General features: G+C 59.8%; 187 protein-coding genes, 1 tRNA gene, 1 pseudogene, 1 CRISPR repeat array and 1 riboswitch (1 of these 191 cut by a window edge). Of the genes and pseudogenes, 108 read left to right on the top strand and 81 right to left on the bottom strand.

The annotated features are described in order from the left end of the window. The 5 genes from ACZ48V_RS06985 to ACZ48V_RS06965 all read left to right on the top strand — a co-directional run. Positions 1-292, top strand: partial view of a hypothetical protein gene (locus ACZ48V_RS06985; protein WP_464542899.1) — the 3' portion only. Its footprint begins 281 nt before the window's first position; the window shows 292 of its 573 coding nt (coding positions 282-573); its start codon lies off the left edge, out of view; it ends in the stop codon at positions 290-292. A 381-nt stretch (positions 293-673) separates the two neighbouring features. Beyond that, complete coding sequence (gene secD, locus ACZ48V_RS06980; protein WP_464542897.1) at positions 674-2,650, top strand: protein translocase subunit SecD; 1,977 nt, start codon at positions 674-676, stop codon at positions 2,648-2,650. Positions 2,651-2,757: 107 nt separating this feature from the next. Further along, complete coding sequence (gene secF / locus ACZ48V_RS06975; RefSeq protein ID WP_464542895.1) at positions 2,758-3,711, top strand: protein translocase subunit SecF; 954 nt, start codon at positions 2,758-2,760, stop codon at positions 3,709-3,711. A gap of 294 nt (positions 3,712-4,005) precedes the next feature. Then, entirely contained in the window at positions 4,006-5,316 is a 1,311-nt protein-coding gene (locus ACZ48V_RS06970) for an adenylosuccinate synthase (RefSeq protein ID WP_464542893.1), read from the top strand. Positions 5,317-5,393: 77 nt separating this feature from the next. Next, positions 5,394-6,797 (top strand): sensor histidine kinase, encoded by a 1,404-nt coding sequence (locus ACZ48V_RS06965; RefSeq protein ID WP_464542891.1) that lies wholly within the window; start codon positions 5,394-5,396, stop codon positions 6,795-6,797. Positions 6,798-6,872: 75 nt separating this feature from the next. Here ACZ48V_RS06965 and ACZ48V_RS06960 read toward each other — a convergent pair whose 3' ends face one another. Both ACZ48V_RS06960 and ACZ48V_RS06955 read right to left on the bottom strand, forming a co-directional pair. Continuing rightward, positions 6,873-8,060 carry a hypothetical protein gene (locus ACZ48V_RS06960; RefSeq protein WP_464542889.1) on the bottom strand — a complete coding sequence of 396 codons (1,188 nt, stop codon included), beginning with the start codon at positions 8,058-8,060 and terminating at the stop codon, positions 6,873-6,875. Positions 8,061-8,175: 115 nt separating this feature from the next. Beyond that, positions 8,176-9,042, bottom strand: a complete 867-nt coding sequence (locus tag ACZ48V_RS06955) for an SAM hydrolase/SAM-dependent halogenase family protein (protein WP_464542887.1) — start codon at positions 9,040-9,042, stop codon at positions 8,176-8,178. A gap of 263 nt (positions 9,043-9,305) precedes the next feature. On the opposite strand from ACZ48V_RS06955, the gene ACZ48V_RS06950 reads away from it, so the two are divergent. Continuing rightward, positions 9,306-9,977 (top strand): GbsR/MarR family transcriptional regulator, encoded by a 672-nt coding sequence (locus tag ACZ48V_RS06950; RefSeq protein ID WP_464542885.1) that lies wholly within the window; start codon positions 9,306-9,308, stop codon positions 9,975-9,977. A 78-nt stretch (positions 9,978-10,055) separates the two neighbouring features. Further along, on the top strand, positions 10,056-10,436 hold the full coding sequence (locus ACZ48V_RS06945) for a YraN family protein (protein ID WP_464542883.1): 381 nt from the start codon (positions 10,056-10,058) through the stop codon (positions 10,434-10,436). A 51-nt stretch (positions 10,437-10,487) separates the two neighbouring features. Here the strand turns inward: ACZ48V_RS06945 and ACZ48V_RS06940 are convergent, their stop codons facing one another. From ACZ48V_RS06940 to ACZ48V_RS06925, 4 genes and pseudogenes are all read right to left on the bottom strand, one after another. Then, the gene (locus tag ACZ48V_RS06940; RefSeq protein ID WP_464542881.1) at positions 10,488-12,458 is read right to left on the bottom strand and encodes a heavy metal translocating P-type ATPase; all 1,971 of its coding nucleotides are present in this window, start codon (positions 12,456-12,458) and stop codon (positions 10,488-10,490) included. 166 nt (positions 12,459-12,624) lie between these two features. Further along, a pseudogene (locus tag ACZ48V_RS06935) lies at positions 12,625-13,366 on the bottom strand (IS1 family transposase). 349 nt (positions 13,367-13,715) lie between these two features. Beyond that, entirely contained in the window at positions 13,716-14,276 is a 561-nt protein-coding gene (locus tag ACZ48V_RS06930) for a PAS domain-containing protein (protein WP_464542879.1), read from the bottom strand. A gap of 203 nt (positions 14,277-14,479) precedes the next feature. Further along, positions 14,480-14,899: a cupin domain-containing protein gene (locus ACZ48V_RS06925; RefSeq protein WP_464542877.1), complete on the bottom strand. Its 420-nt coding sequence runs from the start codon at positions 14,897-14,899 to the stop codon at positions 14,480-14,482. Between the two features lie 235 nt (positions 14,900-15,134). On the opposite strand from ACZ48V_RS06925, the gene ACZ48V_RS06920 reads away from it, so the two are divergent. The 5 genes from ACZ48V_RS06920 to ACZ48V_RS06900 all read left to right on the top strand — a co-directional run bounded on the left by ACZ48V_RS06920 (position 15,135) and on the right by ACZ48V_RS06900 (position 21,207). Next, a complete protein-coding gene (locus tag ACZ48V_RS06920; protein WP_464542875.1) occupies positions 15,135-15,914 on the top strand; it encodes a hypothetical protein in 780 nt (259 codons plus the stop codon). A 175-nt stretch (positions 15,915-16,089) separates the two neighbouring features. Next, positions 16,090-16,935 carry a prephenate dehydratase gene (gene pheA, locus ACZ48V_RS06915; RefSeq protein ID WP_464542873.1) on the top strand — a complete coding sequence of 282 codons (846 nt, stop codon included), beginning with the start codon at positions 16,090-16,092 and terminating at the stop codon, positions 16,933-16,935. An 84-nt stretch (positions 16,936-17,019) separates the two neighbouring features. Then, on the top strand, positions 17,020-18,675 hold the full coding sequence (locus ACZ48V_RS06910) for a Na/Pi cotransporter family protein (RefSeq protein WP_464542871.1): 1,656 nt from the start codon (positions 17,020-17,022) through the stop codon (positions 18,673-18,675). A gap of 260 nt (positions 18,676-18,935) precedes the next feature. Beyond that, positions 18,936-19,817 carry a cell division protein FtsX gene (locus tag ACZ48V_RS06905; protein WP_464542869.1) on the top strand — a complete coding sequence of 294 codons (882 nt, stop codon included), beginning with the start codon at positions 18,936-18,938 and terminating at the stop codon, positions 19,815-19,817. Positions 19,818-19,851: 34 nt separating this feature from the next. Next, a complete protein-coding gene (locus ACZ48V_RS06900; protein WP_464542867.1) occupies positions 19,852-21,207 on the top strand; it encodes a TonB family protein in 1,356 nt (451 codons plus the stop codon). A 79-nt stretch (positions 21,208-21,286) separates the two neighbouring features. Here the strand turns inward: ACZ48V_RS06900 and ACZ48V_RS06895 are convergent, their stop codons facing one another. The 5 genes from ACZ48V_RS06895 to ACZ48V_RS06875 form a co-directional block, all read right to left on the bottom strand. Then, a complete protein-coding gene (locus ACZ48V_RS06895; protein ID WP_464542866.1) occupies positions 21,287-22,252 on the bottom strand; it encodes a hypothetical protein in 966 nt (321 codons plus the stop codon). Positions 22,253-22,645: 393 nt separating this feature from the next. After that, complete coding sequence (locus ACZ48V_RS06890) at positions 22,646-23,329, bottom strand: cell division ATP-binding protein FtsE (RefSeq protein ID WP_464542864.1); 684 nt, start codon at positions 23,327-23,329, stop codon at positions 22,646-22,648. 273 nt (positions 23,330-23,602) lie between these two features. Beyond that, a complete protein-coding gene (pdxA, locus tag ACZ48V_RS06885) occupies positions 23,603-24,670 on the bottom strand; it encodes a 4-hydroxythreonine-4-phosphate dehydrogenase PdxA (RefSeq protein ID WP_464542862.1) in 1,068 nt (355 codons plus the stop codon). Positions 24,671-24,749: 79 nt separating this feature from the next. Then, positions 24,750-26,258, bottom strand: coding sequence for a leucyl aminopeptidase (locus ACZ48V_RS06880; RefSeq protein ID WP_464542860.1), 1,509 nt, complete (start codon positions 26,256-26,258; stop codon positions 24,750-24,752). 150 nt (positions 26,259-26,408) lie between these two features. Further along, a complete protein-coding gene (locus ACZ48V_RS06875; RefSeq protein WP_464542858.1) occupies positions 26,409-27,482 on the bottom strand; it encodes a DHH family phosphoesterase in 1,074 nt (357 codons plus the stop codon). A gap of 233 nt (positions 27,483-27,715) precedes the next feature. On the opposite strand from ACZ48V_RS06875, the gene ACZ48V_RS06870 reads away from it, so the two are divergent. From ACZ48V_RS06870 to purF, 5 genes are all read left to right on the top strand, one after another. Beyond that, positions 27,716-28,807: a lysostaphin resistance A-like protein gene (locus tag ACZ48V_RS06870; protein WP_464542856.1), complete on the top strand. Its 1,092-nt coding sequence runs from the start codon at positions 27,716-27,718 to the stop codon at positions 28,805-28,807. A 276-nt stretch (positions 28,808-29,083) separates the two neighbouring features. Next, entirely contained in the window at positions 29,084-29,707 is a 624-nt protein-coding gene (locus tag ACZ48V_RS06865) for a MarC family protein (RefSeq protein WP_464542854.1), read from the top strand. 361 nt (positions 29,708-30,068) lie between these two features. Continuing rightward, entirely contained in the window at positions 30,069-31,418 is a 1,350-nt protein-coding gene (locus tag ACZ48V_RS06860; protein WP_464542852.1) for a sodium-dependent transporter, read from the top strand. Between the two features lie 77 nt (positions 31,419-31,495). Next, a complete protein-coding gene (locus tag ACZ48V_RS06855) occupies positions 31,496-32,143 on the top strand; it encodes a hypothetical protein (RefSeq protein WP_464542850.1) in 648 nt (215 codons plus the stop codon). Between the two features lie 202 nt (positions 32,144-32,345). Continuing rightward, entirely contained in the window at positions 32,346-33,866 is a 1,521-nt protein-coding gene (purF, locus tag ACZ48V_RS06850) for an amidophosphoribosyltransferase (protein WP_464542848.1), read from the top strand. 176 nt (positions 33,867-34,042) lie between these two features. On the opposite strand, the gene ACZ48V_RS06845 is transcribed toward purF, so the two are convergent. The 8 genes from ACZ48V_RS06845 to ACZ48V_RS06810 form a co-directional block, all read right to left on the bottom strand. Then, positions 34,043-34,119: transfer RNA gene (locus tag ACZ48V_RS06845), tRNA-Arg, on the bottom strand. A gap of 90 nt (positions 34,120-34,209) precedes the next feature. Beyond that, on the bottom strand, positions 34,210-35,043 hold the full coding sequence (thiD, locus tag ACZ48V_RS06840; RefSeq protein ID WP_464542847.1) for a bifunctional hydroxymethylpyrimidine kinase/phosphomethylpyrimidine kinase: 834 nt from the start codon (positions 35,041-35,043) through the stop codon (positions 34,210-34,212). Positions 35,044-35,083: 40 nt separating this feature from the next. Beyond that, complete coding sequence (locus ACZ48V_RS06835; RefSeq protein ID WP_464542845.1) at positions 35,084-35,731, bottom strand: thiamine phosphate synthase; 648 nt, start codon at positions 35,729-35,731, stop codon at positions 35,084-35,086. Between the two features lie 24 nt (positions 35,732-35,755). Beyond that, entirely contained in the window at positions 35,756-36,583 is an 828-nt protein-coding gene (thiG, locus tag ACZ48V_RS06830; RefSeq protein WP_464543107.1) for a thiazole synthase, read from the bottom strand. Positions 36,584-36,629: 46 nt separating this feature from the next. Further along, on the bottom strand, positions 36,630-36,854 hold the full coding sequence (gene thiS / locus ACZ48V_RS06825; RefSeq protein ID WP_464542844.1) for a sulfur carrier protein ThiS: 225 nt from the start codon (positions 36,852-36,854) through the stop codon (positions 36,630-36,632). Then, a complete protein-coding gene (gene thiO / locus ACZ48V_RS06820; RefSeq protein WP_464542842.1) occupies positions 36,851-37,987 on the bottom strand; it encodes a glycine oxidase ThiO in 1,137 nt (378 codons plus the stop codon). The genes thiS and thiO overlap by 4 nt, the downstream gene beginning before the upstream one ends. Continuing rightward, entirely contained in the window at positions 37,966-38,610 is a 645-nt protein-coding gene (locus ACZ48V_RS06815) for a hypothetical protein (RefSeq protein ID WP_464542840.1), read from the bottom strand. The genes thiO and ACZ48V_RS06815 overlap by 22 nt, the downstream gene beginning before the upstream one ends. A gap of 183 nt (positions 38,611-38,793) precedes the next feature. Next, positions 38,794-39,657 carry a CAP domain-containing protein gene (locus ACZ48V_RS06810; RefSeq protein ID WP_464542838.1) on the bottom strand — a complete coding sequence of 288 codons (864 nt, stop codon included), beginning with the start codon at positions 39,655-39,657 and terminating at the stop codon, positions 38,794-38,796. A gap of 341 nt (positions 39,658-39,998) precedes the next feature. Here ACZ48V_RS06810 and ACZ48V_RS06805 point away from each other — a divergent pair, with 341 nt between their 5' ends. Further along, positions 39,999-41,105: an NAD(P)/FAD-dependent oxidoreductase gene (locus ACZ48V_RS06805; RefSeq protein ID WP_464542837.1), complete on the top strand. Its 1,107-nt coding sequence runs from the start codon at positions 39,999-40,001 to the stop codon at positions 41,103-41,105. Positions 41,106-41,190: 85 nt separating this feature from the next. On the opposite strand, the gene ACZ48V_RS06800 is transcribed toward ACZ48V_RS06805, so the two are convergent. The 4 genes from ACZ48V_RS06800 to ACZ48V_RS06785 form a co-directional block, all read right to left on the bottom strand. Continuing rightward, complete coding sequence (locus ACZ48V_RS06800) at positions 41,191-41,601, bottom strand: VanZ family protein (protein ID WP_464542835.1); 411 nt, start codon at positions 41,599-41,601, stop codon at positions 41,191-41,193. Continuing rightward, positions 41,598-43,166, bottom strand: coding sequence for an NAD(P)H-hydrate dehydratase (locus tag ACZ48V_RS06795; RefSeq protein WP_464542833.1), 1,569 nt, complete (start codon positions 43,164-43,166; stop codon positions 41,598-41,600). The genes ACZ48V_RS06800 and ACZ48V_RS06795 overlap by 4 nt, the downstream gene beginning before the upstream one ends. Positions 43,167-43,228: 62 nt before the next feature. Beyond that, a complete protein-coding gene (locus tag ACZ48V_RS06790) occupies positions 43,229-45,232 on the bottom strand; it encodes an Ig-like domain-containing domain (RefSeq protein WP_464542832.1) in 2,004 nt (667 codons plus the stop codon). Further along, positions 45,225-46,529: a Glu/Leu/Phe/Val family dehydrogenase gene (locus ACZ48V_RS06785; RefSeq protein ID WP_464542831.1), complete on the bottom strand. Its 1,305-nt coding sequence runs from the start codon at positions 46,527-46,529 to the stop codon at positions 45,225-45,227. The genes ACZ48V_RS06790 and ACZ48V_RS06785 overlap by 8 nt, the downstream gene beginning before the upstream one ends. 189 nt (positions 46,530-46,718) lie before the next feature. Between ACZ48V_RS06785 and ACZ48V_RS06780 the strand changes: the two genes are divergently transcribed. From ACZ48V_RS06780 to ACZ48V_RS06770, 3 genes are all read left to right on the top strand, one after another. After that, complete coding sequence (locus ACZ48V_RS06780) at positions 46,719-47,477, top strand: TrmH family RNA methyltransferase (RefSeq protein ID WP_464542830.1); 759 nt, start codon at positions 46,719-46,721, stop codon at positions 47,475-47,477. Between the two features lie 190 nt (positions 47,478-47,667). Then, on the top strand, positions 47,668-48,888 hold the full coding sequence (locus tag ACZ48V_RS06775; protein WP_464542829.1) for an alanine dehydrogenase: 1,221 nt from the start codon (positions 47,668-47,670) through the stop codon (positions 48,886-48,888). A gap of 159 nt (positions 48,889-49,047) precedes the next feature. Continuing rightward, positions 49,048-50,301 carry an OprO/OprP family phosphate-selective porin gene (locus ACZ48V_RS06770; RefSeq protein WP_464542828.1) on the top strand — a complete coding sequence of 418 codons (1,254 nt, stop codon included), beginning with the start codon at positions 49,048-49,050 and terminating at the stop codon, positions 50,299-50,301. Between the two features lie 136 nt (positions 50,302-50,437). Here the strand turns inward: ACZ48V_RS06770 and ACZ48V_RS06765 are convergent, their stop codons facing one another. After that, a complete protein-coding gene (locus ACZ48V_RS06765; protein WP_464542826.1) occupies positions 50,438-50,911 on the bottom strand; it encodes a thiol-disulfide oxidoreductase DCC family protein in 474 nt (157 codons plus the stop codon). A gap of 373 nt (positions 50,912-51,284) precedes the next feature. On the opposite strand from ACZ48V_RS06765, the gene ACZ48V_RS06760 reads away from it, so the two are divergent. The 8 genes from ACZ48V_RS06760 to ACZ48V_RS06725 all read left to right on the top strand — a co-directional run bounded on the left by ACZ48V_RS06760 (position 51,285) and on the right by ACZ48V_RS06725 (position 62,805). Next, positions 51,285-51,989, top strand: coding sequence for a glycogen/starch synthase (locus ACZ48V_RS06760; protein ID WP_464542825.1), 705 nt, complete (start codon positions 51,285-51,287; stop codon positions 51,987-51,989). A gap of 651 nt (positions 51,990-52,640) precedes the next feature. Continuing rightward, entirely contained in the window at positions 52,641-53,876 is a 1,236-nt protein-coding gene (locus ACZ48V_RS06755; RefSeq protein ID WP_464542823.1) for a hypothetical protein, read from the top strand. Positions 53,877-53,982: 106 nt separating this feature from the next. Next, a complete protein-coding gene (locus ACZ48V_RS06750) occupies positions 53,983-55,302 on the top strand; it encodes a hypothetical protein (protein ID WP_464542821.1) in 1,320 nt (439 codons plus the stop codon). Between the two features lie 166 nt (positions 55,303-55,468). Then, complete coding sequence (locus ACZ48V_RS06745; RefSeq protein ID WP_464542819.1) at positions 55,469-56,818, top strand: tetratricopeptide repeat protein; 1,350 nt, start codon at positions 55,469-55,471, stop codon at positions 56,816-56,818. A 269-nt stretch (positions 56,819-57,087) separates the two neighbouring features. Then, entirely contained in the window at positions 57,088-58,377 is a 1,290-nt protein-coding gene (gene eno / locus ACZ48V_RS06740) for a phosphopyruvate hydratase (RefSeq protein ID WP_464542817.1), read from the top strand. Positions 58,378-58,471: 94 nt separating this feature from the next. Continuing rightward, positions 58,472-58,759, top strand: coding sequence for an FtsB family cell division protein (locus tag ACZ48V_RS06735; RefSeq protein ID WP_464542815.1), 288 nt, complete (start codon positions 58,472-58,474; stop codon positions 58,757-58,759). Positions 58,760-58,788: 29 nt separating this feature from the next. After that, entirely contained in the window at positions 58,789-59,754 is a 966-nt protein-coding gene (locus tag ACZ48V_RS06730) for an ROK family protein (RefSeq protein WP_464542814.1), read from the top strand. An 84-nt stretch (positions 59,755-59,838) separates the two neighbouring features. After that, positions 59,839-62,805 (top strand): putative LPS assembly protein LptD, encoded by a 2,967-nt coding sequence (locus tag ACZ48V_RS06725; RefSeq protein ID WP_464542813.1) that lies wholly within the window; start codon positions 59,839-59,841, stop codon positions 62,803-62,805. A gap of 125 nt (positions 62,806-62,930) precedes the next feature. Here ACZ48V_RS06725 and sucC read toward each other — a convergent pair whose 3' ends face one another. Continuing rightward, positions 62,931-64,115 (bottom strand): ADP-forming succinate--CoA ligase subunit beta, encoded by a 1,185-nt coding sequence (gene sucC / locus ACZ48V_RS06720; RefSeq protein WP_464542811.1) that lies wholly within the window; start codon positions 64,113-64,115, stop codon positions 62,931-62,933. A 158-nt stretch (positions 64,116-64,273) separates the two neighbouring features. Between sucC and ACZ48V_RS06715 the strand changes: the two genes are divergently transcribed. After that, positions 64,274-65,359 (top strand): LptF/LptG family permease, encoded by a 1,086-nt coding sequence (locus tag ACZ48V_RS06715; RefSeq protein ID WP_464542810.1) that lies wholly within the window; start codon positions 64,274-64,276, stop codon positions 65,357-65,359. 148 nt (positions 65,360-65,507) lie between these two features. Here ACZ48V_RS06715 and ACZ48V_RS06710 read toward each other — a convergent pair whose 3' ends face one another. Then, complete coding sequence (locus ACZ48V_RS06710; RefSeq protein WP_464542809.1) at positions 65,508-65,846, bottom strand: DUF3467 domain-containing protein; 339 nt, start codon at positions 65,844-65,846, stop codon at positions 65,508-65,510. Positions 65,847-65,927: 81 nt separating this feature from the next. Next, complete coding sequence (locus ACZ48V_RS06705; protein ID WP_464542808.1) at positions 65,928-67,337, bottom strand: cystathionine beta-synthase; 1,410 nt, start codon at positions 67,335-67,337, stop codon at positions 65,928-65,930. Positions 67,338-67,811: 474 nt separating this feature from the next. On the opposite strand from ACZ48V_RS06705, the gene ACZ48V_RS06700 reads away from it, so the two are divergent. The 3 genes from ACZ48V_RS06700 (at position 67,812) to ansA (ending at position 73,598) form a co-directional block, all read left to right on the top strand. Then, on the top strand, positions 67,812-69,347 hold the full coding sequence (locus ACZ48V_RS06700) for a hybrid sensor histidine kinase/response regulator (RefSeq protein ID WP_464542806.1): 1,536 nt from the start codon (positions 67,812-67,814) through the stop codon (positions 69,345-69,347). A 243-nt stretch (positions 69,348-69,590) separates the two neighbouring features. Continuing rightward, positions 69,591-72,116, top strand: a complete 2,526-nt coding sequence (gene lon, locus ACZ48V_RS06695; RefSeq protein WP_464542804.1) for an endopeptidase La — start codon at positions 69,591-69,593, stop codon at positions 72,114-72,116. Between the two features lie 393 nt (positions 72,117-72,509). Continuing rightward, a complete protein-coding gene (ansA, locus tag ACZ48V_RS06690) occupies positions 72,510-73,598 on the top strand; it encodes an asparaginase (RefSeq protein WP_464542802.1) in 1,089 nt (362 codons plus the stop codon). On the opposite strand, the gene ACZ48V_RS06685 is transcribed toward ansA, so the two are convergent. Beyond that, on the bottom strand, positions 73,589-73,912 hold the full coding sequence (locus ACZ48V_RS06685; RefSeq protein ID WP_464542800.1) for a hypothetical protein: 324 nt from the start codon (positions 73,910-73,912) through the stop codon (positions 73,589-73,591). The two genes, ansA and ACZ48V_RS06685, sit on opposite strands and share 10 nt — an antisense overlap. 259 nt (positions 73,913-74,171) lie before the next feature. On the opposite strand from ACZ48V_RS06685, the gene rsgA reads away from it, so the two are divergent. The 9 genes from rsgA to ACZ48V_RS06640 all read left to right on the top strand — a co-directional run bounded on the left by rsgA (position 74,172) and on the right by ACZ48V_RS06640 (position 81,258). Continuing rightward, positions 74,172-75,146, top strand: a complete 975-nt coding sequence (gene rsgA, locus ACZ48V_RS06680) for a ribosome small subunit-dependent GTPase A (RefSeq protein ID WP_464542798.1) — start codon at positions 74,172-74,174, stop codon at positions 75,144-75,146. Positions 75,147-75,230: 84 nt separating this feature from the next. Then, positions 75,231-75,830, top strand: coding sequence for a pyridoxamine 5'-phosphate oxidase family protein (locus ACZ48V_RS06675; protein ID WP_464542797.1), 600 nt, complete (start codon positions 75,231-75,233; stop codon positions 75,828-75,830). A 267-nt stretch (positions 75,831-76,097) separates the two neighbouring features. Next, on the top strand, positions 76,098-76,613 hold the full coding sequence (locus tag ACZ48V_RS06670) for an RNA polymerase sigma factor (RefSeq protein ID WP_464542795.1): 516 nt from the start codon (positions 76,098-76,100) through the stop codon (positions 76,611-76,613). Next, a complete protein-coding gene (locus ACZ48V_RS06665) occupies positions 76,600-77,238 on the top strand; it encodes a hypothetical protein (protein WP_464542794.1) in 639 nt (212 codons plus the stop codon). The genes ACZ48V_RS06670 and ACZ48V_RS06665 overlap by 14 nt, the downstream gene beginning before the upstream one ends. A 12-nt stretch (positions 77,239-77,250) precedes the next feature. Next, positions 77,251-77,835 carry a DUF4252 domain-containing protein gene (locus tag ACZ48V_RS06660; protein WP_464542792.1) on the top strand — a complete coding sequence of 195 codons (585 nt, stop codon included), beginning with the start codon at positions 77,251-77,253 and terminating at the stop codon, positions 77,833-77,835. 158 nt (positions 77,836-77,993) lie between these two features. Continuing rightward, positions 77,994-79,364: a tryptophanase gene (locus ACZ48V_RS06655; RefSeq protein ID WP_464542791.1), complete on the top strand. Its 1,371-nt coding sequence runs from the start codon at positions 77,994-77,996 to the stop codon at positions 79,362-79,364. A 152-nt stretch (positions 79,365-79,516) separates the two neighbouring features. Then, on the top strand, positions 79,517-79,804 hold the full coding sequence (locus ACZ48V_RS06650) for a hypothetical protein (protein WP_464542789.1): 288 nt from the start codon (positions 79,517-79,519) through the stop codon (positions 79,802-79,804). A gap of 12 nt (positions 79,805-79,816) precedes the next feature. Beyond that, positions 79,817-80,635 carry a glycerophosphodiester phosphodiesterase gene (locus ACZ48V_RS06645; RefSeq protein WP_464542787.1) on the top strand — a complete coding sequence of 273 codons (819 nt, stop codon included), beginning with the start codon at positions 79,817-79,819 and terminating at the stop codon, positions 80,633-80,635. A 113-nt stretch (positions 80,636-80,748) separates the two neighbouring features. Then, entirely contained in the window at positions 80,749-81,258 is a 510-nt protein-coding gene (locus ACZ48V_RS06640; RefSeq protein ID WP_464542785.1) for a hypothetical protein, read from the top strand. 281 nt (positions 81,259-81,539) lie between these two features. On the opposite strand, the gene ACZ48V_RS06635 is transcribed toward ACZ48V_RS06640, so the two are convergent. Further along, on the bottom strand, positions 81,540-82,391 hold the full coding sequence (locus tag ACZ48V_RS06635) for a hypothetical protein (RefSeq protein WP_464542783.1): 852 nt from the start codon (positions 82,389-82,391) through the stop codon (positions 81,540-81,542). A 272-nt stretch (positions 82,392-82,663) separates the two neighbouring features. Here ACZ48V_RS06635 and ACZ48V_RS06630 point away from each other — a divergent pair, with 272 nt between their 5' ends. The 4 genes from ACZ48V_RS06630 to ACZ48V_RS06615 all read left to right on the top strand — a co-directional run bounded on the left by ACZ48V_RS06630 (position 82,664) and on the right by ACZ48V_RS06615 (position 86,130). Beyond that, entirely contained in the window at positions 82,664-83,137 is a 474-nt protein-coding gene (locus ACZ48V_RS06630; RefSeq protein WP_464542781.1) for a CBS domain-containing protein, read from the top strand. 39 nt (positions 83,138-83,176) lie between these two features. After that, complete coding sequence (locus ACZ48V_RS06625) at positions 83,177-83,932, top strand: glucose 1-dehydrogenase (protein WP_464542779.1); 756 nt, start codon at positions 83,177-83,179, stop codon at positions 83,930-83,932. A gap of 525 nt (positions 83,933-84,457) precedes the next feature. After that, positions 84,458-85,555, top strand: coding sequence for a sensor histidine kinase (locus ACZ48V_RS06620; RefSeq protein ID WP_464542777.1), 1,098 nt, complete (start codon positions 84,458-84,460; stop codon positions 85,553-85,555). 149 nt (positions 85,556-85,704) lie between these two features. Next, positions 85,705-86,130 (top strand): hypothetical protein, encoded by a 426-nt coding sequence (locus tag ACZ48V_RS06615; protein WP_464542776.1) that lies wholly within the window; start codon positions 85,705-85,707, stop codon positions 86,128-86,130. A 65-nt stretch (positions 86,131-86,195) separates the two neighbouring features. Here the strand turns inward: ACZ48V_RS06615 and ACZ48V_RS06610 are convergent, their stop codons facing one another. Next, entirely contained in the window at positions 86,196-86,705 is a 510-nt protein-coding gene (locus ACZ48V_RS06610; protein ID WP_464542774.1) for a GAF domain-containing protein, read from the bottom strand. Between the two features lie 98 nt (positions 86,706-86,803). Further along, a complete protein-coding gene (locus ACZ48V_RS06605; RefSeq protein WP_464542773.1) occupies positions 86,804-87,169 on the bottom strand; it encodes a 2Fe-2S iron-sulfur cluster-binding protein in 366 nt (121 codons plus the stop codon). Between the two features lie 242 nt (positions 87,170-87,411). On the opposite strand from ACZ48V_RS06605, the gene ACZ48V_RS06600 reads away from it, so the two are divergent. The 3 genes from ACZ48V_RS06600 (at position 87,412) to ACZ48V_RS06590 (ending at position 91,622) form a co-directional block, all read left to right on the top strand. Continuing rightward, a complete protein-coding gene (locus ACZ48V_RS06600) occupies positions 87,412-87,804 on the top strand; it encodes a hypothetical protein (protein WP_464542771.1) in 393 nt (130 codons plus the stop codon). Between the two features lie 103 nt (positions 87,805-87,907). Beyond that, positions 87,908-89,614 carry a helix-hairpin-helix domain-containing protein gene (locus ACZ48V_RS06595; protein WP_464542769.1) on the top strand — a complete coding sequence of 569 codons (1,707 nt, stop codon included), beginning with the start codon at positions 87,908-87,910 and terminating at the stop codon, positions 89,612-89,614. Between the two features lie 22 nt (positions 89,615-89,636). Then, positions 89,637-91,622: a penicillin acylase family protein gene (locus ACZ48V_RS06590; RefSeq protein WP_464542767.1), complete on the top strand. Its 1,986-nt coding sequence runs from the start codon at positions 89,637-89,639 to the stop codon at positions 91,620-91,622. A gap of 129 nt (positions 91,623-91,751) precedes the next feature. Here the strand turns inward: ACZ48V_RS06590 and ACZ48V_RS06585 are convergent, their stop codons facing one another. Then, positions 91,752-93,053, bottom strand: coding sequence for an OmpA family protein (locus ACZ48V_RS06585; RefSeq protein ID WP_464542765.1), 1,302 nt, complete (start codon positions 93,051-93,053; stop codon positions 91,752-91,754). 214 nt (positions 93,054-93,267) lie between these two features. Here ACZ48V_RS06585 and ACZ48V_RS06580 point away from each other — a divergent pair, with 214 nt between their 5' ends. After that, entirely contained in the window at positions 93,268-93,840 is a 573-nt protein-coding gene (locus ACZ48V_RS06580) for a DUF4126 domain-containing protein (RefSeq protein ID WP_464542763.1), read from the top strand. Between the two features lie 55 nt (positions 93,841-93,895). On the opposite strand, the gene ACZ48V_RS06575 is transcribed toward ACZ48V_RS06580, so the two are convergent. Beyond that, on the bottom strand, positions 93,896-94,444 hold the full coding sequence (locus ACZ48V_RS06575) for a hypothetical protein (RefSeq protein ID WP_464542761.1): 549 nt from the start codon (positions 94,442-94,444) through the stop codon (positions 93,896-93,898). A 574-nt stretch (positions 94,445-95,018) separates the two neighbouring features. Between ACZ48V_RS06575 and ACZ48V_RS06570 the strand changes: the two genes are divergently transcribed. After that, positions 95,019-95,663, top strand: coding sequence for a hypothetical protein (locus ACZ48V_RS06570; RefSeq protein ID WP_464542759.1), 645 nt, complete (start codon positions 95,019-95,021; stop codon positions 95,661-95,663). 460 nt (positions 95,664-96,123) lie between these two features. On the opposite strand, the gene ACZ48V_RS06565 is transcribed toward ACZ48V_RS06570, so the two are convergent. After that, positions 96,124-96,909, bottom strand: a complete 786-nt coding sequence (locus ACZ48V_RS06565) for a hypothetical protein (RefSeq protein ID WP_464542757.1) — start codon at positions 96,907-96,909, stop codon at positions 96,124-96,126. 121 nt (positions 96,910-97,030) lie between these two features. Here ACZ48V_RS06565 and ACZ48V_RS06560 point away from each other — a divergent pair, with 121 nt between their 5' ends. Then, positions 97,031-97,414, top strand: coding sequence for an MGMT family protein (locus ACZ48V_RS06560; protein WP_464542755.1), 384 nt, complete (start codon positions 97,031-97,033; stop codon positions 97,412-97,414). Here ACZ48V_RS06560 and aroA read toward each other — a convergent pair. Together aroA and add are read right to left on the bottom strand one after the other, a co-directional pair. Then, complete coding sequence (aroA, locus tag ACZ48V_RS06555) at positions 97,370-98,662, bottom strand: 3-phosphoshikimate 1-carboxyvinyltransferase (RefSeq protein ID WP_464542753.1); 1,293 nt, start codon at positions 98,660-98,662, stop codon at positions 97,370-97,372. The genes ACZ48V_RS06560 and aroA overlap by 45 nt on opposite strands. Positions 98,663-98,775: 113 nt before the next feature. After that, a complete protein-coding gene (gene add, locus ACZ48V_RS06550; protein WP_464542751.1) occupies positions 98,776-99,864 on the bottom strand; it encodes an adenosine deaminase in 1,089 nt (362 codons plus the stop codon). Positions 99,865-100,315: 451 nt separating this feature from the next. On the opposite strand from add, the gene ACZ48V_RS06545 reads away from it, so the two are divergent. The 4 genes from ACZ48V_RS06545 (at position 100,316) to yihA (ending at position 104,113) form a co-directional block, all read left to right on the top strand. Then, on the top strand, positions 100,316-100,615 hold the full coding sequence (locus ACZ48V_RS06545) for a Sec-independent protein translocase subunit TatA/TatB (protein WP_464542749.1): 300 nt from the start codon (positions 100,316-100,318) through the stop codon (positions 100,613-100,615). A gap of 244 nt (positions 100,616-100,859) precedes the next feature. Further along, the gene (locus ACZ48V_RS06540; RefSeq protein ID WP_464542748.1) at positions 100,860-102,416 is read left to right on the top strand and encodes an amidase family protein; all 1,557 of its coding nucleotides are present in this window, start codon (positions 100,860-100,862) and stop codon (positions 102,414-102,416) included. A 122-nt stretch (positions 102,417-102,538) separates the two neighbouring features. Next, positions 102,539-103,408 carry a succinate--CoA ligase subunit alpha gene (sucD, locus tag ACZ48V_RS06535; RefSeq protein WP_464542746.1) on the top strand — a complete coding sequence of 290 codons (870 nt, stop codon included), beginning with the start codon at positions 102,539-102,541 and terminating at the stop codon, positions 103,406-103,408. Between the two features lie 120 nt (positions 103,409-103,528). Beyond that, positions 103,529-104,113 carry a ribosome biogenesis GTP-binding protein YihA/YsxC gene (gene yihA / locus ACZ48V_RS06530; protein ID WP_464542744.1) on the top strand — a complete coding sequence of 195 codons (585 nt, stop codon included), beginning with the start codon at positions 103,529-103,531 and terminating at the stop codon, positions 104,111-104,113. A gap of 62 nt (positions 104,114-104,175) precedes the next feature. Here the strand turns inward: yihA and ACZ48V_RS06525 are convergent, their stop codons facing one another. The 4 genes from ACZ48V_RS06525 to ACZ48V_RS06510 all read right to left on the bottom strand — a co-directional run bounded on the left by ACZ48V_RS06525 (position 104,176) and on the right by ACZ48V_RS06510 (position 108,866). Further along, complete coding sequence (locus tag ACZ48V_RS06525) at positions 104,176-105,132, bottom strand: ion transporter (protein ID WP_464542742.1); 957 nt, start codon at positions 105,130-105,132, stop codon at positions 104,176-104,178. A gap of 190 nt (positions 105,133-105,322) precedes the next feature. Next, a complete protein-coding gene (locus ACZ48V_RS06520; RefSeq protein ID WP_464542740.1) occupies positions 105,323-107,110 on the bottom strand; it encodes an SLC13 family permease in 1,788 nt (595 codons plus the stop codon). A gap of 218 nt (positions 107,111-107,328) precedes the next feature. Continuing rightward, on the bottom strand, positions 107,329-107,847 hold the full coding sequence (locus ACZ48V_RS06515) for a type 1 glutamine amidotransferase domain-containing protein (RefSeq protein WP_464542738.1): 519 nt from the start codon (positions 107,845-107,847) through the stop codon (positions 107,329-107,331). Positions 107,848-108,017: 170 nt separating this feature from the next. Continuing rightward, positions 108,018-108,866, bottom strand: a complete 849-nt coding sequence (locus tag ACZ48V_RS06510; protein WP_464542737.1) for a DUF6503 family protein — start codon at positions 108,864-108,866, stop codon at positions 108,018-108,020. Positions 108,867-109,314: 448 nt separating this feature from the next. On the opposite strand from ACZ48V_RS06510, the gene ACZ48V_RS06505 reads away from it, so the two are divergent. From ACZ48V_RS06505 to metE, 6 genes are all read left to right on the top strand, one after another. Then, on the top strand, positions 109,315-111,045 hold the full coding sequence (locus ACZ48V_RS06505; RefSeq protein ID WP_464542735.1) for an acyl-CoA dehydrogenase family protein: 1,731 nt from the start codon (positions 109,315-109,317) through the stop codon (positions 111,043-111,045). 165 nt (positions 111,046-111,210) lie between these two features. Continuing rightward, complete coding sequence (locus ACZ48V_RS06500; RefSeq protein ID WP_464542733.1) at positions 111,211-111,435, top strand: hypothetical protein; 225 nt, start codon at positions 111,211-111,213, stop codon at positions 111,433-111,435. 28 nt (positions 111,436-111,463) lie between these two features. Further along, a complete protein-coding gene (locus ACZ48V_RS06495) occupies positions 111,464-111,808 on the top strand; it encodes a Uma2 family endonuclease (protein WP_464542732.1) in 345 nt (114 codons plus the stop codon). 12 nt (positions 111,809-111,820) lie between these two features. Beyond that, entirely contained in the window at positions 111,821-112,318 is a 498-nt protein-coding gene (locus tag ACZ48V_RS06490) for a YiiD C-terminal domain-containing protein (protein WP_464542730.1), read from the top strand. A gap of 158 nt (positions 112,319-112,476) precedes the next feature. Next, a riboswitch (adenosylcobalamin-variant (AdoCbl-variant) riboswitch) is annotated at positions 112,477-112,555 on the top strand. Between the two features lie 237 nt (positions 112,556-112,792). Continuing rightward, a complete protein-coding gene (locus ACZ48V_RS06485; protein WP_464542728.1) occupies positions 112,793-113,254 on the top strand; it encodes an acyl-CoA thioesterase in 462 nt (153 codons plus the stop codon). A gap of 127 nt (positions 113,255-113,381) precedes the next feature. Next, positions 113,382-115,697 (top strand): 5-methyltetrahydropteroyltriglutamate--homocysteine S-methyltransferase, encoded by a 2,316-nt coding sequence (metE, locus tag ACZ48V_RS06480; RefSeq protein WP_464542726.1) that lies wholly within the window; start codon positions 113,382-113,384, stop codon positions 115,695-115,697. 179 nt (positions 115,698-115,876) lie between these two features. Here the strand turns inward: metE and ACZ48V_RS06475 are convergent, their stop codons facing one another. After that, entirely contained in the window at positions 115,877-116,479 is a 603-nt protein-coding gene (locus tag ACZ48V_RS06475) for a hypothetical protein (RefSeq protein WP_464542724.1), read from the bottom strand. A gap of 288 nt (positions 116,480-116,767) precedes the next feature. Between ACZ48V_RS06475 and ACZ48V_RS06470 the strand changes: the two genes are divergently transcribed. The 4 genes from ACZ48V_RS06470 (at position 116,768) to ACZ48V_RS06455 (ending at position 121,784) form a co-directional block, all read left to right on the top strand. Continuing rightward, the gene (locus ACZ48V_RS06470) at positions 116,768-117,118 is read left to right on the top strand and encodes a DUF4286 family protein (RefSeq protein ID WP_464542722.1); all 351 of its coding nucleotides are present in this window, start codon (positions 116,768-116,770) and stop codon (positions 117,116-117,118) included. A 254-nt stretch (positions 117,119-117,372) separates the two neighbouring features. Beyond that, the gene (typA, locus tag ACZ48V_RS06465) at positions 117,373-119,193 is read left to right on the top strand and encodes a translational GTPase TypA (RefSeq protein ID WP_464542720.1); all 1,821 of its coding nucleotides are present in this window, start codon (positions 117,373-117,375) and stop codon (positions 119,191-119,193) included. Between the two features lie 261 nt (positions 119,194-119,454). Then, a complete protein-coding gene (locus ACZ48V_RS06460; protein ID WP_464542719.1) occupies positions 119,455-120,594 on the top strand; it encodes an NHL repeat-containing protein in 1,140 nt (379 codons plus the stop codon). Positions 120,595-120,662: 68 nt separating this feature from the next. Continuing rightward, positions 120,663-121,784: an NHL repeat-containing protein gene (locus ACZ48V_RS06455; RefSeq protein WP_464542717.1), complete on the top strand. Its 1,122-nt coding sequence runs from the start codon at positions 120,663-120,665 to the stop codon at positions 121,782-121,784. A gap of 89 nt (positions 121,785-121,873) precedes the next feature. On the opposite strand, the gene ACZ48V_RS06450 is transcribed toward ACZ48V_RS06455, so the two are convergent. From ACZ48V_RS06450 to ACZ48V_RS06425, 6 genes are all read right to left on the bottom strand, one after another. Next, on the bottom strand, positions 121,874-123,457 hold the full coding sequence (locus ACZ48V_RS06450) for an amidohydrolase family protein (RefSeq protein ID WP_464542716.1): 1,584 nt from the start codon (positions 123,455-123,457) through the stop codon (positions 121,874-121,876). Positions 123,458-123,599: 142 nt separating this feature from the next. Further along, the gene (locus ACZ48V_RS06445; RefSeq protein ID WP_464542714.1) at positions 123,600-124,940 is read right to left on the bottom strand and encodes a metal-dependent hydrolase family protein; all 1,341 of its coding nucleotides are present in this window, start codon (positions 124,938-124,940) and stop codon (positions 123,600-123,602) included. A gap of 140 nt (positions 124,941-125,080) precedes the next feature. Next, positions 125,081-125,275 (bottom strand): hypothetical protein, encoded by a 195-nt coding sequence (locus ACZ48V_RS06440; protein ID WP_464542712.1) that lies wholly within the window; start codon positions 125,273-125,275, stop codon positions 125,081-125,083. Between the two features lie 79 nt (positions 125,276-125,354). Then, positions 125,355-125,810, bottom strand: a complete 456-nt coding sequence (locus ACZ48V_RS06435) for a hypothetical protein (RefSeq protein ID WP_464542710.1) — start codon at positions 125,808-125,810, stop codon at positions 125,355-125,357. Between the two features lie 226 nt (positions 125,811-126,036). Further along, on the bottom strand, positions 126,037-127,338 hold the full coding sequence (locus ACZ48V_RS06430; protein WP_464542708.1) for a RagB/SusD family nutrient uptake outer membrane protein: 1,302 nt from the start codon (positions 127,336-127,338) through the stop codon (positions 126,037-126,039). Between the two features lie 109 nt (positions 127,339-127,447). Further along, complete coding sequence (locus ACZ48V_RS06425) at positions 127,448-130,684, bottom strand: SusC/RagA family TonB-linked outer membrane protein (RefSeq protein WP_464542706.1); 3,237 nt, start codon at positions 130,682-130,684, stop codon at positions 127,448-127,450. Positions 130,685-131,111: 427 nt separating this feature from the next. Here ACZ48V_RS06425 and ACZ48V_RS06420 point away from each other — a divergent pair, with 427 nt between their 5' ends. Further along, a complete protein-coding gene (locus ACZ48V_RS06420) occupies positions 131,112-131,264 on the top strand; it encodes a hypothetical protein (protein ID WP_464542704.1) in 153 nt (50 codons plus the stop codon). Between the two features lie 275 nt (positions 131,265-131,539). Here ACZ48V_RS06420 and ACZ48V_RS06415 read toward each other — a convergent pair whose 3' ends face one another. Beyond that, on the bottom strand, positions 131,540-132,841 hold the full coding sequence (locus ACZ48V_RS06415) for an ABC transporter permease (RefSeq protein WP_464542702.1): 1,302 nt from the start codon (positions 132,839-132,841) through the stop codon (positions 131,540-131,542). Positions 132,842-132,907: 66 nt separating this feature from the next. Further along, positions 132,908-133,846 carry an ABC transporter ATP-binding protein gene (locus ACZ48V_RS06410; protein ID WP_464542700.1) on the bottom strand — a complete coding sequence of 313 codons (939 nt, stop codon included), beginning with the start codon at positions 133,844-133,846 and terminating at the stop codon, positions 132,908-132,910. A 313-nt stretch (positions 133,847-134,159) separates the two neighbouring features. Between ACZ48V_RS06410 and ACZ48V_RS06405 the strand changes: the two genes are divergently transcribed. After that, on the top strand, positions 134,160-134,954 hold the full coding sequence (locus ACZ48V_RS06405; protein WP_464542699.1) for a hypothetical protein: 795 nt from the start codon (positions 134,160-134,162) through the stop codon (positions 134,952-134,954). Positions 134,955-135,084: 130 nt separating this feature from the next. Here the strand turns inward: ACZ48V_RS06405 and ACZ48V_RS06400 are convergent, their stop codons facing one another. Beyond that, positions 135,085-137,688: a M14 family zinc carboxypeptidase gene (locus tag ACZ48V_RS06400; RefSeq protein ID WP_464542697.1), complete on the bottom strand. Its 2,604-nt coding sequence runs from the start codon at positions 137,686-137,688 to the stop codon at positions 135,085-135,087. 240 nt (positions 137,689-137,928) lie between these two features. On the opposite strand from ACZ48V_RS06400, the gene ACZ48V_RS06395 reads away from it, so the two are divergent. Then, positions 137,929-139,248, top strand: coding sequence for an Nramp family divalent metal transporter (locus tag ACZ48V_RS06395; RefSeq protein ID WP_464542695.1), 1,320 nt, complete (start codon positions 137,929-137,931; stop codon positions 139,246-139,248). A gap of 595 nt (positions 139,249-139,843) precedes the next feature. Next, complete coding sequence (locus tag ACZ48V_RS06390) at positions 139,844-141,022, top strand: NHL repeat-containing protein (protein ID WP_464542693.1); 1,179 nt, start codon at positions 139,844-139,846, stop codon at positions 141,020-141,022. Between the two features lie 134 nt (positions 141,023-141,156). On the opposite strand, the gene ACZ48V_RS06385 is transcribed toward ACZ48V_RS06390, so the two are convergent. Both ACZ48V_RS06385 and ACZ48V_RS06380 read right to left on the bottom strand, forming a co-directional pair. Further along, positions 141,157-141,456, bottom strand: a complete 300-nt coding sequence (locus ACZ48V_RS06385; protein ID WP_464542691.1) for a M20/M25/M40 family metallo-hydrolase — start codon at positions 141,454-141,456, stop codon at positions 141,157-141,159. 14 nt (positions 141,457-141,470) lie between these two features. After that, a complete protein-coding gene (locus tag ACZ48V_RS06380) occupies positions 141,471-144,083 on the bottom strand; it encodes a M28 family peptidase (RefSeq protein ID WP_464542690.1) in 2,613 nt (870 codons plus the stop codon). A gap of 230 nt (positions 144,084-144,313) precedes the next feature. On the opposite strand from ACZ48V_RS06380, the gene ACZ48V_RS06375 reads away from it, so the two are divergent. The 4 genes from ACZ48V_RS06375 (at position 144,314) to ACZ48V_RS06360 (ending at position 148,764) form a co-directional block, all read left to right on the top strand. Further along, positions 144,314-144,646: an arsenosugar biosynthesis-associated peroxidase-like protein gene (locus tag ACZ48V_RS06375; protein WP_464542688.1), complete on the top strand. Its 333-nt coding sequence runs from the start codon at positions 144,314-144,316 to the stop codon at positions 144,644-144,646. 55 nt (positions 144,647-144,701) lie between these two features. Continuing rightward, the gene (gene arsS, locus ACZ48V_RS06370) at positions 144,702-145,868 is read left to right on the top strand and encodes an arsenosugar biosynthesis radical SAM (seleno)protein ArsS (RefSeq protein ID WP_464542686.1); all 1,167 of its coding nucleotides are present in this window, start codon (positions 144,702-144,704) and stop codon (positions 145,866-145,868) included. An 82-nt stretch (positions 145,869-145,950) separates the two neighbouring features. Continuing rightward, on the top strand, positions 145,951-146,793 hold the full coding sequence (locus tag ACZ48V_RS06365; RefSeq protein ID WP_464542684.1) for a purine-nucleoside phosphorylase: 843 nt from the start codon (positions 145,951-145,953) through the stop codon (positions 146,791-146,793). 726 nt (positions 146,794-147,519) lie between these two features. Then, entirely contained in the window at positions 147,520-148,764 is a 1,245-nt protein-coding gene (locus ACZ48V_RS06360) for an ammonium transporter (protein WP_464543105.1), read from the top strand. A gap of 217 nt (positions 148,765-148,981) precedes the next feature. On the opposite strand, the gene ACZ48V_RS06355 is transcribed toward ACZ48V_RS06360, so the two are convergent. After that, a complete protein-coding gene (locus ACZ48V_RS06355; protein WP_464542682.1) occupies positions 148,982-149,626 on the bottom strand; it encodes a Shedu immune nuclease family protein in 645 nt (214 codons plus the stop codon). A gap of 32 nt (positions 149,627-149,658) precedes the next feature. On the opposite strand from ACZ48V_RS06355, the gene ACZ48V_RS06350 reads away from it, so the two are divergent. Then, entirely contained in the window at positions 149,659-149,862 is a 204-nt protein-coding gene (locus tag ACZ48V_RS06350) for a hypothetical protein (RefSeq protein WP_464542681.1), read from the top strand. A 188-nt stretch (positions 149,863-150,050) separates the two neighbouring features. On the opposite strand, the gene mutY is transcribed toward ACZ48V_RS06350, so the two are convergent. The 4 genes from mutY to ACZ48V_RS06330 form a co-directional block, all read right to left on the bottom strand. Beyond that, positions 150,051-151,175, bottom strand: coding sequence for an A/G-specific adenine glycosylase (gene mutY / locus ACZ48V_RS06345; protein ID WP_464542679.1), 1,125 nt, complete (start codon positions 151,173-151,175; stop codon positions 150,051-150,053). Positions 151,176-151,232: 57 nt separating this feature from the next. Further along, the gene (gene msrA / locus ACZ48V_RS06340; RefSeq protein WP_464542677.1) at positions 151,233-151,919 is read right to left on the bottom strand and encodes a peptide-methionine (S)-S-oxide reductase MsrA; all 687 of its coding nucleotides are present in this window, start codon (positions 151,917-151,919) and stop codon (positions 151,233-151,235) included. 160 nt (positions 151,920-152,079) lie between these two features. After that, on the bottom strand, positions 152,080-152,697 hold the full coding sequence (msrB, locus tag ACZ48V_RS06335; protein ID WP_464542675.1) for a peptide-methionine (R)-S-oxide reductase MsrB: 618 nt from the start codon (positions 152,695-152,697) through the stop codon (positions 152,080-152,082). Positions 152,698-152,742: 45 nt separating this feature from the next. After that, on the bottom strand, positions 152,743-153,099 hold the full coding sequence (locus ACZ48V_RS06330) for a hypothetical protein (protein ID WP_464542673.1): 357 nt from the start codon (positions 153,097-153,099) through the stop codon (positions 152,743-152,745). Positions 153,100-153,115: 16 nt separating this feature from the next. Here ACZ48V_RS06330 and ACZ48V_RS06325 point away from each other — a divergent pair, with 16 nt between their 5' ends. Continuing rightward, a complete protein-coding gene (locus ACZ48V_RS06325) occupies positions 153,116-154,909 on the top strand; it encodes a BamA/OMP85 family outer membrane protein (protein WP_464542671.1) in 1,794 nt (597 codons plus the stop codon). A gap of 27 nt (positions 154,910-154,936) precedes the next feature. On the opposite strand, the gene ACZ48V_RS06320 is transcribed toward ACZ48V_RS06325, so the two are convergent. After that, positions 154,937-155,824 (bottom strand): lactonase family protein, encoded by an 888-nt coding sequence (locus ACZ48V_RS06320; RefSeq protein ID WP_464542669.1) that lies wholly within the window; start codon positions 155,822-155,824, stop codon positions 154,937-154,939. 211 nt (positions 155,825-156,035) lie between these two features. Next, positions 156,036-158,930: a CRISPR direct-repeat array (repeat unit 28 nt; unit sequence GATGACTCCGCACACGCGGAGATAGACC). 628 nt (positions 158,931-159,558) lie between these two features. After that, a complete protein-coding gene (locus tag ACZ48V_RS06315; protein WP_464542667.1) occupies positions 159,559-161,079 on the bottom strand; it encodes a hypothetical protein in 1,521 nt (506 codons plus the stop codon). A 162-nt stretch (positions 161,080-161,241) separates the two neighbouring features. Here ACZ48V_RS06315 and ACZ48V_RS06310 point away from each other — a divergent pair, with 162 nt between their 5' ends. From ACZ48V_RS06310 to ACZ48V_RS06300, 3 genes are all read left to right on the top strand, one after another. Then, a complete protein-coding gene (locus ACZ48V_RS06310; protein WP_464542665.1) occupies positions 161,242-162,360 on the top strand; it encodes a 6-phosphofructokinase in 1,119 nt (372 codons plus the stop codon). Positions 162,361-162,452: 92 nt separating this feature from the next. Continuing rightward, positions 162,453-163,367 carry an NAD-dependent epimerase/dehydratase family protein gene (locus ACZ48V_RS06305; protein WP_464542663.1) on the top strand — a complete coding sequence of 305 codons (915 nt, stop codon included), beginning with the start codon at positions 162,453-162,455 and terminating at the stop codon, positions 163,365-163,367. 149 nt (positions 163,368-163,516) lie between these two features. Then, complete coding sequence (locus ACZ48V_RS06300) at positions 163,517-164,650, top strand: Nif3-like dinuclear metal center hexameric protein (RefSeq protein WP_464542661.1); 1,134 nt, start codon at positions 163,517-163,519, stop codon at positions 164,648-164,650. Positions 164,651-165,107: 457 nt separating this feature from the next. On the opposite strand, the gene ACZ48V_RS06295 is transcribed toward ACZ48V_RS06300, so the two are convergent. The 9 genes from ACZ48V_RS06295 to ACZ48V_RS06255 all read right to left on the bottom strand — a co-directional run bounded on the left by ACZ48V_RS06295 (position 165,108) and on the right by ACZ48V_RS06255 (position 174,929). Continuing rightward, a complete protein-coding gene (locus tag ACZ48V_RS06295; protein WP_464542659.1) occupies positions 165,108-166,082 on the bottom strand; it encodes a fructose-bisphosphatase class II in 975 nt (324 codons plus the stop codon). Between the two features lie 109 nt (positions 166,083-166,191). Then, a complete protein-coding gene (locus ACZ48V_RS06290; protein WP_464542658.1) occupies positions 166,192-166,488 on the bottom strand; it encodes a DUF427 domain-containing protein in 297 nt (98 codons plus the stop codon). Positions 166,489-166,652: 164 nt separating this feature from the next. After that, the gene (locus tag ACZ48V_RS06285) at positions 166,653-167,114 is read right to left on the bottom strand and encodes a hypothetical protein (protein WP_464542656.1); all 462 of its coding nucleotides are present in this window, start codon (positions 167,112-167,114) and stop codon (positions 166,653-166,655) included. A 31-nt stretch (positions 167,115-167,145) separates the two neighbouring features. Continuing rightward, complete coding sequence (locus ACZ48V_RS06280) at positions 167,146-168,414, bottom strand: protoporphyrinogen/coproporphyrinogen oxidase (protein WP_464542654.1); 1,269 nt, start codon at positions 168,412-168,414, stop codon at positions 167,146-167,148. Positions 168,415-168,552: 138 nt separating this feature from the next. Next, positions 168,553-169,944 carry a TIGR01777 family oxidoreductase gene (locus ACZ48V_RS06275; protein ID WP_464542652.1) on the bottom strand — a complete coding sequence of 464 codons (1,392 nt, stop codon included), beginning with the start codon at positions 169,942-169,944 and terminating at the stop codon, positions 168,553-168,555. Between the two features lie 77 nt (positions 169,945-170,021). Beyond that, positions 170,022-171,473, bottom strand: a complete 1,452-nt coding sequence (locus ACZ48V_RS06270) for a cryptochrome/photolyase family protein (protein ID WP_464542650.1) — start codon at positions 171,471-171,473, stop codon at positions 170,022-170,024. A gap of 109 nt (positions 171,474-171,582) precedes the next feature. Further along, a complete protein-coding gene (locus tag ACZ48V_RS06265; protein WP_464542648.1) occupies positions 171,583-173,124 on the bottom strand; it encodes a cryptochrome/photolyase family protein in 1,542 nt (513 codons plus the stop codon). Between the two features lie 97 nt (positions 173,125-173,221). Continuing rightward, positions 173,222-173,974 (bottom strand): SDR family NAD(P)-dependent oxidoreductase, encoded by a 753-nt coding sequence (locus ACZ48V_RS06260; RefSeq protein WP_464542646.1) that lies wholly within the window; start codon positions 173,972-173,974, stop codon positions 173,222-173,224. 388 nt (positions 173,975-174,362) lie between these two features. Continuing rightward, the gene (locus tag ACZ48V_RS06255) at positions 174,363-174,929 is read right to left on the bottom strand and encodes a fasciclin domain-containing protein (protein WP_464542644.1); all 567 of its coding nucleotides are present in this window, start codon (positions 174,927-174,929) and stop codon (positions 174,363-174,365) included. A gap of 435 nt (positions 174,930-175,364) precedes the next feature. Between ACZ48V_RS06255 and ACZ48V_RS06250 the strand changes: the two genes are divergently transcribed. The 4 genes from ACZ48V_RS06250 to ACZ48V_RS06235 all read left to right on the top strand — a co-directional run bounded on the left by ACZ48V_RS06250 (position 175,365) and on the right by ACZ48V_RS06235 (position 179,871). After that, complete coding sequence (locus tag ACZ48V_RS06250) at positions 175,365-176,204, top strand: YdcF family protein (protein ID WP_464542642.1); 840 nt, start codon at positions 175,365-175,367, stop codon at positions 176,202-176,204. Between the two features lie 73 nt (positions 176,205-176,277). Further along, positions 176,278-176,745, top strand: coding sequence for a hypothetical protein (locus ACZ48V_RS06245; protein WP_464542640.1), 468 nt, complete (start codon positions 176,278-176,280; stop codon positions 176,743-176,745). 171 nt (positions 176,746-176,916) lie between these two features. Then, positions 176,917-178,089, top strand: coding sequence for a serine hydrolase domain-containing protein (locus tag ACZ48V_RS06240; protein WP_464542638.1), 1,173 nt, complete (start codon positions 176,917-176,919; stop codon positions 178,087-178,089). Between the two features lie 162 nt (positions 178,090-178,251). Beyond that, complete coding sequence (locus ACZ48V_RS06235; protein ID WP_464542636.1) at positions 178,252-179,871, top strand: peptide chain release factor 3; 1,620 nt, start codon at positions 178,252-178,254, stop codon at positions 179,869-179,871. 206 nt (positions 179,872-180,077) lie between these two features. Here the strand turns inward: ACZ48V_RS06235 and ACZ48V_RS06230 are convergent, their stop codons facing one another. Together ACZ48V_RS06230 and ACZ48V_RS06225 are read right to left on the bottom strand one after the other, a co-directional pair. Next, entirely contained in the window at positions 180,078-181,007 is a 930-nt protein-coding gene (locus ACZ48V_RS06230) for a universal stress protein (protein ID WP_464542634.1), read from the bottom strand. A 75-nt stretch (positions 181,008-181,082) separates the two neighbouring features. Then, complete coding sequence (locus ACZ48V_RS06225; RefSeq protein WP_464542632.1) at positions 181,083-182,549, bottom strand: SLC13 family permease; 1,467 nt, start codon at positions 182,547-182,549, stop codon at positions 181,083-181,085. Positions 182,550-182,863: 314 nt separating this feature from the next. Here ACZ48V_RS06225 and ACZ48V_RS06220 point away from each other — a divergent pair, with 314 nt between their 5' ends. From ACZ48V_RS06220 to uvrA, 3 genes are all read left to right on the top strand, one after another. Next, entirely contained in the window at positions 182,864-184,582 is a 1,719-nt protein-coding gene (locus ACZ48V_RS06220; protein WP_464542630.1) for an amidase, read from the top strand. Between the two features lie 230 nt (positions 184,583-184,812). After that, positions 184,813-185,406 (top strand): hypothetical protein, encoded by a 594-nt coding sequence (locus ACZ48V_RS06215; RefSeq protein ID WP_464542628.1) that lies wholly within the window; start codon positions 184,813-184,815, stop codon positions 185,404-185,406. Positions 185,407-185,632: 226 nt separating this feature from the next. Beyond that, positions 185,633-188,605 (top strand): excinuclease ABC subunit UvrA, encoded by a 2,973-nt coding sequence (uvrA, locus tag ACZ48V_RS06210; RefSeq protein ID WP_464542626.1) that lies wholly within the window; start codon positions 185,633-185,635, stop codon positions 188,603-188,605. Between the two features lie 351 nt (positions 188,606-188,956). Here the strand turns inward: uvrA and ACZ48V_RS06205 are convergent, their stop codons facing one another. Beyond that, positions 188,957-189,619, bottom strand: a complete 663-nt coding sequence (locus ACZ48V_RS06205) for a fumarylacetoacetate hydrolase family protein (protein WP_464542624.1) — start codon at positions 189,617-189,619, stop codon at positions 188,957-188,959. Between the two features lie 127 nt (positions 189,620-189,746). Here ACZ48V_RS06205 and rplU point away from each other — a divergent pair, with 127 nt between their 5' ends. From rplU to ACZ48V_RS06185, 4 genes are all read left to right on the top strand, one after another. Next, a complete protein-coding gene (gene rplU, locus ACZ48V_RS06200) occupies positions 189,747-190,067 on the top strand; it encodes a 50S ribosomal protein L21 (RefSeq protein ID WP_464542622.1) in 321 nt (106 codons plus the stop codon). 75 nt (positions 190,068-190,142) lie between these two features. After that, the gene (gene rpmA, locus ACZ48V_RS06195; protein ID WP_098062765.1) at positions 190,143-190,403 is read left to right on the top strand and encodes a 50S ribosomal protein L27; all 261 of its coding nucleotides are present in this window, start codon (positions 190,143-190,145) and stop codon (positions 190,401-190,403) included. A 616-nt stretch (positions 190,404-191,019) separates the two neighbouring features. Continuing rightward, the gene (locus tag ACZ48V_RS06190) at positions 191,020-191,520 is read left to right on the top strand and encodes an HNH endonuclease (RefSeq protein WP_464542620.1); all 501 of its coding nucleotides are present in this window, start codon (positions 191,020-191,022) and stop codon (positions 191,518-191,520) included. A 157-nt stretch (positions 191,521-191,677) separates the two neighbouring features. Beyond that, entirely contained in the window at positions 191,678-192,202 is a 525-nt protein-coding gene (locus tag ACZ48V_RS06185) for a hypothetical protein (RefSeq protein WP_464542618.1), read from the top strand. Between the two features lie 157 nt (positions 192,203-192,359). Here the strand turns inward: ACZ48V_RS06185 and ACZ48V_RS06180 are convergent, their stop codons facing one another. Next, positions 192,360-192,902: a hypothetical protein gene (locus ACZ48V_RS06180; RefSeq protein WP_464542616.1), complete on the bottom strand. Its 543-nt coding sequence runs from the start codon at positions 192,900-192,902 to the stop codon at positions 192,360-192,362. 558 nt (positions 192,903-193,460) lie between these two features. Here ACZ48V_RS06180 and ACZ48V_RS06175 point away from each other — a divergent pair. Beyond that, positions 193,461-195,539, top strand: a complete 2,079-nt coding sequence (locus tag ACZ48V_RS06175; RefSeq protein WP_464542614.1) for a M3 family metallopeptidase — start codon at positions 193,461-193,463, stop codon at positions 195,537-195,539. Positions 195,540-196,190: 651 nt separating this feature from the next. On the opposite strand, the gene ACZ48V_RS06170 is transcribed toward ACZ48V_RS06175, so the two are convergent. Beyond that, a complete protein-coding gene (locus ACZ48V_RS06170; protein WP_464542612.1) occupies positions 196,191-197,474 on the bottom strand; it encodes an adenosylhomocysteinase in 1,284 nt (427 codons plus the stop codon). A gap of 270 nt (positions 197,475-197,744) precedes the next feature. Between ACZ48V_RS06170 and ACZ48V_RS06165 the strand changes: the two genes are divergently transcribed. From ACZ48V_RS06165 to ACZ48V_RS06140, 6 genes are all read left to right on the top strand, one after another. Further along, positions 197,745-198,446 carry an ABC transporter ATP-binding protein gene (locus ACZ48V_RS06165; RefSeq protein WP_464542610.1) on the top strand — a complete coding sequence of 234 codons (702 nt, stop codon included), beginning with the start codon at positions 197,745-197,747 and terminating at the stop codon, positions 198,444-198,446. Between the two features lie 2 nt (positions 198,447-198,448). Then, positions 198,449-200,986: an FtsX-like permease family protein gene (locus ACZ48V_RS06160; RefSeq protein ID WP_464542608.1), complete on the top strand. Its 2,538-nt coding sequence runs from the start codon at positions 198,449-198,451 to the stop codon at positions 200,984-200,986. A 148-nt stretch (positions 200,987-201,134) separates the two neighbouring features. Beyond that, positions 201,135-202,361 carry a lipocalin-like domain-containing protein gene (locus ACZ48V_RS06155; protein ID WP_464542606.1) on the top strand — a complete coding sequence of 409 codons (1,227 nt, stop codon included), beginning with the start codon at positions 201,135-201,137 and terminating at the stop codon, positions 202,359-202,361. 41 nt (positions 202,362-202,402) lie between these two features. Beyond that, positions 202,403-202,867 carry a type I restriction enzyme HsdR N-terminal domain-containing protein gene (locus tag ACZ48V_RS06150; protein WP_464542604.1) on the top strand — a complete coding sequence of 155 codons (465 nt, stop codon included), beginning with the start codon at positions 202,403-202,405 and terminating at the stop codon, positions 202,865-202,867. 70 nt (positions 202,868-202,937) lie between these two features. After that, positions 202,938-203,933: a 3'(2'),5'-bisphosphate nucleotidase gene (locus ACZ48V_RS06145; RefSeq protein ID WP_464542602.1), complete on the top strand. Its 996-nt coding sequence runs from the start codon at positions 202,938-202,940 to the stop codon at positions 203,931-203,933. Then, positions 203,893-204,438 carry a nucleoside deaminase gene (locus ACZ48V_RS06140; protein WP_464542600.1) on the top strand — a complete coding sequence of 182 codons (546 nt, stop codon included), beginning with the start codon at positions 203,893-203,895 and terminating at the stop codon, positions 204,436-204,438. The genes ACZ48V_RS06145 and ACZ48V_RS06140 overlap by 41 nt, the downstream gene beginning before the upstream one ends. Before the next feature lie 142 nt (positions 204,439-204,580). Here the strand turns inward: ACZ48V_RS06140 and katG are convergent, their stop codons facing one another. Then, entirely contained in the window at positions 204,581-206,788 is a 2,208-nt protein-coding gene (gene katG, locus ACZ48V_RS06135) for a catalase/peroxidase HPI (RefSeq protein ID WP_464542598.1), read from the bottom strand. Between the two features lie 183 nt (positions 206,789-206,971). Between katG and ACZ48V_RS06130 the strand changes: the two genes are divergently transcribed. Next, positions 206,972-207,880, top strand: coding sequence for a LysR substrate-binding domain-containing protein (locus tag ACZ48V_RS06130; RefSeq protein WP_464542596.1), 909 nt, complete (start codon positions 206,972-206,974; stop codon positions 207,878-207,880). Positions 207,881-208,013: 133 nt separating this feature from the next. Here the strand turns inward: ACZ48V_RS06130 and ACZ48V_RS06125 are convergent, their stop codons facing one another. The 3 genes from ACZ48V_RS06125 to pbpC form a co-directional block, all read right to left on the bottom strand. Continuing rightward, the gene (locus tag ACZ48V_RS06125; protein ID WP_353563135.1) at positions 208,014-208,727 is read right to left on the bottom strand and encodes a Bax inhibitor-1/YccA family protein; all 714 of its coding nucleotides are present in this window, start codon (positions 208,725-208,727) and stop codon (positions 208,014-208,016) included. Positions 208,728-209,059: 332 nt separating this feature from the next. Continuing rightward, positions 209,060-209,566, bottom strand: coding sequence for a cupin domain-containing protein (locus tag ACZ48V_RS06120; RefSeq protein ID WP_464542594.1), 507 nt, complete (start codon positions 209,564-209,566; stop codon positions 209,060-209,062). Positions 209,567-209,805: 239 nt separating this feature from the next. Continuing rightward, positions 209,806-212,106, bottom strand: coding sequence for a penicillin-binding protein 1C (gene pbpC / locus ACZ48V_RS06115; protein ID WP_464542592.1), 2,301 nt, complete (start codon positions 212,104-212,106; stop codon positions 209,806-209,808). A gap of 366 nt (positions 212,107-212,472) precedes the next feature. Here pbpC and ACZ48V_RS06110 point away from each other — a divergent pair, with 366 nt between their 5' ends. From ACZ48V_RS06110 to ACZ48V_RS06095, 4 genes are all read left to right on the top strand, one after another. Next, positions 212,473-212,919, top strand: a complete 447-nt coding sequence (locus tag ACZ48V_RS06110; RefSeq protein WP_464542590.1) for a PPC domain-containing DNA-binding protein — start codon at positions 212,473-212,475, stop codon at positions 212,917-212,919. A gap of 796 nt (positions 212,920-213,715) precedes the next feature. Continuing rightward, positions 213,716-214,039, top strand: a complete 324-nt coding sequence (locus ACZ48V_RS06105) for a hypothetical protein (RefSeq protein WP_464542588.1) — start codon at positions 213,716-213,718, stop codon at positions 214,037-214,039. A 90-nt stretch (positions 214,040-214,129) separates the two neighbouring features. Then, positions 214,130-214,504 (top strand): response regulator, encoded by a 375-nt coding sequence (locus ACZ48V_RS06100; RefSeq protein ID WP_464542586.1) that lies wholly within the window; start codon positions 214,130-214,132, stop codon positions 214,502-214,504. A gap of 126 nt (positions 214,505-214,630) precedes the next feature. Continuing rightward, positions 214,631-215,635, top strand: coding sequence for a helix-turn-helix domain-containing protein (locus tag ACZ48V_RS06095; RefSeq protein WP_464542584.1), 1,005 nt, complete (start codon positions 214,631-214,633; stop codon positions 215,633-215,635). Here ACZ48V_RS06095 and ACZ48V_RS06090 read toward each other — a convergent pair. Both ACZ48V_RS06090 and ACZ48V_RS06085 read right to left on the bottom strand, forming a co-directional pair. Then, on the bottom strand, positions 215,630-218,770 hold the full coding sequence (locus ACZ48V_RS06090; RefSeq protein ID WP_464542582.1) for an efflux RND transporter permease subunit: 3,141 nt from the start codon (positions 218,768-218,770) through the stop codon (positions 215,630-215,632). The two genes, ACZ48V_RS06095 and ACZ48V_RS06090, sit on opposite strands and share 6 nt — an antisense overlap. A 104-nt stretch (positions 218,771-218,874) precedes the next feature. Continuing rightward, complete coding sequence (locus ACZ48V_RS06085; RefSeq protein ID WP_464542580.1) at positions 218,875-220,317, bottom strand: efflux RND transporter periplasmic adaptor subunit; 1,443 nt, start codon at positions 220,315-220,317, stop codon at positions 218,875-218,877. 703 nt (positions 220,318-221,020) lie between these two features. Here ACZ48V_RS06085 and ACZ48V_RS06080 point away from each other — a divergent pair. The 5 genes from ACZ48V_RS06080 to ACZ48V_RS06060 all read left to right on the top strand — a co-directional run bounded on the left by ACZ48V_RS06080 (position 221,021) and on the right by ACZ48V_RS06060 (position 227,012). After that, entirely contained in the window at positions 221,021-222,193 is a 1,173-nt protein-coding gene (locus ACZ48V_RS06080; RefSeq protein WP_464542578.1) for a sensor histidine kinase, read from the top strand. After that, on the top strand, positions 222,171-222,968 hold the full coding sequence (locus ACZ48V_RS06075) for a LytR/AlgR family response regulator transcription factor (protein ID WP_464542576.1): 798 nt from the start codon (positions 222,171-222,173) through the stop codon (positions 222,966-222,968). The genes ACZ48V_RS06080 and ACZ48V_RS06075 overlap by 23 nt, the downstream gene beginning before the upstream one ends. Positions 222,969-223,013: 45 nt before the next feature. Beyond that, the gene (locus ACZ48V_RS06070; protein WP_464542574.1) at positions 223,014-223,643 is read left to right on the top strand and encodes an IMPACT family protein; all 630 of its coding nucleotides are present in this window, start codon (positions 223,014-223,016) and stop codon (positions 223,641-223,643) included. 608 nt (positions 223,644-224,251) lie between these two features. Beyond that, on the top strand, positions 224,252-225,850 hold the full coding sequence (gene pckA / locus ACZ48V_RS06065) for a phosphoenolpyruvate carboxykinase (ATP) (RefSeq protein WP_464542572.1): 1,599 nt from the start codon (positions 224,252-224,254) through the stop codon (positions 225,848-225,850). Positions 225,851-226,070: 220 nt separating this feature from the next. Beyond that, positions 226,071-227,012 (top strand): tetratricopeptide repeat protein, encoded by a 942-nt coding sequence (locus ACZ48V_RS06060; RefSeq protein WP_464542570.1) that lies wholly within the window; start codon positions 226,071-226,073, stop codon positions 227,010-227,012. A gap of 159 nt (positions 227,013-227,171) precedes the next feature. On the opposite strand, the gene ACZ48V_RS06055 is transcribed toward ACZ48V_RS06060, so the two are convergent. Together ACZ48V_RS06055 and ACZ48V_RS06050 are read right to left on the bottom strand one after the other, a co-directional pair. Continuing rightward, a complete protein-coding gene (locus ACZ48V_RS06055) occupies positions 227,172-228,491 on the bottom strand; it encodes an HD domain-containing protein (RefSeq protein WP_464542568.1) in 1,320 nt (439 codons plus the stop codon). Positions 228,492-228,617: 126 nt separating this feature from the next. Further along, on the bottom strand, positions 228,618-229,568 hold the full coding sequence (locus ACZ48V_RS06050) for a PhoH family protein (protein WP_464542566.1): 951 nt from the start codon (positions 229,566-229,568) through the stop codon (positions 228,618-228,620). Between the two features lie 92 nt (positions 229,569-229,660). Between ACZ48V_RS06050 and dapF the strand changes: the two genes are divergently transcribed. Next, on the top strand, positions 229,661-230,515 hold the full coding sequence (gene dapF / locus ACZ48V_RS06045) for a diaminopimelate epimerase (protein ID WP_464542564.1): 855 nt from the start codon (positions 229,661-229,663) through the stop codon (positions 230,513-230,515). Positions 230,516-230,686 lie beyond the last annotated feature (171 nt).

Here is a 230,686-nt window from a genome sequence, read left to right as displayed (position 1 = left end):
ACACCGCGCTGCGTATCTGTTCGGATGGAGCGGCGACGCTGATATTGACGCATTGGCACGCTGGCTGCATCAGCAGGCGTCGCAGTGGAACGCTACGGCGCCTACGCCACGTCTCTTCTCGGCCGGTCTTTCGGTGACGACAACGACACGTGTGCAGTTCGATAGCCCTGCGACGGCCCCTCACGCGGTGCTGTCGCCTCTTTACTCCGCTATCGACCGCGCACACACCCACTTCGAAGAAGCACGGTGGCTTGTCCGGCGCCTCGTCTACGCCACCCCGCGCGCTCCGTAGCTCCCTCCTGCTGCGTGTACGCTTCAGCGCGCCGGCACGTGCATGCCATGTGCACCTGCTCTAACTCGTGGCCTGTTATGCCATGGAGCAGCGCGGTGCGCATCCCGCTACCAACCGTTGCGTGATGTGCTTTCTGTGCATCAGCCCTATGTTTTCGTTGGGCAGTGCTGTCTACGCTCTGCAACCTGCGTGTGTGTGTTTTGCTACGACTGCGCAGGCCCATGAGCATTCTCTTGCAACTTCGTGCTGCCGCCCTGCTCTTGCTTGAATGCATTGACCAAGCGGGCGCTCAACGAACGTTTGAATGAATACCACCAGGATGCTGCACGGCTTCTGGACGCCCCCTTACCACCACTTGCTGTACGTTCTTACTGATCTGCTATGAAAGACAACGGACTCAAAATCGCACTCACGATCTTCTTCGTGGGGTTATGTGCTTACTACTTATTCCCGACGGCTCAAAATATCATGCTCAACCAACGGTTGAGCGAGATGACAGAGCAGGAGCGGATTGAGTACGAACAGGAAAACTTTACGCGCATCCAGGAAATCCGGCAAGGATCGCTCGGGCTCGGGCTTGACCTGCTGGGCGGGATGCACGTAACGCTCGAAATCCGCGTAGCCGACCTCATTGGACAGCTTGCCATCAACAAAGACGAAACGTTTGAAGAGGTGCTGCAGACAGCAGCGCGACGCGCCCTTGAACAGGATCGTTCTGTGGTCGACGTATTTGTTGAAGAGTTTCAGGAGCGTGACCCGAACGTGCGCCTCTCGCGGTACTTCCGTAATGAAGAGGCCGGTGTAACGCGTCGCTCCGAAAACAGCGACGTCATTGCATACCTCAACGACCAATCCAACGAAGCGGTAGAGCGTGCCATTGAGATTGTTCGTAACCGCGTTGACCGGTACGGCGTGACTGAGCCCTCTATTCAGCGCCAGGGCGAACGTCGTATTATTGTGGAGCTGCCCGGCGTGGACGATCCCGAACGCGTGCGCGACCTGCTGCGCGGTACGGCACGCCTGGAGTTTCGCCTGATGGCCAACCCCCAGCGCCTCACCGAGTCGGTCCAGGACATTATCGACTACTTTGAAGCGCAGGCTCAAGACGTTGAGATGGACGAGCTTGCGGAAGGCGAGACGCCCGATGTCGAAGAGGGGGAGCTTCAAGAAGACCCGATCGCCGAGCGCGACCCGGTAACCGACGAGGAGGCCCTTGAGGAAGAGGCCGATCCAACCGCCGATCCGCTGGCGCAAGACGATCCGCTCGCCCAGGAAGACATGGTAGATGAGTCCGAAAACCCTTTCCTGGCCCTGATGCAGCCGCTGCCGTACCAGCAGCAGCGCCCCGTCTTTGCTCATGTGCTTCTGCCTGACACCTCGCGCGCTATGGACCTGATGCGCCAGGAGGATGTGCAGCGCCTCTTGCCAGGCGACGTTGAGCTTATGTTCGGTGCAAATCCCATCGGTCAGACGCAAGACGGCGTAGACGTGTATGAACTGATCGCTGTTCGCAGCCAGGTTGAGCTTGCCGGCGATGCCATCACCGACGCCTCCGTTGAGTTTGACCAGTTCACCAACGAGCCCAAAGTGCTCATGGTGATGGACTCCGACGGCTCGCGCACTTGGGCGCGGCTCACCGGGGCGAATGTTGGAGAGCCTGTGGCTGTTGCGCTTGACGGCGTTATCTACTCGTATCCGACCGTACAGCAACGCATTCTGGGAGGGCGCTCCGAAATATCGGGGCTCGACTCGCGTCAGGAAGCACAAGACATCGTCACGATCTTGCAGTCGGGTGCGTTGCCCGCACCGCTTGACATTGTAGGCGACCGTACGGTAGGTCCGAGCCTTGGTGAAGCCTCAATTCGCGCCGGATTTATCTCGGTTATTTCGGGGCTCGTACTGGTGATCCTCTTCATGGTCATGTACTACCGCACGGCTGGCATCGTCGCAAATGTGGCGCTTCTGCTGAACATCGTTCTGATTCTGGGAATCTTAGCCGGATTCGGGGCGACGCTCACCTTGCCAGGTATTGCCGGTATTGTGCTAACTATCGGTATGGCGGTGGATGCAAACGTGCTCATCTTCGACCGAATACGTGAGGAGGCAAACACCGGCAAAACTCTTAAAGCATCGATTGATGCCGGGTATGACCGCGCCTTAAGCGCGATCCTTGATGCCAACATTACAACGTTCTTCGTGGGCGCCATCCTCTACTCGTTCGGCGTAGGGCCCATTCAGGGCTTTGCCGTTACGCTCATGGCGGGTATTCTGTCGTCTCTCTTTACCGCGATTATCGTAACGCGGCTCATCTTCGACTACATGGTCGACGAGCGCAAAATGCGCGTCTCCTACGGGTGACGTTTCGCTGAGCTATGCTGCCGCACTCCGGGGCCTACGGGCCTCGGAGCCCCCGCGGCGCTTCTACACGACCATTCACTCCGCTTACGATATAACTTTTTCTGACTATGCGTTTACTTGAAAACCCCAGTTTTTCGTTCATCCCGAATCGCAAGATCGGGTACATGATTTCCGGGACGCTCATTCTACTGAGTATCCTTTCGTTTGCCACGCGTGGCCTGGAGCAGGGTATTGACTTTCTGGGTGGTACCGAGATCGTCATCGAAAATGTAGGCGGCCTCGACGCCCTCGAAGTACGTGCCTCCATGGCCGAGGTGCTTAACGGCGAACCCGAAGTCAAAACCTTTGGAACGACCGGCTTGCTTATCCGCACCGTGTCCGATCGCGACGTCAGCGACTTGCAGCGCGACGTGCTTGCTCAGTTCCAGGCGAGCTTTCCCGATGTGTCGCCTGAGGTAGTACAGACCAACGTGGTTGGGCCCCGGTTCGCTGCCGACCTGCAGCGTGGTGCCATCTATTCGGTGCTGGGTGCCCTGTTTGTCATCTTCGTGTACATCATGCTACGCTTTGAGTGGCGATATGGGCTTGGCGCACTGGCTGCCATCACGCACGATGTGATTATTGTGCTGGGCATCTTCTCACTATTTCAGGACGTGCTCCCGTTCTCCCTGCAGATCGACCAGGCAATTATTGCAGCATTCCTGACGATCGTAGGGTACTCCCTGAATGATACCGTGGTGGTCTTCGACCGCACCCGCGAATACCTCAACCTGTTTAAGACCGATCCTTACGACGAGGTCGTAAACCGCTCTATTAACAGCACACTGAGCCGTACAGTCGTAACCTCGATCACCACGCTTATCGTGACCAGCATTCTGCTCTTCTTCGGCGGCGATGTGCTGCGCGGCTTCTCGTTTGCGCTCGTTCTCGGCGTGCTCATCGGAACGTACTCGTCGGTCTACGTGGCTTCGCCCATCGTAGTAGATATTCGCCTCTGGCTCGAAGGCTCGGAAAAGGAAGAAACCAACAAGTACAAGCGCAAGGAGCGTACACGCATATAATCACGTATGTAGCACGTATGCAGTGGGTGCTCTAACAGCCCGACGAAACCAGCCCTTACGTGGCTTGGGTCGGTTAAGGATCTGCGTCGCGTAGGGTGAACCGCGTCTGTTTCTACTCGTTACGAAGCCGGAGTGCATCTTGACGAGATGCCGACGAGATGCCTCCGGCACGTGCGGGCAGATGCTCGCCGGTGCTTACGCAACCAGAAGCACGCAACCAGAAGGCTACGTCGCACCGTGCGCATTTCGCCTTCTGACCATCATCACTTTTCTTCATAGCTGTTCACGACACGCATGCCAGTTTCTATTGTAATCGGAAGCCAGTGGGGCGACGAGGGCAAAGGGAAAATCGTTGACCTGCTTAGCCAGGATACGGCTGACATTGTTGCCCGCTATCAGGGTGGTGCCAATGCCGGACACACCATCTGCTGGGATGACCAGGAGTTTGTGCTTCACCTCATCCCGAGTGGAATCTTTCATGATGGCGTTGACTGCGTCATTGGCAACGGCGTGGTGCTTGACCCGAAGGCTGTGCTCGAAGAGATTCAGCAGATTGAGGCGCTGGGCTACCCGGTTGAAGGGCGTCTTCACATCTCGCACAACGCCCACGTCATCATGCCTCATCACAAAGCCATCGAGGCTGCGCAAGAGGCCGGGCGCAAATCGGATACGAACGACGACGCCATTGGCACAACCGGTCGCGGTATCGGGCCCGCATACGCCGATAAGTTTGCACGCACCGGCATCCGCGTCGTTGACCTGCTCGATCGCGACGTGCTGCGCACTAAACTGACGCGCGCCGTTGAGGCCAAAAACGAGATGCTCAGCCGGGTGTATGGAGCGAACGAGCTCGACGTTGATACCATCGTAGATGAATACGTAGAGCTCGACCAGCAGCTCGATCCATACGTCACCGATACCGCACAGCTGCTCGGCCGTGCGCTTGACGATGGCAAGCGGGTGCTTGCTGAAGGCGCTCAGGGCTCGCTGCTCGATATTGACTTTGGCAGCTACCCGTTTGTCACCTCCAGCCACCCAACAGCAGGCGGCTGCTCTACCGGCCTTGGCGTATCGCCTGTGGAGGTCGACCGCATTATTGGCATTGCAAAAGCGTACTGCACGCGCGTCGGCAACGGGCCGTTTGTCACCGAACTGAACGACGCCATGGGCGAACACCTGCGCAAAGTGGGCGCTGAGTTTGGCGCAACCACCGGCCGCCCCCGCCGATGCGGATGGCTCGACCTGGTTGCCCTGCGCTACACCACCATGATCAACGGGTTTACCGAGCTCGTCATTACGAAGCTCGACGTGCTGTCGGGCCTCGACGAGATCAAGGTCTGCGTAGCCTACCAGTATGATGGGAAGGAAACCCAGCGCTTTCCAAGCGAGGCGCACACGCTGGATCGCGTCACACCCGTTTACGAAACCCTGCCCGGGTGGGATGCGGATATTAGCACCGCGCGTAGCTGGGACGACCTGCCCGGTGCAGCGCAAGACTACCTGGACTTTGTAGAGGAGCACTCGCGCGCGCCCATCGGCTCAATCTCGATTGGTCCGCGTCGCGATCAGATTATCACGGATGTACACGAGGCACCCGTTGCCTAAGCGGTCCCAAACGGCCGCTTCCGTCCTCGCCAGGCTCCTGCGCTTCGCATCCCCCCTGTACTGACTACCGCGACGCTGTGCATGCCTACCGCTGGTCCGTTCGGCTCAAGCTCGGACTCATTGTCTTTGCGATGGTCATTGCGCTGGCCTCGCTCTGGTACACCCACGAACTGGTTGACCGGCTCCGCGACCGCGAGCAGTCGATGATTCAGCTCTGGGCGGATGCACAGGCGCAGGTTGCCCGCGCGCAAGACCGAGCGACCAATCCGCACCGCAGCGAATGGGATGCCCTTGAACGCATTCTTGAGGGCGGCGTACAGGTCGACACCGTTACCGAAACCAACCCAGCGCGCCTGCGACAAGCCCTGTCGTGGGCGCGTTCTATGCCTCCTACCGGTGAGCTTGACTTTATCCTGAATGAGATTCTGGAGCCGAATCCGTTTGCCATTCCGGCAATCATCACCGACTCTACGCAGACCGAACCGCTCTTCTGGCGCAATGTCTCTGTTGAAGACGACCTGTCTGCACTCAGTCCCAGCGACTCGGTAAAAGCCCGTGACCGGCTCAGCGACCATCTCGACGAGATGAAACAGGCGTTTGCCCCTATCCCGATCCGGTTTCGCTACAACGACCCTAATACCAACAGCACGGAGGAGCTTACGCAGTACGTGTTCTACAACGAGTCGGGACTTGTACGTGAGCTACGTATCTTTCCGTACGTGCAGCTCGGCTTTGTGGGGCTCTTTATTCTGGTTGGGTACCTCGGCTTCTCGTATGTGCGGCGCAGCGAGCAGAGCAACCTGTGGGTGGGCATGGCACGCGAGGCTGCCCACCAGTTAGGTACACCTATATCCAGCCTCATGGGGTGGACCCAGCTGCTGAAGAGCGACTCGCTGTCGCAGGCGAACCGCAATGAGGCTGTTTCGGAGATCGAGAACGACATCGAGCGGCTGCAGCGCGTCGCCAATCGGTTTTCGGACATTGGGTCGATGCCGAAGCTGAAGCCGATGAACGTATCGACCGTGATTCATACGACGGCTGGTTATATCCGGCGGCGCATCCCCAAACACAGCCAGTCGATTACGCTATCGGTGGAGGCCCCCGATGCCCTGTACGCTCGTATTAACGAAGAGCTCTTTGCGTGGGTACTGGAAAACCTTCTCAAGAATGCGCTGGATGCGCTCGACGGTGACGGAGCAATCAAGGTGGTTGCAACTGCAACGGACAGCATGGTGCAGATTGATGTCGAAGACACCGGGTCGGGCATTGAACGCCGGGCCCGTACAAACATCTTTCGACCGGGCTTCAGCACCAAAGAGCGCGGGTGGGGGCTCGGGCTCAGCCTGGCGCAGCGCGTCATCGAGAACTACCACGGCGGTACGCTTCAGCTCGCCTCCTCGACTGTTGGTGAAGGCTCAACGTTCCGTATCCAGCTGCCGGCAGCGCCTGTCCCATCCGACCATGCTACTGGCGAAGCGTAGCAGACCGTACTGATCAAATCATGCTGATTTCGCGCCGCTCTACCGGTGCAGCAGTCTTCTTCGCCAAAAACCCGGCTACTCACGCTCCGGTTCAACACGTTCAGGGCGAGCGTCACGCGCTGCCGAAGCGAACACAGCAAGGTAGACGCGGTCGCGCACGCGCCAGACCAAGATCGGCCGTCCCTGCACCGACTGCTCAACGAAGGTATCTTCAGAATCGAGCGTCTGGCGGATGGGACGCGGCAAGACCGCTTGCTCTTCGAGCTGGTCGAGCTGCGCATAGGAGTAAGCGAATACACGAATCGAGGCCTGCGCATCGATATCGCGATACTGCAAGACCGGTACGGGCTCCGGATTTAGAGGCAGTGCCGCCAGCCCCACGAGTTGGGCTCGCTCGATGCGTGGCACGCGCAACGTGCTTCCTGTTTCAGCCTCCCAGACCGCCCGCAGGCTGTCTGCATTGTCCGACTGAATGATTGAGGTTAGCACATCAGCATGTTGCACTGAAAACTCGATGATGCTCGGCTGGTCATCTTCAGCGTCAGCGCTGGCCGTCCATATCGACCGCACCCCCCAGGCCAGAACCACCAGCGCCAGCAGACCCGCGATAACAGCCGATGTTTTAAGCCACTGACTCCGCCGGCGCTCTGTGCGTTGCGACCGGGTCTGGGCGGATGCGGTTCGCTCTGCCTTCAACGCGCGCGCTATCTGGCTGCGCAGTGCAGCAGGTGGCGCGCCATGGGTCTTGTTGAGGAAGGTGCGCAGGCTCGCGTTCAATTCCTCATCTGGAAAGGCCGTGTCTACCAGCATGCGCTGTCCTCCACTCATCATGTCGCGCAGCGTTGCGCGAAGCGACGCCCGAGCGGCCGCGATTGCCTGCTCCACCTCATCGGCCGGACGCTCAATGAGCTGTCCTACAGCAGCCGGCGACAGGTCGAGCACGAACCGTGCCGTTAGTAGCGTACGCGTGTGTGGTGAGCAGGCGGCCCATGCCGAAGGCAAGGTTTTCTGTACGATTGTTTCCGCTGCCTCGCGGCGCATATCGTAGCCATCTGCGCCATCTTCAGCCATGTGTTCGGTGTATACCTGAAGAGCAAGCTCCAACAACCAAAGCAGCCGATCGTCGGGGCGCTTACGGGGCGGCACATCGGCTGCACGCTCAAACACCTGGTACGTGAGCGCCGGCGCCTGGTGCGAGCCGATCAGCGCAGCCATCAGCGTGTACACGACATCAACATGCTGAGTAAGGGGCGGCGTGGACATACGAGGCAAAAAGTAAAGGCAAGGAAATAAGGCCAGAAACGACGCGTGCCCCCCGCTCACAGGCAGGTCGCGGCACGTAGCATCTTTACGTCAGATACGTTTCACATCAGATCCGTCAGGCAGCGTGGTGTGCTACGTTGGGCGTGTTTGTGTCTAACGACGGAGGAAGCAGCTTGACGGCATCGCTCTTTCGGATATTTAACAGCTGTGCAGCATGGCCCCCGTTCACGGCAACCTCTAAAAACCCGCTGCTGCCAAAAAGCACGACCGGGTCGCCCTCTGCTACCGAAGCATACGTGGGGTGAATTGCATCGAGTATGGTAGAGCCCACGTAGCACTTAAGCGGCACGGGAGCGGGCGGCGTGGGAGCATGCAGTGCCTCACTGTCGAGATCAGGGAATGCTTTCGTTACGGTATCCGGTTCGATATTGGTGATGCAGTTGCCAAACCGGTCGATATGCACAACCCATCCCTCGATCGTATGCTGCAGCACCATAGGAAGAGCCCACCGCAGCGAAGAAAGGTTGTCTACAGGCGTGCCGATCTCGTGCAGCGATGCTCCTGCTTCCAGATGAGCAGCAGCTGGTGCGAAGATATCGCGTCCGTGAAACGTAGCACTGGGCGTGTCGGTGCGCCAGAAGGCCGGGTTGTCGAGCTCGACAATTGCATCCGGGGGTTCCTGGTTGAGCAGAAGCGAGAACACGCCATTGTCGGGCCCAACAAACCACTGATTCGCATACCGCAGAGCAACAGCGCGCCGCTCCGACCCTACGCCCGGGTCTACAACCACCAGGTGTACCGTGCCATCGGGGAAGTGTGGCACGGCGCTCTGCAACACAAAAGCCGCCTCCATGACGTCTTGTGGACTGATGCCGTGCGTGATGTCTACCAGGCGCGCCTCTGGAGCAATGCCAAGCATCACGCCTTTCATGGCGGATACATAGGCGTCTTTTGTCCCAAAGTCGGTTGTGAGTGTGATCATAGGAGGGGCGTATACGATGAGAACGTTATCGCGTCGAAACGCAGAGCTAAGGTACGAATCAGTAAACTGCTGTGCAGCTTCTTGCATGCGCCGCAGAGGGTTCGGTTCACTGTCTCCGCCAGGCCGCTCTGCAGCCGGTGTACGGGTCCGCCGTGACACGCCTTGCAGCCCGCGGCAAACGGGCTTGTTGGAACCATACGCGGTGCTGATGGAATATGTAGAGCACAGTGCTTTTCCTTGATCATGTGGTTTACATCGGACATATGACGTCGCTTAGTTCTCCACGTCCGGATGCGTCTCCAGATACGTCACGTGATATAGATCCAGCACGCGCCTATGAAGACACTGTAGCGTCGTTTGTAGCGTTCTGGGGCGAGATGGCTTCGCAGTGGGGCATCAACCGCACCATGGCGCAGATCCACGCTCGTCTGTTCTGCGCCGGTGCACCGATGAATACCGATGAGATTATGGAGGCGCTCGACATCAGTCGAGGCAACGCCAACATGAACTTGCGCTCGCTCACCGACTGGCAGCTGGTCTCCAAGAAGCGCCTGCCCGACTCCCGCAAGGATTACTACCAGGCCGATACAAATGTGTGGCGCATCACGGCCCGCATCATTGAAGAGCGGCAGCGCCGCGAGTTACAGCCGGTACAGTCGCAGCTTGAACGCTTTCGCAACGGCCTTCCCGAACCAAAGTCGGCCGCTGCCTCATCACAGACCGATATGCTCAACGAGCGCCTGGCTGCGCTGATCGAACTGCTGGAAGCTTTCGAGTCGATGTCTGACGTGCTGCTTCCGCTTGTCCAACAGAATGACCTGGACACGCTGACCCGCCTGGTGCAGATGGCTCGCATGTTTGCGGACTCGTCTACCGGCTCCCCGGCGCCCAGTCATCACGAGCAGCAGCACTCACCTTCCGATGCGTCATCGTAACGCGATGCACGCCGCCTCTTGCGTTCTGCAGGTCTTTCGCATCTTACTTCGTATCTTACACCGCTTGCCTGCTTAGCTATGACCAAACGCCACACCGACCTGGGTGCCCGCGGCGAAGCCCTTGCAGCCTCCTATCTTGAAAACAAAGGCTACCACGTTATTGAGCGCAACTACCGCTTCGAGCGTGCCGAGGTCGACCTGATCTGCTACGACCCAACCGCCGTGCCTACTGGCGACCTCGTGTTTGTCGAAGTAAAAACGCGATCTGGGCTGGGGTACGGAGCGCCCGAAGAAGCAGTCACCGATTCAAAAAAGAAGCAACTTATAAAGGTATCGGAAGCGTACCTGTACCAGAACAACATGGAGCGTTCCAGCTCGCGCTTCGACGTTGTTGCTATTGTGCTGCGCCAGGGCGACGAGCCGGAGATTGAACACATTCAGCATGCTTTCTGGGCATAAGCACGAATAAGCATGAAGCGGAAAGGAAAGGGAAAGCGCAGAGGCCTTCGCTCAACCGCGAAAAGCAAGCAGCCGCAGTCCGTTCAGGCTCACGAGCACGGTAGACCCCTCATGCCCGATCACAGCCAGTGGGAGCGGAAGCCCGGTCCAGAAGATAGCTGTAACCATAATAGCAATGGCTCCAAACGCGATGCCGAAGTTGATGTGTAGCGTGCGCTTGGCTCTCTGGCTCATGCGTATTGCGTAGGGGATTTTGCTGAGATCGTCGGCCATGAGGACAACGTCCGCCGTTTCAAGCGCTACATCTGTACCCGCGCCTCCCATTGCAATACCGATGCGGGCTGTAGCCAGCGCAGGGGCATCGTTCACCCCATCTCCCACCATAATGACTCCGCCATATTCTGCTTCTAACGCATTGAGGCGCTCCACTTTTTCTTCCGGGAGCAGCTCTGCATAGTAGGCGTCTACGCCTGCTTTTTCTGCGATGGCGTGCGCCACCGTCTCGTTGTCGCCCGTCAGCATCACAATGTGCTCTACACCGAGTGCATGCAGCGCCCGGACGACATCGGCTGCGCCCTCACGGAGCTGGTCGGCAAAGCTCATCCATCCCAGCACGTGCGGTCCCTCTTCATCAGACTCACGTACGACGAGGACAGCGGTATTCCCCTTGTGTTGCAGAGCTTGTACAGCTTCCTGTGCGGCCTCGAATCCCTCAATAGAAGCTGCACTGAACCGGTCCATTGCATAGTAGCGCAGATTGCCGATGTGAACCGTAGCGCCATCTACCGTAGCCCGGACGCCCTTCCCCACCTCTGAGTCGAACATGCTGGCTTCGGGAATGGTGAGTGCCTGCGCTCTTGCAGCCTCAACGGTAGCCTCGGCCAGATGATGTTCGGAGCGCTGCTGCACCGCTGCTGCCAGGCGAAGCACGTCGTTGTCAGATACCAATGCGCCGTTTATGGTAGCCCCTTCACGAGCAGCATGACGTTCGAGAACCGTGTCCCCGGTGGTGAGCGTACCCGTCTTGTCGAACGCTACCGCGTTGATATCGGCGGTGGCCTCCACGTAAGCCCCGCCTTTGTACAGGATTCCGTTCCGTGCTGCCCCAGCGATTGCTGAGAGCACCGCCGCCGGTGTTGAGATGATAAGCGCGCAGGGCGATGCGGCCACCATCAGCGTCATAGCGCGGTAAAAAGCGTCATGAAACGCCTCGTTCCAGCCCCAGACGGGTACGGTAATAAATAGACCGGTAAGAACCAGCACTCCGATTGCATATGGCTGCTCGATACGCTCCAAGAGCTGCTGTGTGGGTGCCTGCCGGCTCTGCGCCTCCTCGACCATATCGATGAGCCGAGCAATGGTCGACTCGTGCACCGCCCGCGTCACCCGGATGTCGAGGCTCCCCGAGGCATTGGTGGTGCCTGCGTACACCTCGTCGCCCTCCGATTTATCGATGGGAACCGACTCGCCCGTGACCGAGGACTCGTCGACCGTGCTCTCTCCTTCAACCACGGTGCCGTCGAGCGGGATCGCATCGCCGGGACGCACGCGCACGGTGGTGCCTACGTCGATGTCATCGAGCCGCCGCGTTTCGGTTGATCCGTCGCTGCAGACCACCTCGGCCTCGTCCGGACGTAGCGCCATCAGTTCGTGGATAGCGCGGCGCGAACGTCCCATTGCGTAGTCTTGCAGCACCTCCGAGAGCGAGAACAGGAAGAGGAGCATAGCCCCCTCAAACGGCGCGTTGATGACCAGCGCGCCCAGCGCAGCCAGCATCATCAGAATGTCGATGTCGACCGTTCCCTTTCGGAGCGACTGTATGCTTGCCCTGGTTCCTTCCCATCCGCCAAACACATAGGCCGCTCCAAACGCAACCCACATAGGTCCTGCAGGACCGTCAAACCAGTCAAGCAGCCCACCTGCGACCATGCCGACGAGGGTGATGGCTACAAATACGGCTTCGCGCGTAATGGACCCCGGTGCTGATCTCGATTCCTGCGAGTCTGATTCGGAAACTGACAATGCGTATAGGGGAGTATATGAGGCATCTGAAAGACGCTGCGTATACGTACGAACGTAAGATGCTGTTCAAGGAGCATCTTCCTCTACCGGAGCCTCAACGGGATCAGGAATGGACGGATAGATAACGCGGTGTGCAAGTTTTTCATTATCCGGTAGCGGTAAGATGTTAAGTGACGCCTCGGTTGTACCGTGCGATAAACAGCCGGGTCGTCAAGTGCAGCATGCGTTCAGACTCGGAGGCCGCTCGGACTCGGAGGCTGCTCGTGTCTGACGCACATAGCGGGCCAGTCGCTGCCGAAGCAGGCCAAAGAACCGTTCGACATGCGAACACTCGCCGCTGGCTTTGCCTACTTGCTCATGCTTGGGATCGTCCTTGAACACCGGCTGATACGCGGTCCAGAAATCGCTGAAGCTCTGTGCCGCACGATAAGACGCAGGGATTCGGCTCCAGAGCCGAGCACAGGTCCGAGCGCTCCGATCTCCAATTACAAACGCTACGACTTGCCGGGTGCGCCGACATAGAGCAACCCATAGCCATCGCTTATTGGAACGCTGTTGGACGTAGGTCCAACATTCATCAAGTTCAAGCAGGTCATCGGCTTGGCCGGGCTCTAATTCGTGGGCGACTGCGTCGAGGAGGCGTCCCTTTTTTTGAGCCACCGCGAAAGCGTCGGACGGCTGACCCCAAAGATCCGCTCTACAGCGCGCATTGAGCCGCGCTCGTGGTAGGCCTGAAGAATGCGTTTTTTCTCTTCCTCAGAGTAGCCTCGGGGCGTCGGATCGATCACGCCGTAGGCCCCGCAGTCCTTGCAATGATACTGCTGATTGCCGCAGACATTCTTGCCGTTTTTGACGATGTTGGCGCTTTCGCACTTTCGGCACTGGTAGGTTGTGGTCTCTTCAATCATCGGTCGAAAATCAATCGGTCGAAGAGCGACTTGAACGAAAGTCACAACACGCATCCGAACTGTATCGCTCGCATCATTTAATGTTTGCCCGCTACCCATTATCCTTTTGGGCGCATATCCCCCTTTGTGGCTACGCGACATTTCCCCCTTCGCGAAGGGGGAAATCCCGAACAGCGTGAGGGAATGGGGGATGTGAGGACCGCGCATTCTGCGACAAGGCGACGATCAACAAAGGAGGAAGGGAACCCGCACATGCCGTTAGATAAGTGATAGATGGATAAGAGAACGGACGTTGTGCTCGTCCATCTGTTTACACATCCCTGTGCCAACGGCGCATGCGGAATTGGTGTTACTCTGCCTCGACCTGAACGTTGCGCTGATCCGTTACGTCACGCTGCACGGCCACGTAGTAAGTCTTTCCGCCTTCCTGCATAATGGGAGCTACTTTCCATTCAATCACGAATGGAGAGCCATCTTTTCGGTAATTGATCGTCTCCCCGTGAAAGGTCTCACCCTTGCGAATCTTACGGTCGAGTCGTTCGAGAACCTCCGGATCCGTCTTGGGACCTTGTAGCATTCCCGGTGTCTTGCCCATGACATCGCTTGCTGCGTAGCCAGTCATCTCAGTGAACGCGTCGTTGACATAGACGATTTTTGAGGGCTCTCCTTCGCGTTTAGAACGAGTTACGGTAATCGCATTGAATGACAGAGCGGCCGCTTTCTTGAACAGTTCGGAGCCACGTTGGCCTGAGAGTTCTGCTGGTTCGGACATAGGTACATTATCGGACATGGATACATCATATGATTGTACGAGGGATAGTGCATTGGTAGACGTCACGACTGCGCCCCCTTGCAGTTGCGTTTCCTGGCTGCCGAAGCGCAACGTCCACGCAATAATCCAAGGCACCATACAGCAATACGACAACCATGCAGTTCTCGCACCTGCTTGTGGATGCGATGACCGTTTTTTCTACTTCGATCTTACTCAGACTGCAGCCTGATCTACGTAGCGAGCCCTCAACTTCGATTTTGCGTTCTGTGCCGGTGGCAGAACGCCGAGTAGCTTCAGGCCCCACCGCACCGGTGTAGGGGTCTCCGTATGCGTCGTACCGCTCATACTCGCCAACACAGCGCTGTGCAGGAATTTCTCTGAGAGCCCTCATCGTTCAGCTCGCCATCGCGTGCCAGTCCGTACAAGATGCGTAGCATGTGCTCAAATCCGCGGTGGCCCGGTCTCATCTCAACCCGAAACCGAACAGAAGTGTCGGTGGCGTTCTCAAAGAAATGAGAAACGCCACGCCCCACACTGGTTCGATCGCCTCGACGCAGCGTACGGGTTCTGCCTTCGATATGTACCGTAAGCACGCCTTCCATCACTTCAAAGTGCTCGGTGAATCCGTCGTGGTAGTGCTCTGCGTTGCGCCCGCCTGGAGCCAACTCAATTTCAAGGACGGTGAGCGCACCGTCGGACTCATCCGCGGTAGTTATAAACGTGACAGTATCGCCTTGAACGGGATTGTGAATCGTGTCCATACTGGAAAAGCACCTATCCAACGGGGATGAAGACCTCTTTAAGGTGTAGATTACCTGTCAGACATGCAAGCCCAAAATGAAACGGAGACACGCTGCAGGATGCTGCAGGCGACGATGCCAACGATCGCCTGCTTCCCCACATTCAAATTGCATCCAATCTGTGCATGGGCTATGTTGGTGGAGACGTACCGTTACATTCTCCTCCGATCTTTCTGCTTGACCTTCTCTCATCGTCATGCCTTTTCGCTACGCGTTCAGGTGCGTTTTCGGGCTTGTGGGACTGCTGTTCATAAGCGGCGCCATCAGCAGTCCTGTCGCCGGCCAATCTGTCGCTTTTCAGTCTGTCGCCGATCGCACTGTGGCCGTTCAACCAGTGCACCATACGTCAGTTGGTAAGCCATCGGTTGAGGCGCTTCCTGAGGAAGTTACGCCGCAGGGGCTCACGCCGAGGTCTATACTGCCCTTCTCTGGACTGGCTTATGAACCCATCTCGCCGCACTGGCAAAGTCGGCTTCAGCCCTCCCATGCGCTGGGGCGTGCTTACCTGGCCACGTTTATTCCGATCGGACTGGGCTCGTTGGCGTATACGATCGACGAATCTACAGGGCAAGGCTCCTCGTTTGGATCGCCGCTCTCTATCGTGGGCACCTGCCTCTCTGCACTCGGCATCGCCATAGGTCCCTCGATGGGACTGTGGTGCACGGGCGCACCCGAGCTTGCCTGGCTTAGCTTCGGGGTGCGTACAGCGGGCCTCGGAGCGCTTGGCATCGGCTTGTGGCGCACCTCCAAGACGCTTGATAGTACGGAGGGCGGCTTCGCCTTCATAGTAGCTGCACCGCTTACCCTGCTTGTGTATACGCTGCCGGGTATCCTCATTACCAGTGCGGGCGCCGGATGGGCCTTCCGTGCAACGCCCGATCGCTTCTGTGACGCCTCAAGCGGAGCCCGCGCTCACCTGACTCCTCATGTCGATGCGAGCGGAGGACACGGGCTCTCGTTGACGGTGAGCTGGTAGCGCGCGATATTCTGCCGAATAGGGCGGCCACGATCCGCTCGCACGACCACCGCCGCGTTGCAGCGTGTTGCCTGTGTGGCCGTGAAAGCCATCCGAGGGGCTGCCGCCCGTGCGCATCCCCCTGACTTCTGCATGGCCTGACTTCTCAACCTGCTTAGCTTCGCTCCGACTGTATATGAAGGTTGCATTTCAAGGCGTCGCTGGGGCATACAGCGAAGCTGCTGTTGCCACGCTCTATCCGGATGCTGCACCGCTGCCGTGTGATACGTTTGCAGACCTGTTTGCGGCTGTCGACGCCGGTACGGCGGGCGCGGGGGTCGTACCGATCGAGAATTCGCTTTTTGGGAGTGTGCATGTGAACTACGACCACCTGCGTGCGCACGACGTGCACATTGAAGCGGGCCGGTTTATGCGCATTCGCCATTGCCTGATGGCGCCAGCGGGGGCCTCGCTTGCAACCATCAACTCCGTGCATTCGCATCCACAGGCGTTGGGGCAGTGCCAGGACTACCTGTCGGCTACCCTGCCTGCAGCCCGTACCGTTGCGTCGTACGACACGGCCGGGGCGGCGCGGTCTGTAGCCGAGGCAGGCGACGGCACGCAGGCGGCCATTGCCAGCGAGCAGGCCGCTGCCAAGTACGGCCTCGCGGTGCTGGATACGGGCATTGAGGACCACGACCGCAACTTCACGCGCTTTCTGGGGATTCGCCCCGGACCGGCGGAGGACCATGTTTCCGACCGTGCAAACCGAACCTCCGTCGTGTTCGCGCTCCGTGAGAACGTGGCGGGGGCGCTGTTTAAGAGTCTCGCGGTGTTTGCGCTGCGCGAACTGGACCTCTGTAAGATGGAGAGCCGCCCGCGCTTTGGCACGCCCGGGCAGTACCTCTTCTATGTGGATGTGGCGGGCAGCTACGCCGATACGCCGCTGCAACGGGCGCTGGGTCACCTGGCGGAGCTGACCACGGAACAGAAGCTGCTGGGATCGTACCACGAAGCCCCGATCCCTCCCCCTGCGCCTTAACCGTGTGCACGGATCGTGTGCACGGATCGTGTGCACTCGCTGCTTCACAGGGCTTCTCTCTGATTCATACGTAACGACGTGTCTATGCTGTCTATTGCTGCCACCGTACTTGGGGGCATCGGGCTCTTTCTGCTTGGCATGATTCTGATGACCGACGGCCTGAAGGCGGCGGCAGGCAGTGCACTGCGGAATGTACTGGGGCGGTTTACGGATACGACACCGCGCGCCCTGGCCTCGGGAGTCGGGCTCACCGCGCTCGTGCAGTCGTCGAGCGCCACTACCGTAACAACAATCGGATTTGTGAGCGCCGGGCTGATGACGTTTCCGCAGGCGCTCGGGGTTATTCTGGGAGCCAACCTGGGATCGACCAGCACCGGATGGCTTGTGGGCCTGTTCGGGCTCAAGCTGTCAATCAGCACCATTGCACTGCCCATGATCGGGGTGGGCGCGCTGATGCGCTTGCTCCTACGCGACCGCTGGGCCCAGGCCGGCATGGCACTGGCTGGATTCGGAGTGATTTTCGTGGGCATCGACGTGTTGCAGTCCGGAACGGCCGGACTCGCCGAAACGATCGACCTGAGCGTATGGGCTACGCGGTCGTGGGGCAGTTGGGCGCTGTTGGTCGGCATTGGCGCGCTCATGACGGTGCTCATGCAGTCGTCAAGTGCGGCGGTGGCTACGACGCTGACAGCGCTCTACAGCGGGGCGATCGAGATCGACCAGGCCGCTGCTCTGGTCATCGGGCAGAACCTGGGCACGACGGTGAAAGCCGCGCTTATCAGCATCGGCGCCTCGATTCCTGCCAAGCGGACAGCACTGGCGCACATCTTGTTCAATGTGGCCACCGGCGTCGTTGCCTTTGCACTGCTGCCGGTCTTTGTCTGGAGCGTCGACACCTGGATGGCTGCCTTTACGCAGGGCGACGAGGCACTTGTGATCGCTGCCTTCCACACTGTGTTCAACCTGATGGGCATTCTTCTTTTCATCCCCATACTCCCCCCCTTTGCTCAATACGTAGAACGGCTCATTCCAGACGACGCCCCCCGCCTAACACGGTACCTCGACGATAGCGTAATGGAGGTGCCTTCCATGGCCAGCGAAGCGACCCGGCGGGCCGTGCAGTCGACGACCGCCGCTGTGCTCAAGCGAGCGCCCGCCTGCCTCAACCCCAAACGCCCGGCCCCTGACTGGACCGCCATTCAGGAGGCTCTGATCGACACGCGCGCTTTTGTCGGCAAACTCGATGCGCTGAACGATGCCGATGAGTCGGAGCGGCATCTGTCTACCCTGCACGCCCTGGATCATCTCGACCGGCTGGTGCATGCGCTGCAGGAACGACCTAACACCTCCGCCTCGCTCTACGAAACCGAAGTACAGCCGCTTGAACATACGCTGCGCCCGGCCTGGCGGCGGGTGCGCCAGCAGATGGAGCGGGAAGAGACCACCCGGAATGGATCAGCCGACCAACGAGCTGAGGCCATCGACGCGATTCGAGACGCCGCCGAGACCCTGGCTGACCGGCGGCGCACCCGGCGTCCACAGCTGTTTCAGCGGATTGCAACCGACCAGTTGCCGCCCGATGACGCCCTGACCGTGCTGGCCCACCTGCGCTGGCTCGACCGCATTGCCTACCACACCTGGCGCATTACCCACCACCTCATCGGCAACGGCCTGGCCGAGGACGAACCAGATGCCGCCACAGCGTTTTCGGAACGCGACGCGTTTTCGCCGGCTGCGTGATCAGCCACACAACCGCCACTTGTTCGTCGAATTGTTCGTTCTCTCTCAAGATCTGACCCCGTAGAGAACGGGTGTTTCAATGCGGCGCCTGGGTTGAGATGATCCTATTGCGTCGTCTTATTGCGTCAGAAACGAAGTACGGCGGTCGACTTTCTGCGTAAGAGTATGTACGTTGCTACGTGTGAGGCATGCCGCAATGTACTGCATGCGTCCGTTAGCGCTTCCTCCGTTTGCATCCCCTAACTGCACCTGATTGCCCCGTGTCGTTCTTCTTTTCTGTTCGCGAAGGCATTGCCAACTTTCGTCGCGCCCGTTTTGCAGCGGTAGCATCGACTGCAGCGATGGCGATTGCGCTACTCCTGTTGGGCACGCTGGCACTGCTCGGAATGGAAGCGCAGCAGGTGCTGTCGTGGCTACAGGAACGCGTTGGCGAAATGGAGGTCTTCGTATCCGAGCAGGCGACCGAGTCGGAAGCCGAAGCGCTGTTTTCGCGAATTCAGACGCATCCGACCGTAGCCAGCGCGGAGTACATCTCACGCGAGCAGGCCCAGCAGATCTTTCAAGAGGAGTTTGGCGAGGGCGCAGATACATTCATCGATGAACCGTTTCTTCCCGCATCGGTGCGGCTGCAGGTCGTGCCGTCTCATGTACATGGCGATAGCCTGTCGCAGCTGCAGAGCACAATGCAGAGCTGGGATCATGTGGATGAGGTTGTCTTCAACCAGCCGCTGCTTAATACCGTACAAGAAAACATTCAAATGGCTGGAAGTGTGGGCTTGGCTGTAGGAGCTATCATTCTCGTTGCAGCGCTCTTTCTTGTAGGCAACACCATTCGCCTAACCATCTATGCCCGGCGGCTGCTCATTCGCACGATGAAACTTGTGGGCGCCACCGATGCGTTCATCCGCCGCCCGTTTCTTGTGGAGGGTGCCCTGCAGGGCCTGCTTGCAGGGATATTGGCCGGCGGAGGACTGTGGGGACTCTATCGCAGCGCCACCGAATACTTCCCTCAGTTAGCCGGAGTATCGCCCGACCTTGAATGGATCTTGCTCGGGGGCATGGTTATTTTTGGCATGCTACTCGGCTGGACCGGCTCTTTCTTTGCGGTCCGCCGCTTTATCAATCGCGTCGAATTGCACTAATTCCTATCGACCTATTATAATTATGATACACGCTTTGTTGACGCTACCCCGGTCCCGCTGGTCGCTTCCTCTATTTATCGGCACCCTTGCTCTCTTTCTGCTTAGCGCCTGTGGCGAGGAGCCGCCGGGCCTTGAAGAGACCGAAGAGGGCGTTCTCGAAATTGGTCGAGTAGCCGTTCACGATACAGAAGAGCGGACCGTTGCCCTTCGCGGACGTACGCTTGAGGTGAACGGGCTGCGTGGAAACTTACAGTTGGAAGCCCACGACGACGATGCCGCCACCTGGACGTTCAGGAAAACAGCCCGTGGGCGCGACTCTACCGCTGCGCAGGCAGTGCTTGACGGACTCACTGTAGAAGAGCGAGGTACCGAGCAGCGCTATACGTTTGCTTTGGATGGAACGGCCCCAACGCAGAGCCGCATCGATGTTGAGGGGTTGCTGCCCGCATCCGTTCCACTTGTCGTGCGACGTTCCAGCGGGGCTGTTCGCCTAAGCGGATTGCAGGGCGGGTTCGATGTCGAACAGACCCACGGCACGATACACGTACAGAACGGCCAGGGCGACATACGGGTGCGCATCAAAAACGGCGATATCGACCTGGATCTGTCTGTCCTTGAGGCCGGTGCATCGGTCGACGTAGAAACCGAGAATGGGAATATCCGCATCGCGGTGCCGGACACGGCGTCTGCCCGTGTGGACGCCGAGACCGAAGCCGGGCGCGTGTTCTCACGTGGGCTGACGTATGACACACGGCAACTGCGCACGAGCGAGGCTGGTTATCACTTTGAGGCGCAGCTGCACGGTGGGAACGCCTCGGTTCGAGCCCGTACCACGCATGGCTCTATTACGCTACAGGCGCGCACCGGCGACCCAGAAGCGGATGCGAATGATGCTCCCACCCCGCCCGATGCTACCACCGCTCCGGTAAGCCCGGACACGCTCATTCAAGAGCCTGAAAGCTCAGAGACAGATACCGAACCCGAAGCAGACTCGGAAAACGAGGCCGGTGCTGAAACGCTCGAAGAGGAGACGGAAGAGACAGATGAAAGCAACAGTCCTGAGACACCCCCCTCTACGACCGACGCGGTGCACACAACGGTAGACCAGTCGCCTGCTCCGGTAGGTGGCCTATCGGCACTCACTGAAGCCGCGACCTATCCCGAAGCGGCTGCTGCCAATGACATTGTCGGACGGGTCTACGTGCAAACCATTGTTGGCGCGAACGGGTCGGTGCAGGAGGCCCAGATAATTCGCGGCATCGGGTATGGGTGTGATGAGGAGGCACTGCGCGTAGTGTGCGAATCCTCATTCGAGCCCGCACAGATCAACGGACAAAACGTTGCCGCTCGCACAACCGTGTGGGTTCAGTTCCGACGTAGCGATGCCTGAAGACTAAGAGCATGCAAGGTGCAAGAGAAGCCGGCAATCCGCTGCTTCCTCTCTTTGGCTTACCGTTGCTACATAGCTGCTACATAGCAGAAGGCTCAGTGTCGTTGACCTGATTCTCTGCCGACTCGCTCCCTCCAGACTGGATCAGTGCCGCTCGCTCAGCGCGCGCCCTCGCGTCGTTCTCCAGAACCGGCGTCACGTAGTTATATGCAACCGTGACTCCGATAGCGAAAAGCGCTGCTCCTACTCCCAGCAGTGCATCGAGGTAACGCGGCCCGGCCAGTGCCAGGCGGATCATCACGGTAGCCACCGCAAAGCCTGAGTTTCGGAATACGATGTGGTATGTGCTTCCGTACCGAAGCGATACCAGCACAATGAGTACGTCGCTGAAGATAAAGACCGTGAAGATCGTCTCGAAGAGCGGGTACTGCGTGTCGCCCTGGAGCAGTTTATATCCGCCATACAGCAGCACGATGCCAAAGATGAAGAGTAGCACCGTAGCCAGCGTCTTTTTCGCATCCACAAATTGACGCAGTTCATCGACCGACGACGTGATATTCTGGTGTTTCTGCAGCGCATAGAACCCGCCCAGAAGCGCAAAAATGGCGAGCGCCCCAACCGCGTCAACAACGACAAGTTGCACTGCTTCCACTGCCTCGGGCTCGTCCATGCTCCACTCAATGGGCTCTTTCTCGAAGTGAACCAGCTCCTTAAACGACTGGCGCAGCAAGATCAGGGAGAAGATCTCAAGCTGCTTGCCAGCCGTGTCGGCTACCGAGGTTGCCAGGCCAAAAATAAGGCCGATGATCTCGAAGATCAGGAAGAGCGAAAATGCTACGTCGATAGCGTAGAAATGGTTGGTCGGCACCAGCCCCAGCATGCCTTCATCAGGCAATATGCCAAGGCGACTCAGTTCAATAAGCGCCAGTGCCAGAAAGAAACTGACAATCAACGACGTGGCGATTCCTCGCTCTGTGCCCTTGCTCTTCCACTTTGCTTCGAGGATATCGTAGAGGCGTGCTATGCGCCGCTTCAAAAGCGTCATGTGAGGGTTTCACGCGGTTTATGGAGCGAAAGGCAGCGATCGGATGTGCCCACCCCAAGCCACGCCTTCATGTTTCGTTTACAAAGCCATACGCGAGGTGCAAAACGGCATCGTTACGCCACATGTTTTTGTCCGCTGGGCAGCTGATATGCGTTTCGCGCGGTGGCGCGTCCTGTGCTTCCGCTCCTACCGAAGCGGTTGTGGAGTGCGGCTGAACTTATTCCCGGTCTGCATGCTTCGTTGGCGCTGAGAGGTATGACCATGTAGAAGTATGGACGGCTGGGTGCACGCCTTCAATAGCCCCCCTTTCATCGCCTCCCCAAATCTGGCAACGCAGAGCGAAGTGATTCTGCAATGCTGCACCTGGATGTGATTGGATGTGGTGCCGCGGTGTCACAGTGTATCCGGGTCGACCTCTACCACCTGCCGGTTCATGATTGCAAGCGTGCGGGCCGGATACTCTTTCACGAGGCGATAGTCGTGGGTGGCCATCAGCAGCGTCATGCCCTGATGATGCAGGTCGACGAGCAAGCCTTGAATGTCGGAAGCCACCACCGGGTCGAGATTCCCGGTCGGCTCGTCTGCCAGGAGCACCCACGGATCGTTTGCGATGGCCCGTGCAATGACCACGCGCTGCTGCTCGCCCCCCGACAGCTCGTGTGGAAACTGGTCGCGCTTGTGGTTGAGCCCAACACGGGTAAGGGCCTTGAGCGTGCGCTTCCGTACGTCTTTCTTACGCTTACCGGTAGCGTACAGTGCAAACGCCACGTTGTCGAAGGCGCTACGGTCGGGTAGCAGCTGAAAGTCCTGAAAGACCACGCCAACCTCACGCCGCAGATACGGGATATCGCGGTCCTGAATTTCATCGGAGCGGTAATCGCCGACCTGCGTAGTGCCTTTGTCGGGAAAGTGATCCATGTAGAGCATGCGAAGCAGCGTAGACTTGCCGCTTCCAGTGGGCCCGATGAGATACGTCATCTCGGCGCGCTCCACATCGAACGAGACGTCTTCAACCACCATTCGCTTGTCACCGTTTGGCGCCCGGTACGACGCCGTCACGTTTCGGAAGTGAATCATGAGAGCCGGTCGGCTGGTGCAGGAGGATGCGAACGGATGCAGCGGTCTGGGCGCATGTGCTTCACAAGCGCATGCTCGGTAGCCCTTAGATCCTGTTTGGGTTTTGGTTTGTAGGCGAGAGCGAGCGCCGCTGAGGCGAAAATTGGATCACGATGGAGGTTCGTAGCCGGGGCTACGGGCCGACATCGGGAGCAATTTGCACCAGGGGCATGCCCTTCGGCCCCAGTCCAGCACCGCCGCTCGGAGCCCAAATTAAGAAATCAAAACAGGTTCTTAGGCCGCGCTCTGCTTTGCACGGCGATGCTGCGCCGTTGTAATGGCCACCTCAATCGCACTACGCATGCTACCAGGCAGTGCCATGCCCTTGCCCGCAATGCCATACGCAGTACCATGGTCGGGCGAGGTGCGCACGATCGGGAGTCCGGCCGTGAAGTTGACCCCGTGGTCGAACGCAAGCGCCTTAAATGGCACCAACCCTTGATCGTGATACATCGCAAGCACCGCGTCGTATCCCTCGTCGAGCTGTGTCGCAAAGAAGCCATCGGCGGGCAGCGGGCCACTCACCTTCAGCCCGGCTTTTTCGGCTTCGGCAATCGCGGGCGCGATGATTTCTTCCTCTTCTTTTCCGAGCACCCCCCCGTCGCCCGCATGTGGGTTCAACCCAAGCACCGCGATGTGGGGCGTTTCGATGCCGAAGTCGTTGCGCAGGGTTGTATCCAGCACCTCTAACTTGGTGCCAATAGCGGCTTTGGTGATGCCTTTAGCGACCTGCGCAATCGGGATGTGAGCCGTTACGAGCCCCACACGGAGCCCCCCTGCTACCATCATCATCATGGGACGCGGACTGTTTGTCCGTTCGGCGATAAACTCGGTATGTCCGGGGACGGTGTAGCCAGCCTGAGCGATTGCATCTTTCGAGATGGGCGCCGTCACCATCGCATCTGCTGTGCCCTCAACGCAGGCGTCTACCGCAGCGGCCACAGCATGCATGGCGAGGGTGCCTCCGGCAGCGGTAACCGCGCCAAACGACACGGTAGGAGCATGCCCGTCCGTTACGTCGAGCACCGTGATGCCGTCGTTTGGAATGGTATCTGGGATATGGTCTACGGTGTGGATGGTCAGGTCGGAGTAGCCCAGCACGTCGGCATGTACGCGAAGCACATGCGCAGATCCCACGACGATCGGCTCCATAGCAGGCATCAGGTGCGGGTCGTGTAGCGACTTCAGCAGCACCTCGGGGCCGATGCCATTCGGGTCGCCCAAGGTGATGGCGACACGCGTACGTGCGTCGACATCAACGGATGGGTCGGGGCGTTGATACGTGGGACGTTTAATAGCCATAGCTATAAAATCAAGCGATCAGGAAATACAAGAACAGGGAAGTAACAGCACATGCCGCGCCGCTTGCCTACATCGCTTCTTAGGCAGCGCCGCCCTCTTTGGCTTCAGCGTAGTGGTCCAGGTAGTCAGCGAGAAGCCGTACGCCGGCTCCCGTTCCCCCTTTGGGCTGGTACGGCTGCGAGCTACTCAGGAAAGCCGTGCCTGCAATATCGAGATGCATCCACGGATAGTCGACGAAGTGCTCCAGAAACTTTCCGGCGGTAATCGACCCTGCTGGGCGTCCGCCGACGTTCTTGAGATCGGCAATGTCGCTTTTGAGCTGCTCCTTGTAGTCGTCGTAGAGCGGCAGCGGGTGGACCCGGTCGCCGGTACGTTCGCCGGCACGCTGCAGGGCGTACAGACGCTCCGACGGGTTGCCCGTATCGCATGTCATCACGGCCGATGCGTAATGGCCTAGTGCAATCACCGCGGCACCGGTAAGCGTAGCCAGATCGATGACCAGCTCGGGCTCGTAGCGCTGGGCGTACGAGAGGGCGTCGGCGAGCAGCATGCGGCCCTCTGCATCTGTATTCATGACCTCAACCGTGGCCCCGCTGTGCATGGTCACGACCTCGCCGGGCACGTATGCATGCCCACCCGGACGGTTGTCTGTGGCCGGTACCAGCCCGATGACGTGGAGCGGAATATCGAGATCAGCCAGCGCCTCGAAGGTGCCTATAACGGCTGCTGCCCCTCCCATGTCCGCTTTCATGAAGTCCATCGAATTCTTGGTCGGCTTGAGCGACAGCCCTCCGGTATCGAACACGACGCCTTTGCCTACGAGCACGATAGGCTTTGCATTTACTGCATCGGGCGGATTCCACGTGAGGGTGCTGAACGTGGGGGGTTCTACACTGCCCCGGTTCACCGCCAGCAGACCGCCCATCCCTTCCGTTCCGATGCGCTCTTTGTCCCACGTATCAACGTCGTATCCGTGCGCCTGCCCCGATGCTTCGATTGCGGCGGCCAGGTCGCGCGCCGTCTTCTCATGGGGCGATTGGTTCACCAGGTTGCGCGCTGCGTAGGTCGCCTCTACGAGATGCTGCCCGCGGGTGGCACCATCTTCGACGGCGGCCTCGTCGTGGTCTTCGCTGTACGCGATAAGCAGCTGCTCAAACGCTGGCGTGTTGCTATCCGTCTTGTACGCGGTGTAGCGATAGTGGGCCAGCATGAGCCCCTCAACGAGCGCCTGCGTAGCCGGTCGCGCATCCATGGGGAGCGTTGTCATGACGAAAGCTGCCGATGTGGCATCGGTTGTTCGCAGCGGTTCGGCAGCGGCGGCGGCGCTCCGGCGCAGCGTCTCGGCATCGAGATCGTCGGCTGGGCCACAGCCTATGAGTACGACACGGCGGGCATCAACGGCATCGGTGTAGAACGTCGCGAGGCTGCCCACCTCGTCGCTGATGTCGTCGAGGGCATGCTGGAAGGCAGAGCCAAACACAGAAGCCAGCGCGTCTCGCTCCACCTCCGCTACAGGCTGGGCGAGCGGTACAAGCAACGTATCTACGTTAAGCGTAGCCGGCGGACGCGGCGTTGGGGTTACGGTCATCGGTCACTGAGACAGGTTGATGAATGGAGGATGCAAGACGGGGTGCGCAGCCGGGCATCGCTGCGGGCACATGAGACCGTAGCCTTGAGACCGTAGCCTGCATGCAAAGCCGCCCACCCAGCTTCGCCTGTAGATGTTTTCCGGATGCTGTTACGAGCTCGGCGATTTCATGAGTTCGGCGATTTCGGAAGCGTCTTCTTCGGAGAGCGGGCCGCTATCGGGCAGGTCAAACTCGATATAGCGTGCAGCCGCGCCGACAACATCGGCAATGACGTCGTCGAACGAGTCGCCTTTCACGTAGGCGCCTGATGCGTTGCGGTGGCCGCCGCCGCCAAACGAACGGGCCCATTCGTCCACGTGGACGTCGCCCTCAGAGCGGAAACTGATCTTGGCACCGTCGCTTACTTCGGAGAAAAGTACCGCCGCCTTCACGCCGTCGATAGAGAGCACATAGTTCACAAAGCCCTTCTTATCATCCCAGCCTGCGCCGGTATCGTCAACCATGCGCTGCGTAACGACCGAGTATGCGAGCTGCCCGTTGAACTTAATGCGGATGCGATTGAGCATCCGTCCGAGCAGGCGTAGTGCTGGCATGGAGCGCCGGTCATAGATCTGCGCGTGAATTGGTCCGGGGCTTATATCGCCCCGCTCGAGCACATCGGCGATGATGCGATGCAGGCGTGGCGTAACGCTGCTGTAGCGGAACGAACCTGTATCGGTCATAATGGCCGTATAGAGCGCAGTGGCCACCTCTTCGTTAATCAACGAAGGATCGATAGCTTCGATAAGCTCATAGATCAACTCGCCGGTAGCCGACGCGGTGTCGCGCACGTACGTATGGTCGAACCACTGTTCGGGCTCGGTATGGTGGTCGATGAGCAGCACTTCGGCGCTCGCTTTGCGTACGCTGCTCCCCACGCGCCCCAGGCGCTCCTCATCGTTCGTGTCGAGCACGACAATGAGATCAGCTTCGGCAATCGCCTCGTGCTGCTTGAGCGCCCCTTCGAACTGCTGGATGCGCTCCCCGCCCGGAAGCCAGTCCAGGTTATACGGCGCCTCGTCGGCGTTGATGATGTCGACGGTCTTCCCCATCTGACGGAGCGCACCGGCGAGGGCAATCTCGGAGCCGAGTGCGTCGCCGTCGGGGCGCAGATGCGAAGTGAGCAGAAACCGGTCGTTGGAGCGCAGCAGGTCGAGGATGTCGTCCATTAAATCCTTCGGCACAGAGCCGTTCGAGGGACATTAGCAGGAATGTGAATAGCGTTCTCTGTACGCAGTCTATACGGTCGGGTTCAAGACAGCAGGCCGGTCGGTGTCGCATCTGAATGAGGGATCGATGAAAGGCCTTTTCGCCTACGCGATTCGGACATGCATAGAGCAGATGCGATGCATCTTGCACCTGTACCTCTCGTATGGTAGCCTACCGTTCGTATCCCTCTAAACCGTGCAGCACCGTTATGTCTCGTTTTCTACAACAGGCCTGGAAGGGCCGCTCGGGCCTGCCTCCGTATGTCATTACGCTACTCGGTCTTATTGTCGGTGCGTTTGTGGTGGGAGGCGTGGCCGTGCTGGCGCTCGTATGGGTCGTTTCGGGCAGCATCCCGATGGAACCCGAGGCTACGACGCCAGAGGCGTTCGGGCTGTCGGACCTGGAGTTTTTTGCGGTCAACATGGTGCCGTTTGTAATCTTGCTGGGGGTGCTTGCACTCTGCATTCCGCTGCTGCATCGGCGCCCGTTTCGGTCGATTATTACACCGTCTGACTCGGTCGACTGGGGGCGCCTTGGCATCGGTACGTTCGCGTGGATGGGACTGATGCTTTTCACGTTGGGCATGGAGGCACTCGTCTCCTCGGAGACGCTCAACATCTCGTTTGAGCTTGGTCCGTTTTTGATGCTGCTGGTGCTTGCGCTTACGCTGATTCCGATTCAGGCCAGCGTAGAGGAGCTTATCATGCGCGGATACATCATGCAGGGCGCCGCACGGTGGCTACGCTCCGGATGGGCCGCTGTAATCGTATCGTCGATGCTGTTCGGGCTTTTGCACTGGGCGAACCCGGAGGTGGCAAGCTTTGGGGCGGGCATTATGATGGCGTATTATATGGGATTCGGAGCGTTCATGGCGCTCATTACGCTGGCCGATGATCGCCTGGAGCTGGCCATGGGCATTCACATTGGTAACAACCTGTTTGGCACCGTAATCGTCACGTTTCCGGAGTCTGTTCTTACAACGCCTGCGCTCATCCGCCTCGACACGATGGCGCCGACCCCAGGCACGCTCGTAACCTGGGGCGTTACCGCGGTCGCGTTCGGGCTGATCATGGGACGGCTCTACGGATGGTCGTGGCAGGGGCTGTTTCAGCGTCTGGGTCCGGTACACGGGCCGGCCGACGAATCCGGACCAGACGACGGGGCCTCCCCCTCTTCAGGCACAGACGGTGACCTGGATTCGTTTTCGGGCGAATACGGCGTGGGCGACCTGCGCGATACCGACTTGGGCGATACCGACTTGGGCGATACCGATACGCCCGGCTCTTTGTCGTCGCGGTAACACGGCTCATCACCACCTTTCAAGGCCGTGCTTCTTGCGCAGCCGTTGCTCTGCAAAGCCGTTGCTTTGTGTAGCAGTTGCTACTTTACCAAGCACGCATTGCAAATCCACGCGCAGTTCAAGTCAGGCATGAGCGCATTCAAAACATCATTTCGGGCGCCGGGTACGGCGTTCGTGTTTGCGCGTCGCGCTGCCCTTTTTCGACATGCGCATATGGCAACGTATGCAGCCGTGTGGATGCATGCGCCGCGGTCTTCTTGCTGATTGCTTATCGCCATGGTTGAACTTCCCGCTATTGACCTCTCTCCGTATATTGAGGCCTTTCTCTCCATCTTCGTTGCCATGAATGTGCTGGGCGTTCTGCCCCTGTTTATGGGACTGACCGATGGCATGACGCTGTCTACGCGCCGTGCGCTGGTGAAACGCGCCACGACGACAGCCTTTGCCATCGCTGTTGTGATCTTGCTTGCCGGCCAGTTCATCTTTCAGACGCTTGGCATCACCGTAGATGACCTGCGCATCGGAGGCGGAATCATTCTGCTGGTGCTGGCGATCACGGACTTGCTCTTTAGCAACCTCACACGCCAGCCTGGTAGCTCAAATGGAGACGTTGGTGCTGACCTTGCTGTAGTGCCTCTCGGCACGCCACTGATGGTAGGTCCAGCAGCCATCACGGCCATTCTTGTTCTGCAGAACAGCGCAGGCTACTTGCCTACTATTGTTGCCCTGGTCGCCAACCTGAGCATATCGTACCTGGTCTTTTACTTCGGGCCTGCTCTTATTGCGATGATTGGCAACGGCGCAGCCCGTGCATTTGCGAAGGTCGCTACGCTGTTTCTGGCTGCTATCGCGATTGCCCTCATTCGAACAGGCATCGTGAATACCATCCAGGCAATGTAAGCTTATGGATAATGTAGGCCTATGGACATCGGCTCCCTTACGCCAGCATGCTATGGATAAGCGTGGTAAAGTGGCTGAATTGTAGCCCATGCAAACAAAAAGCCTTAAACCAGAGAGCTTCCTTATTTGCGTTCTTTGCGCATAATCTGCCCCAACTTGTTACAACAACAACCGATTAGGGTACAAATTGAATGATTCTTCGTCGACGATACGGGGAATAGCTCTTTGTTACGATTGCGTGAGCCCATGGGTGCTTGTACTTTCTTGCACATGTAGACCTCTACTACATGTAGAAATGACGTAGCCCCGATCGCTGTGTCTGCTCCCCCGTGTTGCTCTTGACCGATTGACTGGCTCTTATATGGCATCGCTCGATACACCTGCTCGCGAACAATGGGGCTCGCGCCTCGGCTTTATTCTGGCGGCTGCCGGCTCAGCAATTGGGCTGGGGAATATCTGGCGCTTTCCCTATCTGGCAGGCGAAGGTGGAGGCGGCGCGTTTGTGCTGGTCTACCTGCTCTGCATCATCGGGATTGGCATGCCCTATCTGTTTGCCGAGCTCTCGCTTGGGCGCAACAGCCAGCGTAATCCAGTAGGTGCCATTGAGGCAATTGTCGGGAAACGCTCGCTCTGGCTTATTGTGGGCGGCTTCTGCGTGCTGGCCGGGTTTGTCATTCTCAGCTATTACAGCGTGATTGCCGGATGGGCTGTTGGATACGCGGTAAAAGATGTGATTGCCCCTGGATTGGGATTCGAGGATTTCGTGGCTTCTCCCCTGTTGGTCATCACGCTGCTGGCAGTCTTTCTGGGCATCACGCTGCTCGTTGTACTTGGCGGGGTAGAGCAGGGCATCGAGCGCTGGTCTAAGATTCTGCTTCCAATTCTGTTGGTGCTCATCCTGCTCGTGATCTTCCGTGCGGTGACGCTCGAAGGCGCTGGCGAGGGGATCGCTTTCTACCTGTGGCCCGACTTTTCAGGGTTGACGACCGAGATCATCATCGCAGCACTGGGGCAGGCCTTCTTTACCCTGAGCCTGGGCATGGGGGCTATGGTTACCTACGGCTCCTATCTGTCAAAGAAAGAAAACATTGCCACATCGGGCATCTATGTTGTTGTCTTCAACACAGTTATCGCTCTTATGGCGGGCTTCATGATCTTCCCGTCGATCTTTGCAATGGGCATGGACCCTGCAGCCGGGCCGGCGCTCGTCTTTATCGTGCTTCCTGAGGTCTTTAGCCAGATGCCCCTGGGCGGCGTGGTCAGCGTCACGTTCTTCGTGCTGCTCTCCATTGCAGCACTCACGTCCAGTATCTCCTTGCTGGAAGTCGTTGTCTCTTACTTTGTCGACGAGCGTTCGTGGTCACGCAAGAAGTCTGTCGCTATCATTGGCGGATTGGTCTTCGTCATGGCGATTCCTTCCGCGCTGTCGCAGGGCGCTGTTGCGAGCCTCAGCGAAGGGGGGATCTTCGGAGATACCGACTTCCTGAGCTTCATGGATTACTACGTGGGCAGTGTCGGACTGGCTCTCGGCGCGTTCTTCCTCAGCATCTTTATTGGATGGGTCTGGGGCGCTGATGAGGCTGCCCAGGAGATCATGCAAGGCAGCAACCTGAGCGCCCGCGTGCTCTCGGTCTGGATGTTTGTCATCCGCTATATCATTCCGCTTGTAGTCCTGATCATCATCGCAGGATACATAACCGGAACGTTGTAACGTAACGCTGTAGCATGACGCTGTAGCGCGCTGCTGTAACGGACCGCTGCCTCTTCCCTGCGCACCTGTCGTTTCATATGGCTGCTCTTTCGTCTGTCGCCCGGTTGTTTCCAGCACCGCTTCTGGGGGTGGCACTGCTGCTGGCCGGTGTTCTTGGGGCCGGCTTTGCTCCTGCAGCATCAGGCCAGCCTGCATCCGGATTTCCTGCGCTCGCAACGTCGACAGATCACGTACAGGCGCTGCCGGGCATGCGGACTACGGTGGACATCCCACTGACTTCCACCCCGTGCGGTGCGCCGCTGAAGGAAACCACCTTGCATCTGAAGGCCCGTCCTATGCCGATGCCAGCGTGCCATGCAGACGCGCCGGTGCGCATCCCCCCGTACGCGCTGCCTGCTACCGCACGGGCTGCCGTATTGTACGCTCACGCTACAGCTGAGCCCACTGACAGCCGCTCGGTCTCGGACCGGTGGCTGGCCCGCGACAAGGCGCTGCACGTAACGTACAGCTTTCTGTGGACGCTCAGCTCGCAGTACGTGCTCGTCGAAAAGACAGCGCTCTCGCACGACACCGCAATTCCCTATGCGCTTCTGTCTGGATTTACGGTGGGAGTTGCGAAGGAAACGTACGACCGATACAGGGGACCGACCGGGCGCTTTAGCTGGCGCGACATGGTTGCTAACTCGGTAGGGCTTACGCTGGCAGCTGGTGTGATGCTACTATAGCATTCGTACCATTGCCCGGCTGCATGATTCGACGGTGCGCCCGCAAATGGGGAAACGCCCCAGAGGGCACCGCCGGTTTTCCTGGGGGTCGGATCAATGCGGGGGCGGTTGTGGTTTCCTGTGTGCGCATCTACTCACGAGGTGCGCCATTGCTCTTCTTCCATCCGCCGGGCTGCCCTCGGCGACACACTCCCCCCTACTTATGAGCGTCAAAGATCACTGCGGTATCTTCGGCATTTTCAATGCGCCCGATGCTGCTCGACATATCTACTATGGCCTGCATGCCCTGCAGCACCGTGGCCAAGAGTCGAGCGGAATCGCAACGTCAACCACCGACCCGGAGAACGGGGCCCCCATAATGCCGGTGCACCGCGACTTCGGCCTCGTGCTCGACGTCTTCGACGATCCGGAGCTCTTTGATCGCCAGCTGATCGGCGATGCAGGCATCGGTCACAATCGCTATTCCACAACCGGGTCGTCTGACAACCGCGCAAACATTCAACCGCTGGTTGTGCACCATCGCAAGGGCAACCTGGCACTGGCGCACAACGGCAACCTGTCTAACGCACGCGAACTGCGCAAAAGCTTTAGCGAGCGCGGCACGCTGTTTCAGACCACCAGCGACAGCGAGCTGATTTTACACCTCACCGCGCAGAGCCGTCGCCAGAAGCATCTGAACCAGGTCATCGACGCGCTGATGCAAGTTGAGGGCGCGTTCTCGCTGCTGCTCCTGACCGATGAGCACATGATTGCAGTGCGCGACCCAAACGGCTTTCGTCCGCTCGCCCTCGGGCGCCTTGGCGACCCAGACCAGCCCGGTGGGGCAGCCTACTGCGTGGCCAGCGAAACATGTGCGTTTGACATGATCGGAGCCGAGTACGTTCGCGACATCGAACCCGGCGAAATTCTGGTCATCGACCGCGAGGGCTGCGCCAACGGCGGAAACTTCAAGAGCTACGAGATTCCGACAAACTTCGGCGTTAGCCAGTGCATCTTCGAGTATGTCTATTTCTCTCGCCCCGATTCGAAGATCTTCGGGGAAATGGTCGACAAGGTGCGGCGCCGACTCGGCGTAGAGCTGGCTCGCGAAGCTCCCGTTCCCGAAGTCGACGACGACGCCAAGACGCCGATCGTCATTCCAGTACCCGACTCCGCCAACACGGCTACGCTTGGCTACGCGAACGAGTGCGTAGAGCAAGGCTATCGCTGCCGGTTCGAACTGGGCTTGATCCGCAATCACTACGTGGGGCGTACGTTCATTGCGCCGGGCCAGGATCGCCGCGAGATGAAGGTGCGATGCAAGTTTAACACGGTTGAGGGCCTGCTGCAAGACCGGACGGTAATCGTACTGGATGACTCGATCGTACGTGGAACGACAGCACAGCATCTCATCAAGATGCTCCGTGATTCAGGAGCGTCTTCTGTCCATTTCCGGGTGTCATGCCCTCCCGTAGTCAGCCCGTGCTTCTATGGCATGGACTTCCCCGACAAGGAAGAGCTGCTTGCAAATCAGTTCGAGAGCGTCGATGAGATTCGCGACTGGCTGGGAGTAGACTCGCTGGCGTACCTCTCAGTAGAAGGTATGAAGCGCGCGGTGTATGGAGCCAACAAGAACAACACGCAGGGCTACTGTGCAGCCTGCTTTACTGGCAACTACCCGGTGCCCGTGAATATGGACGCCTCGAAAGAGGAGAATGAGGAGTGGGCCGTGCAGACAGTGTAAGCAGACAGTGTAAGCAGACAGTGTAAGCAGACAGTGTGGCGCGTAGGCCGACCGGCCCCGACTCATTTCCTGTCTACACAGGGGCTGTCTACACAGGATGAAATCGCATGCAGAATCGCACAAACGACAAAGCCCTCGCTGAGCACTGGCTCGGCGAGGGCTTTTGCATTTTTGCTTGGCCTGCCCGGGAGGATTCGAACCCCCGACCTGCGCATCCGTAGTGCGCCGCTCTGTCCATCTGAGCTACGGGCAGAATGTGTGACGGACCCTGTCTCGCCCGTTGCGCACCCATACACGCAGTCAGAAATAGAATGATCCGTCTTGTAGCATCCTCACAAACTGTTCAAGTAGCTCGCGTTTCTGCTGCTTCAAACGGCGTAAGGTGGAAGAAATGATTGGTGGGTCCGTGCCCTCTGCCAAGTGGGAGAGCATGCTCGATAGCGCCCGTAACGTACGCTTTCGCCTGTTCGACAGCCTGCGGCATGCTGCGCCCGCGAGCCAGTTGTGCGGCGATGGCTGATGCGTACGTGCAGCCCGTACCATGCGTGTGCGGCGTATCGATGCGCGGCGCACGTACCGCGTGGTAGTCGCTGCCATCGTAAAGAATATCCACGGCATCGTCGGTCGCAGATAGGTGGCCTCCCTTTACAAGCACTGCATCAGGGCCGAATTCAAAGAGCACGCGCGCGGCGTCGCGCATGTCGGTTTCGGTGCGCACCGTCATATCCAGCAGGTGCCCGGCCTCGTGCAGGTTGGGCGTGATGACGGTGGCCAGCGGCAGCAGCACGTCGCGGAGTGTTGCCACCGCCTCGGGCGCCAGTAGTTCGTATCCGCTCTTCGAAATCATGACGGGGTCGACGACCAGCGGGTATAGGTCATAGCGCTCAACCGCCTCGGCTACGCATTCAATAATATCGGCTGTAGCCAGCATGCCGGTCTTAACCGCTGCAAGTGGAAAGTCGCTGGCCACCGCCTCAATCTGGGCGGTAATGAGGTCAAGGTCCACGGGCTGGGCCTGGTTGACGGCACGCGTGTTCTGGGCGGTGATTGCGGTAATCACGCTGGTAGCGAACACCCCATTGGCCTCCATCGCTTTGAGATCGGCCTGTATACCGGCTCCACCGCCAGAATCACTACCGGCTATCGTAAGGGCTACAGGCTTTACAGAATCAGACATAAGAGTGTGTGCAGGGTGTATTTTGATTGCAGGAGTATGCTCATGGCGCAGCCACGGCATGCCAGGCTTCTATGTACCGTGCAGCAGCCACAGCCGGGGTGTCGGCCTGCATGATGCCCGAGAGCACAGCCACGCCATGTGCCCCTGCCTCGCGGCACGAAGCCACCCGATTGGGGGTTATGCCGCCGAGCGCCAGCACAGGTACGCGGACCTGCTCTACAAAGCGACGCAGCGCAGCCGTTCCAGTACCCGGGTGACCGGGCTTGCTCGACGTAGGGAATACCGGACTGTACGTCACGTAATCTACGGCATGCCGACGGGGCGCAGGGAGTTCAATCAGGTGATGCACCGAATAGCCGAGCGGACGCGGCACGGGCGCTGTTATCGTTTCAGGTCGTGGGCCGCGCCATCCGGTGTGGAGTCCACACGGAAGGGATCGGGCTGTAGCGTATCTCGTGTTTACTGTGATGGTAGGCGGTCGACGCAGCGCACGCAGGCGGTTGACCAGCGTATGAGCAGCCCTGGCAAAAACATCAGGAGGCGCGTCGTGATCGCGCAGATGCACCCAGGCTATGCCTGCCTCGACGGCGGCATGCACCCGGTCGGCCACCTCTGTCGTACGCCCTGTCGCGAACTTGTTTGCAAGCAGCGTGATAGGCGGATCGGGAAGCGAAGGCGGCTCAATCATAGGCAGCGCAGGTTCTCATGAGGCTCACTGTCCCACACGCCCTTCCTCGGGCGACGACGCCTTAGCATAGCGCCGGCGCGGAATACGCCCGGCACGGTACGCCAGGCGTCCGCCCTTCAGGCCGTGGCGGATAGCGCGGGCCATATCGACCGGGTGCTGCGCCTCGGCAATCGCGGTGTTAAGCAGGATGCCGTCGTAGCCCAGTTCCATCGCCTGTGCAGCGTCGCTAGCGGTGCCAATCCCCGCATCCACAATCAGCGGCGTATCGGGCAGGATTTCCCGGATGATCCGCAGGTTGTACGGGTTTACGATCCCCATGCCGCTGCCAATGGGGGCGCCCAGCGGCATCACCGCTGCACAGCCCAGGTCGGCCAGCTTGCGGCACGTGATGGGGTCGTCATTGGCGTAAGCCAGCACGGTAAAGCCGTCGTCAACCAGCGTTTTCGCTGCTTTCAGAAGCTGTTCTACGTCGGGCATCAGCGTTTCGTCATCGCCGATCACTTCCAGCTTAATGAGGTCGGTGTCGAGCGCCTCGCGCGCCAGATTGGCAACGAGCACGGCTTCGCGCGCCGTGTAGCAGCCCGCCGTGTTTGGCAAGATCGTGTGTCCGCCCCGCTTGAGCAGGTCAAGATGACTCTCGGGCGCTGGATTCGCCACATTCACGCGCCGAATAGCGACCGTCACCATGTCGGCCCCCGAGGCAGTGATCGCGTCGAGCATCACCTGCGGATTAGGATAGCCGCTGGAGCCGATCATGAGCCGTGAGGTAAGCGTGTAGTCGCCGATCGTCAGCGCATCGGCATCGGAGTCGGACTGTATGGAGGGCGTGGCAACGCCGTTCGCATCCGCCATAATCGAAAAGGGGAATATCAAAAAAAGCAGAGAGGGAGGTGGGGCGTCATCCGCCTTGCAACGCCTGGATGACCTCGACCTCGTCGCCGTCGTAGAGCATGGTATCCGCCCATTCCTCCCGGCGCACCACGTCCTCATTGATCGCCACGGCTACGCCCTGCGTATCGCTCTCGATGTCGAGGGCTTGCAGCACCTCGGTAAGCGGATGCGGAGGCGTAATCGGGTGGCGGTCGCCGTTAAGCTGAATGGTAGCCGCTGTGTCGGTACTCATGGTGTGGGGACGGTTGGCGAGTGCAAACGGGAGGGCAAAAACGGTTCGATCCAATCGGAGGTTTCTCCGCTCAGGAGCTGGCGGGCCATCTCCTGAGCGGTAATAGGCGTAAGCAAGATGCCGTGGCGGTAGTGGCCGGTGGCGCACCAGATACCTGGATCGCCCGAGGGCCCCAGCAGCGGAGCGTGGTCGCGACTGGCCGGGCGGAGCCCTGCCCACGTTTCATCCACCGGCAGGTCATAGATGCCCGGCACGACCTCCCAGGCCCCTTCCAGAATATCGTAGAGGCCGCCGGCAGTGACGGTCGTATCGAAGCCGCGCTCTTCGCTGGTTGCGCCAATCACAAGGCGTCCGTTGCTCTTGGGCGCAAGGTACGCATCGGGCCCGCGAATGACGTGCGAGAGCTCAAACGCGCCCTGCATGGCACACTGCAGCATCTGTCCTTTCACAGGCCGCACCGAGGGCGTATGCTCGGGCGTCCAGCCTTCCAGCTCGCGTGACCACACGCCCGCCGCCACCACAACAGCCTGTCCAGTTAGCACGTTGCCATCGGTCAGGCGGATGCGGGGCGCGTCCTTATCCGGATGGATTGCCTCTACCTCGGTATGTTCGTGCAAGGTGCCACCTGCTTTCTTGAAGGCGGTGCGTAGCGCATCCACAAGAAGCCGGTTGTCGACCTGATGGTCCATGGGCGCGTGGATAGCAGCGGCAAGGCGCGGCGCAAGAAACGGCTCGATCTCACGCGCCTCAGCCCCCGAGCACCACGTCACGTTCAGGCCGTGTTCTTGCTGGAAGTCGTACAGGCGGCGCAGCGCCTCCTCGCTATCGGGATCGTCAGCCACAATGAGAGTACCGTCGTCGCGGTAGTCGACTGGCATGTCGGCTGCAGACTCGAGCGCATCGACGAAGGCAGGCCATCGGCGCAGGCTTTCGCGGCTCAGGCGGTAGAGATCCAGCTCCTCGAAGCCGATTTCGGCGTCGGGCGCAAGCATCCCCGCAGCCTGCCACGAGGTGCCCCGTCCCGCCCGGCCGCGCTCGATGAGCGTAACGGCCGCGCCGCGCCGCGCGAGCGTCCAGCCGAGGGCGAGCCCAATGGTGCCGCCGCCAACGATCAGATAGGGAGAGTCTGACATTGTATCATGATCGGATGGTCTGTTGTACGTGGATCGTTTGCACGCACAAGACGGTATGTAAGTTTGTGTTCTTTCGTTGTGATCTGGTTGATATAGGTAGAGATCTGATTGACCAGGCGTGCAACGAAGATCCACTCGCGATACACCACTGCAAACACGTCTGCCAGATCACCGGAAATATCGAGGTTCGGGGCGGTGACGGTGCCGTCGGCGTAGGTGGTTTGCTGCTTGCTGCATATCGTCGTGGCACACGGTGATGGTGCGCAGCTGCACCAGCCAGCACGACTGCACGCCCTCCTCAAGCCGAAACCGGATCTTGCCGATGAGAACCTGCATGCCATGAGTCGGCGACGCGATCTCAACCGCGAGAAGTGGCGGCTCGGTCCCCCGAATCTCGTCAACGGTGTAGTCAATGGCCTGCTCCCATAGGCCGACAAGTCCGGAGTGAAGTAGCGCTCGGAAAGCTCGATGGTCAGCTCGCTGAACACCGTATACGGAGGTTCGAACGTGTGAAAGGCAAAGGTGAGCTTCTTTTGGGTAATGCTGTGCAGTTTGCTTGGCCTCGGCTTGCCTCGCTCTCGTTCGTAGTCGAACATGGGAGAAGCAACGTCGGGCGTCTCCATGGCAGTCAGCAGTGTTAAGGTGGCGACAGCTACCAGTCTATAGGTCTATAGATTGCATGAATGCCGTCCCCAAAAGTGCCTGTAGCCCCCTTCTTGAGGCATTCGCGTGAATACATATGCGCGGTTCATCACACGCACACCGTTAGCTGGTGCTTCGTGCTGGGGTCTCCTATCATCGCACCGCTACCGGCGTGCCGAGCGCCATGCATCCGCCAGTTCCGATGCGTTTCGGGGGCCTCTGATGCGCACGTCGTCAATAATCACCGTTGGGGTGGCCCCGCGTACGTTGCGGGTCCGACTAACCTGCTCGCGCTGATCCTGACGCATAGCCCGGCGGGAGGCATCTTCGTTGGTATTGCCGTAATGATACGGAATGCCGCCTCGCTCCAGCGAGGCCCGGAGCTGAATGGTATTCAGGCAGCGCTCAGGCCCATAGATCATAATAGCTTTCCCCTTTAACGCGTTGCGGTCGGCTGTATCCACAAGCATTCGGTCGGCCATGCGTCCGTATACGGCTGTTCGGTAGCTTCCTTCATAGTCAGGTGCGTTGAACCGCGGCCCCACAGCAGCATCAGCCCCCATATGCGTGAATCCGGGGTTCATGATCACGCGGCAGTGGCCCGGACTGTCGAGCCACCGTTCGACGGCGCGCTCATCGCTGTGCGTAAAGTACGATATGGTTTCGCCTACCGAGACAAACCGGCGCGGCACCTGGTCGCTAACGCGCTGCATCGGCGTAGAGCCGTCGCTGCCTTCATGGCCGCGAAACACGCTGGTCGTCATGTCTTCGTTGTGGACACGGGCCGCTTCGACGAGGTCGGCATTCCAGATCAGGGGCGGGGCCGCTTCAAAGGCTTCGTCACCGCACACACGGGGCTCGCTTCGCGCTTCGTTAATGAACGTGAGCATCTCGGGGGCGTCGTTGCCAAACGTATCCGTCCATGCCCGTTCAGTAGCACGCGTCTCACCCTGTTCTGAATTGCTCGGTCCACTGCGGGGTCCCTCGCGCGGAGATTCTATCCAGGGCTGCACATCTCCCGGAAGCATAGAAGTGCATCCTGCAGCTATCATTAAGCACAGCATGGCAGCAAGAAGCAGCGGGCTCTTGCCAGACGTGCGGTGTGCAAGGACGTGTGCAATACTGCTTCGCGATCTACTGTTTCGCGTGTTTTGTGGGCTACGATCTGCGACAGGGCCTGTCATAGGGCAGTACATTGTTGGTTAAACCTCTCATAAAAGACACGTTACCTATGCGTAGTATACGCATTAGCCCGGACACCCGCTTCCTGTAGACGTCTCTTGCGGCACGCTATCTACACCCGATGGATCGCCCGCCCCGGCCCTTCGTTGTCTACTGTCGCTCTACGCTGTTCAAGAAATCTCTGCCCATGCCGCGCCCTTCGCTCTGTATCGCCGGTGCTGGACTCGCCGGTGCCTGCGCCGCTTTGTATCTATCGGATACGTACGATGTGCATCTGATCGAAGCCAACGAGGCCGCCTCGGGGGCGTCGGGCGCAGCGGCGGGGCTTGTGAATCCGCTCATGGGGCGGCGCGCCAACCTGACGTGGCGGGCCTCTGAAGCGTGGGCCGCCCTTGAAGAGACTGTCGCCCGCGCACGGGCAAAGCGCACGTTCGACAGCCGCGGCGTGCTGCGTCCCACCACCGAACCAAAGCAGGTGCGCTTTTTCAAACAAGCCGCGTCGGAGCACCCCGCGTGGTGCGACTGGTGGACTGCCGAGAAGCTATCGGAGCGCTATCCGTCTGTGCAGGCTCACAACGGCGCGCTCTGGCTCCCGAAGGGCGGCGCCGTTGATGTGCCCGCTTTTGTGCGCGCCCTGCTGGTGCGCGCCCGAGCCCAGGGGGCTACCTATACCCCACTCACGCGTCTTACCGGCTGGACCGCGCACGACGACCACGTGGCGGTGCATACCGATTCGGGTGGCGCTGCTGCCACGCATCGCTACGACTACCTGATGTGCTGCGTCGGACAGGGCTACGCCGCCCTGCCTGCGCTCGAACCGCTGGATCTACACGGTATTAAGGGGCAGACGCTCACGGTGCAGTGTCCAGGAGATGCGCCCTCAGGACTGCCCCCGATCTCTGGTCGGGGCTATGTGGTGCCAGATGGCGATCGCTGGATTCTCGGAAGCTCATACGAACACACGTTCGACGACCTGCGGCCCTCGGAGCAGGCTACACAGCGCATCCTCAAGAAAACCCGGTCGATGCTCCCGGCGTTGCAAGGAGCCACTGTGCACGACATTGCAGTGGGCGTGCGCGTGAAGCACGAGCCCACCAACCTGCCACTGGTCGGACCGTTGCAGCACCGGCGTACCTGGGTGTTTCTCGCACTCGGGTCGAAAGGACTGCTCACTGCCCCACTGATTGCGCGTCGCCTTCCGCAGTGGCTCAAGGAATCGCATCGTGTGCCGGTGGCGGTGCGAGTGCCGCGCACGCTGTTGCCCGATTCGTGGTCGCCGACCCCCACCCGGTAGGTTCCCCGGTCGGCTTGTAGCGTGTGGGTGCGGCCTCGACGCTGTCATGTTGCACTTTCTGTCGTGTTGACCTTTTATGACGTGGTTACGACGCGGCGGCATGTGCCCGCCCCCGAACGCGCCAGGCTCCCCATCCGATTCCGGCAACAAGTCCAATCATGTTTGCAATTGTGTCGTAGATATTTCCGTCTCGGGTAGGGAGAAAGGCATGCTGCACCCACTCCGTTCCTACGGCCAGCGCAAGCCCGGTGCCCCCAACGACAAGTAGACAGCGCCTAAGGGGCCATGTCCCTTCTGTATCAGAACCTGCTCCCAGGGCCCGCATCCAGAGCGCACCGAATCCGGCAAACATGACAAGGTGCACGATCTTGTCGAACCCGATGTCGGGTGGCGTGTCGGGGACCGACGAGGCCGGCACCGTTACGGCAACGAAAATGCCGAGCGTCCAGAGCACTGCCAGCAGGCGACCCCGACGTGCCGTAAGAGAGAACGTCATAGCGTGACAGGCAGGTAGTCGATGATGTCGGTCGGACTGAGGGTACGTGCGTTGTTTGTTGCCGCAAAGCGCTCGGCGGCGCGTCCGCCAAGGTGCATGGCGCAGGCAGCCGCATCGGATGGCGCGAGTCCTTGCGCCGCCAGTCCGGCGATGAGTCCAGCAAGCACGTCGCCGGTGCCTGCCGTAGCCAGTGCCGGGTCGCCGGCCATGCCCGCCAGCGTGCGTCCGCCGGGATCGGCTACAACGCTCGGATAGCCTTTTAGGAGCAGCGTCACGTTCCACCGCGCCGCATACGCTTGCGCCTGGCGGACACGGTCGCGCACGTCGAGGTCGCTGTCGGTGCGTCCGTTTTCGGCGCCGGCTGCGCACAGCCGTGCGAACTCGCCCATGTGCGGCGTGAGTATCCATCGTTCTGAAGCGCCATTTTTGGCGCCGAGGCGGTCGTGCAGGGCAGGCAGTGCCCCCGCATCCAGTACAACAGGGCCGTCGAACGCGTCGAGCAGGGCATGTACGAACGGAACCGCATCGGGCGCCAGCCCCGGACCGATGAGCAGCGCACGCGCCTTATCGAGCGGCCCGTGCAGGGCATCGGGCACCGCCTCGGGCGTGTCGGGCAGGGCGTGTACGGGAATTGCAGGCGCGTAGCCCGCCACCGTGTCGCGTATGGAGGCCGGTACCGCACAGGCCACATATCCGGCTCCGCTGCGCGCTGCAGCCTGCGCAGCCATCATAGGAGCGCCCGTGTACGGCGCACTCCCCCCTACAACCAGCGCCATTCCCACGTTGTACTTGTGCGCGTTGCGTCCACGCTCGGGAAGTTGGTTGCTTACATATGCATCGGTCGTGCCAAGCGCTGCTCCCGAATCATGTGCGCGCTCGTGCAGCACATGCTGCGGAATGCCTATGCGCGCTGTTTCAACGATGCCCGCGTACGACGGTCCGTCGTTCCGGTGCAGCCCGATCTTGTCAGCCCCAAACGTGACGGTCGCTTCCGCCTGCACGGTGGGCTGGCGGGCCTGCCCCGTATCGCTGTTGAGTCCGGACGGTACGTCGAGTGCCACCGTGGGCGCAGCCGTCTCGTTCAGATCATGGATGAGCGCCGCAATCGGTTCGCGGGGCGCGTCGGCGAGGCCGGTGCCGAGAAGCGCATCCACACACACGGCGGGAGAGGCATGCGTGGGAGCAGGCACGTCGCTGGGCTCGCGCACGACCGTCCACGTAAGCGCATCCCCATACGCGTCAGACAGCTGCATGAGGACCGTGGCGTTGCCGTCCGCATCCCCCGAATACCCCGAAGGCGCAATGGGCGACCAGACCTCGACGCGTGCGCCCCGGTCGAGCAAGGCACGGGCTACCACGAGTCCATCGCCTCCGTTGTTGCCTTTGCCACAAGCGATGCGCACCAGACGTCCGCGTAGCGGACCGTACGTCGACGCGATGTAGCGGGCGGCGTGCTGTCCGGCAGTCTCCATGAGCACGCGCCCGGGGATGCCAATGGTGTCGATGGTGTGCGCGTCGGCGGCGCGCATCGCCTCAGCGGTAAGCAGCGGGGTCAGTTCGGTCATAAGCACAGCAGCGCAGCACGCGCCCATTGAGTTACTCAGTCAGCGATCAGCTCAGTCGGCAGTCAGTCGGCAATCAGAATGATGCGGAGCGGCTGCTCCAGCACATTCGTCCACCGGGCCCGCCCTTCGATCGTCTGCTCGCTCCACGTCACAGCATCGGCGGGCTCATACGGCGCCAGCTGCCCCGGCGACCAGCCCCCGGTGTCGTTACGATCGAGCACCACGCGGATGCGGTATTCCCCTTCGGGCATGCGGTCTACGAGCATCACGCCCGCGGTATCCGCACGAATGTGCCGCACGGGCCAGTTGTTGCGCGACAGGTCGTGCACCTGCGCTCGGAGCGTCCCCGGCGTTCCTTCAGACAGGCCGGTACCAAGTTCGTCTGGTTCAGATTCGTCTTGGGGCTGCTGCTGTCTGTTTTGGGGGGATGCGGGGCCGTCGGCCTCCCGATCGAGAGGCAGAAATGCATACAGGGCATCGGGCATCCAACCGCGGGTGATGGGCGCGAAGGCGGACACCGGTTCGTCGGTTGCGGGCGATTCGCGCTCCGGCCATCTGCGCTGCTCTACGTCGACCGTAAACTCGATCTCGCCGAGCTCCTCGCTATCAAGCCGACGGAAGCGCTGCGTGAACACCGTGTCTTCCTCACTCACCACCCCCTGCCCGATGCGCAGGTCAACCGGCATACCGGGTTCAAGAGGCGGATCAACGTCAATCCGGTAGCGCAGTCCATCAGTGCTGCTGGCATTGATCGTGCGCGGCGTTCCGGTGGTATCGGCGGCGGTAATGTCAGAATTCCAGACGTCGCCGCTGAGCGGAAGCGTTACATGCAGGCGCGGCGCCTCCTCACGAGTCAGCGGACGCCCGGCTTCGCCCCCGCCCCGATCCGGGCGAAACCCGACCAGTTCGGGACGGCCCGCGTCGGCGGCGGTTGATGGCGTGAACCGGAGCGTGGTGTCGGGCACGGCGCGCCCGAGCGAGTCGGCAAGCGCGTTAGGCGGTACCGTAAGGCGGTGCACCTGCTCCTCACGCAGGGTCTGCTCCGCCTCCACGCCAACCTCGAAGGGCGTATCGAAGCTCGTATAGACCGACCGGATGCCGATCGTATCCTGCGCGACCGAGTCGACGAGCACCCAGGTCTCCGGACTCCGATCGGTCCACTCTACCGGCTGGTTGAACCGCACGTGCTGGCGCCGTTCGGTGCGCGGGCGCACCCGCTCGGCACGCGGCTCGCTGGGCGCAGGCATGGTTAGCAGCCACGGCACCGGCATGGGTTCGGGCGCCTCCACAGCTTCAATGACCGGTACCGGCGGCACGGCGTACGCCTCGTTCGGGTCCGGGAAACGGTTGCGATTATCGTCGCGCACGCCGATCACATAGTACGGCTCCTCGCGAATATTGCGAAACGTGAACGTGCCATCGCTACCCGTTTGCGTGCGAAAGTCAGGCGCCTCCGGAAGCGTATCGGGCGGTGCCGCTGCATCAGGCGAAAGCGCATAGGCGAACACATCGACGCCCTGCTCCGGGGCGCCCTCGTCCGGCTCTACGATACGCCCTTCGATACACCCCTGGTCGATCTGCGGCCCCGTTGCAAACGCAAAGATGAGCGGCTCATCGAGATTGACGCTGCGCACGTCGCGCAGGTCTGTGTCGAACGTCACGATATAGGTCGTGCTGTCGCGCAGCGGTTCCGTGAACGACACGGTAATCGTGCGTCCGCTAAAGTCGAACCGCGGCGGACGCTCCGGCTCGGGGGTCATGGAAAAGGCTCGCGCGGCCGTGCTGCGTTCGATGTGCTTATCGAAACGAAGCACGATATCGGTGTCGACCGACACGTTCACCGAATCGTCGGCAGGTTTGAGACGCTCCAGCACCGGCGGTGTGGTGTCGCGCGGCCCACCGGTGGGTGCCGACGGATTGGCGCATCCCATAATGCCTGTGCCAGCCAGCACCAGAATGAACGCGAGCAGCACCCCGGCGAGCCCGGAGCGTTGCGGTGGAGTAGCCCAGAAACGGGCGGACGTGCAGGTACGCATGGGTGTAGTACGCATGGATACGTCACGCATAGATGCCACGCAGGCGCAGAGCTTCAGCGACTTTGCTTACGCCTACTACGTACGCTCCTATTCGGAGCGAGGTGTCATGCTTTTCAGCGGTTTCATAGACCCGATTGAAGGCCTCGGTCATGGCCCGGTTCAGACGCTTGTTAACACGGTCGAGCGACCAGAAATAGCCGTGGCGATCCTGTACCCACTCGAAGTACGACACCGTAACGCCTCCTGCATTCGCCAGAATATCCGGCACGACCAACACCCCCTTCTCATTCAGGATATCGTCGGCTGCCGGCACCGTCGGGCCGTTTGCGCCTTCAACCACGACGCGCGCCTGCATATCCTCGGCGATCGACTTCGTGATCTGGTCTTCTTTGGCCGCGGGCACAAGCACATCCACGTCGAGCGTAAGCAGCTCTTCGTTGGTGATCTTCGTCGCCTCGGTATACCCTTCGAGCGAGCCCCCATTGTCTTTGACGTACTGCTGCATGGCGGGGATGTCGAGCCCGTCGGCGTTGTAGTAGCCGCCTGAAATGTCGCTTACAGCCTGCACCGTGCAGCCCTGCTCACGCAGCAGCTGCGCGGCCACAGACCCCACGTTGCCAAACCCCTGTACAGCGACAGAACAGGCCTTGGGAGGCAGGTTCATGCGCTCCAGCGCAGCCAGCGTAACGGTCATTACGCCACGCCCGGTCGCCTCGTGGCGCCCTTCCGACCCCCCCAGGGCAATCGGCTTGCCCGTTACAACGGCGTTTTCGGTACGGCGCGCATGCATCGAGTAGGTGTCGAGTATCCACGCCATGATCTGCTCGTTTGTGTTCATATCAGGCGCCGGGATATCTCGGTCGGGCCCGAACACGTTGAACATGTCCGACGTGTAGCGCCGCGTGAGGCGCTCCAGTTCGCCCGGACTCATCTCGCGGGGGTTGCACACTACGCCTCCTTTCGCGCCGCCAAACGGCACGTCGACTACGGCGCACTTCCAGGTCATCCACGCCGCGAGGGCCTTCACCTCGTTCAGCGATACATCGGGGGCATACCGGATGCCGCCTTTACTGGGCCCGAGCACGTTGTTATGAATCACGCGGATCCCTTCGAATACCTTCACGTGCCCGGTATCCATCACGACAGGAACCGACGTGATGAACACCCGTGCGGGGCGGCACAGGTATTCATAAAAGCCCGGGTTGAGTTCCAGAATTTCCGCGGCCACGTCGAACCGCTCCATCATGGACTGAAAGGGCGAATCGTGGTCGATAGGCGCCGGCTCACGATAGACCGAGCGGTCGTGCACATCAAATTTGAACGGCATAGCGGACAGAATGAGTTAATGCAACGTATGATGGCAATATCTTCCGTTCTCAAAGACCATACGGAACGATACTGTTCGCGCACAACATACGGTAGCGCTTTCACTCGTGCCACCGCTTAGCTCGTTACGCCCCTATTTTCATCAATTACCGCCATACGTATGCCGCAGCCTTCGCCCCTTTCGAAACGAATGTCTACTACGCTAACAAGTTTACAGAGCCGCCCCAATCGGCAGCGTGCTCAGCTAAGCGTTCTGGTAGGGATTCGCGCGGTAGAGGCTGCCGTGCAGGGCGGTGCCCGCATCGGACACGTGATCGGCACTGAAACCGCCTTTAACGCCCCCCGCTTTCGCCAACTCGACCTGCCCGACGTGCCTCGCTACGTCACCGATGCCGACACGCTTGACAAGCTGGCTCCGGTGGCTTCTGCCCAGGGCCTATTGGCCACTGTACGGATCAGCCTGCATGACGCTGCATCGGTGCTGGAGCGCGCAACCACCGCCCTGCTCCTGGATGGCGTGCAAGACCCGGGCAATGTAGGCACGCTTATCCGCACCGCGGCCTGGTTCGGCGTTGATGCCGTCGTAGCGGGCGCACAGACTGCCGGACTCTTTCACCCGTCGGTGCTCCGCGCCGGCATGGGAGGGCACTGGGACGTTGCGCTGGCCCGACACGACGATCTTTCGGAGACGGTCGCGCTGGCACGCCGTGCAGGTATGACCTGCTACGGAGCCGACATGGGCGGTACACCTGTACAGTACTGGCATCCCGTGCAGCCCTCGCTGCTGATTGTAGGTAGCGAAGCACATGGCCTGAGCGCGGCACGCTTAGACGCGATCGACGAGCCTGTATCCGTGTCTGGAAGTGCCGACCATCCCGCTACCGAATCGCTCAACGTAGCTGTAGCTTCAGGCATCGTGATGCACCGCTGGACCGTGGCCGCACCGTGATTTAGAGCGGCTCTGCTGGATGTTACATGTGCAAGATGCAATTTCCCGATCTGGCCCGTATACTGTACATGTTCACCCCACTCGAACGCGCAGCCCCCATTTACTCCGTGTGCATCCCACGTGCATCCCACGGTGGGCCCTGTAGCGCGCTATCTCAACGCTTTTCTGCTTAGCACCTTCGAAACGCTTCATGGAAATATCGTCGCTGCAAAGCCTGTCGCGTGAGCATGGCCTCATGACGATGGAGCAACCGCTCAAAGAACGCAATGCCGAAAACCAGTTACGGATCGGCGTGCCGCGCGAGGTCGCCAATGAGGAGCGGCGCGTGGCCCTTGCCCCAAGTGGGGCCGCTGCCCTGGTAGCCTCTGGACACGAGGTGTACGTGGAGCGAGAGGCCGGGGCGCAGGCGCACTTCCGTAATGACGAGTATGCGGAAACCGGCGCTCAGCTTGTCGATGACCCGGCCAACCTCTACGGCGAGTGCGACCTGATCGTTAAAGTGGGTCCGCCCAACGACGACGAACTCGATATGATGCGGGAGCGCCAGATCCTGATTTCGGCGCTCAACCTCGGCGGCACGTCCCCGGAATACCTGCATCACTTGAAGCGGCTACGCACCACAGCCATCGGCTTTGAGTTTATCCGTGACCGCGATGGCACCTTTCCGCTTGTGCGCATGATGCACGAGATCACAGGCTCGATAGCAATTCAGGTAGCGGGTCGCTTCCTCGAAAGCAACGAGGGCGGCAAAGGCGTCATGCTCGGCGGCATCTCGGGGGTCCCTCCCGCTACGGTCGTCATCCTGGGCGCCGGCGTGATTGGAGAGTGGGCAGCTCGCACAGCCCTGGGCTACGGCGCACAGGTGATCGTGCTCGACCAGGAACTGGGAGCTCTGCGCTCGCTGGAGCACTACCTCGACCGCCGCATCACCACCGCCATGGCAAGCGAACAGTATCTACGGCAGGCCGTGCGCTCAGCCGACGTGGTTATCGGAGCGATGATGTCGGATGGCCAGCGGTCCCCCCTCACCGTCACCGATGATATGGTCGAGTCAATGGCTGCGGGCGGCGTAATCGTGGATGCGGTTATGGACCAGGGCGGCTGCATCGAAACAAGTCGCCCGACAACGCACTCAAAGCCGACCTACCGGGAGCACGACGTCATCCACTACTGCGTTCCGAACATGCCGTCAAACGTCGCTCGAACGGCCAGCTATGCGCTCACGCACGTGCTCGTGCCTTACCTGCAGCGCATTGGAGAGATTGGCAGCATCAACGACGCGCTCTGGAATGACGAGGGCCTGCGAAGCGGCACCTACGTGTATCGGCAGCATCTCACAAAGAAAAGCCTGGCTACGCTTTTCGGGATGCCCTATCGCGATATTGAGCTCCTGATTGCCTCGGGCATTTGACTCAGGCAGTTAACTGGTCTTAACTGATGTAAGCTTCCCTGTAGTTCACTATGCCCGGTAACGAGTTGGCCCGGACATGACACTTTTCTTATCTACGCCGCTTCAATAAGCTTCCCTCAATATATGCCGTCTCTTGCCCCGTCCTATTTGCTAACCGCTTTGCTAAAAACGCTTCTCCACTCCTTCCGCTCTTTTCGGTCCCTTCTTTTTGGCGGACTGGTCTCGGTGCTTCTGCTGTTAGGGGCTCCCCTTTCCACGCACGCGCAGTCAATTTTTGCTGACTCAGGCGGATTCCGCATCGGATCGGAGGACGGCTCCTATCAGCTGCGCATCGGGGGCGATGCTCACGCGGATACCCGCATCCTGCTCACTGAAGCACCCGGCACGACTACTTCGTTTTACATGCGCCGGGCACGCGTACGGCTGCGTGCTACAGTACAACGGCGGTTTAGCGTACAGTTTATGTCCAACTTCGGACAGGGCCGCGCTGGGCTGCAGGATGCGTTCGTCGATTTTCGGTTTGCACCGAGCATTGCATTTCGTGCAGGGAAGTTCAAGACGCCCGTTGGCCTTGAATTTCTGCAGTCGCCAAACACGATGATGCACATTGAGCGGGGATATCCGACTGCCTTTGTCCCCAATCGTGACATTGGCTTTCAGTTACACGGAACAACGCTTAGTCAACGCCTCGAATACGCCATTGGTGTCTTTAACGGTGCGCCCGATGGCGTAAGTCTTGACGGCGACGAGGAGCCCGCGAAAGACATTGTAGGACGCGCTTTTATCGAGCCCTGGCGCGGCGTATCGGATGCGCCTGCAAGACTGAACGGGCTGGGCGTAGGTGTTGCCGCATCTTATGGGATTGAACGCGACCGGCTCCCGACCTATCGCACCTTGCACCAAAGCCCACTCTTCAGCTATCGCCCAGCGGTTCGTGCCGCCGGGCCTCGCCTCCGCCTCGTACCGCAGTTCTATTACCACGCTGGCTCGCTGGGCCTGTTAGGAGAATACGCCTTGAGCAGCCAGGCGGTGGAATCCGGCGATACCATCGAGACGCTCCGACACCACGCGTGGCAGGTCGGGGCGTCGTACCTGCTTACCGGCGAGTCAGCAACATACGGCAGCGTGGCTCCACGCAACACGTATAATCCCGAACAGAATAGTTGGGGCGCGTTCGAAGTGAGTGCCAAAGTCCAGCGGTTTGCCTTCGACGACGATACCTTTCCGACGTTTGCCGCCCCCGACTCTCAGGTCCAACACGGAACAGCCGTAGCCGCGGGCATCACCTGGTATCCTATACGTAACATCCGGTTCATGGTGGTTGGCGAACGCACCATGTTTGGCGGCAACGAAGCAGGCGAGATGCGCAGCGCCGAGCATACCCTCGGCACCCGGGTGCAGGTCGCCTATTAGGCAGCGCCCGACAGGCCTTTTCGGGGTGTAGGGGTACTTTGGGAGCCTGTTTTGATTTCTTAATTTGGGCTGCGAGCGGCTTCAATGGGCTGCAAACCCAAACCCAAACAGACGCTTAAGGCGTTACCAGGCGCTTCTACCCCTCTTTTGTATCGATGAAGCGTTCCTGTATGTCGGGTGTAGGGATGCGACATTGGCTTCGCTTCCCGAACCATGCATAGCGGCTTGACGCAACCTGCCGGTAGACAGCGTCGCGCACCGGACGAGGCAAGGCCAGCGCTGCCGACAGCAGCGACCAGGGCACCCCCAGACGCTGCAGTGCGCGCAGTGCAGCTGTTGACTCGCGGTAGATCCTGCCTTCTTGTACAAGAACAACACTGTCGAGGATGTCCGGGTCGTATCCAGCTGAGAACAGGAAGGAGCGCGCGGGCTCGCGCTGAAGCGTCCCAAACTTGAAGTGACCAGCCGGGTCTTGGTCAATGATGAAATTGATAAACCCATTACACAGGTTGCATACGCCGTCAAATAGCAGAATGCTGTGATTGAAGCTAATCGGACGTACCCGTATCGTCCCGTTGACAGCAACTTGCGGGGAGGCTTTGGAAGCCATACTTAACCACCTTGGCAATTAAAAAGGAAGGAGGAATGCGACTTTTCCGCGCACCGTATTGAATCCGATATACACGCCGTGTATTTACGGGTTCAAATCTTTATTTGGAAGCCAATCCGATAGAGTCCTGTTTCGGCCTGGTGTTATGCATCGTTATTGTGCGTCGCGCTATGCGTCCCGTTATGCAGCGCACACAATCCGGACAGCCCCCGATCTGCTGATTTTTGGGACTAGGTACCACGAACATAGAATTGTTGCGATTGGCGTGCATTTTCTTTATACTTAGGAGCAATAAAATATTTGCTCTCGTGCTATAGAGGGCAATTTTTTGTCTCTATCGTGCTCTTTTATACGACGCAGTCTACTTACTTTTATGACGCGACCGACCCGCATTTTGTATATCGCTGGCGAAATGGAGCCTTTTACAAACTCCTCGCCTTTATCAGGATTGGTGCGGTCGCTTGCCGAAGGCACACAGGAGCAGGGCGGATACGACGTTCGCGTCTTCATGCCTAAGTTTGGCGCGATCAACGAGCGGCGTAACCGCCTTCATGAGGTCATCCGCCTCTCGGGGACCGAAGTACCGATCAATGGCACAACAGACGCCTGCACGGTCAAGGTCGCCTCGGTTCCGGATACGCGCATTCAGGTATACTTCGTAGGTCACGACAGCCACGTTCCGGAAGCTCCTGATTCCGATGCGTTTCCTGAAAGCCATGCGTTGTTTTTCAACCGGGCTATTCTGGAGACCCTTGTGTCGCTCCGCTGGATTCCTGAAGTCGTTCATGGGTTCGGGTGGCAGAGCGCGCTCTTTCCCGTTCTGCTCCAACAGGAGTATGTAACCCATGAGCAGATGACCCACGAGCCTCACTTCATATTCACGCCCGACGCCTCTGCGCTCTCACGCCAGGTGCCCGATGGATTCGACGCACAGGCGGCTGACTATCATGCTACAGGTGCCGCCTACGCTGCCAGCATGGCGCCCCTCAATGGAAACGGCACAGCCGCTGTATCGCTCTCAGATGACGATGCGCAGCAGCAGATGCTTGACCTGTATGCGCAGTTAGAAACTACCTGACTAAGAACCTGTTTTGCGTTCTTAATTTGGGCTCCGAGCGGCGGCGCTGGACTGGGGCCGAAGGTCATGCCCCTGGTGCAAATTGCCCCCGACGTCGGCCCGTAGCCCCGGCTACGAACCGCCATCGTGGTCCAATTTTCGCCTTAGCGGCGCTCGCTCTCGCCTGCAAACCAAAACTCAAACAGGCTCCAAGAACAGCATAGTAGCTTTGAGCGGGCTGAGCGGCTTCCCGTGGCCATCTTTGCTGTAGCGGTTCTTGCCACGGGGCCTCTTCAACTCCATGGTGGACCGAGTTCTGATCAGAGCCCGCTTTCTCAAGTTGAGCCAGGTCGTACCTGAACATATGTTTTGTGCATGAATCCATGTTCTACACAAACATGTGTTAGCAATTACCTCTCCCCTTCCGGCTTAACACAGCCTCAACGCCGCACCTCCAAGTGTGGCACGTCAGACTGGGTATGCCGGCGTTCTTCGAAACAGGCGGACCATCAGACGTCTCGTAAGTACTGCACCTCATAGTCAGAGAACCCAAGCGACTGTCTTCCGTTTGGGGTTTTCGGTTGTTTACACCACCGAACTGTAACCAACCAATAACGCGCTTTTTCGTCATGTTTCTCACGATTGCGCTCTGCCAGGCGTCTCTTATCTCGTATGCACACTGCCCGACTGTTTCTGTACGCTTTTTTTCTTAGCGGGCTCATGCTCGTTCTGCTCGCGTGCGACGACGACCCTTCCGGGGTCGGAGTTGGAGTTGGTCCCGATCCGCTTGAGGGCGGCGAGCCCATTACCCTTGACCTGCTGCCCAACACGGTAGACACCGAACGCACCCCGGCTGTAGCAGGAGGAATCGGGACGCAAAGCCCACAACGTTTCTTCGCAGGACGCGTAGACGATCCGGTTGCCGGTATAACGCGGGCCGAGGGGTTCTTCAATGTTCGTCAGCCCGCATCTGTGTCGTCTTCATTCGTTGAGGATCCCGTAGATAGTGCATTCCTCCGGTTCGTACCGGTCTCTGTATATGGCGACACGACCGGCACGCTCAGTTTGACCGTCTACGACATGCTGGCCCCCTGGTCTCCTGATGAGGCACGTACCGACACGACCCTTGCATCAGGCGATGCCGTCACCTCGGTTGACTTCTCGCCCACCGACGAGGAGGTGCTCATCCCGCTGCCTGATTCCTGGATTCAGGAGAATGAAGCCACGCTCCGCGATACCACCGATGGTGGCCAGTCATTTCTTGATACATTTGCTGGCTTCCGTATTGCCCACGAGTCGGGGAACGCTGCTGTAGGATTCAACCGCACCGACGCCAATTTAAGCGTCGTGACTGGCAGCGACACCACGGCCCTTGAGGGCCGCGCCAGCCTCACAACTGTGGAACGCGATGCCCCCCCGAACCTGCCCGACGACCGGATCCTCGTTCAGAGCGGATTTGGCCAGACCCTGACGTTTGCTTTCGACTTTGAGAATCCTCCGCTCGATACGCTCCAGGGCGTTCCGGTTAACCGGGCTGAGTTTGTCTTGCCTGTTGACTCTACGCTCTTCTTTGAGAACACTCCAGAAGGATTCGTACGCCCACAGCCGTCGGACTACTCGCTTTCCGGGATTTCTACAGATGATGATCAAGAGGTGACGTTAGCCAGCGGTATCTCCGTTGTCACCGACGCAGTGCGCATCACGGGCGAAAACCCCTTGCAAGTCTTTGAAGACAGTTTTCTGCGCACCCCACCTTTTCAGCGCTTTATCGTAACGCCTCGTGGTGGAACTGACGGCCCTCCCGACGAGCTCTCACTTGGCGTTTCTGTCTTTCACCGGGTAGCCCCTGATGCAAATGAGGATTCTTCTACCAGTCCCCGCGCTACCGTAACCGTAACTCCTTTTTAGTGCTGCTTCGTCGCCCCGACTTAGACAGCACAATTGACCTCCACGCCCGCTGCGTGGAGCCATTCACCTGCATGGTCTGCACTTGCTTGATTCTCAACTGACTTTCATGACTCACTCTGTTCGAACGCTGTTGATTAGCGCCCTGGTTCTTATAGCCAGTACCCTGCCGGTATGGGGCCAGTCTGCCGGCGACGGGTCTATTTACTCTCGATTTGGCATTGGCGAACTTCAGGTCATCGCCTCGTCTCAGGCCGAGGCGATGGGCGGCCATGGCGTAGCGCTGCGCTCCCTCAACTACACGAACTTCAGCAATCCCGCTCTATGGAGCGACCAGGTGCTTACGCGTGCCTCGCTTGGGGCACGATTTCGTACCATTGAGTCCAGCACGAACACGGAAGACAGCCGCCTTACAGCAGGAACGTTCGACGGCGTCCAATTTAGCTTTCCTCTCGAACGCCAGAAGATAGGAGTAGCGTTTGGATTCGCTCCTGTATCTCGTTCTAACTTCCGCGTGATACAGCCCGGCACATCAGCGACAAGCCCTTTTCCTGATGAGTCTCTTGACTATGAGGTAGAGTTTCTTGGACGCGGCGGCCTTCACACCATTACGGGCGGAATGGGCTACCGCATCAACAGTGCTATTAGCATAGGCGCGAGTCTTGACTATCTGTTTGGCACCATTGAAAGCCGGCGCCGCACCTCGTTTGAGCGTACCGATTTCAGGGATGCTGTCGTTACGGACGGAATCCGTCTTTCAGCACTTACAGCCACGATCGGCAGCCACCTCACGCTAAACAACGTCCTCAACGACGATGACAACCTCATGGTGGGGGCTGCCTTTACGCTCCCCACCGAACTGTCGGGCACACGCACACGCACTACAGGAGAGAGTCTTGACCAAGACACGCTGAGTACAGCTTCAGGAGGCGCCTTGGATATGCCCTGGACGGCCAAAGTCGGCGTCGCCTATGCGCCCAGTGCTGCTCTTACCATTACAACAGAGGGCGTGTATGCTCCCTGGGGCAATGCCTCAAGCAGCCTTACAGCGACCGCTGGCGTGCCATTCAGTTTCCCGGAGGGCGGAACAGAGACACTCAACGACCGCTGGCGGGTCTCCTCGGGTCTGGAGTGGCGCCCGGCCGGAGACGATGCCTTCCGTGGGTTCCTGGCTCAGACCGCTTACCGCGTCGGGGTGTCTTATGAGCAGCTGTATACGTCGCCCACCGCCGAGACGTCCATAAACGCGGTTGAAGCTCGTTTGGGGATTAGCCTGCCTACCGCCATTTCTGGCACGCGGATTGATCTTACAGGAAGTGTAGGACGACAAGGTACAACCGACCAGGGCCTCGTGCGCGACACTTACTACGGCATTACGGCCCGCGTAAGTATCGGCGAACGCTGGTTTCAGCAGCGCAGGCTCAGGTAAGCTGCCTCTTTGAACGGCTGCACGTGCTCCCCAAGGCATCCCTGCGTTGCTGCACGAAGATCCCTTGACTCCACCGTGCGCTTCAGTTCGGCCTACGCACATGCACACACAATGTGCATAGTGTTCAACATTCTGTTACGTCCTGTTCAATAATGTATACACTCAAATGCACGCCACGATTAGCCCCAGGCTCTCCACCGCCCTCTTCGCTGTAGCAGTTATGCTTGCGGGAGCACTGCTCCCCCAGACGCTGTACGCGCAGAGCAATGACGCCGAAGGTCCAAGCGATATGGACATTCGCCGGGCGTACAGTCTCTATACCGAAGACTATAACAACGAAGAGTGGGAGAGCGCAGCGCCCAACCTGCGATGGATCTTGGAGCATGCGCCTACTGCTCCCTTCGACGATGACCGTAACTATCGCCGCGCTGTAGACCTGTACGCCGGCCTGGCTGAAAAGGCCAATGACGAATCTGAGCGGGCAGCTTACCTTGACTCAGCGGCCGTGATGCTGTCGGACGCCCCCAATAAGCTCGACGACAAAGGCATCGACTATAACATGTACCGGTGGGAGATGAACCGTGGGCGCTTTCTACAGCAGTACGGTTCGGAACTTGAAAACTCGTACGAGAACCTGGCTAATGCTCCGACTCACTACGAGCGTGCCTTCGAAATCGACCCGCAGCGTATCCAGACGTATTTCATTAATGAAATCATCGAAGAGTATGTTGAGCGCGGCGATCAGGGAGATGCTATTGCGTTCATGTCGCGTGCAGAAGAGCTCCGTGGAGACGACGAGGAGGTGATGTCGATCGTGAACCGTGAGCGCGATCGCATCTTCGACCGCAACCCCAATGAGCTGATCAGCTATCTTGAAGGCGTTGTGGAAGATGAACCAGAAAATGTAGAGGTCATCGCGCAGCTGTTTTCGCTGTACATTGAGCAAGGCCGCCTGGATGCAGCTAACGAGCTGGCCGAAGACTTAATGGCGATGGATCCTCCGGCTGAGATCTATGTTGCGATCGCGCAACTCTATCTCGAAGATGGTGAGCACCAGGATGCGTTCGATACGTTCGAAACCGCTGTCGAAAAAGGAGCCGAACTTACTGCCGAGGACTACCACAGCATGGGCCAAGCGCAAGAACGAATGGGGCAGCTTTCTAAAGCCCGCACCTACTTCCGCCGGGCCCTGGAGGTCGATGATTCGTTCGCACTGGCTCATGTATCGATCGGCGATATCTACGTGCAGGCCGTCTCTGAATGTGCAGGGAGCGAAATGGGCCGGTCCGACCGGGCCGTCTACTGGCTCGCGGTTGATCATTACGAGCGGGCCCAACGCGGCGGCGATCAGAGCGTAGCGAATAACGCCCGCAACAAAGCAAATACATATCGCGAGTACTTTCCGAGCACTGAGGATGTGTTTTACCGCGATGACTGGTCGCAGGGCGAAAGCACCCGGATCGATTCGGGGTGCTACTCATGGATTAACGAAAGCACGACCGTGCGCACGCGGTAAACGCCTCCGCTCCCTCAACGCAGCGTGATCCGCATAGCCCCATGCGGCTTTATCACCGTAGCATAGAAGGGTCAGCGGCAGGTCCGCTGGCCTTTCTTTTGTTTGTATAGGTTGACTTGGCTATCCCCCACGTCTTCCTTCTTATTCGTCTGTTGTTATCCTTTTTTCGTAATCAGGAAACCACTCTTTCTTGTTATTTGCGCTGCTACTGCCGTTCTTTATAACTGAGGTCTGCTCACAAAACTATTTTAACCAACCCCTCTACCACTATGGCGACCATTCAGCGCATTATAGCTCGCGAAGTTCTCGACAGCCGGGGTAACCCCACGGTCGAAGTAGACGTGATCACAGACAAAGGGGTGCGCGGGCGAGCCGCTGTTCCAAGTGGAGCCTCAACGGGTGTGCATGAAGCCGTTGAGTTACGCGATGACGACCCGAATCGGTATGTCGGAAAAGGCGTGCAGCAGGCAGTGGAAAACGTCAATACCGAGATCGCCGCCCAATTAAAGGATCATCCCGTTGCAGATCAGCACGGCATTGACGCTGTCCTGCTTGACCTAGACGGCACCGATAACAAGTCAAATCTTGGCGCCAATGCCATTCTCGGCGTATCACTGGCTACCGCAAAAGCCGCGGCTCAGACGCACTCGCTACCGCTGTATCGTTACCTTGGGGGCGCACTGGCCAAACGCATGCCGGTGCCACTTATGAACATTTTGAATGGGGGGCACCACGCCGACAATACCGTGGATATGCAGGAGTTTATGGTTGTCCCTATCGGAGCAACCAGCTTCGCTGAGGGGCTGCGCATGGGTGTCGAGGTTTTCCATACGCTCAAAAACGTGCTCTCCGAGAATGGCTATAGCACCGCCGTAGGCGATGAAGGCGGATTCGCCCCTGCCCTTGGATCCAATGAAGAGGCCATCGAGCGGGTCATTGAGGCGATCGAGGCTGCTGGGTATGAAGCTGGCACGGACCTCGCCATCGCCCTCGATCCGGCCACCGCCGAGATGTATGAAGACGGCCAGTACGTCTTCTGGAAAAGCGATCCCGATAATCCGCGTAGCTCTGCGGAAATGGTCGCCTACTGGGCCGACTGGGTCGAACGCTACCCCATCATCTCGATTGAGGATGCAATGGATGAAGATGACTGGGCCGGCTGGAAGCAGCTAACCGATGCGGTTGGCGATCGCGTGCAGCTCGTTGGCGACGACCTGTTTGTGACCAATACTACGCGCCTGCAGCGCGGCATTGACGAGGGCGCAGCCAACTCGATTTTGATTAAGCCCAACCAGATCGGCACCCTCACCGAAACGGTGAATGCCATCAACCTTGCCCACGAGAACGGGTTCACGAGCGTGGTCAGCCACCGCTCAGGGGAGACCGAAGACACGACCATCGCCGATCTGGCTGTAGCACTGGGTACCGGCCAGATCAAGACCGGATCGGCCAGCCGAAGCGACCGGCTCGCCAAGTATAACCAGCTGCTTCGCATTGAAGAGAGTCTCGGTGCAGCAGCTGAATATCCCGGGAAAGGTGCCTTCACCCGCGCTGCATAGCCGCGCCGGATAGCCGCGCTGCTATGCTATCCAGCTGTATGCCTGCGCACGCGTGGCGCTCTGTTCACTGCTTTATCGCTCATGGTCTCTTGCCATGTTGCTTTCTCTACCACGACGCACTATTCTACGCTGGACTGCGGTGCTGGTGCTTGCGTTCGGCCTTATATGGGTCTTCTTTTTGGATACGCACAGCATCATGCATCGCGTTGAGCTACACCAGCAGCACCAGGAGGTGCGTGCAGAGAACGAGCGCCTGCGCATCCAGATCGAAAATCTTCGCGAGCAGCTGGAAGACCCGCTCTCTGACGAGACGATCGAGCGCATCGCTCGCGAGGAGTATGGCATGCAGTACCCCGACGAAACCGTGCATCGAATCGAGTAGCCCCGCCTCCACACCTACCATCCGTCTACATGAGCACGCACGCAATCGGCATCGACCTTGGCGGAACCAATATCAAAGCCGGACTGGTCGAAAAGCGCCACGGCCTTGTTGAACAGCGGTCGCGCCCTACCGAGGCCGAACGCGGTCCTACGCACGTGCTCGATACCATCGCGGAGCTAACCGCGAGCCTCTCAGACGACCATGACGCTGCGCCTATAGGTATTGGCATTGGCTCTCCCGGCGCCATTAACCTTGATCGCACCACAGTCAGTCATCCCCCCAACCTGCCGGGTTGGAACGTAATCGATCTACGCGAGGAACTGGCTACTCGAACTGGGCTTTCGCGCATTGTCGTGGAAAACGATGCCAACGTAGCCGGACTTGGCTGTGCTCACTATGGCGCAGGAGCCGCTTACGACTCGTTTCTGATGGTTACCCTTGGCACCGGCGTGGGTGGTGCGATCATCCACCAGAACAAGATATTTCGTGGAAGCACCGGCGGCGCAGGGGAGGTTGGACACATGACCATTGACTACGAAGGCCCCCTGGCGAACTCCGGCGTGGGCGGCGCCCTCGAAGCGTACCTCGGACAGCAATTCCTGTCGCAGCACGCCCGTATGCGGCTACGCAACCATCCCGACAGCCTCGTCTATACCCTCACCGACGGCGACCTGAGCGCGCTGTCGCCACGCACCCTGCATGAGGCGGCCACACAGGGCGACACCGCCGCAATCGACATCCTCGCCTGGGCCGGACATAAGCTCGGGTGTGGGCTTGGAAGCGCCGTAAACTTGCTTGACATCCGCGTCATCATTGTAGGCGGCGGCGTGTCAAAGGCTGGCGATTTTCTGCTGGATCCGGCGCGCAAGTCCCTTATGAAGTACGTCGCACCCGGACTCCGAGACGGCCTTCGCATTGAGCGAGAACGCCTCGGCAACGAGGTCGGCCTCTTGGGGGCCGCCCGTCTTGCATTCGATGCTTCACCAATGTCGTAATACTCCGCTTCGCATCTCCCGACCTCCCCCTTCTGTAGGCGGACTGAACCCGCTGCTGTATTTGCGCTCTCACGAAAAGCAATCATGACTCACCGGTGTCCGCAACAATGGAATTGGATAGCTGCGGGGCTGCTCTGGGTCTGGATAGGATGCGGAGCGCTGCTTGCAACAGCCGCATTCGCCACAGACGCCACAAAACAAAACATCTCCTTTGGTACAACCGCCAGCGCTGCGCCTCCCAATGTGATCGCGGATACGCTGGACGCGGATACCACCGCCTCCGATCCGTTGCCTGACGCTGACGCGTTGCCTGACACCACACAGGCCACGGATGCGGAGCTACCCGAAGATGCCCTTGCTCCTGCTGGCGAGGCAGCGCCGTCGCAGGAACGCCCGGAAGCGCGCGAGGGAGCCCTGGATGCCCCTATCGAGCTGGCGGCTCGCGACTCGCTTATCCTATCGTTTGACGACCCCGACGGCGACACTGGCACCTTGCATGGCGAAGCGTCGGCTACGTACCAAGAGAACGTGCTGCAGGCCCAGACCATCCGCTACCTGTTTGCGAGCGATGAGATGCATGCCTCGGGCCCCCCGTCGGATACGGCCCGCACGCCGTTTCCCGTGTTCGACCGGGGCGACGGCGATGAGTTTTCTGGCGAGTCGCTTGCCTTCAACCTCCGCACGCAGCGTGGCCGCATCACACAGGCCCGCACTTCTGAGGCCGAGGGGTTTATTGAGGGAGGCGTGATCAAGCGATATGAAGAGGGAACGTCGTTTGTGCAGCGCGGCAGCTACACAACCGACCAGCGCCCCCCTGGCGTCACGCCATCGTACTCGCTTCGCTCCGACCGGATGAAGCTCGTTAACGAACGATGGGTCTATACCGGACCCATTCAGCTCTACATCTTCAATATTCCAACGCCGCTCTGGCTTCCTTTCGGCATCGTCCCCTACACCGAAGGACGGCGTAGCGGTCCGCTCCCTCCCACGTATGGAGAAGATCGGCGCGGATTTTATCTGCGCGATTTTGGGTGGTATTTCGCCATGAACGAGTTTACTGATCTCACGGTCCGCGGGGGCGTGTGGTCGGGCGGAAGCTTTGAGATCAGTCCCCGATTCCGCTACAACCGCCGCTACCACTACGACGGCAGCCTGAACCTGAACGTACTGTTTGAACGCATCGGCCAGCCAGAAGACCCCGACTTTCAGAGCTCGGTCGAGGGTACCCTGCGCTGGAGCCACAACCAGGACCTGAACCCGACCTCCTCCATTCGGGGGCGCGTTAACCTGGTTACATCGTCCGACTTTGTCCGCGAGAACACGACAAACTTCAACGACGCCGTTCGGCAGGAAGTGTCGTCTAACATCCGCTATCAGAAGCGCTGGCAGGGCAGCGGCCGCCAGATCTCAGTGCAAGCCAATCAGCGCCAGAACCTCAACTCGGGCGACACTCGGCTCACGCTCCCCGACGTCTCGTTTAACCAGCGAAGCTTCAAACCCTTCGAGCGCGACCGCGTGGGGCGCGACGAAGCCTGGTACGAACGCATTACCACCAGCTACACTGGATCGCTCAGCAATGAGTTTGTCTACCGTCCGACTGAGGAGACCGATATCGAATGGTATGAGGCGTTCGTATCCCCCAGTGCGTATCGTGAGGGACACAGCGACCCCGACCGGACCGATCCGTTTGACATTGAAGCCAGCCACCGCATCCCGGTCAACGCAACGTTTCGGATCAACCAGTACAACCTGAGCATCAACCCGAATGTCAGCTACCGTTCAGAATGGGTTTTGCGTACGCAGCGTAAGGAGCTTGTTGTTGACACGCTCGATACCGATGAGACGGCGCCGGGCGTGGGCACGCCCGTAGAAACGCGTGTGGAGCGCAGCACCGAATCCGGATTTGCTGCACTCCATGACTTTTCGACGGGCGTAAGCATGAGCACCGAGTTTTTTGGGCTCTTTCCTGTACGCGTAGGATCGTTCCGTGGCCTGCGTCACCGCGTGCAACCTTCGATCTCCTACAGCTACCAACCCGACTTCAACAACCCGTTTTGGGGACGAACGCGCACCTATATTGCAGACCTTGACGGCACGGAGCAGCGCTACGATATCTTTACCGGGCGCGACGTGCGCGGAAGTACGGAGCAACAGAACATCAGCTTCAGTGTAAACAATCAGTTTGAGACAAAGCGGGTACGGGTGGATACGACCGGAGCTACCCAGGAGAACACGATTCAGCTACTCCGGCTCAACGCCTCGTCGTCGTACAACCTCGCGGCCGACTCGCTCAACCTGAGCGACATTCGACTTACGGCACGCACCCGTGTTAGCGACTACAACATCAACCTGCGCTCCACCTTTTCGCCCTATCAGTTTACCAATGTCTCTGACGACCCCGACCGAGAGCAATTTTCGGTCATCGACCAATATATGATTTCGAATAGCTTACTCACGCCGCTGCGTCTCACGCAATTCAACGCGTCGTTCAGCGGGCAGCTTCGGGGCGGTGGCGGCGATCGCCAGCAGGGAAGGAGCCCCCAACAGACGGCAAGCCGTCAGCGGCAGGGTGGGCCGACGCCCGACCAGCGCAGTCCGGTAGACGGCACGACCCCGCCCCGTCCAGATATGACGGCGCCGGGGCGCGTAGACTTTGCGCTGCCCTGGTCGCTACGCTTCGACTTCACGTACAACATGAGCCGTCGCTTTCGTGAGGCCAATCACCGCGCCTCTGTAAACGGCACGTTCGACTTTCGTCTGACGCCCAAGTGGCAGATCAGTGGACGTAGTGGGTTCGACATCGTGGAGACCGAGATCACGACCACGCAGCTCTCGATCTATCGCGACCTGGGCGCCTGGGAGATGTCGTTCTCGTGGGCTCCATTTGGGCGCCTGCAGTCCTACAGCTTCAGTCTCAACGTAAAAGGCGGGCAGCTGCGCAACCTGCTACAGCTGAACGTACCCCGTAACGAAGCGGGGGGCCGTCTGGGCGGCGCAGCCGGCGGACTGCTTGATGGCGGGGGCGGGCGTGGAGGCGGCAGCCTCTTTTAGATCCTGTATCCCCGGTCTTGTGTCCGGATGTACCTGAGCAAACGCCCAACAAAAAAGCGCCTACCCCTCTGCGAGCGGTAGGCGCGTATCGTTGTAGGCCGATTGAAAGCCTGTTTGAGGACCCGTTAGGCCACGTTTGCCTCTTTGAGCGCCTGCGTTACTTTGTCGGCCGCCTCTTTCAGCAGCACCGCTGAACGCAGTTCCAGCCCGCTTTCATCGAGAAGCTCTTTGCCCTCTTCAGCGTTTGTGCCTTGCAGACGTACGATGAGCGGCACATCCAGGTCGATGTTCTGTGCTGCCTGAATTACGCCCTTCGCAACGCGGTCGCAGCGCACAATCCCCCCGAAGATATTGACGAGGATGGCTTCCACATTTGGATCTTTCAGAATGATACGGAACCCTGCTTCAACCGTCTCGGCATTGGCTGTGCCCCCTACGTCAAGGAAGTTAGCAGGCTCGCCCCCGGCCAGCTTGATGATGTCCATCGTTGCCATAGCAAGGCCTGCACCGTTCACCATGCACCCTACGTTGCCGTCAAGCTTGATGTAGCTGAGCCCGTGCTCGCTGGCCTCAACCTCGGTTGGGTCTTCTTCATGGATGTCGCGCAGCGCTTCCAGGTCGGGGTGCCGATAGAGCGCGTTGTCGTCGAGGTTGATTTTGGCATCAACCGCCGCAATGTCTCCGCTTCCGGTTAGCACAAGCGGATTGATCTCGGCAATGGTGCTATCGGTGGCTTCAAACGCCTCATAGAGCGCCATGATAAAGCGCACCGCCTGCTTGAGCGCGGGGCCTTCAAGCCCAAGCCCAAACGCGAGCCGTCGCGCCTGAAACGGACGCAGCCCAATAACCGGATCGATCCATGCCTTGATGATCTTCTCAGGCGTCTCTTCGGCGACCGTCTCAATCTCGACGCCGCCCTCGCTGGAGACCATGATGACGTTCTGACTTTTGGCCCGGTCGAGCGTAACGCCAACATAGAACTCTTGCTCGATGTCGACCGCGTCGGCGATCAAGATCTTACGCACTTTCTGGCCGTCGGGGCCTGTCTGGTGCGTAACGAGATTCATGCCCAGAATAGCCTCGGCATGTTCTTCGACCTCATCGATCGAGCGCGCCAGCTTCACGCCGCCACCCTTACCACGCCCACCGGCGTGAATCTGGGCCTTGACGACAAACATGGACGCCCCGTCGCTCTGCAGCTGCTTGGCAGCTGCGACAGCATCGTCGACGGTATTCGCCACAATGCCGGTCTGCATCGACACGCCGTGGTCGCTTAAAATTTCTTTCGCTTGGTACTCGTGGACTTTCATGGGAGGTTGCGCGGTTGCGTGAACAGTTGGTCCGATCCATAAGTAAACAGAACCGTTGCAAAGAAGCGAACGCTACAGCGCAGGTACGTCCAGTTTTCGCAATCTGCTCACGGATGCCTGTCTGTGGTAGCTTTACTGATCTTGAATAGGTGCAGACTGTGACTCGGTTTGACTGGCATATTGTAGCGCGCGTGCTCAAGGGATTTGTTCTCTTCGTAGCTGCACTCATTGTCTTCTTTATCGTCCTGCACTGGGTTGAGTACAACGACGACTTTATCGACCGGGGCGCTGACATGCGCGACGTGTTTCTCATCTACTACCCAGCCTATACTCCTGAGATTATACGGCTTACGTCGCCGCTTGCCATCTTCCTGGCTTGCATTTACGTAACCGGCAGGCTCGCTCAAGAGGTGCAGCTCGTTGCGCTGCAAACGTCGGGGGTTTCGCTGTACCGGCTGATGCGTCCGTACGTGTTGGTCGGCACCTTCCTTACAATCCTCATGTTTGGGTTTAACGGTTGGATCGTGCCCCGCGCGAACGAGATTGTGGTGGAGTACGACAATGAATATTTGCATCCAGAACGCCAGACGATCGAGGTGAGCGAGATCCACCGCCAGAATGACCCGTTGAGCATCGTCTCGGTGGGCTACTACGATGCGAACGAGCAGCGCGGGCATCACGTGTCGTTGCAGCAGTTCAATGAAGAGCAGCAGCTTGTAAGGCGGTTCGATGCCGACCGCATGGAATGGGTCGACTCGCTTGCTGTATGGCGTATGGTCGGCGTGCAGGAACGGGCCTTCTCAGTAGACCGCCCCATGCAGCATACCTATCGGTCACGCATGGACACAACACTGCAGGTGCTGCCCCGTGACCTGGCACGCACGGCTCGGGATGTGGAGGCTATGACCGTTACCGAAGCGCGCTATTACCTCGAATCACTTCAGCGATCCGGTGCCGGACAGCTCGGTAGGCCGCTGGTTGCCTATCACGACAAATATGCCTACCCAATGGCCAACCTCATTCTCGTGCTCATCGCTGTCCCCCTGGCTGCCGTTCGGCATCGGGGTGGACAGGCCGTCCGGTTCGGGGTTGGGCTACTGGTAGCGCTGCTCTACCTGGCCGCCCAGAAGCTCACAGAGCCGTTTGGGTACGCAGGCACCGTTGAACCCTGGATTACGGCCTGGGTGCCGCATCTGCTGTTCGCTATTGTAGCGTTGCTGCTCCTGATCCAGGCACGCAAGTAATCGGCCGCCTCATCCGGATACAGCCTCGTACAGACGCGAACGCCCCGTATCCGTAGGGGATACGGGGCGCAGTCATTTATAAACGATTGTAGACAGCTGAACAAACTGTTTCAGGGCGTCATCTGGAGCAGGAAACGCGTTATGCCTCTCATGCCTTGCCACGGAACCCACCGAAGTTCATCGGCGGTGCGCCTCCTTCTCCCTCATCCTGATTCGGCTCGGCGATCGCACCGTGTGCATCCTCATAGCGCTGAATGTTCTCTTTCAGCGCACCCAACAGCCGCTTGGCATGCTGCGGAGTTACAATAATGCGGCTCTTTACGCGCGCTTTCTTGACCCCCGGCACGACCCGGATGAAGTCCAGAATAAACTCCTCAGGAGAATGCGCAATCATGACAAGGTTGGCATAGGTACCTTCGGCCTCCTCCTTGGTCAGCTCGATGTTCATTTCGGAGTCGCCGTCGGCGTTTGGATTGAAAGTAGCCATGGTGTCGGAAAGCCTATATGGAAAAAAGAGTAGTATGCCCTCTGGGACCTCCTGAATCCCTGTGGGATTAACCTTGTGGGATTAAGAGGCGCCATTGCTATTAGCGTGGGCCAGTGCACCGATGAGATCACTTTTCGTGATAACCGAGTAGGCCCCTTCAGAAGCATCGGTTTCGACAAGAACCGCTCCGGCCCCGCTCTCCAGGTAGCTTGACAGATGCTCTAGATGTAGCGATGTGGGCACGACTGGAAGGGGATCGCCCATCACATTCTCCACAGCTTCGTTGCGCGCATCTGGTGAGGTAATCAGTTCATTCAGGATCTGCGTCTCGGTGATGCTTCCCACAACCTCATTTTCTTCATTGAGCACGGGCATCTGCGAGATCCCTTTCTCTGTCATCCGCTCGATTACGGATCCAAGCGTATCCTCGGGCGACGCAGCGATGACTGCCTCTCCCGCAGGGCGACGCTTAAGCACATGTTCAACCGTCACGTTGGTACGGCTTTCCATGAAGCCATGGCTTCGCATCCACTCGTCGTTGTAGGTCTTGGAGAGGTAGCGGAAACCGGAGTCGGGCAGCAGTACCACAACAACATCGTCTTCGGTGAGCGTGGCTTTGTGGTCGTGTAGCCACTGGAGCGCCCCGGCCATCGCCATGCCACAGGACTGCCCGATGAAGAGCCCTTCTTCTCGGGCCAAGCGCCGCGTCATCTGCATCGTTGTTTTATCGTCAACGCGCACGAAGTCGTCTACCACGTCGAAATCCATGTTCTCAGGAAGGATGTCTTCCCCGACCCCTTCTGTGACATACGGGTAGATCTCATCGTGGTCAAAAACGCCCTCGTGGAAGTACTTGTAGAAGACCGATCCATACGGGTCTACGCCAACAACCGTGACGTCTTCATTCTGCTCTTTCAGGTAGCGCCCGGTACCCGAGATGGTACCTCCGGTGCCAGCGCCTGCAATGAAGTGGGTAATCTGTCCTTCTGTCTGCTCCCACAGTTCGGGGCCCGTGGTTTCAATGTGAGCCTGCGTGTTTGAGTCGTTGTCGTACTGATTCAGGTAGATCGAATTCGGAATCTCCTCAGCCAGCCGTCGCGCCGTTGAGTAGTAGGAGCGTGGATCGTCAGGCTCCACGTTTGTAGGGCAGACCAGTACCTCAGCGCCAAGCGCCCGCAGTACGTCCACCTTTTCCTGGCTCTGCTTGTCAGTGGTCGTGAAGATGCACCGGTATCCTTTTGCAATTGCGGCAATGGCGAGTCCGGCCCCGGTATTCCCACTGGTGCCCTCAATAATCGTCCCCCCAGGCTCGATGAGCCCTTTCTCTTCGGCATCTTCAACCATTGAGATGCCAATCCGATCTTTCACAGAGCCCCCTGGGTTGAAGAACTCAACTTTAGCAAGTACGGTACAGGGCACCCCCTCTGCCAACCGGTTGATGCGCACCAACGGGGTGTTGCCAACGGTTCCAAGAACGCTATCGTGCCACATGGTCGTGTAGGGGGGTCAGTAGGTAAGCATAAGGATTGTCCTGTTTCCCGCTGTGAAGTACAGGGCGCGGTACAAAGTACCGTACAGGCATTGCACGTCGTGCGTATCTCTCAGAAACGCCCGCAAGCCAGAATACGCAAAGCGCTTCCATCTGCATTGTGTAGGATAGAGACTCACGCACGTGTAAAGTACATAGGGTTGTATCGAAGTGCTGCCATTCCGTTTCTTGGAAATGCTGTGCGGTACGCGTTTGTGCTACGCACCTGGTCTTTACGTGCATATCACACCACGCGTGCACATTTCATGCGTTTGCACGTAGCATTAACCTCTTGCTGAGGAGTTCTGCTATCTGACCGTAGCTACAGTAACGTTCGTGAACAGGCTTCGCGAAGGGTATGCCTGTACGTTTCGCGTCTGGTGTGTTATGTTACTTCTGCTTCTTTGCCTCTACCTCCCCCCTGCTCCGTTTACACCATGAATCCAGAACTGCTGGTAGCCACCTGGTCGCTTCCTGCTGACAATCAACCCGGCACCGATCATACGATCACCCACTGCAACGAGGCCTGGCGTCACGTAATGGGCCCGATGCGCTCGCCCTGGGGGCGGCTCAGCGAAGAGGACCAGCTTCGGGCCCGCGACGCGCTTCAGGAAGCCGCGTCGGGCGGACTCGTTACCGGTCTGCTTGTAGATGCGCACACCCCCGATCGTGACGAGCCCCTTCCAATTCTGCTCAACGCGATTCCCGTCCGCATCGCGTCGTCTCCTCAGACGCGCACCGCATACGTCGGCGCCCTTACCGTTACGGGCGAGGTGCTTGCTGAACCCTCAAGTTGGGTGCCTTCCCAGACCAAGCGGCATCGTATGGAGACGCTTGGACGCATGACGATGGGGGTAGCCCACGACCTCAACAACCTGCTTAGCGGGCTGATGGGCCATCTTGAGCTCGTTCAAGAGGCAAACGTGCTGCACCGTCTCCCAGAAGAAGAACGCAAGTCGCTCGACACGGTACATCGCGCAGCGCAAGACGGGGCCTCACTCATCCAGAAGCTGCAGCGCTACATCCGCGACGACACGGAGATGCACACTGAAACGCTCAGTATTGAGGCGCTCATTGACGATTGCCTCATGCTAACGCGGCCGTACTGGCGTAACGAGCCGCGTCGCAAGGGCATCCAGATCGACGTGCAGCGCAACTACGAAGATACCCCGCCCATCAGAGGCGTGGCCTCTGAACTTCGCGAGGTGCTCGTCAACCTCATCCTCAATGCCGTGCACGCGATGCCCGAGGGCGGCACGCTCCGCATCCGTAGTTACACGTGCTCGCATCCTCATGACAGGGCCGAAACCCAGAAGGAGCCTCCAAAGGAGGAATCAGATCAAGAGCCTCAGTACGTAGGTGTCGACGTGTCAGACACCGGGGTTGGCATGGATGAATCAGTGCAAGCCCGCATTTTTGAGCCCCTGTTTACGACGAAAGGGGAAGAAGGAACCGGATTGGGGTTGTCAGCCACCTATAGCATCATGCAAGAGCATAACGGATCGATTTCCGTTGAAAGCGTCCCAAAAGAGGGCAGCACGTTTTCCTTGCATTTCCCTTGCGCAGACCGTCGCGAGGACGCTCCTTCCAAAAACAATTCTTCCGAGTCGGAAGGCGAAGAGACCGCCTACTCGATTCTGATTGTCGACGACGACCCAATGGTCCGGCGCACAATCGAAAAACTGCTCTCCTACCAGGGGCATACCGTTACCTCCGTCGATTCAGCCCATGCTGCGCTTGAGTATCTTGCCTCGACGCGGGTCGACCTGATCTTTACTGACTTTGGCATGCCCGAAACAAACGGCGCCGAGCTGGCTGAGCGGGTGCACAACTCGTATCCTGCCATACCCATTGTCTTGCTTTCAGGATACACCGACACGACGCCCGCCCTGCCGCATGTCGACCATGTCGTCACTAAACCTTTTACGACACGCGACCTCAAAACTGCCATCTCGTCTGTTATCGACGATTAACCCGCACCAACCGCAACGCAAGAGCCACGTCTGTCTGTCAGCCTGTCGCGATTCAGGCTTCTGCCTATCATGGTCTGGTGTTTGTGGTCTAAGGTAGTTCGATAGCAATAGCAGACATGCCTGCCTCCCTCAGGTATCATAATTGATCATAATTGATTTTACGGCAATGCCCAGTGGGGGCGGCAGCGTGCGCTGTGTAGTGTAGCTGTGTAGTGTATTTTCTCGTTCATCGGCCAACCTTCTATGACAGAACTCGACCTGAGTGATCTGTTCTCTATGGATGCTGAGGACAGCGGTCCTGAGCAGCGCATTCCGCTCCCCACTCCCGATGAGGAGGTGGAGATGAGCAATGCCGACATTCCAGATGACCTTCCCATTCTGGCACTCCGCAACACCGTGCTCTTCCCAGGCGTGGTCTTGCCGATCACGGTTGGGCGCGACACATCGCTGAAGCTGGTACGCGAGGCCTTCGAAGCCGATCGCCTGATCGGCGTAGTTGCACAGCGCGAAAGCAATGTAGAAGACCCCGCCCCCGGCGATCTGTTTGAAGTCGGTACCGTTGCGGAGATCCTGAAGCTCATCAAGATGCCCGACGGGTCGAAGTCGATCGTCATTCAAGGCAAACGGCGCATCCAGATCGAGGCGTACACGCAGGTCGACCCTTATTTTCGGGCCACGGTCGGCGCCATAGATGAGGAAAAAGCCGACGACGATCTCGAAATCCAGGCGCTCATCCACTCTATCAAGGAACTCGCCGTACAGATCGTAAACAAGTCGCCAAACCTGCCCAGCGAAGCAGCCGAAGCGATTGAAAACATCGAGTCGCCTACGTTTCTCGTGCACTTTATTGCCTCTAACCTGCAGGTCGAGGTCGAGCGCAAGCAGGATATCCTGTCGACACGATCGGTCACAGAGCGCGCCAACAAGGTGCTCGATCAGCTGAACGAAGAACTGCAGGTGCTCGAGCTCTCAGAAGAGATCCGCTCGCGCGTGAAAACGGATGTCGACGAGCAGCAGCGCGAGTACCTGCTGCGCCAGCAGATGAAGGCGATCCAAGAGGAGCTCGGCGAAGGAGCCGGCGATAGCGAAGTGGAAGAACTTCGCCGGCGCGCCCGCGAGAAGGAGCTGCCCGAAGAGGCCCGCGAACAGCTCGACAAGCAGCTGCAGCGCCTCTCGCGCACCAATCCCGCGGCGCCCGACTATGCCGTGACGCGCAACTACATCGACTGGATTCTGGATCTGCCCTGGCTTGAGTACTCCGACGACCAACTCGACATCGACCGGGCCGAAGAGATCCTCAACGAAGATCACTATGGCCTTGAGGACGTGAAGGAGCGCATCCTGGAGTACCTGGCGGTCTTGAAGCTCAAAGGAGATATGAAAGCGCCGATCCTCTGCCTGCACGGGCCGCCCGGCGTAGGTAAGACCAGCCTCGGCAAGAGCGTGGCACGGGCTGTCGGGCGCAAGTTTGTGCGTATGAGCTTGGGCGGCGTGCGCGACGAGGCCGAAATTCGAGGCCACCGCCGTACCTATGTGGGAGCACTGCCCGGACGCATCCTGCAGGGCCTGAAGAAGGCGGGTACCAACAACCCCGTACTCATGCTCGATGAGGTCGACAAGCTCGACAGCGGCTTTCGCGGCGATCCTTCCAGCGCGCTGCTCGAAGTGCTCGACCCCGAACAGAATGACAATTTCAACGACCACTACCTGGAGCTCGATTACGACCTCTCGAAGGTGCTCTTCATTGCGACCGCCAATTACGTGGAGCAGATCCCCGCTCCGCTGCGCGATCGCATGGAGATGATCGAGATCAACGGCTACACGCAGAACGAGAAGCTGCAGATCGCCAAGCAGTACCTCTTGCCCCGCCAGATCGAGGAAAATGGACTGACCGACGAACAGCTCGGCTTCTCCGATGAGACGCTCATGGAGCTGATCGATGGCTACACGCGCGAGTCGGGCGTACGCCAGCTGGAACGCACCATCGGCTCTATCGCGCGCGGCGTCGTCAAGAAGGTGGCCACCCAGGAAATCGAGTCAACCACCATTACCCCCGACGATATCGAGGGCTACATCGGCGCGCGCAAGTACTTCTCGGATGTCGCGGAGCGTACCGAAGTACCGGGCGTAGCAACCGGACTGGCCTGGACGCCCACGGGCGGCGATATTCTGTTTATTGAATCTTCGCTCTCGCGTGGGTCGGGGCGCATGATCCTGACCGGCCAGCTTGGCGACGTAATGAAAGAGTCGGCTCAGGCCGCGCTCTCATACGTAAAAGCTCACTCCGACGAGCTCGGAATTCCACAAGAGGCCTTCCGGTACTGGGACGTCCACGTACACATCCCGGCCGGAGCGGTCCCGAAAGACGGACCCTCAGCCGGCACCTCCATTCTGGCTTCTCTGGTATCGGCCTTCACGCAGCGGCGCGTAAAGCATACCGTGGCCATGACTGGCGAAATCACACTGCGCGGTCTTGCGCTCCCGGTAGGCGGCATCAAAGAGAAGGTGCTCGCTGCAAAACGGGCTGGCATCGAGCGGGTGGTCCTTCCCAAGAAAAACGAGAAGGACGTCAAAGAGATCAGCGACGAAGCCCTTGAGGGCATCGAGGTCACCTACGTAGAACGCGTAGACCCCGTCATCGATACCGTGCTTGAAGACGAATCGGTTGTCGACCCTGCTGAGTTCTTCGCGGTGCCCGATGCCGAGAAGAAGCTGCACGCCGGCACGACCAACGGCGCCTCCAACGACGACCCGGTTGTGGTGCGGTAGCTACCCACACCAGCCATCTGTAGCAGAGCACTTGGTGGACCTACCTGTTAGGCATGCAGGGGGATGCGGTACGCTGCGCCTCGCTGCATGCCGTTTTGCATCGGTGCATGCGCTACGCAGCCCCGCGTACCCGGCTCTTCTATGCACACCCGTCGCAGTTCGCAGGCTCACGTCACGCGCTGCGCGTGTTCTTCCTGAACACCTGCACGCCGTGAGGACATCGTTCGGGAGCAGCGTTTGGATGCGCTATTTGGATGCGCTATTTGGGGATACAGCGTGTGGATGCATCTTTACCGCACGCTTTTTATGTTACCTATATTACCATCCTGCTTGCATATTGCAGGTGGAAGCGCTTTGTCTTCCTGATTTTTATGTACATACGCTTTCTCTACCATGGCTGAAACGCCTCGTATCTTCGTTGCACACACCGGTGGCACCATCGGGATGGCCCGGTACGAATCGGGCGCATACGATACCCGCCGCGGTCACCTGCAGGCCCAGATCGAGGCGCGAGGTGCATTTGAGGGCGATGACGTTCCCACATACGACATCTACGAGTTCGACCCGCTGCTCGACAGCGCCAACATGACGCCCGCGCACTGGCTCAAGATCGCAACTACGATCCGTGACCACTACACCGACTACGACGGCTTTCTGGTGGTGCACGGCACCGACACCATGGCGTTTTCGGCGGCAGCGCTCTCGTTCATGCTGGCTCCGCTCGACAAGCCGGTACTGTTCACCGGATCGCAGATCCCCCTCGCTGAAACCCGTACCGATGCACAGAGCAACCTGCTTACATCGCTGCTCATTCTGGGCAAGCACCACGCACGGCTGAGCGGCGTATTTGTCTTTTTCAACGACCGCCTCTTGCGCGGCACGCGAGCTACCAAAGTCAATGCCGACTCCTTCGCCGCTTTTGCCTCGCCCAACTTTCCGCCTGTAGGCACCGTTGGCATCAACGTGGAGATCGACTGGACGCTTGTGCCAGAGCCGGCTCCTGAGCGGCGCGTGCCCAGCGTTACCGCCCTCGGCGACGCCACCGTGGCAGCTTTTCGGGTGTTTCCGGGGCTGGAGGCCACCTACCTCTCTAATGTGCTCGCCCCACCGGTGCAGGGGGTTGTACTGGAGTGCTACGGCTCGGGCAACGCCCCTCATGCCAACACAGCTTTTATGGATGCGCTGCGGGCCGCCAGCGAACGCGGGGTCGTCCTCGTCGACGTTACGCAGCCGCTGCACGGCACGGCCGACCTGGGCCTCTACGCTACCGGACACGCGCTCGCCAACGTGGGTGTGGTGAGCGGCTACGACATGACTACCGAGGCAGCCCTCGCCAAGCTCTACTATCTCTTCGAGCAGGGCCATTCCCCCGAACGCGTGCGCACGCTCATGCAGCGCAACCTGCGGGGCGAGCTGACACCGCCCGATGAGGTGCCGCCCCAGCTCGGACGCACACGCCGACGCTTGGCCGGCTATCGCTGAGTATGAGATTCGCTGGTGGACGTGTCGGGCCGTGCGTCTGGTTCGTCTCGTGTGCCTGACGTATCCTCGGCCTCGTCGAGAATGACTGCATCGTCAACGTTAGGGTCGAGTCCCTCGTAGAACGCTTTCGTAGAGCGCCTGGCAATGGCGGATGCGCGGCACTGCACGGCCTCGGTAGCGCGGCGCGACAGCCGGTGCAGCATACCGCCCGCGTAGACAGCCTGTCCGAGCCAGTTCAGCTGCTCGTGGCGGCGCTCAGGCGCGTCAGAAGGCGTAGATTCGCGATGCGAAGAGGAGGTAGAGTCTGCTGACATGCGTACCGCTCTCGGGGTCTGGTAGGAATGGGGGATAGAGGCTGTGCCTGCATCGTATACAGACGCCACGGGCATAGGTGCCCGCTGGCAATCGCCGCGCCGGCGCTCCGCATCCCCCTGTGTTATTTCGTGGTAGGCGCGTGATGGTAGTCTCGCGTTGGTCGCGTGTTGCTACGTTGTCGGGCCCCGTGGATCTGCACGGCGGGCGGAGCTTTGAACATGTCTGAAATCGCTTTCTTTCTTGCAGGGCCCCGTTTCTATGAGTAGTTCCCCCACGTACGAGGGGCGCGTGTTGCGCTCCACCGGCAGCTGGTACGAGGTGCAGGTCGACCCGGCAGATGATCCTGACATGCCCAGCGTCGTTGCCTCGCGCATTCGCGGCAAATTTCGGCTTGATGAGACCGACGTAACCAATCCGGTAGCGGTGGGCGACCGGGTGACGATCCGCTACAACGAGGATGACGAAACGGGGATGATCATCGACATTCATGAGCGGCAGAACCGCCTGAGCCGGCGGGCAGCGGGGCGACGCGTGAACCAAGAGCACATCATTGTGTCGAACATCGATCGGGCCTGGGCAGTGCAAGCTGTGCAGCAGCCGCCTCTGAACCCAGCATTCGTGGATCGCTTTCTGGTGATGGCCGGCGTGCACGACATCCCGGCTGGCCTCGTTATTAACAAGATGGACCTGATGGATGCTGATCAGGAAGCGAAGGTCGCCGACATAGTGGCCCGCTATGAGGCGCTCGACTATCCGGTCTACTGCACCAGCGCAACCGCTCAGGCCGGTGTCGAGGACTGGCACGCGGCGCTTCGCGACCAGGTGAACGTTGTGACGGGCCCCTCGGGCGCTGGCAAGTCGAGCCTGATCAACGCGATTGCTCCGGACCTGGACATCGAGACGAAGTCGATTAGCGAGCAGACGCAGAAGGGGCGCCACACCACCACTTTTGCCGCGCTACATCCGCTGCCCGATGGCGGACATATCGTGGATACGCCGGGGGTGCGCGAGTTTGGCATTGTGGAGATGCATCCCGCCGATCTGTGCCACTTCTTTGTGGAGTTTGTGCCGTACCTCGATGCCTGCAAGTTTGACGACTGTACGCACGACCATGAGCCCGGCTGTGCCGTTAAGAATGCCGTAGATGAAGGGGCAATTCACCCGGCACGCTATGAGAGCTACCTGAGCATTCTGTACTCCCTGCAAGACGGGATGGAAGGCACCGGGCGGTAGTCCAAAGCAGGCCGGTTGTTTGTTCCGGTATGCCCCTCGCCCGGATGCTTCAACATACGCTTTGTTTCTGTCTTTCTCTTTGCTATGGCCCGTTTTTCTGATCTTGAGTCCCTCCTCAACCATATCTGGACCTATGTCGAGACGGGGGCGCATGACCGTTCACATCCCTTCTACACGCCCACCCTGGCTACTGCGCTTGCGGCTCCCAACCTGCGCACCGTGGTGCTGCGAAAGGCAAGTCGCGCCGACCGCATGCTGGCCTTTCACTCCGACCGCCGCTCTCAGAAGATCGGTGAGATTCGCGGCAACGAGCGCATCGCCTGGCACCACTGGAATGCAGATACTGCAGAGCAGCTGCGGCTAAAGGGCACTGCGACCGTGCATACCGACGACGGCGTGGCGGATGCGCTCTGGGCTGATGCAACGCCCCGCCAGCGCGCGATCTACGTGAAACCAACCGCTCCCAACACGCCGGTTGATGCCCCTGCATCGGGCATTGCTCCCAACGTGCAGGAAGCCGACACTCCTTCTCAAGACGACGTGCGCAACGGGCGCCGCTACTTCGCTGCCGTACGTACAGTGATCGATGAGATCACGTGGCTGCACCTGCACCCCGAAGGCCATTACCGCGCTCGCTTCCGCTGGACCGACAGCGCCTGGCAAGGGAGTTGGGTTATTCCGTAGCGTCCCCACGCTGCGTATCGACCTGCGTATCGGCCCCATGCATAGACCATACCCATGGACCAACCTATGAACCGGTATGAACCGGTGCACGCTCAACAGATCGGTTTGCAGGGTACTGCCGAACTGTCTTTTGCCTCCGGACTGCTTCTTTCAACGCATGTTTACACCTCTGTGTAACATTGCGCTGCTGCTATGCGTGGTGTGGGTGAATCGACGAGATGCTCTCGCCCTGCCGGCTTCCGCCCTCATTACTCACCCAGCTGTTTTGTGGACGCCTTTACGGAAAACGTAAACCAGTATCAGGATCGCATCTATGGTTTTGCGTGCTCCTACCTGAAGGATGACGCTGCGGCCAAAGATGTCACGCAAGACGTGTTCATCCGGTACTGGAACCATTATGACGAGGTCGACGACGACCGCGCCATCGCCTGGCTAATGCGGGTGACGCGCAACGCGTGCATCGACCTACTGCGCAAGCGCCAGACCCGTCGCAAGTCAGTCACGGTCAACTCAGAGAACCTGCACCGGGCCCCCGATGACGAAGCCAACCCGCATGCCGATGCCGAAGCGACCGACTTTGAGACCCGCGTAGACGCGGCACTCGCCGAGATCGACGAGCCGTACCGCAGCGTGGTTACGATGCGAGAGATCCAAAACATGAAGTACAAAGAAATCAGCGACGCGCTGGACATGCCCATTAACACGGTGAAAGTGTATATCCACCGCGGCCGCAAGAAACTCCGTCACGAACTCGCCGAAGTGCTCGATTATGAACCGACCTAATGCTCCGCTACCGCCTGATGATTGGATGGACGAGCGCGTGGAGGCGTACGTAGACGACACGCTTCCGCCTGATGAGGCCATGCGGTTCTCTGCTGCTCTCGACGCCTCGCCGCACTGGCGCGCGCAGGTAAGGCATGCCGGGCGCATCCACCAGACATTAGAGACGACAGAACTTCCTGCGTGTCCGCCTGCCTGCACAGAAGCGATTCTGGATCAGACCGTACGCGCTACGTCGGCCCGTGCTGCGCGGGCAGGGCAGGAGTCGTCGCAGGACGCCTCGGTCTCCTGGCTCGACCGCGTGGCCCGGGCGCTTGATGCGCTTTCGCAGCCGGCGTATAGCAGCATGGCCGCTACAGCGATCGGTGCGTTGCTCGTTGCTGCCCTAGCCTGGGTGCTCCTGGCCGAGCCGTTTACCACGAGCACGGAGCACGCGCCTGTTGCCGACGCGCCCATCGAAGCCCCCTACACCGATGCCGATGTGGCTCAAGCCCAGGCCGATGCCGAATGGGTGCTGGCTTATATCTCCGATGTAAGCCAGGAGGCAGGCACCCGCGCCGAGCGCGAGATGGAACGTGCCTTCCGGCCTCTCCGTGACGCCTCCTCTTCCTCGCCAGATACCCCCTAACCCTGCTTTCCCATGCGCACCCTCCGTTTTGCCACCCTCTTTGTGGCCGTCCTGATTGGCGCTATGGCGCTCTGGACTCCTCATGAAGGGCACGCCCAGTCTCCTCCCGTGAGCGATGACCCCGGCTATGTTGACCTGAATCAATTTGCAGAAGCGCTCGACATGCGCCCAAACATTGAAGTCAATATCCAGGGCGCCCTCCTCGACATGGTGAGCAGCCGTGCCGAGCGCCAAAACAGCGATGCCGGACGGCTCATGCAGAACTTGCGCTCCATTCAGGTGCGCGGGTTCCCCATCGCCGATGCGTCTCCCGCCGACTACGAGGCCCACTTCGACCGATTCACAGACGACCTGAAAAGCGAAGGGTGGGAGCAGGTTGTATTCGTGCGCGAAGACGACCAGCGCGTGTCTATGCTGATGCGTCATCACGACGACGCTGTGGCTGGACTCACCGTTATGGTGAGCGATCCTTCTGACGCGCGCCTGCTCTTCATCAACATCGTGGGAAACATCCAGCCCGATGAGCTCGACACCATTATGGGCGGCTCCGGACTCGACATGGGCGAGGTTGCGTCGCCTTCCGACGATAACTCATGAACTGGCCTCTGCCTCTTACTGACACGCCTTACAGCATCGCACACAGAACGACCGCTCTTGCGAGGAAGCGGTCGTTTTGCGTTTTGTGTAACGTTTTCGTTCTATGGGGAGTCCCCACGCGCCCGCCGTTTCTCTTCGTCAAGCCATGTTACCCTGTCATGGACACTATTATCGAGCCATTCCGCATCAAGTCGGTCGAGCCTATTCGTCTCACCACGCGCGAGGAGCGCACCGCCCTGATTCAGGATGCCCACTATAACCTATTCAACCTCGACGGCGACGATGTCATCATCGATCTGCTTACCGATTCGGGCACCGCAGCCATGAGCGCAGCGCAGTGGGGCGGGCTCATGCAGGGCGATGAGAGCTACGCGGGCTCCTCATCGTACTACCGATTCGAGCGCGCCGTACAAAACCTGATGCCCTTCGAGCATGTCATCCCCACCCACCAGGGCCGAGCAGCCGAACGCATCCTCATGGGTATCGTGGCAGATGAAAACGCCATCATCCCCAACAATACGCACTTTGATACGACGCGCGCAAACATCGAAGCGACCGGCGCCGATGCTGTCGATCTTGTCATTGAGGAGGGCCACGACCCGGCCAACCTGCATCCGTTCAAGGGCAACATGGACGTAGATCGCTTAAAGGCCCTGCTGGATGAGGAAGCCCCGCGCATCCCTCTGGTGATGCTTACAATAACCAACAATTCAGGGGGCGGACAGCCCGTGTCGCTGGCCAACATCAAAGCAGTGAAGGCCGTCTGCGATGCTTACGACACACCGCTCTTTATGGATGCGTGCCGGTTTGCCGAGAACGCGTACTTTATCAAGATGCGCGAAGATGGATACGCCGACTGGTCCGTCCCCGACATTGTGCGCGAGATGTTTGCCTATACCGATGGCATGACCATGAGCGCGAAAAAGGATGCGCTCGTCAATATCGGCGGATGGCTCGCGCTCAACGACGACATCTGGGCCGAGGAAGCACGCAACCAGCTGATTCTTACGGAGGGCTTTCCGACATACGGCGGGCTCGCCGGGCGCGACCTGGAGGCGATTGCACAGGGTCTGAAGGAGATCGTGCGCGAGGACTACCTGGCCTACCGTATGGCCTCGACGCGCTACCTGGGCGAAGCGCTCACTGACCTGGGCGTGCCGGTCGTGCAGCCCATTGGCGGACACGCCGTCTATGTGGATGCAGACGCACTGCTCCCGCACCTCCCGCCGCTTCAGTACCCCGGTCAGTCTCTCGCCGTAGCGCTCTACCTTACCGGCGGCATTCGGGGGTGCGAAATCGGGTCGGTGATGTTTGGGCGCCAGCCCGACGGTTCTGAGGAGCCCGCTTCCATGGAGCTGGTGCGCCTGGCGATTCCCCGGCGGGTCTACACGCAATCGCACGTCGACTACGTCATCGAGTGCTTTGAGGACATCGTAGAGCGCGCTGACACGCTCCCAGGCTATGCCATTACGCACGAGCCAAAACGCCTGCGCCACTTCACCGCACACTTCGAGCCCATCGCTGCGTAGCATCAGGCGCCGCCTTGCGTGTGCGCTGCTTTTCCCTTCGCGTTCATGTTCGCGGTTCAGACGTAACGTTTACATGCTGGAGGTGTCATGCTACTGCCCTGCTTTGCCAATACCGATCTTCGCTCCCACACGCACACACCACCCTTCTCACCATGCCTGAACGACGCTTCGACGATGACTTCACTCCCGGAGATGCCTCCGAACCGGAGAACGATGAGCTGCACGAGCTTCGCGTAGAGGTGCGCGCCTTGCGCATGCGCCTTCGCGAGATAGAGAAGGAGACGGGCGCCCGCGTACCCGATACCATGCTCATCGACAAGAGCTTCCTGAAACGCTCGTTTGCCGTATTCGGACACCACCTCGTGGCAAATATCATTATCAGCATCATCATCGGTATTCCGATCTTCCTGATATTTGTCTTGATCGGCCTATCGCTTTAACACTCCCCCGGCATGTATCTTCCCTTCTTTGCCTGCCGCGACTGCACGGTGATTGCCCACCGGGGCGGACGTGGCGGCGCGCCCGAAAACACTGTACCCGGATGCGACTGGGCGCTCGATCAGGGCGCCCACGCCCTTGAGATCGACGTGCAGTGCGCTTCCGATGGCGAGCTCATCGTTATCCACGACCCGACCGTCGACCGCACGACCAATGGCACCGGACCGGTCTCTGAGCTGTCGGTACAGGAGCTGCGCACGCTCGATGCCGGCTTCTCGTGGGCAGATGCGCATGGGCGGCATCCGTATCGAGGCGCAGGCGTTCGGCTTCCCACGCTGCGCCAGGTTATCACGCGGTATCCCGACACGCCGCTTATCGTGGAACTAAAGGGCGGCATCGGTCCAGGCATTGCCGATGCCATGAGCGACCTCGTTACCGCAACCGGGCGCACCGACCGGCTCGTTGTAGCCAGCTTCGATGCCCAAACGCTCCGTCGCTTCCGAAAACTACGTCCCGGCATCCCCACAAACATGGCGATGACGGAGACCGCGGCCTTCTACGCCCGCCACCTGGTTGGGCTGCATACCCGCTACAGGCCTCCTGGTGGGGTCTTTCAGGTGCCCCATCGCTATGGTGGGCTGCCCGTGGCCTCTGCGTCCTTCGTGCGCGCCGCACATGCGCTACAGATGCACGTGCAGGTGTGGACGGTAAACGACCCCGCCGAAATGGCTACCCTGCTTGCTCGCGGTGTGGATGCACTGATCACCGACTATCCGGCGCTCGCCCTCCGCACAGCCCGCCAATCTGGGCGTTCGACAACGCCACGCCTGTAATCAACCGACCTCTAACGGCACCAGCGGCGTTGGCGCTGTGGATCTTTTTAGGTCTGCTCCACCTACACCTTCATCCCATGTTCACTATTTACATATAAAACAGATCTCAACGGATGAAGAGCCTTCGGATGCGGCCTATGTTCGAGCGGCACCTTGCCTGCTCGCCAGATGAAGCCGAAGATATGATTCAAGCGTATGTAGAGTCGACCAACGAAGGGTATTCAGGCTCTTTTTACAATAAGCATGTGACCATTAGCGTACCGCCGCAGGAGGAATGGTTCTGGTCGCCCCAGTTGAGCCTCGACCTGCAGTCTGGTAACGGCGGCACACGTGTACGTGGGGTATATGGCCCGCGCCCCTCTGTGTGGACGATGTTCATGGCCATGTATGCCCTTGCCGGATTCACCGGGTTTATCGGTGGTATTGTGGGACTTACGCAGTGGAGCCTTGGCATGGACGCAATGTGGCTCTGGTCGATGCCTGCTGCCGCTGTTCTGGTGATCTTCACTTATGCACTGGCCCTGGTGGGGCAGTGGCTCAGTCGTGATCAGATCGACGCGCTTCAAGCATATACCGAGCGTGCTCTCAACGAAGCCGAAGCGCAGAGCGCCCCGGCTCCCTGAACGCATGCCCTGCTGAGCATGTGTCAATAACCACATGTCAATAACGGTAGTACAGTCGGCTGACTCTCCGGCTGCATGTCCGGGCCATCTGCTTTAGAGCCTGTTTGGGTTTTGGTTTGTAGGCGAGAGCGAGCGCCGCTGAGGCGAAAATTGGACCACGATGGCGATTCGTAGCCGGGGCTACGGGCCGACATCGGGGGCAATTTGCACCAGGGGCATGCCCTTCGGCCCCAGTCCAGCGCCGCCGCTCGGAGCCCAAATTAAGAAATCAAAACAGGTTCTTAGCAGTCGTCTCGATGCGGCATGCGCTCCACTTCGGGCACATCGGCCCCGTTGGCGATCTCAACCTCGGCGCGTTCGTCCACTACAACGCGTCCGTCTATGCGGCTCTCCGCTCCGATGCGCAATACGGGGGGACCACCTCCCATCGATGGCGACCAGTCCGAGCACATGAGCAGCACCACATCGCCTTCGACGGTGGCTCCATCGCGGAGCGTAATGTCCCCATTATACGAGTCGACGCCCCCCTGCACCTCTGTCGCAATCAGGTCGATGCGGCCATTGCGCGTCTGCACGTCGCCTCCAATACGGCTGCCCTCATCGGCGCGAATGCTGCCGTTTCGAGTTTGAACCGTTCCCTCAATCGTAGACGCCTCACCCACGACAACACGCCCATTGCGCGCCTCTACGGCACCACTCACACTGCTCCCGGCCCCGATCGTGATCGATCCGTTGCGGTTGATAAGCGTGGTTGCCCTGTTCTCTCCGTCAAGCGTGATCGATCCGTTGCGGTTCTCAACCGATGTAGCAGTCACCTGCTGCCGGAGCGTGATCGCTCCATTGCGATTCTCTACAGCACGTACCTCGCTCCGCTCTCCGATCGTAATTGAGCCATTGCGTCCTCTGATAGGCTCTGTGATCGTCGCATCGCTGCCAATTGAGATAGCCGCGTTCCCGGCCTCTATTGCCGTCGTTACCGCTGCAGAGTCGGACACCGTAACCGTACTTGTAGACTGCCCGGCTTCGCAACTACCAACCCCGGTAAGCACAACAGTTACACACAGGATAGTGAGCGCCGACAGCACCGCTGACAGCGTCTGTTTTTTTGGCGTGATCAATGATAACACGTTCATGGCCATGTGTAGGATTGAGTGAGAGCGATCGTGCATCCGGAAGACGCACCCGGCCTGATATATGTTACATCGACGTTTGGCTGTCGCTCGACCGGCCTGCAGCCCGACGTGCCTCAGGCCACGATTCAGGAACACTTGCGTGTTGTCCCCACATGCTATGCAGTGAAAAGCCCGATAGCAGATCCTTCCCCAGGCGAATACTTTTATAGCGCTTGGTACCTACAATTACTTTCACACTACCCTTTACTTTAACGAATCCACCGGACGCAGCCATGAAGTACACCCAGGCCAAAGACATTATGACGCGCACCGTGCATACCGTAGAGGCCGACCGCTCTCTACAGGAACTGTCCGACTTCTTTATCGAGCATAATGTAACGGGCGCTCCGGTTGTAGACGAAGCAGGCGCTCTGATCGGTGTCGTTTCTGTGACGGATCTGACGCAGCACCTTAGCGGCGGTGGCAACGGCATCAGCACGCATGTACATACAGCGTACCATGATGAACTCGCGGCCGACTACGCACAGGAGGAAGTGGAAGCGCTTCGTATTACGGAAACAACCACGGCAACCGTGCGCGACGTGATGACGCCCGAGATCTACGACGTGAACCCACACACTTCGATTCAGCAGGTCGCCGATGTGATGCTTCGTAGCAGCATCCGCCGATTGTTTGTGACCCGAGACGGCCAGGTCGAAGGCGTTATCACCTCAACCGATATGCTGAAGGTTGTTCGCGAACTGTAGTGCATCGCCTATTTCTCGCTTAAGCTCTATCAGACCATTATGGGACGTGTACAAGACGAAGTTGCTATTGTCACCGGAGGCGCCGTAGGCATTGGACGCTCCGCCGCACGACACCTGGCTCAAGAAGGTGCCAAGGTTGCCATTACGGATGTCAATGAAGAGGACGGAGAGGCCACCGCTGCCCATATCCGGGATGACGGAGGCACCGCGCAGTTCTACGCGCACGATGTAACCGACGAAGCCGCTTGGGAGCGTGTTGTCGATTCTGTGCGCAATGACCTGGGTGCTCCTACGGTGCTTGTGAACAACGCTGGCATCTACCTCATCAAGCCGCTTGAGGACACCACAGTCGAAGAGTGGCGCCACCTCATGGATATCAATGTAACGGGGGTTTTCCTCGGAATGAAGCATGTCGTGCCTGCCATGCGTGAGGGGGGCCGCGGCTCTATCATCAACCTGTCGTCGGTTGCCGGACTCGTCGGCTCCGCCAAGCACGTATGTTACGGGGCGAGCAAGGGTGCTGTGCGCACAATGACCAAAGACGCTGCCATCGAGCTCGCCGATGACGGCATCCGTGTTAACTCAGTCCATCCGGCATACGTGGACACCGGGATGGCCGACTACGGAGCAGAAATGAGCAATGCTTCAAAGGATGAGCTCGATGCCATGCATCCGATTGGATTCATGGGCCAGCCCGAAGACATCGCTTACGCCGTTGTCTACCTCGCTTCAGACGAGTCCCGATTCGTAACAGGAGCCGAACTCGTCCTTGACGGCGGGTACACAGCTCAGTGACGGGGTCTTCTGCACGCCTCTCTTTGCATACAGTAGCGCCAAGGGGACGCAAAAGGGCATCGTGTAAAAGAGACTCTACGTAACCGCTCCCTAACAACACTTTTTCTGGGGCGAACGGTCTGCCGTTCGCCCCCACCTTTACACCAGTCGGTCAGGCCCCATGTCCGGATACAGATGAGGATTTCGCCTTTGAAAATACCGGGGGCCTCGACATCTATGCTTACAAGGCGCGCCAGAGACAACTTCATACAAGTTTACAATTGCACATCTTCTTTTTTTGTTTGTTGTCTTGTGTACCCACACCAACGTTCCATTGAACATGTAGCTTTACCTACAAAACGCCTGCGCTTTTCCCCACCACCTGTTGCCCCAGGGTAAAAGCAGGCCATAGAACTGGAACGCGTATTGCTGACTCAAAGTCTGATTCATGAGTTGATGTGTTAGCCTTTGGCGCCCTCCACCAACTGCGTACCATCTGCCGAGGTCTGTCCCCCACCATCTACTTCTCCCCACCGCACAGCGTTTATGCTAACCTTTATTGACATTACACCTGCGCAGTGGCAGTCGGGGGCTGTTGCGCAAAAACCTCCCGTCTCAGAGCCTTCTGGCAATACCGAAATACACGACCTCTTAGACGCAATGGGAGCTATTGTCGTCAAGATGGACGTGTCTGGTACTATCCAGTACACCAATCACGCATATGCCAAACTGGTAGGCTCCTCCGCAGCCAATGTATGTGGCCGCGATGTACGCGACCTGCTCGAAACCGCTGAAGAGATTGACAGCATCAACAATAGCCTGTCCAGGTTGCGAAATGGAGAGACGAACTGCGTTCACCTTCGCATTCGGTGGGTAGCCGAAGACGGTACGCCGCATTTCATTGAAGGCTCTTGCACCGCCCAGCGCGACGCGTCGGGATGCGTGCAGTCATTCGTACTCGCCGGCGTAGACATTACGGAGCGCCGCCGCATGGACCGCCATATGGCCACGCAACACGCAGATGAGCGCCATCGCATCAGCCAGTCGCTCCATGAAACGCTCGGCATGCACCTGGCGGCTACCGCCATCAGCGTACAGAATCTCAAAAGCAAGGTAGAGCGCGGAGAAGACTGCAGTGCCGAAGACCTTGACGCTGTCGTACGGGCTCTTCGAGATGGCACCGAAAAAGCACGTCAGCTTTCGCATACACTCGTTCCGGTATCGCTGCAGCAGGGCCGCTTCGCCGAAGCCCTCGACGATCTCGCGCGCGAGGAGTCTGAGCAGTTCGGCGGCACGTGTCGATTCGTCAGCTATCCGCCTGTTCCGTCTGTTACCAATCAGATTACAGCCCTCCTGATGTACCGGGTTGCTGAAGAGGCTGTCCGGTCTGCCCGGCTGCACGCAGCCCCCGATCACATCATGGTTCGGCTTTTCCGCGACGGGAAGCACCTCTGCCTCTCTATTCGAAACGACAAGCGCGACTGGACCGCCAACCGCGATGATCCATCGGTCAAGCAAGGACTCGACCGGATGAGGTACTGGACGCAGTTTATTGGCGGTGCGCTTCACGTGTCTCGCACACCCGACAACACTACGGTTGTGTGCCGCGTGCCAATTTCTGCCCTGAAGCCTGCTACCAGCTGAATAGCGCCCATCATGCAACGCGGCAGGCCCTCAAATCGTATGCTCTGTCGTGCTTCTTTTACAGATCGCAGAAACAGATCGCACAACCTGTGTGGAAGCCGCCGTACAGCCAACTATCTGCTGCTTAGTGCCTGCTCTCGCACGCTCACATGCTGCAACGCCTCTCTGAATGGAAGTCTCTCTTTATCGTTCTTACCGCGCTCTTGCTGGTTGGACTGCTCCTATCTCGGGTTTTTCAGCCGGAAAGGGGGAACAACGTCGAGCCTGAAGTCACGATACGCGCTACCGAAGCCCGCTCACACCTCGACAGGCCCGCTGAAGTCTGCGGCCCTGTCACCAACACATCATATGTCCCGCGCACTGGGGGCGCGCCTACCTTCTTAAACATGGGCGGGTCGTATCCGGACCAGCCCTTCACGGTCGTAATCTGGGGCGAGCACCGGGGCCAGTGGAGCGTAGCCCCGGAACGCCTCTACCGCGATACCGAGATCTGCGTGCGCGGACGCATCCGTCTGCATGAGGGCACGCCACAAGTTGAGGTGCGCCACCCCCGCCAGATTACACGACGCCGTTAAGAGCGGCTTCGCACTGGATCCTGCTCTACGCAACTCGCTCACGCACAGCCCACTACCGCACACAGCTATCGCTGCTCGGTCGACGCGAACTGCTTGCCGAGGCGCTCCGCCAGCTGCTCCAGCATCTGCGTATCCGTCTCCGTGAACGCGTCCAGCGTATCCGAATCGATGTCGAGCACCGCAAGTAGCTGTCCGTCGGGCGTTGTCACCGGCACAACCACCTCCGAGCGCGTCGATGAAGAGCAAGCGATGTGGTCGGCAGCCTCCTCAACATCAGGCACAAACTGCGTTTCGCGAGTGCGCGCTGCCGCCCCACACACGCCGCGGTCGAACGGAATGCGCAGGCACCCGTGCGAGCCCTGGTACGGCCCCACGACCAGCAGGTCGTCTGATACCGACCGGTAGAAGCCCGTCCAGTCGTAGTAGTCGAACGTATGATGCAGCTCGCACGCCACCGTGGCCATCGCTGCAATCCAGTCGGTCTCTCCTTCTAAAAGGGCATCGATGCGGTCGAACACGTCGGTGTACGCGGTGGCGCGTGCATACGTATCGGGAGGAACAGCAGGCTGTGTCATAAGGGAGTCTGGTCATGTGTAAACTATCGGAGCAGCACATCCGCCCGGCATCTTTCTGGCACCCGCCCAATGCGAGCAATAGCTGCGTACGAATGCTCCTACGAGGCCCCCGACGCGTCGTTCGGCTTCCGTCGCCCCCATATCCATTTGTCCGTAACCAGACGCACGGTAAGCGCGTGCTCAACGCGAATCTGGCACGAGAGCCGGGGGTACCCGTATCGTTTCGCCAACCGGTCGTGCCAGTGCGTTGGCGCTACCGCCTCCACAATGCGCACCCCGCAGGTCGCGCAGATCCCGCGTCCGCCACAGTTGGCACGCCGGGTGATCGCCGTGTAGGGCGACAGGCCATGCCGTAGCAGCACATCTCGCAGCACGGCCCCGTGCGGCACCGAAAGCGCATGCCACCGCGTGCCGTCGTGCACCCGAACCGTATGACGTGTCGCATCTGACCTGTCGTCTGGCATATGAACAGCCCTCATCTTAACTTCACTAAATAATGCCTCTCGACCCTGCAGCGCATCTGTATCTTTGTACGGTGCATCTTTGTACGGTGCATCTTTGTACGGTGTACCTCTGTCCACCGGTCTCTGGGAAGGCAGGCGGATACGCAGCGTAGACGCTCTGGTGCGTGTAGTAATGCGTACAGCCCATCTGTCCCGGGTCCGGCATCGCTTCGCGTCTCATCGAATCACAATCCTCAACGGTCGTGCACAAAAACGCGCTACAGGTCATCCGGTTTGCCCTACTGGCGGGCAGCCTCGCCCTTGGAGGCATTGCGACTTTTCTGACGCAAAACGGCGGTCCCCTCGCCCCCGAGCTCCTGGCCGTTGAAGCGAACGCCCAGACCGGTGCCTCGCTCCTCTTTCTCGTGTTCTTCGGCAGCGTGCTGGCTGTGCGCATGAAGTGGAATGCTGCAACGGATTTTGCATCCAGGCGCACGTACACGATCACGGGCTGGGCTTTGTCTGAATCCGCTGCAACAGTAGGGGCTGTCTACCTGCTTCTGTTGGGCGAACCGCTCTTTTTTGCGATCGGATTCGCCGCTCAGCTTTTCATCTCATTCGTGCTGATTCCGATTCCGAAGCAGCAGACCCCGTAGCTGCTGTATTGCGCGCTTCGCACCATCTGTGCGCAACAATCCCCCCGGCATGCCGTCCGTTGTACGTGTATGTCTGCTTCTCTTTCTCAACGCAACGGCGCGCATGACCAACAAAAAAGTAGCGGCGGTACTGAAAGAAACCGCGCAACTTATCGAACTCACCGGTGGCAATCCGTTTCGGGCGCGAGCCTTCAGCAGCGCCGCCCGCACCATCCGCGATATGGAGGAGCCGCTCCAGGACTACGTAGACCGCGGCACGCTCCAGCAGATCGACGGGATTGGCGAAGGCCTCGCTGCGCAGCTCAACGATCTGTTCGAGCGTGCCTCGTTCGACCTGCGCGACGAGCTTCTGAACGCCGTGCCTCCCGGACTCCTCGACGTGATGCGCGTGAAGGGGCTGGGCACAAAGCGGGTGCGCACGCTCTGGAAGGAGCTTGACGTTACCTCGCTCGATGAACTTGAAGCTGCTGCGGAGTCGAATCAGATTCAGCAGATTAGCGGGTTCGGGGCCAAGACCGAGGCCAACATCTTGAAGCATGTGCGCGCGCTGCGGCGGTACGATGCCCAGCGTCGCTATGCCGACGTGTATGCCGCCGCCCGCTCGCTCCGCGACACGCTCGCTGAGGCGACCAGCGCCCCCGTGGCGCTGGCGGGCGGCTTCCGGCGAAAGTGCCCAACGCTGCAAGAGCTCACGCTCGTTAGCGCTGCAGACGCCAGCGCCCTCGTTGATGCGCTGGACGCTGCGGAGTACGAGAACGCGTCGGCTTCCGACAAAGAGCTCCCGCCGTACGTCCGTGCTACTGTGACGGCTACGCTTCCCGACGGCTTTCCTGTTTCGATCTACTGCGTGCATCCAGATGAACTTGGAACGGCACTCTGGTACCACACGGGATCCGAGAGCTATCGCGACGCGATGTCAGACGCTCCCGATTCGCTGCCGGCCATGGCCGATGAAGCGACGGTCTTTGCGTCGTTCGACAGCGCCCCGCATCCCCCTGAACTCCGCGAAGCGCTGTGGACCGACACCCTCGCCGCGCTGCCAGATACCAACGCGCTCATTACGCTTAGCGACCTGCGTGGCACGCTGCACAACCACACCACGTACAGCGACGGAGCCCACTCGCTGCGCGCCATGGCCGAGGCGACGCGCTCGCGCGGACTCGAATACATCGGCATCTGCGATCACAGTCAGTCGCTCACCGTTGCCAGCGGGCTCTCGCCCGACGAGGTACGCGCGCAGCACGACGCCATCGACGCGCTCAACGGCGCCTACGACGATGGAGCGTTTCGGGTGTTTAAGGGCATCGAGAGCGACATCCTAAAAGACGGTTCGCTCGACTACGACGATGAGCTGCTGGCGCAGTTTGACCTGGTGGTGGCGAGCGTGCACTCGGGCTTTAGCATGACCGAGGCGGAGGCCACCGAGCGCATCATCCGCGCCGTTTCGCATCCGGCCACAACGATCCTCGGGCACCCCACGGGGCGCCTCTTGCTCGTGCGTGAGGGCTATCCGATTGACCACGAGGCCGTCATCGATGCCTGCGCCGCGCACAACGTGGCTATTGAGCTCAACGCCAATCCCTATCGCCTCGACGTGGACTGGACCCATGTGCGCTATGCGATTGAGCAGGGCGTGCTGGTGTCGATCAATCCCGATGCGCATTCCACGGACGAACTCGACAACGTGCGCTGGGGCGTGGAGGCGGCACGTAAGGGTGGGCTCACGGCAGAGGCGTGCCTGAACGCGAAGTCGCTGCCAGATTTCGAGCAGTGGCTGGATGCGCGCGCTCCTGTTGCTTCTACGGCATAAGCCCTTTACAAGCCTTTCTCCCATGGTCTACCGTCTCGCTGTAGCTGCGCTGGTTGGCGCGTTTCTGACGGCTCTGGGGTTGCTGTGGTGGACCCAGGTCGCAGCACCGGCCGCTCCCCCTTCGTCGGTCTCGCTGCCGGGCCAGTCCGCCAGTGCAACCGTAGGCTGGGAGGACGATACCCCACTCCTGTACGTAGACGCCTCTTCAGAACGCGATGCGGCCCGGGCCCTTGGCATGGTCCACGGCATGCGGCACGCCTGGGCGATGGTGCTCTGGCGCCAGGCAGCGCGTGGCGGACTCACAAACTGGCTCACGTCTGATGCCCTCCCCCTCGACCGCCACGCCCGCAAGATGGGGTGGGCCCGCACCGCCCAGGAACACACGTGGCGCCTGCCGGCCGGCGACCAGGCCTGGCTCGCAGCCTATGCCGAGGGCGTAAACGCGGCGTTCGCAACCGATTACGTGCAGTCGCAGCCTCCGTTCGCCCTTCTTAGCGACCCGCCCGCTCCGTGGGCCCCCTGGCACACGCTGGCCGTGGAGCACCTGCTCACCTGGATGGCAACCGAGCGCCCCCCGCTCCCGGCGTCTGCTTCCGAGTCGATGCGCGCTTTTGCATCCGTAGACCATGACCTGCGGGACTGGCTTGGCCTGCACCACTGGCACGATAGCATGGCCTGGCTGCTGGACGTATCCGGTTCAGACGGTTCAGAAGGAGCCGGACCTGCGTTGGGCTACCGGTTGACGCGCGGACACAGCATCGACCCGCTGATTGCTCCGGTCTGGTATACGAGTTCGTCCGACACGGCCTGGGTCGCCACCGTGCCGGGCACCCGGTGGACGCTCGCGCACCACACTCGCACTGCGCACCACCTGACCCTGCCGCATGCTACGGCACGCTGGATGCGCATACCCGACGATGCGGCAACGTCTCTCGCCACCGAGCGCATCCGCATGCGGGGCGGACACGAAGCCCTGGTTAGCACGGCATTCACCGGCACAGCACGCGTCTTCGAAGTGCATGCGGAGGAGCGCGCCCGCGACAGCACGCTTGCCGACTCGACCTTGGCGCTCACGCTTGCCGACTCGACCTGGGCGCTCACGCTTCCGTATCGTGCATCGCTGCCTGCACAGGCCAATCGCTTTCCCCATCCGGCTACGCTCCCGCATCATGCCTCAGCCACGCTCCGGCACATCGCTGGCGAGGCGCCTGCTGTCTCGGGGCCATCCACCCCGATCCGAAACGCCGCAGGCGACTCGGTGGGCGTTGTGATGAGCGCGTCGCCATGGCGCGCGACCTGGGCCCATCGCTTTCAGACGTATGCCGACCGGCAGGCTGCTGTGGATGCATGGGCCGTCGACGACACGAGTACCTGGGCACAGCAGAAGGTAGTTCCCTTGCAGGATGCACTCGCGACCCATCCGCCAACGGACTCGCTCCAGGCGATTGCCGCTACTTTTGTACAGAACTGGGAAGGCGTGTTTGAGCCGTCGAGCATTGGCGCATCCCTCTTTCGCATGTGGTGGGACGAAATCGAGGCGCTTCGTGCAGGGCCTACCCGGCTGGATCCTGCGCTTTACTTTGCATCGGTGCGCTACCGACGTGCTTTTGCGCGGGCCGTAGAGCGTTTGCAGCGCACGCATGGCTCCGATGTACGTCAGTGGCGCTGGGAGTCGGTCGAGCCGCACCGGCTTCGGGCGCCGCTGTGGGGCGACGCCCACCACCTGCCGGAGCGACTCTATCCGAGTGCAGGCCATCGTCATCCGTATGCTTCGATTCCCGGACGTAGCCATGCAAGCACGCTGGCTCCCGGTCCTGATCCGGAGGCACGGCGCCCGGCACCGGGCTACCACCTGCATTGGGTCGGCCGCCCTGGCGAGTTGCCACACTACAGCCACACCGATCTCTCACGCACGCTTGCCGACCGCCTCCTCTCTTCGTCTGACGCCCGCTCGCGAGCGCATCGCCCCACCGCTCCCCCCGACGTACGCATCCGCCTGACCCCGTAGCCAATCTCTTTCCGGGTCAACAGTGCGGCTGGCCATAAACACCACCATAAACAAACGAGGACGCCTCGCGGGAGACGCCCTCGTTCTGTGGTGTTTTTCGATACTACGTTGGATGTACTGCGCGGCAGCCTACAGCCGCACCAGCTCCACGCGGCGGTTGTTCTGGCGGCCTTCGGCAGTGTTGTTATCGGCCACCGGTTCTTCTTCGCCCATACCCACGGCTTCAAGCCGGTCGGCTGAGATGCCGTGCCGATCGACCAGGTACTGCATCACCGACTGGGCGCGCTGGGCGCTAAGCGTCTTGTTGGCCTGTGCGTCGCCCACGTTGTCGGTATGCCCTTCAATGCGGAGCCGTAGATCGTCGTGCTGCCCCAGCATGCGTCCGATTTCGGTGAGGGTACCCGTGGACTCCGGGCGGATGGCATCGCTACCCGTATCGAAGTACACGCCCTGCGTGGATACCCGTCCGTCGGCCATGAGACGGTCGTAGAGTTGTAGGCCGCCGCCTGCAATTCGGATATTGGTGATGTAGGTTGGACCGCTATCTTGTCCCTGCAGGTCGAAGTCCACGAAGTTGTTGCGTTCGACCTCCATATTTGGAATGTTAGCTACGCGCTCTTCTCCGACATACATGGTGCCGTACGTGCCATCTACGGCGATGCGAATGGGCACGAGCTCGTCGCGGTAGGTGTTAACGCCTCGCGTGCTGGATGTCGGGCCCATCACACCCGAGTTCTGCGAGCGGAGACCAAAGTACGAATGGTCGCTGCCCTCTTCGGAGAGATACACATTCAGCCCGCGCGGTGCGTTTCCAGCAGAGATATGAGCGTCAAACTCAATGGTGAAGCGCTGAGGCAGCACCTCGTCGAGCTCCACCCGGAAGCGACTATTAGAAGACGACCCGGCAAGAAGCCGCTGGCCCTCCCATTCGAGGATCTCAAGCATGCCTTCCTGAAACTCAAGCCGCTGCGGGAAGCGCCCGATGGTCTCGTTTTCAAACGCATAATCAAACAGGACCTGATCACCCGGCACGAAGTCGTAGTTCGCCCAGGCGCCTTCGCCAGGTCGCGGGGTGTTATCAGCCACTTCGGCGTCAACACCGGCTGCTTCGACAGCCTCGGCGGCCTCGCCCTCTTCGTCGCCGTCGCGCACCTCAACCAGCTCGCCCTCTTCGTCGGTTATTACAACCGGCTTGCCGTCTTCTTCAGCGCTTGAGATGCACTCGGGGTCAGACACGACGCAGACCACCGCATCTTCCATCTCATCGAGCACCGCGTTGACGGCACGCGACGTAACGTCTTCGGCGCGGCGCTCAACCTCGCGTTCAGCCCGGTCGCGAACGCGGTCCCAGATCTGCGCCTGTACCGCTTCGGCACAGAGTCCACCAATGAACAAGAACACGAATGCAAAAATCGTTGTACGGTACCACATGGCTTTTCCTTATATTTGACTGGGGGAACGTTTTAAATATACGAGGACTCAGCCTCATTACAAACAGCGCAAATACGACACAAGGGCGGCCACCCTCTCTGTACGCCGATCGCTGCCGCACTGCTTCGCGTGGATGCCTCGGACCTTCGCGAGCTCGCATGCTTTTCTGATAGGTGGAACCTGCTCTTGCATGTGAACGCCTCCACATCTTGTTATGACCCCACTCGACACTGTGCTCGCTGTTGCTTTAGGTGTCGGGCTTAGCGCGGCCGCCGGACTCCGAGTCTTCATTCCGCCGCTTGGCGTTAACATAGCTGCTCTTTCGGGGCATCTCTCACTTGCTGAGGAGCTTGCCTGGCTGGGGTCGCCTGTTGCTACGGCGGCGCTGGCAACGGCAGCGATCGTTGAGGTAGGCGCCTACTACATCCCCTGGCTCGACAACCTGCTGGATGCGATTGCATCTCCCCTTGCGGTCGTGGCAGGCACCTTGCTCACCGCCTCCACACTCGGAGAGGCATCGCCCTTCTTGCAGTGGGCCCTTGCACTGGTGGCCGGCGGCGGATCAGCCGGACTCGTACAGGGCAGCACGGTTATGCTCCGTGGTAGCAGTACAGCTGCCACGGGCGGACTCGGCAATCCGCTTGTATCAACCGGCGAAACCGGAGGGGCCCTGCTGGTAACGGTGCTTGCGCTTGTTGCCCCCCTACTTGCTCTGGCCGGGCTTGTCGCGCTGGCCATCTATGCCGTGCGCCGTGCTCGTGCGCGCAAGGAAACCGCATCTTCGTAGCAGCCAGCGGAATGCGCAGCGCATGCGTTTCCAGATAAGACCTGCGCCCTAACCGCTACGGCGCCCAGGCGCTGCCAACCTGAAGGGCCAGACGCACGCCTATCTGGTTCTGATTGGGATGTATAAACGCAAACACATCAATCCCAAAACCAAACCCTGGGGCAGGGCTCACGAAGAACTGTCCGCCAGCGAGCAGGCCTGCGGTGCGGCGGATCGCTCCTGCAGTCGTGTGCTCCCAGCTTACGCCCGGCCCGGCGGTGCCTGCTACGGCGATGTCGCGCCTGGCCCACACGCGCCCCCCACCGATGCCTGCTGTTACCGCGTAGGGCAGGTCTTCTTGCTTGGTGCGCGACTGCGTACTCCAGTTTGTGTGCACGGCGACCTGTCCGATCGTCGTGCTGGCAGGCCATCCTATGTTCAGATGTGCACCTACGCTTCCGTTGGCTGCGCTGCCTGCCCCACTTCCCACTCCACCGCTTACCCCGATCCAGGCACGGGGTGGGTTACGGGCATCAAGCGGATCCGAAAGCGCCTGGGCACTCGCGAGACCTGCCATCCATGCGATTAGCAGGAGCATAGCCGTAGAAAAGATGAGCGTTCGCATCCACATAAGACCAATCGGCTTGACTGGAGAGCTGCACATACACGCTCTCCCATTTCGTATTTCTGCATGTGCTTTATGGGACGACGCAGCCGCACCCCATGGCGAACGGGTCACATCTCTTCTCCGAAAGTGGATAGACGCTAAATGATAAAGCGATTGGATACCGCAGCTTTTTCTTTTTCGCCCCCCTCTCCCTATGGGCTTCTCTCCCTTCGCCAAGGGGGAGATGTCGGCAAACAGGGGCGTGGTGATTTAGCGTACGATGATGTAAACCACAGACAATCATTTAACATTGAATCGCTACCCTTCTTCCGAAAGGAACCTGTAGGTAAGGTTGAGCAGAGCAGTTGCTCTTTTTTTCAGTCCTTTACGGGGATACGGCACAGCTTTGAGAGCCTAAAAACGTCGATATGAGGCGCTAAAAATTAGTGTGGGTGCTTCTGATTATAGAGCAGTGCTCCGTGGTGTCCGCATCCAGAGTGCCATCGCGCTACAGAGTAGTAGACGGCCGAGCGACATATTACGACGGCCCGATTCAACGTGTAGCTCTCTCTGAATAACGTTCCCCAGACCCATGCTTACTTTTGACTTTTCGTTCTCTGCATCACGCTGGATACGTACCCTGACCACTGCGTTTGTAGGCGTTGCTTTGCTGGTTGGACTTGCTGCGTGCGACTCAACCGATAGCAACAGCGTTGATGACCCCGACGCCCTTGCTCCTGAAACCGCACGCGTCTCTATCGGCGGCGACGGCAGCGTCACACTCAATGCCTTCTTTGCCACTGGCGAAAACCCAGATACCGGCGAAGAGGGATTCGTGGTCTATCTCACCGAGTCGGATAACGTGACGGGCGAGCAGGACCTGCGCTCAGGCAGTGCAGCATTTATCGCCCGTGAAGGCTCCCGCCCGTCGCCGGGCACTTACACGTTTGCCGACCTTGATTTTGATCAAGAAGACGACACCCTGATCCGAGACCAGTTCGGGTTTGTTTATTGGGACCTTTCTGGTGATGCCGGATTCCCTTCGCGCGTTGTGGTATCTAACAGTGGCGAGCTGGCTATCTCAAGGTCGACTAACGACCAGGTTACCGGCTCGTTTGAGATTGAGGCTACAGCTGTATCGTTCAGCCAGAACGAGGTTGCCGAAGAAGCGATTTCAGTAAGCGGTATCTTTGATGCCGGGCGCGTTAATGTGCTCATTCCAGGCGTGGAGTTTTAAGGCCTGTTTGACCTCTCAACTTAGAGCCTGTTTGGGTTTTGGTTTGTAGGCGAGAGCGAGCGCCGCTGAGGCGAAAATTGGACCACGATGGAGGTTCGTAGCCGGGGCTACGGGCCGACATTGGGGGCAATTTGCAGTCCAGCGCCGCCGCTCGGAGCCCAAATTAAGAAATCAAAACAGGCTCTTAGAGCCTGCTTTGATTTTTTACTTTGGCTCCGCTTAACCTCCTGGTCGGAGTCACCTCTCAAGGGAATCAAAGCCACGATGAGTCAGATGCTTCAGTGTCGCACTTTTGTGCGCTACCGCGGCATCTGGCTTTTCGATTTGTGTGAGGAGGGGGGAGTAGTGCCTCTATGTAGCACGATCTCTTTGTTCTCGGCTTTTGCTTAGCTTGCGGGACGCGTTGCTACATAGTTGCTACATAGCTACATGTAGGTTTCTGTACTTCTACCTTGACGCGTTATTCGGGTACGCCATCAAATCGCCACCCAAAGAGTTTATCGGTGGAGGCTACGGAATCACGGATGTGCAACTCCAGCGTATTCGTATCTTGGAGGATGTCTTCGCCGTCGTCGTTGACACGCTCGAAACGAAGTGTATTCTGGCGATAATGCGCTCGCTCATTGCTTGACCAGTTTATGGGTTGTGCCCAGGTCGCATTGATACTTTCTGGTTGATACTCGCCGCCGTCGTCGGTACGCAGGAAGATCGTCCAGCCTGTGCTGCGGAGGCTCGTAGCGCCATACGACGACCGGTTGCCGCGATCGATATAGACGTGCACATCAATCACAATTGCTTCAGCGTTGGGAGCGTCAACGCGAGATGCAATTTTGCGCTCGGCCTCCTCGCGCGCGTACGCTCCTACAGACGTGCGCTGGTCGAACTGCTTCAATCGGAGTTCGCGGCTCCACAGGGTTGCAAAGCTGCGCATCCGCCCGGCCTCAAACAGGTCGGCCCCGCGCTCGACCCGGTAGCCCGATGACCAGCGCTGCCACAGATGGCCGAACGACAACTCCGATTCAAGCACCAGGCGGCCATCATCTTCCTGCAGTTGCACGTTTTGCAACGAATCGACATGGGGCACCGTAGCAGGCATCGGCAAGAAACGCGTGGCAATGTCAAGCGTGCTTAGGTCGCCCGACCGCCCCAGTCCGGCACAACCTGCCAGAAAGAGACCCGCGGCAGCGAGCGTGACGACGGGTATGACGATGCCGCCGCATACGCGTAGTATAGACAAGCGCCACATATGCTTCACCAGAATGAGCAGGCCGCGTACGACAGAGTGTCAAGTGCTGTTTAAAGAAACGACATAGGCGGCATATCATCAACCCGTTACCACTCTACTTTTGGATCACCCTACCCGAAGCATGGCAGATCACAGCTTTTACCGGCGCGTGTGGGCGGTTGTAGAGCGCATTCCTGCAGGATGCGTGGCCACCTACGGAGACATTGCGGAATATCTGGGCCGCCGCAGCGCTGCCCGCACCGTCGGGTGGGCACTCAACGCCGCTGCAGGCACCGCGGTGCCGTGCCACCGTGTCGTGAACCGCAACGGCGCACTCACGGGCAAACGGTTCTTTGAGACGCCGACCGTGATGGAGGAGCGCCTGCGTAGCGAAGGGATACGCTTCGTGGAAGACGATGTCGTGGCCCTCGGCGACCACCGGTGGGTTCCTCTTGACGAACTTCTGCCTCCGGGCACGCCGCTACCCCTGGAGTCGGTAGAGGACCTCCCAGAACGCGGGGAATGAGACCCGGGCGCTCTCAGCGTTCTGAATCATCGTTTCGCCCGCTGCCACACATCCTGCCACGCCGGCAGCCATCGCGATGCGATGATCGTGAAAGCTGCGCACCGTAGCGCCAGCAAGTGCGTTCGCCTCTCCAACAATGGTGAGCCCGTCTTCCTGCTCGCTCACAGATGCGCCCATTCGCGTGAGAACCTCCGCGATGGCTTCGAGGCGGTCCGTCTCTTTCACACGGAGCTCGGCCGCATCGCGAATGACCGTCGTTCCTTCTGCGCAAGCAGCGGCAACGGCAAGCACAGGAATCTCGTCGATCAGGTTGGGGATGGCTGCGCCTTCTACCGTGATGCCTTCAAGCGCTGCGTGGCGCGCGGTGATTGTACCCATCGGCTCGCCATTGGTCTCCGTGCGGCCCGTCACTGTAAGATCGGCCCCCATCGCCTGTAGCACATCGAGCAGCCCGGTTCGAGTCGGGTTCAGCCCCACATCGGGAATGGTGACCTCGCTATCTGGCACGAGCGTGGCGGCAACGAGCAGGAATGCAGCCGACGAAAAGTCGCCTGGCAGGGGATCCCATGTGGTGGCAACGGGGCCGTCTTCAGATGTAACGTGGATGTGCCGTACGTCGCTGTCGTCGACCTCGATCGGCAGGTCGAGCATGCGTTCGGTATGGTCGCGGCATTGAACCGGCTCAACGACGGTGGTCGTGCCTTCTGAGTAGAGACCAGCCAGCAGCACACACGACTTCACCTGTGCCGATGCCATCGGCAGCCGGTACGTAATCGCGTGTAGCGATTCAGCCCGTCCGTTGATGTGGATGGGGGCCGTCCCGTTGGTAAGACGGATCGCTGCATCCATCTGCCGGAGCGGAGTTGAAATCCGCTCCATGGGGCGCGCGCGCAGCGATTCGTCGCCGGTAAGCGTACTGTCGAAGGGCTGCCCGGCCAGAATGCCAGCCAGTAGCCGCATGGTTGTGCCCGAATTGCCACAGTCGACCGGCTCGCTCGGCGCCTGCAGTCCGTGGAGTCCGACCCCGTCGATGTGCACGGTATCGCCTTCGACATCAATGGGTACGCCGAGCTGGCGCAGGCACGACAGGGTAGACTGCGGGTCGGCCGCCCGAGGAAAACCATGCAGCGTTGTTCGTCCGTCGGAGAGTGCAGCCAGGAGAGCGGCGCGGTGGCTCACCGATTTATCTGCTGGCACGCTGGCGTTGCCCTTCAGGGGCCGGGCGCGCGAAACGGTTTGGGTAGACATAATCACAGGGTAGTCACAGAGAAATGTTGGGCGATACTTTCAGGAGCGCGTATGCCCCCTTTGCACGTTGTCGCATGTTGTCGCAGGCCATCGCGGACACGGCCCGCGGGATGCTACCAAACGGGAGTTTCTTCCGTAGGCGGCATGGGAAACCCGTCGAGCACCGACTCCAGCAGTGCTTGCCGTTCCTTGTAAGGCAGGAAGGCATAGCGGAAGCCATTGAGTGTAATCTCACGCAGCTGGTCGGCTGGCACGCCGCAGCGGTCGTGTACGCGCCACAGCTCCTCGGTCATACTCGTGCGGCTGAACAATCTGTTGTCGGTGTTCACCGTAACGGCCACATCGTTTTCTGCGTAGAAGGCAATAGGATGCGCCTCATAGCCCGGTACCACATGCGTTTGTACGTTACTGGTCGGGCAGATCTCAAGCGGGATGCGATGATCAATCACGTACTGCATAAGCTCCGGATCCTGACGCAGCGTGATGCCATGCCCAATGCGATGTGCCCCGCAGTAAAAGAGCGCCTGGTGGATTGAGTCGGGCCCCCACGACTCGCCGGCATGAATAGTCAGGTTCACCATGTTATTGCGAGCATGGTAGAAGGCGTGCACATGTCCCTTTGGCGGGTTGCCAGCCTCTCCCCCGGCCAGGTCGAACGCGGTCACGCCCTTGTGGCGATGGGCTACTGCCAGTTCTGCCTGGCGCATCGAGGCGCTCTCGTAGCGATCACGCAGTCCGCAAATAATCAGCGATGTCTGGATATTGTAATCGCGCTCGGCCTCCTTGAGTCCCGCCAGCACCGCCTCGTTCACCTCCTCAAGACGAAGCCCCTCTTCGGTATGCAAGATCGGCCCGTAGCGCACCTCCAGGTAGCGCACGTTCTCCTGAGCATTATCTTCGGCCAGTTCATAAGCAACCCGGTGCAGCGCTTCTTTGGTCTGCATCAGCGGAATTGTATAGCGGAACCAGGCAAGAAAGGCCTCCAGCGTCTCCGAATCGTCAATCGAGCGCAGAATTTCGCGCAGCCCTTCCACCGAGTCAGATGGCAACACACCCATCTTTCCCTGTGACTTTGCCAGATCGAGCATCGTCTCCAGGCGCAGCGAGCCATCAAGGTGACAGTGAAGTTCGGCTTTAGGCCACGCGGCGATATCGTCGCGAGAGAGTGTCGGTGTATTGTTCGATGGGGTAGGAGCAGACATACAGTGTTAAGCCAACAGATGAAAGATAGCTGAGGTCTTTGCGCAACGCATTGTTGCAGCGGTCGCCGGGAAACCGTTGCCGCATCAACACATGCCTTCGAAGATCTGTTTCGCTAAACCTATGCGTACCTGATACCTTTCCTATGCCTCTTTTACAGATCGATGCACAGTACCTTAACGTCTGCGCTGCCATTTAAAATGTGGAAAGCCGTCGGCTGGCCCTCGCTTCCGCGTCCGGCTCTGTTCGCTTTGCTCTCTTTGCTATCTCGTTGCTTCCAGTGCGCCAAACAGCTGCGAAGAGCAGATAGGAGGCCGCCGCTGGGGGAACTGAAAAACAAGGCCTCTGTTTAGCGAAATGCGTAGTTGGCCATTTGCATGCACGTAATGCAAAAGCCATTTAGCACGCCCTACGGCGCATATATCTGCCTGCCTTCAACCCTTTGCTTTAGTTATGGGATCGTTCGGCCCCTTCGAAATCATTCTTATATTCCTCGTCGTCTTGCTCATCTTCGGAGCGAAGCGTATTCCGGAGATTGCGCGTGGCCTTGGCCGTGGCATCCGCGAGTTCAAAGATGCTACCAGCGAGTTTAGCCGCGAGCTTGACATGGAGGAACGGCGCGACCGTATCGATGCCCCGCGCCGCCCCAGCCAGGGCCAACCACAGCCCCGTGAGCAAGCCCCGGCGGAATCTACCAAGAACCAGGGCACTGACCCTGCTGCGGAGCAGAAGTCGTCCGAGTCTGCTTCGTAATCTCTTCTGCTCAACCTGGCACGCGCCATCCTCCTGACTCAACGAAGACATCTGTCTCGCCAAAGGCATTCAGGGGGATGCGTAGCGCCGTGCCCTACCGTAGCGCCCCCTTCCCGGGTCCCTTTTGCACGACCTGTGCAACACGCATAAAACGTATCGACGCGCAGACCTATTAGGACTCCGCAGGACGCGCATGTTCTGTGCGTACGCATCTTCACTCTGACCTGTCTGACTGCTGCATTACATGAGCTACCCCACCTTTACGGAGGCACGTACAGCCCTATCCAACGGCGAGACCAGCTGCGAAGCACTGGTCTCTTCGTATTTAGAGCGTATTGATGATCGCAACGACGCAGTCAATGCCTTTCTGACTGTCGATCGCGACGGCGCGCTCAACCACGCGCGCTACCTCGACAGCCAGCTGGAACGCGGCAACCGCCGTCCGCTCGCCGGCATGATCGTCGGCGTCAAAGACATGATTGCCATCAAGAACCAGCGCCTTACGTGCGGGTCGCAGATGCTTGCGGACTTCACTTCGCTCTATGACGCGCACGTCATCGAGCAGCTTCGCGAGGCCGGGGCGATCTTCATCGGCAAAACAAACTGCGATGAGTTTGGCATGGGCTCCTCAAACGAGACCTCGCACTTTGGACCGGTGCAACACCCCGATCATGCCGACTACGTACCGGGCGGCTCCTCAGGAGGCTCCGCTGCCGCGGTTGCCGACAATATGTGCCATGCCGCCCTGGGAACCGACACCGGCGGCTCTGTGCGGCAGCCCGCAGCGCTCTGCGGCGTCGTCGGGCTCAAGCCGACCTATGGACGCGTAAGCCGCTACGGACTCGTGTCGTATGCTTCTTCTCTTGATACGATCGGACCGATGGGGCGCTCGGTCGAAGATGTTGCGCTTCTCTTCAACGCCCTGGCCGGGTCCGACGCCCGCGACTCGACCAGCGCCGATGTCGAGGTGCCTGACTATACCGAAGCACTCGGCCGCTCTGTTGAAGGCGTCCGTATCGGACTCCCTGAGGAGTACTTTGCTGAGGGACTGGACGCAGACATCCGTCGCATGATCGAAGCGCAGGTTGAGCGTCTGCGCGAGCAGGGAGCCGAGGTGCGCTCCGTATCGCTTCCCCACACCGAGTACGGCATCGCCACCTACTACGTACTGGCTACTGCGGAGGCATCCAGCAACCTCGCTCGCTACGACGGCGTGCGCTACGGTCACCGGACCGATGCGCCATCCATGCGCGACGCAATCAAAGAGGAGCAAAAGCAGCTGGAAGAGCAGATAGCAACGGCTCGGTCGAATGGAGATGCGGGGCGCGTCGACCAGTTGAAAGCCCGGCTCGACACCCAAAGCGATCTGCTACGCGCCCTCTATGTGCAATCCCGAAGCGAAGGGTTTGGCGATGAGGTAAAACGTCGCATCATGCTTGGCACCTATGCGCTCTCGGCAGGCTACTACGACAAGTACTACGAGAAGGCGCAGCGCGTGCGCACGCTCATCCGTAACGACTTCTTACAGGCCTTTGAGGAGGTCGACGTACTACTGACGCCCGCCACCCCAACGCCTGCCTTTAAGCGAGGCGAGAAAACGGAAGACCCGCTCCAGATGTACCTGAGCGACGTGTACACCGTACCGGCCAGTCTGGCGGGCATCCCCGGACTGTCGTTACCGATCGGAACGCATCCGGATGCCCCTCACCTCCCTGTTGGCGCGCAGCTCCTGGCCGCCCCCTTCGACGAAGCAGGTCTCTTACACGTGGGCGATGCCTTGATGAAAAACGTGCCCGCGTAAGAGTCTTCCGTTGCGGTTACGCGGCGTGCCTTGTACCCTATGTGTACCCCTTCATGATGTGCTGCGAAACTCCATCGCAGCGCGTCTCCGCCGTTACTGACCATCGACGCTTCACTGATCGCATGAGCATTCTCGTTGACTCCGATACCCGCCTGGTCGTGCAGGGCTTTACGGGCCAGGAAGGCACGTTCCATTCCGAACAGATGATCGACTACGGCACCAATCTGGTTGCCGGCGTTACCCCCGGAAAGGGCGGCCAGACGCATCTCGATCGCCCTGTCTTCAACACCGTTGCGGAAGCGGTTGAACAAGAAGGTGCCAACACCTCCGTTATCTTCGTGCCGCCCCCCTTCGCGGCCGACGCCATTCAGGAGTCCGTCGAAGCCGGAATTGAGGTGATTATCTGCATCACCGAAGGCATTCCGGTCAAGGACATGAAGGCCACCTATCATTATGTGCAGAAGCACGGTGCGCACCTGATCGGTCCCAACTGCCCGGGGGTAATCACACCGGGAGAAGCCAAGATCGGGATTATGCCGGCCATGATCTTCGAGCCCGGCTCGATCGGTGTTATTTCGCGCTCGGGCACGCTCACCTACGAAGCAGTCGACCAGCTGACACGGGCCGGATACGGCCAGAGCACAGCCGTTGGTATTGGCGGCGACCCCGTCATCGGAACGCGCTTCGTGGATGCCCTGGAGCTGTTTGAGGCCGATCCCGATACGGAAGCAGTTGTCCTGATTGGGGAAATCGGGGGAAGTGCGGAAGAGGAAGCCGCTGCCTACATCGAATCGAGTATGAGCAAGCCGGTCTTTAGCTTCATTGCCGGACGTACAGCGCCTCCTGGCCGCCGCATGGGCCATGCCGGAGCCATCGTCTCGGGGGGATCGGGCACAGCAGAGGCGAAGTTTGCCGCCCTCGAAAAAGCCGGAGCTATCGTAGTGAAGAATCCCGCGCTCATCGGCGAAGCCGTACATGAGCATCTCGGATAACATGCTCTGCCGCTACCGATCTGTTGCACGATCTCCTGTTGCAACGCGCCCCGTGCCGTCTCTAATGGCAGCACGGGGTTTTGCTTTCCGCCCCCCTTTATCAACTCGACCTACGCATCCATGAAAGTCAAGTCTGCTGAATTCATTAAGGGCGCTGTTCGCTGGGAGGGACTGCCTTCCGACGGACGCCCCGAAGTTGTCTTTCTGGGGCGCTCCAATGTGGGCAAGAGCACCATGCTCAATGCGCTTACACACCGGAAAAACCTGGCCCGTACCAGTAAGCGTCCGGGCAAGACCCAGGAGTACAACATCTTTCGGATCAATAACCGGCAGTACTGGATCGACATGCCCGGCTATGGTTACGCCAAAGTACCCCAAAAGAAGCGCGTGCGCTGGGCCGAGTTTATCGCACGCTACGTAAGTGAGCGCGAGCCCCTGAAGGCTATCGTTCATCTCATGGATAGCCGCCATCCGCTGACTGATCTCGACCGCGAACTTATCGATATGATACGCGGTGGCGCCGCGCCGCTGCTGGTCGTGCTCACGAAAGCGGATAAGCTCTCGGGCAATGAGCGACGGGCCCGCGAGGGCGAGGTCAAAGAGCAGCTTGAAGAGGTAGGACTACACGTTCCGCTCATGCTTACCTCAGCCGAGAAGGGCGACGGCCTCAAGCCGCTGCTGCGCTGGATCGGCACGCTTACATAGCTTATACACATAGCTTTACGCCAGCAGCAGGAAGCGTATGTGCAACGAGCAACTGGGATCTTCTACGCCTGTGTCTCCCCATCCGACGAGGCCCGCGCCCCGGCTCCCTGGAGCGTAACCGAAAGCGTTTCCCCGCAGTGCGGGCAGGTGCATGCTCCAACTTTTGTCGGCTCATCTTCTTGCGCGTCTTCTTTGCCTCGCAGACTGGCCTGACGATCTTTCTCAATCTCGTTGACGAAGCCCGACCCGAGAATACTGGTAGGGAGCGCGAACAGTCCGATGCCAAGCATAGCCACAACGGCCGCCAGCGTGCGGCCCAGTCCGCTTATGGGGGTTACGTCACCATACCCAACGGTTGTTAGCGTGGCAATAGCCCACCACATGGCCTGCGGGATGCTGCCAAATGTATCGGGCTGGTAGCTGCGCTCGGCGTAGTACATAAGCGATGCCGAAATCAGGAGCAGCATGAGCATGAGCGCGGTCGTCATCACAATCTCGTGCCGCTTGCTCGCCCATACGCGACCGAAGAGGCGGAGTGTATAGATATAGCGCTTGAGCTTAGCCAGACGCAGAATGCGCATCAGCCGGAAGAGACGGAGGAAACGAGCATCTACCCCAAGGAAGGGCAGGTAGAACGGGAGAATGGCCAACAGATCGATGATGGCAAGGGGCGTCATGCTCCACTTCAGACGCCCAGACAGGCTCTTATCGTAAGGCTCCGCCAACGTGCATGTCCATATACGCCCCACGTACTCGACAGTAAACACAACGACAGCGACAAACTCGAAAGCATGAAGCGCGGTGCCATATGCCGATCGCATGCTGTCAACCGACTCCAGGATGACCCCAGCTACGCTGAGGACGATAAGGCTCATGATGAAGAGATCGATACGGGCACTCCAGGCCGACAGACGCTCTTGCGTACGCTCGGGGAGAGTAGGTAGCGCAGCGTCTCCATCCGCTGGATGAAGCAGTTCGAATACAATGCGTTTAAGGCCCGGGCGGGTGGATGATGACACGTTGGGCGCAAGGTGGGTGATTGAGAAACGAACACTGGCAAGACACCGATACGAGGCCTTGCCGTTACAAACGAGACCAGTTGGATTTACGGTTCCCCCAAAGCCCGTCTGCCTTTAGAAAACACCGCCTGCCGGTAGATCCAGTCACCTCTTTCATCTATTGGCTGTTACAGTGCACTACGCAACGCATCTACACGTAAAAGAAGTAGAGCATTGCGGTGGTCACCACGACGAAGAGAATCGACAGCAGGCTACCGGCCCGCAGGTAGTCGGAAACCCGGTACCCGCCGGGCGTCATGAGCAGTGCGTTAACGTGGTGAGTAGGGATGATAAAGGAGTTGGCCGCACAGATGCCCACCTGCAGTACAAGCACCTTGGCTGGCAGCCCTCCGATGCCTGTCAGTTCAAGTACCAGCGGCACCAGCAGGACCGTAGCCGCAACGTTCGACATCATGAGCGAGAACAGCGTTGTGAGGACCCCGAGCGATAGTAGGATCACGAATGGGTGGATTCCTTCAATGCTCTGCACCAATGCCTCGGCGATAAACGACGCCGCCCCCGAGGACTCCATAGCGAGGCCGATCGGAATAAGCCCAGAAATGAGAAAAATAACCTTCCATTCAACGGCACGGTAGGCATCCTCGATGGAAAGCACACCGCCCAGCACCATCGCTACAGCACCCGTCAGGAATCCGATTGAGATCGGAAGGTCAAGTAACAGTACCGCGCCGAGTGCAGCAGCAAAACTGCTGACCGCAAAGATGGCTTTTTCAGGACGTTTCTCCTCGCGCTTTGGCAGCGGGGTAACAGTGATGAAGTCTTCGCTTTCCTCGAAAAACTGCAAGTTCTCCCAGGCGCCCTGCAACACGAGCGTGTCTCCGGCACGGATAGAGTGGTCAGCGACGTTCTTATCAATCACCTGGCTCTCACTGAAGACGAGGACTACCTGCGCGTTATAGACATCGCGCAGCGCTACATCACGAATTGTCTTGCCCACCAGGCTCGATCGTGCGGGGATGACAACTTCCAGATATCCTACCGCAGCATTTTGCGCCGACTTCTCCCCTTTCTCCAACAGCTGAAGGCTATTGTCGCCAGCGAACTGCTCGATATCCTCTTTTTGCCCCTGAACCAACAGCTGCTGGTCTGTCTCAAACTGCAGTTCATCCCAGATCTTGTACTCGTCAGCGTCTTGACCGTAGGCACGCAACAGGTTGACGTTGTATTGTGCACCCATCTCCGATTCTTCGACGGACTTCCCAACCAGATGACTATTTTCTGGGATACGAAACGTATATATCGAATCGGAGAGCCCCCAGACATTGAGCATTTTTGCACCCGCTGTCATTTCTGGATTCGTGGCCTGCCCCGTTGGAAGCAGCGACGAGCTGAAAAGCAGAAAGTAAGCAATGCCAACGATCAGAAGTACGATGCCGATCGGCGTGACGCTAAAGAACGAAAAGGCCTCAATGCCGCGGGTCGCGAGCAGATCGTTGAGGACGATCAACGAACTGGTTCCGATCATCGTGAGCGTTCCTCCGATCAACGCGGCAAACCCCATTGGCATTAGCAACCCCGACACCGGGATGTTTTCACGCTTGGAGATGCCTGTCAGGACCGGCAGAAAGAGCGCCGCTGCGCCAATGTTCTGCATGAACCCAGACATCACGCCCACGGTGACCGACACGGTAGAGAGAATGCGCCGTCGCCCCGATCCAGCCACGCGCAGGATGAAGTCGGCAATTTTATCGGTGACGCCTGAGGCAAAGAGACCACGGCCCATGACCATGACCCCGATGATCGCCAGGACAGCATTGCTGGAGAATCCAGAGCGAGCGTCTTCCGGGGACAGGCTCCCTGTCCACACCAGCGCGAGCATTGCCAGAATAGCAACAATGTCGATCCGCAACCACTCGGTTATAATGAGAACGACCGTGACGGACAGTATGCCGAGTACAATAAGAAGCTGAGGATCCATACAGGTGCAGTCGGTGAGTAAAGTCGAAAAACTGTCAGACGCGTTCTCAAGAGATGCCCGTCAAGACGCAGCGGTAGTAGATTAACAGTTCTTGACTTATGTACACGGTTGACCGGGTCGCGTGTGCCACGTTAGCCCGCGTACTCTCAGCGCCTCCACAAGAAAAAGCCGACCAGACATACGCCTGGTCGGCTTAGCTCTATTGTCATCGGGAGAGGTTAGGCCAGCGCATCGACCAACTCACGACAGAAATCGGGAATGTCTTTTACGACCCGCCCCCATACGATGGCTCCATCTTGGAAAGCGGCTTCGTCAACCCAGGTTGCCCCCGCGTTTACCAGGTCGTCTTTAATTCCAAGGCTGCCTGTAGACCGATGCCCTCCAACGATGTTAGCCGAGATGCCCACAAGCCCAGCATGACAGATCAGCCCAACGACCTTATCCTGTGCGTACAGATCGGCTACCAGAGAAGTTACGCCCTCATAGCGGCGCAGCTTGTCGGGAGCCCAACCGCCAGGCACCACAACGCCGTCAAAATCATCGGCACTTAGGTCAGATACCGCAGCGTGGCTGGTTGCACTGAGTCCATTCTTCCCGGTGTACGTGTGGTCTGCCTTTGGGGCTGCGATGGTTACATCGGCCCCTTCTTCCTGCAGCCGCATTATAGGTACCCAGAACTCCAGATCCTCGAATGAGCGCTCCAGCAGTACAACAACCCGTTTGTTTTTTAGACGCATAGGACACAACGTGTTTGGGAACAAGATAGTACGGCTTGGTTGCCCGCATAATGTCTAAAGAGCAAGCGTACAGTTCGCATAGCGTTTTCAGACACCATTCAATATAGCGGCGAGTGCAGCGTCATTACAATGCTCTAAATGCAACGATCCCCGGTGGTTTTTACCTCATTTCAGTTGCTCTCGGGCAGTGAATCGATCTCAGCCTCTTCAGGCATATCAAAGAGACCAGGATTCGGCGTGTTGGTTTTAAATCGCACATCGGTCAGGCGAAACTCAGGTCCCAGCGGTTCGCCGAGTGACTCGTCTTCCCAGCTATGATAGCGCCCGGCAACGGGCAGCACAATCCCGCTCTCTGTGGTTGTGGCTGTATACAGCAGCGCCGTATTCGGCTCGGATGGCGGACGATCGCCGTAAGTTACGGAGAAGCGAACAAGTCCCAGTTCATGCGTATTGGCATCGGTGTAGACGACATATACATCGTCGGGCGAGTCGCCGACTCCCTCTTCGTAGCGGATCTCTGTTACGTTGTACGTGGTGCCTTCAACCGTTGCTGTGCCGACATCGGTGGCTATTGCCCCCGGATCTGCCAGCACAAACGGCATCGCAAAAAAGTAAAAGTAGGTGCTGGTATAGAAGCGTGGACTGGAGCCGTACGGAAAAGCCTCTAGCGAGGGCGCAACCCAGGCGTGCTCGCCGTCAAATCCCAGAACAAATTCATTGCCTTCAATCCGTACCTTACGCGTATCCAGATCAATAAGCTGATGGTCGCGAGCCGTAGTTCCTCCTCTGCGCTGCTCAAACGTGTACTGCAGCTGGCGCTGGCGACTCCATGCTTCCAGCCCGCCATGTGCCTCCCAAGCTTGCTGCAGCGCAGACGGCGCATCTATGGATGGGGAGACGCTTCCATTTCGATCTGAAGGAGGTGGATCGCTTTGCCGACACCCTGTGGTTAGTCCGATACCAACAACCAGCAGACATATGAGAAGAACGCGACCTGATTGAATGTTCGGTGTGTTCATTGTGGCGATTCGGTTGGTGTAAATAATGTACGGTAGATGATTCCTGTGCAGTGCCCTGTACGCAATAGCATGTGTGCCGTATGCTGTCAATCTATTACACCACCCTCTGAATTTCTGCAGCGGTAGCAAAATATGTAGCTACCCCAAAAACCAATCGCCTTACACCGCATGTGGTACATTCCCCCACATGCCCCTTGCATTTTCGGATCCTTTTTTGCGTTACGCATGATTGCTCATTCAATCAGTGTCGAAACCTGGTTTCTCTGTTGAGAACACCCCGGATTCAGAATGCTCCGGTCGAGCGATGAACAGACCATACACAAACCATACCTGTAGCACACCATAACATGGTGCCTCGTACGCGCAGAGCTTTTGTACGCAACGCGCTTGCACGCCGGTTATTGAGCAGCTTACGTAGAACCCTACATAAAACTATCCCGACTGTATCATGTCACGCAAACTGGCCGACCTGGGCAATCAATTCACGACCGACCGCGTGTTACGCGGATACCTGAAGCGGGTGTGTCCCCCTGAGATGTACGCCACCATCCGCCCCGACCTGAACAAGCTCGGCGCTCTTACCGGCGGCGAACTGTACGACCTGCAGCTTCAAGACCGTCCCAATACGCCGCGGCTGGTGCAGTGGGATCCGACAGGCGACCGGATCGACAAGATTGAACTCACCGAGGTATGGGAGCGCGTGCTGCCCATGGTAGCAGAACATGGCGTCATTGCTACAGCATACGATCGCGAGAACGGTCCGCTCAGCCGCGTGCATCAGGGCGCCCTCGCCTACCTGCTTCTGCCTGCCTCCGACATGATGGGCTTTCTGCTGGCAACCACCGATGGCTCGATTGCCACCCTGCTCCGCTCTGGAAACGAAGCGCTCATCGACAGGGTCGGGCCTCATCTGATGAGCCGCGACCCCGAAACGTTCTGGACGAGTGGCCAGTGGCGCACCGAGCAGCAGGGCGGCACGGACTTGAGCAAAGTAGATACAGAGGCCCGGTATGAAGATGGCACATGGCGGCTGTACGGCCACAAGTGGTTTACCTCGTCTACCGCAGCGAACATGGCCGTTGTGCTGGCGCGCCCCGAATCTAACACAGAAGGACGTGCAGGGCTTTCCCTGTTCCATCTTCCCATTCGCAGCAACCACGCCGATTCACCGAATGCGGGCATCCGGGTGAACCGGCTCAAGGAGAGCATGGGAGCCAAGAAGCTGCCAGTGTCTGAGGTCACCCTGGACGGTGCTGTGGCCCATCCAATTACTGAGCTGAAGCACGGCACGCGTCATCTTACCCCGATGGTGGATCGCGCCCGTATGTGGAATGCTCTGATCGCCGTAAGTAGCATGCGCCGCGGCCTGGCACTGGCGCGCGACTATGCCCGCCGCCGCAAAGCCTTTGGTACCCCCATCATCGAAAAGCCGCTGCACTACGACACGCTTGCCGATGTTCAGGCTACTTTCGAAGGGGCATTCCACCTTACGTTCCGGTTTGTAGAGCTCGTCGGCAAAGAAGAAAACAACGCGCTTAATAGCGACGAGCAGCACCTCCTCCGCGCGCTCTCCCCACTCGTCAAGCTCATTACAGCACGGCAGGCGGTTGAGGTAAGCACAGAAGTCATTGAAGCATTTGGCGGCTCTGGATACGTCGAGGAAACCGGAATCCCTACGCTGCTGCGCGACGCCTTTGCGCTTCCTCTATGGGAGGGCACAACCAATGTGATGTCGCTCACCGCGCTGCGCACCCTGCGCCGCGACGGACGCCTTGAGGCGGTGCATAACGAAATTAAACGATGCGCAGCTTCTGTCGAGACGCCCGCGCTGAAACATGCGATGAAGCAAGCACAAGATGCCTTTAAAGCTGCTGTGCAGTGGCTCGCGGAAACGCTTGAAAACTACGGCGAAAAAGCCCTTGAGGCCGGAGCCCGGCGCTTCACGTATACCATCGCTCATGCACTGGAGGCTGCGCTGCTCATCCACCATGCCCAGTGGGCTATTCAAGAGGAAGGGCGGCGCCCCATTGCCGTTGCCGAGTACTTCACAGCCAAAGGGCTCAATCACATTGCCCGGCGTACTCACTACGACGGATATATGCTTGCGCAGGACTTCAACCGTCAGTCGCTATTCCAGGATGAACTTGCCGTAGATACCGGGTCGCAGCAGGCTGTATAGCAACACAAATTACTTGGTGGATGCGCCCGTTTGTACAGGCCGGTGGTAGTGCTTTCGCATGCTCCGGTCTGTTGCCTTTGGCTGCATGGAAGGCCTCTGACGCGGACTTTTTTACTCCCAACCATGTGTGATCGTCTCCCTTAAACTCATCGGCCCCACGCTGTTATGCCGTCTACGCAAACGCCCGATGTGGCGACGCTCCCCCTTCCCAAGAAGGAGCGCTACACGTACGCCAACTATGCCACGTTGCCGGAAAATGGGTCCTACGAACTGATTGCCGGATCCCTGATCATGGCTCCACCGACCACTTTGCGTCATCAACACGTGCTCCGCCGTCTGGCCTGGGCGATACAGCGTTACCTCGATCAGTCGGCGATCTCATCCCGGTGAGTTGTTGTTTGCTCCCATAGATGTTTTCTTGACAGAAAACACCACCATGCAGCCCGATCTGGTGTACATTGCCTACACGCGGCGTGAGATCATCACAGAACAGCGGATTGAAGGCGCCCCTGATCTCATTGCTGAGATCTTTTCCTCCTCCACCGCCTACCGCGATGTGGGGATCAAGAAACAGCTGTACGAACAGCACGGCGTACGCGAATACTGGACGCTCCGCCCGGAATCGCAGGCGGTTGAGGTTCACGTAAATACCGACGCCGGTTTCACACAGCATGCGCGTGTCGTGGAGGCGGGGCTGGTAGGCTCACCCGTTATCGACGGAGTCGAGGTCAAGGTGGCCCATCTGTTTTCTTCTACCACATAAGGTTTCAGACGTATGACCAATCCTTTTCCTGCCATTGCGCGTCGCTTTGCTGACTGTCCCAACGAGCTGCGCCCCGACGGCATTACCCACGCCATCGGTCAGACGATTCCGTTTGTGGATACCGCCGGGGTGCACATCCGCACGTACACGCCCGAAACGGTGACGGTCGCGCTGAGCCCGGAGCGTGCCGTATCCAACCACATCGGCACGATGCACGCGGCGGCGCTGGCGCTGCTGGCAGAGACGGCTTCCGGACTCGTCACGGCTCTGAACATCCCCGATGAGAGCGTACCCGTCATTCGCACACTCGACGTGTCGTTTCAGCGTCCGGCTCCCGAACGGATTACGGCCACCGCCTCGCTCGATGCCGACATGCGCAACCGTCTCGGTGCTCGCCCCATTGGTCGCGTGGATGTGCCGGTGACGCTCATGATGGGAGACGAAGCGGTCGTCGAAGCTACTGCCGAGTGGGCCTGGCTGCCCGCCTCGCGGCTTAACCTGCCAGATTGACTCCTGCCCCCCCGGCAGGCATGCCCAATGCCGTCGTCGTTCCCAGCATCGTCTCGGCTTGACACTTACCCAGAATCCGCCGTATCATTTGGAATACATACCCATCAAGGCTGTGCTGTCGTGGCACGGCGGCTGAATGACCTGGGGCATCACGCCCCGTCATGCAGCGTCTCGGGGGAAGTCCGGTGAAAATCCGGCGCTGTCGCGCAACGGTGAAAGTCCGAATGCCTGCTTGATGCAATAGAATGGCGACTGGCTGTGCTTTGTAGTGCCTTTTGTAGTGGTGCCTTCTGTACACGCCATGCGCCGCGCCCACGCGTTCTGGGATCCATGGTCCGCAGTGCATTACGGTTGAAGCAAGCCCGTACGGGTCTGAAGATCACGTACCTGCTTTGCCCTACGCCGTTTTTGTGTATCCGATACCTTGTGCGCGCTCCAGGCGTTCAAGGTTTTCCTATTTACGGATACGCTACTATGTCTAACACAGATGCCCCCTCCCTTTCGCCCGATACCACCACCCGTATGGTACGGGCTGTCTTTCCGGGCGACACCAATCACTATCACACCCTCTTCGGCGGCTCGGCGATGGCCTGGATGGACCAGGCGGCATTCATCTGCGCCACCCGCTGGTGCCGCTCTAAAGTGGTGACCGTCCATACCGGCGAAATCAGCTTCCAGGAGCCCGTCCCTGAAGGCACTATCGTGGAACTCGTGGCTCGCGTTGTGAAGACCGGAACGTCGTCGATGCATGTGCGCACCGACATGTTCATCGAGCCCATGGATCAGTACGAACGCATTCTCGCATGCACGGGTACGTTCACGCTCGTTGCCCTCGGAGCTGATGACAGCCCCGTTCCCGTGCCTTCGCTTCAGGATGTACCGCAGAATGCACCGGTTGTATCCGACACAGGGCAAGACGCATCGCCGGACGCATAGCGGCATTGGGAAGTGCTTTCCCCCACGCCCCCCGTGTACACCTGTGCACTGCGTGCGTGCTGCCGACCCATGCAGCGCGCAATCTGTCTTTCTTTACTTTCTTTAAATGCAAAGCCCTATCTCTTTTATGATCACCTCAACCAACCTTGGATTTCCGCGCATTGGCGCGCAACGTGAACTCAAAAGAGCAGTCGAAGCATATTGGGCGGGCGACGCGTCGCGCAGCAGACTAATCGATATCGCTCGTTCGCTACGCCTTCGGCACTGGCGCCTTCAGAAGGATGCAGGACTCGACCACATTCCCTCCAACGATTTTTCGTTCTACGATCAGGTACTCGATACCATCGCGATGGTGGGAGCCGTACCGCCCCGCTTTGACTGGAACAGCGACCAGGTTGACCTCGATACGTATTTTGCAATGGCTCGTGGCGTACAGGAAAAAGAGGTAGATGCAAGCGACGGCGATTATGCCCGCACAGCGGCGATGGAGATGACCAAGTGGTATGACACCAACTATCATTATATCGTACCCGAATGGCATCCCGGTCAGTCCTTCTCGCTTTCATCCACCGGGGCCATCGACGCGTATAACGAAGCAAAGGACGCCGGCATAGAGACCCGTCCGGTGCTCCTTGGTCCGGTCTCGTTGCTGCTTCTGGGCAAGGCGCAGTCTGCCGAAGTGCAGCCGCTCGACCTGCTAGATAACCTGCTCCCTGTATACGCTGAGGTTCTGAATCGCCTCGAAGAGGCTGGCGCACAGGCGGTACAGATCGACGAACCCCACCTGGTGATGGACCTCTCCGACGCTGCCCACGATGCCTTTCGGCAGGCATATGCCGTCCTCGCCGAAGCGACCGATCTGAACCTTTTACTGACGACCTACTTCGGTCATCTGGGCGACAACATGGAGGCGGTGTTCGACCTTCCGGTGCAGGCCGTGCACCTGGACCTGGTGCGCGCACCTGAGCAGCTATCGGCGGCCCTGCAGCAGATTCCCGATACCATGGCCCTTTCGCTTGGGCTTATCGACGGGCGTAACGTGTGGCGCGCTGATCTCAACGCTGCGCATGACACCGTTCAGCAAGCCGTCAATACGCTCGGAGCCGACCGCGTCTTGGTTGGTCCGTCGTGTTCGCTCTTGCATGTGCCTGTCGACCTCAACACGGAGACGACGCTCGACGACGAGGTGCAGCAGTGGCTCGCTTTTGCCACGCAGAAGCTCGATGAGATTGTGGCGCTCGCGAATCGGGACAGCCAGAGCGCGCCTGCGGCCGGGCGTCTCTTTGCGGCCAGCCGCGAGGCCCATACGCACCGATCTCGCTCCGACCGCATCCATAATGCTGATGTGCAGCGCCGGGTTGCCTCCATTACACCCGACATGACCCGCCGCGACCAGCCGTACGCTGCGCGGCGCCCTCTTCAACAGCAGCGCATGGACCTCCCGCTCCTCCCAACTACAACCATCGGCTCGTTTCCGCAGACGGACGAGGTACGAAAGAAACGCGCAGCACACAAGCGCGGCGACCTTTCCAATGCAGACTACGAGGCTTTTATAGAGGATACGATTGCCGATACCCTTGCCGAGCAGGAGGCTATTGGGTTAGACGTGCTGGTGCACGGGGAGCCGGAGCGCAGCGACATGGTCGAGTACTTTGGGCAGCAGATGACCGGGATTCTGTTCACCGAGAACGGATGGGTGCAGAGCTATGGCACCCGCTGCGTACGTCCGCCGATCATCTATGGCGATGTGGCGCGCCCCGAGCCGATGACCGTACGCTGGCTTGCTTACGCTCAGTCGTGTACGGAGAAGCCCGTGAAAGGCATGCTAACCGGCCCGGTTACCATTCTGCAGTGGTCGTTTGTGCGCGACGATCAGCCCCGCGCTCAAACCTGTCGCCAGATCGCGCTGGCTATTCGCGACGAGGCGACTGATCTGGAAGCAGCGGGTATTCAAGCCATCCAGATCGACGAGCCCGCATTTCGGGAGGGAATGCCGCTGCGCAGTGCCGATGCGGATGCGTACCTGCAGTGGGCTGTCGAATGCTTCCGGCTCGCCTCCTCGGGGGTCAACGACGCTACGCAGATCCATACTCACATGTGCTACTCGGCCTTCAACGACATCATCGCTTCCATTTCCGCGATGGATGCCGACGTCATCTCGATCGAAGCTTCTCGCTCAAAGATGGAGTTGCTGTATGCCTTCGACACCTTCGACTATCCAAACGAGATTGGGCCCGGTGTCTACGACATCCACTCCCCGCGCGTCCCCTCAGCCAGTGAGATCGAATCGCTCATCGGTAAGGCGCTTGACGTGCTCAACGCCGAGCAGCTCTGGGTAAACCCCGACTGTGGACTCAAAACGCGCCGCTGGGTCGAGGTGAAGCCGGCACTCAAAAACATGGTGCAGGCCGCCCGTGCCCTGCGCGAGTCCGCTGCAGCATAACGTCGAGGCCGGTACGCGTTCGGAAATGTGTTATAGCAGCGCGTTGAACTGTTCGGGGATGCGCCTGGATATGCAAAGAGAGGCGTCTGTCCGTTTGAAAGGCAGGCGCCTCTTTTAGCGTTTAGCTCCAACAGGAGTTGAGCGCCCGCATCCCACCATATCTTTTAGAGGTGCATACCTTATCGCGAGGCAACGTCATCATCAGAAGGCTGCCCGTCGAAGACATCTTCGCTCTCGTCGTAAGAGTCGGGGTCCATGGCCACCATCATCTCACGAAAGCGCTCCATCTGTGAGAATGAAAGGTTGATGCTTGTGCCCCCGACCTGGATGCTCATGCTTCGGCTCTGCAAAAGGAGGCGGAACTCGTCGATGGGGATCGTGAGCCGCATAAACTCACCGATTCCGATAAGCTCCGGGTCTTCTCGGGTCGACACGTTTCTCCACGTCCGGCTCCAGTTGTCGGCAATAATGGTCACATTGTCATAGTCGAGCCAGCTCACATTGCGCGTTCCGCTGGAGAGGAGAATGCGGACGCTCGCAGGCGTGCACGCCTGCCCCTGACAGTCGGCCTGCGACTTAACGTAGATGATCTGTTGTCCTGAAGAGCCCAGCCCGCTTCCGCCCCGCACAATCCGAATGGGATTCGTTTCGTACACAACGCGGTCGGTCTCCGCGTCGTACGTCGTTGACACGCTCTCCGTTGAAGCGCATCCGGCTACGCTGCCGGCCAGCACGATGAGACACGCTGCGCTACTTATCAGCGCTACGACCCGAGTGGACATGCGCAAGGGATACAAGTAGGTCATGATTAGAAGGACGTGTTGTTGCTGGGTATAATAAAGTCTTGATAGCCTATCTTACAGTGTAACCATGCACGCACCGGAACGCAACCGGCTTAAAAGCAATCTGCGGGGAGAGGTGTGCAGCCGTTTCACGGACAGGTTCACGGTGATGATTGAAGGAGGTTTGTCATGTATCTCTGTGCAATCCTCCAACTTTGAAGGGAGGCGCTCGTTGAGGGCATCGTGTGTACGTACCCTCAACAGATTAATTAAGACAACCGTTTGCCTATGATTATCTATGAAGTGAACCTCACCGTCGATGCTGATATCGCGACCGAATACAGCACGTGGCTGCGCGAGCATGTGCGCGACCTGTTAAAGCTCGATGGGTTTGAGGGCGCCACCTGGTACACTCGCACCGAGGCGGGCGATGCGGTACCTGACGACGAAGCCCCCGAGGGCCCTCGCTACTGGACCCTCCACTACTTCGTTCGCGATGCCGAGGCACTGAATACCTATCTCGAAGAGCACGCGGAACGCTTTCGTCAGGATGGGCTCGACCGCTACGAGGGGCGCTTCAGCGTAGACCGGCGCATTCTGAAGCGCGCTCGCACCTTCAGTGCCCCATCGAACGGGTAGTCCTCAGCACGCCCTAAGCTACGAGACCGTGTGCTGGCCCCCCTTCAGACAGACTCATAGATCTTGGGCGGATAGATCCTGGACGGATGCCGCATGACGCTGCTGCGAGGATATGCCGAATTCGAGCACGTAAGCCACGTTGCGCCGAACACGCAGGCCACAATGTTCTTTACTATACGATGCAGTCTTTACGGGCAGCACACTTCTGTGTCTGCCGCACCTGCTTCTGTTTCTGATTATCTGCTGCACGTATTATGTCTACCTCCCTCCGTGATATCGCCATCGTCGCCCACGTTGACCATGGCAAAACCACCCTGGTCGATGCCATGCTCTGGCAGAGCGGCACCTTCCGTGATAACGAAGACGTGCGCGAGCGCGTCATGGACTCGATGGACCTGGAGCGCGAGCGGGGCATCACCATCATGGCCAAGAACACCGCCGTGCAGTACGGCGACACCAAGATTAACATCGTAGACACGCCCGGTCACGCCGACTTTGGCGGCGAGGTGGAGCGTACGCTGCGCATGGTCGACGGCGTCATGCTCCTGGTAGATGCTGCCGAAGGACCGCTTCCACAGACCCGTTTCGTACTCCAGAAAGCGCTGGAGCTCGACTTGCCGTCGATCGTCGTGCTCAACAAGATCGACCGGCCCGATGCGCGCCCGGAAGAGGCGCTCGACGAGATCTACGACCTGTACATCGACCTCGGAGCCGACGGCGACCAGATCGAGTTTCCGGTCATGTATACCGTTGCCACCGAAGGCCAGTGCACCACCGAGCCCGGCGGCGAGCTGACCGACCTGGAGCCGCTCTTCGAAACGATTCTGAGCACGGTGCCGCCCCCCAGTGGCGATCCTGAGGCAACCATGCAGATGCTCGTAACGAGTGTGCAGCGCGATAACTACCTCGGCCCGGTCGCTGTTGGGCGCGTAGAGCAAGGCAGACTCAAAAACCGGCAGCGCGTATCGATGTGCCACCGCGATGGCTCCATCGAGACAACGGAGATCACCGCTCTCTTTGCGTATGAAGGGCTGCAACGCGTCGAAGCCGAGGAGGCAGGCCCGGGCGATATCATTGCCGTGGCGGGCGTCGAGGGCATTGGTCTCGGCGAAAGCCTCTCCGACGCCGAACATCCCGAACCACTCGAACCGGTGGATGTAGACGAGCCCACCCTGTCGATGGAGTTCCGCGCCAACAACGGTCCGTTCAGCGGACGCGAGGGCGATTTTGTAACTTCGCGTCAGCTCCGCGAACGTCTCATCGACGAGTCGCGCAATAACCTGGCGATTCGCGTAGAGCGCGACGACGCGGCCAACTGCATGCTTGTATACGGACGCGGGGAGCTGCAGATGTCGATTCTGATCGAGCAGATGCGCCGTGAGGGCTATGAGTTCACCGTGGGGATGCCGCGTGTCATCACCAAAACGATCGACGGCACGCGCCACGAGCCGTACGAGATCGCCGAGATCGACATCCCCGAAACGCACATGGGCGTGGTGGTCGAGCGCATGGGTACGCGCAAGGGCGTTATGCAGAACGTAACGCATCACCAGAGCGGGCGCGTGCGTCTTACCTTTGAGGTCCCCAGCCGCGGCCTCATCGGCTACCGCTCGCAGTTCCTTACGGATACGAAGGGCACCGGCCTGCTAACGCATCGCTTCGAAGAGTTCAAGCCGTGGGCAGGCGACATTCCGCATCGCACCACCGGTGCGCTCGTGGCTGACCGCCAGGGCAAGGCGACCGGCTACGCGCTGCTGAACCTGCAGGACCGTGGCACCTTCTTCGTCGGTCCCGGCGACGCGGTCTACGAGGGCATGATCGTCGGCGAAAACAACCGCACGCAGGATCTCGACGTGAACATCACCAAAGAGAAGAAGCTGACCAACATGCGTGCCGCAGCTGGCGAAGAGCTGGAGCGCCTGCCTCCGCCCCGCGACCTTTCGCTCGAAGAGTCGATCGAGTTTCTGCGCGCCGACGAGTTTATCGAGGTCACGCCGAAAGCCATCCGCCTTCGAAAGCGCCACCTGGATCCGCACAAACGCAAAAAAGCCAACGAGCACGCGTACTCGGAGTGAGGGCAGTCAGGGCAGTCAGGGCAGTGACTGCCATCGCGCCAGGCAGCCTGGCGTAACACCTACGGTTGAACATATACAGATAAACACGTACAGACGCTAACGCGGTGCCCGCTCCCACTTTCGGGGTGGGCGTTCGCTGTTTGCCCTGGCGACGCGTACGATCCAGCGTCATTGCTTTCCGGTTTCTATGCAGGTTCTTGCATTTGCGCCGGCCTTCACGCATATTGCATCTGCGTGTCTCTATCAAACAACACTTATCTGATGCAACTACGTTTTACGCTCCTGTGTGCAACGCTTCTTCTCTTTCTTAGCGCCTGCGAACCAAACTCCGAACCCGCGGACGCCCCCGATCGCCCGGCTCCAACAGCCGCCACCATCGACCTTGAGCTTGGCGCGATGGATGGAGACGATCCGTATCTCTTTGGACGGCTTGGCGGCGTAACGGCCAACGCGGAGGGAGGCATCTTCATTGCCGATCTCCAGGCCGATGTTGTCCGCGCTTATGACGCCGAAGGCCAATACCTGTTCGACGTGGCCACTGCTGGAGAAGGCCCCGGCGAAGTCGACAATCCGTGTTGTCTCGCTATCGGCCCCGAAGGCCACCTGTGGATTCGAGACGACCAGAACCGCCGCTACAGTCAGTACAGCGTAACCGATGAAGGGGCCTCACAGATCGCGTCCGTTCAGATGGGACACCAGATGTTCGGCTTGCAAGCGCCCACCACGTTCGATGCGGACGGGAACGTTATTGACGTAGGTACGCAGACGCCCGATAGCGGACGTTCGTCCACACCCGCTCGATTTCATCAGCGTTCAGACGGCGAGACGGTACGCACCGTTTCTATTCCACAGCCTCCTTCCGAGCGCTTAAGTGTCTACGAAGCCGAGATACGGGGCGGCGTGGCGCGCTATCCCCTCCCCAGCGGTGTACAATCCTTCAACGCCCATGCCCCCAATGGCGATTTCGCGTTTGCCGTCAGCGACCGGTACGAGATCGTTTGGGCAGATGCCGCGGGCGACACGCTCCACGTGCTTAGCCGCACACCAGCACCTATAGAGCGATCGGAAGAGGATGAAGAGCGGATTCGTGAGACGCTTGAGATGCTTACCGAACGGTTTGACGCTTCGCCGCACGAGCTGGAGCAGCTTCTTCCCGATCAGAAGCCCCCGCTCGAAAGCATCTTCTTTGATAGTCAGAGCCGCCTGTGGGTGCAGCGCGCCGTACCTGAAGATGCCCCCAACGAGGCGGATATCTACGACCGCACGGGCACACTCGTTGAGGTCGTGCAGTGGCCAAACGACGTGATGCTCACACGCGGCCACATCACCGAAGACGCCATCTATGGGTTCCGTTACAGCCAGGCCATAGGCGTGCCACAGGTCGTTCGGCTCCGCTACTAACGCCTGCACGGAACCGGTTCATATCCCACATCACGTACCCAGAACACGCCATGCCTAAAAGCCAACTTGTGCCTCTTTCAACCCTGCTCTTCCTGGTGCTGGTATTTGCAGGGGGATGCGGAACGGATTCAGCACGCAACGCTGAAGGAGATATCCGCCCCGAACCGGTAGCCGTAACGCCTGATCTCGCCCTGGGCGTGATGGACGGCGATGCGCCGTACATGTTTGGACGCATTGGCGGAGTCGTCGCTGACGCGTCTGGACGCATCATCGTCGCTGACACACAAGGCGACGTGGTTCGCGCCTACGATGCCGCTGGAACGTATCTCTTCGACGTTGCCACAGGCGGCGAGGGCCCCGGCGAAGTCAGCAGTCCCTGCTGCCCGGCCATCGGCCCCGACGGGCACCTGTGGGTTCGTGACGACGGCAACCGGCGCTACACGCGCTATCGACTCGGCGCAGAAGGTGCATCGCCCGACGGACAGGTCAGTATGGAGCATTTCGCGTTTGGGCGTTGGGCGGCTACGACATTCGATGACGCAGGGCACCTGATCGATGTGGGGACAGCACGCGGCGAAGAAGGATTCAACCCGGTGCGCATGCATCGCAGCCTCGACAACGAGACCGTGCACGAGCAACCGATGCCCGCAGCGCCCGATGGACGCATTCCAAGCCACGAGGTTAGCATCGAAGGCGGCATGGCCTTCATCCCGCAGCCGCACGGTCCACGCCAGGTAGATGCTCACGCCCCAAACGGCGACTGGGCCTATACCATTACTGATCAGTACGAGGTGGTCCGCTTCAACGCAGATGGCGACACGCTGCATGTGCTCAGCCGCAGCGTAGACGGCCCCGCGCTCACCGACGACGAGCACCAGTCGGCCGAGGCTCAGCTGCGCCGGCAGACCGACCGGTTTGGCACCCAACCAGACGCTCTCTCGTTCGACATTCCGGCGCGCAAGCCGCCCCTGCAACGGGTATTCTTCGATGCCGACAGCCGCCTCTGGGTGCAACGCACGACCGAAGCGGGCGCCCCCAACGAAGCCGATGTCTACGATACAGATGGAACTTTGGTGCAGGTGGTACAGTGGCCCCGCGAGATCAATCTGCATATGGGACAGATCACCGATGAAGACCTGTACGGAATCGCCAGCGGTGACGCCCCTCAGGTGGTGCGCCTGCACTGGTAATGCAGGGGCTACCCGAAGGATGGATGACAGATGCGAATGCAGGCGTGCACCGTGACTGTACTCTCGGCTTGTACGCTACAACTACACTGCTACTCCGCTTCCGCTTTGGCGGCCTCGACAATAGCGCGGACATCCGCACGCAGGCGTTCGGCGTTGTAGATAATGCCGTCTTTCACGGTGTAGGACACACCGCCGATGCGCTCTACAGCGTCCGTCTCGTCGGTCAGGTACAGCGCTCCGGTGCCGTAGAGCACCTTCAGGTTGTGCAGCGGATTCTCATCAACAACCAGGAGGTCGGCTTTTTTGCCCACTTCTACGCTGCCGATGTTGGCCTCCATTCCGAGGGCCTCGGCCCCACTCAAGGTGGCAGCAGTAATCACTTCAAGCGGGTGGAAGCCCGCTTCTTGCAGAAGCTCCAGTTCGCGGATGAATCCAAACCCGTAGACCTGGTAGATGTAGCCGCTGTCGCTACCGGTGGTTACGCGCCCGCCCCGGTTCTTGTATTCGTTCAGGAAGGTCATCCACCGGTCGTAGTTTCGTTTCCATTCGATCTCGTCGGTGGTGGTCCAGTCGAAGAAGTAGGAGCCGTGGTCGACGCGACTCGGCGTAAAAAACTCCTGCAGCGACGGCAGGGTGTACGCCTCGTGCCAGTCGGCATTGCGGGCACGCATCAGGTCGCGGCTGGCCTCGTAGATGTTGAGGGTGGGATTGAGGGTGAAGTCGAGCGCGATCAGCGAATCCATGACCGCGTTCCAGCGGTCGCTGCCCGGGTCGGCGGCCTGCTTCCAAAGGCGCCCGGCTTCACGGAAGCGATCCATTTCGTTGTTGTAGTTGTAGTCGGTCGGGTAGTCTTGCACCGTGCGATCCGTGAAGAGCGCCTCGGGTAGGCCGTACCAGTGCTCCATAGTGGTGAGCCCCCAGGTGGCAGACTGTAGCGCATCGACGCGGGTCACGTTAAGTTGGGCATGGTGCATGGCCGTACCCAGGTCTTGCTGGCGCGCTTCGTCGAGCGCGGCCTCCATAATGCTCGGGCGTGCCCCGAAGAACTTGATACCTTCCGCTCCTCGTTCAGCAACGTCTTGTACCCAGGCACGTGCCTGCTCGGGAGTCGAAATGGGTCCGTCGTGGCCCTGTCCGAAGCCAACGTAGGTTACCAGGCGCGGGGCAACGATTTCGTTGGATGCGCTGCGTTCACGATGGGCAAACGTCCAGTCTATCCCGTTGAAGCTGCCCGGTTCGCGCACGGTCGTTACACCGTGGCCCATCCAGAGCTTGAGCACGTATTCGGCCGGAGTGCCCTGCGCAGTGCCCCCAAGGTGGGCGTGCATATCCACAAAGCCCGGCAGCACGTAGTGCCCGCCGAGATCAATCTCGTGGTCGCCGCCATCCGGACGCTCGTCCTCATCGATGGGCACGCCCGGGTAGCCCACACTCACGATGTCGGTGATGCGATCGTTTTCAATCACGATGTCGACCGGCCCCACGGGCGGCGCGCCGGTGCCGTCGATGAGAGTAGCCCCGCGTAGCACCAGCCGCTCGTAGGGGCCCTCGCCCTCGTCGGTACGGTCGGGCGCTTCAGGGGGTGTCTGCTGCGCCGCAAGCGGTACTGACAACAGCACGGAAAGGAGCAGACAGCCAAAAAGAGAAATGACACTTTGGTACGGAGCACGCATAGGAGTTCGAGACAGATGTGGGGAAGACAGAACACGGTCGCATCCTTCTATACCAAAACGACATAGAGGCAGCCCCGCGTGGTGGCGAGCTGCCTCTATGATACGGATTTAAGGACGCAGGAGCAACCGGCGGGCGAGGCTCTTAGCGAGACACGTATGGCTGTGGGGTGGGGGCTCCGTCTTGCTTATAGATGGTGCCCTCTTTCATAACGAACTGGACGTCGTGGAGCGTGCTGATATCGCTCAGCGGATCGCCCTGCACGGCAATGAGGTCGGCGTGCTTTCCTGGTTCGAGGGTGCCTAAGTGGTCAAGCTGGTCGAGCAGGTCGGCGGCGCTATAGGTGGCAGCGTAGAGCGCCTCGGCGGGTGGCATGCCGGCCTCGACCATGTACTCGAACTCGGCAGCATTGCGTCCGTGGCGGAAGACGCCGGCGTCGGTGCCAAAGGCGATGGGCACGCCGCGCTCATAGGCCCGGGCGAACATCTCTTGGATAACCGGGCCCACTTCAATGGCTTTTTCGGTCACTTCGGGGGCGTAGTAGCCCTCGATACGCGCCGAGTCGGCTACGCTCTTGCCGGCGGTGATGGTGGGCACCAGGTAGACCCCGTTGTCGATCATCATCTGCATGGTCTCGTCGCTCATGTAGGTGCCGTGCTCCAGCGAGCGCACGCCTGCCCGGATAGCCCGCTGCATGCCTTCATCGCCATGGGCGTGGGCGGTGACCTTGAGCCCGTGGTCGGCGGCGGTTTCGACGATGGAGCGCACCTCGGCCTCTTTGAAGTGCGGGCGTGTGCCATCGGCGTTGAGCGAGAGCACGCCGCCGGTGGCTGTGATCTTGATCTGGTCAGCGCCCCGCTTGATGGCCAGGCGCGTGGCTTCGGCAGCTGCGTCGACTCCGTTCGCTACGCCGTGCTCAACATCGCCCAGCCCCACGATGTCTTCGCGATAGCCCGTGGTGGGGTCGGCGTGTCCGCCCGTGACGGCGAGCGACTGCCCGGCCACGAACATACGCGGCCCTGCAATATTGCCCCGGTTGATGCCGTCGCGCAGGGCCAGGTCGATGCCCTCGCGCCCGCCAATGTCGCGCACCGTGGTGAAGCCCGACATAAGCGTAGTGCGTGCGTACTGAGCGGACTTAAGTACGCGGTTGGTGGGAGAGAGCCGGAAGGGTTCGATGTAGCCGCCCTGCTCGAATTCGTTGGAGAGATGCGTATGCATGTCGATGAGCCCGGGCAGGCAGTACTGATCGGTCAGGTCTACGACGGTGTCGGCATCGCCGCCTGTCGTGTAGCCTTCCTGGCGCTCGACGATGCGCCCGTCTTGGACCACGAGCGTCTGCTCTGGAACCGGTTCCAGGCTTACCCCTGGGTCAAGGAGCGTGCCGCACTGTACGTAGGTTTGCTGGGCTGAGGCGGATGCAAACACTCCCCCAACCAGTGCAAAAGCGATAGCAATAAGAATGGTACGCGAAAAGGTATACATGCAGGGTTATACTGGGTGTGAATCGGGATGGACGAGTTACTCTCTGTGCACACGTTGTAGTGCACGTTGTAGTGCACACGTTGTACTCTCTGTGCACATTATGCTCAGTAGGATGCGAGGCATCTGTGCGTAGCGGCACACTATGCGGTTCGCAGTGCATATGCTGAGGTTGATACATCTGGTACGTGGGGGGCAGGCTGCATGATGCGATGCGCCCGATTTTCGCCGTCATCGTCTTCGCCTCCTCCGTTTCCAGGGCCAACAAGTCCGCACCCGGTGAGAGCCAGCATGCCGGCGAGAGCGAGGATTGCGATACACTGTGGGATGTTCTTCATGGCGTGTGGCAATTTATGTGATGCGAGGATGCGTTGGCATGGCCACGACCGGCTGCCTGGTTGACGTCACCTGATTGCTTCAGAGGCGCCCGTCATTGGGGGGCGTACTGCCCTGGTAGATGTAGACGAACTGAACAAGCGAGTCGGTATCGGTTGCCGTGCGCGTGAAGCGGCGATCTCCATCGATAGATCCATCGACCTGTATGCCTTCGAGGCTTGTGGTATCGGTTGTGGTGTACACCTGGGCCAGGAAGCGCTGCGGACGTGTAATATCGTAGGTTGCCTCAAACGGTACGTCAACAGTAAGCGTGTCGCCCTCGATCACCTGCACGTCGAGCGTCCGCCCGAAGTCAGCGGTCTGGTCTTGAGCGAGAAACACGGTAGACACGACGAGCTGCACCTCATCAGCTCCTGCGCCATCGATCACGACGCGCGCCGTGCTGGGGGCCGGATCGGACACCAGCCCGCATCCTGCCACCAGACCTATGCCCAGACTTATGACCAACAGCACGGTCGCAGCGCGGAGTGGTGACATAGTAAGCGTGGGGCATTGGGCAGGATGCGAGCGCAGAGCGCGGTGTGTGTTCTATTAGAGCCTGTTTGGGTGTTGGTTTGCAGGCGAGAGCGAGCAGCAATGCGGCGAAAATTGGACCTCGATGGGGGTTCGTAGCCGGGGTTACGGGCCGATATCGGGGGCAATTTGCAGCCCATTGAAGCCGCTCGCAGCCCAAATTAAGAAATCAAAACAGGCTCTTACTCTCTTACTGACCGAGGTTCGGATTCGCTCGAATCTCGGTGATCGTGATGGGCAGGAAGGTGCCCGGTGTGTTCGCACTCCAGTTTGGCGACGGATCGTCGAAGCGGTAGTGGTCTGCCAGGCGGCGCCCCTGCAGGTAGAGATTAACCTTGCGGCTGTGCTTGAGCAGATCAAACGCATCGACCTGGTCGTCGTACGGCGTAAGTCCATCAAGAGCTCGGAGCTTGTTGATCTCTTCCGTGTAATCGAGCGTCGGGTTGCCCGCAAGCGCCGCTTCGGCAAGAATCAGATGCATCTCACGAGCCGAGACCACCGGGATGTCTGCAAACTGATCCTGCGCGATGAACTCGGTGATGGCCTCTTCGAGAACCGGGTCTACGACGTCGTCGATCGGATCACGCAGCGACACCGCGCTGAACGTTCCGTCAGGCTCCGGTTCAATGTAAGTCTCTCCGAACCCAAGCTCGGCGCGCTGATTTACCTGTAGCGCCATGCTAAGATCGCCGACAACCAGACCCGGAAGTGATCCATCCATCTCCATAGCGAAGACGTAGCTGGCATCCATCATGTCGAGCGCAGCGATGGCATCTTGTACGGCGCCGGTCTCATTGATGAGATTATCCTGCGGCGCCCCTGAAACGGGATTCACAGTCTGCCACACGGCCTTGCTATACTGGATGCGAGCGCGCATGCCGGTTAGAGCCGTTTCGAGGGAGGGGCGCAGCTCCAGATCCAATGCAGCATCTACGTAACCGAGCGCCGTATCGTACAGACTGCTCATGTTATCGGGGCCCACCGGAGGCGCCCCTTCGCGGCGATCGGAGTCGATTGCGAAGTCGTCGAACATGTCGGCGATGCCAGTATAGATGACGGCCCCGTAAAGATAGACGCGTGCCAGCGTATTCTCATCATTGAGCAGCCCTTCTTCGCGAAAGCCTTCGATGCGACGTATGTACTCGTCGGCTGTCCACCGCGCTTCGCCTACGAACGGGAAGGCTGCATCGGTGAACTCGTTATTGGGATTTTCGAGACGGCCGATATCGAGCTCGTCCCATGCGTCACGCGAACCGATCCAGGTCAGTTCGTCGGTGCCAGCCGAGTAGGGCGCCAGAATGGCCCCGAGAGCGCGCGTAACAGTTGCTTCTGCGCCATTGGCCATGGCAGGAGCTGCTGCCGGGTTGTCAAGCTCGTCTTCAATGAGGTTGTTGGGGTTGCTTACGTCCAGCAGGTCGCACCCCGACACAATGATCAGCGTAGCGATGAACAGCGCAGCGGCAGCCTGTGGGAGTCGGATTGATCGTAGCATGTTGTACATAAGGAGGCAGTAAGTTCAGCGGCAGATATCGGTAGGTCGCAGCACCCGTCCGGGGCTTTCTTGCCCCGGACCGATGGTAGAGCGGCACGATGGCGTATCTTTAGAATCCGAGCCGGACGCGGAAGGACACGCGGCGAGGTACGGGGAAACCGAATGCCTCTACGCCGTCAAGGAAGTTGTTTTCGAGGCTGTTCCCTCCGCCCCGACCAATGGCGTTCAGCTCCGGATCTACCCCGCTGTAAGCGGTCCAGAGCGCCAGGTTACGCCCCGCAAGGCTGAGCGTGAGGTTGCGTCCGCCGAAGCTTTCCACGAAGCGTGCCGGTACGCTGTACGTGAGGCTCACCTCGCGCCAGCGCAGGAAGTCGGCCGACTCGATGGCGTTGAGTCCGACAAACGGAGAGAGCGCCAGCGTTTCGTTGATCCACTCATCGAGCGCTTCGAGACGGACTTCCGGATCGTTCAACGGGTTGCCGTTACTGTCGACGCCGCCGGTCATGTAATCGCGCTCGATGCGCGCTGCATCAGGCAGGTTGCGCCCGATGGAAGCATTCGCCTGCCGGAATCCTCCCGTCAGGTTGTTCACGAAAAAGTTGCCGAATTTATATTCGAAGAGCGTCGACAGCGTGAAGTTACCGTAGCTCACGTCGCCGCCAAAGGCTCCCTGCCAGTCTGGAGTGGGCTTACCCAAGTTGAAGTCAGCGGGGTCGCCGGTTGGACTGTTCGCATTGGTCGCGATGAGGACCTGGGCAAGGCTGTTAGGAAGCGACGCTGATGAAGGATCGAGTCCTGCCAGGTAAGCCAGCAGCTCGTCGCGTGTGTTCGGTCCGCCGCTGCCGATGAGATCCACCGGCAGGCTCCCCTCCGGCACATCCTGCAGGCGGACGCCGAAGTGCGTGCCTGGCGCGTATCCCTCAACGAGGAAGTTGCGGTACCGTGGGTAGCTCCCGCCCACTTTGATGGGCGGCGCACCCCCAAGGTCGCTGACCTGCTCCCACAGGTACGAGGCGTTTGCGAAGAGATTGACGGATACGTCGCGCCGGTCGAGCACGAGTGCCTGTGTCGACACCTCTACGCCCTGTGCCTTGAGTTCGCCAATGTTTACAACCTGTGGCGCGTTAAATCCTCCTGTAACAGGAAATTGCTGTGCGACCAGTGCATCTGAAACGGTGCGGTTCCAGTAGGTGGCCTCAATTCCGACGCGGTCATCGACCAGGCCAAACTCGCCGCCGACCTCCCATTCGGTAGAGCGCTCGGGCTCCAGATTGGGATTACCGAGATTACTCGGTACAATCCCCGCCCCGCTGATCGACGAAAGCGACCCAAACGTGGTAAGTGCATCAAACGCCCCCGGCTGAAGGCCGGACTGTCCGATAGCGGCGCGCAGGCGGCCCGACGAGAGCGGTCCTACGTCGCCCGACCAGAATGGGGCGTCCGAGAAGCTGAAAGCGAGGGAGGCTTTCGGATAGAGCACGCCGCTGAAGTCCGTTCCGAAGGCGCTGTTTGCATCGTAGCGAGCGCCCAGCGTTAGGAACAGGTAATCGTTGTACCCGATCTGCTCTTGTGCAAAGACCCCGAGGTTAACTACTTCGCTGAAGCTCTCGATGAGCGCCTGATTCGCCGCTGCCGAGGTTACTTCGAATCCAGGTCCGGGGAAGTTCAGCCCCTGCCCAGATTCCAGCGAGTTACGCGTTATGAACCCCTGCGAGCCAACGGTAAGATCCGACTCGAACAGCGGGCCGAACTGAGACGCGAGCGTGCCCTTTACGTCGAACGTAAGCTCCAGGTTATTCTGCGTGGCGAACTGCTGTCGACCTCTCGGGGTGTCGGAGGCGAAGTTGTCGATATTCCATCCAAAGGGACGAAATTCGCGGCTTGACGTGTTCGTGTAGTCCAGGCCGAAGACCGCATCGAGCACCAGATTGTCGATGGGCGTGTAGTCAACGCCGAGCGACCCGTTGAAGCGGCGTGCTTGCTGCGTGGTCTCTTGCTGCACGGACTCCGCAACCGAGGCAAATGCTATCGTACCCGTGCGATTGTTTTCTTGCACCAACTCGGGTTTGCTAAACTGTGCAAGCGAGATCGTACCGTAGATGTTGTTGTTGGTCTGCAGCGTCTCGAAATCCATATCCGAGTAGCCGGTGGATACGCGAATGCGCAGATCTTCGGAGGGCAGAATCTGGATGTTCGCTGTACCCTGTGCGCGACGCACGGCATCGTTTGCACGCGTCGTTGTACCAGCAGGCATGATGCTCGGATCACCCTGGAAGGGCCCGTCCTCACTCAGGAAGCGTCCGCTCACGAAGTAGGTTACGCTTCCGAGTCCTGTTTCGCCCCCGCCGCTCACGCCGCCTGAGTATTCCTGCGCGAAGCCGGTGCCGACCAGGTCGTTCGGAAAGTTCTCGCCCACAAGCTCGTAGCGCTGAAACGCGTTCTCATTGCCCCGTAAGATGCGTCCCATGCGCTGCGCCTGCTCATCGCTGCGAGCAAATCCTACCTGATCGGGATAGGCGTTCGGGAAACGAATCGCCGTTACCTCGCTGGTAAAAGTGAACTGAGGCGCTCCGGGCGCTCCCTGCTTCGTAAAGATCTGGATGACCCCATTCGAGGCTTCTGTGCCGAAAAGCGTTGCAGCCGCTGCGCCTTTGAGCACCTCCACGCGCTCGATCATCCACGGGTTGATGTCGTCGAGGCGCGAGGGCGAGCCACCGCCGCCTACAAAGCCCCCGCCAAAGCCACCGCCGCTGTTAGCACGCACGCCGTCGATGTATACGATGGGCTCGTTACTCTGCGATAGACTGGCCGACCCTCGAATGCGAATGCGCGTACCGTCGCCGGTCAGTCCGCTTGACGGCAACCCTACCATGCCTGGCTCACGCCCCTGGATCAGATCCGAGAAGCTCTGGATGGGGGCGTTTTCAAGCGAGGCGGTGTTGATCGTAGAAATCGAGTTTCCGAGTCGTCGCTTTTCGACTGGTCCGCCAGTGCCGGTTACCACCACCTGATCAAGGTTGATTGAGCTCTGGCGGAGCTCAAAGTTGGCGACGGCTGTTTCCCCCGGCTCAACGGTAACCTCTTGAGAGGCCGATCGGAACCCGACAAAGCGAGCTTCAATCGTGTAGGTGCCCGCGGGCACCTCGCCGATCTGATACGCTCCGTCTCCGTCTGTAATAGCTCCAAGGCTTAACTCGGACAAGAGCACTTGCACACCGGGTAGCGGCTCCTCTGCTACGCCGTCAAGCACGATGCCTTCAATAGCACCGCGCTCCTGCGCTGATGCGGAGAGGCCTCCTGTAAAGATGAGTAGGATAGCGATCGTATACGGTATCACTCGCGTCATGAGAGTCGCTCTGGGTCACATGGTGAATAAACGAAGACAAGGCGACAACCTGGGCAGGAAACGGCATCGTTCGCTTGCCTGGCTGTGCCGCCGAACACCTTAAGGTTCGACGCTGCTTCTACCGGGGTGGGGAGCGCGTCGCTTCACTACTTCACTGCATAGCACAATGCATGACATTGGATGTCAGATACAGAAAATTGTAACCACTACCTGAGCAGTGCACAACTTTGCATATGCAGTGAATTTGGTGTCTATGTTTCGCTATCTAACTGTTAAAAATGAAGCAATCAACCTTAAATGTAACGGAAATGAAACGAAGCGCTTCCGAAATATAAAATAGAATGTCAAACACGGTTTTCCTTCATTGTGTGTGTACTATACGTATGTATAATCGCACACATAAACGATGAACTGCCTTTCTGGTGGCATGAGCTGCCTGTTCGCCACCACGAGAGCCCAGTTCTACATTCTCAACTTTCTTGATGTAGCCAACGACTCGGGGCCGCGCACGGCTGCCTGGGTCTCGCAGACGCTCTCTCCCCGACTGGTTGTCATGTTGAACGCTCTGCTCGCAGGCTAAGTATGGCCAAAAGAGAATCTTTGAGTGTGTCATTGCGAGGAGCGCCAGCGACTCACGACCGCAGGGCGCTGACGAACAAATCAGACAGGCATGCGGCGATCACAGACGTGATTCTGCGACTGCGCGATGTACGCCCGACGCGCACCGGCGTGCACCTGCAGCGGCCATCTATCAGGACATGCGGCGCATCCGGAAGCCCGTGACGGACCTCCGCCCCCACCTCCTACGTGCGCATCCCTCCAGAGCACCTTTTTCTAAAAACGGCGCGGTGCCTGCTACGGACGATAAGTGATCCACCGAAGGAGTTCGCGCAGGCTGGGCGGCTTACCGTACATGAAGATACCGACGCGGTAGATGCGACTTGCAATCCAGATGGTGGCGACGAACGAGAGCGCTACCAGGCTCCACGATGCGATGAGTTCCCACGTGGCAACGTCGGTGAGCGCGGCGCGCAGCACCATCAGGATCGGGGCGAAGAGCGGGATGAAGGAGAGTACGGTTGAGAGCGTGCCGTTGGGGTCTTCGATCACGACGCCGAGCACGAGCAGCGGGATGAGCAGCGGGATGAAGACCGGGTACATCAGGCTCTGTGCATCTTGCACGCGCTCGACGGCCGACCCGACCGCGGCAAAAAGGCTCGCGTAGAGCAGATACCCACCCAGAAAGAAGAGGAGCGTCCAGAAGAGCAGCGAGAGCGGAAGCGACGGAATGGTAATACCGGCTGCTTCGAGCACGGCTTCTTGCGATGCATCGGGAGCGATGTTGTAGGATGCAGGATCAATAAACAGCATGAGCACCGGTCCGGCTGCTGCCAGCGCGCCCGCTACGAGCACGCCCCAGGTTATCATCTGCACGAGTCCCATAGCGCCGATGCCCAGCACCTTGCCCATGAGCAGCTGAAACGGGCGCACCGACGACACGACGATCTCTACCACGCGCGAGCTCTTCTCCTCGATTACGCCCTGCATCACGTACTGCCCGTAGATGAACACGGCGAAGTAGATCGTGAATGCCAGCACGTAGCCGATGAGCGAATAGACGAAGGTCTGGTCGGCCTGGTCGCCGGCTTCGGTGAGGCGTCGCATCTCGACCGAGGTCGACGACGCCAGAATCGATTCGATAGCTGCGGGCACTTCTTCCGCAGCAAGACGCTGGTCCTGTACCGTCTGGTTCACGAGCGACTGCATGCGGGCCTGTGTGGTAACGCCTCCGCCTTCAGCGCGGTAGAACACGGCCTGCCCTTCGCCCTGAAGCAGCGTTTCGGGCAGCACCAGATAGCCGCTGTACACGCCGGCCTGCACCGAGTCGGCCAGTGCTTCGCTCGGGGCGGTGGCCTCTACGAACCGAAAGCGCTCGCCACCGCGCGCCTGCAGCGACGGCAGCAGCCGGTTGCTCTCGTCAACGACCGCGATAGGCTCGTCGTCGTTTCCATCGAGTGCCATAAAGGTGAACACGGCCGGCAGCGCAAACAGGGCCACCATGCCCACCGGCGCCAGCAGTGTGGCCAGGATGAACGCTTTCGAGCGCACACGGCGCAGAAACTCGCTCTTGAAGATGATCCAGATGGGGTGGTGCATGGGCAATATGGTTGCTCTAAAGGGAATGGCAGGGGGATGCGGGGCGCGTGCGCCAGGCTACCGGTCTTACGCCGCTACAGATGCGTGTTCTTCTGACTGTGTACGGCCTACAACGTCCACAAAGATCTCGCTGAGCGGGGGCTCCACGCGCTCGAAGTGATGCAACTCGTCGACAGCTTCGAGCGTCGCGTTCAGCACAGCGCGTGGCGAGGTGCCGTTGAGCAGCCGCATCTCGGCCCGATGCGTGCTTCGCGTATGGATGCGAACAGCCCCTGCAGCTTCCAACTGGTCCAGGAACGCATCGTCGCCCTCAAATCCGACAATGATCGTGTTCTTTCCAAACTGCTGTTTGATTTCGCGCAAGGCGCCCTGCAAGACAACCTGCCCCTTAGCCACAAGGCAGATGTCGTCGCAGAGCTGCTCGACCTGTTCCATGCGATGAGAGGCGAAGAGAATCGTGCGGTCGTCGCGCCGCAGCTCCAGAATGATATCGCGAAGCAAGTCAGAATTGATCGGGTCGAGTCCGCTAAACGGCTCATCGAAGATAAGCAGCGACGGGTCGTGCAAAAGCGTTGCGATGAACTGGACCTTCTGCTGCATCCCTTTCGAGAGCTCGTCGGTCTTCATGTTGCCCCAGTCGGCGGCTTCGAAGCGCTCAAGCCAGTGCTGCGTGCGCGCCTCGGCTTCTTTCTGCCGCATTCCCTTAAGCTGCCCCAGATACACCAGCTGCTCACGCACGCGCAGGTCTTTGTAGAGTCCGCGCTCCTCTGGCAGGTAGCCCAGCCGCCGCTGGCTCCATGGCCCCACGGTGCGTCCGTCGTACGTAACCGCCCCTGCATCCGGGATCGTCATGTTCGTAATCATGCGAATGGTGGACGTCTTGCCGGCCCCGTTTGGCCCCAGTACGCCCAGAATACGGCCCGGCTTGGCCGTAAACGACACGTCGTTGACGGCTTTGGTATCGCCGTATGTTTTGTGTACGTGGTCAACGATGAGCGTAGCCATATTTGAGGGTTGATAACTTCGGGTTGTCAGCGATTATTTGTATGCGTGGCAGATGCACAAACAGGTGCCTATCTCGTTGCAGCGGAAACAGCAATGGTGCGCGCCGGCACAGTCACGAGCCGCTCCCCTTACATGTTACGGCTCTCCCGTATAAATCTGCTAAACGGTCGGTTTATTGCGCTCAACGGTAGCTTTTTTCGCTCCATGTCCACTTCCCCCTTTGCGCTTCGTTAGCGACGCTCAGAGGAACCGCCCTCTTTCTATGAGCATTTTACAAAGACGGTGGTTTACGTACTGCTCTTACCCGATGACTATGGACCACAACACAGCGCCTCTTTCGATGCCGGGCCTGGCGGCTTGGGCCTGCTCTGTCGCGCTGTGCATAGCGCTGTGGGGATGCGGGTCGATGTTCTCGATGACGACAGACGACATTGCCCGCGGCTATCTTCCGGATGTCCGCTACGTACATCACCCCGACTCGCTGGTTAACCTTCGCCTGGACCCCACCCCGGACTCCGTAGGGGTGACACTTGACCAGCAGTTGGCACAGATGACAAGGAAGTGGTCCACCGCTCCCAATGTACGCCATCGCGGCCCGGGCTTTTCTGAACGGACGTTTGCCACGCTCATCAGCCGTGAACTTGCGCTGGCGCACACGGCCACGGCGTTCGGCACCGACGACCTGTCGGCTTCCGTAGCGGCCAGCCTGTTCGAGCAGGCCGAAGCGGACTACCAGGAGTTCGTTGTGATCGACTTGCATCTCTTTTCACCGCGCATGATGGACACGAATCCATCGTACTCAAACATCCGGTTTAACCTGGAGGTCGATGACATGCTCTCTGTGGCCCCCGTTGATGTCGTAACGCATGGGCGTCCGCAGCGCTCTACCCTGGAGAACCAGCGAGGTCCGGGAGCAGAGTATCTGTACTACATGCGCTCGTCGCTGGTCTTCCCCCGGCGCGACGAGGACGGTAACGACCGAATCGCCGACGCTGAGTCGGTGCGGCTGTACATCACGATTCTGTCTAACATGGGCGCGCGCAGCTTTTTCGACTGGCGGTTCGACGCATCCGGACCTACGCTGAGCACGAACGCCCCCGAGTCATAACCACCCGGGGGCGCACTGAATCATCTCCACATGCTTTCTGAACTTCCCGTAGGAACTCCCTGCAAGAACTCCCGGCAGTCAGCGCCGGGAGTCTCGTTCTATTTTTCGGATTCGGATCAGGGGATTCGGATCAGGGGGCTTGCGGACCTACGAGCACCGCGTTCAAGAACAAGCGGTTGCCACTGCGAAAGTAGGCCCGATAGTTCAGGTCTTCGGCAAAGGCAATGACGCGCCCGCTGCCGACCCGCTCTTCGTAGGCGTAGACTGCACCCGGAAGGCGATCTTGCGATTCGGCCCACATGTGTCCGCTGTAGTCGAAGTCATCGCCTCCAGCATAACGGACCCCGGCACGCTGCGATGAACGGGGCGTGCCCTCGGGGGGCAGGTAGAGCCGCTCCGAATCCACCAGCGCATGGAAGCCGTCAGGGACGCCCGCTGTGAGCCAGTGGTTGCGGTTGAGATCGGTAGCCACCATGGCGCCGGGCACCGATACGCGCAGGCTGTCGGCGTGGTCTTCATGGTCGTACCACGAACGCAGGTGGATCAGCTCCAGCTCGCGTGCAACCTCAGTGCCTGCTCCGATTGTCACCAGCGTACCACCGTCGCGTACCCAGCGAGCCAGCCGGTCCATTCCTGCATCGCCGGCCTCGCGACGAATCATCGAGGGGCCGTAGGTTTCAGGAAGCACGATCGTGTCGTATTCGCTCAGGTTGGCACTGCTCAGCGAGCGCGTGCGCAGTACGGTGGTGGGCAGCTCATACTGCCAGTCGAGCGTAAACCACGCCCACCCAAACGAATACGGCTGCACGCCCTCCTCAGCCAGCAGCGCTATCGACGGCGCTTGCAGGTAGATGACCTGTCCTGACCCGAGCGAGGGACGCTTGCCCTCGGCCAGTCCGGTACCCACTGCCTGCACCTGCAGGTTGTACTGGTCTGCAACGGACTGCACATCTTCGTGCACGCTCGCATCCGACTGACCGGCGTAGACAATGCCCGTGCCAGCGGCGTAGTTCTGCCCCTGAAGGCGTGTACCTTCTTGCAGCATCGCCACGCGATGGCCCTTCTCGTTCAGGTGCGTCAGCGCCGGAAGGCCAGCCGCCTGCGTGCCGTCGATCAGGTACGCGTAGCTGGCCTCTCCGCCCTCAATGGTAGGTGCGGGAGCCTGCGACTCCGTCACGCGCTCCGTGCTGAGCCCGCTTCCGTCGGAGGTGCTGTAGCCGTCGATCCCGAAGAGCATCGGCAGCGACCACGCCGTGATGTCGTAAAAGCGCGGGTTTTCGGCGCGATCGACCCGCTCGCGGGCTTCCTCAAGGAACCCCTCGGGCACGGGCACGCTGGGCTCCAGGAGCGCACGAATGAACCGGTTGCGCGGCTGGGCGGCTTCGACGACGTACGTGCCCGCCTCAAACGAGCGGCTGCCGACTGACGCCCCGGTGCGGTCTTGTACATTACTCAGGCTGGTGGATGCGGTAAGCCGGTCGACTTCGACGCCATTGCGCTGCAGCAGGTCGGCCACCTCAGCCAGCAGGTGCGGATCCCCATCGCCCGCGGTAAGCAGGTAGCGCTGCGTGCCGGTTTCGCCATCGGCAATCGCATCGCGGTGCGCAGCTACGTAGTCCTGCAGCAGGGCCTCACGCTCGCTGGCCGCGAGTCCGAGTGCGGCGGTGAACGCGGTGTACTGATTCGTAATAGCATCCGCGTAGATGCGGACCGTGCCATCCGGACGCGTGAGGGCGAGGCCGCGGCTGCTGCCTTGCTCGTAGAGCATGCCGACCGCACCCTGGTAGCTCATGTAGGAGGTGGTGTATCCCGGATAGAAGTAGTTGAAGCGCTCGCGCGTCATGTAGTCGGTACCAATCGCGTCGAAGGCTTCGGCGTGGGCTGCACCAAACTCCTCGAACCAGCTGCTGGCGTACTCTGGGAAAAAGGGGCCAACCGGGTCTGTGGGCGGGTCGACGTAAAACTCAACGTTCGACCCCATCTCATGCGCGTCGATGCCCGCCTGTGGACGCCAGTTCTGCAGCACCGGCACGCGCGCCTGCGTCTCGCGATGGGTATGTGCAAACCAGTCGCGGTTGATGTCGAAGTAGTAGTGGCTGGTGCGATACTTCAGCGCCTCCCAGGCCGTGAAGTCATTGGCCCAGTCCTGGTTGTCTGGGTTGGCCTCGCGCCCCATGTTGTCATGGTTATGATAGGCAAACGCGTCGCGTCCGTCCGGATTCAACATCGGATCGATGATAACAACGATGTTTTCCAGGATGGCGCGGGTCTCGGCATCGTCTTGCGTGGCGAGGCGCTCCAGCATCCGAAGCCCGGCCTCCGACCCTGAAAGCTCAAATCCGTGAATGGAGCCGCCATACCAGAACACGGCAGGCTGATCGGCGATGATCGCATCCACTTCGGCATCCGACAGGCCCCGCGGATCCCCCAACTGCTGCGCGTTCGCCTGAACCTCGTCGAGGCGCGCATGGTTTTCGGGCGCGGTCACGATCGCATGCATGAGCGGACGCCCCTGCCACGAGCGGCCGATGTGCTCAACAACGACGCGATCCGATACCTCGGCCACCGCCTCCAGGTACTGCTCCATCTGATAGGCCTGCGTGATGCGCTCGCCAAACGAATGGCCGACAACCGCTTCAAACGATGGCGCATTCTGCGCGTCGGCTATGGATGGTCGGAGCAGTAGCAGAAGCAGGATGCTCGATAGTACGACGGTGTAGTAACGGAGACGCATAGATCAACAACCAGGCTATGGGGAGTACGGTGTGGAGTATGGAAGCGATGCACGCAGGAGACCTGCAGGTGGAAAGCATCGTGTGTATGTATGGTGCCTACGAATAGCATACCGAATGAATATGAGGGGTGCAAGCAGCGCGGCACCTACACGCCATAACCAGTTGGGGAATACGTCACGTTCTTGTATATTGGCGTTACGTCCATTTATGCATTGAGCTATGTATTAAGCCTGCACGCTATGCCAACCGATACGACTCCGCCTCGAACCCGTGCTCTCTTGAATGCGCTGGGCCCCGGCCTGATTATGGCTGGCGCGGCGATTGGCGTGTCGCATCTGGTGCAGTCTACACGCGCAGGGGCAGAATATGGATACGCGGCGGCCGTGCTCATCGTAGCGGCGTGCCTCTTTAAGTATCCGTTTCTGGAGTACGGACCACGGTATGCTGCAGCCACTGGAGAGAGCCTGCTCGATGGCTATCGGCGCCTCGGGCGCTGGGCCACTGCGCTCTTTGCTGTAGTCACAGCCGGCACCATGTTTATTGTCCTCGCCAGCGTAACGGCTGTCACTGCCGGACTCATGGGATGGCTTGTCGGCATCACGCCGGATCTGACGCTGTGGAGCGGGGTCGTGCTTGGGCTCTGTATCTTGGTCTTACTGGTCGGACGCTACCAGGTGCTCGACCGGGCCATCAAGGGGATCATGGCAGTGCTTGCCGTGTCTACGGCCGCCGCTGCCGTAGCTGCACTCGTCGGACCGCCTCCTGAGGCTACTGGCCCCACCGCAGGTCCAGGCGCGCTGCTTACCACCTCCGGCATCGCCTTCTCGCTTGCGCTGATGGGCTGGATGCCCGTCCCGATCGATGTGGCCGCGTGGCACTCGTTCTGGACGCTCGAACGCGCAAAAGAGGTGCAGACGACTCCTCAGCTGCGCGACGTGCAATCCGATTTTGCTATTGGATACGGCCTGTCGCTACTCATGGCATTGGCCTTTCTCGTACTGGGCGCCGGGGTGATGTATGGCACGGGCACACAGTTCGCTACGCAGGCTGTTCCCTTCGCAACGCAGGTCGTCGATCTCTACAGCAGCACGCTTGGTCTAGGCATCGGCACGCTGGTTGGCGTTGCAGCGCTTACGACCATGCTAAGTACCACGCTCGCCGTAACCGATGCCTATACGCGGCTGGTTGCCTGGTACATGGCCTTCTGGGGAGGCACGCTTAGCAGCGATGCCCCCGACATCGCGACTACGACCGCTACCGAGGCTGTCGCCGGTGATGACGCGCCCACCTCGCAGCGCCACTACTGGATTGCCCTGCTCGTAACGCCGCTGGGCGCCTGGATTATTCTTGCACTCCTGGTGCAAAACCTGACAACACTGGTCGACGTGGCTACCACACTGGCGTTTCTGTCGGCTCCGGTACTCGGCTACATGAACTACAAACTGGTGTGCGGCGATCACATGCCCGAACACGCCCGTCCCTCTACCAGCATGCGCGTGCTCTCGTGGGCCGGCCTCGTGTTTCTGGTCGGGTTCTGCGTGGCGTACGTGGTGGTGTAGTGGGGGCGTGCACTCCATGCGCAGATTGCGCGCCACTGCGAACGAGGCTGGTGCAGTTAGCCTGATCCCGGAAAAGCCTTTTTTGCTCATCCGGATGGATGATCAGATGCAGAGGAAGATCTGCTCTGCGTGGATATGTTTGACTTCGTATGCCCGTGTAAGAGCCTGTTTTGATTTCTTACTTTGGGCATCCCAGGAGTACTTCCCCCCGCAGTCGGGGCACTCCGACCGGCTTCAATGGGCTGGGGCCGAAGGTCATGCCCTTGGTGCAAATTGTCCACAATATACTGGCGTCAGCCGGGCTTGCGCCCTCGTGTCGGCCTGTAGCCCCGCTACGAACCTCCATCGGAGTCCAATTTTCGCCGCAGCGGCGCTCGCTCTCGCGACCAAACCAAAACCCAAACAGGTTCAATATATCGAAGCGCGATTCAGTCTTGGCTCGAACAGCAGGTAGCCATGGAATTGACCGCCTCTACCGTAATCTTGATAGCGAGATCGGCATATAGACCACAGTACACATTCCTATTTTCCTAACCCCATCCATCAAATGATGCGTATCCACGCTATACTATCATGCCTTGTTCTTATCGCCCTCATGCTATGTACCGGATGCGGAGGCGACGCCTCGGAGGAGGGTGGTTCGCACGCGCAAAACAGCAGCGGTGAGCAGGTCCATCCAGACCCTGAGCGCCTGCCTCACGTGGGTGTTACCCCCACTGCAGTCAGTGACGCTGTGCCGTGTGATCTCTCGTCGGTTCCTGCTTCATTGGAACGCCTGCAGGCCCATATCGACGGTAACGATGCGATGGCCGATGCCCATCGAATTCCTGTTGATGTGCCTGAAACAGGAGCCGTGGAAGTTGCGTCGCTGAATGAGAACCTTGTGCTCATTCTCGTAACCCTTCCTGGTATGGAAGGGCTCTGGTCGTATCACATCCCCACCGAAAGTGCTGAACAGGTCGCCACTCGGGGACAGGGGCCCGGCGAGCTTATGTTTCCGACTGATCTGACTGTTCAAGGCGCAGAGGTATACGTCGCTATGGGAACGATGCGTATTGCCACGTTCACCTGCGAGGGGGCCTCGTGCACGCACCGCAAGGATGTACGCACGCAGTTTCAACCCACGCAGATTGAGGTGAGCGAAGATGGCTTTGCAACCACCGGCCAACTTCCGTTGCGTGGCGAGACGGAGATCGATGCACTTGATGGCGCAATCCACCATGTCGATTCAACCGGCACGCTTGTCGGGTCCTTTGGCGAGCCATACCAGACCAATACCTGGATGGTAGATGACCACTTTACCAGGTACAATAGACTTGCTGTGCTGGATGATGGCTCACATGCCGTACACTACGACGCCATTCCGCGTCTCTATACCTACGACTCAGACCAGACGCTTCGCCATGCCATTGAAATTGAGGACTTCCTGCAACCCACATTTGTATACGAAGACGGAAGCCGGTCCGTATATCGTGAGGATGACCACAGCCGCCTCGGTCAGTTAAATGCGCTTGTAGATGACATTGCATTCCTTGCCGTGTCGACAGTGCAACTGAGTGTACCATCAGAGTCCATTGGAACGGGAGACGCAGTGGAAGTCATTTACGATTACTACTTGGTGGGAGCCACGTCAGGATGCGCATCTCATTTTGAACGTGAAGAGATAGATACTGAATACGGAGCTGGCGACCGCTTCCGCTGGGTCCCCACCAAACACCACCTGTTGCGAATAGGAGAGGGGTCGGTGCACTTGGCTGAAATCGACGATGCGTAGGACGCCACAGCCTTTTATGTCGAAAGATTAGGCGGGCCGGAAAAGGTCGTGGTTCGTCCGTCGTCTAAAAAGAAGTGCCTGACACGAAGCGCAAAGGGGACATTCCCCAAAACACACACCAGCACACAAGCCCATCAGTCGGCCATCAGCAAAAGAGCGAGCAGGGCCGTTCGCTCGATGAGCTTATCAATAACGATATGCTCATGCGCAGCGTGCGCGCCATCGCCAACGGGGCCGAGGCCGTCGAGCGTCGCGGAGAAGAGGCTGGCCTCGTTGCCGTCGGACGCGCCGCCCGCCCGGGCCTCTCCGAGCGTAAGGCCCAACTGCTCACCGGCTTGCTGCGCCAGACGCCATAGCGCACGATTGCGGGCGTGCGTTCCATGGGCGGCCGATGGAAGTCTCCGCTCACCGAGCGCGTGTATGGCCGCCTCCATAGTCTGCGCGTTCCTCACTCCACCACAACCTCGGCCCAGTCCCAGCCCGGCAGGTCGCGGTCGTTGACGGCGCGCACGGCGATAGGCGCTTCCGTGTCGAACGAATCAAGCACAACGCTCCGGTCATCGGTTTCTTCAATGACCTCATCGCCATCGGCCGTATGGTAGCGCACTTCATAGTGCGTAATGTCCGACTCCAGTGGCTCGTCCCAGCGCACGGTGTACGTGTCTTCGCCCTGCTCCGCATGCAGCCCGCGAACCATAGACGGCGTATGGGCCAGCTTCATGAATACGCCGGTGGTCGACTGCGCTACCGCGCGCACCAGTCGGTGATTGATCGTCTCCAGCCGGTCGGTAGGCTGATGATAGTTCGGGTTGCCTAAGATGGGGTACGACCCGATGCCGCCCAGCACATCGCCGTACGCTTCAAAGAACACCTGCGCATCCGTAAAGCGGTAGTAGCGTGAGTCGTACGTGATAAGATCGGAGTACAAGATCGACGATGCGTGCTGGATGTCGCGAATCCCGTAGTTCGAAAAGCGGATGGTGTTATCGAGGCGATGGTGGCGCGTCCAACCCATCATGTCGTTGTTAACGACCCCGGCCACCTGCAGTCCTTCTTCATCGGCGCGGCGCACGAACTCCCGCGCACCCAGAAGCCCGGCCTCTTCAGCCGTCAGCGATGCAAAGATGATCGTAGCGGGCAGCTCTTTGTCGGCCAGCACGCGGGCCATTTCGAGGAGCACCGCCGTGCCGGTGGAGTTGTCATCGGCGCCGGGGCTGCCGGGTACCGAGTCGAAGTGGGCGCTGTAGATGTACGTCACTTCAGGGTGCTCGCTGCCTTCCAATCGCGCAATCACATTAGCCGTGCTGTCGCGGTCATTCGGCATGAACCACTGCTTTTCGGGCTCATAGCCAAACGACTCCAGCGTCTCGTAGATGTACGCGCTGGCTTTTCGGTTGCCCGGCTCAGTGAAGTACTTCGAGTCGAAATCGTAGAGCGTCTTCTGATATTCGTAGAGCCGCGTCAGGTTGATCTCGCTGGTGGCGGCGGCCACGTCATCGTGCATCGGGGCAAACATCGCCTCGGCCTCGTCGCGCAGCGTCTGCTCTGCCTCAAGCTGATCAGCGATACGCGCCTGTAGCGCATCCATGGAGATGCGCTGCGTAAGATCCACCAGGTGTACACTCTCTTCCTCTGTAATGGTATTGCCGTCCCGGTCAGCACGTAGCACCACGCGCTCCCCCGAGGGCGCCACGTCCCACTCGTATTCCATCGAGACGGTGCGGATATCGTTGTTGTGGAAGATGCGGTGCTTGTCGCCTGTAGCTATATCGTAGAGATGCGCACGGCGGTGGCGAAACTCTCCCATCTTAGCGAGCAGGGTCTCCTCACCCAGAAACTCGGGGAAGAGCTCGTGCTGGATGTCGCGACTGAACTGCTCTGTGGCGCCCGTCTCGGCATCGGACAGGTAGACCTGGTGACTGATGCCGGGCTGCTGCGTGAATGCAACGTGCCTCCCCTCCGGCGATACGGCAACCGATGCAATGGCATCATCGCTGGTGTAGAGCGTGCGGGCATCGTTGGGGGTGTCGGTGAAGCGTACCAGGAGGCGGTGCATCTCGTCTTCGGTGCGGTATGCAACAAGCGCCCCGTCACGAGACAGGACAGGAGCGATACCGGTAAACGAAATGGTGTCGCCCGTGTCGAGGTTGTGGAGCATGATCGTGGATCCATCGGACGCTACGGACGCGGGCATCTGATCGGATGGCACCGGGAAGGGCGGCTCGCTGCTGCCTTGGTAGAGCAGATGCGGGCGCCCGGCCACGGGCTGCGGCTGCATGCGGTACCCTGGCGTTTCGTCATGCACCGGCACCGGCGCTGCGCCAATGTCTTCAAACCGGTAGATGTGCGAGCGATCAGGCTGTTCCGGATTCATCCCGGTCACGTACAGCTGTCCGGAAGCGTCGTAGACCGGGTCGGCGAGCAGGAGCGTCTCGTGCGCAAGCGGCTCAGACGAACTATCTTCGATGCGGCGCTCGTTCCAGGTGCTGGCCCGGGCGGCGTGCCATTCCAGCATTGCATTGGCCCGTCGCATGGCGGCCCGATCGCGATCTGCGCGCGCCTGCCGCATCGCCTGGGCAGCCGACCGCATGTCGGCCGTTGGCTGAATGCGCCGGTACACCCCCGTTGCTCCGTCGGGAGCAAACACGAAACCGGTGCCTTCGAAGCGATCGACTTCCTCGGGCATCTCGCCAGTGAGGTCAACGATCACCGTGTGCTGCGCATTGTTCTGCACGTGCTCGTACGCTACCTGCTCGCCGGTGGGACTAAACGTGAGGTTGCGTCCGTCCGGCGCAATCTCGACCGTTTCGTACAGCTCGCCGGTCATCAGCGCGATGTCGTCGAAGAAACGCTCGCCATCCTCCTGGTCGAGCACGGCCTGAAAGCCCATGAGCGCCTCGGGGTACGCGCCCTCATCCCAGGCGATGCGGGCCTCGTCAAACAGCGCATGGGTGGACGCAGTCGTGGACTGCGCCTGGGCGTCGGTGCCTGGCAGTCCTATGAAAAGCATCGCCAGTAGAACGGCAGAGCACAGCGAGGAGATAGCAGAACGATAGATCATGGAGGCGCGGGCTAATCATAACAACGGCGTATACATAATAATCCCGAATCGCACACTCATTCGCAAGCCAATCCATGTCATGACTCGGTATACCAATGTGTAGGGCTGACTTGAATCCACAGCCCAGACGTCCGGTGTAACAATGCCGTGCATCAGTTCACATACAATCGTGATGGTGTGTACCATCATTGTGGATACGCCTTCATTTTCCTTCTATCCCCCCGTTTTTGATGTCTGACTCCTACTACAGCCCCGATCACCTCTCTACTTTTGGCCAGTTCGATAGCGACGACGAGCTCTCGAAAGCGTTCTTTCAATACTACGGCAAAGTCTTTGAGGATGGGGCCCTCACCGCTCGCGAGAAGTCGCTCATCGCACTCGCAGTGTCGCATGTCGTACAGTGTCCCTACTGCATTGAAGCCTACAGCGACGACTGCCTGGAGAAGGGGGCGGACCTGGAGCAGATGAAGGAGGCGGTGCATGTGGCCACGGCCATCCGCGGTGGGGCCTCGCTTGTGCATGGCGAGCAGATGCAGGAGCACGTGAAAGACCAGATGATGTAGCGCCCCGTTCCGCATCCCCCCGTTGTATTGCTCTTCATGAAAGCGTTCTCCTTTTATGGCTTCTGATGCGTCTGATTTCATTGCGCTGAAAACCATTGATGGCACCTCCACCGAAGTACCGACCACACCGACTGATCCGCCCGAAGGGCCGCGCAGCACCACCAGCATGAAGGGCCGCCGTGCCCCGCTCACGCGTCCGAAGAAGCAATTCGAGGTGCTCGATGCGGTCGATATTGACGAAGGCCCGACCGGTACCGGACGCTTTGACCGCGATCTGGGGGCCTCGGGGTGGGACGATCTGACTCCCGCTCAGCTGGAGATCGTGCAGATCAATGTGGGCAAACTCTGCAACATGACGTGTACGCACTGCCACGTAGACAGCGGTCCCGACCGTACCGAAGAGAACATGAATCGGGAAACGGTGGAGCAGTGCCTCGACCTGATCGACCAGACGGAGGCGCACACGGTGGATCTAACCGGCGGCGCACCCGAGCTAAATCCGCATTTCGAGTACCTGGTGGAGCAGTGCGTGGAGCGCGGGCTGCACGTTATTGACCGCTGCAACCTCACCATCCTGACTACCGGTCCGTACCAGCACCTGGCGGAGTGGATGGCTGAGCGTGGCGTGGAGGTGGTGTGCTCGCTGCCGCACTACCGCAAGCTTAACACCGATGCGCAGCGGGGCAGCGGTACGTACAAGAAGTCGATCCGCGCCCTCAAGATGTTGAACGACGCCGGCTACACCCCCGACAACCCCGACCGAATGCTCACGCTGGTCAGCAATCCTGTTGGGGCGTTTCTGGCTGGGAACCAGGCGTCGTTGGAGCGCGAGTGGAAGGAAGCACTGAAGCGAAATCACGGCATCGTGTTCGACCAGCTTCTGGCGCTCAACAACATGCCAATGTCACGCTACCTGGAGTGGCTGATGGAGAAGGGCAAGGTGGATGAGTACCTGCAGCGCCTCGTGAACGCATTCAACCCCGGTACGATTGCCGGGCTCATGTGCCGCAACACGCTGTCGATTTCGTGGGACGGCTACCTGTACGACTGCGACTTCAATCAGCAGTTGGAGATGAACATGGCGCTCAACGGCACCGATCAGCCGCACGTCTCCGACTTTGACCTGGCCGCGTGGAAAACGCACGCCATCCGCACCCATCGCCACTGCTACGGCTGCACCGCCGGTGCAGGAAGCGGATGCGGGGGTGCGATTGAAGAGTAGCTTGCTTCTCTTGCAACGCTTCCCGTCAAACCGTACTTTACGAGTTGACGTAATTCTCTCCTGAATACTTCGCCACCCTGCTATGATTCCGTCGTTTGACGCTGGTTCGTATCGTGCCTCTGTCGAAGAGGCGGCCGCGCACATCCGCACCCAAACCGACACCGTGCCCCCCACCGCGCTCATTTTGGGGACCGGGCTGGGCGGACTCAAAGACGACATCGATGTATCCACCCGCCTCCCCTACGAAGACATCCCCGGCTTCCCGACCTCCACCACCTCGATGCATGAAGGCGAACTGCTCATCGGTACGCTGCAGGGCGTGCCCGTGCTGGCCATGAACGGGCGCATGCATCTGTACGAGGGCTATACAGCCCACCAGGTGGCCTTTCCCATCCGTGTGATGGGCGTGTTGGGCATCGAGCAGCTGCTCATCTCGAACGCCGCCGGCGGCATGGATCCGCACTTCGAAGAGGGCGATCTCATGCTCATCACCGATCATATCAACGAGCAAGGCACCAACCCGCTAATTGGCCCCAACATTGACGACTGGGGCCCGCGCTTTCCAGATATGAGCAAACCCTACGATGCCGACCTCCGCGCGCTGGCCCGGTCAGAGGCGCTCAAGCATGAGATCCACCTCTACCAGGGCATCTACCTGGCCGTACTCGGGCCCATGCTCGAAACCCGAGCCGAGTACCGCTACATGCGCGACCTCGGCGCCGATGTCGTCGGCATGAGCACCGTCCCCGAAGTCATCGCCGCTCACCACATGGGCATCCGCTGCCTCGCGGTCTCTGTAATCACGGATATCTGCCTGCCCGACGCGCTTGAGCCAGCCGACATCGAGGCCATCATGGCTGCCGCCGCCAGCGCCCGCCCCCATCTCCAGAAGCTCTTCAGCGGCGTCGTACAGTCGCTCGCGTAGTTCCTTTCTCTACTCTCTACACGTCCCACAGCGATCACAGGTGGATACGCACGGATGCGCCCTGTCGACCCTACGACAGCCGCCCTGCAGGGGCCTGCTTTTCTGAAACGCCTGTCCTCCTTCTGCCTGGCCTGCCTCCGCGAGCAGGTCCCTCGCGCTGTCAGAACAAGAAGAGCCCGAGGGAGCCACCCTGCCCCCCACCTAACTAACGGCATGTGCAGGTTTCCTTCCTCCTTTGTTGATCGCCGCCTTGTCGGAGAATGCGCGGTCCTCACATCCCCCATTCCTTCACGCTGTTCGGGATTTCCCCCTTCGCGAAGGGGGAAATGTCGCGTAGCCACAAAGGGGGATATGCGCCCAAAAGGATAATGGAAAACTTGCACACCGCGTTAACTAACCCCTCCAGACTCAATTGACCAGCTTTCTAATTACAAATGTAACAGAGAGGACAATTTGCTTATTATATTATCTTGACAGAAATTATTTTACTATTGTAAGCGCTTTCCAAAAATATACGTCTTGATTTATTTATTTTGCGCAATTAAATAAAGTTATGCTTAATAGAAATCAGCTGGCTTCAGCAAGCCAGTGCTTTCACTCATGTAAGGTTTTGTGCCCATGCGAACGCTACGTTTTCTGATATCCAGTCTCGTTCTTCTTGCATTTCTGGTACCGGTGGCGGCCTATGCCCAGGAGCCCGGCGCTGCAGACACCATCGATCCGGCCATGTGGGCGGTCAATAACCTGTGGATCATGATCGCAGGCATGCTAGTGTTCATCATGCATCTCGGATTCGCGTCACTGGAGTCGGGCATGACGCAGTCCAAGAATACGGTCAATATTCTGTTCAAGAACTCGATGATCATCTGTATCGGGATCTTGACGTACGCCGTCTGCGGCTTTAACATCATGTACCCGGGCGACTTCAACGGCTTCTTTTCGCTCGGCGCCGTGGCAGATTTCATTACGGTGTCGCCCGAAAACGCCGAGGCGCTCCTCACCCCGGCCTACGACGAGGGCTACACCTGGTACACCGACTTCTTCTTCCAGGCCATGTTTGCGGCTACCGCAGCAACCATCGTATCAGGCGGCGTGGCCGGGCGCATCAAACTGTCGAGCTTCTTGTTGTTTGTCGTGGCATTTCTGATGATCAGCTATCCGATAACCGGGTCGTGGCAGTGGGGCGGCGGCTTTCTGGATCGGATGGGCTTCTACGACTTCGCTGGCTCCACCCTGGTGCACTCCGTAGGTGGATGGGGCGCGCTCGTGTTTGCGCTTCTGCTGGGGCCCCGCCTGGGCAAGTACGCAGCCGACGGAACGTTGCAGACCATTCCCGGCAGCAATATGTCGCTGGCAACCATCGGAGTCTTCCTGCTCTGGTTTGGGTGGTTTGGATTCAACGGCGGCTCGGTGCTTTCGGCTGATCCGGCTACCGTATCGCTTGTGCTCGTTACCACCTCCATTGCCGCTGCCTCAGGGGGCATAGCAGCGGGCCTGCTCTCCTGGTACCGCGACACCAAGCCCGACCTGACCATGGCTCTCAATGGCATCCTGGCCGGACTCGTTGGCATTACAGCCGGAGCCGACTTGATGGCGGTCTGGGAGGCTTCGCTAATCGGGGTGATCGCAGGGGGACTGGTCTACGCGTCGATCGTCGTTATCGATGAGGTCTTGAAGATTGACGATCCGGTGGGTGCTGTCAGTGTGCATCTGACCTGTGGCATCTGGGGCACGCTCGCTGTGGGACTGTTTGGCGAGATGGCTGGTCTTACTCAGGTCGGTTATCAGCTTGCTGGCATTTTGGCCATCGGCGCCTTTACGGTAGCGTTCTGCCTGGCGGTAGGCCTCGGACTGAAGAACACGATGGGGCTCCGCGTCGACCATGAAGAGGAAGTGGAAGGGCTTGACAGAGGCGAGCATGCAATGTCGGCCTATCACGACCTGGTCCGCTCACATGCTACGAAAAGGTAGCCCTCTCCTCAATCTACAGGATACCACTGCCACGCGTGGCCGGGAGATGAGCGCCCCGGCCACGCTTTTTGTGGGCTGATACAGCTTTGTGCACTGATGTGGAGCTGTAGACAGTTATTTGCGTACCATTCTGCCCATTCCGCCTCAGTCAAACAGCGACGGCGCGTACTCGCGGCGCTTGAGTTCTTCGATAAGCTTGCGATTGGGCGTATCAAAGTTAGCTTTCTTGTTCTGCCTGGTACGCCGCTTCGTAACTTCTCAGACGAGCATCAAGATGGGCGTGTAGATCGTCGAAGGTGACGCAGTGGATATGCTTTGAGTTAACGAGTATGTTGTCCCTTCTCCAGCGCAACCTATCTTTTTCTCTTCGGGTCAGTTCATCTACCCTGCCCGCGATGAGCATGCCTTCATAACCAGCGTACTCATCACCAAAGCGATTGGCAAAGTCACGGGTGTTCTCCATATCAGAAAGTTTCCAGAACCAATCAACAAGCTGGCTGAATCCATGCTCGAAGCGGGGCGACCACTCTGGTGTCGCTTTTCCAGACTTTGCTGTGAAGATACTTGAAGCATCCGCATTTTCGAACTCTATAAAGCCATACCAGCCCGAAGAAGCGTCTCCTACCACGAGATCAGCCTTAAAATCGCCGAAGACATCATATTCGTACGCTATGCGATTAAAGTCCGAGATGTATGTAAAGTACGACCCAATGAAGACGGATAGGTGTCTTCGACTACGAAAAAACGAGAGAACGTCTTTTCTTTCATCCAAGTCACGATTCGTACCAAAGTGAACGCCCAGGTCATCTAACTCTTGGCGGCATTTGTGAGGGTCGAATCGGATTGGATCGAGATTTTTCATGCCGTATGTTCGTGCATTCGCTTCAGTCTTTCATGCGTGACGACATCCAGGATTTCAACCTTGTCCCCATCGTAGCGGAAAATAACACGCAGGGTACCGCCTGCTCTCATTATATACAGATCTTTCTGGTCGCCGCTCAACTTTCGCACTTGACTGTGAATGTGTTCGTCTTCAGGAAACCGCTCCAGAAAGGAAAGCTGTCGCTCGACCCGCTTTCTGTCGACTGGAAGAAGTGATCTGATGGCAATCTGTGCCTGCGAACTTATTTCTACCATGATGCTTTTGCTTGTAGGCAGTCCATTGTGAATGCCATTGGAGAGAGCACCGTCGTACCCTAAGTAGCACTTTATTTCACGCTCGTGTTTCCTGAAAGTTAATTCTAAAGGCTGCAGTGCCAGGTCATGCAGATTACAGCCGTTCTCTCTCAGTCAAACAGCGACGGCGCATACTCGCGGCGCTTGAGTTCTTCGATAAGCTTGCGGTTGGCACGGGGAAAGGCGTAGTCCGCCAGTTCGTCGACGGTGACCCACGTCATGGGCTGGTCGATCTCGGGGGTGGGCGTGCCTTCTACGATCCGGCAGGGATAGGCGTGCAGCGTGATCTTGAAGTGGGAGTAGGCGTGCTTCAGCGTGTAGAAGAGGCCGTCGATTTCCACCGTGATGCCCAACTCCTCCTGCAACTCGCGGCGGCACGCGGCGTCGGGGGATTCGCCGTCCTCGCATTTCCCCCCTGGAAACTCCCATAGTCCGCCAAGCATGGCGTCGTCGGGACGGCGTTGGATGAGCAGGCGACCGGCTTCGTCGAACACGAGTCCCACCGCGATGTCTTTGTGGGGAATCGGCGTACTCTCGGGCGTCACCGGGTAGTGCTCGGGGGTGCCTGCCTGCGTTGCTTCGCAGACCGGCTCCAACACGCACGCGCTGCAAGCGGGATGGCGCGGCGTGCAGACGGTGGCTCCCAGTTCCATGAGTGCCTGGTTGGCATTGCCCGGATCATCAGGATCGACGAGCGCATCGGCCAGGGCCTGCAAGCGGCGGCGCGTGGCGCTGCGGGTCGAGTCGTCCTCGATCGCGAACACCCGTGTCAGGACGCGGATCACGTTGCCGTCGAGCACGCCGTGGGCCTTCCCAAAAGCAATTGACGCCACTGCCGCTGCAGTATACGGCCCGATGCCCTTCAGCGATTTGAGTCCATCGTATGTGTCGGGCACCGTGCCGCCATGCTCGCGCACCACCGTCTGCGCAGCCTCGTGCAGGTAGCGGGCCCGCGAGTAGTAGCCGAGGCCCTCCCACTGCTGCAGCACCGCATCGCGCTCGGCCTCGGCCAGGTCGTGTACCGTCGGAAAGGCCTCCACAAAGCGCCGGTAGTATGGCTCGGCCTGATCCACGCGGGTCTGCTGCAGCATGATCTCCGACACCCATATTCGGTACGGATCGTCGGTCTCGCGCCACGGCATCTCGCGCTTTACGTCGTGATACCAGTCGAGGAGCGCCTCGCGAAAACGCGTGCGGTGGGCATCGGTAATCTCGGGCAGGTCGGAAGCGGACACAGGGAGTAGGGGCTGTTTGAGACTTGCTTGCCATAAGAACGGGCGCACGTGATGCATCTACGATGCGTCGGTCAGGTGCTCGGCGCGGGCTTCGTCGCCCCAGAGTTCGTCGAGTCGTGCATCACGGCGGCAGCCTTGACGGTAGCGGTTGTAGTGGCTGGGGTTCTTCTGGTAGAAGTTCTGGTGGTACTCCTCGGCCGGGTAGAATGCGTCGAACGATTCGACGGGTACGACCACGGGATCATCGAAGCGCTCAGCAATAACATCGCGGGTCGATTCGGCCAGGGCGCGCTGCCCGTCGTTGTGCGCAAAGATCACCGGCGCATAGATGGCGCCCCGGTCGCAGAACTGTCCGCCATCGTCGAGCGGATCGATGTTGCGCCAGTAGACTGCCAGCAGCGTCTCGTAGTCGACCACCTCCGCGTCGTAGATAACCTGAACGACCTCGGTGTGTCCAGTGCCTCCGGCAGTGACGTCGTCGTAGGACGGGTGCTCAACGTGTCCGCCTGAGAAGCCGGAGATGGTGGCCGCTACACCGTCGAGCTTGTCGTAGGGCGGTTCCATGCACCAGAAACAGCCGCCGCCAAACGTTGCGGTATCCGGCTCGGCAAAGGCGCTGATGTCTACGTCGGGCTCGTAGAGCGGCTCGGGGTCGCCCGGCTGGTTGGATCCAGAGGAGGCATCTGCGCAGCCAAGTAGCAGCGCAGTGCTTACGATGAGGAGCGCAAGGAGCGTGGTTCGCATAGGGGTCGACTGGTTATTGTGGAGTGATGTTAGGAGGGCTCGATTGATCGCCTGGGATATCCGCTGCGCTCCTGATCCCAGGCTAAGGAAATTCTACAGCCGGGGACCGCTTGCGTCCCCGGCGCTTTGTGGACAAGTCGCTGAACAAGAGCCACCTCCTCTATCGCAGCTCCGGAAGCGATTCATCCTCCGGGACGAAAGCCAGCGCCAGGCCGTTGTTGCAGTAGCGCAGTCCGGTAGGGGCGGGGCCGTCTTCGAAGACGTGGCCCTGATGGCCGCCGCAGCGCGCGCAATGGTACTCGGTGCGAATCATCCCCGCGCTGGTGTCGCGTTTGGTGCCCAGGCGTCCATCGAGCGGCGCCCAGTAGCTGGGCCAGCCGGTGCCGCTCTCGTACATCGTGGTCGACGGAAAGAGCGGCAGGTGGCAGGCCGCGCAGATGAACGTGCCTCGACGGTCTTCGTTGAGCAGCGGACTGCTATAGCGCGGCTCGGTACCCTCTTCAAACAGAATATAGAAGGCATCGTCGCCCACCAGTTGGCGCCAGGCCTCAGCGGTACGACGACTCTCACCCACCGCTTCTACCGGCGGGTGGATGTGCAGCGTATCGGCCCCGATTCCGTCGGTTACGACGCGCTCTTCAGGAGGTGCAGGAGCCACGTGCAGCGTATCGGTGCGGGCCCCCGCGTTGGGGGCCGACTGCCCGTTGCGACAGCCCACGAGCGCAGAGGGGGCGATACAGCATACAGCGAGGCCTTTCAGAAAGGTAGCACGGGTCATAATAGCATCAGAAATACGGGGTTCGCGAAACACAGACACGACGCGCTATGCGTTCGCATCCACCTGAACCTGAACAAAAAGCGTGTCGGTGGGCGCGTCGGTGTCGGGCACGAGCACAATCTCGTAGGTGCCCGGATCGGCGTCGGCGGCGGGCCAGGCCAGCGAGCGTCCGGCTACGCCGCTGAAGGGCGGGCCGTCGATGAGCCGGTAGCGGCGCACCTCGGTGCCCGCCAGGGTGGCCGGAAGGGTCGTGGTAAGCACCGTACCCGTCTCGATGGTGAACTCCAGGGTGTCGGCAGGCGCAACACCGGTAGCGTCTGGGGGTTTGACCCAGCCCATTGTGGCGATCAGAACGGCAGCAACGAAGCCGGCCAACGCCGCTTGCAACGCAGAAGTACGCACAGGCCTATCGCGGTGGATGAGTAGAATACGTGTCGCCTGCCTATACCGATGCATCGGAATCGGGTTGCTCGCTACGTGGCTCTGGGGCGCAACGATTCCGTTGGCCTTTGGGCAAGAAGGGGCGCAGGGGGATGCGAACGCAGTGCCCTGGGCGGTGGTGGTCGACGGCACTCCGGCCAACTGGCCTACAGCGCAGGGGGCTTCGCCGCCGGATTCGGTGCGTGTGGCGGCCCGTGCGCTGGCCCGTCACTACCAGCAGCGGGGCTACCTGCACGCTACCGTCGATTCGGCTACAGTCCATGCCGAGCCCCCGCCCCGCGCCACGTTCTACGTATCGCGGGGGCCTCGCACTGCCGTTGATGCGGTCGTCCTTGATGGGGCCGATGCACTTCCTGAACAGGCGCTGCGCCGCACGATGGAGCTGCGCAGCGGCATGCCCCTGGACCAGTACGTGATCGACGGTGATCTTCATGCGCTGCGCGAGGCCTACCGCGCCGAGGGCTATCCGCTCACCCGGGTCGGCATCGCCACCATTCGTCCCACCGATGACACAGGGGCCGTCACGGTACATCTGTCCATCAACGAGGGGCCGCAGCTGTGGCTGAAAGGGATCGTGCTGGAGGGCGCCGAGCGCACCCGCCCCGCCTACGTGGCGCGGGCTGCCGGCCTCGCCTTCGATGCGCCGCTGCGGGACTACGATGGTGCGGCGCTGCAGCAGGCGCTCGAAGGTACCGGGCTGTTTGAGCAGGTGGAGCAGCCCGCCATACAGATCGACGAGGATGGCGGCGCTACGCTCACGATTCCGCTTGAGGAGCGCCCGCCCGGCGTGTTCGACCTGGTACTGGGCCTGCTCCCCGACGGCGGCGTGGACGGTTCGACCGCGCTCGTAGGATCGGGGCGCCTGGAGCTGGAAAACCTGTTTGGCGGCGGGCGCGAGGCCGACCTGCACCTCGACCAGCGTCCGGGACGCACCAGCGCGGTAGATGTGCGGCTGCGCGATCCGTTCCTGCTCGGACGGGCGCTGGATGCGGAGGCGGCGTTCTCGGGCGTGCAGCGCGACTCGTCGTACAGCATGCAGTCGTACCGGGCTGCTCTGGGCTACGACGTACAGCCCGGCTGGCAGGTGCGCGCCACCGCCACACGCAACGTAACTCGCCCGGGTCCGCGCGGTCAGGCGTTGCAGCAGGACGAGCAGCGCGTGGCCCGCAGCCGCTCGCTCCGGGTCGGCGTTGGACTCCGCATTGACCGGGTCGACAGCCGTCGCAGTCCACGCCAGGGTCTGCGCGCCGACCTGCTGCTTGAGCAGGGGCGTCAGCAGCGCACCGGTCGGCGCGTGGTAGAGGGCGACACCGTGCGCACGCAGCAGACAGGCCGGCCTGCCCAGGTGCAGGGGCACCTGCGCACCTTCTGGCCGGTGGGTGTACGCCAGGTGATTGTGGCCGGGGGCAATGCCCGCGGGGTGTTTACCGAGTCGTACGACATCAGCGATCTCTTTCGGCTGGGCGGATTCGACTCGCTGCGGGGCTACGACGAGGACCGGTTCATCGGGCGGTTTGTCGGACGCGCACTTGTGGAATATCGCCTCTTTGTGGATCGTACGTCGTTTGTCTTTGCGTTTGCCGAAACCGGATGGGTCGACCGTCCTGAGATCGAGGGGCGCGCTGCTGCTACAAGCTGGCATCCGAGCGCCGGCATCGGCGCGGAGCTGCGCACCGGACTCGGGCGTGTGAACATCAGCTATGCGATGAACCCCGATGACGGCGGTCCCACCGACGGACGCCTGCACCTGGGGCTGGCGGTGGCGTTGTAAGCAGGCCCGCTGTTGGCACGTGCCTGGCTACCGGGCACACGTATTCGTGATGCTGTACTGGAAGATGGTTGCATGATCGCGGAACGTCACGTACAGCGATTGCTCGTCGGCCGAGAGACTGAGTCCACGCGGGCTTTCAGCTTCGCTCACGTCGAGTGCTGTGATGTAGGTGGCTGTAGCAAGGTCGTAGGGCACATCCAGCTGGTAGACCAGAATGGCGCGCCGGTCGGTATCTACCAGGAAGAGAACCTGTCCCGCTTCGGCAAACTCGGTGCCGCGCACGGCCTCCTCTTCGCTGCTGATATCGAGCGTGGTGCTCCACGTCCCAGTCGCGATGTCCCACGGCGTACTTAGCGTAAGCGTATACACCGCCTGCCCCGCACGGTCATCGATGTAAAGGTGCGTGCCCTCGGGGTGAAAGTCGACATCGTGGCCGCGCAACACCTTATCGGATAGCGCCCGGTAGTTCGTCGGGGTCGCGGTGGTAAGATCCCAGGGGGATTCGAGCGTGTAGGCCCAGATCTCGGTGCGGTTGAACACCCACATCTTGGTTCCATCATCGCGGATGAAGAGCCCGTGGGCATGCGCCCCCTGCTCGGTTGCTCCGACCGTATCCGACAGGTCAAGCGTCATCGTCGGCGTTGCTTCGTGAAGCGTCCAGGGCGTACCCACCGCGTACCCGACCACCTGATTGGTGCTGCGGCTTACCACAAAGAATAGGGTGCCGTCGGGGTGCCAGTGCGTTGCACGGGCGTTCTGCGTATCGTCGGCGATACGGAGCGACTGGCCCGCGTACGCAAACGACGCCATGTCGAGGCATCTGCTCGTTTGCGCACCAACGGGGGCGCCCCCGATGAGCACGAGGGCGACCACCATGAATGAGAGAATTGCCTTACGGAAAGAAGGATGCGCCATATGATGTACGCTGCGGGCAAAAATGCGTGGGGGACGCAATGTACGGATACGCACGCACGATTGCACGACCTCGTCATTATAATATTGTGATCAGGACGATCGCCGCAGTAGCCCCTGGCTGCCAGCATGACAGAAGGCGAGTACTTGACTTTACGAAACCTCTCATGTATGATGGCAATTGCATATGCCCCCTGTGTCAGAGTGGCGCAGGGATGACTCCGCACACGCGGAGATAGACCCTCGACGAACTCAACACCATTTTGTAAGACTATGATGACTCCGCACACGCGGAGATAGACCCGAGGCGTTTTGGTCGGCGACGGCGCGGGGGTTGATGACTCCGCACACGCGGAGATAGACCTACGGCCCCGCTTCCGTGTGGGGTGTGGATACGGATGACTCCGCACACGCGGAGATAGACCTGCCACGTCTGACAGTGGCACGCGCCCGATCTTGATGACTCCGCACACGCGGAGATAGACCCGGTATCTTCCTGTTCCATAACCGTTGTAGCGGGATGACTCCGCACACGCGGAGATAGACCTTGAACAAGTGGAGGGCCGGGAGACTGAGCGGTGATGACTCCGCACACGCGGAGATAGACCCGTGCAGCAGATCGAGAGGGTGCGATTGTGCGAGATGACTCCGCACACGCGGAGATAGACCCCTGCGCTCCCAGATGTGGTGGGTGCTACGTGAGATGACTCCGCACACGCGGAGATAGACCGAGGCACAGTCGGATCTCTTTTGATAGGCTACCGATGACTCCGCACACGCGGAGATAGACCCATCGGCATCTGGGCCAGCGTGAGGATGTGGTCGATGACTCCGCACACGCGGAGATAGACCCTCCGCTTCATTGCTCTGGATCTGACGGGAAGCGATGACTCCGCACACGCGGAGATAGACCCTTCGTTGCCTGCATCGTCTTGCCAACGTAGAAGATGACTCCGCACACGCGGAGATAGACCCCTTATCACCACAGAGAGCCTGTCAGGAGCGCCGATGACTCCGCACACGCGGAGATAGACCCATCTCCTTCATTGTAGCTACTTGAGAGAAGTCGATGACTCCGCACACGCGGAGATAGACCCGCGGGGCAGCCGCTTACTTGGGATACACCCAGGATGACTCCGCACACGCGGAGATAGACCTCATAACGCCCCTTGAAGCAATCCGCTCGCAAAGATGACTCCGCACACGCGGAGATAGACCGCTGCTGCTGTGTCCATCCGTGGCGCGTGCGCAGATGACTCCGCACACGCGGAGATAGACCCGAAGCGCAAAAAGCGGGTATGGCTTCTGCTGCGATGACTCCGCACACGCGGAGATAGACCCGATAGTGGAGCAGCTTCATTTTGCCCGAGCGGGATGACTCCGCACACGCGGAGATAGACCTCGGTACCAATGCGGTTTGTGTTGCCGTAGCGAGATGACTCCGCACACGCGGAGATAGACCGGCGGCACCGAAGCCGCTACGCGGGCACAGGTTGATGACTCCGCACACGCGGAGATAGACCTAGATCGGGAAGGATCTCCAAGATACCACGGATGATGACTCCGCACACGCGGAGATAGACCTATACGAATAAACACCCCCCCCCATGTTAACCCGATGACTCCGCACACGCGGAGATAGACCCTGCACACGCGGAGGCGCGTGGATACAGATGCAGATGACTCCGCACACGCGGAGATAGACCTCAGCAGCCGAATCTCTGCGCGCGCTTGATCCGGATGACTCCGCACACGCGGAGATAGACCTTACCTGGGCCTCCTGCCCACGTATTGCACCATGATGACTCCGCACACGCGGAGATAGACCCTGCCTGCTCTTCACGCTTCGTGTAGCCGCGTTGATGACTCCGCACACGCGGAGATAGACCCGTGTCTTGTGGCCTTTCGTGCGTGCAAAAAAAGATGACTCCGCACACGCGGAGATAGACCTCCTGGTCGGTTTGTCGTTCTTTGCTGGACACTGATGACTCCGCACACGCGGAGATAGACCTTTGATTCGGGCTTTGTGGTGCCCTGCCCGTCTGATGACTCCGCACACGCGGAGATAGACCTCGAAGGCCCGTTTTGGTGTGGACAGGACGGTGGATGACTCCGCACACGCGGAGATAGACCTCCCAACTTGAACCGACATAACTTCGCGCCGCTGATGACTCCGCACACGCGGAGATAGACCTGCAGGATACTGCCGCCGGAAGGGAAGTGCAGTGATGACTCCGCACACGCGGAGATAGACCCGAGCATCACGAAGGCGGGGCGCACTTTTGTACGATGACTCCGCACACGCGGAGATAGACCTGGCGTTGGGCCGTTTAGGAGAAGTCAAGCTACGATGACTCCGCACACGCGGAGATAGACCTTCTTTCAGCGCTTCTGTAGCGGTCTGTTCGCCGATGACTCCGCACACGCGGAGATAGACCTCAGATCCGCGTCGGTGGGCGTGCTCGATGCAGGATGACTCCGCACACGCGGAGATAGACCCATTCCGCTTGACGCACTCGGAGATAATGCCGTGATGACTCCGCACACGCGGAGATAGACCCGGGCCATCTACGTGGACTTCGGTATCTTCTACGATGACTCCGCACACGCGGAGATAGACCGATACAGGATTGCGTACTCCGTAGGACGCCGGAGATGACTCCGCACACGCGGAGATAGACCCTGCGAAGCGACGTTGCGTAGCGTGTCCAGCAAGATGACTCCGCACACGCGGAGATAGACCGTCCTATCATTTCGCCGACCTGCTCAAGCGTTAGATGACTCCGCACACGCGGAGATAGACCAGCGAATGAGCGTATCATCGGCTTGCAGGATGGGATGACTCCGCACACGCGGAGATAGACCTCTGATCTTGGGTCTGTCGCCATGCTTCGCGTTGATGACTCCGCACACGCGGAGATAGACCCCTTCGGCGCGCGCTCACTGGCTCGGCTGAAAGGATGACTCCGCACACGCGGAGATAGACCTCGGCATCGGACGTACTCGCATCATTATGCATCGATGACTCCGCACACGCGGAGATAGACCCAGATCGGGGCGGGCGTGCTGGTTGTCCTGTGTGATGACTCCGCACACGCGGAGATAGACCTGCTGCGGCAGATCAGAGAAACGCTCGTAGTCCGTCACGACCTCTACCTCTTGTCCTGACGAAAGCGCCCCTTTGAGTTTGGTATAGAACTCCTCGGGGTAGCGGTTCAGTGGTAAGTGATTGTCACGTAGGCTACTTCATCACAGTCCGCTGAAACCCCCTCTGTCTGCCGAGCTTCGCCGGAGGCGTGATCCCGTGGACATCTCCCCCTTGGAAAAGGGGGAGAAACCCGTAGGGAGAGGGGGTTCGACCGAGACGAGGCTGCGGTGTCAAATCGCTTCATCACTTAGCGTCTATCCACTACCCTCCTTGGTATCTCGAAACACAAGCTTTCTCATTTTTCAGATCAGCAAAATGGTAGAGGAAGGCCGCATAACCTATACCTGACATAGCACGTTATGCGATGTGGGGCGAATGGATCGTGCTCGTGAAGCGTGTGATGTATTGCAAACACAGTATATGCCTCACATCGTCCCCATGCCGTCCTGCTTGAAGTGGTGGCTCATTCGCGCATTGCCGCCGAGCCGCGCAAAGACCTCCAACATATGTCCATACGATAGCTTCATCGGCGTGCATCCCGGCTGTCCCGAGTGCTGCACGCCTCCGGATAGCATGTGCCTGAATCGTGTCAGTCGGCAGCGGGCATGCGAAACGTGTCTTCAAGCAGCTCAGCGTGCACAAGCAGCGCGTCATAGAGCGTTTCACTTCGCGCAGCCACCTCCTCCCCTACGTGATCCCAATCGCTTGCTGGTGCAAAGGCGGTGCCGTTGCTATAGGCGTTGCCCGCAGCGGTCAAAAAGATACCGATAGGTGCAGCACGCACCGTATCGTCGGCCACCTCGCCGGTCTCCATATCGAGCGCGGTCACCAGCTGGCCATTGTGCATCTGATAGTCGAGCGCGCCCTGCAACTGCTGGTCGGTGAAGGCGTTGATGGCGTCCATGAGTTCAGGCCGGTGGGTTGTGATATACTGCGCGGTGCCCTCCCGCTCACGTGCATAGCTGAATCCGCCCGTAAGATGATTCACGAACGTCCACAGCGCCTGTGTCGACATGGTGTCTGAGGCAACGTGGGCCGTGCCGTCTTCAAAGCGGATAGCGGCAGGCATGCCCCAGGGTTCGGCCAGGTCGAGCGCGGCGTCGAGCATGTCGGCGCTGCGCTCAAACAGCTGACGTGCCTGTTCGCGATCGGAATCGGTGCCAAATATGTGGAGGGTTTCGTACCAGGACTTGTGTGCGTGCAAGAGGGCGCCAAGCGTAGCGAGATCCATCGTTACGGCCCCCTCAGGTCCTGCGCCGTCGTGGTACGCTCCCAGTTCGTCGTCCCACCAGCTGTCCCAGACCGCAGCCTGCTGGCGCGCCTCTTCTACGAGATCATCGGGGGTGTAGTGAAGCCACTGGGCCAGATGCTCTTCAGCGAGCTGTCCCATATCGTCGGCTCCGCCGGGCTTGTGCCACCGCACCCAGGCATACACGTGCGAATGCAGCGCAGCGCCGCCATGGCTCATGCTTTCAAGATCGACCTGCTCGTGATCAGCGTCATGCGCGATGCGTCCGTTGTCGGTGTGCGCGTCGAGCAGGTAGCGCCCCATGTCTGAGTAGTACGTGGTATTGTTGTACGTGATGGCATCCTCAAGCCCGTGATCGGCCCAGCGGTCGCCGCGATGGTGGATGTGATAGGCATACGTTGCCGGACTGTAGAGGCGCAGGTCGGCCGACGCGGCGGCCTCCCTCTCCTCCATCGGGCGGCCCGTCTGCGCATCTACCCGTGCGTGCAGGCGTCCGCCCTCAGAGAAAAAGCGCTCCAGGATCGAGACAGAGGCGAGCCAGTCGCGTCCGCGCTCGGCCTGAGGGGGACCAGCAAGGCCCTCGTTGTAGTTGGGATGCCCCATCTCACTGCCACGCGAGAGGCCGCCGACCATGGAGGTGCCGTGCATGGCGTGGCTCATATCTTCGAATCGCGCCTCATCATCCGCAAACACGGGCTGCCCGTCCGCGTCCAGCATGTGTGCAACCAGGAAGTCGGGGGCCTCCTGTTCGGCAGCAGGTTCAGGGGGATCCGATGGTTCGCATCCAACAAGAAAGAACAGCAGCGCCGCCGACAGCGAGGCGATGCATACGAAGAAACGCGTAGATGTGCGAGGCCACATAGGGAATGCGGGAAAAAGGGAGCAAGAACACAGAAGCATGGGCGCGCCGCTTGACGCTTACCCGCTGCAGTACCGATACTTATTAACTGACTACGAGTCCTGTAAGTAGAAGTGCCAGTCTCGTTTCAACCGAATTACACTCTACCATCTTCCGAACAACCTATGTCTGACTCACTTCGTGTTGGCGTGCTCACCGGTGGGGGCGACTGCCCCGGTCTGAACGCTGTTATCCGTGCCGTTACCAAAAGCCTGCTCTCGCAGTGCCATGCCGAGGTTATCGGAATTCGTGAGGGCTTCCGTGGACTTATTGAGGGGGATACGCAGGTCTTGACGTCGCCCGACGTAAGCGGTATTCTGACGCGTGGCGGGACGATCCTGGGCGCAAGCAATAAGGCAAATCCGTTTGAGTACTATCGCAGCGGCGGGGCCGATGTGTCGGCGCAGACGTTAAAGCAGTATGAACAGCTGCATCTCGATGCCCTCGTTGCCATTGGCGGCGACGGCACCATGTCGATTGCTCACCGCCTGCAGGAGCTGGGTATGGACGTGGTTGGGGTGCCCAAAACGATCGACAATGACCTGATGGGCACCGACCGCACCTTCGGATTCGACACGGCGGTGCACATTGCCACGGAGGCGATGGACCGCATCCACACGACCGCACAGAGCCACCACCGGGTGATGATCGTGGAGACGATGGGACGCTATGCCGGGTGGATTGCCCTGCACTCCGGCGTAGCCAGCGGCGCCGACATCATTCTGATTCCGGAGCTGCCCTATGACGTAGACGAGGTCATCCGCGTCTGCCAGGAGCGTGAAGAAGGCGGCCGCCAGTTCACGATCATATCGATTGCCGAGGGGGCAAAGCCGAAGGGAGGGTCGTTTACCGTGAGCGAGCGCGTCGAAGAGAGCCACGATCCGCTGCGGCTGGGCGGGGTTGGCAAGACGCTGGCCGAGCAGATTAAACCCCACATCGAGAGCGAGGTGCGCACCACGATCCTCGGTCATATGCAGCGCGGCGGCACGCCTACCGCGTACGACCGTACGCTTTCTACCGCGTTTGGCGCGCACGCTGCCGAGCTCGTGGCCGACGGCACCTTCGGCGTGATGGTGGCTCGCCAGAAGGGCCGCTTTACGCAGATCCCGCTGCACGAGGTGGCCGACGAGGTTCGCACCGTGCCGCGTAACGCACCGCTGATCGCATCAGGCGTGGCCATGGGCACCTCGTTTGGCGTTCCCGACCTGGATGTGTGCATGCGCGACGCTGCGGCGATGCCGTGAGCGGGTCTGCCGTGAGCGGGCATCGCTGCTTTTTTGAGACGCCCGGGCCGGACGTCTCTACTACGGGTTTTTCTGACTATATCTTTGGGACTATGGATGTTTTTTTGACGGGGGCGACCGGGTTTGTGGGGTCGTACGTGCTGCAGGCGCTTCGGGCACACGACCACGCCGTAACGTGCTTGCTGCGCGACACGTCGACGCCGCTCTCGGTACACGACAGCGGCGTAACGCGGGTCGCGGGCGATATCACCAATCCGGTTTCGCTAGAGGGGGCACTTGACGGATGCGACGCGGTGGTGCATCTCGTAGGCATTATCGACGAACAGCCCCGCCGCGGCATCACGTTTGAGCGCATCCACACCGAGGGTACGCGCCATGTCGTAGAGGCCGCCCTGGAGGCGGGCATTGAGACATGTATCCACATGAGCGCAAACGGCGCCGCTCCCGAGGGCACCGGCTACCAGACCACCAAATGGGAGGCGGAGCGCATCGTAGGCGATGCCGAGTTTGAGCACTGGTGCATCATGCGTCCCTCTATCGTGTTTGGGGATCCGGGGCCCAACAACATCGAATTCGCATCGCGGCTGGTGGATGATCTCATCCGTCCGTTCCCGGTGCTTCCGGTATTTGGCGACGGAGAATACGAACTGCAGCCGGTGGCTGTTGAGGCCGTGGCGGAAGGCTTTGCCCAGGCGCTTACGACCGATAGCGCCCACGCGAAGACGTTCATGGTCGGTGGGCCCGACAAGCTGGCCTACGTTGAGATTCTGGACCGCATTACAAAGGGGTGGGGACACGACCCAAAACCGAAAGTCCACGTACCGCTGCCGCTGGTTAAGCTCGGTGTGAACACGGTAGGTCGGCTGGGACTGCTTCCCATATCTCCCGCGCAGTTTGCAATGCTCATTGGCGGCAACACAGGCGACGCGTCTCCCTTCAACGACACGTTCGACGTTACGCACCGCCCGTTCACCCCGCGCTCGCTGCGGTATCTACGAGGGCGGTAGAGTTAGGCAGCGCCTGAAAACGCTCCGCGCGATGCGCACCGTGACTGTGCATCGCGGCGCACATTTTATAAAGACTTTGCTTCATTCAGCAACGTACTTGCCGGACCTTCTTGGACCGTCCTAATTTCTTTTAACAACCTCACTTACCTATGCCAACCATCCGCCGCATCGCCCAGTCGCTGGAGCAGTGGGCTCCGCCTGCATCTGCACAGGATTACGACAACGTCGGCCTGCAGGTGGGGCGCCACGGCGCAGATGTAAGCCGTGGCCTGCTTGCCCTTGACCTGACCCACGAGGTCCTCGAAGAAGCCGCGACCGCGGGCGCCGAACTGATTGTGACACACCACCCGCTTATCTTTCAGCCCCTGAAGCGCGTCACCGACAGCGGATACACGAACAACCTTGCGCTGCGCCTGGCCGAGCAGGGCATCGCGCTCTACAGCATCCACACCAACCTTGACGCTGCGCCCGGTGGCGTGTCGTTTGCCCTGGCTGAGCGCCTCGGCGTGCAGGACCCGACGTTCCTCGCGCCGATGAACGACGTAACCTGCAAGCTCGTCACGTTTGTGCCCGAAGAGGATGCGAAGGCTGTGCACACCGCCATGGCCGATGCCGGGGGGGGACGCATTGGCGACTACGATGCGTGTGCGTTCCGTTCTGCAGGTACCGGCACGTTTCGTCCGGGCGAGCGCACCGACCCGCACATCGGCAGCGCCGGAGGCACACTGGAAACGGTCGATGAGATTCGCCTGGAGATGGAAGTGACCCGGTGGAGCCTGCCCACCGTACGTACCGCTATGCAGAAAGCTCACCCGTATGAGGAAGTCGCCTACGACGTCTATCCGCTTGACCAGGCGACCACACAAGCAGGCATGGGCGCCATCGGCATGCTCGATGAGGTGGTGCCACTCTCCGTGTTCTTAGCCCGTGTATCCGACCAGCTGGATGCGGGTAGCCTGCGCTATGCCGGCACCCCGGATGCACCCGTGGAGCGCGTGGCCGTATGCGGAGGGGCAGGCAGCAGCCTCGTTGGCGCCGCACAGGGCGCCGGGGCCGATGCGTATGTGACAGCTGATGTAAAGTACCACGACTTCTTTAACGTGCTAAGCGCCGACGACGGTGCGCCGCAGATGGCGTTCATCGACGCCGGCCACTACGAAACCGAAGCCCTCACAGAGGCCCTCCTGCGCGACTGGCTTGCCGAGCGCTTTCCTGAGGTAACGTGGACCCGAACCGCCCACCGCACCAGTCCGATGCGCACATTTGTGCCGGATGGCGAGTAATACAGCATCGACCTGCACAAGGCTACTCGGGTCGGGCTCCAACTTTTCGCACAACGGCGGCAGGTGTTTTCTATTTCGGAAACACCCAATCCCAAACAGACGCTGAGCACTGTAGTACACGCAGCCTCATGCCCCGTACCGCTTTCCTAAACACGCTTTGTCTCCAATTCAGTTGTTTGTAACGGTGAACGGGTAGCGGTTCAATGGTAAGTGATTGTCACGTAGGCTACTTCATCACAGTCCGCTGCCCCCCCCCTCTGTCTGCCGAGCTTCGCCGGAGGCGTGATCCCGTGGACATCTCCCCCTTGGAAAAGGGGGAGAAACCCGTAGGGAGAGGGGGTTCGACCGAGACGAGGCTGCGGTGTCAAATCGCTTCATCACTTAGCGTCTATCCACTACCGGTGAACGATCGCCAGAGCGCTGCGCTACTTCTCGGCGCACATGACCGGATCTAACCTTACGCCGAAGAAATCTCGTGCTGTGCCGCCACCCGCTCCGGTGGGCTTCCAGAATGAAGCACAAGTGTCTCCGTACACAGCGTGGAAGACGGTTCTATGCGCTGCACGCCGCGAAGCAGTGGCCCATCCGTGACGCCAGTGAGCGCCATGGTGACTGTGTCAGTCTGGACGAGGTCGGCGGCGGTAGGGGTGCGTTTGAGCACGTTCGGAAGAGCTGGATTTTGGACGAGACGGTCATGCTCTGCCTGCGAGCGCGGAGCCAACCGCGCCTGCATGGCCCCGCCAGTCACCCGCTGCGCTGCCGCCGCAAGTACGCCTTCAGGAGCCCCGCCGATCCCCCAGAGCAGATCGACCGGCGCGCCTGAGTAAGATGCATTTGAATAAGGCGAGGCGGCCACTCGGCCTTGCAGTGCGTGGAGCGCGAAGCTAAGATCGCCATCGGTGAACAGGTGCACCTGGGCACCCGCCTCTCGGATCGCCCGCACAAGCCGCTCGTGCCGTGGACGCTCCTGCACGGCAACGCGCACTTTGGAGGGAAGCACATTCAGCGCATCGGCCACGTTGTGGATCACCTGTTGCGGTGCTGCATCCAGATCCAACGCCTCAGCGGCAGCAGCAGGGCCGATGAGCTTCTTCATGTAGAAGGCCTGACCCAGCGGCATGATGCTGCCAGACGGCGCCAGGGCCAGTACGGCAAGCGCCCCCGGCGCGGCGTTGGCAGCCAGGCGCGTGCCCTCCAGCGGGTCAACAGCAACATCCACGGCCGGCGCATCCGCGGCTCCCACGCGCTCACCGGGGGCAAGGTACGGAGCGTCGTCTTTTTCGCCCTCGCCGATAACCACACGTCCGCGAACCGGCACGTCTTTGAACCGGCGGCGTAGCGCATCGACGGCCGCAGCATCGGCAGACTGCTTGTCGCCCTGTCCAATCCACGGTGCACATGCACAGGCTGCAGCCTCGGTGAGACCGCGCACGGCGTCAGGTAGGAAGGGCGTTGACAGCATCGAAGGAGGCTTTTTTATGGACACGCGCTACAGGCACCGACCGGTACCGGGCGAGAGCCCCGGCAGGATGATAACCTCGTTATTCCGCAGCCGATTCCTCTACCACCTCTACACCGTTCCAGAACGCCACGCGGTCTTTGATGTGCGATGCTTTTTCTTTCGGGTCGGGATAGTACCAGGCGGCATTCTTGTTCTGCTTCTCTCCCACGACTACGTTGTAGTAATGCGCCTTTCCCTTCCAAGGGCAGGTGGTTCGGTGGTCGCTCGGCTCAAAAAAGGCGTCCTTAATCGATTCAGGTGGGAAGTAGTGATTTCCTTCTACAACAACTGTGTCGTTACTTTCAGCGATAACTGCGTCATTCCAGATAGCAAGCATAAGAGTACAGGTATTTGTTAGTGGTCGGTACGTGTTAGAGCCTGTTTTGATTTCTTTATTTGGGCTGCGAGCGGCTTCAATGGGCTGCAAACCACGACCCAAACAGGCTCTTGGGAGTGCAGGGTCGTGGGTACGTGTGATGGGTACAGGTCGTGGGTTACAGATCAAGAGATACGAAGCATCGGCGTAAGCATCCAGAGCACAAGGCCACCGCGCACCGTCCAGGCTGCGGTGCGTATCCAGTTTGAAGCAACCAGCCAGGTGTGCGTGCGCGTGCTGAACCCATCGGCCAGCAGGCCATGCAGCGGCGCCTGTACAAGCCCGGTGCTCCCCCAGATGAGCGCGAGCAGTCCAGCACCGATCCAGGCCTGCAATGCAGACACGCCGGGGACGTATCCTGCAGCCAAGAGTCCGGCCGTGATCAGTTCAAGCGCCATAACCGGAAGCACGATCCACGTGATTCGGTTCATATGAAGCGTCTGGTAGGTAGCGTACGTATCGCTTCCCACATACGCAAACAGCGGATAGTGCACCAGCTGCATCACCCAGATAACCCCTACCATCGTCCATGTAGTGCCCACGTGGGTGAGCAGCACGGTACGCGGATTCAGGAGCAGGTCGGTCATAGCAGGATAGTCATGGATGGACGCGTTCACGTCAGGCCGAGGGGACGGAGTGATCGGCGCGGACTGCCTCGGCGGCGAGGCGTCCGGTAGCCATGGCGTCGTTGATGGATGCGGTGCGCAGGTAGTCGCCACACACGTACACCTCGCCATGGTGGCGCACGGCATCTGTATTGTGGCGCACGGCAGGGGCTGTTTGATCGGGCAAGGCGTGGGGGATGCGATACGTTTTCAGGTGCGACCATCCGCCGGCGGGCAGGCCGAACCAGTCGATCAGCTCGCGGCGCACGGTGCGTTCAAGCGAAGCATCGTCTTCGACCGGATCGCCCACAACGACCGCCGAGATCAGCGTCTCGCCTTCGGGCGCATACGAAGGCGCTACGTCCGACATTACTGCAACGTTGTTCAGCAGGCCATCCTGATCGCCATTTAGTGCCAGGATCGGCTCGTCGAGCGGCGACTCCGCCGCCTGGTAGTAGAGGCACGTCGTAGCGCGCTGCTTTGCAGAGATCGCCTCGTCTTGAAGCAGCGTACGGGCCGACGGGGCATCGGTGGCGATCACGATAGCGCTGGCGTCGAGCGTGGTGCCATCGTCCATCCGCAGCGTATGGTCGTCTTCAATCGCGGCGACGCGGGTGTTGAGATGCAGCTGATCGGCCGGAAGCGTCGACGCCATCTGTTCGGGAATGGCCTGCATGCCCTGCGTGGGCACGGCTGTATCCCCCTCGGCGAACATCTTGAACAGAAACTCGAACAGGCGGCTGGACGCTTCGAGTTCGGTGTCGAAGAAGACGCCCCCGAAGAACGGGCGGAAGAAACGGTTGATCATCAGGTCGGAGAAGCCCCAGCGGGTGGCCAATACCTGGCGCGTTGACTGCTCGGGGGCGCTAAATATTTCGTTGAGCGGCTGGCTCGTTAGAGCGCTACGCAGGCGCGCTACGCGCAGCTTGTCGGCAAGGGTGCCGATTGGGGCAAAGAGCGTGCGCGGCGCATCAAACGGATGGCGAAACGGGTCGGCAATGCGGTGAAAGCGGCCGTGCGTACGAACGAGTGCGCCGTCGTAGAACGGTTTCAGGTTGAGCGCGCCGTAGTCGAGATGATCCTGGCATTCGGGATAGGCAGTGAGTAGCACCTGGAAACCACGGTCCAGGGTAAAGCCCTCAACAGTATCGGTACGTACACGCCCGCCCACGGCATCGGCGGCATCGACAAGACGAAATGGGATGTTTGCACGGTACAGGTGGGTGGCGCAGGTCAGCCCAGCCATTCCGGCACCAACGATCGTTACAGGAGCGGTAGACAACGGTGTGACGTGTGGTTTTGAGTAGGGTCTTGCGTACGTACCGTTATGCTACTTGATGCCACGCTGTAGAGATTGCTTTTCTTTGTAATTCTGTCGCAATAGGTCGCCGTTCTTCAGGAAAATCGCTGCTCCTACCCCTTATTTCGGCCGATGCGGGTGCATGGTACGCCCGAGCGTATGACGGAGCGCAAATGCAAGGTCATCGAAAGTCCATGCGAACCCCTCTTCCTGCAGGCGAGCCGGACGCGCCCGGATGCTCTTGAGCGCCATCGCGTCGGCAGCCTCTCCGCTCAAGACGCGAATCAGGGCTTTGGGGATGCGCCACGGCGTGGGTCTACGGAAGATCGTACCGAGTGTGTCGACAAGGGTGTGTAGCCGTACCGGCTCGGGCGCGGTGGCATTTACCGGTCCGCGGAGGGTGTCGCTGTACAGCGTGTGGTGGATGGCGCTCAGCAGGTCGTCGAGCGCGATCCAGGGCACAAACCCATCGCCCCGCCCCGGCGTGCCGCCGAGTCCGGCCTGCACGAGTGGCGCCAGCACCTGAAGCGCGCCGCCGTTTGCCGCGAGCACGACTCCGATACGCAGATGCACCGTGCGAATCCCTGCCGCCTCAGCCGGTGCAGTGGCGGCCTCCCACGCGGCGCAGACCTCGCCCAGGAAGTCGGTGGTGCGCGGCGCGTCGGCCTCGGTAACAGGCGTGTCCCCACGGTCGCCGTATGCGCCAACGGCCGAGGCTGATATAAGCGCGCTGGGCGGATCGTCGAGCGAAGCGAGGGCATCGGCCAGCAGGCGCGTGCCCCGGGCGCGGCTGTCGAAGATCCGGGCCTTCTTGGCGTCGGTCCAACGCGGGGCAAAGACGTTCTCTCCCGCCAGGTGAACGACCGCATCAACGCCGTTGAGCGCAGCCGCATCCACCTGACCGGTGCTGGGGTCCCACATGATCTCGTCGGGACGTGTGGCTGGGCGTCGTACCAGGCGATGCACGGTGTGTCCACCTGTACGCAGAAACGCCACGAGGGCGCGGCCGACGAGTCCGCTACTTCCGCTGATGGCAATGCGCTTCGGCGCGCTCTCGTACGCGCGGTGCCGGTCAAGATCGTGCCGGGTGATGCGGTGGCGGTACGCGAACTGCCTGCGCAGCTCGGGTTCGGCCAGATACGGCGCGAGCGCGGTGCTCAGTGGTGCAAACGGCAGTTCGTACGTGATGTCGTCGACCAGGCGGCTGCGCGTATCGCTAATGGGTTCGAAGCGATGCGTGTGGTCCCACCGCTTGAACGGTCCCTGCACCTGCCGATCGCAGAACTGGCGTCCGGCAATGTGACCATGGTGTTCGGCGATCCAGGTGAGCGCGACCGGCTCGTAGCCAAGCCGAATGACTGCCCGCTCGCCGTTGCCGATGCCCTCGAACGCAGCCAGCTGGACCGGGGCCCAGGGCGGAGTGAGCCGCTCAAACGCACCCAAACGCGCATGCCAGTCGTAGAGCGCCTGCGCAGAAACGTCGAGTACCGAGGGGAAGCGAAGGGTGGGCATATACTGGCAATGGTTGGGAGGATTGGTTGTTAACACATGTAGTAGGACCACAGCATGCTGCGTTCCTAAGGATTTGCCTACCGCACCTCGTCGTACGCCTCCATCGCGGCATCGCGAGCCTCGCTGTGGTCGACGATGGGCTTGGGGTAGGTCTTGCCCAGCGTAACCCCCGCTTTGCGCAGCGTCCGCGCAGAGGCCTCCCAGGGGGCGTGGAGGTCGCTCGTGGGCAGGTCACGCAGCTCGGGCACCCACTGGCGCACGTAGTCGCCGTTTGGGTCGTGGCGCTCGCCCTGCGACACCGGGTTGAAGATGCGGAAGAACGGCTGCGCATCGGCGCCGGAGCCAGCCGACCACTGCCAGCCCATCGAGTTGTTGGCGAGATTGCCATCTACGAGGTGCTCCCAGAACCAGCGCTCGCCATGGTACCAGTGGATGAGCAGGTCTTTCGTGAGGAACGAGCCTACGATCATGCGCACGCGGTTGTGCATCCACCCGGTGGCCTTTAACTGACGCATTCCCGCATCTACAATCGGGTAGCCGGTCTGCCCGTGCTGCCAGCGCTTCAGCGCCTGCTCATCATCCGTCCAGGCAAAGTCCTTGAACTTGTCGCGGTAGGTTTCGTCGGGGATCGTGGGGTAGTGGTGCACCATGTGGTACGCAAACTCGCGCCACACCAACTCCTGCAGGTACGGCTCAGCCTCCTCGTGGGCCTCGTTGGCATCGGCCCAGTCGGTAACGGCATGCCACACCTGCAGCGGACTCAATTCGCCGTGGTGCAGGTACGGCGAGAGCCGGGAGGTGCCGTCGTGGTCGGGACGGTCGCGCTCGGTTTCGTAGTTGGCAATCACGTGGTCGAGCGTGTACTGCAGGCGCTGGTGCGCCGCCGCTTCGCCGGGCGTCCACGCCCCGGCAAGTCCGTTGGTCCAGTCGGGGCCGTCGTCGTGTTTTGGATGCAAGCGCATGTCCTGCACAGACACGCTGTCGGGCCAGGCGTTGGGCGCGGTGTTCGACAGATCGGGTGCGCCGAGCGGCGCGGCATCGGTGCGCAGCAGGTCGTGTCCGGTCACCTTCTTCCAGAAGGGCGTGTAGACATGGTACGGTCCGCCACTCGTCGTTTCGACGCCCTCGGGGTCGTGCAGCAGCTGGGTTTCGTGGGATACGGGGCGGCAGCCGGCGTTGCGCAGGGTTTCGGCAACGGTGTTGGCCTGTGCAGCCAGCGTGGGCTCGTAGCGTCGGTTCCAGTGCAGGTGCGTAGCGCCGACGGCTTCGGCGCAGTCGAGCAGCGCGTCTTTAGCGGAACCGGTGCGCAGAATGAGCCGCGATCCGGCTTCCTGCAAGTCGGTCTGCAGCGACTGCAGGCTTTCGTGCAGCCACCAGCGATGCGCGCCGCCGGGCTGCCAGGGCGCCTCGCCGTCGGGATCCCACACAAATACGGGAACGATGGCCCCCTGCCGGGCGGCAGCGTGAAGGGCGGGGTTGTCGCGCAGGCGCAGGTCGTGGCGGAGCCAGACCAGAGAAACGTCGGGCATATCGAGGGGCGTGTTCGGTTGGTGGATGGTACTAAATAGCGATACTAAACAGAAGAGACCCTGCTGGGCGCGATCAACAGACAGCAGGGCAGGGACAGTTGGGTGCGCGTTACAGCGTGCCGTTGTACACCTTCGTGCGGATGTCGGCGGCGCGCTCGGCGATGGCACTCCGCTCCGCATCCCCCTTGCGCCGTACGTTGGCCAGCTGGAAGTTCATACGCCGGTTGCCGCTGAGCGTATCCTCATGGCGATCCAGGAAATCCCAGTAGAGCGTTGTGAAGGGGCAGGCCTTCTCGCCGGTCGATTCGGCGGGGTCGTATTGGCAGCCGGAGCAGTAGTTGCTCATGCGGTTTACGTACTTGCCTGAGGCGGTGTAGGGCTTGGTACCCACATAGCCGCCGTCGGCGTACTGCGACATCCCGAGCATGTTGGGGACCGACACCCAGGGCCAGGCATCGATGTAGAACGCTTCGTGCCAGTCGTTGAGCTCCTGCGGATCGATGCCGTAGAGGAGTCCGAACAGGCCGGTGATCATGAGGCGCTGGATGTGGTGCCCGTAGGCGTGGTCGACCACCTGCGAGAGCGCATCGTGCATACAGGCCATCTGCGTGTCGCCGGTCCAGTAGAAGTCGGGGAGCGGCTCGGACGCGCCGAGTTCGTTCATGGCAGGCCAGTCGTCGGCGCGATGCCAGTAGAGGCCACGGATGAACTCGCGCCAGCCCAGAATCTGCCGGATGAAGCCTTCGACCGCGTTGAGCGGAGCATGGCCGTCGTGATAGGCGGTTTCGGCAGCGCGGATGACGTCGCGCGGGTCGAGCAGTTTCAGATTGAGCGCCGGAGAGAGCTGCGAGTGGGAGAGCCAGGGGCGCCCGGTCCACATGGCATCTTGGTGCGTGCCGAAGGTGGGTAGACGCTCGTCGATGAACCGGTCGAGCGCCTCCTGAGCCTGCTGGGGCGTAACGGGCCAGGGGAACGGATCGCTGACGCGTCCGGGCGCATCGGGGTAGGCTTCGTTAACATCGACGACGGCTTCCTGCACGTATGGGTCGTCGCGATACGACGGGGGATCGGGCAAGAGGCCGGGCCCGTCGGCTCCAAACGACTCGCGGTTCTGCTTGTCGTAGTTCCAGTCGCCGCCGAGGGGATCGCCCCTGTCGGTAAGCAAGCAGTTATAGGCCCGACGCTGCTCGCGGTAGAAGTACTCCAGCGTCGGCGATTTGCGTCCGTCAACCCACTCGGTGAATGTATCGTGCGTACACAGGAAATGCGTATCCTCGTGGAGCGTGAGGGGGACGCCGGCCTCGTCGCAGATGCGCTGCAGCCCACGACGCTGCTCGATGGATCCGGGCTCGGTGGCATGCACCGCTGTGGGGGAATGCGTGGCGAGGGTACGTGCCAGGTGAGCCAGCGGCCCAGGCTCGGGGACTTCGTCGGTGCAGGCTTCGTAGTGAACCGTGAAGCCCTGCTCGCGCAGCGCGTCACGAAAAGAACGCTGCGCCGCCACCACATACACGCGTTTCTGTGTGTGCTCGGGCGTATCCGGCGCCGTGTGTTCAGTGAGCACGCACACATCCTGAGCCGGGTCGGCGTCGCGCAACGGCGGCGCCGTGCGGCTCAGTTGGTCGCGAAAGAAAACGAGGAGGCGGCGCATGGGGGGTATGGGGGGTAGAGGGACGAAAGGCCTGATCTTCGTGGAAAGCGAAGCGGGAATCGCAGTGAAAATCGCCAGAGCACTGGTAGAGAGCTGCTTAGCTGCTACGGACCGTACCGAGCCCGCCATCTACGCCGATGACCTGTCCGGTGACCCAGTCGGCGGCGGGATCGGCCAGCCAGCAGATCGCATCGGCCACGTCTTTGGGCTGTCCGACACGGCCCAGTGCGTGCATAGCTTCGGACTGTTTGCGGCCCGCATCGGACTTGAGGATATTCGCAGACAGCGGCGTGTCGACCAGTCCGGGTGCCACGCAGTTAACGCGCACGCCACGCTTGGCATAGGTAGCCGCGGCGGATCGGGTAAGCCCGATGATTCCGCTTTTCGCTGCTGCGATGGCCTCATGGTTATTGAGGCCGATGCGCCCGACAGCCGACGAGCTCAGCACGATGCTGCCGCCACTGCGCATGAGGGCGCGCGCTGCGGCTTTCACCGTAAAGAACGACGAGTCGATGTTCAACGCCATCTGCTCGCGGTACTCCTCGATGGAGGTCAGGTGAGCAGGCTTCAACAAAATGGATCCTACGGTGTGGATGACGCTGTCGATACGCCCGTAGGTGTCTGTTGCCGCGTCCACGATGTTCTGGACCTCCTCGTAGTTCGTCGCGTCGAGGGGATGCACGGTGGTTTCGGTGTCGAGCGAAGCCGCCAACTCGTTCAGATCAGATTCGGTGCGGGCGCCCAGTACAAGACGCGCTCCGTCAGCGGCCAGGCGCTCCGCTACTTCGGAGCCAATGCCACCGGTGGCACCAATAAGAACGAAGACGGGAGCATCATCAGAAGCAGCCATACGAGTCGGGAAATAGGTTAGCGTGAAATTGAGCGAGAGACGACCGGTGAAGCGCGGCAGGCAAACTAACGTGCTGTGCCGGTACCCTGCTTATGTCGCGGAGGCTTGAAGAAAGGGCACCGTTGTATGATTCCAGGCTCATCTAAATATCGGTAGATCGTTACGGCCCGTTTTTATATTTTCGACGTTACATCTTGCTGCTCTGTTTTTAACTGATTGGGGCAGATATGGTAGACGAAGAATAGGAAGCGCAGGCAACATCCAGACATTAAAGGCAGACATAAAAAAGCGGATGCCCCTGATGGGACATCCGCCTTATGCTGTATACATGCAATACAAAGTACCTGTGAGGTCACAGGTGATAGCATATACTGGGGCGTGCCAGATGTTACGGCATCAGGACCCCGTCAATTACGTGGATCACTCCGTTTGAAGCATCAACGTCAGCTTCGACGACTTGCGCCTCGCCTACCATAACGCCGTCTTCAGACACGGTGATCGTCAGATCGTCGCCCTGAAGCGTGGGTACCGTCTGCTCTCCTTCCTCAAGGTCGCCCGACATGATGTCCCCTTCTACGACGTGGTACAGCAGAATCGATTCCAGTTCAGACTTGTCTTCTGCCGCAAGCAGATCTTCGAGTGCGCCATCAGGCAGTGCCTCAAACGCCTCGTTGGTTGGAGCGAATACCGTGAACGGGCCGTCCTCTGCAAGTGCAGAAACCAGACCGGTCGAATCCAGCGCCGTTACGAGCGTGGTGAAGCGCGCATCGGCCACCGCAATATCGACGATCGACAGCGTGTCCTGGGCCATCGCCGGAGCGTCAGCGGGTTCTTCCATATCAGCGGGAGCGTCGGGGGCTTCTTCGCCGTTGCAAGCCGTAAGGCCCACAACGAGAACTGCTGCAAAGAGCAGCATTGAGAGCCCGCGCGCGATGTACGAGTGAGTTGATGTCATGGATAGTCCTCCGTAGTTAGTCAAAAGTAAAACGTGTTTAAAACGTGTTTAGAAAGCGTGTGGGGTGCTGGGCGGGCTTGTAGGGCTCGAAAGCCTTATCTTGCCTGCGCGCCGTGCGTAAAAATTAACCGTTTGACGCACAATGTCAAGTAACCCGCTAACCAGCAACAAGATGGCATGGGGGGATCGGGGTGCAGCCACAGCACGAACGCTACACGATGCTGCGTTACTACATTGCCCAATATGATATAAATGCAACACCAATTACCAATGCACGCTCCGTCTATTTCACCCAAACGTTACACCCTTTTTGGCAAATGGTGTAACGTTTCCCCTATCGTTGCTGCCTTGTTTCGTTATCTCCATTTTATGTAACGTTGCAGGTCTTCACCACTGCCAAACTTCACACGTTTTGCCCGACTGTCAACACGCATCATGTCCGTATTTGCTTCAAAAGTGCTGGGCCTGCTCGTCCATCCGCTCGTGCTGGGCCTCCTCGTGCTCTGCATAGGGTGGGTGCTCACATGGCGGTACCAGCGCATCGGTCTCGTGCTCAGCGGCACCGGACTGCTCATCGTGGCAGCCCCGGCGCTTCCCCTTGTTGCCGACACCCTGCAGTACCAGCTTGAGCGCACGCATCCTCCTGTTGCTGCCTCGGACTTGCCACAGGCCGATGCCATTGTCGTGCTGGGCGGTGGCGTGGGGGCTCCGGTGCCGCCTCGCATCGATCCCGATTTCAACGATGCCTCCGACCGCATCGTGCACGCGCACCGGCTCTACCAGGCCGAGCGCGCGCCCCGCATCGTGGTGAGTGGCGGACGCCTGCCCTGGGCCGATACGCCGCCCGAAGCCTTTACCCTGCGCCGCGTGCTCATGCAGTGGGGCGTGCCCGAGTCCGCCATCTGGACCGAGCCCGAGAGCGCCACGACCTACGAGAATGCTCAGCGCACGGCAGAATTGCTTCGCGAGCGCAACCTCGACCGCGTGCTGCTCGTCACCTCCGCGGCTCACATGCCACGAGCGCTTGCCGTATTCTGCACCGCCGGAGTGCCCGCTCTGCCCGCACCCACCGATCACCAGGTCGTATACGGACCCCGTTCTGCCTTCGACTTCGTACCCAGTGCCGATGCCCTCTCTCGGAGCACCGGCACCCTGCGCGAGTACGTAGGATACGCCGTCTACCGGCTTCGCGGATGGGTGGCCCCCGGTGCCGTAGCATCAGCTACCACCGATTCAGACGCCCGTGCAGCCGCCACGCCCGCCTGCACCCAATAACATGCTGGGGCCAACACGTTCGAACTGCCTGCATACCCCCCGTCCTACTGCTCTGTGCTATTGCTTTTGAAGGATGCACACGCTTCTGCCTGTCGCTATCGTCGTACTCGGACTTGCAGCGCCGCCGCCCGTTGGGCGCGTGCCTGTCTCGCAGGTGCACGCTGCAACCTGGTCTACATCTTTCGCTACCGCGCCTGCTGCATCCGATACCACGCAGCGATGGGACGAGGACGCGTGGACGCCTATCTACCGGACCGAGGGTGTTGCTCTTTCGTACCTCTTCTATCCCGAAGCACGCGGCAACCGCAACGGCGTGGTCGTGCGCATCCGGAACCGCAATGCACATCCCATCTGCTACCGCTTCACCATCATCTTTCGCGGTCCGGACACCGAGCGTGAAGCCTATGCCCAGGGCTCCGTGCCACCGCACACCCTACGCACCGGCGGCGACGCCGGCCTCTTCTGGACGCCTTTCGATGACGATGAACGCATCGGCGAAATTGGTCTTCGTGGACTCCGCGTCCTTCCCCGCTGCCCATAAAATTGCGCTACAGCATCCCCGAACGCCCAAAATCTGTCCAAATGTGTAACGTCTGCGTAGCGCATCCGCCGAACCTGAGACGCTCCGCCTCTGTCTCCCTTACCATGCAGTGTGTTGCAACATAGAGCACCGCATCTAAGCACCGTGCTTCTGCCGTAATCTTCTCACCGGATGCTTTCTTCACTCGTGTCGGTCTCGCCCTTTCTCAGGCTCCTTGTTCTCCAAGTACGTCCCTTGCTGGTTGCTGCATGCACCGCCCTGCTGCTGCTAGCCTGTGAACCGGCAGCTGCCCCCGAGCCTGCCGATGAAGACCTCCCGATGCCAGAGCCCATCCCCGGCGTGAACACGTACGGGCTCGACGCTACGCTCACAGACGCTGCCTTGGAACGTGCCGCCGAGCTTGAGCCGCTGCAGAGCCTCGTTGTGGCGCGGCACGGCGAAGTGATGGTTGCAGAAAACCTGGGCGGGCCCAGACTCGACACGCCGGTGAACGTAAAATCCGTCTCCAAGAGCATTCTCTCTGCGCTTGTTGGGCTTGCCATCGAAGAAGGCTATCTCAACAGTACAGACCAGCCCATCGGTCCCTTCGTTGAGAACTACCTGACCGAAGACGACGACCCGCGCAAGCGCAATATCACTCTCGCCCACCTGCTTACCATGCAATCGGGATTGGAGCGCACCTCGGGCAGCAACTATGGTAGTTGGGTGTCAAGCAGTAACTGGGTACGCAATGCCATTCGGCGTCCCCTGCACGCAGCGCCCGGTACAGCGCGGCGCTACAGCACCGGCAACTCGCATCTGCTCTCTGCCGTGCTCACGCAGGCGACCGGGCAGAGCACCTGGGCTTTTGCGCGAGACCACCTGGCCGAGCCGCTCGATATCCGTCTGCCGCCGTGGCCCACCGATCCGCAGGGAATTTACTTTGGCGGTAACGACATGCTCATCTCCCCGCGCGATCTGCTTCGCTTCGGGGAGCTATACCGGCAAGGCGGCATGTACAACGGTACGCGAGTACTCTCGAACGAGTGGGTGCGCCAGTCGTGGATTCCACGCTCAGAGTCGCGCTGGAGTGGCGCAGGCTACGGGTACAGCTGGTTCAAGCGCCACGTAGGAGCCGGATATCACTCCACCTACTACGGCTGGGGCTATGGCGGACAGTATCTCTTCATCGTGCCTGCGCTTGAGCTGACTGTGGTTGCAACCTCCAATCCGTACCACGGCACCGGACGCAGCCATCGCACCGCTGTACAGGAGGTTATCCTAAATATGATCGTCCCCGCAGCAGAAAAAGGACAGGCCCCGGTCGAGCCGGCCCATCTGACAACCCGCCCCGACAACTCGTGAGACGTGCGTCCCTGCTTTCCCCGTCTATGTTGACCGCTAAACGGATCCGCTTCTTCCTCCAGCAGAAAACTTTTGGGGACGCAAACACGTTACTCGTGACTGCAATTATGCCAGGAAGCATAAATTGCGCCGGTAGTTTCCTCTCCCAATAGCGTCACCACCGTGAGTTCTGCTACATCGAGCCGCAACCATCGCGAGGAGGTCGACCGCCGCCGCACCTTCGCCATCATCAGTCACCCCGATGCCGGAAAGACGACGCTCACCGAAAAGCTGCTGCTGAAAGGCGGCGCGATTCACGAGGCGGGCGAGATCAAGGCGCGCAAGGCCAACCGCCACGCCCGCAGCGACTGGATGTCGATGGAGCAAGAGCGTGGCATCTCGGTCACGTCGTCGGTCATGCAGTTTAAGCATCGCGGCTTTGCGCTGAACCTGCTCGACACGCCGGGGCACCGCGACTTCTCGGAAGACACCTACCGCGTGCTCACCGCCGTCGACAGCGTGATCATGGTGCTCGATGTGGCCAGCGGCGTCGAGGAGCAGACCCGCAAGCTGATGGAGGTCTGCCGCCTGCGCGACATCCCCATCATCACGTTCGTGAACAAGCTGGACCGCTTCGGGCTGCCGCCGCTGGAGATCCTTTCGGACATCGAGGAGACGCTGGCGCTGGAGACCGTGCCACTGTCGTGGCCCATCGGTATGGGCGACCGCTTCCGCGGCACGTACAATCTGTACGAAGACGAGCTGCACCTCTTCTCCCACGCCGATATGCAGGGCGAGCACGAACGCCTGTCCATCGACAGTCTCGACGATGAACGCCTCGACGACATTCTCGGCGAGCAGGCCGACGAACTGCGCTTCGACATCGAACTGGTCCGCGAAGCGGGCGACAGCCTGAATCTGGAGCGCTACCGCGACGGCATACAGACGCCGGTGTTCTTTGGCAGCGCCCTCAGCAACTTTGGGGTGGGCGACATGCTCGACACGTTTGTCGACATTGCCCCGCCGCCGCAGCCGCGCCCGACCACCACGCGCAACGTAGATCCGAACGAAGAGACGTTCTCGGGCGTGGTCTTCAAGATTCAGGCGAACATGGACCCGCGTCACCACGACCGCATGGCGTTTGTGCGCGTGTGCTCCGGGCAGTTTGAACGGGGCATGACGGTTACGCACGCACAGAGCGGCGACACGATGCGCCTCAACAATGCCACCGCTTTCATGGCGCAGGACCGCGAAGGCGTAGAGCGCGCCTGGCCCGGTGATATCATCGGCATCATGAACCACGGGACCCTAAAGATTGGCGATTCGCTTTGTGAGGGCGATCCGGTGCAGTTTACCGGTGTGCCGAGCTTTGCCCCGGAGCACTTTCGCAAGGTGCACCTCGAAGATCCGTTCCGGGCGAAGCATCTGGGCAAAGGCCTCACACAGCTGAGCGAAGAAGGCGCCATCCAGGTGTTTCGTCCGCTGCGCGGCAACGACTACATTTTGGGCGCGGTGGGCGAGCTACAGTTCGACGTGGTGCTGGCCCGGCTCGAAGACGAGTACAATGTGGACGCCCGGCTTTCCGGGGTCAATTACACCTGCTGTCGCTGGGTCGAAGGCGATCCGGCACTAATCGAAGCCTACGAATCCGACGAGATCAACAACCTGTTCCGGGATGCCGGCGGCACGTTGGCCTACCTGGGGATGAGCACGTGGCGGCTGGAGCGCATGATGGAGAACTGGCCTGAGCTGACCTTCAAGAAAACAAAAGAGCACGTCGAAACAGAGCTTACTGCATCGTGAGGAGGCCCTCACGGCAACTGATACGACCCGACATCGGGGAATCGGTACGCCATCCTCGTGATGGCTCGCGATGGCAAGGTGTAAACGTATTTTCGCCGACTCACTAAGACACAATTTCTCTATTCAAGAGGGCAGCGCCTGAGAGGGCTACGTTGCTGCTCCAAGATTGACGTGTGGCAGACCAAGGCCACCACACAGCACTGATATTACGCATCTCTTTTCTTGTCCACAGGCACGTCGCGCAGGAGCATGACGTTAGAGGCGCTCTTACGCATCAGGTTCAGGCTCTGCTTGTTCGGTTCGAGCTGCTGCAGAAAACCGTCGCCGGCAGCGGGCGGACGTACAATAATCAGGTCATAGCTGTTCGGTTCGGCCGCATCCACAAGATCGCTCATTGATCCGTAGTCTTTGAAAGCTGCCTTACTGGTAAGCCCGTAGTCGTTGAGAATCCCAGTGATGTGCCCAAGTCGGCGGCGCTTATCGGGGAACAGATCTTCGTCAACCATGCGCTTTACTCGCTGGCCCATGGAAGCTTCCATGTATCCCTCAAAGCGGTGAGGCAAGTCGCTCCACATGATGTTGATCGTTATGTTGACCCCGCTGCCTTCGAACAGCTGTCCCAGGTAATGCGCCATGTTTTTGTCGTCGGCATCTTCAGGCGGCAATGCCAGGAGCACGTTGTGGCAGAGCGCATCGCTGGTTTTTGTAACCAGAAGGTTGCCTGTCCCCTTGAGCACCAGCTCATCAACAAAAACCCCCATCAGGTTGCGTGAGAACCCGCCTTTGCCGACGCCCCCCAAACATATGATGTCATAGTCATTGGCCACGCCGAGCAGGTGCTCGGCCATGTTGCCATCGGCCTGCTTCCAATGCACGGCGCTATCATCTCCCAGAATCCCCTTAACCAGTACGTGGAGTTCGCGGTCGATCTCATCGGCAGCACGCGCTGCCCCCAGGTTGTCGCCTTTCTCACGGGCCCCCTGTACCATCGCCTGCTGTTCAGCATCAAGAGCGCGAGGGCGCTGTTTGAAAACAAGCACCGTGATCTCGTTAGACGTGCCCCGAAACAGTTGAAGCGCAAATCGGGCCGATTTCTGGGCCCATTCGCTTCCATCCGAGCAAATTAAGGGATGCATAGCGCTCTACAAAATAACTGAGTGTACAAATAATGAGTGTACAGATAAAACGTTGACAGGCTCTGGATTAGCATGTTAGGCAAGCAGAGGCCAGTAGACCAAAAGCATGACAAGGAATACGCCAAACGCCGCCAGCATCGCCCCAAACCCGGCCTTCACGAAGTCGGCAGCCGAGAGATATCCAGATGCGTAGATAATGGCATTTCCAGGGGTTGACACAATAAGCATAAATCCAAACGAGGACGCAAGTGCTGTAGTGAGTCCGATGATCAGTGGCGAGAACGCAGCCTGCGCGCCGATCTCCAGCACAACCGGGCCCATCACACTTGCAGTAGCTCCGGCGCTCATAGCCGAGGTCATGCCGGTAACCAAAAACGAAATCAGGACAATCAGAATGTTACCGTCTTCGATGCCTGCATCGTAGACAACACTGAGGAACGAGTCGGCAACCCATGCGGCAGCACCTGTCTCGGCTGTATATCCTCCCAGCGAAATGGCTCCGATGTAGATCATGAGCACCCCCCAGTCCACATCGCTCTGGTAGTCGCGCCACTCTACCACACCAAGGACAAGCAGCATGGCCGCTGCACCTACAGCGATAACGCCAATGCCGTAAAGATCCCCAACGACGAGCCAGAGTACAATCGTGATGCCAAACACGCCAAGCACGATCATCTGGTCAATTCCGAATGGCCGCTCACGTACCTCCATGCGTAGTGACTCTACAGCGGTGCGCATGTCTTTGACTTCGGGCGGAAAGATAACAGGCAGCAGCACCGTGAGTACCCCTACCATAACGACCGTATACGGTAGCATGTAGAGCGTCCATGTCGCGAATCCAATATCGACATCGGCAAGCTGCTGCATGTAGTCCATCATGATCACATTCCGTGCGCCTCCTGCAGGCGTATACGGACTGCCCACGATGGCGCCAAATCCTACAGCAAAGATAAGGAGCTTTGTCAGGTTGGTGATGGGGCCGTCGTGTGTATCACGCACGATGCCAATGATGCCAAGTACAGGCGCGAGCATGAGCGCAGCGGCTGCATCTGACATAAAACCCGCCAGCAGCGCGCTCACGGCGATAATACCAAATACTACAGCGTACACGCTCGCCCCGACACGCGTCAGGATATACAACGCGATGATCTTATCGAGTCCACGACTGGAAAGCGCAGCCACCAGCATGAGCGTGCCCATGAGAAACAGCAACGCGTTGCTCATCATCCAACTGGTTACCAGCTCCGTCCCGATGCCTCCCACAACGACCTGGTAGACGGGAATGAGTAAGCCAATAGCCGGCAGCGGAACAGCCTCCGTTGCAAACATGATGCAGACCGCCCCAAGCAGTGCTACCGCGCGCTGCCCCGACGCTCCTAACGCTTCAGGCGTCGGCATAAGCATAAGTCCGCCCCATACCAACAGCGATATGACCAGGCCGATAAGCTTCGTTCGGGCTTCTTTATCAGTGCCCAGAGCCCCCCAGAACCACGTTACGCGATCGCGCATCTGCGTAATGAACTGGGATAAGAAAAGTGGCATACACAGGACACCTATAGGAAGAACGTGATGAAGGATGCAGACAGAGGTCGACAGAAGGCTGCGTGTAGTCAACCCTGCAACCTAAGGTACCACGGACTGACATGTTTCTTTTTTTGAGGACTGCATGGGGATGCGTAAGCCCCACCACTCATCTCTTTTGGCTGCATACTTGCCCGCATAGTGGATATTCACTGCGCTGTATGCTACGTTACTTCGTGCTTTGATGCCGGTTACCAGCTACCCGGCTTGTATCCGGCACGTATCCAGCACGCGACCGCCCCACCCGTTACCTCCTCAGATGCTCCACACGACCTATGGACCGCCGCCAGTTTCTTGAATCGTGCTCTGCGCTTGGCCTGACCGGACTCATGCCGGGCGTGCTCTACACGCAGGTTGCCTCGCGCCGCCGCGATGACGAGCAGATCGAAATCACTGCTGAAGACATTGAGGCGGCTGAGCGCCTCATGGGCCTCTCCTTCACCGAAGACGACCGCGAGATGCTGGTCGATGAGCTAAACGGACAGCTGCAGCAGTACCAGGCGATGCGTGAGCACACCCTGCCCAACGGATCTCACCCGGCTGAGGTGTTCAATCCACAGCTGAGCGGCGCCGCGGTCCCCGAAGGCAACGCCGCCCCAACCTGGCAGTGGCCCGAAGCGCCCGTCCCCGACACCGACAAGGATCTGGCTTTTGCCTCGGTGGCTCAGCTGTCGGTGTGGCTGCGCAACCGCGACGTCCGCTCCATCCAGCTCACCGAGCTCTACCTCGACCGCCTGCGCCGGCTGAACGAGACGCTCAACTGCGTCATCACGTTCACCGAAGAGCGCGCCCTCGACGCAGCAGCCCGCGCCGATGCCGAACTTGACGCCGGCGAGTGGCGCGGTCCGCTCCACGGCATCCCTTACGGCGCCAAAGACCTCTTTGCCGTGGAAGGTTATCCCACCACCTGGGGCGCAACCCCATACCAGAACCAGACCATCGACGACACCGCTGCCGTCATTGAACGGCTCGATGAGGCCGGTGCCGTGCTTCTGGCCAAGCTCTCGCTGGGCGCACTGGCCTGGGGCGACGTGTGGTTCGATGCGACGACCATGTCGCCCTGGAACCCGAACCAGGGCAGCAGCGGCTCGTCGGCCGGATCGGGCGCGGCGGTGGCTGCGGGCGCGGTCCCGTTTGCACTCGGCACCGAGACCCTTGGCTCCATCGTGTCGCCCTCTACCCGGAACGGCGTGACCGGCCATCGGCCTTCGTTCGGTACCGTTAGCCGCTACGGCGCTATGGTGCTGTCATGGTCGATGGACAAAGCCGGTCCTATGGCGCGCTCGGCATACGACTGCGCCCTTGTCTACGACGTCTTGCGCGGTTCGGATGCACGCGACCCTGGCATGGTAGATGCCCCGTTTCCGTTCGATGCCGAGCAGCCGCTCGCTGACCTGCGTGTTGGTATCTACGAGGATGCGTTCGAAGGCGACTACCAGAATGCCGAAGCCGACCAGGCTGTGCTCGACGCGCTCCGTGCGCAGGGCGCAGACCTGCATCCCATCAGCCTACCCACTAATTATCCACTGGGCGCGCTGCTAAATACGCTCGGCGTTGAAGCCGCCAGCAACTTCGACGAGCTTACCCGAAGCGGCGAGGACGCAACGATGGTCCGCCAGACAACCGACGCCTGGCCGCATGTCTTTCGTGCTGCTCGCTTCACGCCGGCGGTGGAGCACATCCAGGCCTCGCGCCTGCGCCGCGAACTGATGGTTGCCACCCGCGAAGCGCTTGAGAGCGTCGACGTGTTCATCAGCCCCTCGTTTCGTGGGGGTACACTACAGATCACCAACCTGACCGGGCATCCGTGCGTCTGCCTGCCTAACGCGTTTCATCCGGTGGAAGACGACGAGGGGCGCGCGCATCCCGACCACCGCAGTCCGGCGAGCATCACCGTGCTCGGACGCCTCTACCACGACGCCGAAACGCTACGCGTGGCTCATGCTATCCAGCAGGCAACCGACTGGCATACGCAGCGTCCGCCTGTGCGATAGCACCTGTGGCCCAAAAGTGGCCAGTCATTCTGCTTGGCGGATCGGAGATATAAAGAACGGATCAACGTGTCCGCCTACCCACCTTTCGTTCCGCACGTAGGAATAGAGTAGAACCAAGAAGATTTGCACGCTTCCCAGAAAGCCACGATCAACACGACGACCACGGTTCTTTATGGGCCTCTTCTGCACGTCGCGTGTGCTCGGCAAATTTCTCTACTAATCTATTCCATATGATGCGTATAACCAGTAGAATCCTGACTACCTTTTCCCTTTTTGCCCTCCTTTTTGCATTCGCCGCGTGTAACAGCGTAGATGACAACGGTGAGGATGGCACAGACGGTTTCGTTCTCGATGTCGGGAGCTTTGAAGCGACCGCTAATGACAGCGGAGAAACCCTCGACCTTTCAGGAGGCGCAGCGTTCGGACTCAAACCCTCTCCGAGTGGCGGGGAAGAATTTGTACTGTACATGCTGGATGGCGAACGTCCGCCCGAAGATGAGCGGTCTGAAACCAACCGGTCGTGGACGACCATTGACATTGAGGGCCGGGAGGGCGTCGTTCCTGAAGAAGGCAATTACGACTTTGAAGAAGGCGGGACCGTTCCGTATTACCAGAACTCCATGAACAGCTATGAGCTGGGCCGATTCATTGGCGGCGGACCCGGCACGTTTACGATCACAAACGCCAGCGAGGATGTACTCGAAGGCACATTTAGTTTCGAAGACCCTCATGGAGGGGACACACGCGTGGAAAACGGCTCTTTCACCGCAGAGCGTGTGGACGATATCGCAACGGTACGCTGCCGGCCTGACTGCGACGAGTAGCACCACATCCGGTCGCCGTACTGCGGCATTGCTTCTCTGCAGGGCAAACGAAGTAAACCTGACAGGTCTCGGAGACCTGTCAGGTTTTTTTGTTCGGTCTCATGCCCGCCATCCGCAACACCTGCGTTACGTGTAGGGGTACGGGCGTCTATGCAGAAACGCGCTGCCAGGGGGCGGGTGTAATGCGGATGTGCATTTGCTGCTCCGCATCCCCCCCCGAACCCCTATGCCCCAACATATTACGATCCGCGGCGCCCGCGAAAACAACCTGCAAAGCGTCGACGTCGACATCCCGCGCAACCAGCTCGTGGTCGTGACGGGCCTGTCCGGATCGGGCAAGTCCAGCCTTGCGTTCAACACGATCTACGCGGAAGGCCAGCGCCGCTACATGGAGAGCCTGAGCGCCTATGCGCGCCAGTTCCTGGAGATGATGGAGCGCCCCGACGTGGATCACATCGATGGACTCTCACCAGTCATTTCCATCGAGCAGAAAACCGTGGGCGGCAATCCGCGCTCTACCGTGGGCACCGTCACCGAGGTGTACGACTTCCTGCGCCTGCTCTACGCCCGCGCCGCCACGGCCTACTCGCATGAGACGGGCAACAAGATGCGCAAGCAGAGCGATGACGAGATCATTGACGGCATCCTGGGCTTCCCCGAAGGCACGCGCCTCATGATCCTGGCACCCGTCGTAAAAGGGCGTAAGGGCCACTACCGGGAGCTCTTCGAGCAGACGGCCAGCCAGGGCTTCGAACGCTTCCGTATTGACGGCAAGTTGCGCACCTACGAGGAGGGCATGAAACTGGAGCGCTACGAAACACACGACATCGAAGTGGTGGTAGACCGCCTCGTCGTCAAAGACGGCATTCGTCCGCGTGTAGGACAAAGCGTGCAAACGGCGCTCGACATGGGCGGCGGTACGCTCATCGCGCATGTGGTTGACGTTCAGGGGGATGCGGAGGCCGATGTAAAGGCGGGCGATCATCTCTTTAGCCGCCACCTGGTGGACCCAGAGACCGGCCTCTCCTACGACGAGCCGTCGCCGAATCTCTTCTCGTTTAACACCCCCTACGGCGCCTGCCAAAACTGCGATGGACTCGGCGTAACCAGCGAGCTCGATGCCGACCTGATGATCCCCGATCCCTCAAAAACCATTGCTGAGGGCGGACTCGTACCGCTTGGCAAACCCCGCGACATCTGGATCTTCAGTCAGCTGGAGGCAGTGGCCGAGGCGTACGACTTCGACTTCGACACCCCCATCGAAGACCTCTCTGAGGAGCAGCGCGATGTAATTCTGCACGGTGCAGGCGAGGAGCAGTTCGACATTAAGTACAGCTACAAAGGCCGTGCGGTTAACTATACGCACCGCTATGGCGGGCTCCTGGACCATGTGCAGCATGCTTACGACAACACCGACTCGTCGAAGAAACGGCGCTGGGCCGAGTCGTTCATGCGTGAGACAACCTGTCCGACCTGCGGCGGGGCGCGCCTCAACAAGATTGCGCGCTCGTATCGTATCGGTGAGCACACGATTGGCGATCTGGCAAACATGGATCTGGAGCGCCTGCGTCAGGTGGTGGATACGCTCTCGTTCGATAGCGAGCGGCAGCGCACGATTGCTCATCCCATCATTAAAGAGGTACGCGAGCGACTCGACTTCTTGGTGAACGTGGGCGTGGGCTACCTCACACTCGACCGGACCGCACGCTCCCTCAGTGGCGGCGAGAGCCAGCGCATCCGCCTGGCTACACAGGTGGGTACGCAGCTTACGGGCGTGCTCTACGTGCTCGACGAGCCCTCAATTGGACTGCATCCGCGCGACAACGAGCGGCTCATCCGGTCGCTGCAGGCGCTGCGCGACCTGGGCAACTCGGTGCTCGTAGTGGAGCACGACCGCGAGATGATCGAGGCGGCCGACTATGTGGTCGATCTGGGCCCCGGTGCCGGCGAGAAAGGCGGCCACCTCGTGGCAGAGGGCCCACCCGAGACGCTCACCCACATGAGCGAAAACGGAACGGCCACCAATGGCACATCTGGATCCAACGACGTGGTCGTGAACGGCGAGTACACCGGCAGCGTGACCGCGGCGTATCTGCGCGGCGACCGGGTGATTGGCGTGCCGGGCGAGCGACGCACGGGCTCGGGCGATGCGATTACGCTACGGGGCGCGACCGGTCACAACCTGAAGGGCGATCCGCTGCGTATCCCGCTGGGTACCTTTACGTGCATCACCGGCGTGTCGGGGTCCGGCAAGTCCACACTTATCAACCAGACGTTGTATCCGATCCTGTCGCGCTATCATCACAACGCGAAGACGGTGCCGCTGTCGTACGAGAGCATTGAGGGCATCGACCACATCGACAAGGTCATCGAGATCGACCAGAAGCCGATCGGGCGCACGCCGCGTTCGAATCCGGCCACCTACACGAAGCTGATGGACTACCTGCGCGATCTCTTTCAGCAGCTGCCCGAGGCAGAAATTCGGGGTTATGGCAAGAGCCGGTTCTCGTTCAACACGAAAGGGGGCCGCTGTAAGAAGTGCGGCGGCACGGGTACGGTGACCCTGGAGATGAACTTTCTGCCCGACGTAAAGGTGACGTGCGACGAGTGTAACGGTCAGCGCTATAACGAAGAAACGCTGGAGGTGCGCTACAAAGAGCACTCCATTGCCGACGTGCTGGACCTGACTGTAACCGAGGCACTCGATCTGTTCGAGAACCTGCCACGCATCCAACGCAAGCTGCGTACACTGGAAGCGGTGGGCCTTGGTTACATCCGGCTGGGGCAGCAGTCCACCACACTCAGTGGCGGCGAGGCGCAGCGCGTGAAGCTCTCGAAAGAGCTCTCGCGTCCGGGTACGGGCGACACGCTCTATATCTTAGACGAGCCCACGACGGGCATGCACTTCGAGGACATCCGTCACCTCTTGAACGTGCTGCGTGCGCTGGTGGGCAACGGCAACACAGTGGTCGTCATTGAGCACAACATGGACGTGGTGAAGCAGGCCGACCACGTCATCGATCTGGGGCCGGAAGGCGGTCAGCGCGGCGGCGAGATTGTATTCGAAGGGCCGCCCGAGGAGCTAGCTCAGGCGAATACGCACACGGCGCGCTATGTTGCGGAAGAGCTCGACCGCGCCGAGCGCGAAGACGCGGTGGTGATGGATCTAAACGCATTTGTAGAGGAGGGAGTGGCGTAGAGCGCGCCTTCTTCTCTCTCCCGTTGTCACCCTCTTGTCATCCCGAGCGCATACCGACAGGAGTCGGCATGCAGCCGAGGGATCTCAGGATGACTTTGGTGTGGAAGTCGGGGCGGGGCAATGCGGAATAAGCGATGCGACAGCGTTTTGCCGCTCTGCTTCCGGTTTCGTGCAGATCCAGGCAAGGCCCTAAACGGCCGCGTCACGAGGCGGAGCCTTACGACGAGGATACAAGTACGTTTTTGGAATCCAACGGTCTCTCGTCGAATTTGCAAAAGGCGCTACGCCGGGTAGAGATCTACCCGCTCCCCTGGAGAGGGGAGCTGTCGCGAAGCGACTGAGGGGTGGACCTTACCGCTCTTCCTTCTCCACACGTACCGAGAGACCAGGGCCAGCAGAAAATGTCGCTTCCACTACATCGCCCGGCTCCACCGGGCCCACGCCTTCGGGTGTGCCGGTATAGAGCAGATCGCCGGGCTCCAGCGTAAAGACGGAGGAGCAGTACGCAATCAGCTCCGCCACCGAGAAGATCATATGCTTGGTAGAGCCCTGCTGACGCGTCTCGCTGTTGACCGACACGCCAAGGGTGAGCTGCTGCGGGTCGGCAACCTCAGAGGCCGGCACGATGGCTCCGAGCGGCGCGAACGTGTCGAATCCCTTCGCCACCGACCACGGATGCCGCCGCTCCTTGGCACCTGCCTGGATGTCGCGCGCCGTCATGTCGAGTCCGACCGCGTAGCCCGCCACGTGGTCGAGCGCGTCTTCGGCAGCGATGTGCTTGCCGCCGGTGCCAATCACCGCCACGAGTTCGACTTCGTGATGCACCTCCAACGACGCCTGCGGGATACGCACCGCGTCGCCTGTTCGGATGAGCGCTGTCGACGGTTTTAGGAAGACCATGGGCTGGTCAGGCACGTCGCTTTTCATCTCAGCGGCGTGCTTCGCATAGTTGCGCCCGATGCAGAGCAGCTTACCGGGCGTGAGCTGGCGGCCGTTTGGAAGGGTCAGTTTCATAAGAAACACGAATCGTAATAGGAGAAAATAGCGAAACTTTGCGCGAGGGCATCCGTGGGCAGAGTCTGAACAAAATTATTCACTCTCGCGGTGGTACTCAATCCAGCGCTCCAAAGCAGAGATCCCTATGTACGCTATTGTTGACGTTAAAGACAAACAATTCAAGGTGCGTGAAAACGACACCGTCTACGTGCCGTATCATTCCGACGCGGAGGCCGATGACACGCTCACGATCGACCGCGTGCTGCTGCTTTCAAACGGAGACGGCGAAACGACCGTTGGTACCCCCACGGTAGACGGCGCTTCGGTTGAGGCGCGTGTGCTTGAGCACGTGAAAGGCGACAAGGTTATCGTCTTCAAGAAGAAACGACGCAAGCGGTACCGCGTAAAAAGAGGACACCGCCAGCAGTACACCAAAATTCAGATTGAAACGGTTCACTCCGCATAGGCGCTTGCTGCAGGAGATTTCCTGCACGCTTGAGTGCCCCAGCATTCGCTTGTAGCACAGACGAAAGAGGTAGGTATGGCTCATAAGAAAGGAATGGGTTCGACCAAAAACGGTCGCGACTCCAACCCCAAATATCTCGGCGTAAAAACATACGGTGGCGAATTCGTGAAAGCGGGTAGCATCATCGTGCGCCAGCGTGGCACGAAATTCCACCCTGGCAAGAACGTAGGCCGTGGTGGCGACGATACTCTCTTTGCCAAGGAAACGGGCACGGTACAGTTTGCTCGTAGCCGCGGCAACCGCCGTTATGTGCACATTGTGCCTGAAGAGGCATAGCTTACAAATGCACAGCAGCATAAGCATGTGCTGTGTGCATAAATATACGGCCCCCAACTTTGAAAGCGTCTCCTGGTTAGCCAGGAGACGCTTTTTCTTTGTGCATGCTATTCTTTGCGCACGTATGCGTCCGATCAGGCTGCTGCCGTGGCACACGCCAATGTTTGGGGACAGAAACGGGAGTTTTCATGCTCTGCTTCATCAGGTTGCCTGGAACGCTCTTCCGAGGAGTTGATGTCCTGTGCAAACTTCCGTCGTCGCGTGGCGCATCGCAGGCCTCCCTTCCAGCTCCCTTCCATCTGTCGTCTTTTGCCTGTCTGCAGACACACGCTCTACATACTGGTCCAGATCGACTTGGCGGATTTCTGAGGTTCAAGATGCAACGTAGTAATTTATTTTGCCCCCCTGAAGGCCATGTAGCGGCATTAGGGAAACAAACCATGAAGGCTACAATACGCAGTATTGTGTGTATTATGCATCGCCTACTGTCCTTTATACGTGTCAAAAATGCCGGTCTTCCGGCGAGGGTTGTACTCTTCCGTATTCAGCATTCTCGCTTGCATCCTATTGGTATATCAACAAACACGCTTCTCTGTGAAGCGGGGGGCATGTCGCAATGAACGGACATGTACTCGTTTTGAATCAGGACTACAGTGCTCTTACCGTGTGCAGCGTGCAGCGTGCAATCGTGCTCATGCACCTGCAGAAGGTCCACCTGGTCGAGGCAATAGATGGCAAGGCCGTACGGTCGCCCAGTACGCGAATGCCTTACCCAAGCATCGTACGCCTGAAGGCGTATGCACGCATTCCGTACAAGAAGGTCATGCTCTCTCGCAAGAACGTACTTAAACGCGACCACCACACCTGCCAGTACTGCGGATCGCGTGACCGCCTGACCATCGACCACATTCTGCCCAAGTCACGAGGTGGACGCGACACGTGGGAGAACCTGGTCGCTGCGTGTGTCACCTGCAATAACCGCAAGGGGGATATGACCCCGGAAGAAGCGGGGATGGAGCTGAACCGTACACCGTTCCGCCCGAGCTACGTGATGTTTATTCGCGACTTTGTGGGTAATCTCGACGACACCTGGAAGCCTTATCTCTTTCTGGCGTAGCATTCGTTTACGAGTGCCGCAGGTGCCCAATGCAAATGCAATCTCCGTCTATTTTGACGGATGCTTTGCACCCTGAGCCCCTTGCCTGCGCATCCCGCTACCGCCTACGGTGTACATTAAGGTAGCTTCTTAGATCTGCTCCTACGCCCTGCTTGTTATGTCCTCTTCCTCATCAGCTTCTCTATGGATCACTCGTGCTGCGTGGGCCATTCCTGTACTTCTGCTTGGGCTGACTGCCCACCAGGTGTGGTCGGGATTGGAGCTGCGTAGCACTCTGGATTCCGGCATCGACGCCGAAGCCGAGGTGACGGAGGTGTTCTCGACCGATCGCGTTGACGTCACATACGACTACGTGAGCTTGCGCGTTACGCTCGACGATGGGACTGTCATTACCCGTGAACGCATGTCACTTCCCCATTCGCTTATCGGGGTCGTCGAAAACCGCGAAACGCTCAACGTGCGGGTGCAGCCTGGGGCCAGTCAGGAGATCGTCATTACCGAACTGGCCAGCACCCAGTGGCGCATCGCTATCCTAAACGCAGGTATGAGCTTTGTCCTTGGCATTCTCGTTGCGGGTGGACTCTGGTGGTGGCGACGTACGCTGATCAATGAAGGCGACCCGGCTGACCGTGGGGTCGACGCCCCCGATCCTGATCACCCAGCACGCCAGCTCTCTCGGTAGCGAAGGCTGCATATGCAGGCGACACGTAAACAGAAGCATAGATAAAAAGACACCAGAGGGACACAAACGCAGGCTGCCCGCCCCAGCTATATAGCCGGGGTGGGCAGCCTTTTCTGTAACGGTCTGGTGCAGCTGTTTGTCAGCCCGTTGGCTATTGCTACGATGAACGATACATCGCGTACAGGATCGCCAGCGGCATCGCATACACAAGGTGTCCGATAAGGCTCATGATCGTGGGTGCCCCAATGTTCGGGAAAGGCGGCGCCATCGGGAAGCCCACCGCCTGCAGCCAGAGCGGCATTGCGAGCACAGCAAGGATGAGCGTCGTAACCACGCCCCAGATAAGCCCGTGCGTAATCGCTCCTGATAGCGTGCGGGCATCCATCCAGTTACGGACCGCAGGCAACTCCACGTAGGCTACATACGCCAGTCCGAGCGTTACGCCATGGAACTGGTGGAAGAACCACCCGGCCAGCGGCGCCGGGTTGTCGGGCGTAGCGGCAATGCCGTACATATTGGGGATTACCACTTCGAGCAAGGGAGGCGGCATGATAAAGGCCATCATAAGCCCAAACCCCATACTGCCAATGAACCCGCCCAGCGCGCCACGCCACCAGTCCCATGGACCAATGGCACGTTCCGTTTTTGTTGATCCAGTAGTCGATGCAGTCGTTTCAGGGGATACAGTTTGCGTAGCCATAACGAATGTACGTAGTTTAATAAGAAGTATACTGCCGGATAAATGCTCATATAAACAGGTGCAGAGCAATCACAACCTGTCCATAAGGCATCTCTATGTATGCTCATCCAAGGAAGCGTTACAGCACCCGATAGGCAGATCAGAAACGCTAATATGATGTCACCTCAGGATCCCCCTTCGATTTTCTACCACCAGGATCCGGTCCAAAACGTAGAACCGACAATCCAATACTGCACGATAGGATCTTGATACCCCGGCCAGCAGCATACCGTGTGGATCTGACACACACTACTTGGCGTAGGGTAAGGGATATTGCTACAGCAGTTGTACTTACAACCACATGTGTTCAGTTTTCTCTATTACTCGTTCTTGTTGCTATAGCTACTGCTGCACGTTCAGCGACTACGCAGCGCACCCTGTGGCCGTGTATACACACGCTCTCTCCCTAATCCAAACAGACCTATGAACCTGAGATGCCTGCCGATCTGGGTTTTGATCGGCTTTCTCCTGATCGGAACTTCCTACTCTTCAGAAGCGCAATCCAGCGCCCCCAACGCGATGCTTGACGCAACCAACCCGTTCTACGAACCCAGCACGCTTCCTTTTGAGGCGCCTGACTTCGATGCCATCTCCAATGCAGACTACAGACCGGCGATGGAAGCCGGTATGGAGCAGCAGATGGAAGAAGTGCAGGCCATTGCAGATAATCCGGAACCGCCCACCTTCGAGAACACGATTGTCGCGCTGGAGCGGTCGGGCGCGCTCCTCACGCGGGTGCAGCGGGTATTCTACAACATGACCTCGGCGCACACCAACGACGAAATCCAGCAGATCCAGTCCGCGATGGCGCCGCGCCTGGCCGAGCATTCCGATAACATTCGGCTGAACGCTGCGCTCTTCGAGCGCGTGCAGACGCTGTATGAGCAGCAAGATGATCTCGACTTGGACGAGGCGTCTGCGAAGCTGTTACGAGACGAGTACCGCGATTTCGTGCGTGCCGGTGCGCTGCTCAATAGCGATCAGCAGCAGCGCATCCGGGAGATCAATGCGGAGCTTTCGTCGCTCAGCACAGAGTTTCAGGAGAAGCTCCTTGCGATGACGCCTGAGCGCGCCGTGCTCGTTGAGCATGAAGCCGAACTGGAGGGGCTGAGCGTCGACCGTATTGCCGCTGCCAGTGAGGCCGCTGAGGAGCGTGGTCATGACGGGCAGTACCTGCTCTCCATCACCAACACCACACGGGTGCCGGTGCTCACCAGTCTGAAGAACCGCGACGTTCGCCAGCGGGTGTGGGAAGCGTCAGCGCACCGTGGCATCGGGCAGGACGGAGGCATCGACACGCGCCCGCTGGTCCAGCGCATGGCAGCGCTTCGTGCCGAGCGGGCACAGCTGCTTGGCTACGACACCTTCGCGCACTTCGCCCTGGAGCCCCAGACCGCCGAACGTCCGGAGAACGCGCTCGACATGCTCACCGACCTGATTCCCGCCGTGCGAGCCAATACCGAACGCGAAGCGGCCATGATTCAAGAACAGATGCGGGCAGATGGCGTCGACGGTGACGTGCAGCCCTGGGACTGGGAGTACTACGCTGAACGCGTACGCGAAGCCGAGTACGACATCGACGACCAGGAGGTGCGTCCGTATTTTGAGCTTAACCGGGTGCTGGAGGACGGCGTCTTCTACACCATGAACCGGCTCTACGGCATCTCCTTCGAGGAGCGCTTCGACCTGCCGGTGTATCACGACGACGTGCGTGTATTTGACGTTATCGACCACGACGGCGAGCAACTGGGTCTGTTCTACGCCGACTACTTCGCGCGCGACTCCAAGCGCGGCGGCGCCTGGATGAGCTCGTTTGTCGGGCAGTCGCACTTGCTCGACAAGAAGCCGGTGGTCGTCAACGTGCTGAATATTCCCAAACCAGCGGAGGGCGAGCCCGCGCTTATCAGCTTCGACAACGTGACCACGCTCTTTCATGAGATGGGGCACGGCGTGCATGGACTGTTCTCCGACACGCGGTATCCCTCGCAAGCGATGACGTCGGTGCCGCGCGACTTTGTGGAGTTCCCATCGACGTTTGAGGAGGACTGGGCCATCCACCCCGAGGTGCTGGCGAACTACGCCATCCATCACGAAACAGGCGAGCGTATCCCAGAGGAGCTACTCAACCGCATCATCGCGGCCCGTGACTTCAACCAGGGCTTCGAAACGCAGGAGTACCTCGCGGCCACCATGCTCGACATGGAATGGCATACACTGACACCTGACGCTGTCCCCGAAGACGTGCTCGCGTTTGAGCAAGAGGCGCTGGCCAAGTACGGGCTGGACTACGCGGCGGTACCGCCGCGCTATAAGTCGCCCTACTTCGCGCATATCTTCTCCGGCGGCTACTCGGCCAATTATTACGCCTACATCTGGAGTGAAGTGTTAGCCGCTGATGCCTTTGCCTACATGACGGATCAGGGCGGACTGACTCGCGAGAACGGCGATCATTACCGGGATACGATCCTCTCGCGTGGAGGCAGCTGGGAGGCGATGGACCTCTATCTGGACTTCCGTGGCCAGGAGCCAGCGGTAGAGCCGCTGCTGCGCCGCCGCGGGTTGAATGCAGAGGTCAACGCGGAGTCGGTAGAGCCGTAGTTTGGGAGAGATGCGTCTGGAATGAAAGGGGCGCGGCTCCTCCCACACCGCAGGGTCATCCTGACTCCCATAGGCGGAAGGATTGCAACGCCGCCCTTCATGCCGGGAGTGATCCCCTCTCTCAAAAGGATGTGATGAACGCCGTCTCCAGTTTCTTCCTCCCGATGACAAGGTGTGAAAGAGGGCTTTTCTATCTTATAAACCTGACAGGTCTCCGAGACCTGTCAGGTTTTTTTAAAGTTAGAAGCCGGATTCTTGACCTCTGCATGCCCACAGGCTGTGCTCTATACAACGTTCTGGATCCCGGATCGGCGGCGCAGGGCGCCTTGTCCGGGATGACTTGATGGGGGATGCGTCTGGGGTGACTTGATCGGAGGACGCACCCTCCGGGATGACTTGACGTAGCGGGGCGCGGTTCTTCCCACACCGCAGGTCATACGGAAGGATCTCAACGCCGCCCTACACGCCGAGTTGGACCACGCAATGGGGCGGCCCACCTCCCATGGCGGACGACCGGGGCCAAAAAAAGGCACCATACAGCCAAAAAACCACCCAAACAAAAACCGCCACCTCCAGCGTTTGCTGAGGGCGGCGGTTTTATGTTGGGGTACAGAGGCCGGTATTAGCAACCGTTACGGTGTATCGGTCGCATCAGGTGCCGGCCGAGTAGTCGGTGGCGTAGGCAACCTGCTCGTCCGTAAGGCTGTCGATTTCGATGCCCATCGTGTCGAGCTTGATGCGCGCGATCTCCTGATCGAGCTCTTCCGGAAGGTCAATCACGTGCGGGCCCAGCTGCTCGCTGGACTCATGGCTCTGCACGAGCTTCAGGTGCGCCATGAACTGGTTTGCAAAGCTCATGTCCATCACTTCGCTGGGGTGCCCTTCGGCCGCCGCAAGGTTCACGAGGCGCCCGTCGGCGAGCACGAAGACGCGCTTGCCGTTCTCCATGGTATACTCGCGATTGTTCTCACGCACCTCGCGCGTATCGACCGAAAGCTCAGCGAGCTCTTCGAGGTTCAGCTCCACATCGTAGTGTCCGGTGTTCGACACAATCGCGCCATCCTTCATGCTCAAGAAGTGGCGTCCACGAATGACATTTTTCATGCCGGTGGCCGTCACGAAGATGTCGCCGATCTTAGCGGCTTCGTCCATCGTCATCACGCGATGGCCGTCGAGCGTGGCTTTCAGTGCCGCAGTCGGCTTCACTTCCGTCACGATCACGTTGGCGCCCATGCCTTTCGCGCGCATCGCCACACCGCTGCTGCAGTGTCCGTATCCCGCTACGACAAAGTTCTTGCCGGCGAGCATCACACTGGAAGCGCGCAGGATGCCGTCAATTGTGCTCTGACCGGTGCCGTACACGTTGTCGAAGTCCCACTTCGTTTCGGCATCGTTCACCGCAAAGACCGGATAGAGCAGCTTGCCATCGTCGTCCATCGCGCGCAGGCGGTGCACACCAGTTGTGGTTTCTTCGGAGCCGCCGACGATGGTATCCGCCATCTCCGGGTATTCCGAGTGCACGCGGAAGATGAGGTCTGCGCCGTCATCGAGCGTCAGGTGCGGCGCCTTCGGCTGGATGGTCTGGTCGATGCTCCAGTAGAACGCCTCGGTATCCTGGCCGTGCCAGGCGTAGATTTCGGTCATGCCGTTCTCGGCGAGTGCGGCAGCCACTTCGTCGTTGGTCGAGAGCGGGTTGCATCCGCTCCAGGCCACTTCGGCGCCACAGGCCGCCAGCGTTTCGATCAGCACGGCCGTTTCTTTCGTAACGTGCAGGCAGCCCGCAATTTTGTACCCCTCGAACGGCTTGCTCTCTGAAAACTCCTCACGCAGGCGCATGAGCACCGGCATGCGGCTCTCTGCCCATTCGATGCGCTTGCGCCCTTTCGGTGCTAAACTCAGGTCTCGTACTTTGTATGCCCCTTCCTTATGATCCATCAGGTTTTGGTGTCGTTGTGCAGAGTGGTAAACAAATACAAATAACCATACGGTAGATGGATCCAGGTGCTCCCCGCATTCTTGAAATTTAACTCACATCCCATACGAGATCTGCCCGAAACAGCCCGCAGAGTCCCGCCTCCCGTCATCTGTCTTCACGGCGCGTCGACCGTCGTAACGAAGTGCAAATACCCACGCATCCAGAGAACACCGCATTTACTCTGCAGGTGAGACACGGTTAGTGGCAATCATCACATACGTTCTGTCAACATGGCCCTCCTCCATCTTTCTGATGTCCGAAAGTCTTTTGCAGAAGGCGACACTGCGCGCACCGTGCTCAACGGCGTGCACGCTGAGGTGGATGCGGGGGCGTTTCTCGTGCTCATGGGGCGTAGCGGCGCCGGGAAAAGCACGCTTTTGAATCTGGTCAGCGGCATCGACCGGCCCGACTCGGGCGTTATCCGCTATAACGACACCGACCTCACAACGCTGTCGGATGCGGAGCGCACCCGCTTTCGGCGCGAGCACATCGGCTTTGTCTTCCAGTCGCTGAACCTGATCCCGACGCTCACCGTCGCGGAAAACATCGCGCTGCCGCTGGAGCTGAGCGGACAGTCCGACAAGGCGGATGCGCGCGTGTCCCACTTGCTTGAGCGTGTGGGGCTGCCCGACCGGGGCGATAGCTACCCCGACCGGCTTTCGGGCGGAGAGCAGCAGCGCGTTGCCATTGCGCGGGCGCTGGCTCACGAACCGCTCTTGCTGCTGGCCGACGAGCCCACGGGCAGCCTGGATTATGAGACGGGGCGCCAGGTGCTCAGTCTGCTCACCGACATGGTGCGCGAGCACGATACCACACTCCTCGTTGCTACGCACGACCAGAGCCTGGCCGACCAGGCGGATCGCACGATCACGCTCCATAACGGCACGCTCCACGACGGCTCTCTTAGCGCCCTGCTATCGACCCACTCCTGATCATGTCTTCTCTGCTATCTCGATCCAGTGCTCAGTACCTACGCAGCCACCCCTGGCTGATGGCACTCTCGGTGCTGGGCATCGCGCTGGGCGTGGCCATCGTCGTAGCGATCGACCTTGCCAATACAAGCGCCTCCGATGCCTTTCGTCTTTCCACCGACACGGTCACCGGCGAGGCGACCCATCAGGTCGTCGGGGCCGGCGAAGGGCTGAGTGAAGACGTTTACCGCGCCCTCCGCACCGAGCACCGCTTCCGCACGATCGCTCCCGTAATTGAAGGCTACGCCACGCTGGAAGCCGCCGAAACGGCGCGTACGTTTCAATTACTGGGCGTCGATCCGTTTGCCGAAGGACCGTTTCGTCCGTATGCGGGATTCGGACCGGATAGCGACCTGGAGCTGGAGCCGCTTCTGTCACGCTCTACCATCCTCATCGGCGCCGAGACCGCCCGCGAGCTGGACGTAGAGCCCGGACAGTCGCTCACCGTGTCGGTCGAGGGCGTGCAGCACACGGTAGAACTCATGGGCGTGCTTGAGACCGACGACGAGCGCAGCCGCCGGGCCGTCGAAAATCTCATCGTCACCGACATTGCAACCGCACAGCGCCTGTTGGATGCGCGCGGACAGCTCTCTCGCATCGACGCCATCATCGAGGATGAGTCGACCGAGGAGCACTTGCGGACCGCGCTGCCAGAGGGGGTCCATCTGCAGCGCTCGGAGACCCGCACCGACACCATCGCGCAGATGACCCGCGCCTTCGATCTGAACCTGACGGCGCTGAGCCTGCTCGCGCTGGTCGTGGGCGCATTTCTCATCTACAACACGATGCTGTTCTCGGTCGTGCAGCGGCGTCCGCTCATCGGGCGGCTGCGCGCACTGGGCGTCACAAAGCAGGAGATCTTTCGCCTGGTCCTGTCGGAGGCGGCTGTGCTCGGGCTGGCCGGGACCATTCTGGGCGTGCTCGCGGGTATCGTGCTCGCCCAGGGGCTGGTGCAGATCATCACCCGCACAATCACCGACCTTTATTTCGTGGTTACGGTGCAGCAGCTCTCTATTGCGCCGTGGACGCTCGCCAAAGGAGCCGGACTCGGACTTGGCCTTACGCTTGTAGCCGCACTCTTTCCGGCGCGTGAGGCCGCCAATGCACCGGTGAGCATGGTCTTGCAGCGCTCCACCTCCGAATCCGATATTCAGCAGCGGGCTCCAGTGCTGGCTCTCGGCGGCGCGGTGCTCATCGGCGTTGGCGTTGCAATTCTTGCTCTAATTGGGGGAAGCATCGCGTGGAGCTATGTCGGACTCCTCCTGCTCATTCTGGGCGCCACCGCGGCCACTCCACTGGCTGTGATAGGAATGGCCGCAGCTACACGCCCGGTTATGAATGCCGTGGCGGGCGTGCTCGGCCGGATGGCGACCCGGGGCGTGGTGAGCACGCTGAGCCGCACGGGCGTAGCCATCGCCGCACTGACCGTAGCGGTTGCTGCCACCATCGGCGTCGGCATTATGATCGACAGCTTTCGCGGCACCGTCGAAACGTGGCTCCAGCAATCGCTGCAGGCCGACGTGTACGTTCAGGCTCCCAGCCCGAGCTTCCGCAGGTCTACCGCCACTGTCGTTCCGGCCCTCGTTGATGCGATCCGCGACACCGACGGGGTGGACGATGTCTACACCGTGCGCAACGTAGATGTGGCGGCCAACGTGGGTCCCACCGAGCTCATCGCCATTACGCCCGGCCCGCGAACCCCCGACACCTACAGCCTCAAGTCGCAAGACGGTCTCGTGTGGGATGCGTTTGCCAGCGAGGATGTGGTGCTGGTATCAGAGCCATACAGCTATCGCTATGACATAGCAACCGGCGACACCCTCACGCTGCAAACCGACCAGGGGGCGCGCGACTTTCCGGTAATCGCCGTCTACTTCGACTACGCCTCCGACATGGGCAGCGTGCTCATGAGCCGCACGACGTACGACCGGCACTACAACGACAATCGCGTGTCGGGCGTGGCCGTCACCGCCGCGCCCGGTATCGATGTAGATGCTCTGATTGCCGATCTACGCGCCGAGGCCAGCGGCGTGCAGGACGTGCTCATCCAGTCCAACCAGGCGCTGCGTGAGGCCTCCATGGACATCTTTGACCAGACGTTTGCTGTTACGAATGTGCTGCGGCTGCTTGCCATCCTCGTCGCTTTCATCGGCGTGCTTACCGCGCTGATGGCACTTCAGCTGGAGCGCAACCGCGAGTTTGCGGTGATGCGCGCCTCCGGCATGACCCCCGGCCAGGTCGGCGGCCTCGTGACGATGCAAACCGGCCTGATGGGACTCTTTGCCGGACTCTTATCGCTGCCGCTGGGCTATGCGCTGGCCTACGTGCTCATTTACGTGATCAACCTGCGGTCCTTTGGCTGGACGCTTCAGATGGATGTGTCTGCTGGCATCTTGCTGCAGGCGGTGCTCCTGGCCATCGGCGCTGCGCTTCTGGCCGGACTCTATCCGGCACGAAAAATGGCGACCGCTAATCCGGCGCTCGCGCTGAAAGAGGAGTAGCACGCAACGCTTCCCCACGCACTCTGTTAAGCAGGTCGCCCAAAATACGTTTACACCTTGTCATCGCGAAGAAGGAGCTTGTGACCGACGCGGCACTCCTCGCGATGACATCCTCAAAGATTCTTTTGTGAGCCTACTCGTACCTATCATGAACCGCCTCCTGCTCATTCTCATCGCGATTGCCCTGCTTCTTGGAGTTGGGGCCTACTGGCTGTCGGAGCCAGCTGTCGACGAGGCCTCCATCCGAACGACGACGGCTGTGGCGGAGGCCATGGGTAGCACCGACACGACGGGATACGACCGTGCCGACCGCGTGATCGACTTTTCGTTTCCCGACGACCACGGCCCGCATCCGGGCTTCCAGACCGAGTGGTGGTACCTCACGGGTAACCTCGACGGCGACGACGGAGAGCACTACGGCTTCAAGTTCACGATCTTCCGCTCTGCGCTTACCCCGCCCGACGCCGCCAATGCCGAGCACGCCGATCCGGCAGACTGGCGGACCAACCAGTTCTACATGGGGCACTTCGGCATGAGCCATATCGACCGGGCCTGGCACCTGAGCACGGAGCGCTTTGCCCGCGGCGGAGCCGGACTTGCCGGGGCCCAGGCGCAGCCGTTTCGCGTGTGGCTCGACGACTGGCAGATCGCCAGCGCAGAACCCATCTCCCAAACGCCCGATGCAACACCCGACGATTCCACCTTTCCGTTGCACCTGGATGTGAGCGACGAGCAGATGGCCATCGACCTGACCGTCACGCCGCGTAAGCCCCCGGTCTTTCAGGGTGACCGGGGCCTCAGCCAGAAAGGGCCTGGCTCGGGCAACGCTTCCTACTATTACTCGTACACCCGCCTCGACACCGAAGGCCAGATCATGATCGAAGGCGATACGGTTGCCGTATCCGGCCAGAGCTGGATGGACCGCGAATGGAGCACCAGCGCGCTCGCCGAGGATCAGGAGGGGTGGGACTGGTTCTCGCTGCAGTTCGATGACGGACGCGAGCTCATGTACTATCAACTCCGCAACGACGACGGCACGCCCAGCACCTATAGCAAAGGCATTCTGGTCGAAGAAGATGGGTCGTCTACGCTCATTGAGCGCGAAGACGTGGAGCTCGAAGTCACCGACACGTGGACCAGCACCATCGACAACGAAAGCGAGTATCCGGTGGCCTGGCGCATGCGCCTGCCGGAGTACGACCTGGACTTCACCGTTGACTCGTACTTCCCGGGGCAGGAGATGGATGTGTCGGTGCGCTACTGGGAGGGCGCCGTGCGTATTGACGGCACGTCGGGCGAGATTCCGCTCTCCGGTCGTGGCTACGTGGAGCTGACCGGCTATGCTGATGGAGCATCCGCCGGACCGGTCTCGTAGAAAGGCTCCGTCTGCATCCGCCAATAACCGACTGCCCCCCTGTGGAGCCACTTGCCCTGCCCGCCATCAACGCACCCGTTACCGAGCGCGGTGGCAATCCGCACATTCACGACCCCGTACGCCGCAAGTACGTCCGGCTCACGCCCGAGGAATGGGTGCGCCAGCACTGGATCCACTTCCTGAACACCACCCGTGGCGTCCCGCTCGGGCTGATGTCCGTGGAGCAAGGCTTTACCTGGCAGGGGCGTCCGCAGCGGGCCGACCTCGTCGCCCACACGCGCGGCGGCGACGCGCTCCTCTTGCTTGAATGCAAAGCCCCGTCGGTGCCGCTCACACAGGACGTATTTGACCAGACCAGCCGCTACAACCAGGTCTTGGGCGCCCCCTTCTGGATCGCCTCAAATGGCCACATGCACTACGTCTGCCGCGTCGACCTGGAAGCGGGCCAGACCACGTTCTTAGACGAGCTGCCCCCGTACGACGAATTGTGCGCAAAAGCGGCATAGCAGTACCTTTTCCGCTTCGTAGTGCCTACGTTGGGAACGCTTGTGCCACTCACTAATCCCGTTCCCGCCTATGTTTTCGGATGCGACCGCCTCTACCCGTGCCACCGCCCTGCGCGCCGTTCGTGCTGCTGCACAGCTCTGCCAGACCGTGCAGGCCGACATCGACAACACCGTCGCCACAAAAGACGATCGCAGTCCCGTTACCGTGGCCGACTTTGGGAGTCAGGCGCTGATCTGCCATGCCCTGCAACAGGCATTTCCGGAGGTACCGGTCATTGCCGAGGAAGACAGCACCATGCTGCAGACCACGGAGCAGGCGCATATCCTAAAGCAGGTTGTCGACCGCGTGCAAGCGCACGACCCCACAGCCAACGCCGAAGCCGTCTGCCGCTGGATCGACCACGGCAATGCTACGCAGTACCACGACCGCTTCTGGACGCTCGACCCAATCGACGGCACGAAGGGATTCGTACGCGGCGATCAGTACGCGATTGCGCTTGCGCTTGTGGAAGACGGACTGCCTACCGTAGCGGCTCTTGCCTGCCCGAACCTCCCCGACAATCTCGACGCCCCTGCCTCGCACGGGCAGGTGTTCATCGCCGTTCGCAACGAGGGCGCCATGCAGTTTCCGCTTGACGATCCCGAGGCGGACGGCACACCGGTCCGCACCCGCACCACCGCTCAGGCCGGCGAAGCCCGCTTTACCGACTCCTTTGTCTCGGCGCACAGCGCGCACGACAAAGCCAAAGAGGTCGGCGATATGCTCGGCATCAGCGCGCCCCCCATTCGCATGGATAGCCAGGCGAAGTATGCCCTCGTAGCACGCGGCGAGGCCGACATCTACTTCCGCCTGCCCCGCCCCGGCTCCGACTACACCGAAAAGATCTGGGATCACGCCGCCGGACGCCTCGTGGTGGAGGCGGCAGGCGGGCGCGTCTCCGACATGCACGGCGAGCCGCTCGACTTCACACATGCACCGCTGCTTTCCGAGAACACCGGCGTAGTCGCCACCAGCGGTGCCATCCATGACGATGTCATCCAAGCGCTTGCCGATTACGAGCGATAGCCCACGCATCCCTCTGCAAATTCAGTCCATCAACGCTATGAATCCTGACCTGATGCGCCGGGCCATTGCCCTGGCCGTGGAAAACGTGAAAGCTGGACGCGGGGGCCCGTTTGCGGCGCTTGTTGCCCGCAACGACGAGATTGTTGCCGAGGGCACGAACCTCGTCACGTCATCGGGCGACCCCACGGCACATGCGGAGGTCACCGCTATACGAAACGCCTGCCAGGAACTGGGCAGCTTTGAGCTGACAGGCTGCACGCTCTACACCTCGTGCGAGCCGTGCCCGATGTGCTTCGGTGCCGTCTATTGGGCACGCCTCGACCGCGTGTACTACGCAGCCACGCATGCCGAAGCCGCCCGCGTCGGATTCGACGACTCGCACATCTATGAAGAGATCGACCGCAAACCCGCAGAACGTACGATTCCCATGCAGCGCGTACTCAAAGACGAAAGCTGGGCCCCCTTCGAAACGTGGACCGAGTACGAGAACCGTATCGATTACTGAGCCCTCGTGCAGATGTCTCGCATCGCAGATCTGCATTTCGCTCTTTCCCCAAACAAAAAAGCCCCGTCTTCTCAGACGGGGCTTTTCGTTTTAGGATCATCTTCCAGGGTCACCCCCCGGAAAGTGGAGCCGTTTCGAGCACTTACTTCAGGTCGAACCGGTCGAGGGTCATGACCTTGGTCCATGCGCTAATGAAGTCGCGGATGAGCTTCTCTTCGCCGTCGTTGGCTCCATATACCTGTGCGATGGTACGAAGGCGTGCGTTCGACCCAAAGACCAGGTCAACACGGGTTGCGTTCCACTGCACCTCGCCGGTCTCCCGATCCTGCACCTCGAAACGCTCCTTCTTTTCCGATGCCGGCTCCCACGTGTAGTCCATCGAGAGCAGGTTCACGAAGTAGTCGTTAGTGAGCGTTTCCGGGCGATCGGTGAAGACCCCGTGGCCGGCTGCTTGTTCATGCACAGCATCGAGCACACGCATCCCTCCGAAGAGTGCTGTCATCTCAGATGCCGTCAGGTCCAGCAGGTCAGCCTTGTCGATCAGGAACTGCTCCGGGGTCCAGTCCTGTCCCGGATCATCGGCGATGTAGTTGCGGAAGCCGTCTGCTTTTGGCTCAAGGTGTTCAAACGCCTCCATATCCGTCTGCTCCTGTGTTGCGTCGGTGCGCCCGGGTTCGAACGGTACGTTGACCTCGTACCCGGCGTCTGCGGCTGCCTTTTCGATGGCAGCGGCTCCGCCCAGCACGATGAGATCAGCCAGCGATACCCGCACATCGTCGGTTCGCGACGCATTGAAATCTTGCTGGATGTCCTCCAGGACGTGCAGCGCACGAGACAGCTCGTAGGGCTCGTTCGCTTCCCACGTTTGGTGCGGTTTCAGGCGGATGCGGGCACCATTCGCCCCACCACGCTTGTCGCTATCACGGTATGTCGATGCCGCAGCCCAGGCGGTCTTGACAAGGCGCGAAACAGACAGATCCGTGTCGAGGATTGTCTTTTTGAGCGTAGCAATCTCTTCGTCTCCGATCAGGTCGTGGTCAACACGAGGCACCGGGTCCTGCCAGATCAGATCTTCCTCGGGCGCTTCCGGACCGATGTAGCGCTCTTTCGGACCCATGTCGCGGTGCAGCAGCTTAAACCAGGCCCGCGCGAATGCATCCTCAAAATAGTCTGGGTCTTCCTGGAAGCGTTCGATAATTGCCCGGTAGCTCGGATCCCGCTTCAGGGCTACGTCTGTCGTGAGCATCATCGGGTCGACCTTCTTTGCTGCATCGTGTGCATCCGGTACAGTTCCCTTGAGCTCCTCGCTTTTCGGACGCCACTGCCACGCTCCGCCGGGGCCTTTGTGCGGCTCCCATTCGTAGTCAAGCAGACTGTCGAGATAGCCGGTGTCCCACTGCGTCGGTGCTTCGGTCCAGGGTCCTTCAATGCCGCTGGTAATGGTATGAGCCCCCTTCCCTGAGCCGTACTCGTTTTTCCACCCGAGTCCCTGCTGCTCAATTGGGGCGGCCTCTGGTTCGGGGCCGAGGTGCTCATCGGTGTCGGCACCGTGAACTTTTCCGAAGGTGTGCCCTCCGGCAATGAGCGCGGCCGTTTCAACATCGTTCATCGCCATTCGGCCAAAAGACAGGCGAATGCGTTGCGCCGACCACTCCGGATCGGGGGTGCCTTCGGGTCCCTCAGGATTCACGTAGATGAGCCCCATCACCGTGGCACCGAGCGGGTCGTCAAGCTCGTCTTCTTCATTGAACCGATCCCACGACTCCATTTCGTTCTCCGGACCCCAGTAGACCGAATCGTCGGGGTGGAAGTCGTCCTCACGGCCAGCGGCGAATCCAAAGGTCTTGAAACCCATTGATTCGAGGGCGACGTTCCCGGCCAACACCAGCAGGTCGGCCCATGAGATCTTGCGGCCGTACTTCTGCTTGACAGGCCACAGAAGGCGCCGGGCTTTGTCAAGATTGGCGTTGTCGGGCCAACTGTTGAGGGGAGCCTGAAGCTGCTGTCCGCCCGACGAGCCACCTCGCCCGTCGGTGGTGCGGTACGTTCCGGCTGCGTGCCACGCCATCCGAATAAAGAGGGGACCGTAGTTTCCGTAGTCGGCGGGCCACCAGTCTTTCGAGGTCGTCATCACCTCTTCAATGTCCGCTTTGAGTGCGTCGTAATCAATCTGCTGGAATGCTTCGCCGTAATCGAACGACGCGCTCCACGGACCAGGGTTCTGCCCATTGCGATCAAGGATCTCGATATCCAGGCTGCTGGGCCACCACTGGCGGTTGGCGGAAACCGTGCTCTGCCGCGGGTTCTCAGAACCTTGATGGGGCGATGAGCCGTTCGTCCCATTGTGCATCACAGGACATCCATTAGATTCGTTTGTATGGTCTTTTGAATGGTCTTCTGACATATACCGGACGTAGGGCTTTACTGAATAAGTAACGTTTCAGTATAAACGTAGGTACCAGCACCTGATCAGTCAAATTAATCTTTGTTGCACTTTACATAGCTCAAAACTATCGAAAGGAGGGCCGCTCTTATGACATTTGCGCAGTTGACGTATCTTGTTGCCTTAGACGACCATCGTCACTTTGGGCAGGCTGCCGCGGCCTGTCATGTCTCGCAGCCTACGTTGAGCGTTCAGCTCCGCAAGCTGGAAGACGAGCTGGGCGTTGAACTTATCGATCGGAGTCACCAGCCGGTTGTGCCTACGGGAGCCGGCGAACTCCTCATCAAGCAGGCCCGAACCGTTCTCTCAGAGTGCGACCGCCTGCAAATGCTCGCGGCGGAAGTACAGAGCCGAGTTGCGGGAACCCTCCGGCTCGGCATGCTGCCAACGCTTTCCCCCTACCTGATTCCGCTTGTCTTGCCGCACCTCGAAACGGCCTACCCTGAGATTACCCTTGTCCTGCGCGAATGGACCACCGCCGAGGTGCTGGATGCTCTACGGCGCGACGTTCTTGATGCAGGCCTTATTGCCACAGACGAAGCCGGCCCCGATTTCGAAGTCGCTCCGCTCTTCACCGAACCGTTCGTAGGCTACCTGTCACCCGATCACCGTCTCGCAGACTGTGGTCCGCTAAACGTGTCGGCCCTTGCCATCGACGACCTCTGGCTTCTTAGCGAAGGTCACTGCTTCCGCGACCAGGTGCTCCAGATCTGCAGCCACCGCGCCAACGGTACTCCGTCGCAAGCGCACCTCGAGAGTGGTTCGTTAGAAACGCTTCTTCACCTTGTCCAACGCAGTGGAGGCATGACGCTTCTGCCGGCCCTTGCTACCTGCCACATGACCGAGGCAGAGCAAAGCACCTACGTACAACCGTTTGCTTCCCCTGCTCCCAAACGCACCATCCGAATCGTAACGCGACGGCGCCACAAGCAGCCGCTTGTGCGTGCGTTCAGAGAAACGGTGCGTGCGACCCTTTCAGATGTGGTGTCTTTTGCCTGACCACGCCTACCTGGGCATCCCTACGGGTAGGCTCCAAACACGTGCAGGCCCGCTGCCAATTGGCAACAGGCCTGCTGCACAATAGAAACACATAGCCGCTACAGAGCGGACCGGCATCGTAGCTGTGGTGTGCTTAGTCGCCCGACATAAAGAGCGAAAGCACATACCAGAAGAGCAGTCCGAGCGAAGCGAAGAGCTCCAGCGAAGCAGACACGTAGCGGTCTTTCGGGTAGTGGTGCAGCACGTTAGAGGTGTCGTAGAGGATAGCAGCGCCGGCGAACACGACCATGCCGACGGCGAAGAACGTACCGAGCTGGAACCCGAAGAGCGATCCTCCTACGATAAGCACCAGGGCGCCTACCCCGCCCCAGATGAGGAGGCTACGCAAAAACGAGAAGTCTTTGCGCGTGTAAAATGCAATGAACGTGAGCCCGGCAAAGCCAATCAGCGTGACGGAGGCAGCGCTTTCGATGGTGCCGGGGGCTACGGACTGCGCCATGAACAGCAGCGGCACCAGAATGAGCGCCTGCGCCACCACAAATCCGGCAAGCGCCAGGTACTGCGTGCCCAGGTCTTGCGCCTGATGGGCCGCCCGGCTGGCCAGCCAGCTAATCAGAATAAACCCGCCCATAGGAATGAGCCAACTCACGCTGAGCATGGCGCGTGCTATAGGCTCGGCCAGGCCCAACGAGAAGAGTCCGTACAGAATGGCGATGAGCCCCACGACGGCACTGGCCAGGTGCAGGTAGGTACGCATGATGAAGGTGGCCCGCGTCTCGGTGTCGGCCGCTGCTACTGCCGAAGAGGCCGCCCAATCTGGGTATTCAGTGCGATGGGAAGTGGACATACCAGGGAATGTATCGTTGGCGAAAACTACAGAGTAAACAGTCTATCACACCCATATCAGAGTAGGAGGATCCGTGCTCCACTGGGGTTTGGCAGGGCGGTTTCAGTTAAGTAGACCCACCAAAGAATCGTTGAGGATGTCATTGCGAGGAGCGCCAGCGAGGAAGGGCCTTTAGGGTGCAGTCTTGTACCCTGTAAGCAGGATAAGCCGCGTCCAATCGACACATGAGGTTGCATCCCAGGAGTACTCGTTCGCTAGCGCTCACAGCGCTACGTCGGTCGCGAGCTCCCTCCTCGCGATGACACCGTGTAGACGTATTTTTGCTGACTTACTTAGCGCGTAAGGCGCTCTATGAGTGCTCGGTGCTGCGGATAGTGCTGCAGCAGTATGTTGCGCGGAGGCGCCTCGAAGTCAGTAAATTCAAATCCAGGTGCTACCGTGCAGCCTGCAAGCAGGTAGCCACCGGGCGTGTCGACGGTAGCAGCAAACAGATGGCCACGCGGCACAACGACCTGCAGTGCCTGCCCCGCCGCAATGTCGCGTCCAAGCGTAGGCGTATGAAGCGAACCGTCGGCAGGATTGATAATGTACAGGGTGCCAGACGATCCCGCATAAAAGTGCCAGATCTCTTCCTGATGGATGCGGTGGAACGCCGAAAAGTCGGGATGCTGCAGCAGGTAGTAGATGGAGGTGCCGAACGCACGGGCCCCCTCAAACCGCGAAGGTAGTGCCGATGCGGGAATGAACTCGTCGGATCGGTAGACTTCACGGTACATACCGCCTTCTTCCGGCAGCGGCTCAAGGGTCAGATGATCAATCCAGTCGGTGGCAGTGCGCATGGGCATTTCGGTTTCTGTGAATGGAGTTGAGAACGCTGGTATCGGTTGGCTATTCTACGGCTCCCCGATCTAACGCGGAAGCGTCCTTCCACCAGACCCGAGTAGGCACGGCTGGGTGTAGCGAATTGCTGGTGAGCGGACGCCTGCGTGGCGCCTGTGAGCCGGTCTGTTCACGACGTTGCAGGTCGCCCGGAGGCCCGAGATTAACGTTGCTCGAAGCGAACGGTCCTGTGCCTCCCCTATAACCCAGAAACCTGCGCGGCAGCGGCGTACACGACGATGGATACCGGGGCGCTACGCTGGCGCGCGCCCTGTGCATCGCGGCCGTGCAGAGCGATGGTATGACGGCCGGGCGTGAGCGTCCAGGTCGCGCTGACGGGCGCGCCGTTTACGGTCCACGTCTTGTCGGTCCACCCTGCGGGCAGGTGGCCCCGCAGATGCAGCCGCTGATAAGCCGGGCGCAGCACCGGGTCGAGCACGAAGCGGGTGCCGGGTGTGGGGTAGGTGACCTGCGGACGCGCATCGGGGTGGGTGGCTGTCTGGAACGCGTCTTCGGGAGGAAGAGGCAGGCCGTTGGCGCGCATCCAGTCGTGGTACGCAGGCGGGTGCACGGCGTAGGTACGCTCCTGCACGCGGAAAGCAGGCGTAGCCGCAGAGGCCCGCGTTCCGGTGTAGCGATCGATCGCGATGCGGCGATGCACCGTGCACGTGTCGGTCGGCGGCGTGCCCGGCTGAAAGCGCTCGGGGCGCGTTATCGGGCAGTACGCGCCGGGCTGCTGCCCACTCGCCGGACAGATGGCTACTTCTTCGAGCGCTGCAGCCTCTGGAAACGAGCCGCCCGAGCCCAGCATGCGCATCACATCATGAAAGAGAGGCCCGGCCCCGCTGATGCCGCTCACCTGCTCCATCGGCGATCCGTCGAAGTTGCCAACCCACACGGCTACGGTGTGCGTGGGCGTGTAGCCGACCGTCCAGTTGTCGCGGTAGTCCTTCGAGGTGCCCGTCTTCACCGCCACGGGAAACGGGAGCTGAAGCGGGGTAGATGCGCCGAAAGCCGGGATGCGCGCCTCGGCATCGGCCAGCATGTCGGTGAGCTGTGCGGCAGTGGATGGCGTAATCGGGGTGGATGCAGGAGCGGGCGGCTCAACATGCAGGGTATCGCCTGCACCGGTTCGGATCCACGTATACGCGGTCGCTTCCGGACGCGTGCCGTCCCGGGCGAGCGCGGCGTAGGCCTCGGCCAGTTCGCGCAGTTGCACCTCGCCGTTGCCAAGGGCAAGCCCGACGCCGTAGTGGCCCGGCGTGCGGTGGAGCGAGGCAAAGCCCATGTCGCGTAGCGTGCCAAGCAGGGCCGCTGTGCCCATTTCGCGTGCCAGGTAGACCGCCGGCACATTGTAGCTTGCCGCCAGCGCCTCGCGTGCCGAAACGGGTCCACGAAACCGGTTGTCGTAATTGGTTGGCGTAAACGCACCGCCAGCCTCGGGCACATGCAGAGGAATGTCGGGCAGGATGGATGCAGGCGTATGGCGCCCTGTTTGGAAGGCGGCTCCGTACAGGAACGGCTTCAGCGTGCTGCCGGGCTGCCGCTGCATGCGCACGCCGTCGTTCTGCCCGGCGCGATTCGCGTCCCAGAAGTCTCCACTTCCTACGTAGGCACGAATGGCGCCGGTAGCGTTGTTGAGCACCAGCACAGCAGCGTTGGTCACGTTCTGGTGGCGCAGCGCATGAAGGCGCGTCTGCACGCGGGCTTCGATGCGTGCCTGCAGGTTCGCGTCGAGGGTGGTGCGCCATTCGCGGGCGGTATGGTCGGCGTCGGATGCGGCGAGCAGGGCTGTAGTGAAGTGGGGGGCGCGCATAGTCTGCGTGGGTGGACGCAGACGCAGCGGGATGTTCGCCCATGCGGTGCTGTCGGCCGTTGAGAGGGTGCCGCTCTCGACCAGCGCTCTTAACACGCGCTGCTGACGGGCGCGGGCTCGGTCTGGATAACGGTATGGGTTGTAGCGGCTCGGACTCTGAGGGAGCCCGACGAGAAACGTGCTCTGCTGGGGCGTCAGGTCGCGTGCGGAGGTCCCGAAGTAGAGCTGCGCGGCGGCCTCGATGCCATGGGCGCGGTTGCCAAAAGACACCCGGTTGAGCCATGCCTCCAAGATCTGTGTCTTCGACCAGCGCAGCTCCAGTCGCAGCGCCAGGTGGGCCTCCGCCAGCTTGTCGATCCAGATGGATTCGGAGCGGGGGCGCATGGCACGCGCCACCTGCATCGTGAGCGTGGACGCGCCACGCACCACACGCCGCGCCCGCAGGTTGGCCCGCGCTGCATCGAGCACGCTCAGCGGGTCGATGCCCGGATGCCGATAGAAGCGCTGGTCTTCGGTCGCGATGAGCGCATGCACCGCCGTGGGCGCAATGTCGTGCAGCGCCACCGGCTGCTGGCGTCCGTTCGGGTAGACCGTGCGTAGCGTGGTGCCGTGCCGGTCTGTAATGCGCAGCGTGTGGGGGGCGTCGGCTGGGTCAGACGGCAGGGGCCATGCCAGTGAACCCATGCCCAGCACAAGCAGCAGCGCCACGCATCTCGCTTTCCACCCTACATGAGCACCAATGCGCACGGCTGTATGCTTCTTTTGAAAACAATGAGAGATGTGCTACAACGTAGGCACCAGGAGAAACGCACGCAAGACGTAGATTCACGCTACGGGCGATTTTTCACGGCTGGCCGCTCGTTGCGTTTGCTTATTTGCGGCGGTCGTTTGGAGCGCAACACAGTGCAGCCTCCTTCGCTTGAACTCGGTCTTGAGTTGCTCATATGCCCGTGTTTGAACGACCGGTTGCTTGTTCCGTATTTTTTTGGACGTTTTCTCAACGTACAATCGTCACCTACGCTCCCCTCCTCAAATACTACCCCAACGGACATGAACCATCGTGTACTTGACCTTACGCCTGCCGCTGCACATCTGCTCGTCTTTGATCAGCAAGCGGATTTCATGGAGGAGCTTACGGCTTTTGGAGAGCGTCGGTCTGTGCAGAGTGCCACGTTTCAGGGGATTGGTGCTTTTTCTTCGGCTACCTTGGCGTTTTTTGACCGGGATGCGCAACGCTACGATCCGATTGAGATAGCTACGCAGACCGAAGTGCTTCACGTGAGCGGAAACCTGACCCGCCACGAGGGAGAGATCCGCGTGCATGCCCATGCGACCCTGGGCTACCCGGATGGCTCCACGATAGGCGGACACCTGCTGCAGGCCACCGTCTGGCCTACGCTTGAGCTGCAGTGCCAGACGTATTCGACCCGCATAGGGCGCACGGACCACGAGGACATCGGCCTGCCGCTCATTCCGCAATCGTCGCCAGCGCAGTAGATAGGACTTTCGGGGTGTCCTCGTTGCAATGTGTTACGCGAGACCATTTCAAGTAGTGGGTCAATGGTAAGTGACTGTCGCTTGGGCGACATCATCGCAGTCCGCTGAGTGTTTTCAGACGCTGCCCAAACCGCTGCCCAACATACCGCCCAGCGATTATTACCCCCCAGAGCCACTTCTTCGACCGTTCCTGATATCGACCAGCTTCTCGTTGCACGAAAAATAGGCAGGTAGTTCTCTGTCACAGGTCAATCTCCGGGTAACACATGGCCACCTAACGTACCGAAAATAACTCACAACCTTGTCATTGCGAGCGCAGCGACGCAATCTCATGCGATCGGACCGGATGCAGCTGCCCAATCAACGGCATGAGATCGCCGCGTCGGTCGCAAGCTCCCTCCTCGCGATGACAATTTCGGACCCTAACATTCAGGTGTGACAGAACAGTAACGCACCTTCTCATTTGGCGCTTTGTAAGGGATATTTTTACGTTTCTTTTCTTTTGTAGGGATATCCCTTATCCTCTCTCAATTAACATTTTTGCTTTGTCAACTCCTTCACTTTTTGTCGCACAATCCTGCAACACACATCAGAATACTGACAGACTGAGTAACGCCATCTCTTTACTTTCATAATGTGTTATCCACCCTGGTTAGAATTGACCTATTATTCGCAGCCGCTACTCTTGCGCTGCGTAGACCAATCGACATGAATATACCTGTTTCCGATCTTCTGCTCGATGGCGAAGCCGAGGAGGTTTTGCCTGTTCCGCTTTCTTCGCGACAGATGGAGACAGATGGAGTACGTGCGTCGCCGCGCCAAAGCTCACGGCATTTCAGAACGGCAGTTTGTACGGTTCATCCTGAATAAGCTGCAAGAAGCCGATTCGGCTTTTTCCGATAAACCGTCGGAGCCGCCGCCTCGCAGGGCGCCTTCCTCATCAGAGAGCGAGCCGCCCGAATCATCCTCGGATGACAGTGGCGACACGGCACTTAATCGCCTGCGCAAACACCGGTCTTCATCTGACGCGCAGGGGGATCTTGAAACTTCAGGTAAGGACCCCGAAAACACGCCGTTTAATCGCTCCATGTTTGATTACCTCCGTGACGAATCTCCGTGATGTAACATGTAACGCAATAATCACACTATTATTTTACGACTTTATATTTCAATTATTAATTACAGCTTAAACAGTATTACTTGAACACGTATGTCGCCCCCAAATATTCTCCTTCTGGATGACGACGATGCCATTCTCCGCCTTGTAAGCCATCAGTTATCTACCGGCTACGCGCTATCGACATACCAGACCTGCAGGGCAGCCCGGCGTAGCCTTCAAGAGACCCCCTTCGATATACTCTTGCTCGATGTTCAGTTGCCCAATGGCAGCGGCTGTGATGTGCTGCACAGCGCCCGCACCCATCCTGAATCGTTGAACACGGAGACTCCTGCAATAGCGTTTACCGCCCATGTGCTTGGCGACATGCGCGAACGCCTGCTCAGTAAAGGATTCGATGCCTACCTCGCCAAACCCTTTCGTGCGGCCCAACTGGTCGGCACAATTGATTCGCTCCTACCAGCCTGACGGACTCGAGCTCTGTCCAGTGGTCTGGGGCGCTGTGCCTTCGCTCCACCTTGCAGCTCACTGGGCTTTGTGATGCCTCGCTTCCTCTCATAGCATCTACATGCCTTGACCCATCGCAACCGTTCTGTGCCCACAGTCTCACCATCCGAGTTTCACCGTTACATACCCGGCGAGCGGTTGGAGAGCATACGCCTTCCAGTCGCTCCAACCCGTTCCGAGTCAGTTCTCGTTGAGCGCTTTCGCATCCCTGGCGTCTCATCGTCTCATACGTTTCCCCGCCTGAAGAGCCACCTGCTCTCTGTCATCACACTGGGGCGCGCCAGCGGGCAATACAGTCTTGGGGACGATACCGACCTACACGAGATCGAAATTCAGGAAGAGGTGTCGCTCTTTCTTGCAGCTGGCACGTCTACGACGTGGGCCTGGGAAAATTGTGACGTAGAACTTGTTGTCACGTACATCCCGCCGCCGCTCATCTATTACTTTGTGTCGCTGCATGCGCTGGATCCGAGGCGCACAACGCTACGCTCTCACGTTTTCGAGAAAGACCGTGTGCTGTACCTGCTGGGACGTGCTCTCACCGAGTCTGTTGAGCCGTGTACCAACGATGGAAGCGGCGTTACGACTCGCGCGGTGGCGGGCGCGGTCGTCCGTGCTATGATTTTCCGCCTGCTCGTCACCGCCGATGCAGACCTGCCGCCCCTCATGCAGGCAAATCAAGGACCTCTTCCGGCGTCGGCACGGCGGTCTGTGCAGGAGCACATCCGTACGAACCTGGATGAGGACATTACCGTGGCCGATCTGGCCGACCATCTCGGTATGAGTCCATCTCACTTCAGCCGCCTCTTTAAGCAGACGGTGGGGCATACGCCTTATCGGTATGTGCTGCGTGAGCGTGTGCGGAGGGCCCAGCATCTGCTTGCCGAGACCGATCTCTCGATTGCCAATGTCGCCTTGCAGACCGGATTTTCAAATCAGAGCCACCTTACGCGCTGGTTTCGCCGCGTTACGCACACCACTCCTGCTTCGTACCGTAAGGCTATGAAAGCCGGTGAGACCTCTTCATCCAACCTCTCTGGCCCTGCCCCTGCTTCTGCACGTTCGGGAAAGAAGGATTCAAGGCGCTTATGACTTCGCTGGGCGCACTTCTGCGGGTCCTGGCTGCGGGAGCCATGACCAGTCGGGCAGGTAGCTTCGCACGCGCACGGCTGCGTTCTCGACAGAGATGTAGGCCACCGGGATGAGAACCAGCGTAATGAGCGTGGAGGCGAAGAGTCCGCCAATCACAACACGCGCCAGGGGCGCCTGAATATCACCTCCAGCGCCCAGTCCGATAGCCAGCGGAAGCAGCCCGAGCATCGTAGTGAGTGCGGTCATCAAGATAGGACGCAAGCGCAGACGCCCCGCCTCTACCACCGCCTCCGACAGCTCTAACCCGCGCTCGCGCCGCATGATATTGATGTAGTCCACAAGCACGATCGCATTGTTCACGACGATACCGATAAGCATGATGAGCCCCATAATGCTCTGAATGTTGACCGTGGTGCCCGTCAGGTAGAGCGTAGGCACGACTCCGACGAGAGCGAGCGGCACCGAGAACATGACGATAAACGGATCCAGAAAGCGTTCAAACTGCCCGGCCATCACCATATAGATCAGCAGGAGAGCCATCACGATAGCCAGCATAAAGTCGCGTTGTGCCTCTTGCTGCTCGCGGTACTCGCCTCCGAAGGTCAGCGAAAATTGCTCAGGCAGGTTCATCTGAGCAACCGTGCTCTGCGCCCGTTCTACGACGTCGTTCAGGTTCGAGTCGCTGGTCAGCGTTGCCGACAGGTAGGTCACACGCTGTCCGTTGATGCGCCTCACGGTGCTGGGTCCACGCCCCTCCTCAACCTGAACGAAGGCCGACGCCGGAATGGTACCGCCATCGGGGCTACGCACGGCGATGTTATCCAGGTCTTGCACGGTAAGTCGATCTTCGGGGCGCAGGCGCACAATGATCGGGAACTCATCGCCCTCGACTCGAAAGGCTCCGGCCCGCGTGCCAGCCAGGTTGGTCTGAATAGCGGTAGCTACGCCCTGCGTGGTGAGGCCTGCCTGCGCGATGCGCTCTCGATCAAAGAAAATATTCTGCTCGGGCTGGCCGCGATCTTCGCCCCCAACCTCCACGTCGGCGATACCGTCGAGCTGCTCCAGGCGATTTTTGATGTCGTCGCCGATAATCTGGGCCTGCTCCAGGTCGTACCCGCGCAGCTCCATTTCGAGTGAGGTTTCCTCGTCGCCCCCACCACTACTGAAGGCCCGGCGCAGCACCCAGAGTCCGGTACGAGCACGCACCCGTATCTCGACACCCGGCACGACGCCCTCAATGTTCTCGCGCAGGTAATCGGCCAGCTCCGAGGGCTCGGTGGTGCGCTCCCCTTCCGGACGCATCGCCAGGTCGATACGGGCACGGCTGCCGCGGATCTCCGTCGTCATGAACTGCACATCCTCCTCGGGCACCAGCGGTTTCACAACGTTCTCCAGCTCCTGCAGGTACGATTGCACCACCGCCAGATTCGTCCCTGAGTCCATGCTCATATCGATGCGGATCTCGTTGGCGTCGGTCTGCGGTGCCAGCTCAACCGGAAGCATGGGCCAGACAAACAGCGCTCCTGCCAGCAGCACCCCTGTCGATGCGAAAACCGTCTTCCGGTACGTAATGACTGTACGCAGCTTATCTTTGTACCACTCCTCCAGCTGCTGAAAGCGACGCTGGAAAGCCGACCGGGTTGAGGCATCCGGATTGGCCTCGTTCGTCAGGAAGCGACTCGCCAGCATAGGTACCAGGGTGAGCGCTACAAAGAGCGAACATACCAGCGAGAAGACCACCACAAGCGCCAGCGACTGAAAAAGCGACGCGCTGGTAGCCTGTGCAAAGACCAGCGGCAGAAAGATTACGGAAGTCGTGAGAGTCGACGCTACAATAGCCCCGGCTACCTCACGCGTCCCTATACTGGCCGCGTCGGGCAGACTTCGCCCGTTCTCTTCGCGGTGCCGCACAATGTTTTCGAGCACGACAATCGCATTATCCACGATAAGCCCTACCCCGAGCGCAAGTCCGCCAAACGTCATGATGTTCAGCGTAAGTCCCCCAAAGTAGAGGAGACCGAATGTTGCGATAATCGAGATGGGAATAGAGAGCGCAATGACAAATGTGGTAGAACCGTTGCGCAAAAACATGTAGAGGACAAATATCGCGAGCAATGCCCCCCAGAGCAACGAGCTCTGCACGCTGTCGATCGACGACTGAATGTATGTGCTCTGGTCGCTGATCACCGTAAGATGCATGTCATTACGTTCGGCGTTAACACGCTCCACCTCGGCCCGAACGCCATCGGCTACAGCAACCGTATTGGCATCGCTCTGCTTCTGGATACGCATCTGCACAATGGGCATCCCATCGAGCTCGGTCATCCGAAACGTGTCCTGATAGCCATCTTCTACATTGGCCACGTCGATCACCCGTATAGGCTGGCCTTCGGCGTAGGCGATGACGGTATTTCGGATCTCATCGACCGATGTGTATTCTCCAAGGGCCCGAACGTACATGTCTCGAAGTCCGTCTTTCACGTTACCGCCACCAACCACCGCGTTTTCGGATGCGATGGCCTGGCGCACCTCGTCGGCGGTCAGCCCTGAGGCCTGCAAGCGATCGCGCTTCAGATTGATCTGAATCTCGCGCTCAATCTCGCCGCGCAGCTCGATCGTACCCACACCGGGCACCTGCTCAATCCGCTTCGCCAGATCGCGCTGCAGGATGCGACTGAGCGTCTCCAGATCGTAGCGTGATTCGACGGCAATACTGACAACAGATGTCTGGTTCGGGTCGAACTTCCAGATGCGAGGCGGATCGGCATCTTCGGGCAGGCTTCGCCGCACCCGGTCGAGCGCATCTCGCAGGTCGTTGGTCGCCGCATCAAGGTTCGTCCCCTGAGCAAATTCCAGACTTACGCGGCTTGACCCCTGGCTGGAGCGCGACGTGAGGCGTTCCAGGTTCGGTACACCCGCTACCGCATTCTCGATAGGATCGGTGATGAGCGTCTCCATCTCCTCGGGGCCCACATTGCCGTATCCCGTAGCAACTGTAAGTCGGGGATATTCAATCTCCGGAAGCAGGTCTACCGGGAGATACCGGAAGCTCACGATGCCCAGTGTAATGATCACCAGAAAAAACATGCTGGTGGCCACCGGGCGACGGATCGATAGGTTCGTAATTGAAGCCATAGTATACAGCCTAAGTGTGCGACATGGGTAGTTCGTACAGCATGGTTCGTACAGTGCTGTGAAGCACATCACGGCTATGCCGTGTGCAGTGGGTTCTCAAGCAGTCAGCCCGAGGAGGAAGACGAGCCCGTGCGCTCGGTGTGGAAACGGGTTGACGTCGCGTCCTCATCCTCCGATGCGTCGTCCGTGGTATCGTTGGTGGCTGGCGTTGCTTCTGTCGAGCCGGTTCCAAATCGCTCTTCGCTCATGCGCTGCTGGCGCTCCAGAAAGTCGCGCAGCACGTCTTGCTCTTGCAGCCGCTGCAGGCTCACGATGCGCTCCCAGTCCATCGGGCGGACCCGCGCCTCCACCTCGCCCCCACGACGCATGAGAATTTCCTGCCCAACGGTCACGATCCAGGTACCTGGATCAATGCCCCGTACCCCGGCTACATCGCGCCCTTCTGCAATAATGTCGACCGGCTGAAAGCGTACCATGGTGGGCTCAGTCAGCGCCGCCCGTTCTTCTTCGCTCTCGGATGTACGCTCAATCGGGACTTCTTCGCTCAGTTCGGATGCTGTGAAGACTCCTTTCTCACCTGTACGTGGGTTCTCATAGATCGCGCTGCGCGGCACCAGCGTGGCCTGTTCACTTTCGCCGTACAGAATATCTACCTGTACAAACATGCCGGGGAGCAAGCGCTGGTCCTCGTTCGGCATGTCAATCTCAGCGCGTGCGCTATAGGTATCTGACTGCAAGAACGGTGAGATGCGACTTACCGTAGCGCGCAGAGGGCGGTCTTCCTGTCCGTCAGGACGCACTTCAACGGTCTGCCCCGCCTCGATCTGCCCAAAAAGCCGGTCGGGAATGGGTATGCGGATGCGCACGGTGCTCAGATCACCAATCACGAAGAGCAGGGTGTTGGTGTCTACGCGCTGCCCCTCTTGCACCTCCCGATTGCCGACGTACCCGCTAAATGGGGCACGTATAATCGTTTGCTGCAGATCTTCCTGACGCTCTTCAACGACGGCTTCAACCTGATCGACCCGTCCTTCAGCCTGATCAACGCTGGCTTCGGCCGAGGCTACCTGGGCCCGCACGCTTTCAAGCTCTTGCGGACTCTCAAACTCTTGTTCAACGAGCCGCTCTACCCGGTTCAGGCGGGCTTCAGTTTCGGCGAGGCTGGCGCGTGCCGAGCGCGCATCGGCTTGTGCAATACGGAGGTCCGCTTCGGCCTGGCGCAGACGGTCGCGGTAGGCTCGGTCGCGAAGCGAAACAAGCGGTGCCCCGGCTGCAACGTAATCTCCACTCTCGGCATGCACGCGCTCAACCCGCTCGCTGATCTCCGGGTACACATCCACCTGACGCTCTGCCCGAACGGTACCGCTCACGCGCGCCTCCAGCGGCAGTCCACCAAACTCAGACAGCACGGCCTCAACGGATGGGGGCTGGCGGTCGCCTTCGCCCCCCCCCCATCCGCCACGACCCTCTTCATCTTCAGCGCTGCCACACCCTGTACCAGCAACCAGGATGATGATCAGTGCGAGATACCCTGCTATTCGTTTCATAGACATACTTTTATTGGATCAACAAGATATGAGGTGCAACACATAAATGAAGGATGGACACGGCCAGTCGGCGGCTTGCAGCAACCTGTGGTGCTTTGCGTGTATAAACATGTAAACGTACATGCCTATTGATTATGTACACCAGTGCGCATCAAAGGATTATAACGATCTTGCCTTATCTGCTACTGATCTGTTTTCGCGTGGGCTCTCATCAGTATGATACTTTGAGTATGGAGCTCTGGGAGTATGGAGCTCTGGGAGTATGGAGCTCTGGGAGTATGGAGCTCTGGGCTCACGGACTGCAACCGCAATGCTCGATACTCGCTGCACTATACCGGGGCGCGGCAGCACACGTCAGCACAGCACACGTTACCACGTGACGGGCATGCCAGTAACGGGATGCAGCAAAAGTACCAGAAAGCACCGGCCTGTGCATTGCGGCATTACAACTGTATTGCAGCTTGGCATGCTGACTTGTACAATGACATGCACCTTATTCAGTTACATCTGCTGTCACAGACTTCGCGTGCGGCGTAATGAAAAGAAGGATTGCAATGGAATATGCATTCCTGTATCAAGTATGATACATTTGAATGCCCGAAAGCCCTTATCCGGGTGATACTTGGGTCATGTTGGCGACCAGGCACATTCTGTTGCCGTATTCATTTGCCTTAATCGACTGCACACCGTTCAACACGTTTTTATGGATCCTTCAGCCTCTTCGGGCACCCATCGCCGCTGGTCGACCTGGATGGAGCTTGCGGTCATTCTGGCCGTCTGGCTCGTTTTTGCTTCGCTGGTCGTGGGGCGCCTCTTCATCGACCCCGAACGCTCGGCCCGTCCTCCTATTACAGGCCCGTCTGACGTCTTCTGGCGCATGTCGATCTATCTAATGTGGGCCGCTATCACACCGCTCGTGTTCTGGCTCTCCAGCTACTCGGGGCTCGGACCAGCCCGGTCGCTCCGGCGCATCGTGCTCCATCTGATAACCGCTGTGGGTATTGCTACTGCGATGGATGCATACAGCAATATTGTGTACCAGTATGCTTTGCAGCCTATTGAGGAGCGGGAGGCCTTTTCGTCGATCGCTGCAAGTGCTTTTTACGACATCGCCCGGTTGGGCTTTCTGTGGGAGCTGATTATCTACTCGGCCGTGCTCGCTGTGGGGTTTGCGCGCGACTACTACCGCCGGTTCCAGGAGCGCCAGATGCAGGCGGCCCGCCTGCAGGCTCAGCTCACCGAGGCCCGGCTCGATGCCCTGCGCATGCAGATCAACCCCCACTTCCTGTTCAACACGCTTCATGCTATTTCGAGCATGGTAGAACGTAACCCCTCAGGGGTGCGCAAAATGGTAGCACGGCTGAGCGCGCTGCTCCGCCACACGCTCGACCACGACGGCGTGCAAGAGGTTACGCTCGCACGCGAACTCGACGTGCTCGATGACTACCTGGCCATCATGCAGGTGCGGTTCGAGCATCGCCTCAGTATTCGACGCGATGTAGACAGCAGCGTGCTCGACGCGATGGTACCCGACATGATTCTGCAACCTATTGTCGAGAACGCCATCAAACACGGAGTCACCCAGCGCTCCAGTCCCGGCTGGGTGCGTCTCGAAGCCCACCGCAACAACGACACGCTGCTGCTTGCCGTTGAAGACAATGGCCCTGGCACAGCACTTTCCGATACCTTGCCCAAAGGCGTAGGGCTCAACAACGTTCGCTCTCGCCTCGAGCAGATGTACGGCGACGCGGCCTCACTTACGCTCACCACCGGAAGCGAAGGCGGTGTGCGCGCCGAACTCACGCTTCCCTACCACACCCAAGCCAGTTTTGACGAACCAGTCTCCGTTGCTCATGACGAACTCACTCCAGCTTGACGTCCTTGTTGTCGACGATGAACCACCCGCTCAGCGACGCCTCACCGACCTGCTCGACGCCCGCAACGATGTCAGCGACGTTCAGATCTGCGACAACGGCCGGGCAGCCATAGAGGCAATCCGCACCCATAACCCGGACGTGGTCTTCCTCGACGTGCAGATGCCCGACTGCACCGGCATTGAGGTGGTTGATGCAATCGGTATCGACAACATGCCGGTTACCATCTTCGTGACGGCATACGACCAGCATGCTCTGAAGGCGTTCGAGCTGGCTGCTCTCGACTACCTGCTCAAACCGTTCGAAGACGAGCGTTTCCACGAAGCGCTCGACCGGGCAACCGATCAGGTACAGATGCGCTCGACCGATCAGCTTGAACATCAGCTTGAACGCCTGCTCAGCGCCGCCCGCCCCGACCTGACGTCCGACCGCGACGCGTACCTGCAGCGCATCCCAGTGCGCACGCGCAACGAGGTGCGCATCGTAACTGTGAGTAACATCACCTTCTTCGCAGCCGACGGTCCTTACGTACGCCTGCACCTGCGAAACGGCGATACGTACCTGATTCGCGAACGCATGAAGGTGCTCGAAGAGCAGCTCAGTCCGAAACAGTTCTGCCGCATCCACCGCTCTACTATCGTCAACCTCGACGACGTGGAGGCCGTCCTCCCCAACCACGACGATCGCTACATGGTGCGCCTCGAATCTGGGAAACGCCTGCGCGTAAGCCGCAGCCGACGCGACGCGTTCGAAGAGCGCTTCGGACTCACGACGTAGCCCTGCTTTGCACCGCTCTGTTCTCCTGCCAGGCAACCCGCCTACATGGTCGACTCCTATCGTACGCTTCGCAAAGCCGTGCAGACCGAGCTTAAACGGAAGGGCTCTCGCTTTATCGCAGAAGCGTATCCTGTCGAGGATGCTGCTGCCGCCGATGCTCAGATCGAATCTGTGCGTGCCCGCGAGCACCAGGCCACCCACCACTGCACCGCATATCGCGTAGGCCCCACCGGCGATACCTTCCGGTACGACGACGACGGCGAGCCGTCGGGCACGGCCGGACCGCCCATCCTGCAGCAGATTGATGCGCGCGATCTCACAAACACGCTCGTCGTAGTTACCCGGTACTACGGCGGCACCAACCTCGGCACGGGCGGACTGATTCGAGCCTACGGCGATGCAGCCTCCAACGCGCTTCGTGCCGCGGTCATCAAAGAAACTGTGATGCGCGTTCCCGTCGCCGTAACATTTCAGTACGACGACACCACCCCCGCCGAACAGGTACTTCGCCAGTTCGACACGGCACGGCTCAACGAATCGTATACCGACGTCACGCACTGGGTAATCGGGCTACGCCCCTCGCGCGTCGACGACTTTGTGGAGGCCATGACCAATGCACTGGGGGGACGCGCGACCATCGTGCCTGACCCGAAAAACCCGGGCGCTACAGACTGAAACATTGCCGTTCTGAATACCTTCGACCTCTACCCCACATCTTATCCCCACACCTGGTGCACAGTCGCGTTCAGCACATTCTCTTTCACTGCTGCCTGTACGTGAGCGCCTTTTTCTCTGTCTGCTCATCGTTGGAATCGGCGTTCTAAGCGTAGCCGGCCTGCCCCATGCAAGCACGGCTCAGAGCCTCGCCATTGATACAGTAAAATTGATACAGTAAATGAGTATGCAGGTAATCCGCATCTGCAAACGGACTACGTACCCGTCCTGACCAGAGAAAACGGCCCCCTGCTCTCAATCGTAGCTGGGTGGCGATGTTGCATGTAGGGGAAGCTGGAGCATTCTCCTGCGCACTACCGGCCAATGACTGGTCGCTGGCACGAGCCGGCTATCGCACGCAACCGGCTTTTCTATTGGCCTTGGGCGCATACCGTGTAGGAGTCTTCCCCACGTACACCCCCCTCCAATTCCCGTCGTTCATTTGTCTTGTTCCCTACCTTGCACACGGGCGGTATATCACGTAGCATATAGGCGCAGGCAACTTTCTACTTCTGCGCCCAACCAACCGGTTTTGTCTGTCCATCCTCTTTTCCAATCGCCCCATTGTTATGTCTGATATCAATCTCAAGCAGTACGGTATAGATGTTGGCACAGTCCTACGCAACGCTGATCCGGCTCGCCTCTACGAAGAGGCCATCCAGCTCGACCCGACGGCAGCCATCGCCAATACCGGTGCGCTGACCATCCGCTCGGGCGAGAAAACCGGTCGCAGCCCTGCTGACAAGCGCATCGTGAAACACCCCGAAAGCGCCGACGACATCTGGTGGGGGCCGATCAACATGGATATCGATGCCGAGACCTTCGAGATCAATCGGGAGCGTGCGCAGGATTACCTCAACACGCGCGAGCGCCTCTACGTAATCGACGGATTTGCCGGCTGGGATCCCCAGCATCAGCTCAAGGTGCGCATCATCTGTTCGCGTCCGTACCACGCGCTGTTTATGCACAACATGCTCATCCGCCCGACCCAGGAGGAGCTGGCTAACTTCGGGGAACCGGACTTTGTCATCTACAACTCGGGCGAGTTTCCGGCCAACCGCCAGACCAGACACATGAGCTCGAAAACGAGCGTCGACCTCTCGTTCGAAGACAACGAGATGGTGATTCTGGGTACCGAGTACGCAGGCGAAATGAAGAAAGGCGTCTTCACCGTCATGCATTACCTCATGCCTAAGCGCGACGTGCTCTCCATGCACTGCTCAGCGAACGAGGGGGTTGAGGATGAAGACGTAACGCTCTTCTTCGGACTCAGCGGCACCGGTAAAACAACCCTTTCGGCCGATGCCAACCGTCGCCTTATTGGCGATGATGAACACTGCTGGAGCGATGACGGCGTCTTCAACATTGAGGGCGGCTGCTATGCGAAGGCGATCGGACTTACGCCCGAAAGCGAGCCTGAAATATACAATGCCATCCGCTATGGCACGCTGCTGGAGAACGTGGTCTTCGACGAAGAAACGCGCGAGGTCGACTACGACGACACCTCCATCACGCAGAATACCCGCGCCTCGTATCCGCTGGAGTACATTCCAAACGTCAAGATTCCGTCGGTAGGCGGCCACCCTGACAACATCATCTTCCTCACGTACGACGCGTTCGGCGTGATGCCTCCCGTGAGCAAGCTCACGCCCGAGCAGGCCATGTACCACTTTATCAGCGGATATACCGCCAAGGTAGCCGGCACCGAGATGGGTGTTACCGAGCCCAAAGCCACGTTTAGCGCCTGCTTTGGCGCCGCGTTCCTGGTCTGGCACCCAAGCAAGTACGCTGAGATGCTGGCCGAGAAGATGCGTGCCCACAACGCCGAAGCCTGGCTCGTAAACACCGGCATCACAGGCGGCCCGTACGGCACCGGCCACCGCGTGCCGCTGAAGTACACCCGCGCCATTATCGACGCCATCCACGACGGGTCGCTGGCAGCGTCCGATATGCAGTCCGACCCGACCTTCGGGTTCAACGTACCAACCACGTGCCCGAACGTCCCCGACGAGATCCTCATCCCCCGCAACACGTGGGACGACAAGGCCGCCTACGACAAGCAGGCCGAGAAGCTCACCGGGCTCTTCGCCGAGCACTTTGAACAGTACGCCGACATCGCTGGCGAACAGATTTCCGCTGCCGGGCCCAATCCCAAGAGCATCGCGTAACACACGCGCTGTGACTAACACGGCGCCCCCACGGTGCATACCACACTGCGCAGCCGGAGTCCGATCCAGGACTTCGGCTGCGTTTTTGGTTGAGCACCTTGCACAAATGAGAGCGTCCTCGTATCTTTTATTTGCGTATTCCTCAGTTCCAAAAGCGGTGGCGCATGTCTTGGCCGCCCGTTTTGCCGCCTTACACTCTATTCTGATTCGATTCTGAACGATGCCCTGTCTGTTCTTTCCCTCCTTGCGCTACGTAGCACTTTTCGCATCCCTGAACGCTGTAGTCATCGGATGGGCCCTGCTTCCCACCCATGTCGCAGAGGCGCAGTCAATTCATGCAGGCGAGGAGGCGCTGGCCGCTGAGAACTATGAACAGGCGCACCAGATCTTTGAACTGCTTGCTGAAGACGGGAGCGCCCATGCGCAGTACCGAATGGGGTATTTGCACCAGACGGGGAGCGGAGTCCCCAAGAATGATGACGCTGCCTACTCCTGGTACTATCGTGTCCTGGAGCACGACACGGACAACCCGCCGGAGAATACACCTTATGACCCAGTTGCGCGTGCCTACAACAACCTGGCGGTGCTGTACAGCACTGGCGGTTCTATAGGTCGCGACTGCAAACGGGCCTATGAGTACTACCGTGCCAGCGCCAGGCGAGGCCTTCCCGAAGGCCAGTATGGCATGGCTACCATGCTGACGGGAGATGCCTGCTTCAACGATGCGCATGACGACATGGCGGTGCAGCTCATGGCGGTGCAGCTGTACCAGGAAGCAGCAAGTGCCGGGCTGGCGGAAGCACAGTATAAACTGGGGGTGCACTACTGCACCGGCCGAGGGGTTGAGCAGAGCCACGCTACCGCAGCTATCTGGTGGCGAGAGGCTGCGACGCAGGGCTACAGACGCGCCCAGATTCGTCTTGCAGATCGGTATATGCAAGGCAACGGCTTGCCTCAAGACGATGTACAGGCATACGTCTGGCTGTCGCGTACGATCGCAAACACATGCTGCGGAACGGACGTCGCTGAAGGCGTCCAAGACGCTCTGCTCCAGCTCAAGAGTCGCATGAACGAGGAGCAACGTACCCGCGCCGAGGCCATGTTGCATGAAGCGCCCCCTGGTTCAGATCCAGCCGTCAGGCCTACAGATTCGGGCGAGTAAACTAACTGTGGTTGTAGAGGGAAACCGGGGAGCCCCGCGAAGACATCCGGTGGGCCCTTCCTCGGAAGGATAGAGAGGAAATACGGGGCTGCCCGCTCTCAGCATTCAATCTCGGTATTTAGGCATGCCAGAGCACGAAGGGGCTGGAATGGCTCCGGCTTACCCCGAAACCGCCCCGACGTCTACCCTCGCCGACTTCGGATACGACACGTAGGGCTTTACCACGGTGTCGTTTAGCTCAGCAATGGAGGCGGTGTCGGCCATCTGCGAGAGCTCGCGCAGCGTGCCGGAGCGGTCCAAAATGGCAATGGGGTCGTGGTTCGTCGCATAGGCCGCGTGGCGCGAGCGGTCGATATGGAGATAGAACGGCAGGTCGTCGCCAACGGTCGCACGAGTGGACAATCCCTCTTGAAGCAGCCAGTCGCGCACGGTCGCCTGCCAGGCCGCTTTATCGGCATCGGCCGGCGCATCCCCCAGAAAGGTGACCCGGAAGAAGTCGCGGTTGATGAACCGCCGCGCCAGATCCGCCAGCACGGGGTCATCGGACTCCATCCACTGCTTGAGGCTGAAGAGCACGTCGGTATCGTCGAGCTGGCAGTAGTGGGTGCGCACCGTATCGGTATCCAGCTGGTCGGCGGTGATGTCGTGCTCCAGGAAGAAGCAGAGGCTGCGGCTGCCCGCACGGATCGTGTCGGTTTCAGACGATCCGGCACGCAGGTGACGCCGCGCGCGCCGCAGCGCCGCATGCAGCACCCGGTCGCCCGCCAGCACGGTCTTATGCAGGTAGACCTGCCAGTACATCAGGCGCCGCGAGATCAGAAAGTTTTCTACCGCGTAGATGCCTTTGCTCTCAACGGTAATCCGCGAATCCGTCCCGCCCTGCATCGGATGCACGCGCAGCGTCTTGATGATGCGCTGCACGCCCACCTCGCCCTCGGCCACACCCGTGTAAAACGCGTCGCGCCGCAGATAGTCGAGGCGATCCATGTCGAGCTGACTCGACACCAGCTGGTGCATCCATGGACGCGCGTGGGTGCCGTCAAAGATCTCAATTGCGGTGCTGAGTGCCCCGTCGAAGCGCTCGTTCAAGTGCACCAGCAACACGCGGCTCATCTCCTCGTGGTGGAAGTCGCGGATCAACTCGTGTTCCAGCGTATGCGAAAACGCGCCGTGCCCCACGTCGTGCAAGAGCGCCGCAGCCAGCGCAGCGGTGTGCTCCTCAGGTGCAATGGGCGTACCCTTATTTGAGAGACTCGTGAGTGCGTCATGCATCAGCGCCATCGCACCCAGGGCGTGGTTAAACCGCGTGTGCTCAGCGCCCGGAAACACCAGGTGCCCCACCCCCAGCTGACGAATGCGCCGCAGCCGCTGCACCTCAGGCGTCTGGATCAGGTCCATGATCAGGTTCTTTGGCACCGAGATAAACCCGTGCACCGGATCCGAGAAGATCTTAAAGCGCTGCTGAGCAGACAGAGACACAGAAATGGGGGCCGTGATGAGGAAAACAGGCAAGGGGAAAGCGAACGCTCGGCTTATCGTGCCGGGCTTGATGGCTGCATGAGCCCACTCATCGCTTTCGAGCGGGCCCTAACGGTCGCGCGTCCGCTACTCATGCTCTTCGTACGCGGCGATAATCTCGCGCACCAGGCGATGACGCACCACGTCTTTGGGCGTCAGATAGACAAAGTCAATGCCCTCAATGCCCTCCAGGATGTGCTGCACCTGCACGAGCCCGCTCTTGCTCCGGTTCTTGAGGTCGGTCTGCGTCACGTCGCCCGTTACAATCGTGCGGCTGTTAGGCCCCAGGCGCGTCAAGAACATCTTCATCTGACGGGTCGTCGCATTCTGGGCCTCATCCAGAATGACGAAGGCCGACTTCATGGTTCGACCGCGCATGTACGCGAGCGGCACAATCTCAACCCGGTTGGTCTCGATGTACTCGGCCAGCTGCTCGTGCGGCATCATATCGCCCAGCGCGTCGTAAAGCGGCTGCAGGTACGGGTCGATCTTCTCGTAGAAGTCGCCCGGAAGAAACCCGAGCTGTTCGCCTGCTTCTACAGCCGGGCGCGCCAGCACGATCTTCTTTACGCGATGCTCACGAAGGGCCGCTACAGCCATCGCTACCGCCATATACGTTTTCCCCGTCCCTGCCGGACCAATCGCAAACACGACGTCATTCTTCTGGGCCGCCTCGACCAGACGCGCCTGGTTTGGCGTACGCGGCTGGATCGCCTCGCCCGACGGCGTGTGAAGCACCACCGTATTCGGACCGGTGGGCGCAGCAGGCGGAGCCCCGTCGGACTGCTCCAGTGCAAGGACGGTGTCAACGTCTTCTTCTGCCAGCGCGTCGTTGCGCTCCAGAAGCACCATAAGCTCTTTGAAGACCGCCTCCACGGCATCGATCGTATCCTCGGGCCCTTCAACATACACGGTGGTTCCGCGTGCTGTTATCGAGGCATCGGGGAACGCCTCTTCAACCTTGCGCAGGTGAAGGTCGTTGAATCCGAAAAGAAGGAGCGGGTCGGTATCGTTTATGCTAAACCGTTTCTCAGCCAAGGACAGCGGGAGAGCCAAGTTAAGGAAAACTACGAATGAGGGGTTATGCCTCGTAGCGTCTATTATGTACCGTTTCAGTGTTTGTTTGCACTATGCCTAACCTGATTGTATCGTTTACGAAAATGGAAGGAGCGGGTAACGACTTTGTTGTGCTCGATAACCGCTTCTACCGGTTCACGTATCCAGAGCTGCAGCAGCTGGCTGCCCGGTGGTGCGACCGCCGGCGCGGAATCGGGGCCGACGGCCTCCTCGCCCTCGACCCGGTCGCCCCAGAGGATGCATCTACCGCCGACTTCCGGATGCGCTACGTGAACGCTGATGGGTCGCACGCCACGATGTGCGGCAACGGCGCTCGCTGCCTGGCGCGCTTCGCCTACGAAGCAGGCATTGGCGACTCGCGACTCGTTTTTGAGACCGACGCCGGACGCTACGCAGCCGATGTGCCTGACGCTGCCGATGCGCCTGTTCGCCTGTGGGTGCCTGCGCCCTCGCGCTACGAGGCCAACTGCTCGCTTCACGACGTCCATGAACACCCGCTAACATGGCATCAGATCTGGTCGGGCACCGAGCACGTCGTTGCCTTTACAGACAACCTTGACGACCAGCCGCTCGCTACGATGGCCCCGCCCGTGCGCCACGATGAGGCGTTTGCCCCAGAGGGCACGAACGTAAACCTGGCCCATGTCGAAGACGACTATACCCTGCGCATGCGTACATATGAGAAGGGCGTAGAAGCAGAAACGCTCGCCTGCGGCACGGGCGTGGTGGGTACGGCTGCTGTGGCCCTGAAGCAGCGCTACGTTTCGGCACCGGTCACCGTGCACACCCCGGGAGGCACATTCGAGGTCGGCCCAGCTTCTGACCCGGAAACGCCCGCCCCATGGTACCTCGACGGACCCGCCCGCGCTGTCTATCAGGGCACGTTCGAGCACGTACCGCAAGCGTGAACGCTGCACCTGAACCCACTCCGCGTGCTCCGTTGCCCCAGAGAGAGGCGATACCGCAATGCGGAAACCGGGTCTGATGTAATGACTGCATCGCTCTCAGAAGAACGCCCACTCAACAAAAAACGCGCAGGCTCCCCTGTCCCCCGTGGGAAGCACTGCGCGTGCTGCGTC

The organism is Longimonas haloalkaliphila (assembly GCF_055379825.1).
Note: the sequence above shows the minus strand (reverse complement) of the source record. Positions and strands in the feature narration are given on the sequence as shown.

What these genes read in the sequence shown, in the direction of transcription:
- ACZ48V_RS06605 (WP_464542773.1), bottom strand. Translation starts at nt 87,169, where the DNA reads ATGCCAGACGACAGGTCAGATGCGACACGTCATACGGTTCGGGTGCAC.
- arsS (WP_464542686.1), top strand. Translation starts at nt 144,702, where the DNA reads ATGGCTTCTGATGCGTCTGATTTCATTGCGCTGAAAACCATTGATGGC.
- ACZ48V_RS06560 (WP_464542755.1), top strand. Translation starts at nt 97,031, where the DNA reads ATGGCAGATCACAGCTTTTACCGGCGCGTGTGGGCGGTTGTAGAGCGC.
- ACZ48V_RS06090 (WP_464542582.1), bottom strand. Translation starts at nt 218,770, where the DNA reads ATGGCTTCAATTACGAACCTATCGATCCGTCGCCCGGTGGCCACCAGC.
- ACZ48V_RS06120 (WP_464542594.1), bottom strand. Translation starts at nt 209,566, where the DNA reads ATGCGCACTGCCACCGACTGGATTGATCATCTGACCCTTGAGCCGCTG.
- katG (WP_464542598.1), bottom strand. Translation starts at nt 206,788, where the DNA reads ATGCACAATGGGACGAACGGCTCATCGCCCCATCAAGGTTCTGAGAAC.
- ACZ48V_RS06380 (WP_464542690.1), bottom strand. Translation starts at nt 144,083, where the DNA reads ATGATCTATCGTTCTGCTATCTCCTCGCTGTGCTCTGCCGTTCTACTG.
- ACZ48V_RS06320 (WP_464542669.1), bottom strand. Translation starts at nt 155,824, where the DNA reads ATGGCGCATCCTTCTTTCCGTAAGGCAATTCTCTCATTCATGGTGGTC.
- typA (WP_464542720.1), top strand. Translation starts at nt 117,373, where the DNA reads ATGTCTACCTCCCTCCGTGATATCGCCATCGTCGCCCACGTTGACCAT.
- ACZ48V_RS06950 (WP_464542885.1), top strand. Translation starts at nt 9,306, where the DNA reads ATGACGTCGCTTAGTTCTCCACGTCCGGATGCGTCTCCAGATACGTCA.
- msrA (WP_464542677.1), bottom strand. Translation starts at nt 151,919, where the DNA reads ATGCGAACCACGCTCCTTGCGCTCCTCATCGTAAGCACTGCGCTGCTA.
- ACZ48V_RS06375 (WP_464542688.1), top strand. Translation starts at nt 144,314, where the DNA reads ATGTCTGACTCCTACTACAGCCCCGATCACCTCTCTACTTTTGGCCAG.
- ACZ48V_RS06960 (WP_464542889.1), bottom strand. Translation starts at nt 8,060, where the DNA reads ATGTCCACGCCGCCCCTTACTCAGCATGTTGATGTCGTGTACACGCTG.
- ACZ48V_RS06700 (WP_464542806.1), top strand. Translation starts at nt 67,812, where the DNA reads ATGAATCCAGAACTGCTGGTAGCCACCTGGTCGCTTCCTGCTGACAAT.
- ACZ48V_RS06795 (WP_464542833.1), bottom strand. Translation starts at nt 43,166, where the DNA reads ATGACCGAACTGACCCCGCTGCTTACCGCTGAGGCGATGCGCGCCGCC.
- ACZ48V_RS06475 (WP_464542724.1), bottom strand. Translation starts at nt 116,479, where the DNA reads ATGTCCACTCGGGTCGTAGCGCTGATAAGTAGCGCAGCGTGTCTCATC.
- msrB (WP_464542675.1), bottom strand. Translation starts at nt 152,697, where the DNA reads ATGACCCGTGCTACCTTTCTGAAAGGCCTCGCTGTATGCTGTATCGCC.
- ACZ48V_RS06215 (WP_464542628.1), top strand. Translation starts at nt 184,813, where the DNA reads ATGATGCGTATAACCAGTAGAATCCTGACTACCTTTTCCCTTTTTGCC.
- ACZ48V_RS06955 (WP_464542887.1), bottom strand. Translation starts at nt 9,042, where the DNA reads ATGATCACACTCACAACCGACTTTGGGACAAAAGACGCCTATGTATCC.
- ACZ48V_RS06675 (WP_464542797.1), top strand. Translation starts at nt 75,231, where the DNA reads ATGGCCCGTTTTTCTGATCTTGAGTCCCTCCTCAACCATATCTGGACC.
- ACZ48V_RS06870 (WP_464542856.1), top strand. Translation starts at nt 27,716, where the DNA reads ATGTCTCGTTTTCTACAACAGGCCTGGAAGGGCCGCTCGGGCCTGCCT.
- ACZ48V_RS06540 (WP_464542748.1), top strand. Translation starts at nt 100,860, where the DNA reads ATGAGCTACCCCACCTTTACGGAGGCACGTACAGCCCTATCCAACGGC.
- dapF (WP_464542564.1), top strand. Translation starts at nt 229,661, where the DNA reads ATGCCTAACCTGATTGTATCGTTTACGAAAATGGAAGGAGCGGGTAAC.
- ACZ48V_RS06430 (WP_464542708.1), bottom strand. Translation starts at nt 127,338, where the DNA reads ATGCTACGATCAATCCGACTCCCACAGGCTGCCGCTGCGCTGTTCATC.
- pbpC (WP_464542592.1), bottom strand. Translation starts at nt 212,106, where the DNA reads ATGGGTTCACTGGCATGGCCCCTGCCGTCTGACCCAGCCGACGCCCCC.
- thiD (WP_464542847.1), bottom strand. Translation starts at nt 35,043, where the DNA reads ATGTCTGATTCTGTAAAGCCTGTAGCCCTTACGATAGCCGGTAGTGAT.
- ACZ48V_RS06645 (WP_464542787.1), top strand. Translation starts at nt 79,817, where the DNA reads ATGTATCTTCCCTTCTTTGCCTGCCGCGACTGCACGGTGATTGCCCAC.
- ACZ48V_RS06505 (WP_464542735.1), top strand. Translation starts at nt 109,315, where the DNA reads ATGTCACGCAAACTGGCCGACCTGGGCAATCAATTCACGACCGACCGC.
- ACZ48V_RS06160 (WP_464542608.1), top strand. Translation starts at nt 198,449, where the DNA reads ATGTCTTCTCTGCTATCTCGATCCAGTGCTCAGTACCTACGCAGCCAC.
- ACZ48V_RS06060 (WP_464542570.1), top strand. Translation starts at nt 226,071, where the DNA reads ATGCCCTGTCTGTTCTTTCCCTCCTTGCGCTACGTAGCACTTTTCGCA.
- ACZ48V_RS06760 (WP_464542825.1), top strand. Translation starts at nt 51,285, where the DNA reads ATGACGCGACCGACCCGCATTTTGTATATCGCTGGCGAAATGGAGCCT.
- pheA (WP_464542873.1), top strand. Translation starts at nt 16,090, where the DNA reads ATGAAGGTTGCATTTCAAGGCGTCGCTGGGGCATACAGCGAAGCTGCT.
- ACZ48V_RS06170 (WP_464542612.1), bottom strand. Translation starts at nt 197,474, where the DNA reads ATGGATCATAAGGAAGGGGCATACAAAGTACGAGACCTGAGTTTAGCA.
- ACZ48V_RS06725 (WP_464542813.1), top strand. Translation starts at nt 59,839, where the DNA reads ATGACTCACCGGTGTCCGCAACAATGGAATTGGATAGCTGCGGGGCTG.
- ACZ48V_RS06705 (WP_464542808.1), bottom strand. Translation starts at nt 67,337, where the DNA reads ATGTGGCACGATAGCGTTCTTGGAACCGTTGGCAACACCCCGTTGGTG.
- ACZ48V_RS06285 (WP_464542656.1), bottom strand. Translation starts at nt 167,114, where the DNA reads ATGACCGACCTGCTCCTGAATCCGCGTACCGTGCTGCTCACCCACGTG.
- ACZ48V_RS06190 (WP_464542620.1), top strand. Translation starts at nt 191,020, where the DNA reads ATGAACGGACATGTACTCGTTTTGAATCAGGACTACAGTGCTCTTACC.
- ACZ48V_RS06930 (WP_464542879.1), bottom strand. Translation starts at nt 14,276, where the DNA reads ATGGTGCCTTGGATTATTGCGTGGACGTTGCGCTTCGGCAGCCAGGAA.
- ACZ48V_RS06750 (WP_464542821.1), top strand. Translation starts at nt 53,983, where the DNA reads ATGACTCACTCTGTTCGAACGCTGTTGATTAGCGCCCTGGTTCTTATA.
- ACZ48V_RS06640 (WP_464542785.1), top strand. Translation starts at nt 80,749, where the DNA reads ATGAAGAGCCTTCGGATGCGGCCTATGTTCGAGCGGCACCTTGCCTGC.
- ACZ48V_RS06625 (WP_464542779.1), top strand. Translation starts at nt 83,177, where the DNA reads ATGGGACGTGTACAAGACGAAGTTGCTATTGTCACCGGAGGCGCCGTA.
- ACZ48V_RS06630 (WP_464542781.1), top strand. Translation starts at nt 82,664, where the DNA reads ATGAAGTACACCCAGGCCAAAGACATTATGACGCGCACCGTGCATACC.
- ACZ48V_RS06400 (WP_464542697.1), bottom strand. Translation starts at nt 137,688, where the DNA reads ATGCGTCTCCGTTACTACACCGTCGTACTATCGAGCATCCTGCTTCTG.
- ACZ48V_RS06245 (WP_464542640.1), top strand. Translation starts at nt 176,278, where the DNA reads ATGCACACGCTTCTGCCTGTCGCTATCGTCGTACTCGGACTTGCAGCG.
- ACZ48V_RS06515 (WP_464542738.1), bottom strand. Translation starts at nt 107,847, where the DNA reads ATGCGTCTAAAAAACAAACGGGTTGTTGTACTGCTGGAGCGCTCATTC.
- ACZ48V_RS06365 (WP_464542684.1), top strand. Translation starts at nt 145,951, where the DNA reads ATGATTCCGTCGTTTGACGCTGGTTCGTATCGTGCCTCTGTCGAAGAG.
- sucD (WP_464542746.1), top strand. Translation starts at nt 102,539, where the DNA reads ATGAGCATTCTCGTTGACTCCGATACCCGCCTGGTCGTGCAGGGCTTT.
- ACZ48V_RS06880 (WP_464542860.1), bottom strand. Translation starts at nt 26,258, where the DNA reads ATGACCGTAACCCCAACGCCGCGTCCGCCGGCTACGCTTAACGTAGAT.
- ACZ48V_RS06070 (WP_464542574.1), top strand. Translation starts at nt 223,014, where the DNA reads ATGGTCGACTCCTATCGTACGCTTCGCAAAGCCGTGCAGACCGAGCTT.
- ACZ48V_RS06410 (WP_464542700.1), bottom strand. Translation starts at nt 133,846, where the DNA reads ATGGCTACGCTCATCGTTGACCACGTACACAAAACATACGGCGATACC.
- secD (WP_464542897.1), top strand. Translation starts at nt 674, where the DNA reads ATGAAAGACAACGGACTCAAAATCGCACTCACGATCTTCTTCGTGGGG.
- ACZ48V_RS06895 (WP_464542866.1), bottom strand. Translation starts at nt 22,252, where the DNA reads ATGACGCTTTTGAAGCGGCGCATAGCACGCCTCTACGATATCCTCGAA.
- ACZ48V_RS06615 (WP_464542776.1), top strand. Translation starts at nt 85,705, where the DNA reads ATGCTGCAACGCCTCTCTGAATGGAAGTCTCTCTTTATCGTTCTTACC.
- ACZ48V_RS06450 (WP_464542716.1), bottom strand. Translation starts at nt 123,457, where the DNA reads ATGCGTGCTCCGTACCAAAGTGTCATTTCTCTTTTTGGCTGTCTGCTC.
- ACZ48V_RS06080 (WP_464542578.1), top strand. Translation starts at nt 221,021, where the DNA reads ATGGATCCTTCAGCCTCTTCGGGCACCCATCGCCGCTGGTCGACCTGG.
- ACZ48V_RS06890 (WP_464542864.1), bottom strand. Translation starts at nt 23,329, where the DNA reads ATGATTCACTTCCGAAACGTGACGGCGTCGTACCGGGCGCCAAACGGT.
- ACZ48V_RS06805 (WP_464542837.1), top strand. Translation starts at nt 39,999, where the DNA reads ATGCCGCGCCCTTCGCTCTGTATCGCCGGTGCTGGACTCGCCGGTGCC.
- ACZ48V_RS06575 (WP_464542761.1), bottom strand. Translation starts at nt 94,444, where the DNA reads ATGCGAACGCTCATCTTTTCTACGGCTATGCTCCTGCTAATCGCATGG.
- ACZ48V_RS06815 (WP_464542840.1), bottom strand. Translation starts at nt 38,610, where the DNA reads ATGGAGACGCCCGACGTTGCTTCTCCCATGTTCGACTACGAACGAGAG.
- ACZ48V_RS06140 (WP_464542600.1), top strand. Translation starts at nt 203,893, where the DNA reads ATGACGATGTCATCCAAGCGCTTGCCGATTACGAGCGATAGCCCACGC.
- secF (WP_464542895.1), top strand. Translation starts at nt 2,758, where the DNA reads ATGCGTTTACTTGAAAACCCCAGTTTTTCGTTCATCCCGAATCGCAAG.
- ACZ48V_RS06385 (WP_464542691.1), bottom strand. Translation starts at nt 141,456, where the DNA reads ATGGAGGCGGCCATACACGCGCTCGGTGAGCGGAGACTTCCATCGGCC.
- ACZ48V_RS06415 (WP_464542702.1), bottom strand. Translation starts at nt 132,841, where the DNA reads ATGCACCACCCCATCTGGATCATCTTCAAGAGCGAGTTTCTGCGCCGT.
- add (WP_464542751.1), bottom strand. Translation starts at nt 99,864, where the DNA reads ATGTCTGCTCCTACCCCATCGAACAATACACCGACACTCTCTCGCGAC.
- ACZ48V_RS06255 (WP_464542644.1), bottom strand. Translation starts at nt 174,929, where the DNA reads ATGACATCAACTCACTCGTACATCGCGCGCGGGCTCTCAATGCTGCTC.
- ACZ48V_RS06650 (WP_464542789.1), top strand. Translation starts at nt 79,517, where the DNA reads ATGCCTGAACGACGCTTCGACGATGACTTCACTCCCGGAGATGCCTCC.
- ACZ48V_RS06785 (WP_464542831.1), bottom strand. Translation starts at nt 46,529, where the DNA reads ATGCCGTTCAAATTTGATGTGCACGACCGCTCGGTCTATCGTGAGCCG.
- ACZ48V_RS06655 (WP_464542791.1), top strand. Translation starts at nt 77,994, where the DNA reads ATGGACACTATTATCGAGCCATTCCGCATCAAGTCGGTCGAGCCTATT.
- ACZ48V_RS06735 (WP_464542815.1), top strand. Translation starts at nt 58,472, where the DNA reads ATGTTGCTTTCTCTACCACGACGCACTATTCTACGCTGGACTGCGGTG.
- ACZ48V_RS06360 (WP_464543105.1), top strand. Translation starts at nt 147,520, where the DNA reads ATGTGGGCGGTCAATAACCTGTGGATCATGATCGCAGGCATGCTAGTG.
- ACZ48V_RS06175 (WP_464542614.1), top strand. Translation starts at nt 193,461, where the DNA reads ATGCTTGACGCAACCAACCCGTTCTACGAACCCAGCACGCTTCCTTTT.
- ACZ48V_RS06610 (WP_464542774.1), bottom strand. Translation starts at nt 86,705, where the DNA reads ATGACACAGCCTGCTGTTCCTCCCGATACGTATGCACGCGCCACCGCG.
- ACZ48V_RS06350 (WP_464542681.1), top strand. Translation starts at nt 149,659, where the DNA reads ATGCGTGACGACATCCAGGATTTCAACCTTGTCCCCATCGTAGCGGAA.
- ACZ48V_RS06780 (WP_464542830.1), top strand. Translation starts at nt 46,719, where the DNA reads ATGTCTACTACGCTAACAAGTTTACAGAGCCGCCCCAATCGGCAGCGT.
- ACZ48V_RS06165 (WP_464542610.1), top strand. Translation starts at nt 197,745, where the DNA reads ATGGCCCTCCTCCATCTTTCTGATGTCCGAAAGTCTTTTGCAGAAGGC.
- ACZ48V_RS06775 (WP_464542829.1), top strand. Translation starts at nt 47,668, where the DNA reads ATGGAAATATCGTCGCTGCAAAGCCTGTCGCGTGAGCATGGCCTCATG.
- ACZ48V_RS06570 (WP_464542759.1), top strand. Translation starts at nt 95,019, where the DNA reads ATGCTTACTTTTGACTTTTCGTTCTCTGCATCACGCTGGATACGTACC.
- rplU (WP_464542622.1), top strand. Translation starts at nt 189,747, where the DNA reads ATGTACGCTATTGTTGACGTTAAAGACAAACAATTCAAGGTGCGTGAA.
- ACZ48V_RS06810 (WP_464542838.1), bottom strand. Translation starts at nt 39,657, where the DNA reads ATGCTTCCGGGAGATGTGCAGCCCTGGATAGAATCTCCGCGCGAGGGA.
- rsgA (WP_464542798.1), top strand. Translation starts at nt 74,172, where the DNA reads ATGAGTAGTTCCCCCACGTACGAGGGGCGCGTGTTGCGCTCCACCGGC.
- ACZ48V_RS06185 (WP_464542618.1), top strand. Translation starts at nt 191,678, where the DNA reads ATGTCCTCTTCCTCATCAGCTTCTCTATGGATCACTCGTGCTGCGTGG.
- thiS (WP_464542844.1), bottom strand. Translation starts at nt 36,854, where the DNA reads ATGAGTACCGACACAGCGGCTACCATTCAGCTTAACGGCGACCGCCAC.
- ACZ48V_RS06860 (WP_464542852.1), top strand. Translation starts at nt 30,069, where the DNA reads ATGGCATCGCTCGATACACCTGCTCGCGAACAATGGGGCTCGCGCCTC.
- ACZ48V_RS06075 (WP_464542576.1), top strand. Translation starts at nt 222,171, where the DNA reads ATGACGAACTCACTCCAGCTTGACGTCCTTGTTGTCGACGATGAACCA.
- ACZ48V_RS06240 (WP_464542638.1), top strand. Translation starts at nt 176,917, where the DNA reads ATGCTTTCTTCACTCGTGTCGGTCTCGCCCTTTCTCAGGCTCCTTGTT.
- ACZ48V_RS06275 (WP_464542652.1), bottom strand. Translation starts at nt 169,944, where the DNA reads ATGCCCACCCTTCGCTTCCCCTCGGTACTCGACGTTTCTGCGCAGGCG.
- ACZ48V_RS06470 (WP_464542722.1), top strand. Translation starts at nt 116,768, where the DNA reads ATGATTATCTATGAAGTGAACCTCACCGTCGATGCTGATATCGCGACC.
- ACZ48V_RS06445 (WP_464542714.1), bottom strand. Translation starts at nt 124,940, where the DNA reads ATGTATACCTTTTCGCGTACCATTCTTATTGCTATCGCTTTTGCACTG.
- ACZ48V_RS06355 (WP_464542682.1), bottom strand. Translation starts at nt 149,626, where the DNA reads ATGAAAAATCTCGATCCAATCCGATTCGACCCTCACAAATGCCGCCAA.
- ACZ48V_RS06425 (WP_464542706.1), bottom strand. Translation starts at nt 130,684, where the DNA reads ATGACGCGAGTGATACCGTATACGATCGCTATCCTACTCATCTTTACA.
- ACZ48V_RS06730 (WP_464542814.1), top strand. Translation starts at nt 58,789, where the DNA reads ATGAGCACGCACGCAATCGGCATCGACCTTGGCGGAACCAATATCAAA.
- ACZ48V_RS06325 (WP_464542671.1), top strand. Translation starts at nt 153,116, where the DNA reads ATGAGTAGAATACGTGTCGCCTGCCTATACCGATGCATCGGAATCGGG.
- ACZ48V_RS06395 (WP_464542695.1), top strand. Translation starts at nt 137,929, where the DNA reads ATGCCAACCGATACGACTCCGCCTCGAACCCGTGCTCTCTTGAATGCG.
- ACZ48V_RS06595 (WP_464542769.1), top strand. Translation starts at nt 87,908, where the DNA reads ATGACCAACAAAAAAGTAGCGGCGGTACTGAAAGAAACCGCGCAACTT.
- rpmA (WP_098062765.1), top strand. Translation starts at nt 190,143, where the DNA reads ATGGCTCATAAGAAAGGAATGGGTTCGACCAAAAACGGTCGCGACTCC.
- ACZ48V_RS06085 (WP_464542580.1), bottom strand. Translation starts at nt 220,317, where the DNA reads ATGAAACGAATAGCAGGGTATCTCGCACTGATCATCATCCTGGTTGCT.
- ACZ48V_RS06390 (WP_464542693.1), top strand. Translation starts at nt 139,844, where the DNA reads ATGCTATGTACCGGATGCGGAGGCGACGCCTCGGAGGAGGGTGGTTCG.
- ACZ48V_RS06765 (WP_464542826.1), bottom strand. Translation starts at nt 50,911, where the DNA reads ATGGCTTCCAAAGCCTCCCCGCAAGTTGCTGTCAACGGGACGATACGG.
- ACZ48V_RS06580 (WP_464542763.1), top strand. Translation starts at nt 93,268, where the DNA reads ATGACCCCACTCGACACTGTGCTCGCTGTTGCTTTAGGTGTCGGGCTT.
- ACZ48V_RS06485 (WP_464542728.1), top strand. Translation starts at nt 112,793, where the DNA reads ATGTCTAACACAGATGCCCCCTCCCTTTCGCCCGATACCACCACCCGT.
- ACZ48V_RS06155 (WP_464542606.1), top strand. Translation starts at nt 201,135, where the DNA reads ATGAACCGCCTCCTGCTCATTCTCATCGCGATTGCCCTGCTTCTTGGA.
- ACZ48V_RS06300 (WP_464542661.1), top strand. Translation starts at nt 163,517, where the DNA reads ATGCCAACCATCCGCCGCATCGCCCAGTCGCTGGAGCAGTGGGCTCCG.
- thiG (WP_464543107.1), bottom strand. Translation starts at nt 36,583, where the DNA reads ATGGCGGATGCGAACGGCGTTGCCACGCCCTCCATACAGTCCGACTCC.
- ACZ48V_RS06420 (WP_464542704.1), top strand. Translation starts at nt 131,112, where the DNA reads ATGAGCTGCCTGTTCGCCACCACGAGAGCCCAGTTCTACATTCTCAAC.
- sucC (WP_464542811.1), bottom strand. Translation starts at nt 64,115, where the DNA reads ATGAAAGTCCACGAGTACCAAGCGAAAGAAATTTTAAGCGACCACGGC.
- aroA (WP_464542753.1), bottom strand. Translation starts at nt 98,662, where the DNA reads ATGTCTACCCAAACCGTTTCGCGCGCCCGGCCCCTGAAGGGCAACGCC.
- eno (WP_464542817.1), top strand. Translation starts at nt 57,088, where the DNA reads ATGGCGACCATTCAGCGCATTATAGCTCGCGAAGTTCTCGACAGCCGG.
- ACZ48V_RS06590 (WP_464542767.1), top strand. Translation starts at nt 89,637, where the DNA reads ATGGTCTACCGTCTCGCTGTAGCTGCGCTGGTTGGCGCGTTTCTGACG.
- ACZ48V_RS06945 (WP_464542883.1), top strand. Translation starts at nt 10,056, where the DNA reads ATGACCAAACGCCACACCGACCTGGGTGCCCGCGGCGAAGCCCTTGCA.
- ACZ48V_RS06910 (WP_464542871.1), top strand. Translation starts at nt 17,020, where the DNA reads ATGCTGTCTATTGCTGCCACCGTACTTGGGGGCATCGGGCTCTTTCTG.
- ACZ48V_RS06545 (WP_464542749.1), top strand. Translation starts at nt 100,316, where the DNA reads ATGGGATCGTTCGGCCCCTTCGAAATCATTCTTATATTCCTCGTCGTC.
- ACZ48V_RS06585 (WP_464542765.1), bottom strand. Translation starts at nt 93,053, where the DNA reads ATGTGGTACCGTACAACGATTTTTGCATTCGTGTTCTTGTTCATTGGT.
- ACZ48V_RS06920 (WP_464542875.1), top strand. Translation starts at nt 15,135, where the DNA reads ATGCCTTTTCGCTACGCGTTCAGGTGCGTTTTCGGGCTTGTGGGACTG.
- ACZ48V_RS06620 (WP_464542777.1), top strand. Translation starts at nt 84,458, where the DNA reads ATGCTAACCTTTATTGACATTACACCTGCGCAGTGGCAGTCGGGGGCT.
- ACZ48V_RS06510 (WP_464542737.1), bottom strand. Translation starts at nt 108,866, where the DNA reads ATGAACACACCGAACATTCAATCAGGTCGCGTTCTTCTCATATGTCTG.
- ACZ48V_RS06440 (WP_464542712.1), bottom strand. Translation starts at nt 125,275, where the DNA reads ATGAAGAACATCCCACAGTGTATCGCAATCCTCGCTCTCGCCGGCATG.
- lon (WP_464542804.1), top strand. Translation starts at nt 69,591, where the DNA reads ATGACAGAACTCGACCTGAGTGATCTGTTCTCTATGGATGCTGAGGAC.
- ACZ48V_RS06260 (WP_464542646.1), bottom strand. Translation starts at nt 173,974, where the DNA reads ATGGCTGCTTCTGATGATGCTCCCGTCTTCGTTCTTATTGGTGCCACC.
- ACZ48V_RS06800 (WP_464542835.1), bottom strand. Translation starts at nt 41,601, where the DNA reads ATGACGTTCTCTCTTACGGCACGTCGGGGTCGCCTGCTGGCAGTGCTC.
- ACZ48V_RS06835 (WP_464542845.1), bottom strand. Translation starts at nt 35,731, where the DNA reads ATGATTGAGCCGCCTTCGCTTCCCGATCCGCCTATCACGCTGCTTGCA.
- ACZ48V_RS06710 (WP_464542809.1), bottom strand. Translation starts at nt 65,846, where the DNA reads ATGGCTACTTTCAATCCAAACGCCGACGGCGACTCCGAAATGAACATC.
- ACZ48V_RS06230 (WP_464542634.1), bottom strand. Translation starts at nt 181,007, where the DNA reads ATGCATCCCTTAATTTGCTCGGATGGAAGCGAATGGGCCCAGAAATCG.
- ACZ48V_RS06745 (WP_464542819.1), top strand. Translation starts at nt 55,469, where the DNA reads ATGCACGCCACGATTAGCCCCAGGCTCTCCACCGCCCTCTTCGCTGTA.
- ACZ48V_RS06310 (WP_464542665.1), top strand. Translation starts at nt 161,242, where the DNA reads ATGTCTGACTCACTTCGTGTTGGCGTGCTCACCGGTGGGGGCGACTGC.
- ansA (WP_464542802.1), top strand. Translation starts at nt 72,510, where the DNA reads ATGGCTGAAACGCCTCGTATCTTCGTTGCACACACCGGTGGCACCATC.
- ACZ48V_RS06265 (WP_464542648.1), bottom strand. Translation starts at nt 173,124, where the DNA reads ATGCGCCGCCTCCTCGTTTTCTTTCGCGACCAACTGAGCCGCACGGCG.
- ACZ48V_RS06460 (WP_464542719.1), top strand. Translation starts at nt 119,455, where the DNA reads ATGCAACTACGTTTTACGCTCCTGTGTGCAACGCTTCTTCTCTTTCTT.
- ACZ48V_RS06925 (WP_464542877.1), bottom strand. Translation starts at nt 14,899, where the DNA reads ATGGACACGATTCACAATCCCGTTCAAGGCGATACTGTCACGTTTATA.
- ACZ48V_RS06145 (WP_464542602.1), top strand. Translation starts at nt 202,938, where the DNA reads ATGTTTTCGGATGCGACCGCCTCTACCCGTGCCACCGCCCTGCGCGCC.
- ACZ48V_RS06565 (WP_464542757.1), bottom strand. Translation starts at nt 96,909, where the DNA reads ATGTGGCGCTTGTCTATACTACGCGTATGCGGCGGCATCGTCATACCC.
- ACZ48V_RS06755 (WP_464542823.1), top strand. Translation starts at nt 52,641, where the DNA reads ATGCACACTGCCCGACTGTTTCTGTACGCTTTTTTTCTTAGCGGGCTC.
- ACZ48V_RS06660 (WP_464542792.1), top strand. Translation starts at nt 77,251, where the DNA reads ATGCGCACCCTCCGTTTTGCCACCCTCTTTGTGGCCGTCCTGATTGGC.
- ACZ48V_RS06405 (WP_464542699.1), top strand. Translation starts at nt 134,160, where the DNA reads ATGGACCACAACACAGCGCCTCTTTCGATGCCGGGCCTGGCGGCTTGG.
- ACZ48V_RS06220 (WP_464542630.1), top strand. Translation starts at nt 182,864, where the DNA reads ATGGACCGCCGCCAGTTTCTTGAATCGTGCTCTGCGCTTGGCCTGACC.
- pdxA (WP_464542862.1), bottom strand. Translation starts at nt 24,670, where the DNA reads ATGGCTATTAAACGTCCCACGTATCAACGCCCCGACCCATCCGTTGAT.
- ACZ48V_RS06205 (WP_464542624.1), bottom strand. Translation starts at nt 189,619, where the DNA reads ATGAAACTGACCCTTCCAAACGGCCGCCAGCTCACGCCCGGTAAGCTG.
- uvrA (WP_464542626.1), top strand. Translation starts at nt 185,633, where the DNA reads ATGCCCCAACATATTACGATCCGCGGCGCCCGCGAAAACAACCTGCAA.
- ACZ48V_RS06100 (WP_464542586.1), top strand. Translation starts at nt 214,130, where the DNA reads ATGTCGCCCCCAAATATTCTCCTTCTGGATGACGACGATGCCATTCTC.
- ACZ48V_RS06665 (WP_464542794.1), top strand. Translation starts at nt 76,600, where the DNA reads ATGAACCGACCTAATGCTCCGCTACCGCCTGATGATTGGATGGACGAG.
- ACZ48V_RS06105 (WP_464542588.1), top strand. Translation starts at nt 213,716, where the DNA reads ATGGAGTACGTGCGTCGCCGCGCCAAAGCTCACGGCATTTCAGAACGG.
- ACZ48V_RS06490 (WP_464542730.1), top strand. Translation starts at nt 111,821, where the DNA reads ATGACCAATCCTTTTCCTGCCATTGCGCGTCGCTTTGCTGACTGTCCC.
- ACZ48V_RS06125 (WP_353563135.1), bottom strand. Translation starts at nt 208,727, where the DNA reads ATGTCCACTTCCCATCGCACTGAATACCCAGATTGGGCGGCCTCTTCG.
- ACZ48V_RS06970 (WP_464542893.1), top strand. Translation starts at nt 4,006, where the DNA reads ATGCCAGTTTCTATTGTAATCGGAAGCCAGTGGGGCGACGAGGGCAAA.
- metE (WP_464542726.1), top strand. Translation starts at nt 113,382, where the DNA reads ATGATCACCTCAACCAACCTTGGATTTCCGCGCATTGGCGCGCAACGT.
- thiO (WP_464542842.1), bottom strand. Translation starts at nt 37,987, where the DNA reads ATGTCAGACTCTCCCTATCTGATCGTTGGCGGCGGCACCATTGGGCTC.
- ACZ48V_RS06500 (WP_464542733.1), top strand. Translation starts at nt 111,211, where the DNA reads ATGCCGTCTACGCAAACGCCCGATGTGGCGACGCTCCCCCTTCCCAAG.
- ACZ48V_RS06685 (WP_464542800.1), bottom strand. Translation starts at nt 73,912, where the DNA reads ATGTCAGCAGACTCTACCTCCTCTTCGCATCGCGAATCTACGCCTTCT.
- ACZ48V_RS06270 (WP_464542650.1), bottom strand. Translation starts at nt 171,473, where the DNA reads ATGCCCGACGTTTCTCTGGTCTGGCTCCGCCACGACCTGCGCCTGCGC.
- ACZ48V_RS06520 (WP_464542740.1), bottom strand. Translation starts at nt 107,110, where the DNA reads ATGGATCCTCAGCTTCTTATTGTACTCGGCATACTGTCCGTCACGGTC.
- ACZ48V_RS06435 (WP_464542710.1), bottom strand. Translation starts at nt 125,810, where the DNA reads ATGTCACCACTCCGCGCTGCGACCGTGCTGTTGGTCATAAGTCTGGGC.
- ACZ48V_RS06315 (WP_464542667.1), bottom strand. Translation starts at nt 161,079, where the DNA reads ATGTGGCCTCGCACATCTACGCGTTTCTTCGTATGCATCGCCTCGCTG.
- purF (WP_464542848.1), top strand. Translation starts at nt 32,346, where the DNA reads ATGAGCGTCAAAGATCACTGCGGTATCTTCGGCATTTTCAATGCGCCC.
- ACZ48V_RS06130 (WP_464542596.1), top strand. Translation starts at nt 206,972, where the DNA reads ATGACATTTGCGCAGTTGACGTATCTTGTTGCCTTAGACGACCATCGT.
- ACZ48V_RS06290 (WP_464542658.1), bottom strand. Translation starts at nt 166,488, where the DNA reads ATGCTTGCTATCTGGAATGACGCAGTTATCGCTGAAAGTAACGACACA.
- ACZ48V_RS06225 (WP_464542632.1), bottom strand. Translation starts at nt 182,549, where the DNA reads ATGCCACTTTTCTTATCCCAGTTCATTACGCAGATGCGCGATCGCGTA.
- pckA (WP_464542572.1), top strand. Translation starts at nt 224,252, where the DNA reads ATGTCTGATATCAATCTCAAGCAGTACGGTATAGATGTTGGCACAGTC.
- ACZ48V_RS06110 (WP_464542590.1), top strand. Translation starts at nt 212,473, where the DNA reads ATGAACCATCGTGTACTTGACCTTACGCCTGCCGCTGCACATCTGCTC.
- ACZ48V_RS06305 (WP_464542663.1), top strand. Translation starts at nt 162,453, where the DNA reads ATGGATGTTTTTTTGACGGGGGCGACCGGGTTTGTGGGGTCGTACGTG.
- yihA (WP_464542744.1), top strand. Translation starts at nt 103,529, where the DNA reads ATGAAAGTCAAGTCTGCTGAATTCATTAAGGGCGCTGTTCGCTGGGAG.
- ACZ48V_RS06865 (WP_464542854.1), top strand. Translation starts at nt 29,084, where the DNA reads ATGGTTGAACTTCCCGCTATTGACCTCTCTCCGTATATTGAGGCCTTT.
- ACZ48V_RS06855 (WP_464542850.1), top strand. Translation starts at nt 31,496, where the DNA reads ATGGCTGCTCTTTCGTCTGTCGCCCGGTTGTTTCCAGCACCGCTTCTG.
- ACZ48V_RS06250 (WP_464542642.1), top strand. Translation starts at nt 175,365, where the DNA reads ATGTCCGTATTTGCTTCAAAAGTGCTGGGCCTGCTCGTCCATCCGCTC.
- ACZ48V_RS06180 (WP_464542616.1), bottom strand. Translation starts at nt 192,902, where the DNA reads ATGGCTACGCAAACTGTATCCCCTGAAACGACTGCATCGACTACTGGA.
- ACZ48V_RS06635 (WP_464542783.1), bottom strand. Translation starts at nt 82,391, where the DNA reads ATGAACGTGTTATCATTGATCACGCCAAAAAAACAGACGCTGTCAGCG.
- ACZ48V_RS06790 (WP_464542832.1), bottom strand. Translation starts at nt 45,232, where the DNA reads ATGCGTGACGTATCCATGCGTACTACACCCATGCGTACCTGCACGTCC.